The 228,507-nt window shown below is 63.6% G+C and carries 211 protein-coding genes, 1 other RNA gene and 1 pseudogene (1 of these 213 cut by a window edge); 105 read left to right on the forward strand and 108 right to left on the reverse strand.

Annotated features, from left to right (window positions below; translation table 11 throughout):
• The first annotated feature begins 39 nt into the window (after positions 1-39).
• The 5 genes from pstA (at position 40) to IFT98_RS15055 (ending at position 5,374) form a co-directional block, all read left to right on the forward strand.
• Entirely contained in the window at positions 40-1,656 is a 1,617-nt protein-coding gene (gene pstA / locus IFT98_RS15035) for a phosphate ABC transporter permease PstA (protein ID WP_192050409.1), read from the forward strand.
• A 63-nt stretch (positions 1,657-1,719) separates the two neighbouring features.
• Positions 1,720-2,553, forward strand: coding sequence for a phosphate ABC transporter ATP-binding protein PstB (pstB, locus tag IFT98_RS15040; RefSeq protein ID WP_122479985.1), 834 nt, complete (start codon positions 1,720-1,722; stop codon positions 2,551-2,553).
• A gap of 55 nt (positions 2,554-2,608) precedes the next feature.
• Positions 2,609-3,367 carry a phosphate signaling complex protein PhoU gene (gene phoU / locus IFT98_RS15045; protein WP_043192144.1) on the forward strand — a complete coding sequence of 253 codons (759 nt, stop codon included), beginning with the start codon at positions 2,609-2,611 and terminating at the stop codon, positions 3,365-3,367.
• A 140-nt stretch (positions 3,368-3,507) separates the two neighbouring features.
• A complete protein-coding gene (locus IFT98_RS15050) occupies positions 3,508-4,407 on the forward strand; it encodes a response regulator (RefSeq protein ID WP_192050204.1) in 900 nt (299 codons plus the stop codon).
• A gap of 70 nt (positions 4,408-4,477) precedes the next feature.
• The gene (locus tag IFT98_RS15055; protein WP_192050202.1) at positions 4,478-5,374 is read left to right on the forward strand and encodes a peptidoglycan DD-metalloendopeptidase family protein; all 897 of its coding nucleotides are present in this window, start codon (positions 4,478-4,480) and stop codon (positions 5,372-5,374) included.
• A 141-nt stretch (positions 5,375-5,515) separates the two neighbouring features.
• On the opposite strand, the gene IFT98_RS15060 is transcribed toward IFT98_RS15055, so the two are convergent.
• The 3 genes from IFT98_RS15060 to phoB form a co-directional block, all read right to left on the reverse strand.
• Entirely contained in the window at positions 5,516-6,856 is a 1,341-nt protein-coding gene (locus tag IFT98_RS15060; RefSeq protein WP_043192150.1) for a hemolysin family protein, read from the reverse strand.
• 211 nt (positions 6,857-7,067) lie between these two features.
• Complete coding sequence (gene phoR, locus IFT98_RS15065; protein WP_197976731.1) at positions 7,068-8,333, reverse strand: phosphate regulon sensor histidine kinase PhoR; 1,266 nt, start codon at positions 8,331-8,333, stop codon at positions 7,068-7,070.
• A gap of 71 nt (positions 8,334-8,404) precedes the next feature.
• Positions 8,405-9,094 carry a phosphate regulon transcriptional regulator PhoB gene (gene phoB, locus IFT98_RS15070; RefSeq protein ID WP_192050199.1) on the reverse strand — a complete coding sequence of 230 codons (690 nt, stop codon included), beginning with the start codon at positions 9,092-9,094 and terminating at the stop codon, positions 8,405-8,407.
• A 144-nt stretch (positions 9,095-9,238) separates the two neighbouring features.
• On the opposite strand from phoB, the gene IFT98_RS15075 reads away from it, so the two are divergent.
• Positions 9,239-9,634: a COG4315 family predicted lipoprotein gene (locus IFT98_RS15075; RefSeq protein WP_122479980.1), complete on the forward strand. Its 396-nt coding sequence runs from the start codon at positions 9,239-9,241 to the stop codon at positions 9,632-9,634.
• A 54-nt stretch (positions 9,635-9,688) separates the two neighbouring features.
• Here IFT98_RS15075 and ubiA read toward each other — a convergent pair whose 3' ends face one another.
• A complete protein-coding gene (gene ubiA, locus IFT98_RS15080) occupies positions 9,689-10,579 on the reverse strand; it encodes a 4-hydroxybenzoate octaprenyltransferase (RefSeq protein ID WP_192050197.1) in 891 nt (296 codons plus the stop codon).
• Positions 10,579-11,124: a chorismate--pyruvate lyase family protein gene (locus IFT98_RS15085; RefSeq protein ID WP_446730839.1), complete on the reverse strand. Its 546-nt coding sequence runs from the start codon at positions 11,122-11,124 to the stop codon at positions 10,579-10,581. Before IFT98_RS15085 ends, ubiA begins: the two co-directional genes overlap by 1 nt.
• A 180-nt stretch (positions 11,125-11,304) precedes the next feature.
• Between IFT98_RS15085 and IFT98_RS15090 the strand changes: the two genes are divergently transcribed.
• The 3 genes from IFT98_RS15090 (at position 11,305) to IFT98_RS15100 (ending at position 12,529) form a co-directional block, all read left to right on the forward strand.
• On the forward strand, positions 11,305-11,472 hold the full coding sequence (locus tag IFT98_RS15090; RefSeq protein WP_122479977.1) for a rubredoxin: 168 nt from the start codon (positions 11,305-11,307) through the stop codon (positions 11,470-11,472).
• Positions 11,473-11,690: 218 nt separating this feature from the next.
• Positions 11,691-11,972 carry an HU family DNA-binding protein gene (locus IFT98_RS15095; protein ID WP_122479976.1) on the forward strand — a complete coding sequence of 94 codons (282 nt, stop codon included), beginning with the start codon at positions 11,691-11,693 and terminating at the stop codon, positions 11,970-11,972.
• 185 nt (positions 11,973-12,157) lie between these two features.
• Entirely contained in the window at positions 12,158-12,529 is a 372-nt protein-coding gene (locus IFT98_RS15100; RefSeq protein ID WP_192050193.1) for a helicase, read from the forward strand.
• A 16-nt stretch (positions 12,530-12,545) separates the two neighbouring features.
• Here IFT98_RS15100 and IFT98_RS15105 read toward each other — a convergent pair whose 3' ends face one another.
• The 6 genes from IFT98_RS15105 to exbB all read right to left on the reverse strand — a co-directional run bounded on the left by IFT98_RS15105 (position 12,546) and on the right by exbB (position 19,252).
• Entirely contained in the window at positions 12,546-13,943 is a 1,398-nt protein-coding gene (locus IFT98_RS15105) for an aminoacyl-tRNA deacylase and HDOD domain-containing protein (protein ID WP_192050191.1), read from the reverse strand.
• Between the two features lie 88 nt (positions 13,944-14,031).
• Positions 14,032-16,107, reverse strand: coding sequence for an ATP-dependent DNA helicase RecG (gene recG / locus IFT98_RS15110; protein ID WP_192050190.1), 2,076 nt, complete (start codon positions 16,105-16,107; stop codon positions 14,032-14,034).
• A complete protein-coding gene (locus IFT98_RS15115; RefSeq protein ID WP_122716044.1) occupies positions 16,104-17,030 on the reverse strand; it encodes a hydrogen peroxide-inducible genes activator in 927 nt (308 codons plus the stop codon). Before IFT98_RS15115 ends, recG begins: the two co-directional genes overlap by 4 nt.
• A gap of 93 nt (positions 17,031-17,123) precedes the next feature.
• Positions 17,124-17,867: an energy transducer TonB gene (locus tag IFT98_RS15120; RefSeq protein WP_192050188.1), complete on the reverse strand. Its 744-nt coding sequence runs from the start codon at positions 17,865-17,867 to the stop codon at positions 17,124-17,126.
• Complete coding sequence (gene exbD, locus IFT98_RS15125) at positions 17,864-18,289, reverse strand: TonB system transport protein ExbD (protein WP_122479972.1); 426 nt, start codon at positions 18,287-18,289, stop codon at positions 17,864-17,866. Before exbD ends, IFT98_RS15120 begins: the two co-directional genes overlap by 4 nt.
• Before the next feature lie 3 nt (positions 18,290-18,292).
• Positions 18,293-19,252 (reverse strand): tonB-system energizer ExbB, encoded by a 960-nt coding sequence (exbB, locus tag IFT98_RS15130; protein WP_192050186.1) that lies wholly within the window; start codon positions 19,250-19,252, stop codon positions 18,293-18,295.
• Between the two features lie 194 nt (positions 19,253-19,446).
• On the opposite strand from exbB, the gene IFT98_RS15135 reads away from it, so the two are divergent.
• Positions 19,447-20,298 (forward strand): SDR family oxidoreductase, encoded by an 852-nt coding sequence (locus IFT98_RS15135; RefSeq protein ID WP_192050184.1) that lies wholly within the window; start codon positions 19,447-19,449, stop codon positions 20,296-20,298.
• Positions 20,299-20,316: 18 nt separating this feature from the next.
• Here the strand turns inward: IFT98_RS15135 and IFT98_RS15140 are convergent, their stop codons facing one another.
• The 6 genes from IFT98_RS15140 to IFT98_RS15165 all read right to left on the reverse strand — a co-directional run bounded on the left by IFT98_RS15140 (position 20,317) and on the right by IFT98_RS15165 (position 25,555).
• On the reverse strand, positions 20,317-21,051 hold the full coding sequence (locus tag IFT98_RS15140; RefSeq protein WP_192050182.1) for a hypothetical protein: 735 nt from the start codon (positions 21,049-21,051) through the stop codon (positions 20,317-20,319).
• 59 nt (positions 21,052-21,110) lie between these two features.
• Positions 21,111-21,491, reverse strand: a complete 381-nt coding sequence (locus IFT98_RS15145) for a RidA family protein (RefSeq protein WP_122716145.1) — start codon at positions 21,489-21,491, stop codon at positions 21,111-21,113.
• 31 nt (positions 21,492-21,522) lie between these two features.
• A complete protein-coding gene (gene spoT / locus IFT98_RS15150; RefSeq protein WP_122479968.1) occupies positions 21,523-23,634 on the reverse strand; it encodes a bifunctional GTP diphosphokinase/guanosine-3',5'-bis pyrophosphate 3'-pyrophosphohydrolase in 2,112 nt (703 codons plus the stop codon).
• 63 nt (positions 23,635-23,697) lie between these two features.
• Positions 23,698-23,961, reverse strand: coding sequence for a DNA-directed RNA polymerase subunit omega (gene rpoZ, locus IFT98_RS15155; protein ID WP_122796135.1), 264 nt, complete (start codon positions 23,959-23,961; stop codon positions 23,698-23,700).
• 97 nt (positions 23,962-24,058) lie between these two features.
• Positions 24,059-24,679, reverse strand: a complete 621-nt coding sequence (gene gmk, locus IFT98_RS15160) for a guanylate kinase (RefSeq protein ID WP_192050180.1) — start codon at positions 24,677-24,679, stop codon at positions 24,059-24,061.
• 12 nt (positions 24,680-24,691) lie between these two features.
• Positions 24,692-25,555: a YicC/YloC family endoribonuclease gene (locus IFT98_RS15165; protein WP_192063057.1), complete on the reverse strand. Its 864-nt coding sequence runs from the start codon at positions 25,553-25,555 to the stop codon at positions 24,692-24,694.
• A 248-nt stretch (positions 25,556-25,803) separates the two neighbouring features.
• Here IFT98_RS15165 and rph point away from each other — a divergent pair, with 248 nt between their 5' ends.
• On the forward strand, positions 25,804-26,526 hold the full coding sequence (gene rph / locus IFT98_RS15170; protein ID WP_122479965.1) for a ribonuclease PH: 723 nt from the start codon (positions 25,804-25,806) through the stop codon (positions 26,524-26,526).
• Between the two features lie 219 nt (positions 26,527-26,745).
• On the opposite strand, the gene IFT98_RS15175 is transcribed toward rph, so the two are convergent.
• Positions 26,746-27,525 (reverse strand): exodeoxyribonuclease III, encoded by a 780-nt coding sequence (locus IFT98_RS15175; RefSeq protein WP_043192186.1) that lies wholly within the window; start codon positions 27,523-27,525, stop codon positions 26,746-26,748.
• Between the two features lie 82 nt (positions 27,526-27,607).
• Here IFT98_RS15175 and pyrE point away from each other — a divergent pair, with 82 nt between their 5' ends.
• A complete protein-coding gene (gene pyrE / locus IFT98_RS15180) occupies positions 27,608-28,249 on the forward strand; it encodes an orotate phosphoribosyltransferase (RefSeq protein ID WP_122479964.1) in 642 nt (213 codons plus the stop codon).
• 58 nt (positions 28,250-28,307) lie between these two features.
• Complete coding sequence (locus IFT98_RS15185; protein WP_192050407.1) at positions 28,308-28,853, forward strand: DUF4124 domain-containing protein; 546 nt, start codon at positions 28,308-28,310, stop codon at positions 28,851-28,853.
• Positions 28,854-29,344: 491 nt separating this feature from the next.
• Here the strand turns inward: IFT98_RS15185 and argB are convergent, their stop codons facing one another.
• The 4 genes from argB to coaBC form a co-directional block, all read right to left on the reverse strand.
• Positions 29,345-30,250: an acetylglutamate kinase gene (gene argB / locus IFT98_RS15190; protein ID WP_043192190.1), complete on the reverse strand. Its 906-nt coding sequence runs from the start codon at positions 30,248-30,250 to the stop codon at positions 29,345-29,347.
• A 24-nt stretch (positions 30,251-30,274) separates the two neighbouring features.
• The gene (locus IFT98_RS21005; protein ID WP_244650999.1) at positions 30,275-31,699 is read right to left on the reverse strand and encodes a phosphomannomutase/phosphoglucomutase; all 1,425 of its coding nucleotides are present in this window, start codon (positions 31,697-31,699) and stop codon (positions 30,275-30,277) included.
• Positions 31,700-32,857: 1,158 nt separating this feature from the next.
• Positions 32,858-33,313, reverse strand: a complete 456-nt coding sequence (gene dut / locus IFT98_RS15200; RefSeq protein WP_192050174.1) for a dUTP diphosphatase — start codon at positions 33,311-33,313, stop codon at positions 32,858-32,860.
• Positions 33,314-33,321: 8 nt separating this feature from the next.
• Positions 33,322-34,530: a bifunctional phosphopantothenoylcysteine decarboxylase/phosphopantothenate--cysteine ligase CoaBC gene (gene coaBC, locus IFT98_RS15205; RefSeq protein WP_192050172.1), complete on the reverse strand. Its 1,209-nt coding sequence runs from the start codon at positions 34,528-34,530 to the stop codon at positions 33,322-33,324.
• A 134-nt stretch (positions 34,531-34,664) separates the two neighbouring features.
• Between coaBC and radC the strand changes: the two genes are divergently transcribed.
• Entirely contained in the window at positions 34,665-35,339 is a 675-nt protein-coding gene (radC, locus tag IFT98_RS15210; protein WP_192050170.1) for a RadC family protein, read from the forward strand.
• A gap of 16 nt (positions 35,340-35,355) precedes the next feature.
• Here the strand turns inward: radC and IFT98_RS15215 are convergent, their stop codons facing one another.
• Positions 35,356-36,945: an ABC transporter substrate-binding protein gene (locus IFT98_RS15215; protein ID WP_192050168.1), complete on the reverse strand. Its 1,590-nt coding sequence runs from the start codon at positions 36,943-36,945 to the stop codon at positions 35,356-35,358.
• Positions 36,946-37,317: 372 nt separating this feature from the next.
• Between IFT98_RS15215 and rpmB the strand changes: the two genes are divergently transcribed.
• Both rpmB and rpmG read left to right on the forward strand, forming a co-directional pair.
• Entirely contained in the window at positions 37,318-37,554 is a 237-nt protein-coding gene (gene rpmB, locus IFT98_RS15220; protein WP_122479958.1) for a 50S ribosomal protein L28, read from the forward strand.
• Positions 37,555-37,566: 12 nt separating this feature from the next.
• On the forward strand, positions 37,567-37,722 hold the full coding sequence (gene rpmG, locus IFT98_RS15225) for a 50S ribosomal protein L33 (protein ID WP_022960960.1): 156 nt from the start codon (positions 37,567-37,569) through the stop codon (positions 37,720-37,722).
• A 129-nt stretch (positions 37,723-37,851) separates the two neighbouring features.
• Here rpmG and IFT98_RS15230 read toward each other — a convergent pair whose 3' ends face one another.
• Positions 37,852-38,214 carry a cupin domain-containing protein gene (locus IFT98_RS15230; protein WP_122716035.1) on the reverse strand — a complete coding sequence of 121 codons (363 nt, stop codon included), beginning with the start codon at positions 38,212-38,214 and terminating at the stop codon, positions 37,852-37,854.
• Positions 38,215-38,376: 162 nt separating this feature from the next.
• Here IFT98_RS15230 and IFT98_RS15235 point away from each other — a divergent pair, with 162 nt between their 5' ends.
• A complete protein-coding gene (locus IFT98_RS15235) occupies positions 38,377-39,870 on the forward strand; it encodes an aldehyde dehydrogenase (RefSeq protein WP_192050166.1) in 1,494 nt (497 codons plus the stop codon).
• A 24-nt stretch (positions 39,871-39,894) separates the two neighbouring features.
• On the opposite strand, the gene IFT98_RS15240 is transcribed toward IFT98_RS15235, so the two are convergent.
• Positions 39,895-41,457, reverse strand: coding sequence for a phospholipase D family protein (locus tag IFT98_RS15240; protein ID WP_192050405.1), 1,563 nt, complete (start codon positions 41,455-41,457; stop codon positions 39,895-39,897).
• Between the two features lie 43 nt (positions 41,458-41,500).
• The gene (locus IFT98_RS15245) at positions 41,501-42,940 is read right to left on the reverse strand and encodes an aminotransferase-like domain-containing protein (protein ID WP_192050164.1); all 1,440 of its coding nucleotides are present in this window, start codon (positions 42,938-42,940) and stop codon (positions 41,501-41,503) included.
• Between the two features lie 165 nt (positions 42,941-43,105).
• On the opposite strand from IFT98_RS15245, the gene IFT98_RS15250 reads away from it, so the two are divergent.
• Positions 43,106-43,342 (forward strand): DUF1127 domain-containing protein, encoded by a 237-nt coding sequence (locus IFT98_RS15250; RefSeq protein ID WP_192050162.1) that lies wholly within the window; start codon positions 43,106-43,108, stop codon positions 43,340-43,342.
• Positions 43,343-43,378: 36 nt separating this feature from the next.
• Here IFT98_RS15250 and IFT98_RS15255 read toward each other — a convergent pair whose 3' ends face one another.
• Positions 43,379-44,671: an NAD(P)/FAD-dependent oxidoreductase gene (locus IFT98_RS15255; protein ID WP_192050160.1), complete on the reverse strand. Its 1,293-nt coding sequence runs from the start codon at positions 44,669-44,671 to the stop codon at positions 43,379-43,381.
• 110 nt (positions 44,672-44,781) lie between these two features.
• Here IFT98_RS15255 and IFT98_RS15260 point away from each other — a divergent pair, with 110 nt between their 5' ends.
• Positions 44,782-45,135, forward strand: a complete 354-nt coding sequence (locus tag IFT98_RS15260; RefSeq protein WP_192050158.1) for a YkgJ family cysteine cluster protein — start codon at positions 44,782-44,784, stop codon at positions 45,133-45,135.
• Positions 45,136-45,147: 12 nt separating this feature from the next.
• On the opposite strand, the gene IFT98_RS15265 is transcribed toward IFT98_RS15260, so the two are convergent.
• Entirely contained in the window at positions 45,148-45,636 is a 489-nt protein-coding gene (locus IFT98_RS15265; protein WP_043192202.1) for an Lrp/AsnC ligand binding domain-containing protein, read from the reverse strand.
• Between the two features lie 156 nt (positions 45,637-45,792).
• Here IFT98_RS15265 and dadA point away from each other — a divergent pair, with 156 nt between their 5' ends.
• From dadA to IFT98_RS15285, 4 genes are all read left to right on the forward strand, one after another.
• Positions 45,793-47,094, forward strand: a complete 1,302-nt coding sequence (gene dadA, locus IFT98_RS15270; protein WP_192050156.1) for a D-amino acid dehydrogenase — start codon at positions 45,793-45,795, stop codon at positions 47,092-47,094.
• Between the two features lie 74 nt (positions 47,095-47,168).
• Positions 47,169-48,236: an alanine racemase gene (alr, locus tag IFT98_RS15275; protein ID WP_192050154.1), complete on the forward strand. Its 1,068-nt coding sequence runs from the start codon at positions 47,169-47,171 to the stop codon at positions 48,234-48,236.
• Between the two features lie 138 nt (positions 48,237-48,374).
• On the forward strand, positions 48,375-48,923 hold the full coding sequence (locus tag IFT98_RS15280) for a cupin domain-containing protein (RefSeq protein WP_122479948.1): 549 nt from the start codon (positions 48,375-48,377) through the stop codon (positions 48,921-48,923).
• A gap of 10 nt (positions 48,924-48,933) precedes the next feature.
• Entirely contained in the window at positions 48,934-50,865 is a 1,932-nt protein-coding gene (locus tag IFT98_RS15285) for an acetyl-CoA hydrolase/transferase family protein (RefSeq protein WP_192050152.1), read from the forward strand.
• Between the two features lie 199 nt (positions 50,866-51,064).
• Here IFT98_RS15285 and IFT98_RS15290 read toward each other — a convergent pair whose 3' ends face one another.
• Positions 51,065-51,637, reverse strand: coding sequence for a xanthine phosphoribosyltransferase (locus IFT98_RS15290; RefSeq protein ID WP_122716026.1), 573 nt, complete (start codon positions 51,635-51,637; stop codon positions 51,065-51,067).
• A 58-nt stretch (positions 51,638-51,695) separates the two neighbouring features.
• Positions 51,696-53,705, reverse strand: a complete 2,010-nt coding sequence (gene rep, locus IFT98_RS15295; protein WP_192050150.1) for a DNA helicase Rep — start codon at positions 53,703-53,705, stop codon at positions 51,696-51,698.
• Positions 53,706-53,919: 214 nt separating this feature from the next.
• Between rep and IFT98_RS15300 the strand changes: the two genes are divergently transcribed.
• Positions 53,920-55,590 carry a putative bifunctional diguanylate cyclase/phosphodiesterase gene (locus tag IFT98_RS15300; RefSeq protein WP_192050148.1) on the forward strand — a complete coding sequence of 557 codons (1,671 nt, stop codon included), beginning with the start codon at positions 53,920-53,922 and terminating at the stop codon, positions 55,588-55,590.
• On the opposite strand, the gene IFT98_RS15305 is transcribed toward IFT98_RS15300, so the two are convergent.
• Entirely contained in the window at positions 55,571-56,950 is a 1,380-nt protein-coding gene (locus IFT98_RS15305; protein ID WP_192050146.1) for a NorM family multidrug efflux MATE transporter, read from the reverse strand. The genes IFT98_RS15300 and IFT98_RS15305 overlap by 20 nt on opposite strands.
• A 221-nt stretch (positions 56,951-57,171) precedes the next feature.
• On the opposite strand from IFT98_RS15305, the gene IFT98_RS15310 reads away from it, so the two are divergent.
• Positions 57,172-59,163 (forward strand): methyl-accepting chemotaxis protein, encoded by a 1,992-nt coding sequence (locus tag IFT98_RS15310; protein ID WP_192050144.1) that lies wholly within the window; start codon positions 57,172-57,174, stop codon positions 59,161-59,163.
• A gap of 9 nt (positions 59,164-59,172) precedes the next feature.
• Here IFT98_RS15310 and hglS read toward each other — a convergent pair whose 3' ends face one another.
• Together hglS and IFT98_RS15320 are read right to left on the reverse strand one after the other, a co-directional pair.
• Complete coding sequence (gene hglS, locus IFT98_RS15315) at positions 59,173-60,546, reverse strand: 2-oxoadipate dioxygenase/decarboxylase HglS (RefSeq protein WP_192050142.1); 1,374 nt, start codon at positions 60,544-60,546, stop codon at positions 59,173-59,175.
• A gap of 119 nt (positions 60,547-60,665) precedes the next feature.
• Entirely contained in the window at positions 60,666-61,553 is an 888-nt protein-coding gene (locus IFT98_RS15320; protein ID WP_192050141.1) for a LysR substrate-binding domain-containing protein, read from the reverse strand.
• A 131-nt stretch (positions 61,554-61,684) separates the two neighbouring features.
• Between IFT98_RS15320 and amaB the strand changes: the two genes are divergently transcribed.
• Both amaB and amaA read left to right on the forward strand, forming a co-directional pair.
• Positions 61,685-63,175, forward strand: a complete 1,491-nt coding sequence (gene amaB, locus IFT98_RS15325) for an L-piperidine-6-carboxylate dehydrogenase (protein ID WP_192050140.1) — start codon at positions 61,685-61,687, stop codon at positions 63,173-63,175.
• A 154-nt stretch (positions 63,176-63,329) separates the two neighbouring features.
• Positions 63,330-64,616, forward strand: coding sequence for an L-pipecolate oxidase (gene amaA / locus IFT98_RS15330; RefSeq protein ID WP_192050139.1), 1,287 nt, complete (start codon positions 63,330-63,332; stop codon positions 64,614-64,616).
• A gap of 778 nt (positions 64,617-65,394) precedes the next feature.
• On the opposite strand, the gene IFT98_RS15335 is transcribed toward amaA, so the two are convergent.
• The 3 genes from IFT98_RS15335 to IFT98_RS15345 all read right to left on the reverse strand — a co-directional run bounded on the left by IFT98_RS15335 (position 65,395) and on the right by IFT98_RS15345 (position 68,355).
• Positions 65,395-66,888: a YifB family Mg chelatase-like AAA ATPase gene (locus IFT98_RS15335; protein ID WP_192050138.1), complete on the reverse strand. Its 1,494-nt coding sequence runs from the start codon at positions 66,886-66,888 to the stop codon at positions 65,395-65,397.
• Positions 66,889-67,092: 204 nt separating this feature from the next.
• Positions 67,093-68,010 carry a LysR family transcriptional regulator gene (locus tag IFT98_RS15340; RefSeq protein ID WP_122716017.1) on the reverse strand — a complete coding sequence of 306 codons (918 nt, stop codon included), beginning with the start codon at positions 68,008-68,010 and terminating at the stop codon, positions 67,093-67,095.
• Between the two features lie 84 nt (positions 68,011-68,094).
• Complete coding sequence (locus IFT98_RS15345) at positions 68,095-68,355, reverse strand: accessory factor UbiK family protein (RefSeq protein ID WP_192050137.1); 261 nt, start codon at positions 68,353-68,355, stop codon at positions 68,095-68,097.
• 414 nt (positions 68,356-68,769) lie between these two features.
• Between IFT98_RS15345 and glnK the strand changes: the two genes are divergently transcribed.
• The 4 genes from glnK to sutA all read left to right on the forward strand — a co-directional run bounded on the left by glnK (position 68,770) and on the right by sutA (position 71,533).
• Positions 68,770-69,108 (forward strand): P-II family nitrogen regulator, encoded by a 339-nt coding sequence (glnK, locus tag IFT98_RS15350; protein WP_002555808.1) that lies wholly within the window; start codon positions 68,770-68,772, stop codon positions 69,106-69,108.
• Between the two features lie 40 nt (positions 69,109-69,148).
• Positions 69,149-70,483, forward strand: a complete 1,335-nt coding sequence (locus IFT98_RS15355; protein ID WP_192050136.1) for an ammonium transporter — start codon at positions 69,149-69,151, stop codon at positions 70,481-70,483.
• Between the two features lie 201 nt (positions 70,484-70,684).
• Positions 70,685-71,110: a secondary thiamine-phosphate synthase enzyme YjbQ gene (locus IFT98_RS15360; protein ID WP_192050134.1), complete on the forward strand. Its 426-nt coding sequence runs from the start codon at positions 70,685-70,687 to the stop codon at positions 71,108-71,110.
• 99 nt (positions 71,111-71,209) lie between these two features.
• Positions 71,210-71,533 carry a transcriptional regulator SutA gene (gene sutA / locus IFT98_RS15365; RefSeq protein ID WP_122716014.1) on the forward strand — a complete coding sequence of 108 codons (324 nt, stop codon included), beginning with the start codon at positions 71,210-71,212 and terminating at the stop codon, positions 71,531-71,533.
• A 140-nt stretch (positions 71,534-71,673) separates the two neighbouring features.
• On the opposite strand, the gene IFT98_RS15370 is transcribed toward sutA, so the two are convergent.
• Genes IFT98_RS15370 through lptM form a run of 6 tightly spaced genes read right to left on the reverse strand, consistent with a single transcriptional unit; the run spans position 71,674 to position 76,226 of the window.
• Positions 71,674-72,369, reverse strand: coding sequence for an HAD family hydrolase (locus tag IFT98_RS15370; protein WP_192050132.1), 696 nt, complete (start codon positions 72,367-72,369; stop codon positions 71,674-71,676).
• Complete coding sequence (gene xerC, locus IFT98_RS15375) at positions 72,366-73,262, reverse strand: tyrosine recombinase XerC (RefSeq protein WP_192050130.1); 897 nt, start codon at positions 73,260-73,262, stop codon at positions 72,366-72,368. The genes IFT98_RS15370 and xerC overlap by 4 nt, the downstream gene beginning before the upstream one ends.
• Before the next feature lies 1 nt (position 73,263).
• Positions 73,264-73,971: a DUF484 family protein gene (locus IFT98_RS15380; protein WP_192050128.1), complete on the reverse strand. Its 708-nt coding sequence runs from the start codon at positions 73,969-73,971 to the stop codon at positions 73,264-73,266.
• 13 nt (positions 73,972-73,984) lie between these two features.
• Positions 73,985-74,815, reverse strand: coding sequence for a diaminopimelate epimerase (dapF, locus tag IFT98_RS15385; protein ID WP_122716010.1), 831 nt, complete (start codon positions 74,813-74,815; stop codon positions 73,985-73,987).
• Positions 74,816-74,819: 4 nt separating this feature from the next.
• The gene (lysA, locus tag IFT98_RS15390) at positions 74,820-76,067 is read right to left on the reverse strand and encodes a diaminopimelate decarboxylase (RefSeq protein WP_192050126.1); all 1,248 of its coding nucleotides are present in this window, start codon (positions 76,065-76,067) and stop codon (positions 74,820-74,822) included.
• A gap of 9 nt (positions 76,068-76,076) precedes the next feature.
• On the reverse strand, positions 76,077-76,226 hold the full coding sequence (gene lptM / locus IFT98_RS15395) for an LPS translocon maturation chaperone LptM (protein WP_043192229.1): 150 nt from the start codon (positions 76,224-76,226) through the stop codon (positions 76,077-76,079).
• 184 nt (positions 76,227-76,410) lie between these two features.
• Here lptM and cyaY point away from each other — a divergent pair, with 184 nt between their 5' ends.
• Complete coding sequence (cyaY, locus tag IFT98_RS15400; protein WP_192050124.1) at positions 76,411-76,737, forward strand: iron donor protein CyaY; 327 nt, start codon at positions 76,411-76,413, stop codon at positions 76,735-76,737.
• Positions 76,738-76,739: 2 nt separating this feature from the next.
• Positions 76,740-76,976 (forward strand): DUF1289 domain-containing protein, encoded by a 237-nt coding sequence (locus IFT98_RS15405; protein WP_446730842.1) that lies wholly within the window; start codon positions 76,740-76,742, stop codon positions 76,974-76,976.
• A gap of 31 nt (positions 76,977-77,007) precedes the next feature.
• On the opposite strand, the gene IFT98_RS15410 is transcribed toward IFT98_RS15405, so the two are convergent.
• The 3 genes from IFT98_RS15410 to argH form a co-directional block, all read right to left on the reverse strand.
• Positions 77,008-77,256: a TIGR02647 family protein gene (locus IFT98_RS15410; RefSeq protein ID WP_122479924.1), complete on the reverse strand. Its 249-nt coding sequence runs from the start codon at positions 77,254-77,256 to the stop codon at positions 77,008-77,010.
• A gap of 126 nt (positions 77,257-77,382) precedes the next feature.
• The gene (locus IFT98_RS15415; RefSeq protein ID WP_192050120.1) at positions 77,383-77,661 is read right to left on the reverse strand and encodes a hypothetical protein; all 279 of its coding nucleotides are present in this window, start codon (positions 77,659-77,661) and stop codon (positions 77,383-77,385) included.
• 94 nt (positions 77,662-77,755) lie between these two features.
• Positions 77,756-79,150 (reverse strand): argininosuccinate lyase, encoded by a 1,395-nt coding sequence (gene argH, locus IFT98_RS15420; RefSeq protein ID WP_192050118.1) that lies wholly within the window; start codon positions 79,148-79,150, stop codon positions 77,756-77,758.
• A gap of 212 nt (positions 79,151-79,362) precedes the next feature.
• On the opposite strand from argH, the gene IFT98_RS15425 reads away from it, so the two are divergent.
• The 7 genes from IFT98_RS15425 to rsd all read left to right on the forward strand — a co-directional run bounded on the left by IFT98_RS15425 (position 79,363) and on the right by rsd (position 86,168).
• Positions 79,363-80,430 (forward strand): sensor histidine kinase, encoded by a 1,068-nt coding sequence (locus tag IFT98_RS15425; RefSeq protein ID WP_192050116.1) that lies wholly within the window; start codon positions 79,363-79,365, stop codon positions 80,428-80,430.
• Positions 80,427-81,173 (forward strand): LytR/AlgR family response regulator transcription factor, encoded by a 747-nt coding sequence (locus IFT98_RS15430; protein WP_122479920.1) that lies wholly within the window; start codon positions 80,427-80,429, stop codon positions 81,171-81,173. The genes IFT98_RS15425 and IFT98_RS15430 overlap by 4 nt, the downstream gene beginning before the upstream one ends.
• Before the next feature lie 90 nt (positions 81,174-81,263).
• Complete coding sequence (gene hemC / locus IFT98_RS15435) at positions 81,264-82,205, forward strand: hydroxymethylbilane synthase (RefSeq protein ID WP_192050115.1); 942 nt, start codon at positions 81,264-81,266, stop codon at positions 82,203-82,205.
• Positions 82,202-82,960 (forward strand): uroporphyrinogen-III synthase, encoded by a 759-nt coding sequence (locus tag IFT98_RS15440; protein ID WP_192050113.1) that lies wholly within the window; start codon positions 82,202-82,204, stop codon positions 82,958-82,960. The genes hemC and IFT98_RS15440 overlap by 4 nt, the downstream gene beginning before the upstream one ends.
• A 49-nt stretch (positions 82,961-83,009) precedes the next feature.
• Positions 83,010-84,146 carry a uroporphyrinogen-III C-methyltransferase gene (locus tag IFT98_RS15445; protein ID WP_342214172.1) on the forward strand — a complete coding sequence of 379 codons (1,137 nt, stop codon included), beginning with the start codon at positions 83,010-83,012 and terminating at the stop codon, positions 84,144-84,146.
• Entirely contained in the window at positions 84,143-85,399 is a 1,257-nt protein-coding gene (locus IFT98_RS15450; RefSeq protein ID WP_192050109.1) for a heme biosynthesis HemY N-terminal domain-containing protein, read from the forward strand. The genes IFT98_RS15445 and IFT98_RS15450 overlap by 4 nt, the downstream gene beginning before the upstream one ends.
• 295 nt (positions 85,400-85,694) lie before the next feature.
• Positions 85,695-86,168: a sigma D regulator gene (rsd, locus tag IFT98_RS15455; protein WP_122479915.1), complete on the forward strand. Its 474-nt coding sequence runs from the start codon at positions 85,695-85,697 to the stop codon at positions 86,166-86,168.
• Positions 86,169-86,186: 18 nt separating this feature from the next.
• Here rsd and IFT98_RS15460 read toward each other — a convergent pair whose 3' ends face one another.
• Positions 86,187-86,879 carry an FKBP-type peptidyl-prolyl cis-trans isomerase gene (locus tag IFT98_RS15460; protein WP_192050107.1) on the reverse strand — a complete coding sequence of 231 codons (693 nt, stop codon included), beginning with the start codon at positions 86,877-86,879 and terminating at the stop codon, positions 86,187-86,189.
• 149 nt (positions 86,880-87,028) lie between these two features.
• Between IFT98_RS15460 and IFT98_RS15465 the strand changes: the two genes are divergently transcribed.
• Complete coding sequence (locus tag IFT98_RS15465) at positions 87,029-87,823, forward strand: AlgP family protein (protein WP_192050105.1); 795 nt, start codon at positions 87,029-87,031, stop codon at positions 87,821-87,823.
• Here the strand turns inward: IFT98_RS15465 and IFT98_RS15470 are convergent.
• Positions 87,784-88,284, reverse strand: coding sequence for a TIGR02444 family protein (locus tag IFT98_RS15470; protein WP_192050103.1), 501 nt, complete (start codon positions 88,282-88,284; stop codon positions 87,784-87,786). The genes IFT98_RS15465 and IFT98_RS15470 overlap by 40 nt on opposite strands.
• Positions 88,285-88,334: 50 nt before the next feature.
• Between IFT98_RS15470 and IFT98_RS15475 the strand changes: the two genes are divergently transcribed.
• Entirely contained in the window at positions 88,335-90,245 is a 1,911-nt protein-coding gene (locus IFT98_RS15475; RefSeq protein ID WP_192050101.1) for an ATP-binding cassette domain-containing protein, read from the forward strand.
• 97 nt (positions 90,246-90,342) lie between these two features.
• Positions 90,343-90,975 (forward strand): LysE family transporter, encoded by a 633-nt coding sequence (locus IFT98_RS15480; RefSeq protein WP_192050099.1) that lies wholly within the window; start codon positions 90,343-90,345, stop codon positions 90,973-90,975.
• 9 nt (positions 90,976-90,984) lie between these two features.
• Here the strand turns inward: IFT98_RS15480 and elbB are convergent, their stop codons facing one another.
• Both elbB and IFT98_RS15490 read right to left on the reverse strand, forming a co-directional pair.
• Positions 90,985-91,644: an isoprenoid biosynthesis glyoxalase ElbB gene (gene elbB, locus IFT98_RS15485; protein ID WP_192050097.1), complete on the reverse strand. Its 660-nt coding sequence runs from the start codon at positions 91,642-91,644 to the stop codon at positions 90,985-90,987.
• 90 nt (positions 91,645-91,734) lie between these two features.
• Complete coding sequence (locus IFT98_RS15490; protein ID WP_122479910.1) at positions 91,735-92,349, reverse strand: DedA family protein; 615 nt, start codon at positions 92,347-92,349, stop codon at positions 91,735-91,737.
• A gap of 270 nt (positions 92,350-92,619) precedes the next feature.
• Here IFT98_RS15490 and ppk1 point away from each other — a divergent pair, with 270 nt between their 5' ends.
• Entirely contained in the window at positions 92,620-94,845 is a 2,226-nt protein-coding gene (gene ppk1 / locus IFT98_RS15495; RefSeq protein WP_192050095.1) for a polyphosphate kinase 1, read from the forward strand.
• Positions 94,846-94,976: 131 nt separating this feature from the next.
• On the opposite strand, the gene ppx is transcribed toward ppk1, so the two are convergent.
• The 5 genes from ppx to IFT98_RS15520 all read right to left on the reverse strand — a co-directional run bounded on the left by ppx (position 94,977) and on the right by IFT98_RS15520 (position 99,423).
• Positions 94,977-96,479: an exopolyphosphatase gene (gene ppx / locus IFT98_RS15500; RefSeq protein WP_122480128.1), complete on the reverse strand. Its 1,503-nt coding sequence runs from the start codon at positions 96,477-96,479 to the stop codon at positions 94,977-94,979.
• Positions 96,480-96,593: 114 nt separating this feature from the next.
• Positions 96,594-97,325 carry an amino acid ABC transporter ATP-binding protein gene (locus IFT98_RS15505; protein WP_122479908.1) on the reverse strand — a complete coding sequence of 244 codons (732 nt, stop codon included), beginning with the start codon at positions 97,323-97,325 and terminating at the stop codon, positions 96,594-96,596.
• Positions 97,312-97,962: an amino acid ABC transporter permease gene (locus IFT98_RS15510; protein ID WP_192050403.1), complete on the reverse strand. Its 651-nt coding sequence runs from the start codon at positions 97,960-97,962 to the stop codon at positions 97,312-97,314. The genes IFT98_RS15505 and IFT98_RS15510 overlap by 14 nt, the downstream gene beginning before the upstream one ends.
• Positions 97,959-98,624, reverse strand: a complete 666-nt coding sequence (locus IFT98_RS15515) for an amino acid ABC transporter permease (protein WP_056844749.1) — start codon at positions 98,622-98,624, stop codon at positions 97,959-97,961. Before IFT98_RS15515 ends, IFT98_RS15510 begins: the two co-directional genes overlap by 4 nt.
• A 16-nt stretch (positions 98,625-98,640) precedes the next feature.
• Positions 98,641-99,423, reverse strand: coding sequence for a transporter substrate-binding domain-containing protein (locus IFT98_RS15520; RefSeq protein WP_122479906.1), 783 nt, complete (start codon positions 99,421-99,423; stop codon positions 98,641-98,643).
• A gap of 318 nt (positions 99,424-99,741) precedes the next feature.
• On the opposite strand from IFT98_RS15520, the gene trxA reads away from it, so the two are divergent.
• From trxA to IFT98_RS15550, 6 genes and pseudogenes are all read left to right on the forward strand, one after another.
• Positions 99,742-100,071: a thioredoxin TrxA gene (gene trxA, locus IFT98_RS15525; protein WP_043192254.1), complete on the forward strand. Its 330-nt coding sequence runs from the start codon at positions 99,742-99,744 to the stop codon at positions 100,069-100,071.
• A 232-nt stretch (positions 100,072-100,303) separates the two neighbouring features.
• On the forward strand, positions 100,304-101,563 hold the full coding sequence (gene rho / locus IFT98_RS15530) for a transcription termination factor Rho (protein ID WP_043192255.1): 1,260 nt from the start codon (positions 100,304-100,306) through the stop codon (positions 101,561-101,563).
• A 99-nt stretch (positions 101,564-101,662) separates the two neighbouring features.
• Positions 101,663-103,422: pseudogene (locus IFT98_RS15535) on the forward strand (acyltransferase family protein).
• A 72-nt stretch (positions 103,423-103,494) separates the two neighbouring features.
• Positions 103,495-104,961, forward strand: a complete 1,467-nt coding sequence (gene ubiD, locus IFT98_RS15540) for a 4-hydroxy-3-polyprenylbenzoate decarboxylase (RefSeq protein WP_122479904.1) — start codon at positions 103,495-103,497, stop codon at positions 104,959-104,961.
• On the forward strand, positions 104,961-105,932 hold the full coding sequence (locus IFT98_RS15545; protein WP_192050093.1) for a CDP-6-deoxy-delta-3,4-glucoseen reductase: 972 nt from the start codon (positions 104,961-104,963) through the stop codon (positions 105,930-105,932). Before ubiD ends, IFT98_RS15545 begins: the two co-directional genes overlap by 1 nt.
• Positions 105,933-106,192: 260 nt before the next feature.
• Positions 106,193-106,867, forward strand: coding sequence for a gamma-glutamylcyclotransferase (locus IFT98_RS15550; RefSeq protein ID WP_192050092.1), 675 nt, complete (start codon positions 106,193-106,195; stop codon positions 106,865-106,867).
• 19 nt (positions 106,868-106,886) lie between these two features.
• On the opposite strand, the gene glpT is transcribed toward IFT98_RS15550, so the two are convergent.
• Entirely contained in the window at positions 106,887-108,233 is a 1,347-nt protein-coding gene (gene glpT / locus IFT98_RS15555; protein WP_122479901.1) for a glycerol-3-phosphate transporter, read from the reverse strand.
• A gap of 248 nt (positions 108,234-108,481) precedes the next feature.
• On the opposite strand from glpT, the gene IFT98_RS15560 reads away from it, so the two are divergent.
• Positions 108,482-108,898 (forward strand): flagellar basal body-associated protein FliL, encoded by a 417-nt coding sequence (locus IFT98_RS15560; RefSeq protein ID WP_192050090.1) that lies wholly within the window; start codon positions 108,482-108,484, stop codon positions 108,896-108,898.
• 62 nt (positions 108,899-108,960) lie between these two features.
• Here IFT98_RS15560 and IFT98_RS15565 read toward each other — a convergent pair whose 3' ends face one another.
• The 6 genes from IFT98_RS15565 to IFT98_RS15590 all read right to left on the reverse strand — a co-directional run bounded on the left by IFT98_RS15565 (position 108,961) and on the right by IFT98_RS15590 (position 111,290).
• Positions 108,961-109,416 (reverse strand): EVE domain-containing protein, encoded by a 456-nt coding sequence (locus IFT98_RS15565; protein WP_192050088.1) that lies wholly within the window; start codon positions 109,414-109,416, stop codon positions 108,961-108,963.
• Positions 109,417-109,503: 87 nt separating this feature from the next.
• Positions 109,504-109,803, reverse strand: coding sequence for a hypothetical protein (locus IFT98_RS15570; RefSeq protein WP_192050418.1), 300 nt, complete (start codon positions 109,801-109,803; stop codon positions 109,504-109,506).
• Positions 109,804-109,839: 36 nt separating this feature from the next.
• Positions 109,840-110,457 (reverse strand): 5-formyltetrahydrofolate cyclo-ligase, encoded by a 618-nt coding sequence (locus IFT98_RS15575; protein ID WP_192050086.1) that lies wholly within the window; start codon positions 110,455-110,457, stop codon positions 109,840-109,842.
• A gap of 101 nt (positions 110,458-110,558) precedes the next feature.
• Positions 110,559-110,736, reverse strand: a non-coding RNA gene (ssrS, locus tag IFT98_RS15580) — 6S RNA.
• Positions 110,737-110,766: 30 nt separating this feature from the next.
• A complete protein-coding gene (locus IFT98_RS15585) occupies positions 110,767-111,084 on the reverse strand; it encodes a cell division protein ZapA (RefSeq protein ID WP_122479895.1) in 318 nt (105 codons plus the stop codon).
• Positions 111,081-111,290: a TIGR02449 family protein gene (locus IFT98_RS15590; protein WP_122479894.1), complete on the reverse strand. Its 210-nt coding sequence runs from the start codon at positions 111,288-111,290 to the stop codon at positions 111,081-111,083. Before IFT98_RS15590 ends, IFT98_RS15585 begins: the two co-directional genes overlap by 4 nt.
• A gap of 163 nt (positions 111,291-111,453) precedes the next feature.
• On the opposite strand from IFT98_RS15590, the gene IFT98_RS15595 reads away from it, so the two are divergent.
• The 8 genes from IFT98_RS15595 (at position 111,454) to gcvH (ending at position 120,385) form a co-directional block, all read left to right on the forward strand.
• Positions 111,454-112,011 (forward strand): YecA/YgfB family protein, encoded by a 558-nt coding sequence (locus IFT98_RS15595; RefSeq protein WP_122715981.1) that lies wholly within the window; start codon positions 111,454-111,456, stop codon positions 112,009-112,011.
• Positions 112,012-112,030: 19 nt separating this feature from the next.
• Positions 112,031-113,362, forward strand: a complete 1,332-nt coding sequence (gene pepP / locus IFT98_RS15600) for a Xaa-Pro aminopeptidase (RefSeq protein ID WP_192050084.1) — start codon at positions 112,031-112,033, stop codon at positions 113,360-113,362.
• A complete protein-coding gene (gene ubiH / locus IFT98_RS15605) occupies positions 113,359-114,555 on the forward strand; it encodes a 2-octaprenyl-6-methoxyphenyl hydroxylase (RefSeq protein WP_192050082.1) in 1,197 nt (398 codons plus the stop codon). Before pepP ends, ubiH begins: the two co-directional genes overlap by 4 nt.
• Before the next feature lie 23 nt (positions 114,556-114,578).
• Positions 114,579-115,823: a 2-octaprenyl-3-methyl-6-methoxy-1,4-benzoquinol hydroxylase gene (locus tag IFT98_RS15610; RefSeq protein WP_192050401.1), complete on the forward strand. Its 1,245-nt coding sequence runs from the start codon at positions 114,579-114,581 to the stop codon at positions 115,821-115,823.
• Positions 115,824-115,914: 91 nt separating this feature from the next.
• Positions 115,915-116,916 (forward strand): extracellular solute-binding protein, encoded by a 1,002-nt coding sequence (locus IFT98_RS15615; protein WP_192050080.1) that lies wholly within the window; start codon positions 115,915-115,917, stop codon positions 116,914-116,916.
• A gap of 207 nt (positions 116,917-117,123) precedes the next feature.
• Positions 117,124-118,749 (forward strand): ABC transporter permease, encoded by a 1,626-nt coding sequence (locus IFT98_RS15620; RefSeq protein ID WP_192050078.1) that lies wholly within the window; start codon positions 117,124-117,126, stop codon positions 118,747-118,749.
• Positions 118,750-118,874: 125 nt separating this feature from the next.
• Positions 118,875-119,957, forward strand: a complete 1,083-nt coding sequence (gene gcvT / locus IFT98_RS15625) for a glycine cleavage system aminomethyltransferase GcvT (protein WP_122796187.1) — start codon at positions 118,875-118,877, stop codon at positions 119,955-119,957.
• Between the two features lie 44 nt (positions 119,958-120,001).
• Positions 120,002-120,385: a glycine cleavage system protein GcvH gene (gene gcvH / locus IFT98_RS15630; protein WP_122479886.1), complete on the forward strand. Its 384-nt coding sequence runs from the start codon at positions 120,002-120,004 to the stop codon at positions 120,383-120,385.
• 36 nt (positions 120,386-120,421) lie between these two features.
• On the opposite strand, the gene tauD is transcribed toward gcvH, so the two are convergent.
• From tauD to tauA, 4 genes are read right to left on the reverse strand one after another with little or no spacing between them, the layout of a single operon-like run.
• Positions 120,422-121,255, reverse strand: a complete 834-nt coding sequence (tauD, locus tag IFT98_RS15635) for a taurine dioxygenase (protein WP_192050076.1) — start codon at positions 121,253-121,255, stop codon at positions 120,422-120,424.
• Between the two features lie 39 nt (positions 121,256-121,294).
• The gene (tauC, locus tag IFT98_RS15640; protein WP_192050074.1) at positions 121,295-122,125 is read right to left on the reverse strand and encodes a taurine ABC transporter permease TauC; all 831 of its coding nucleotides are present in this window, start codon (positions 122,123-122,125) and stop codon (positions 121,295-121,297) included.
• Positions 122,122-122,928: a taurine ABC transporter ATP-binding subunit gene (gene tauB / locus IFT98_RS15645; RefSeq protein WP_192050072.1), complete on the reverse strand. Its 807-nt coding sequence runs from the start codon at positions 122,926-122,928 to the stop codon at positions 122,122-122,124. Before tauB ends, tauC begins: the two co-directional genes overlap by 4 nt.
• Before the next feature lie 28 nt (positions 122,929-122,956).
• Positions 122,957-123,937, reverse strand: coding sequence for a taurine ABC transporter substrate-binding protein (gene tauA, locus IFT98_RS15650; protein WP_192050070.1), 981 nt, complete (start codon positions 123,935-123,937; stop codon positions 122,957-122,959).
• 416 nt (positions 123,938-124,353) lie between these two features.
• On the opposite strand from tauA, the gene IFT98_RS15655 reads away from it, so the two are divergent.
• From IFT98_RS15655 to ssuB, 7 genes are all read left to right on the forward strand, one after another.
• Positions 124,354-125,694 carry an OprD family porin gene (locus IFT98_RS15655; protein ID WP_122715971.1) on the forward strand — a complete coding sequence of 447 codons (1,341 nt, stop codon included), beginning with the start codon at positions 124,354-124,356 and terminating at the stop codon, positions 125,692-125,694.
• Positions 125,695-125,847: 153 nt separating this feature from the next.
• Entirely contained in the window at positions 125,848-126,486 is a 639-nt protein-coding gene (locus tag IFT98_RS15660) for a peroxiredoxin (RefSeq protein WP_122796193.1), read from the forward strand.
• Positions 126,487-126,782: 296 nt separating this feature from the next.
• Positions 126,783-127,376, forward strand: a complete 594-nt coding sequence (gene ssuE / locus IFT98_RS15665; RefSeq protein WP_192050068.1) for an NADPH-dependent FMN reductase — start codon at positions 126,783-126,785, stop codon at positions 127,374-127,376.
• A gap of 105 nt (positions 127,377-127,481) precedes the next feature.
• Positions 127,482-128,447, forward strand: coding sequence for a sulfonate ABC transporter substrate-binding protein (locus tag IFT98_RS15670; RefSeq protein ID WP_192050066.1), 966 nt, complete (start codon positions 127,482-127,484; stop codon positions 128,445-128,447).
• 76 nt (positions 128,448-128,523) lie between these two features.
• The gene (gene ssuD / locus IFT98_RS15675) at positions 128,524-129,672 is read left to right on the forward strand and encodes an FMNH2-dependent alkanesulfonate monooxygenase (protein WP_122715967.1); all 1,149 of its coding nucleotides are present in this window, start codon (positions 128,524-128,526) and stop codon (positions 129,670-129,672) included.
• Positions 129,673-129,681: 9 nt separating this feature from the next.
• Positions 129,682-130,470 (forward strand): aliphatic sulfonate ABC transporter permease SsuC, encoded by a 789-nt coding sequence (gene ssuC / locus IFT98_RS15680; protein ID WP_122715966.1) that lies wholly within the window; start codon positions 129,682-129,684, stop codon positions 130,468-130,470.
• The gene (ssuB, locus tag IFT98_RS15685; RefSeq protein ID WP_122715965.1) at positions 130,467-131,279 is read left to right on the forward strand and encodes an aliphatic sulfonates ABC transporter ATP-binding protein; all 813 of its coding nucleotides are present in this window, start codon (positions 130,467-130,469) and stop codon (positions 131,277-131,279) included. Before ssuC ends, ssuB begins: the two co-directional genes overlap by 4 nt.
• A 529-nt stretch (positions 131,280-131,808) precedes the next feature.
• Here the strand turns inward: ssuB and IFT98_RS15690 are convergent.
• On the reverse strand, positions 131,809-133,185 hold the full coding sequence (locus IFT98_RS15690; RefSeq protein ID WP_122479874.1) for a glutamine synthetase family protein: 1,377 nt from the start codon (positions 133,183-133,185) through the stop codon (positions 131,809-131,811).
• Between the two features lie 555 nt (positions 133,186-133,740).
• On the opposite strand from IFT98_RS15690, the gene IFT98_RS15695 reads away from it, so the two are divergent.
• The 8 genes from IFT98_RS15695 to IFT98_RS15730 all read left to right on the forward strand — a co-directional run bounded on the left by IFT98_RS15695 (position 133,741) and on the right by IFT98_RS15730 (position 143,146).
• Positions 133,741-135,099, forward strand: coding sequence for a glutamine synthetase family protein (locus IFT98_RS15695; protein WP_122479873.1), 1,359 nt, complete (start codon positions 133,741-133,743; stop codon positions 135,097-135,099).
• 16 nt (positions 135,100-135,115) lie between these two features.
• A complete protein-coding gene (locus IFT98_RS15700) occupies positions 135,116-136,480 on the forward strand; it encodes an aspartate aminotransferase family protein (RefSeq protein ID WP_192050064.1) in 1,365 nt (454 codons plus the stop codon).
• A gap of 191 nt (positions 136,481-136,671) precedes the next feature.
• Complete coding sequence (locus IFT98_RS15705; RefSeq protein ID WP_122715963.1) at positions 136,672-137,769, forward strand: polyamine ABC transporter substrate-binding protein; 1,098 nt, start codon at positions 136,672-136,674, stop codon at positions 137,767-137,769.
• Between the two features lie 194 nt (positions 137,770-137,963).
• A complete protein-coding gene (locus tag IFT98_RS15710; protein ID WP_192050062.1) occupies positions 137,964-139,058 on the forward strand; it encodes a polyamine ABC transporter substrate-binding protein in 1,095 nt (364 codons plus the stop codon).
• Between the two features lie 56 nt (positions 139,059-139,114).
• A complete protein-coding gene (gene potA, locus IFT98_RS15715; RefSeq protein ID WP_192050060.1) occupies positions 139,115-140,257 on the forward strand; it encodes a polyamine ABC transporter ATP-binding protein in 1,143 nt (380 codons plus the stop codon).
• A 35-nt stretch (positions 140,258-140,292) separates the two neighbouring features.
• Positions 140,293-141,174 carry an ABC transporter permease subunit gene (locus tag IFT98_RS15720; protein WP_185794802.1) on the forward strand — a complete coding sequence of 294 codons (882 nt, stop codon included), beginning with the start codon at positions 140,293-140,295 and terminating at the stop codon, positions 141,172-141,174.
• Positions 141,171-142,055 carry an ABC transporter permease subunit gene (locus IFT98_RS15725; RefSeq protein ID WP_192050058.1) on the forward strand — a complete coding sequence of 295 codons (885 nt, stop codon included), beginning with the start codon at positions 141,171-141,173 and terminating at the stop codon, positions 142,053-142,055. Before IFT98_RS15720 ends, IFT98_RS15725 begins: the two co-directional genes overlap by 4 nt.
• A 167-nt stretch (positions 142,056-142,222) precedes the next feature.
• Complete coding sequence (locus IFT98_RS15730) at positions 142,223-143,146, forward strand: alpha/beta hydrolase (RefSeq protein WP_192050056.1); 924 nt, start codon at positions 142,223-142,225, stop codon at positions 143,144-143,146.
• Between the two features lie 160 nt (positions 143,147-143,306).
• Here IFT98_RS15730 and IFT98_RS15735 read toward each other — a convergent pair whose 3' ends face one another.
• A complete protein-coding gene (locus tag IFT98_RS15735; protein ID WP_192050054.1) occupies positions 143,307-144,059 on the reverse strand; it encodes a DUF2059 domain-containing protein in 753 nt (250 codons plus the stop codon).
• Between the two features lie 130 nt (positions 144,060-144,189).
• Here IFT98_RS15735 and IFT98_RS15740 point away from each other — a divergent pair, with 130 nt between their 5' ends.
• Complete coding sequence (locus tag IFT98_RS15740) at positions 144,190-144,825, forward strand: 2OG-Fe(II) oxygenase (RefSeq protein WP_192050052.1); 636 nt, start codon at positions 144,190-144,192, stop codon at positions 144,823-144,825.
• Between the two features lie 81 nt (positions 144,826-144,906).
• On the opposite strand, the gene serA is transcribed toward IFT98_RS15740, so the two are convergent.
• Positions 144,907-146,136, reverse strand: coding sequence for a phosphoglycerate dehydrogenase (gene serA, locus IFT98_RS15745; protein ID WP_192050050.1), 1,230 nt, complete (start codon positions 146,134-146,136; stop codon positions 144,907-144,909).
• Positions 146,137-146,350: 214 nt separating this feature from the next.
• On the opposite strand from serA, the gene IFT98_RS15750 reads away from it, so the two are divergent.
• The 4 genes from IFT98_RS15750 (at position 146,351) to IFT98_RS15765 (ending at position 150,498) form a co-directional block, all read left to right on the forward strand.
• Positions 146,351-147,745: an FAD-binding oxidoreductase gene (locus tag IFT98_RS15750; protein WP_122796202.1), complete on the forward strand. Its 1,395-nt coding sequence runs from the start codon at positions 146,351-146,353 to the stop codon at positions 147,743-147,745.
• Positions 147,746-147,773: 28 nt separating this feature from the next.
• On the forward strand, positions 147,774-148,439 hold the full coding sequence (locus IFT98_RS15755) for a fumarylacetoacetate hydrolase family protein (RefSeq protein ID WP_192050048.1): 666 nt from the start codon (positions 147,774-147,776) through the stop codon (positions 148,437-148,439).
• 110 nt (positions 148,440-148,549) lie between these two features.
• Positions 148,550-149,461 carry an SdiA-regulated domain-containing protein gene (locus IFT98_RS15760; protein ID WP_192050046.1) on the forward strand — a complete coding sequence of 304 codons (912 nt, stop codon included), beginning with the start codon at positions 148,550-148,552 and terminating at the stop codon, positions 149,459-149,461.
• Positions 149,462-149,589: 128 nt separating this feature from the next.
• Complete coding sequence (locus IFT98_RS15765) at positions 149,590-150,498, forward strand: SdiA-regulated domain-containing protein (protein WP_192050044.1); 909 nt, start codon at positions 149,590-149,592, stop codon at positions 150,496-150,498.
• A 6-nt stretch (positions 150,499-150,504) separates the two neighbouring features.
• Here IFT98_RS15765 and tcyN read toward each other — a convergent pair whose 3' ends face one another.
• From tcyN to tcyJ, 3 genes are read right to left on the reverse strand one after another with little or no spacing between them, the layout of a single operon-like run.
• Entirely contained in the window at positions 150,505-151,254 is a 750-nt protein-coding gene (gene tcyN, locus IFT98_RS15770; protein WP_192050042.1) for an L-cystine ABC transporter ATP-binding protein TcyN, read from the reverse strand.
• Positions 151,255-151,258: 4 nt separating this feature from the next.
• Positions 151,259-151,924, reverse strand: a complete 666-nt coding sequence (tcyL, locus tag IFT98_RS15775) for a cystine ABC transporter permease (RefSeq protein ID WP_192050399.1) — start codon at positions 151,922-151,924, stop codon at positions 151,259-151,261.
• Positions 151,924-152,715 (reverse strand): cystine ABC transporter substrate-binding protein, encoded by a 792-nt coding sequence (gene tcyJ, locus IFT98_RS15780; RefSeq protein WP_192050040.1) that lies wholly within the window; start codon positions 152,713-152,715, stop codon positions 151,924-151,926. The genes tcyL and tcyJ overlap by 1 nt, the downstream gene beginning before the upstream one ends.
• A 274-nt stretch (positions 152,716-152,989) precedes the next feature.
• Here tcyJ and epsC point away from each other — a divergent pair, with 274 nt between their 5' ends.
• Together epsC and betT are read left to right on the forward strand one after the other, a co-directional pair.
• The gene (gene epsC / locus IFT98_RS15785; RefSeq protein WP_192050038.1) at positions 152,990-153,928 is read left to right on the forward strand and encodes a serine O-acetyltransferase EpsC; all 939 of its coding nucleotides are present in this window, start codon (positions 152,990-152,992) and stop codon (positions 153,926-153,928) included.
• 235 nt (positions 153,929-154,163) lie between these two features.
• Positions 154,164-156,125, forward strand: a complete 1,962-nt coding sequence (betT, locus tag IFT98_RS15790; RefSeq protein WP_185794803.1) for a choline transporter BetT — start codon at positions 154,164-154,166, stop codon at positions 156,123-156,125.
• A gap of 103 nt (positions 156,126-156,228) precedes the next feature.
• On the opposite strand, the gene IFT98_RS15795 is transcribed toward betT, so the two are convergent.
• The 3 genes from IFT98_RS15795 to IFT98_RS15805 all read right to left on the reverse strand — a co-directional run bounded on the left by IFT98_RS15795 (position 156,229) and on the right by IFT98_RS15805 (position 158,887).
• Complete coding sequence (locus IFT98_RS15795) at positions 156,229-156,546, reverse strand: DUF2388 domain-containing protein (RefSeq protein WP_122479854.1); 318 nt, start codon at positions 156,544-156,546, stop codon at positions 156,229-156,231.
• A 122-nt stretch (positions 156,547-156,668) separates the two neighbouring features.
• The gene (locus IFT98_RS15800) at positions 156,669-158,459 is read right to left on the reverse strand and encodes a GspE/PulE family protein (protein ID WP_192050036.1); all 1,791 of its coding nucleotides are present in this window, start codon (positions 158,457-158,459) and stop codon (positions 156,669-156,671) included.
• Positions 158,460-158,560: 101 nt separating this feature from the next.
• Positions 158,561-158,887: a hypothetical protein gene (locus IFT98_RS15805; protein ID WP_122715945.1), complete on the reverse strand. Its 327-nt coding sequence runs from the start codon at positions 158,885-158,887 to the stop codon at positions 158,561-158,563.
• A 128-nt stretch (positions 158,888-159,015) separates the two neighbouring features.
• Between IFT98_RS15805 and IFT98_RS15810 the strand changes: the two genes are divergently transcribed.
• Positions 159,016-159,486 (forward strand): Lrp/AsnC family transcriptional regulator, encoded by a 471-nt coding sequence (locus IFT98_RS15810; RefSeq protein WP_192050034.1) that lies wholly within the window; start codon positions 159,016-159,018, stop codon positions 159,484-159,486.
• A gap of 87 nt (positions 159,487-159,573) precedes the next feature.
• On the opposite strand, the gene IFT98_RS15815 is transcribed toward IFT98_RS15810, so the two are convergent.
• On the reverse strand, positions 159,574-160,941 hold the full coding sequence (locus IFT98_RS15815; RefSeq protein ID WP_192050032.1) for a CYTH domain-containing protein: 1,368 nt from the start codon (positions 160,939-160,941) through the stop codon (positions 159,574-159,576).
• Between the two features lie 139 nt (positions 160,942-161,080).
• Here IFT98_RS15815 and argE point away from each other — a divergent pair, with 139 nt between their 5' ends.
• Positions 161,081-162,235, forward strand: a complete 1,155-nt coding sequence (argE, locus tag IFT98_RS15820; RefSeq protein WP_192050029.1) for an acetylornithine deacetylase — start codon at positions 161,081-161,083, stop codon at positions 162,233-162,235.
• A gap of 134 nt (positions 162,236-162,369) precedes the next feature.
• Positions 162,370-163,668, forward strand: a complete 1,299-nt coding sequence (gene argA, locus IFT98_RS15825) for an amino-acid N-acetyltransferase (RefSeq protein ID WP_122715941.1) — start codon at positions 162,370-162,372, stop codon at positions 163,666-163,668.
• Positions 163,669-164,116: 448 nt separating this feature from the next.
• Here the strand turns inward: argA and gshA are convergent, their stop codons facing one another.
• From gshA to IFT98_RS15840, 3 genes are all read right to left on the reverse strand, one after another.
• Positions 164,117-165,700: a glutamate--cysteine ligase gene (gene gshA / locus IFT98_RS15830; RefSeq protein ID WP_122796214.1), complete on the reverse strand. Its 1,584-nt coding sequence runs from the start codon at positions 165,698-165,700 to the stop codon at positions 164,117-164,119.
• Between the two features lie 177 nt (positions 165,701-165,877).
• Positions 165,878-166,261 (reverse strand): PaaI family thioesterase, encoded by a 384-nt coding sequence (locus IFT98_RS15835; protein ID WP_192050027.1) that lies wholly within the window; start codon positions 166,259-166,261, stop codon positions 165,878-165,880.
• Entirely contained in the window at positions 166,261-168,582 is a 2,322-nt protein-coding gene (locus IFT98_RS15840; RefSeq protein WP_192050025.1) for a Tex family protein, read from the reverse strand. The genes IFT98_RS15835 and IFT98_RS15840 overlap by 1 nt, the downstream gene beginning before the upstream one ends.
• A gap of 217 nt (positions 168,583-168,799) precedes the next feature.
• Here IFT98_RS15840 and ompR point away from each other — a divergent pair, with 217 nt between their 5' ends.
• The gene (gene ompR / locus IFT98_RS15845; RefSeq protein WP_122479845.1) at positions 168,800-169,540 is read left to right on the forward strand and encodes an osmolarity response regulator transcription factor OmpR; all 741 of its coding nucleotides are present in this window, start codon (positions 168,800-168,802) and stop codon (positions 169,538-169,540) included.
• Between the two features lie 114 nt (positions 169,541-169,654).
• Positions 169,655-170,968, forward strand: a complete 1,314-nt coding sequence (locus IFT98_RS15850; protein WP_122716139.1) for an ATP-binding protein — start codon at positions 169,655-169,657, stop codon at positions 170,966-170,968.
• A gap of 61 nt (positions 170,969-171,029) precedes the next feature.
• Here IFT98_RS15850 and rimK read toward each other — a convergent pair whose 3' ends face one another.
• Positions 171,030-171,935 carry a 30S ribosomal protein S6--L-glutamate ligase gene (gene rimK / locus IFT98_RS15855; RefSeq protein WP_122796216.1) on the reverse strand — a complete coding sequence of 302 codons (906 nt, stop codon included), beginning with the start codon at positions 171,933-171,935 and terminating at the stop codon, positions 171,030-171,032.
• On the reverse strand, positions 171,932-172,414 hold the full coding sequence (gene rimB / locus IFT98_RS15860) for a retropepsin-like aspartic endopeptidase RimB (protein WP_043192313.1): 483 nt from the start codon (positions 172,412-172,414) through the stop codon (positions 171,932-171,934). The genes rimK and rimB overlap by 4 nt, the downstream gene beginning before the upstream one ends.
• A gap of 187 nt (positions 172,415-172,601) precedes the next feature.
• Between rimB and IFT98_RS15865 the strand changes: the two genes are divergently transcribed.
• Positions 172,602-173,006, forward strand: coding sequence for an RNA-binding S4 domain-containing protein (locus IFT98_RS15865; protein ID WP_122479843.1), 405 nt, complete (start codon positions 172,602-172,604; stop codon positions 173,004-173,006).
• Positions 173,007-173,068: 62 nt separating this feature from the next.
• Here the strand turns inward: IFT98_RS15865 and IFT98_RS15870 are convergent, their stop codons facing one another.
• Positions 173,069-173,866, reverse strand: coding sequence for a phosphatase PAP2 family protein (locus IFT98_RS15870; RefSeq protein WP_192050023.1), 798 nt, complete (start codon positions 173,864-173,866; stop codon positions 173,069-173,071).
• 106 nt (positions 173,867-173,972) lie between these two features.
• Here IFT98_RS15870 and hslO point away from each other — a divergent pair, with 106 nt between their 5' ends.
• Positions 173,973-174,875 (forward strand): Hsp33 family molecular chaperone HslO, encoded by a 903-nt coding sequence (hslO, locus tag IFT98_RS15875; protein ID WP_192050020.1) that lies wholly within the window; start codon positions 173,973-173,975, stop codon positions 174,873-174,875.
• A 179-nt stretch (positions 174,876-175,054) separates the two neighbouring features.
• A complete protein-coding gene (locus IFT98_RS15880; protein ID WP_192050018.1) occupies positions 175,055-176,596 on the forward strand; it encodes a phosphoenolpyruvate carboxykinase in 1,542 nt (513 codons plus the stop codon).
• Positions 176,597-176,718: 122 nt separating this feature from the next.
• On the opposite strand, the gene IFT98_RS15885 is transcribed toward IFT98_RS15880, so the two are convergent.
• From IFT98_RS15885 to yrfG, 5 genes are all read right to left on the reverse strand, one after another.
• Positions 176,719-177,192 carry a glycine zipper 2TM domain-containing protein gene (locus IFT98_RS15885; protein WP_192050016.1) on the reverse strand — a complete coding sequence of 158 codons (474 nt, stop codon included), beginning with the start codon at positions 177,190-177,192 and terminating at the stop codon, positions 176,719-176,721.
• A 301-nt stretch (positions 177,193-177,493) separates the two neighbouring features.
• Positions 177,494-179,830 (reverse strand): FdhF/YdeP family oxidoreductase, encoded by a 2,337-nt coding sequence (locus IFT98_RS15890; protein WP_192050014.1) that lies wholly within the window; start codon positions 179,828-179,830, stop codon positions 177,494-177,496.
• Positions 179,827-180,678 carry a formate dehydrogenase accessory sulfurtransferase FdhD gene (fdhD, locus tag IFT98_RS15895; protein ID WP_192050012.1) on the reverse strand — a complete coding sequence of 284 codons (852 nt, stop codon included), beginning with the start codon at positions 180,676-180,678 and terminating at the stop codon, positions 179,827-179,829. Before fdhD ends, IFT98_RS15890 begins: the two co-directional genes overlap by 4 nt.
• 94 nt (positions 180,679-180,772) lie before the next feature.
• Positions 180,773-181,648 (reverse strand): LysR family transcriptional regulator, encoded by an 876-nt coding sequence (locus tag IFT98_RS15900; RefSeq protein ID WP_122715930.1) that lies wholly within the window; start codon positions 181,646-181,648, stop codon positions 180,773-180,775.
• A 72-nt stretch (positions 181,649-181,720) separates the two neighbouring features.
• Positions 181,721-182,383, reverse strand: coding sequence for a GMP/IMP nucleotidase (gene yrfG / locus IFT98_RS15905; protein WP_192050010.1), 663 nt, complete (start codon positions 182,381-182,383; stop codon positions 181,721-181,723).
• A 91-nt stretch (positions 182,384-182,474) separates the two neighbouring features.
• Here yrfG and nudE point away from each other — a divergent pair, with 91 nt between their 5' ends.
• Complete coding sequence (gene nudE / locus IFT98_RS15910; RefSeq protein ID WP_122796224.1) at positions 182,475-183,041, forward strand: ADP compounds hydrolase NudE; 567 nt, start codon at positions 182,475-182,477, stop codon at positions 183,039-183,041.
• Positions 183,038-183,877: a 3'(2'),5'-bisphosphate nucleotidase CysQ gene (gene cysQ / locus IFT98_RS15915; protein ID WP_192050008.1), complete on the forward strand. Its 840-nt coding sequence runs from the start codon at positions 183,038-183,040 to the stop codon at positions 183,875-183,877. The genes nudE and cysQ overlap by 4 nt, the downstream gene beginning before the upstream one ends.
• Before the next feature lie 23 nt (positions 183,878-183,900).
• On the opposite strand, the gene IFT98_RS15920 is transcribed toward cysQ, so the two are convergent.
• The 5 genes from IFT98_RS15920 to rfbB all read right to left on the reverse strand — a co-directional run bounded on the left by IFT98_RS15920 (position 183,901) and on the right by rfbB (position 189,683).
• Positions 183,901-185,283, reverse strand: coding sequence for a sigma-54-dependent transcriptional regulator (locus IFT98_RS15920; protein ID WP_122796226.1), 1,383 nt, complete (start codon positions 185,281-185,283; stop codon positions 183,901-183,903).
• The gene (locus IFT98_RS15925; protein WP_122796227.1) at positions 185,280-187,094 is read right to left on the reverse strand and encodes a sensor histidine kinase; all 1,815 of its coding nucleotides are present in this window, start codon (positions 187,092-187,094) and stop codon (positions 185,280-185,282) included. Before IFT98_RS15925 ends, IFT98_RS15920 begins: the two co-directional genes overlap by 4 nt.
• 92 nt (positions 187,095-187,186) lie before the next feature.
• Entirely contained in the window at positions 187,187-187,732 is a 546-nt protein-coding gene (gene rfbC / locus IFT98_RS15930) for a dTDP-4-dehydrorhamnose 3,5-epimerase (protein ID WP_122796228.1), read from the reverse strand.
• Positions 187,729-188,604, reverse strand: coding sequence for a glucose-1-phosphate thymidylyltransferase RfbA (gene rfbA / locus IFT98_RS15935; RefSeq protein WP_122479829.1), 876 nt, complete (start codon positions 188,602-188,604; stop codon positions 187,729-187,731). Before rfbA ends, rfbC begins: the two co-directional genes overlap by 4 nt.
• Positions 188,601-189,683: a dTDP-glucose 4,6-dehydratase gene (gene rfbB / locus IFT98_RS15940; RefSeq protein WP_192050006.1), complete on the reverse strand. Its 1,083-nt coding sequence runs from the start codon at positions 189,681-189,683 to the stop codon at positions 188,601-188,603. The genes rfbA and rfbB overlap by 4 nt, the downstream gene beginning before the upstream one ends.
• Before the next feature lie 267 nt (positions 189,684-189,950).
• On the opposite strand from rfbB, the gene IFT98_RS15945 reads away from it, so the two are divergent.
• From IFT98_RS15945 to IFT98_RS15955, 3 genes are all read left to right on the forward strand, one after another.
• On the forward strand, positions 189,951-192,863 hold the full coding sequence (locus IFT98_RS15945; protein WP_192050003.1) for an aminotransferase: 2,913 nt from the start codon (positions 189,951-189,953) through the stop codon (positions 192,861-192,863).
• A 100-nt stretch (positions 192,864-192,963) separates the two neighbouring features.
• Positions 192,964-194,070 carry an agmatine deiminase gene (aguA, locus tag IFT98_RS15950; RefSeq protein ID WP_192050001.1) on the forward strand — a complete coding sequence of 369 codons (1,107 nt, stop codon included), beginning with the start codon at positions 192,964-192,966 and terminating at the stop codon, positions 194,068-194,070.
• Between the two features lie 268 nt (positions 194,071-194,338).
• Positions 194,339-195,628, forward strand: a complete 1,290-nt coding sequence (locus IFT98_RS15955; protein ID WP_122479825.1) for an OprD family porin — start codon at positions 194,339-194,341, stop codon at positions 195,626-195,628.
• A 73-nt stretch (positions 195,629-195,701) separates the two neighbouring features.
• Here IFT98_RS15955 and IFT98_RS15960 read toward each other — a convergent pair whose 3' ends face one another.
• Together IFT98_RS15960 and IFT98_RS15965 are read right to left on the reverse strand one after the other, a co-directional pair.
• Positions 195,702-196,961 carry a cation:proton antiporter gene (locus IFT98_RS15960; RefSeq protein ID WP_192049999.1) on the reverse strand — a complete coding sequence of 420 codons (1,260 nt, stop codon included), beginning with the start codon at positions 196,959-196,961 and terminating at the stop codon, positions 195,702-195,704.
• Positions 196,962-197,063: 102 nt separating this feature from the next.
• Positions 197,064-198,233 carry an MFS transporter gene (locus tag IFT98_RS15965; RefSeq protein ID WP_192049997.1) on the reverse strand — a complete coding sequence of 390 codons (1,170 nt, stop codon included), beginning with the start codon at positions 198,231-198,233 and terminating at the stop codon, positions 197,064-197,066.
• A gap of 270 nt (positions 198,234-198,503) precedes the next feature.
• Here IFT98_RS15965 and IFT98_RS15970 point away from each other — a divergent pair, with 270 nt between their 5' ends.
• Positions 198,504-198,890 carry an MAPEG family protein gene (locus tag IFT98_RS15970; protein WP_192049995.1) on the forward strand — a complete coding sequence of 129 codons (387 nt, stop codon included), beginning with the start codon at positions 198,504-198,506 and terminating at the stop codon, positions 198,888-198,890.
• A gap of 55 nt (positions 198,891-198,945) precedes the next feature.
• On the opposite strand, the gene IFT98_RS15975 is transcribed toward IFT98_RS15970, so the two are convergent.
• The 3 genes from IFT98_RS15975 to IFT98_RS15985 all read right to left on the reverse strand — a co-directional run bounded on the left by IFT98_RS15975 (position 198,946) and on the right by IFT98_RS15985 (position 201,814).
• Positions 198,946-199,353: a DUF1090 domain-containing protein gene (locus IFT98_RS15975; RefSeq protein ID WP_192049993.1), complete on the reverse strand. Its 408-nt coding sequence runs from the start codon at positions 199,351-199,353 to the stop codon at positions 198,946-198,948.
• Positions 199,354-199,606: 253 nt separating this feature from the next.
• A complete protein-coding gene (gene metK / locus IFT98_RS15980; RefSeq protein WP_192049991.1) occupies positions 199,607-200,800 on the reverse strand; it encodes a methionine adenosyltransferase in 1,194 nt (397 codons plus the stop codon).
• Positions 200,801-200,812: 12 nt separating this feature from the next.
• Positions 200,813-201,814 (reverse strand): ArsR/SmtB family transcription factor, encoded by a 1,002-nt coding sequence (locus tag IFT98_RS15985; RefSeq protein WP_122796236.1) that lies wholly within the window; start codon positions 201,812-201,814, stop codon positions 200,813-200,815.
• 192 nt (positions 201,815-202,006) lie between these two features.
• Here IFT98_RS15985 and tkt point away from each other — a divergent pair, with 192 nt between their 5' ends.
• From tkt to IFT98_RS16035, 10 genes are all read left to right on the forward strand, one after another.
• Entirely contained in the window at positions 202,007-204,004 is a 1,998-nt protein-coding gene (gene tkt, locus IFT98_RS15990; protein ID WP_192049989.1) for a transketolase, read from the forward strand.
• A 247-nt stretch (positions 204,005-204,251) separates the two neighbouring features.
• A complete protein-coding gene (epd, locus tag IFT98_RS15995) occupies positions 204,252-205,307 on the forward strand; it encodes an erythrose-4-phosphate dehydrogenase (RefSeq protein ID WP_192049988.1) in 1,056 nt (351 codons plus the stop codon).
• A gap of 14 nt (positions 205,308-205,321) precedes the next feature.
• The gene (locus IFT98_RS16000) at positions 205,322-206,485 is read left to right on the forward strand and encodes a phosphoglycerate kinase (RefSeq protein ID WP_192049986.1); all 1,164 of its coding nucleotides are present in this window, start codon (positions 205,322-205,324) and stop codon (positions 206,483-206,485) included.
• A gap of 27 nt (positions 206,486-206,512) precedes the next feature.
• Complete coding sequence (locus IFT98_RS16005) at positions 206,513-206,734, forward strand: hypothetical protein (RefSeq protein ID WP_122796240.1); 222 nt, start codon at positions 206,513-206,515, stop codon at positions 206,732-206,734.
• A gap of 79 nt (positions 206,735-206,813) precedes the next feature.
• Complete coding sequence (locus IFT98_RS16010; protein WP_122796241.1) at positions 206,814-207,026, forward strand: hypothetical protein; 213 nt, start codon at positions 206,814-206,816, stop codon at positions 207,024-207,026.
• A 48-nt stretch (positions 207,027-207,074) separates the two neighbouring features.
• Positions 207,075-207,401, forward strand: coding sequence for an MliC family protein (locus tag IFT98_RS16015; RefSeq protein WP_122715912.1), 327 nt, complete (start codon positions 207,075-207,077; stop codon positions 207,399-207,401).
• 106 nt (positions 207,402-207,507) lie between these two features.
• Complete coding sequence (gene fba, locus IFT98_RS16020) at positions 207,508-208,572, forward strand: class II fructose-bisphosphate aldolase (protein ID WP_043192347.1); 1,065 nt, start codon at positions 207,508-207,510, stop codon at positions 208,570-208,572.
• 226 nt (positions 208,573-208,798) lie between these two features.
• A complete protein-coding gene (locus tag IFT98_RS16025; protein WP_192049984.1) occupies positions 208,799-210,928 on the forward strand; it encodes a putative bifunctional diguanylate cyclase/phosphodiesterase in 2,130 nt (709 codons plus the stop codon).
• A 56-nt stretch (positions 210,929-210,984) separates the two neighbouring features.
• A complete protein-coding gene (locus IFT98_RS16030) occupies positions 210,985-211,485 on the forward strand; it encodes a M48 metallopeptidase family protein (protein WP_185794749.1) in 501 nt (166 codons plus the stop codon).
• An 11-nt stretch (positions 211,486-211,496) separates the two neighbouring features.
• Positions 211,497-211,793 (forward strand): winged helix-turn-helix domain-containing protein, encoded by a 297-nt coding sequence (locus IFT98_RS16035; RefSeq protein WP_049861413.1) that lies wholly within the window; start codon positions 211,497-211,499, stop codon positions 211,791-211,793.
• Here the strand turns inward: IFT98_RS16035 and IFT98_RS16040 are convergent.
• The 12 genes from IFT98_RS16040 to choW all read right to left on the reverse strand — a co-directional run.
• Positions 211,784-212,251, reverse strand: coding sequence for a GNAT family N-acetyltransferase (locus IFT98_RS16040; RefSeq protein ID WP_122796245.1), 468 nt, complete (start codon positions 212,249-212,251; stop codon positions 211,784-211,786). The genes IFT98_RS16035 and IFT98_RS16040 overlap by 10 nt on opposite strands.
• A 31-nt stretch (positions 212,252-212,282) precedes the next feature.
• Entirely contained in the window at positions 212,283-214,475 is a 2,193-nt protein-coding gene (gene yccS / locus IFT98_RS16045; protein ID WP_192049982.1) for a YccS family putative transporter, read from the reverse strand.
• A gap of 198 nt (positions 214,476-214,673) precedes the next feature.
• The gene (locus IFT98_RS16050; RefSeq protein WP_192049980.1) at positions 214,674-215,852 is read right to left on the reverse strand and encodes an aminoacetone oxidase family FAD-binding enzyme; all 1,179 of its coding nucleotides are present in this window, start codon (positions 215,850-215,852) and stop codon (positions 214,674-214,676) included.
• Positions 215,853-215,964: 112 nt separating this feature from the next.
• Positions 215,965-217,302 (reverse strand): ATP-dependent RNA helicase DbpA, encoded by a 1,338-nt coding sequence (dbpA, locus tag IFT98_RS16055; RefSeq protein WP_240998843.1) that lies wholly within the window; start codon positions 217,300-217,302, stop codon positions 215,965-215,967.
• A 115-nt stretch (positions 217,303-217,417) separates the two neighbouring features.
• Positions 217,418-218,845: a multidrug transporter subunit MdtD gene (gene mdtD, locus IFT98_RS16060; protein ID WP_185794752.1), complete on the reverse strand. Its 1,428-nt coding sequence runs from the start codon at positions 218,843-218,845 to the stop codon at positions 217,418-217,420.
• Positions 218,846-219,295: 450 nt separating this feature from the next.
• Complete coding sequence (locus IFT98_RS16065; protein WP_192049978.1) at positions 219,296-220,624, reverse strand: TldD/PmbA family protein; 1,329 nt, start codon at positions 220,622-220,624, stop codon at positions 219,296-219,298.
• Positions 220,621-222,063, reverse strand: a complete 1,443-nt coding sequence (locus IFT98_RS16070) for a TldD/PmbA family protein (RefSeq protein WP_192049976.1) — start codon at positions 222,061-222,063, stop codon at positions 220,621-220,623. The genes IFT98_RS16065 and IFT98_RS16070 overlap by 4 nt, the downstream gene beginning before the upstream one ends.
• Positions 222,064-222,237: 174 nt before the next feature.
• Positions 222,238-223,944, reverse strand: a complete 1,707-nt coding sequence (gene betA / locus IFT98_RS16075; RefSeq protein WP_192049974.1) for a choline dehydrogenase — start codon at positions 223,942-223,944, stop codon at positions 222,238-222,240.
• A 91-nt stretch (positions 223,945-224,035) separates the two neighbouring features.
• The gene (gene betB / locus IFT98_RS16080; RefSeq protein ID WP_192049972.1) at positions 224,036-225,508 is read right to left on the reverse strand and encodes a betaine-aldehyde dehydrogenase; all 1,473 of its coding nucleotides are present in this window, start codon (positions 225,506-225,508) and stop codon (positions 224,036-224,038) included.
• A 48-nt stretch (positions 225,509-225,556) separates the two neighbouring features.
• A complete protein-coding gene (gene betI, locus IFT98_RS16085; protein WP_122479801.1) occupies positions 225,557-226,150 on the reverse strand; it encodes a transcriptional regulator BetI in 594 nt (197 codons plus the stop codon).
• Between the two features lie 345 nt (positions 226,151-226,495).
• Complete coding sequence (gene choV, locus IFT98_RS16090; protein ID WP_122715900.1) at positions 226,496-227,677, reverse strand: choline ABC transporter ATP-binding protein; 1,182 nt, start codon at positions 227,675-227,677, stop codon at positions 226,496-226,498.
• Positions 227,674-228,507: the 3' portion of a choline ABC transporter permease subunit gene (gene choW / locus IFT98_RS16095; protein ID WP_043192362.1), read on the reverse strand. 12 nt of this gene lie beyond the right edge of the window; the window shows 834 of its 846 coding nt (coding positions 13-846); the start codon falls outside the window, past its right edge; it ends in the stop codon at positions 227,674-227,676. The genes choV and choW overlap by 4 nt, the downstream gene beginning before the upstream one ends.

Raw genomic sequence — 228,507 nt, forward strand, 5'->3', positions numbered from 1 at the left:
CTGAAAGGCTGGTTCAAGAGCGGCTCGCCCGGTGTATGGATGAGCGGCGGGGCCGTGTCCATCGCGGTGATCATGACGCTGGGCCTGCTGGCAGTGATCGCCGTGCGTGGCCTGGCTCATTTCTGGCCGGCCGACCTGGTCCACGCCAGCTACAACGTGCCGGGGATGGCCAATCATCTGGTCATCGGCGAAATCGTGCAGAAGGAAGAAGTACCGCGTGAGCGTCTGAAAAGCGCCGGCCTGCCGGTGCCGGAGAGCGGCCCCGAATTCATGACGCGCGAACTGGTCAAGGTCGGCAACCGTGACATCAACGGCGCCGATTTCACATGGATCGTCGGCGACTGGTTGACCGAACAGAGCACTCCACCCGAACTCATGGCCTTGGAGCGGCGCGAGTGGGGCAACTTCTATGGCTACCTGGTCAATATCAAGGAACAAGGCAAGGTCGTCGCCGAGGGCGAAACAGCCTGGCCGGAACTGCAAAGTCGCATCACCCGGGTCAGCGACTTGGCAGACGCGCTGAGGCGGTTGGAGAAGTCCGATATCGGCAAGGTCAACGCCGGCCTGGAAAGGCTGCGACTGCAGACGCGTCGCCTGGAACTCGAAGGCCGGCTCACGCCCGTGGCGCAGGCCGACATGGACGCCGAGCGCGCCGAGCTCGATGCGAGTTACAAGGACATCGAAATTCGCCTGGGCGCGCTGCATGCCCAGGTCAATCGCGACAGCATCACGGTGCGTGACGCCAACGGCAAGGAAATCGAGGTTCGGCTGGGCCAGATCGTCCACGCCTATCAGCCCAACGCCATGAACACCCTGACCAAGTTGGGCTTCTATTTCAGCAAGATGTGGGAATTCCTCAGCGATGACCCGCGCGAAGCCAATACCGAAGGCGGGATTTTCCCGGCCATCTTCGGCACGGTGATGATGACCCTGATCATGGCCGTCATCGTCACGCCGTTCGGCGTACTGGCGGCGGTCTATCTGCGTGAGTACGCCAAGCAGAATACCTTCACCCGGCTGATCCGCATCGCGGTGAACAACCTGGCGGGTGTCCCGGCCATCGTCTATGGCGTGTTCGGCCTGGGGTTCTTCGTCTATGTGCTCGGTGGCTCGCTCGATCATCTGTTCTTTCCCGAGGCCCTGCCGGCGCCGACCTTCGGCACGCCGGGGCTGTTGTGGGCGTCGCTGACCCTGGCGCTGCTGGCGGTGCCGGTGGTGATCGTGGCCACCGAGGAGGGCCTGGCGCGGATTCCGCGGACCGTGCGCGAGGGCTCGCTCGCCCTCGGCGCGACCAAGGCGGAAACCCTGTGGAAGATCGTCCTGCCCATGGCCAGCCCGGCAATGATGACCGGCATGATCCTGGCCGTGGCCCGCGCCGCCGGCGAGGTGGCCCCGCTGATGCTGGTGGGCGTGGTCAAGCTGGCGCCGTCGCTGCCGGTGGACGGCAACTACCCGTACCTGCACCTGGACCAGAAGATCATGCACCTGGGCTTTCATATCTATGACGTCGGTTTCCAGAGCCCCAACGTGGAGGCCGCGCGACCGCTGGTGTATGCCACTGCATTGCTGCTGGTGCTGGTGATCGCTACGCTGAACCTGTCGGCGGTGTGGATCCGCAACCACTTGCGCGAGAAGTACAAGGCGCTGGACAGTTGAGTGCCCGTGCGAGCACCACCCGTTTGCAGCGCGAACCGAATCTGACAGCCTTTGGAGTCTGCCATGCAGCATGAAAACCCATCCCATGGCATCAACCTGTCGGCCCTGGGGCGCGACAAGCAGAGCCTGAACCTGGCGAAAGAGACCGTGGCCATCGAAGTGCCTGGCCTAAGCCTGTTCTACGGCGACAAGCAAGCGCTGTTCGACATCGGCATGAACATTCCCAAGCAGCGCGTGACCGCCTTCATCGGCCCGTCGGGCTGCGGCAAATCGACCCTGTTGCGCACCTTCAACCGCATGAACGACCTGGTCGATGGCTGCCGCGTACAGGGTGCCATCAACCTCTATGGCCACGACATCTATAGCAAGGGCGAGGACGTCGCCGAGCTGCGCCGCCGCGTCGGCATGGTGTTCCAGAAGCCCAACCCGTTCCCCAAGACCATCTACGAGAACGTGGTCTACGGCCTGCGCATCCAAGGCATCAACAAGAAGCGCATCCTCGATGAAGCGGTCGAGTGGGCGCTCAGGGGCGCAGCCTTGTGGGACGAGGTCAAGGACCGCCTGCACGAATCGGCTCTGGGCCTGTCCGGCGGCCAGCAGCAGCGTCTGGTGATCGCCCGCACCATCGCCGTCGAGCCCGAGGTACTGTTGCTCGACGAACCGTGCTCGGCCCTCGACCCGATTTCCACGCTCAAGGTCGAAGAGCTGATCTACGAGCTCAAGTCCAAATACACCATCGTCATCGTGACCCACAACATGCAGCAGGCCGCACGGGTGTCGGACTACACGGCGTTCATGTACATGGGCAAGCTGGTGGAGTTCGGCGATACCGACACGCTGTTCACCAATCCCGCCAAGAAGCAGACCGAAGACTACATTACCGGTCGCTACGGCTAGGGCTTCGCAGCGGTTGCTGGCATCATCCCGAGTGGACGCACCAAGGATTCGACCCATGATCAGTAAAGAAGGCCTCACCCATCACATCTCGCAGCAGTTCAACGCCGAACTCGAGGAGGTGCGCAGCCACCTGCTGGCCATGGGCGGGCTGGTCGAGAAGCAAGTCAACGACGCGGTCACCGCGCTGATCGAGGCCGACTCCGGCCTGGCCCAGCAGGTGCGCGAGGTCGACGAGCAGATCAACCAGATGGAGCGCAACATCGACGAGGAATGTCTGCGCATCCTTGCACGTCGCCAGCCAGCGGCCTCTGACCTGCGGCTGATCATCAGCATTTCCAAGTCGGTGATCGACCTTGAACGCATCGGCGACGAATCGACCAAGATCGCCCGCCGCGCCATCCAGCTGTGCGAGGAGGGCGAGTCGCCGCGTGGCTACGTCGAGGTGCGGCACATCGGCGACCAGGTACGCATCATGGTGCGCGATGCGCTCGACGCCTTCGCCCGCTTCGACGCCGACCTGGCCCTGTCGGTGGCGCAGTACGACAAGACCATCGACCGCGAGTACAAGACGGCGCTGCGCGAGCTGGTGACCTACATGATGGAGGACCCGCGCTCCATCTCCCGAGTGCTCAACGTGATCTGGGTGCTGCGCTCGCTGGAGCGCATCGGCGACCATGCGCGCAACATCTCCGAACTGGTGATTTACCTGGTGCGCGGCACCGATGTACGGCACATGGGCCTCAAGCGCATGAAGCAGGAAGTCGAAGGGACCCTCGACAGCGCTAATGTTCTGGACCAACCTGACGATAAGTAAGGTGGCCCTACACGAACGCCCGGCCTTTGCCGGGCGTTTTTCATTGTGGGTCGAAGCGAGGCAGCCGTGTGGCCAGCCACGCCAAGTGGCACGTGGCCCTTGGCGAGCGGTAATGCCTGCGCGGTTTTCAGGAGCGGTCGATGAGCAAGATCAGTGTGCTGGTAGTGGATGACGCGCCGTTCATCCGCGACCTGGTGAAGAAATGCCTGCGCAATGCCTTTCCCGGCATCGTCGTCGAAGATGCAGTCAACGGCCGCAAGGCGCAGTCCTTGATGATGCACAACAGCTACGACATGGTGCTGTGCGACTGGGAAATGCCGGAAATGTCGGGTCTTGAACTGCTGACCTGGACCCGCGAGCAGGAAAACAGCAAGACCTTGCCCTTCATCATGGTGACCAGCCGAGGCGACAAGGAAAACGTCGTGCAGGCGATCCAGGCTGGCGTTTCCGATTACATCGGCAAGCCGTTCACCAACGAACAGCTGATGACCAAGGTCAAGAAGGCCCTGGCCAAGGTCGGCAAGCTGCAGGCCCTGGCCGCCGGTGCGCCGACTCGCCAGCAGGCCGCTTCGGCCTTTGCCAACGACTCGCTCAGTGCGTTGACCTCGGGCCGTGCCGAGCCTGCACGGGCTGCAGCGCCAGCGTCTCGTGCTGCCAGCCCACTGTTGGCAGGTGCAGCGCCGCCGCGGGCTGCAGCGCCTATGGGTCGCGGGCAGGGCCAACTGCGCTTGCCCGGTGGCAGCCAGCAGTGCGTGATCAAGGCCCTGAGCCTCAAGGAAGCGTTGCTGGTGGTGCGCCGCGCAGCGGTGTTGCCCCAGGTGCTGGAGCTGGCGGTATTGGATCTGGAGCAGGGCGAGAATGCCGAGGTGGCTCGCCTCAACGGCTACCTGCACGCCGTTGCCGCATTCGAGCCCAAGCCCGACAGTGACTGGCTGCAGCTGACGTTCCGTTTTCTCGACCAGGATGCGCAGAAGCTCGACTACATTTCGCGCTTGATCGCCCGTGGATCGGTGCAGAAACATTTCGTGCCAGGCGCCTGACAGATGGCACATTGCCGCTGCGCCGATACCTGCTAATCTTGGCGCTCGTTCCCCTTCAGACATCGCCCCCATGGTCTATCGCCTCCTGCTGATCTGCGGCCTGCTCGCGGCCGCCCCCATGGCTCAGGCGGCGACCGTCTACAAGTTCACCAATGCCGACGGCGTCACCTCCTACACCGACCGACCCGTGCCTGGCGCGCGGGTGTTCGTGCTGCGCGAGCGCATCGTCGAGCGCATCGACCGGCAGGTCCGCCTCGAGGTGAAGAAAACCAAGGGCAGCGCCAATTTCATGGTGCGCAACGATCTGTATGCACCGGTCGAGGTCGAGCTCAAGCTGAGCAAGTTGCGCAATGTGCAAGGCCTGCCGCCCAGCAGCATCCGCCGCGTGGTGCCCGCGCGCAGCAGCGTCAGCCTGGTGGTGCTCACGGCCCAGCAGGCCGGCAAGCCATTGGGCTACGCGCAGACGCTGGTGTCCTCGATCGGTGACCCGCAGGGCGAGGCGCATGGTTATCGCTATCCGTTCCCGTGGCGCGGCGGACCGTTCCGCCTGACCCAGGGCCCCAACGGCAAATACAGCCATTTCGGCGCCAAGGGGCGCTATGCCATGGACATCGCCATGCCCGAAGGCACGCCGATCATCGCGGCGCGCGGCGGCACGGTGATCAAGGTGGAAAACGAGCAGGACAATCGCGGTGACAACCCGTCGGGCAACTTCGTGCGCATCCTCCACGAGGACGGCACCATGGGCGTCTATCTGCACCTGATGCGCGGTTCGGTCAGCGTCAGGGAGGGTCAGCAGGTCAGTGTCGGCGCGGCGCTGGCGCGTTCGGGCAACACCGGCAACAGCACCGGTCCGCACCTGCATTTCGTGGTGCAGCGCAACGTCGGCCTGGCGCTTGAATCGATCCCCTACCAGTTCGACCGGCCGCTGGGCGTGCTGCCCAACTTCGCCGTCGGCGGCCAGTAGAGTCGTCGCAGGAACCACCCCCTGTGTGAGCAGACCTTTGTGCTACTGACCCATGTGGGAGCGGGTTCTACCCGCGAAGAGGCCAGCAAGGTCACTGCACAGTGCCCGGCCTGCTCGCAGCTGGCACCGACCTGCCACACATCACTCGATCTTGAGCACCTTGGCCAGGATGATCTTGGGCCCCTTCATCTTCTTGATGATGATGCGCAGCCCTTCGACTTCCAGCAGCTCTTCTTCCTCGGGCACCCGCTTGAGTGTTTCGTAGATCAAGCCTGCCAGGGTTTCCGCCTCGATATGATCCAGGTCCACGCCCAACAGCCGCTCGACCTTGAACAGCGGCGTGTCGCCACGCACCAGCAGCTTGCCGGGCTGATAGGCGAGGATGCCGCGCTCGGCCTTGCGGTGTTCGTCCTGAATATCGCCGACCAGCACTTCCAGCACGTCTTCCATGGTCAGGTAACCGATGATCTTGCCGTCGGCTTCCTCCACCAGGGCGAAGTGCGCGCCGCCCTTGCGGAACTGCTCCAGCAGGCGCGACAGCGGCATGTGCCGCGAGACGCGCTCCAGAGGGCGGGTCAATTCGGCCAGGTTGAACGACTCCGGCAGATGGTCGAGTGCGGCCAGCTCCAGCAGCAGGTCCTTGATGTGCAACAGGCCGACGAATTCTTCGCGCTCGGTGTCGTACACCGGATAGCGGCTGAATTTATGCCGGCGAAACATCGCCAGGATTTCCTTGAGCGGCGCGTTGAATTCCAGGCTCACCAGGTCTTCGCGGGAGTTGGCCCAATCGACCACTTCCAGCTCGCCCATCTCCACTGCCGAGGCCAGCACACGCATGCCTTGGTCACTGGGGTCCTGGCCACGGCTCGAATGCAGGATCAGCTTGAGCTCGTCGCGGCTGTAGTGATGTTCGTGGTGCGGGCCGGGCTCGCCCTGGCCGGCGATGCGCAGAATGCCGTTGGCGCTGGCGTTGAGCAGGTAGATGGCCGGGTACATCGCCCAGTAGAACAGATACAGCGGCACGGCCGTCCACATCGACAGCAGTTCGGGTTTGCGGATTGCCCAGGACTTGGGCGCCAGCTCGCCGACCACGATGTGCAGGTACGAGATGACAAAGAAGGCGCTGAAGAACGACACGCCCTTGATCACTTCCGGCGATTGCACGCCAACTGCGCCCAGCAGGGGTTCGAGTATGTGCGCGAACGCCGGCTCACCGACCCAGCCCAGGCCCAGCGAGGCCAGGGTGATGCCCAACTGGCAGGCGGACAGGTAGGCGTCGAGCTGGCTGTGAACGGTACGCAGGATGCTGCCGCGCCATCCATGTTTCTTGGCGATGGCTTCCACGCGGGTCGAGCGCAGCTTGACCATGGCGAACTCGGCGGCAACGAAGAAGCCGTTGAGCAGTACCAGGAACAGAGCGAAAAGAATCATGCCGAAGTCGGCGAACAATGACGAAAGGGAGATGCCTGTGGAAGGGTCCATGGTGGCGTTTTACGGTGTCCGTGTGCTGGAAGGGAAGTGAGGCGATACCCGGGGCGGGTAATGTGTTTGGCAATGTAACGGCTGGGCAGGCACTTGCCTAGTGGGGTGCGCCGATAAGGCCGCTGGATGCCGCCTTCCCACAACGACACTGCAACCCCTGTGGGAGCGGTCCGTGGCCGCGAAAGGCACGCTGCGCTTCACGTGACTGCGGTTACCGAACCACCACCTGGACCGCCGAGAAGTGGCAGGTGAAGAGGCTGCCACGGCCCGGCACGCTGCTGATCTCCAGCGTGGCCCGATGGCGCAGCAGCACATGCTTGACGATGGCCAGCCCCAGCCCGGTGCCACCGGTGTTGGAAGCGCGGCTCGAATCCACTCGATAGAAGCGCTCGGTCAGGCGCGGCAGGTGCTTGGCGTCGATGCCGATTCCCGAGTCCTGGACCCGTAGATGGGCGCTCTGGGCATCGGCCCAGCAGCGCACACGGATGGTCCCCTGTTCCGGCGTGTATTTCACCGCGTTGAACACCAGGTTGGAGAACGCACTGCGCAACTCGGCCTCGCTGCCCTTGAGCAGCACATCGTTTTCGATGTCCAGGCTGATCGTCTGGTTACGTGGCCCGGACAAGGCCCGCGCGTCGCTGACGATGCTCTGCAACAGAGGCGTGACCGCCACCGGCAGGTTGTCCGAGGGGTAGTCGGTGGCTTCCAGCTTGGCCAGCAACAGCAGATCGTTGAGCAGGGTCTGCATGCGCACGCCTTGCTGTTCCATCTGCTGCAGGGCCCGGGTCCAGCGTGGATTGACGTTTTCGACGTTGTCCAGCAAGGTTTCCAGGTAGCCGGTGATGACCGTCAGCGGCGTGCGCAGCTCGTGAGACACATTGGCCACGAAATCCTTGCGCATCTGCTCCAGCTGATGAATGCGGGTCACGTCGCGCACCAGCATCAGGTGTTCGTTGTTGCCGTAGCGGGTGATCAGAAACTGCACACGCAGGCGGTCATTGACCGGCGAGGGGATTTCCAGAGGCTCGGCGTACTGCTCGTGCGCAAAGTATTCCTTGAAGCGTGGATGGCGTATCAGGTTGGTCACCGGTTGACCGCTGTCCTGCGGGGTCTTGAGCCCGAGCAACGTCTCGGCGGCGCGGTTCCACCATTCCAGGTTGCCGTCGGCGTCGAGCATGATCACCGCATCGCGCAGGGCTGCGGTGGACTCCTGCACGCGATCGATCACGGCCTGCAGCCGCCCCCGCGCGCGCTGATCGCGGCGCTGCATGTGATAGATGCTGTCGAATACCTCGCCCCACAGGCCATAACCGTCGGGCGGCGGCTGATCCGGCTGGTGCTCGCGCAGCCAGCGGTGCAGACGCAACAGTTGCTTGAGGGTCCAGGCCAGGTACACCGCCAGGCCTGCTGCCAGACACCAGCCGTAGTGGCCGGTGAGCATCCCGACCAACAGGCACCCCGCCACCAGCAGCAGCATGTGACGCACCAGGGTGGCATACCAGTCTTGTTTCACGTATAGCGCATCCTTTGCTGTGAAAGCCTGCCGGTTCAGCTCTTGGTGGAGAAGCGGTAACCGGTGCCGCGCACGGTTTGTACCAGATTTTCGTAGGCGTCACCCAGGGCTTTGCGCAGACGACGGATATGCACGTCCACGGTGCGCTCCTCGACATAGACGTTGCCACCCCAGACCTGGTCGAGCAGCTGCCCGCGGGTGTAGGCACGCTCCTGGTGGGTCATGAAGAACTGCAACAGGCGGTATTCGGTGGGGCCCATTTCGGCGGGCTTGCCGTCGATGGTGACGCGATGGCTGATCGGGTCGAGCAGCAGGCCGCCGACTTCGATCGGCGATTCGCCATCGCTGGGGCCGGCTCGGCGCAGCACGGCCTTGAGCCGGGCCACCAGTTCGCGCGGCGAGAACGGCTTGGTGATGTAGTCGTCGGCACCGACTTCCAGGCCCTGGATCTTGTTGTCTTCCTCACCCTTGGCGGTGAGCATGATGATCGGGATATCGCCGGTCAGCTCGTCGCGCTTGAGGCGCCGGGCCAATTCGATGCCCGAGGTGCCGGGCAGCATCCAGTCGAGCAGGATGAGATCGGGTTTGTGGTCGACGATGATCGCGTGGGCCTGCTGCGCGTTCTCCGCCTCCAGGCTGTCGTAGCCTGCCATTTCCAGGGCCACGGCGATCATTTCGCGGATCGGTGCCTCATCGTCGACGATGAGAATGCTCCTGCCAGCCATTGTGCGAACCTCTTGTCATTACCCTGTCATGCGCCGCATTAGATAACGCAATTATTGCAGTCGTGTGACAGGTGTTCGAGCGTATCAAATTAGTCAGACTGTACTAAGCTGTAAATCCCTGTTCATTGAAGACGAGAAGCACTCATGAAGACTCGCACGACTTCGGCCTGGACGGCCCTGTGTGGCGCCCTGGCGCTGACGCTGTCCGGCATGGCGATGGCCGCCGATCACCCGCGCCTGGAACCGGGCAAGGCGTTCGTCGATGGTCGCGGCATGACGCTCTACACCTACGCCGAGGACGAAGACGGCAAATCGACGTGCAACGCCGACTGCGCGAAGAACTGGCCGCCGCTGATGGCCGACAAGGGCGCCAGCGACGACGGCGACTGGACCGTGCTCAGCCGCGACGACGGCAGCTTGCAGTGGGCGTACATGGGCAGTCCGCTGTACACCTACAAGGGCGACAAGAAGCCCGGCGAAACCAGTGGCGATGGCAAGAAGGAAAATGCCTGGCAAGTGGCGCGCCCTGTAGAAGACTGACCGGCCTGGCTCGATACGCTGCGACTGCCAGGGACGGCAGCAACCCAAGGCCCCTCAACGCAACGCATAGTCGAGCACAATACCGACGAAGATCGCCAGGCCCACCCAGTGGTTGTGCAGAAACGCCCTGAAACAGGCCATCCGCTCGCGCTCGCGGCTGTGCCACCACTGCCAGCCGAAGCACACGGCGGCTACCGCCAGGCCTGCATGAAACCAGCCGCCGAGGCCGAACCGCGCGCCGGCCAGCAGCAGGCAGGCCAGCGCCAGCCCCTGGAGCATGACGATGATCAACCGATCGGCAGCACCGAACAGGATGGCGGTGGACTTCACCCCGATGCGCAGGTCGTCGTCGCGGTCGGTCATGGCGTAGTAGGTATCGTAGGCCACCGTCCACAGCAGGTTGGCGATCCACAGCAGCCAGGCGGCGGCTGGCAGCTCGCCGGTTTCGGCAGTGAACGCCATCAGCATGCCCCACGAGAACGCCATGCCCAGCACTACCTGTGGGTAGTAGGTGTAGCGCTTCATGAACGGGTAGCTCGCCGCCAATACCAGGCCACCGACCGACAGGCCGATGGTCTGCGCGTTGGTGCACAGCACCAGAATGAAACTGATGCTGACCAGTACGGCAAAGAACACCAGTGCTTCCTTGCTGCTGATCCTGCCGCTGACCAGTGGCCGCGCTTCGGTACGCTTGACGTGCCCGTCGACCTTGCGGTCGGCGAAATCGTTGATCACGCAGCCAGCCGCACGCATCAACACCACGCCGGCCACGAAAATCACCAGATTGGCCAGCGAAGGCCGTCCTTCGCCGGCGATCCACAGGGCCCACAGCGTCGGCCAGAGCAGCAGGTAGACGCCGATGGGCTTGTCCATGCGCGTGAGCTGAACGAAATCCCAGGCGCGCGGGTTCAGCCGGTTCAGCGACTTGAGCAGGCTCTGGTACATCAACGGCTCTCCATTTGGGTACGAACGGCTTGCCACAGCGGCGGCAGGAATACTTCGGCAACCAGTACCGCCAACGGGCCGCGGTCGAAACGCGAACGCCGCGCCCACAGGCCCTCGCCAGCCTGCTGCGCGGGCAGCCACCGGGCCGGGTAGCGGCAGGTCTGGATGGGGCCGCGGACGAACGCCGGGTCGCAGAACAACAGCTCGCCGAGCGAACGGTTGCCCAGCGCCTGCAGATCCAGGTCGCTGGCCTGCAGGCTGCTGCGCGCCGCCACGCTGCGGGCGAACACCCATGGCTGGCCGTGGCCGAGCAGGCAGACCTCGCGCACCCAACCCTGGCTGGCCGACGGCACACCCAGCATCAGGCACTCTTCATCGCGTAGCGGCTGCCAATCCTGCAGCAGCACGCTGACGCCGAAATGATCATCGCTGAGCTGGATCAAGCGGCGGGTCAGGGAGCCCGGGTCGAACAGCCAGTCGTGTACCAGCGGTTCGGCATCGGCCAGGCATTGCCAATCGGGGGAGGGGTATCCTGAATGGGGCACGGTAGTGAATCGGGTCGGCCGGAAAGACGCCGAGCTTATCATGTTTGCCGGCGCCGATTGGCCGCCCGCACCTGATGAAGCTTGCATCGCACGGCGTTGATCAGTACAAACCGCGAGAGCCGGGCGACAACGTCACACCATCGAGCGCCTGCCAGACCGCCTGAATACCAAGGGGAAATGATGAAGAAGTGGCAATGTATCGTCTGTGGCCTGATCTACAACGAAGCCGATGGCTGGCCCGAGGATGGGATCATTCCCGGAACCCGCTGGGAAGACGTGCCCGAAGACTGGCTGTGCCCTGATTGTGGCGTGGGCAAGATGGATTTCGAAATGATCGAGATCGGCTGATCGCCACCCACAGGCAGGCCCGGCGCGCGGATCGGCGCCGTTCTGTCGGAATAACCGGCATCTGGCCGCAACAAACCCGTGGCAGACACTGGCGCGCCCTCGTGCAGCGTGCCATTCTCACTCCGTCTGCCGCAGCGTAGAGCCTGCGGCGAGTTGGGCGTCGCCGTCCTCCAGGCAGCCGCCAATAAAAACAAAAACCGTCAATGAGAGGCTTCACCATGCGTAAACCAGAGCTCGTAGATGCCATTGCTGAAAAAGCGGACCTGACCAAGGAACAGGCCAACCGCGTCTTGAATGCCGTACTCGAAGAAATCACCGGTGCACTGCATCGCAAGGACAGTGTCACCCTGGTGGGCTTCGGCACCTTCATCCAGCGTCACCGCGGCGCCCGCACCGGCAAGAATCCGCAGACCGGCGAGCCGGTGAAGATCAAGGCCAGCAATACCGTCGCCTTCAAGCCTGGGAAATCTCTCAAGGACAGCGTGAACACCACCAAGTGAGGTGTCCGCTGCCGCGCCGCTGAGCGCAGCCCGCCATGGCACCCGGTTCGCCGGGTGCCTGCGACGTACGCGCCGCCACCACTGCCGGCATACCTGCCAAACATCGTGCCCAGCGGTAGCCGGACTGCCTTGAGCAAGGCATTGCCGGTACACTCGCCAGCACTTTACCGCGCCGAGACCTCGCCATGAAATTCCGCCTTCTGCTCTGGGCCATGGGCCTGATGATGGCCCGCGCCAGCCGCAACAACCCCGCATTCACTCAGCAACTCAAGGACAAGGACCTGGTGTTCCAGTTGCAGACACTGGACGGCAAGATCGCCCGGCACTTCACCGTGCGTGATCAACGCGTGACCAGCCGCAGCGGCAGCGTGGCGCAGCCGGCGTTCGCGATTGCCTTCAGGGATGCCGGATACGGCTACGACACCTTGCAAGCCAGCAATAAACAGCTGGCCTTCATGCAAGGCATCCAGGACAAGCACATTCAGATCAAGGGCAATCCGGCACTGGTCGTGTGGTTCCAGGGCGCGATGAAATACCTCAAGCCGAAAAAGCGCTGAGGCACCCGCGCACCGGTCAGTCGAACTGGTGGGCCAGCTCGCGCAACAGCGCTTCGGCTTCCAGCACCTTGCTCACGACATCTTCGGCCTTGTCTCGGCTCAGCTCCAGGCGTTCGAACAGGGCGTCCGGAATATGCTGCTCGCCGCTGCCGATGCCGCGGCTGCGCAGCAAGCGGATGGCCAGGCAGACCAGGTTGGCGTAGGCGGCGTGCTCACCGGTGTAGCCAGGGTCATGCTGAAAGCGCAGCGCCGTGCTCAGCTCTTCCGGCATTTCCCAATAGCGCATCAGCCAGGCGCCCATCTGCTCGCGGGTGACACCCAGCAGATGCTGCTCGACGAAGTCATGTTGCAGATGCGGATTGACTTCGAGGTGGCGACAGATCAGGGAAAAATGCGGCGGAAAGACGTGGGCAAGCAGCAGGTAGCCAAAGTTGTGCAGCAGGCCGGCCAGGTAGGTGAGGCCTGCTTCCGGGCGGCTGGCCCGCGGCATGGCGCGGGTCAGACCCTCGATCACCGCCGCGACGTAGATGGACTGGTGCCAGTAGGGTGTGGCGTGCTGAGGGTGATCCTTGGGCAGGCTCATGGTCTTGCCCAGGGCGAGGCCCAGCGCCAGGTTGATGACCAGGTCGAAACCCAGCACGCGGACGATGGCATCTTCCACCGAACGAATCTTGCCCGGTGACGCGTAGTAGGGCGAAGCGGCCCAGCTGACCACTTGCGCGGCCAGCGCCGGGTCGGTTTCGACCACGCCGGTGATGTCGTCGATGGTGGCGTTGGGGTCGACACGCAGCTTGATGATTTTCTGCGCAGTGGCCGCCAGCGGTGGAATCTCGATGGTCGACTCCAGGCGCTGCTGAATTCGCCGTGCGGTGAAATTCTGCACGGCGCGGTCGATTTCCTGGCTGTCGTCGTCGGGACGATCGAGGTTGGGGCGGACATTGGCCAGCGGTTCGCCAAAGACGCCCGAGCTGGCTTTGGTAAGCATCTTGCGGAAATCGTCGCCGCTGAGCTGCAGCCAGACACCCGGCTCCCCGGAACTGATCAGCAACGTGGGTTCGAGCATCAGGCGCTCATCGTACAGGCACGGCGAGCTGGTCAGGATCGGCAGGGCCGGAAGCACGGTCAGCTGGTGCTTGCCCAGCATCTTCATCAGGCGCTCTTCGGGCACCGCAGTGAGCTTGCGCCCAGTCAATTCGGCCAGGCGGCTGAGGTCCAGCAGCTTGCTCTGCGGAAACAGCACCATGAGCGCACCGATCGCATCGGCCAGCAGCACGGCCTGGATCGTGCGACTGGCATCGGCAGCGGTCACGTGCTTGGCGTCCACCTTGGTCCAGGCGATGCCGAAATCGTCGAGCATCTTCTGGATCACCGAGGGGGCGTGCTGAGTGACGGCTTCCAGCGCATATTCATTCATGGTCTGCATCCATTGTCCTACATTCGTCTCAGTATACTCAGCTTGCCTGGGAAACCGAGACCTCTATCGCGCAAGTTTCCGGCGCGCGTCAGACTTGACCGTATTGCTGTCCATGGCGCAGCCAGCGTTCGAGCAGTGGCGTGACATGCCCGGGCCAGCGTTCGATCAGCATTTGAGCGGCATCGCGCACGGCCGGCAGCAGGTCGGCGTCGCGCATCAGGTCGGCGACCTTGAACTGCAGCAGTCCGGTCTGCCGGGTGCCGAGCATCTCGCCAGGGCCCCGCAGCTGCAGGTCCTTTTCGGCGATCACGAAGCCGTCATTGGTCTCGCGCATGATGCCCAGCCGTTCCCGACCGATCTGCGACAGTGGGGGGTGGTAGAGCAGCACGCAGTGGCTGGCGGCACTGCCGCGACCGACTCGACCGCGCAACTGGTGAAGCTGGGCAAGCCCGAGGCGTTCCGGGTTCTCGATGATCATCAGGCTGGAGTTGGGTACATCGACCCCGACTTCGATCACCGTGGTAGCGATCAGCAGCTGCAGTTCGCCGGCCTTGAACAGCGCCATCACTGCGGCCTTCTCGACCGGCTTCATGCGCCCGTGGATCAGCCCGACGCGCAGCTCGCCGAGGGCCAGGGTCAGTTCTTCGAAGGTGCTCTGCGCGGCCTGGCAGGTCAGCTCTTCGGATTCCTCGATCAAGGTGCAGACCCAATAGGCCTGGCGGCCTTCGGCACAAGCGGCACGCACCCGCTCCACCACTTCGGGGCGACGGCTGTCGGCCACCAGCACGGTGTTGACCGGCGTGCGCCCGGGTGGCAGCTCGTCGAGTACGGAGGTGTCGAGGTCGGCGTAGGCGCTCATGGCCAAGGTCCGCGGGATGGGCGTGGCGGTCATGATCAACTGGTGCGGGCACAGGGTGCCGCCCACGCCTTTCTGCCGCAGCGCCAGACGTTGCTGCACGCCGAAACGATGCTGCTCATCGATGATCACCAGGGCCAGGCGGGCGAACTGCACCTCGGCTTGAAACAGCGCATGGGTACCCACCACCATGGGCGCGCCGCCGACGATACGTTCCAGTGCACTGACCCGCGCCTTGCCCTTGAGCTTGCCGGCCAGCCACGCGACTTCGATGCCCAGCGGTTCGAGCCAGCGCTGGAAGGTAATGAAATGCTGTTCGGCGAGAATCTCGGTCGGCGCCATCAGGGCAACCTGATAGCCCGCCTCCAGCGCCTGCAGCGCAGCCAGGGCGGCCACCACCGTCTTGCCGGCGCCGACGTCGCCCTGCACCAGGCGCAGCATCGGCTCCGGCTGACTCAGGTCGTAGGCGATTTCCGCACCGACCCGACGCTGCGCCCCGGTCGGTGCAAAACCCAGGTTGTGCAGGTAGCGCCCCGGCAAGTCTTTGGCCAGGGGCAGGACGGGTGCGCGCTGGGCGCGCAGGCTTTCGCGCAGGCGTTGCTGCGAAAGCTGGTGGGTCAGCAGCTCTTCGAAGGCCAGGCGGTGCTGAGCCCAGTGATGACCGACCGCAAGTTCCTCGAGATCGGCGTCCTGCGGTGGCCGATGCAGGTAGCGGATCGCTTCGTCCAGCGGCGCCAGTCGATGCTCGCGCGCCAGCTCCAGAGGTAACCAGTCGGGCAGGCTGCGCGGCCCCAGCAGGTCGAGGGCCTGCTGGGAGAGCTGGCGCAGACGCTGCTGGGTCAGGCCTTCGGTGGTCGGGTAGATCGGCGTCAGGTTCTGTTCGACCGGAATGTCTTCTTCACCGGTCAGGACGCGGTATTCGGGGTGGTAGATCTCCAGCCCCGAAGCGCCGGGCCGCGCTTCGCCGTAGCAACGCAGGTGCGTGCCGCGCTTGAGCGCCTCCTTTTGAGCATTGCTGAAGTGATAGAAGCGCAGGCTCAACGAGCCACTGCCGTCGCCCAGGCGCACCAGCAGGCTGCGCCGCTTGCCCATGGACACGTCGGCACCACTGACTACACCTTCGATGACCGCATCCTGGCCGGGATGCAGCGCGCCGATCGGCACCACGCGGGTACGGTCCTGATAGCGCAGGGGCAAGTGGAACAACACGTCCTGCAGGTTTTCAAGACCGACCTTGGCGAGTTTTTCCGCCATGGCATCGCCCACGCCCTTGAGCGCAGTGACCGCTACCTGAGCCAGCTCGGTCATGGCGTGTCGCGGCCCACCGGTTTGGCCACCGAACACAGGCGGATCGAGTCGGCGAGGATCTCGATCGCCTTGGGTCGCGGGAAGCTCGCGCGCCAGGCGATGGCCACGGTGCGGAACGGCGTCGGCGGGGTCAGTGGGCGGACTTCAATGATGCCGGGGGCGTAGTGATGGCTGTCGACTGCCGACAGCGGCAGGATCGAAACACCCAAACCCGACGCGACCATGTGCCGAATGGTTTCCAGCGAACTGGACTCGACGGTGGTGTGCTTGGCACCCTCCGAACCCTTGGTCAGGGTGGGGCAGGCTTCCAGCACCTGGTCACGGAAGCAGTGGCCTTCACCCAGCAGCAGCAGGCTCTTGTCGTTGAGCAGGCCCGAGTCGATGGTTTCCTTGCGCGTCCACGGGTGGTCGGCAGGCATCAGCACGTAGAACGGCTCGTCGTAGAGCGGCAGGGTCAGCACATCGGCTTCATTGAACGGCAGCGCGATGATCACGGCGTCCAGCTCACCATTGCGCAGCTTGTCGCGCAGGATGTGAGTGAAGTTTTCCTCGATGTACAGCGGCATCTGCGGCGCAACGCGGTGCAGCTGCGGAATCAGGTGCGGGAACAGATACGGGCCGACGGTGTAGATGGCGCCGACCTTGAGCGGGGCAGTCAGCTGGTTCTTGCCGGCCTGGGCCAGTTCGCGAATGCCCTGGGCCTGCTCTAGCACCTTCTGTGCCTGGGCGACGATGCCTTCACCCACCGGGGTCAGGCGCACGGCGCTCTTGCTGCGTTCGAAGATCAGCACGCCGAGCTCGTCCTCAAGCTTCTTGACGCCTACCGACAGGGTAGGCTGGCTGACGTGGCAGCGTTCGGCGGCGTGGCCGAAGTGCTGTTCCTGGGCCAGGGTAACGATGTAGCGCAATTCTGTGAGGGTCATAACGTGCGTCCATGAAGTTGCGAGCCCAGCATAGCGGCTGCAACCGATAGACGCACGTTATCAACCGTGCCGAACCGCATCAATATCCGCGATTCAGCGCTTGTCCAGCGAGTAGACGAAAGGTGCGACCACTTCCAGGCTGCCATTGACCAGAATTTCCGCCGGCGGCTTGGGCAAGGGTTGCGCCCGACGGATCATCTCCATGGTCGCGCGATCCAGTGCGGCACTGCCAGAACCGCCCGCCAGGGAATACGACAACACCTTGCCGTCGGCGTCCACCACGAAGCGCAAGCGGTTGACCCCGGTCATGCCGCGGCGACGCGCGTCTTCGGGGTACTTCTTGTACTTGGCCAGATGACGCAGCAGGTCGCTCTGCCAGCTGGGCAGTGCATTGCTGTTGGATGGCACACTTGGCGCGGGCGCTGCCGGCTTGGCCGGTTGCGGGGGAGCAGGGCGGCTGTCGACGGTCTGTTCGGCCGGCGGTTGCTCCTTGGGCGGTTCGGGTTTCTTCTCGACCTTGGGCGGCTGCGGTTTGGGCTTGGGCTTGGGCGGCGTCGGCTTGGGCACGGAGATGGTCGGCTTGGGCGCTTCGACCAGCTTCGGCAACGGGTCCTCGACCACCGGTTCAGGCGGCGGAGGGGGTGTGACGACCTGGGGTGGCGGCGGTGGCGCAGGCTCGGGCAGCGGCGCCATCTCCACCATCATGGCCTGCGGCGGCAGCTCGATAGGCTGCGGCGCGGGCCAGTTCAAGGCAATCACCACGGCAACTGCATGCACGCCGAGGACTACCGCCAGGCTGGCACCATAACGCGTCGTTTTCTGGCGCGTCGTGATCATTGCTTGGCTGCCGTCTCGAGTCCGACCAGGCCTACCTTCAGGTAGCCCGCGCCGCGCAGGGTGTTCATCACTTCCATCAGGTCGCCGTAATCCACGCCCTTGTCGGCCCGGAAGAAGATGGTCGTGTCCTTGTTGCCGTGGGTCTTGGCGTCGAGGATCTGGCCCAGTTGCGCACGCTCGATGCGGTCATCGCCCACGTACAGGTTCTGATCGGCCTTGACGCTCAAGAATACCGGCTTCTCGGGCCGCGGCGCCGGTTTGGCGGTGGACGCGGGCAGGTCGACCTTGATGTCCACGGTCGCCAGGGGGGCGGCGACCATGAAGATGATCAGCAGCACCAGCATGACGTCGATGAACGGCGTCACGTTGATTTCATGGTTCTCGGCGAGATCATCGCCGCCTTCGTTCAGGTGCAGGCCCATAGGTCAGCCCACCTTGACCATCTGCGGCTGAGCTGCGCGCTCGCCTGGCTGGTGGTCGAGGTCACGGCTGACCAGCAGCAGCACCTGCGCCGAAGCATCCGATACCTGCGCCTTGTAGCCGGCGATGGAGCGGGCGAAGACGTTGTAGATGACCACCGCGGGAATGGCCGCGACCAGGCCCAGGGCCGTGGCCAGCAGGGCTTCGGCGATGCCGGGTGCGACGACCGCCAGGTTGGTGGTCTGGGTCTTGGCGATGCCGATGAAGCTGTTCATGATGCCCCATACGGTGCCGAACAGGCCGACGAAGGGTGCGGTGGAACCGATGGTGGCCAGCACGCCGGTGCCCATGCTCATGTTGCGGCCGCAGGCAGCTACAAGGCGCTCGAGACGGAAGCTCACGCGCTCCTTGATGCCTTCACGCTCGCGGGCATTGGCCGACAGGTGCATTTCTTCGAGCGCGTCGTGTACCAGCAGGTTGGCCAGCGTGCCCTTGCGGGTGGCGGTTTCGCTTGCCTGCTTGAGGTTGGCAGCCTTCTTCAACGCGGCAATTTCACCCTTGAGGCGACGCTTGGCGCCCAACAGCTCGAAGCCCTTGGCGATCCAGATGGTCCAGGTGATGATCGAGGCGATGACCAGGCCGATCATCACGGCCTTCACCACGATGTCGGCGTTCTGGTACATGCCCCAGGGAGACAGGTCGTGGCCCATGCCCAGGGTGGTGTCTTCGACCAGCGCCTGCTCGGCCGGCGCCGGGGCCAGCTGCTCCGATCCCTGCGCAGGAGCTGCGGCAGGCACGGCATTGGCCGGTGCCGCGGTGCTGGCGGGCGCCGTGTTGGGTGCAGTGTTCGGAGCGGTGGCGTCGGCGAATGACAGCGGGGCGATGGCCAGGCCCAGCAGCAACGCTGCAATGGCGCGCCATGCGCGTGGCTGGTTTGGCGAAGCGGAAGGGTGTTTGCGAATCATGCTGGCCGGACCTGAGAAGAGAGAAAAGGGGTCAACGTTCTGCAAGGCCTCGCGAAAGACCGAGAACAGATTGGGGAAGTATTATTGCAAGTAATTCTTGTTAGCAAAAGTAATAATGTAACTTATTTAATTCCGCTGGCCGCAAAAGCCCCGGCGCGGGTAGGCTCGACGCCTGACTTTCAGGAGCCTTGCGCATGACCTCACCCACTGTATTGATTGCCGGCTGCGGCGATATCGGCAGTCGCGTTGCCCGCCGTCTGTTGGCGCTGGACTGGCGCGTGCACGGCCTGCGGCGGCAGGTCGAGCGGTTGCCCGCCGGCGTGCTCGGCGTCGCCGCCGACCTGCACCAGGCTCGATGCCCCGATGCCTGGCCACGGGAGCCCCTGGATTACCTGCTGTATTGCGTGGCCGCCACGCAGCATGACGAGGCGGGTTATCAGGCCGCCTATGTCGACGGTCTGCGTCACGTATTGGCCTGGTTGGCAGACAACCAGCAGACGCCCAGGCGAATCTTCTTCGTGTCCAGCAGCAGTGTGTACGGACAGACCGAGGGGGAATGGGTCGATGAAACCTCGCCGGCAGCGCCGAGCGGGTTTTCCGGGCAACTGATGTGCAAGGCCGAGCAACTGGCGCTGAATGCCCCGGCTCCCGCAACCATCGTGCGCTTGACCGGCATCTATGGTCCTGGCCGTGAGCGGTTGGCCGCTCAGGTACGTGAGGGGTATCAGGTCGCGTCGCAGCCGCCGCTGTACGGCAACCGCATTCACGCAGATGACGCCGCCGGCCTGCTGGCGTTTCTGCTGCAGGCGGACGCCCGGGATGAGGTGCTCAATGATTGCTATATAGGTGTCGACGATGCCCCGACGGCCCTGCACGAGGTCGTGGAATGGCTGCGCAGCTACCTTGGCGTCACCCATCGGTCGCAGACCCAGAGCATTCGCCGCACCGGTTCCAAGCGGTGCAGCAATGCGCGCGCCAAGGCGCTGGGCTGGCTGCCGCAGTACCCTACCTACCGTGAAGGGTACGCGGCCTTGCTGGAACGATAGTCGTGCATTCGCCTGGTGTTACTTGCTGAGCAACCAGCGCCGGGTGCCGGGCACCAGGTTGGGCATTTCGTCATCCTGGGCCTGGTTGAGCGCCTGCAGGATTTCCAGCTGATTGCCGTTGCGACGAAAAATGAACGCATTGCCACGCTGTTGCTGCTCCAGCCACATGCTGTCGAACTCGCCGCTCATGGCGGCGCAGTCGCCCGCCAGGCACAGGGCGTAGCGATCCAGGCCGGCCAGTCCATCGATGCGTCCGTCTGGAAGGAAATGCGCCACGCCGCCCTTGCCCGGGCCCTCGACCACTTTCCAGTCGCCACCCATGTAGGCGGTGTACAGCGCCTGCTCGAAGGTGCTGCCCGCTGGCGTGTCCGCACGCACGGGCGTCGCCGACTTGCTGAACGTCTGCACCGGAGCGTTATCGCTCGCTGCCTGCTGCAGGGTATCGCCGTCGACCTTCAGGGTGTCTTCGCCGTTACCGTAGAAGTCCACCTTGAGCTGGCCGTCGGCCTGAGGCAGCAGCTTGCCTTCGCCTTCTTCGAAGCCATTGCTGAACCGGGCCTGGCCGGCCACGGTGTCGATCGACCACTCCAAAGTCGGGCCGTTGGCCAGCAGCGCCTGGCGCAGGCTTGCGCCCTTGGCCGCGGCATCGATGGCTTTCTGATTGATCCAGACGCCGTTGGGGTCCACGTTTTCGTGGCTGGCGCAGCCGCCCAGGAACAGGGCGGCCAGAGATAGGGCGAGCGCGTGACGCATGAAGGAAGTCCTTGCTGGCGAATGGCGCTGCAGCCAGTGGCCGCAGCGCGCGAAGCGGCTTATTCGATGACCAGGATAGCGTCCATTTCAACCTGCGCGCCTTTGGGCAGGGCGGCAACGCCAATGGCGGCACGGGCCGGGTAGGGCTGCTGGAAATAGCGGCTCATCACTTCGTTGACCGTGGCGAAATGGCCCAGGTCGGTCAGGAAGATGTTGAGCTTGACGATGTCCTTGAACGAACCACCGGCCGCCTCGGCCACCGACTTGAGGTTCTCGAAGACCTGCACGGTCTGGGCTTCGAAACCTTCGACCAGCTCCATGGTGGTGGGATCCAGTGGGATCTGGCCGGACATGTAGACGGTATTGCCAGCCTTGATGGCTTGGGAATAGGGGCCGATGGCGGCCGGGGCCTTGTCGCTGGTGATTACGGTCTTGGTCATGAACAGCTCCTTGAAATGAAGGTTCTGCGCCTCAGGCACGCACGCGCGTGAGACGGGTGACGCCTGCCAGGGCGCGCAGTTTCTTGATCACGCGGGCCAGGTGCACCCGGTCGTGCACGCTGACCACCAGCTGGACCACGCTGATGCGGCCATCGCGTTCGTCCATGCTGATTTTCTCGATGTTGCCATCGGCCGCGTTGACGCTGCTGGCCAGCAGCGCGATCAGGCCGCGCTGGTGTTCGAGCTCCACGCGCAGTTCGACATTGAACTCGCCCGTGACGTCCTTGGCCCAGCCCAACTGGATGCACTTTTCCGGGTTGTGGCGAATTTCGCTGATGTTGCGGCAGTTTTCCAGGTGAACCACCATGCCCTTGCCCGCCGACAGGTGACCGACGATGGGATCGCCGGGAATCGGCGTGCAGCACTTGGCATAACTGAGCACCAGGCCCTCGGTGCCGCGAATGGCCAGCGGCCCTTCGGGGCTGGGCAGTTGCTCGCCGCCATCGGTCGCCAGCAGGCGTCGAGCCACCACATAGGCCATGCGGTTGCCCAGGCCGATGTCTTCGAGCAGGTCTTCGATGAGCTCCAGGCGGTACTCGGCCAGCATCGCCTGGATGCGCTCGGCGGGAATCGTGTCCAGCGCGCTGTCGAAACCATTGAGCACCTTGTTGAGCAGGCGCTCGCCCAGGTTCACCGACTCGGATCGACGCTGCAGCTTCAAGGCATGGCGAATGTGCGTGCGGGCCTTGCCGGTGACCACGAAGTTGAGCCAGGCCGGGTTGGGCCTGGCGCCGGGTGCGCTGACGATTTCCACCGTCGAGCCGCTCTGCAACGGCTCGGAGAGCGGGGCCAGACGTCGATTGATGCGGCAGGCGATGCAGCTGTTGCCCACGTCGGTGTGCACCGCATAGGCGAAGTCGACCGCCGTGGAGCCTTTGGGCAGCTCCATGATGCGACCCTTGGGCGTGAACACGTAGACCTCGTCCGGGAACAGGTCGATCTTCACGCTCTCGATGAATTCCAGCGAGTTGCCCGCGCGCTGCTGCATTTCCAGCACGCCCTTGACCCATTGACGGGCACGGGCATGGGTGCCCTTGGGCTGTTCGTCGTCACTGGACTTGTACAGCCAATGGGCCGCGATGCCGTTGTTGGCCATCTCTTCCATTTCACGGGTGCGGATCTGGATTTCGATGGGCACCCCGTGCATGCCGAACAAGGTGGTGTGCAGCGACTGGTAGCCGTTGGCCTTGGGGATCGCGATGTAGTCCTTGAAGCGACCCGGCAGCGGCTTGTACAGGTTGTGCACGGCGCCGAGCACGCGGTAGCAGGTGTCGACCTTGTCGACCACGATGCGGAAAGCGTACACGTCCATGATCTCGTTGAAGGCGCGGCGCTTGCCGCGCATCTTCTTGTAGATGCCATAGATGTGTTTCTGCCGCCCGCTGACATCGCCCTCGATGCCATCCACCGACAGGCAATGGGCCAGGGACTGCTCGATCTTGTTGACCAGTTCCTTGCGATTGCCCCGGGCGCGCTTGACGGCCTGGTAGATACGCGCCGAGCGCATCGGGTACATGGCCTTGAAGCCCAGGTCCTCGAATTCGACGCGCACGTTGTGCATGCCCAGGCGGTTGGCGATGGGCGCGTAGATCTCCAGGGTTTCCTTGGCGATGCGCCGGCGCTTTTCGCCGGACAGCACCTCGAGGGTGCGCATGTTGTGCAGGCGGTCGGCCAGCTTGACCAGGATCACACGGATATCCCGGGCCATGGCCATGGCCATCTTCTGGAAGTTTTCCGCCTGGGCCTCGGCCTTGGTCTCGAAGTTCATCTGGGTCAGCTTGCTGACCCCGTCGACCAGATCGGCCACGGTTTCGCCGAACTGGGCACTGAGTGCTTCCTTGGCGATACCGGTGTCTTCGATCACATCGTGCAGCATGGCCGCCATCAGGCTCTGATGGTCCATGTGCATGTCGGCGAGAATGCCTGCCACCGCCAGCGGATGCGTGACGTAGGCTTCACCACTGCGACGGCGTTGGCCGTCGTGGGCTTGTTCGGCGTAGAAGTACGCTCGGCGGACCAGGTTGACCTGTTCCTTGCCGAGGTAGGTCGACAGGCGATCGGCGAGGGCGTCTATGCTCGGCAAGGGAAAACCTCCTGCCGATGTGGGATAGAACCTCGCGCCGTACAGCGTCGACCGGGCATGGACTCAGACGGCCTCGTTGGCCTCGTCTTCGAACGCTGCGAACAGGGGCTCGTCTTCAACGATTTCAGCTTCGGCAATAACAGCATAGTTGATCAGGCCTTCAGCGATTTCACGCAGGGCTACCACGGTAGGCTTGTCATTTTCCCACGCCACTTTCGGCTCTTTGCCGCCGGTCGCCAGTTGGCGAGCGCGCTTGGTGGAGAGCATGACCAGCTCGAAACGGTTATCCACGTGTTCTAGGCAGTCTTCAACGGTTACGCGGGCCATGGTCTTCCTCGTAGCAAATGCGATTATGCGCGCAGCCCGGATGGGCGAGCGGACTAGACAGTTTAAAAAATCACCAGCGTTTAGGGAAGCTTTGTTTTCAGGCAAGCAGCTCGGCCAGCAAATTGCCGTGCCTTTGCTGCTGCGCCTGCTGCTGCAGGCGGTTGGCGCGAAACACTGCTTTCAGGTCTTCCAGGGCCGAGGCGAAGTCGTCGTTGATGATCAGGTAATCGTATTCCACATAGTGGCTCATCTCGCTGACCGCTTCGCGCATGCGCGTCTCGATGATCTCGTCGCTGTCGGTGCCGCGGTTGGTCAGGCGCTGGCGCAGCGCCAGCTGCGAGGGCGGCAGGATGAAGATCGAGCGCGCTGCGGGCATCAACCGACGCACTTGCTCGGCGCCTTGCCAGTCGATTTCCAGGATCAGGTCGTGGCCCTCGTCGAGCGTCTGCTGCAGGTGGCTCTGGGACGTGCCGTAGAGGTTGCCGAACACTTCGGCCTGCTCCAGGAAATCGCCATGGCCGATCATGTCGATGAAGGTTTCGCGGTCGACGAAGTGGTAGTTCACGCCACAGGCTTCGCCCGGCCGCATGGCGCGGGTGGTGTGCGAGACCGAGACGCGAATGGACGGCTGGGCGTCGATCAGGGCCTTGACCAGGCTGGTCTTGCCGGCGCCCGAAGGGGCCGAAACGATGTAAAGGGTGCCGGTGCTGTGGTTCATGACGGGGTGGCCTTACTCAATGTTCTGCACTTGTTCACGCATCTGCTCGATCAACACCTTGAGGTTGACGGCAGCCTGCGTACTGCGTGGGTCGAAGGCTTTGGAGCCCAGGGTGTTGGCTTCGCGGTTGAGTTCCTGCATGAGGAAATCCAGGCGCCGGGCGGCGGCGCCGCCGGCCTTGAGCACGCGCCGCACTTCGGTAACGTGGGTAGCGAGGCGGTCGAGCTCTTCGGCGACGTCGCTTTTCTGCGCCAGCAGGACCATTTCCTGCTCCAGGCGCTGTGGTTCGAGTTCGGCCTGGAGGTCGGCGCAGCGATCGAGGATCTTCTGCCGTTGCGCGCTGAGCATCTGTGGGACCAGGCTGCGCAAGGTGGCGACCTCGCTGCTCATGGCGTCGAGCCGGTCGTTGATCAGCCGGGCCAGTTCGGCGCCTTCGCGCACGCGGCCATTCTTGAGCTCGGCCAGCGCCTGCGCGAACAGTTCGTTGGCGGCCGTGCTCAGCGCCTGCGGATCGCTGGCATCGGCCACCAGCACGCCAGGCCAGGCCAGCACTTCCAGTGGGTTGAGCGGTGCAGGCTGCTTGATCAAGCTGGCGATGGTCTCGGCGGCGGCTATCAGCTGGGTGGCGCGTTCGCGATCGACCTGCAGGGGCTGGCCGCCGGTTTCCTCGGTGTAGCGCAGGGTGCATTCGACCTTGCCGCGCGAGAGGCCCTGGCGCAGCGCTTCGCGCACCGAACCCTCGAGGTCGCGCAGGGCCTCGGGCAGGCGCAGGTGCGGTTCCAGGTAGCGGTGATTGACCGAGCGCAGCTCCCAGCTCAGGGTGCCCTGGGCCGCGGCGCGTTCGCAGCGGGCGAAGGCGGTCATGCTGTGCACCATGGGGGAGAAACCTCGCAGGCGGTGGAGGATGAATCGAGGCGCAGGATTGTAGCGCAACCTGGCGCTGGCTCCCAATGCTGCCTTGTCCATCCCCGCATGGCATTGCACACACTGTTGCAGCGGGGCGGGCGCGAGCGCTCTGCCCGCGAAGAGGCCATCTACAATGTCCCGCTCCGACCCCGCGCGGGCAATTCGTGGTCGGACGCCCTATAATGCCCGTCAGATTTGAGTCCAGTACAGGTATCCCGATGAAACGTCCAAGTGGTCGCGCCGCCGATCAGCTCCGCTCGATCCGCATCACTCGCAACTACACCAAGCACGCCGAAGGGTCTGTGCTGGTAGAGTTCGGCGACACCAAGGTGATCTGCACCGTCAGCGTCGAAAACGGCGTTCCACGCTTCCTCAAGGGCCAGGGCCAAGGTTGGCTGACGGCCGAATACGGCATGCTGCCACGCGCCACCGGCGACCGTAACCAACGCGAGGCCAGCCGTGGCAAGCAAGGCGGTCGCACCCTGGAAATCCAGCGCCTGATCGGCCGCTCGCTGCGCGCAGCGCTGGACATGAGCAAGCTGGGCGACATCACCCTCTATGTCGATTGCGATGTGATCCAGGCTGATGGCGGTACCCGTACCGCGTCCATCACCGGTGCCATGGTGGCGTTGGTCGATGCCTTGAAAATGGTCAAGAAGCGCGGCGGCCTGAAAGGTGGCGATCCACTCAAGCAGATGATCGCTGCAGTATCGGTGGGCATGTATCAGGGCGAGCCGGTCCTGGACCTGGACTACCTGGAAGACTCCGCAGCCGAGACCGATCTCAATGTGGTGATGACCAGCACCGGTGGCTTCATCGAAGTGCAGGGCACCGCCGAAGGCGCGCCGTTCCAGCCCGCCGAGCTGAACGCCATGCTGGCGCTGGCTCAACACGGCATGGAAGAAATCTTCGCCCTGCAGAAAGTCGCCCTGGGCGAGTGAGGTAACCCCTGTAGCAGCGGGCTGCCACAGGGGATCTGCAAGGTCTGTGGGAGCGGTCATCGGCCGCGGACGGCGCGACGCGGTAGGATCGTCGTAACGCGGTGCTCTTTTCGCGGCCACGGACCGCTCCCACAGGGGATTTGCAGTGTTTGTAGGAGCGGCCACAGGCCGCAAACAAAAAAGCCGACCTTGAGGGGTCGGCTTTTTTGTGCCTGACGATCAGATCGTCAGGGTCCAGTCGTAGTCCACGATCAGTGGCGCATGCTGGGAAAAACGCGGCTGACGCGGCAGGCGCGCGCTGCGCACGAAACGGCGCAGGCCAGGTGTGAGCAGTTGGTAGTCGAAGCGCCAGCCCAGGTTGAGCATCTCGGCCTGTTCGTTGTCGGGCCACCAGCTGTACTGGTCGCCTTCGCGGCTGACTTCGCGCAATGCGTCGACGTAACCCATGTTGCCGACGATTTCGTCCATCCAGGCGCGCTCGGGTGCCAGGAAACCCGGCGACTGCTGACTGTCGCGCCAATTCTTGATGTCGAGTTTCTGTTGCGCTACATACAGCGAGCCACAGTAGATGTATTCGCGACGCTTGCGCCGTTGCTTGTCCAGATACTTGCCGAAGTCGTCCATGAGCTTGAACTTCTGATTCAAGTCTTCATCGCCGTTCATGCCCGAGGGCAACAGCAGGGTGGCAATACTGAGCTTGTCGAAATCTGCCTGCAGATAACGCCCGTAGCGGTCGGCTGTCTCGAAGCCCAGCCCACTGATGACCGCCTTGGGTTGCAACCGCGAGTACAGCGCCACGCCGCCTTGGGCGGGCACTTCGGCATCGCATGCATAAAGGAAGTAGCCGTCCAGTTGGAAGGCGGCGTCGTCCAGTTCAAAGGCGGAAGCACGGGTGTCCTGCAAGCAGATGACGTCGGCATTCTGGGCCTGCAGCCAACTGAGCAACCCGCGCTCGACTGCCGCCTGAATACCATTGACGTTCACACTGATGATCCGCATACATGGCCCCAAAAATCTTGTGCGTGTATGATACCCGAGCTCTACCTAATTAGCTAAATCCGTGGTATCCGAGACTTTTTCGATGCAGGCCTATCAGCGCGACTTCATTCGTTTTGCCATTGATCGAGGCGTTCTGCGTTTCGGCGAATTCACCCTGAAATCAGGGCGTACCAGTCCTTATTTCTTCAATGCCGGCCTGTTCAACACCGGCGCCGCATTGGCTGAACTGGCGCGCTATTATGCCGCAGCCATCGTCGACAGCGGCATCGCCTTCGACGTGTTGTTCGGCCCCGCTTACAAGGGTATTCCCCTGGCGGCCGCCACTTCCGTGCAACTGGCCGAACGGCACCAGCTGGACGTGCCCTGGTGCTTCAATCGCAAGGAAGCCAAGGCGCACGGCGAAGGTGGCAGCCTGGTCGGCTCGCCGTTGGCCGGCAACGTGCTGATCATCGACGACGTGATCACCGCCGGTACGGCCATCCGTGAAGTGATGCAGATCATCCAGCAGCAGGGTGCGACCGCCGCCGGGGTCATGATCGCCTTGAATCGCCAGGAGCGTGGCAACGGCGAGCTGTCTGCCATCCAGGAGGTGGAGCGTGACTTCGCCGTGCCGGTGGTCAGCATCGTTTCGCTGAACCAGGTGCTGGAATTTCTCGCCGACGATGCGCAGCTCAAGCAACATCTGCCGGCGGTCGAAGCCTACCGTGCGCAATACGGTATTTAATCACGTGCGTTTGCGGGCGCTGGCGATCGCAGCGCTTGGTCTGCTGCCGGCCACGCTCATGGCCGCCGAAGCGCCGGGCATGCTGCTCTATCGCTATGTCGACAGCCGCGGCGTGACGGTACTGGACCGCCAGGGTGTACCGCCGGAGTACGTGGGCAAGGGTTATCAGGTGCTCAACCAGACCGGTCGGGTGGTGCAGACGGTGCCACCTGCGCCCACGGCCGAGGAACTGCGTATCAAGCAGCAGGCCGACGTGCAGGCGCAGGCCGATGCGCAGCTGCTCGAGCGCTATCCATCGGTAGAAGAACTGGACAAGGCCTGTGCCCGTCGCCGGGCGGAAATCGATGCGCTGATTGCCGTGGCCACGGCAAACGTGCAGACCTTGCAGGGCCAGCAGGCGACATTGCAGGGGCAGGCCGCCACCCAGGAGCGCGCGGGCCAGGAGGTATCGACGTCGATGCTCGACCAGCTGCGTGATGTGCAGGCCCAAGTTACCGAGCTGCAAACCCGCATCGACAAGCTGCAGCAATCGCGCAGCGAAGCCGACGCCAACTTCGCGCAGCAGCGAGCGAAATTGGTCAAGCTTCTCGAAACTCCCCTGTAGCAGCGACGCAAGCCGTGTCGGGCCTCACCGCGTTCTGCCTGGTCCACCGCATTCACCGCCGACGCGGCTCGCGCCGCTGCTACAGGGGGTGCATTCACCGCCGACGCGGCTCGCGCCGCTGCTACAGGGGAGCATTTACCGCCGACGCGGCTTGCGCCGCTGCTACGGGGGTGTATTTACCGGCGACGCGGCTTGCGCCGCTGCTACAAGGGGAGCATTCACCGCTGACGCGGCTTGCGCCGCTGCTACGGGGGTGCATTTACCGGCGACGCGGCTTGCGCCGCTGCTACGGGGGTGCATTTACCGGCGACGCGGCTTGCGCTGCTGCTACGAGGGTGCATTTACCGGCGACGCGGCTTGCGCCGCTGCTACGGGGGTGCATTTACCGCCGACGCGGCTTGTGCTGCTGCTACAGGGGATCGGGAATTCTGTAGCAGCGGCGCGAGCCGCGTCGGCGATCGCTGCGGTGCGTCTGGCGCACCGCTGTCGGATCAACCGATTTTCTTGTTGCTGATCAGGGTGCCGACGCCGCTGTCGGTGAAGATTTCCAGCAACACGGCGTTGGGGACGCGGCCGTCGATGATGTGCGAGGTGGTCACGCCGCCCTGGACCGCTTCCAGTGCGCAGCGGATCTTTGGCAGCATGCCGCCATAGATGGTGCCGTCCGCGATCAGACCGGCGACCTGCTCGGTGGTCAGGCCGGTCAGCACGTTGCCTTCCTTGTCCATCAAACCGGCGATGTTGGTCAGCAGCATCAGCTTTTCGGCCTTGAGGGCCTCGGCCACCTTGCCCGCCACCAGATCGGCGTTGATGTTGTAGGACTCACCATCCGGGCCGACGCCGATGGGCGCGATCACCGGAATGAAATCGCCGTTGACCAGCATGTTCAGCAGATCGGTATTGACCCCGGTGACTTCCCCGACGTGGCCGATGTCGATGATTTCCGGCTTGGTCATTTCAGGCGTCTGGCGAGTCACCGTGAGCTTGCGCGCGCGGATCAGCTCGGCGTCCTTGCCGGTCAGGCCGATGGCGCTGCCGCCGTGACGGTTGATCAGGTTGACGATGTCCTTGTTGACCTGGCCACCCAGCACCATCTCCACCACGTCCATGGTCTGCGCATCTGTGACCCGCATGCCATCGACGAAATGGCTCTCGATGGACAGGCGCTTGAGCAGGTCGCCGATTTGCGGCCCGCCGCCATGCACCACCACCGGGTTGATGCCGACAGCCTTCATCAGCACGATGTCACGGGCGAAACCGGTCTTGAGCTCTTCGCTCTCCATCGCGTTGCCGCCGTACTTGATCACCAGGGTCTTGCCGACGAAGCGGCGGATATAGGGCAGCGCTTCGGACAATACCTTGGCGACGTTGGTGGCGGCATCACGTTCGAGGGTCATGCAGGGCTCCAGTGAAACAAGTGATCAGAACGGTAGGTGCAGGTCAGGTGCGACTTTCAACAGCTGGGTACGGAAGACGCCCTGGATTCGTTCGAGTTCCTCGGCGTCTTCGGCTTCGAAGCGCGTCACCAGCACCGGGGTGGTGTTGGAGGCACGGACCAGCCCCCAGCCTTTAGGGTAGTCCACGCGCACGCCATCAATGGTGGTGAGCTGCGCGTCGCCCCACTGGGCGCTTTGGTGCAAGGCGTCGATGATGCTGAATTTGCTGTCTTCGGTCACCGGAATATTCAGTTCGGGCGTGGACACATCGTCGGCGAATGCAGCGAAGACCTCTTCGGCGCTGAGGTTTTCCCGGCTGAGGATTTCCAGCAGTCGCGCGGCGCTGTAGATGCCGTCGTCGAAGCCGAACCAGCGTTCCTTGAAGAAGATGTGCCCGCTCATTTCCCCGGCGACCAGCGCGCCGGTGCGCTTCATCTCTTTCTTGATCAGGGAATGCCCTGTCTTCCACATCACCGGACGCCCGCCGTGCTCCTTGATCAGCGGGCCCAGACGACGCGTGCACTTGACGTCGTAGATCACGTCGGCACCGGGATTGCGCGACAGCACATCGCGCGCGAACAGCATCAACAGGCGATCGGGATGAATGATGCGACCGGTGTTGGTCACAACGCCCACACGGTCGGCGTCGCCATCGAAGGCCAGGCCCAGGTCGGCGCCGCTTTCGTCCACCTTGGCAATCAACGCCTGCAGATTGGCGGCTTTGCTCGGGTCGGGATGGTGATTGGGAAAATGCCCGTCGACCTCGCAGAACAATGGGATGACCTCGCAACCCAAGGCCTGGATCAGTTCCGGGGCCACCACCGCGCCTGCACCGTTGCCGCAATCGACCACCACTTTGAGTCGGCGGGTGAGCACGATGTCATCGCGTATCTGTGCGACATAGCGCGGCAGGATGTCCACCTGTTCGACACTGCCCTGGCCCTCGCTGAGGTCGTTGTGCAGCAGGCGCTGGTGCAATGCCAGGATCTGTTCGTTGGCCAGCGTGTCGCCGGCGATCACCACCTTGAAGCCATTGTAGTCGGGCGGGTTGTGGCTGCCGGTGAGCATCACCCCGGAACGTCCGGTCAGCACGTGGTTGGCATAGTACAGCGCCGGTGTCGGCACCAGGCCCACGTCGCTGACGTGGCAGCCGGCGTCGACCAGACCCTGGATCAGCGGCTGCACCAGTTCCGGCCCGGACAGGCGCCCGTCCCGGCCGGCATTGACGTTGGCCTCGCCCATGGCCAGGCTTTGCGCACCGACGGCGCGGCCGACCCAGTAGGCCGTGTCGGCATTCAGGGTACTGCCGACGATGCCGCGGATGTCATAGGCGCGAAAGATCCCGTGGGGCAGTGTCGGTGGCAGGGTGCTCGGATCGGCGACCGGGTCCGCCGCGTCGAGGTCGAGCATGTCGGTGTCCTGAAAGATCGGATTGGTCCAATTGTCCGCGGCAGGCGCCGGCGCGGCGGCAGTGCTGTCAGCGGGTTGCACGCTGGCTTCACGCAGCGACAGCCGCGCCAGGCCCTGTGCCAGGCCGTTGAGCGGCGCCAGGCTGAGGCCGAACGCCTTGACCGCCTTGCCGCCGGACAACTCGTCGAGCAACTGTTCGAGTTGCCGCGCATCGGCCTCGATGCGCGCATACAGCTGGCGCTGGGCAAGACGCACTGCCAGCGCCGCGCAGCCAATGGCAATTGCCGCAGCCAGCATCATCAGGCCCAGCGAACTCCAGGCGAAGGGCGGTTGGAACAACGGCCCCGGGCTGAATTCCAGGCGCCAGTGGGGATTCGACGTCGCGTACGGATAGCGTGTGGCAGACGTGTTGCTGCCTTGCTCGACCAGCAGCTGCGGAGGGCTGCCCAGAACGCTTTGCTGCAGGCGCAACTGGCCGAACTCGGCGTCGGGCAGTGCCAGCGCCTTGACCAGCGGCTGCATGTCGAACCCCAGCAGCAGCGTGCCCAGTACGGGTGACTGCGGGCTTTGCTGGACGGCCGCGACGGTGTAGATCCACCAGCGTCCGTTGACCTTGTAGGCTTCAGGCGGGGTGGCGACGCCGCGTTCGGCGCGGCTGAGCATGTCCAGTACGGCAAAGTTGATCGGGGCAGCGCCCTGCTGGTCGACCTTGGCCTGCCCCGGCAGGTTCAGGCGCACACCTTGCAGGCCGTCGATCAACGGCACGGCATTGGCAGCCTGGGCGATGCCCGCAGGGTCCTGGCTGACCAGTGCGGCCATGAGTGCAGGTGAATGAGCCAGGGCGGCGGCCTGGCCGGCCTGACGCGCGATCGCAGCGTCCAGGCCCGCAGTGAAAGGCGCGGCAGCACTCGCCTCGGCGTTCTGGAAGGCGCGGCCGGCCAGCGGTGCAACCACCAGAAACCAGATCAGCAGCAGGGCGGCGAGCACCCCGGCAATGGCGAGCAGCAACGCCTGGTTGCCAGCGTTGGGCCGTGCGTTCGAAGCCTGGCCGTGCTCGGCCGTCTTGGCATTGCGAGGAAATCCTTTCACCTGTCATCTCCGCATTGAACGCTGTGGAACGGCGTGGTTTTGCCACGGCCGCCTGATCTGCATGGCCGTTTACTGAGTGCCGGAGTGACCGAAACCGCCGGTCCCGCGCTGGCTTTCGTCGAAGCTGTCGACCAGCTCGAAATGGGCTTGCACCACCGGCACCAATACCAGTTGGGCGATACGCTCGCCCACGGTCAGGGTGAACTCGGTGTGGCCACGGTTCCAGCACGAAACCATCAGCTCGCCCTGGTAATCGGAGTCGATCAGACCGACCAGATTGCCCAGCACGATGCCGTGCTTGTGGCCCAGGCCCGAGCGCGGCAGGATCAGCGCCGCCAGGGCCGGATCGCCGATGTAGATCGACAGGCCGGTAGGAATCAGCAGGGTTTGCCCAGGTGCCAGCAGGGTGTCCTGCTGCAGCATGGCGCGCAGGTCCAGGCCGGCGGAGCCGGGCGTGGCGTAGTGGGGCAGCGGGAAGTCCCGGCCCAGGCGTGGGTCGAGGATCTTGGCTTGAAGGGCGTGCATGGTTGTCGTTAAACCTGATCGAGGCGCTTGGCGATGAAGGAAACCAGCTGGCGGGCGATCTTGCCCTTGCTGGTCTGGGCGAAAGCAGTGGTGTGCAACTGGCGGTCGATCACGCTGCAGGCGTTTTCTTCGCTGTTGAAACCAATGCTGGGGTTGGCGACGTCGTTGGCCACGATCAAGTCCAGGTTCTTGTCCTGGAGCTTGCGCGCGGCGTAGTCGAGCAGGTGTTCGGTTTCGGCAGCGAAGCCGACGCTGAAAGGGCGATCGGCGCGACCGGCGATGGTCGCCAGGATGTCCGGGTTGCGCACCATCTGCAGCAACAGGCCGTCACCGCTGGCCGGGTCTTTCTTGAGCTTCTGCGCGGCCACTACTTCGGGGCGATAGTCGGCCACGGCGGCGGATGCGATGAACACGTCGCAGGGCATGCCGGCTTCGCAGGCGGCGAGCATGTCGCGGGCGCTGACTACGTCGATGCGGGTCACGCGGTCGGGCGTGGGCAGGTGCACCGGGCCACAGATCAAAGTGACGCGGGCGCCGGCCTCGACGGCCGCTTCGGCCAGGGCAAAGCCCATCTTGCCGGAGCTGTGGTTGGTGATGTAGCGCACCGGATCGATGTTTTCCTGGGTCGGGCCGGCGGTGATCAGCACGTGCTTGCCGGTCAAGGCCAGGTGCTCGAAGCATTCGGCCGCGCACAGCGCAAGCTCGGTGGCTTCGAGCATGCGGCCCAGGCCGATGTCGCCGCAGGCCTGGCTGCCGGCGGCCGGGCCGAAGACTTTCAGGCCACGGCTGCGCAGCAGGTGCAGGTTGTCCTGAGTGGCCGGATCGCGCCACATGGCCTGGTTCATGGCGGGCGCGATGGCCACGGTGGCGTCGGTGGCCAGTACCAGCGTGGTCAACAGGTCGTTGGCCATGCCCTGCGCCAGGCGCGCCATCAGGTCGGCAGTGGCCGGGGCAATGAGCACCAGGTCGGCCCATTTGGCCAGTTCGATATGACCCATGGCGGCCTCGGCCGCCGGGTCGAGCAGGTCCATATGCACCGGGTGGCCGGAAAGCGCCTGCAACGTCAGCGGCGTGATGAACTCGCTGCCACCCTTGGTCATTACCACGCGCACTTCGGCGCCCTGCTCCAGAAGCCTACGTACCAGCTCGGCGCTCTTGTAGGCGGCAATGCCGCCGCCGACGCCCAGAATGATGCGTTTTCGATACAGCCGCTGCATAGGCCTGCCTTTATCATCTGGTAATAACACCACGGTGAAACCGCCTCCCGGGGCCGGGTCGCCGTGCAAAAAGTTGCGCTAAGATAGCACAGCGCTCGCTATGGAGCAGTGAGGCACATAGACAGGGAGTGGGGATGAGTATTCGCGATTGGCCCGAGGCCGAGCGGCCACGTGAGCGCCTGCTGGCGCATGGTCCGGGCAGTCTTTCCGATGGCGAGCTGCTGGCGATATTCCTGCGCACCGGCGTGGCCGGGCACAGCGCCGTGGACGTCGCGCGCAACCTGCTGATCCGCTTCGGCGGCCTGCGTGCCCTGCTCGAGGCCGACCAGAAAACCTTCAGCCAGCACTTCGGCATGGGGCCTGCCAAATACGCCCAGCTGCAGGCCTCCATCGAGATGAACCGCCGCTACATGGCCGAACGCCTGAACCGCGGACCGGCCATGGAAGATCCCGAGTCGGTGCGCCGCTACCTCAAGGCCAAGCTGCGCCATGAGCGCCAGGAAGTGTTCGGTTGCCTGTTCCTGGACACCAAGCACCAGCCGTTGGGTTTCGAGGTGCTGTTTCGCGGCACGATCGACAGCGCGGCGGTGTATCCGCGCGAAGTGGTCAAGCGAGCCATAGCCATGAACGCTGCGGCGCTGATCCTGACGCACAATCACCCTTCCGGAAACCCGACCCCGAGCCAGGCTGACCGCGCCCTGACTCTGCGCCTCAAGGAGTCACTGGCGTTGGTGGATGTCCGGGTGCTCGACCACATCATCATCGGCGAGGGAGAGCCGCTGTCGATGGTCGAGCATGGCTGGATGTAAGCAGCCTCGCCGCGTCCTATTTACCTACAGACACCTTGGAAAAGTCCTGCCGGCCGAACGGGCTGACGGCGTACCCCTCGACGCCCTTGCGGGCCAGCACGGCCGCCGTCGGGTGCGCCAGTGGCAGCCACAGCGCCTGCTGCTGGATCTGCGCCTGGGCCTGGTGATACAGCTTGCTGCGCTGGGCCTGGTCGGTGACGGCCTTGCCGTCACTGATCAGCTTGTCCAGGGTCTTGTCGCAATAGCGCGCGAAGTTTGTCCCGGACTGTACCGCCGCGCAGGAAAACTGCGGCGTCAGGAAGTTGTCCGGATCACCGTTGTCGCCAGCCCAGCCCATGAACAACAGGTCATGCTCACCGGCCTTGGCACGGCGGATCAGCTCGCCCCATTCGATCACGCGGATCTCGGCCTTGATGCCGACCTTGGCCAGGTCCGCCTGCAGCAGCTGCGCCCCCAGGCTGGGGTTGGGGTTGAGCAGGCTGCCCGATGGGCGGGTCCAGATGGTGGTGTTGAAGCCGTCCTTCAAGCCGGCCTTGGCCAGCAATTCGCGCGCCTTGGCGGTGTCCTGCTGGTAACCCGGCAGGTCCCGCGCATAGCTCCAGGTATTGGGCGGGTAGGGCCCAGTGGCCGCCTCGGCGGTGCCTTCGAACACGGCCTTGAGGTAGCTGTCCTTGTCGAACGCCAGGTTGATCGCCTGGCGCACTTCAGGCTTGTCCAGCGGCGGGTGCTGGCTGTTGATGGCCAGGAACGCGGTCATGAAGGCTTCGGTCTTGATCACCTGAAGGCTCTTGTCGTCGGCGGCTGCGGCGATGTCCAGAGGCTTGGGCGACAGGGTCAGTTGGCACTCGTTGCGCCGCAGCTTCTGCAGGCGCACGTTGGCGTCCGGCGTGATGGCAAAAAGCAGTGGGTCGACAGCAGGTTTGCCGGCGAAGTAATCCGGGTTGGCCTTGTAGCGCACCACGGCGTCCTTCTCGAAGCGCACGAAGATGAACGGACCGCTGCCGATCGGCTGGCTGTTGAGTTTTTCCGGAGTGCCGGCCTGCATCAGTTGCTCGGCGTATTGCGCCGAATAGATCGAGGCGAAACCCATGCTCAAGGTCGCCAGGAACGTCGCATCGGGATGATCCAGGGTGAACCGGACGGTCAGCGGATCAGGCGCCTCGATCTTCTTGATCAGACTCGGCAGCTGCATCGACTGGGCGTGCGGAAAGCCACTCTGCGCGACCTTGTGCCAGGGGTTGGCCGGGTCGAGCATGCGCTGGAAGCTGAACAGCACGTCCTGCGCATTCAGCTCGCGGTCGGGCTTGAAATACGAGGTGCCGTGGAACTTGACGCCGGGGTGCAGCTTGAACGTGTAGGTCAGGCCGTCGGCCGATACGGCCCAGCTGTCCGCCAGGCTGGGAACGACCTTGCCGGCTTTGGCATCGAACTCCACCAAGCGGTTCATCAGCACGTCGGCTGACGCGTTGGTGGTGGTCAGGGAATTGTACTGGACCACGTCGAAGCCTTCGGGGCTGGCCTCGGTACAGACTGTCAGCGGCGCGGCATGAACCAGCGCAGAGGCAAACAGGGGAGCAAGCAAGAACGGCAAAGTCGCAAGACGCATGGTGTGTTCCTTGGCGTGTCGAGGGCCCATCTGCCTATGCAGTCTGGAGAAAAGTCCTACCCTAGAGATGTCCGGCAGCGTTGACTATCCCTAAATCGTTTTTTTGCGCGACGAGTGGTCGTGCCGCAGCGCGCCCGCCACTGCTGCGCATGGGCCAGCAACTGTGTTGCGCGGCACATTGATTGTGCATCTGCAGTTGTTGCACCGAAGGCTTTCTGGTATAAAGCAGCGCTCTTTTCTAGGGCCCTGTTCCTCTGCCTTTACGGTGAGGTGGGTAAGACCCTGAAGAAACGCGGCGCCGTGCGCCAAATGACTGAAAGATAAGCGGCCAACCCATGCCGGGTTGGGCATGTGGTTTTAGAGGGCTGAGGCATGTCGAGAGTCTGTCAAGTTACCGGTAAGGGTCCGGTGACTGGGAATAACATTTCCCACGCAAACAACAAAACCCGTCGTCGTTTCCTGCCGAACCTGCAGCATCACCGCTTCTGGGTTGAAGAAGAGAAACGTTTTGTGCGTCTGCGCGTATCCGCCAAGGGCATGCGTATCATCGACAAGCGTGGCATCACTGTCGTGCTGGCCGAAATCCGTCGCGATGGCGGCAAGGTTTAAGGGAGCTTTATCATGCGTGAATTGATTCGTTTGATCTCGAGCGCCGGTACTGGTCACTTCTACACTACCGACAAGAACAAGCGTACTACCCCGGACAAGATCGAGATCAAGAAATTTGATCCGGTTGTTCGCAAGCACGTGATGTACAAGGAAGGCAAAATCAAGTAATTGATTTTGGCGACCAGAAAAAGGCCCGTATCGAAAGATGCGGGCCTTTTTTTTGGTGTGAATTCTGGCACCGCGGGGATGCTTTCGCGGGTAGAACCCGCTCCCACAGGGGGGGTGTGAAGAGCAGCCTCAACCCTTGGATTCGAACACCACGTAGATCTTGCGGCAGGCCTCCAGTACTTCCCAGGTGCCAGTGAAACCGGCGGGGATCACGAAGCGGTCGCCGGCGCGCAACGTCTTGCCGTTGCCCTGGCTGTCGCGCAACACGGAAACACCCTGCACGATTTCGCAGTATTCATGCTCGGTATAGTTGACCGTCCATTGCCCCACCTGGCCTTCCCATACCCCCGCGTTCATCTGCCCGCACGGGCTCTGGTAGTGGTTGAACAGTGTCTGTTCGGGGTCGCCGCCAAGGATCTTCTCGGGCGCAGGCCGGTAGCGTTCCGGGGTGACGCTGTGTTGAGCAAAATCGACGATGCTGGTGATGTTCATGCAGGAAACCCCTCGCTTGTTGGATAAAACGCACATCCGTGGGCCTGTGTGCGCCAGGTGTCAAATATATTGAAAAGCGTCACACCGGTGGTTTAGGGTGGTTCGATGTCACCTGCCCAGCCTTGCACGGCCGGGCTTTGCATTCAATCACAGGAGATCCGTATGACCACTCTGACTCGCGCTGACTGGGAACAACGTGCCCAGCAGCTGAAGATCGAAGGGCGCGCGTTCATCGACGGCGAATACACCGACGCCGTGTCGGGCCAGACCTTCGAATGCGTAAGCCCCGTCGATGGCCGGCTGTTGGCCCAGGTGGCCAGCTGCGACGCTGCCGATGCCCAGCGAGCGGTCGAGAATGCCCGCGCCACGTTCGACTCCGGCGTCTGGGCCAAGGCGGCACCGGCCAAGCGCAAGGCTACCCTGATTCGTTTCGCCAGCCTGCTGCGGGAAAATGCCGAAGAGCTCGCGCTTCTGGAAACATTGGACATGGGCAAGCCGATCAGCGATTCGCTGAACATCGACGTGCCCGGCTCGGCCAATGCCCTGGCCTGGAGCGGCGAAGCCATCGACAAGGTCTACGACGAAGTCGCCCCGACCCCGCACGATCAGCTCGGCCTGGTCACCCGCGAAGCCGTGGGCGTGGTCGCCGCCGTGGTGCCGTGGAACTTCCCGCTGATGATGGCCTGCTGGAAGCTGGGGCCGGCCCTGGCCACGGGCAACTCGGTGATTCTCAAGCCTTCGGAAAAATCTCCGCTGACGGCCATTCGTATCGCCCAGCTTGCGATCGAGGCGGGCATTCCCAAAGGTGTGCTCAACGTGCTCCCGGGCCACGGCCACACGGTGGGCAAGGCGCTGGCCCTGCATATGGACGTGGACACCGTCGTCTTTACCGGTTCCACCAAGATCGCCAAGCAATTGATGATCTACGCTGGCGAGTCGAACATGAAGCGCGTCTGGCTGGAAGCGGGTGGCAAGAGCCCCAACATCGTGTTCGCCGATGCGCCCGACCTGCAGGCCGCGGCCGATTCGGCGGCCAGTGCCATTGCCTTCAATCAGGGCGAAGTCTGCACGGCCGGTTCGCGCCTGTTGGTGGAGCGCTCGGTCAAGGAGCGCTTCCTGCCGATGGTGGTCGAGGCGCTCAAGGGGTGGAAACCCGGTAATCCGCTGGACCCGGCGACCAACGTCGGTGCGCTGGTGGATACCCAGCAGATGAACACCGTGCTGTCGTACATCGCGGCAGGTCAGGAGGGCGGCGCGACCTTGCTGGTGGGCGGCAAGCGCATCCTCGAGGAAACCGGCGGCACCTACGTCGAACCGACCATTTTCGATGGCGTGACCAATGCCATGAAGATCGCGCAGGAAGAGATTTTCGGGCCGGTATTGTCGGTGCTCACCTTCGACACCGCCGAGGAGGCCGTGCGCATCGCCAACGACAGCGCCTACGGCCTGGCCGCCGCAGTATGGACGGCGGACATCTCCAAGGCGCACCTGACGGCCAAGGCGTTGCGTGCCGGCAGCGTGTGGGTCAATCAGTACGATGGTGGCGACATGACCGCGCCGTTCGGTGGCTTCAAGCAGTCGGGCAACGGCCGTGACAAGTCGCTGCACGCGTTCGACAAATACACCGAACTGAAGGCCACCTGGATCAAGCTCTGATCCATCGACAGGGGGGCTGGGGAATCAAAGCATCTTCTCCAGCCCCACCGCCTCGCTGAACCATGCGTTCAGCCTCCGCCACCAGTCACCCGGTTCGCGGTAGAGGGTATGCATCTGCTGGTGGTCCTCGGTATCCCATACCACCTGGCCATTTTCCAGGCGCACCTGATAGCTGCGCGCAGGCGACATGCCCTCATGGGCCAGGTGGCGCATCTGCGCTGCCAGTTCCGGGCTGTCGACGAGCACCCCGACCTCGGTATTCCACAACACCGAACGCGGATCGAAATTGAACGAGCCGATGAAGGATTTGCGCGCATCGAAGATCATCGCCTTGCTGTGCAGGCTGGAATCGGAACTGCCGGTGAAACTCAGGGACACGTCGCCATCGTCGCCTGGCTGGCGACGCAGTTCGAACAGCTTCACGCCATGTTCGAGCAGCGCCTTGCGGTAGGGCACGTACCCGCCGTGCACTGCGGGCACATCGGTGGCTTCCAGTGAATTGGTCAGCAGGCTGACGTCGACCCCGGCGTCGGCGCGCCCGGTGAGGTAGTCGCGGCCAGCCCCGCCCGGTACGAAATAGGCAGAGATCAACATCAGTTCATGCTTGACCCGGGTCAGCTCCGGCGCGAGCTGGGTGGTCAGCAGCAGGTGCGGGTCAGGCTCGCCCCGGGCCAGCACCTTGGTCGGTGCATCCCACAGCGCCTGGCCCCAGGCCCAGATCAGTTGTTGCCGCCAGATGTCCATCTGTGGCGCGCTCTGGTAGGTCATCAGGCGTTCGTAGAGAACATGGTGCTGGCGTCTGGATTCGCGCAGCGACTGCTCCAGGCGCACGCGCGTGGACGCCAGGTGCCTGGCCGTGGGAACGGTGAACAGAAAGTTGGCGATCGGCTGGCTCAGCGCACTGTTCCAGTACTGATCGAAGCTGTAGCCCAGTTGCTGGGCCACCGGCCCAAAGCCGAGCAGGTCGATGTCGGTGAAATTCATGTCCGGCTCGGCGTCGAAGTATTCGTCGCCCAGGTTGCGCCCGCCGACGATGGCCACGCTGTTGTCGGCCAGCCACAGTTTGTTGTGCATGCGCCGGTGTTGCCGGGACAGTTGCAGAAGGCGGCCCACTGCACGCGTGGCGCCGGTGGATCGGCCCAGATGCGTCGGGTTGAACAGGCGGATCTGGATGTTGTGGTGCGCGGCCAGGGTGGCGATGGTCTTGTCCAGGCCATCGCTGGTGGTGTCGTCCAGCAGGATGCGCACGCGCACGCCGCGGTCCGCGGCCTTGAGCAGCTCGTCGACCAGCGCCCGGGTACTGAAACCGTCGTGGACGATGTAGTACTGCAGGTCGAGGCTGCCCTGGGCGTTGCGGATCAATTCGGCGCGTGCGCGAAACGCCTCATCGCTGCTCGACAACAAGCGGAACCCCGATTGTCCGTGGTGGGCCTGTACCTGAGCCTGCACCGACCTGCCGAAGGCCGATTGTTCGGCCGGTAACATCTCGCTGTAGTCCCGCGGCGCGTTCACGCTGGCGCAGCCTTGCAGGGCCAGGATCAAGGTCAACAGCAGCGGTAACAGCCTGGGGCAGGGCAAAGCGATCATCCTTGGCAGAGGGGGAGGCGTGCAGTTCGACCCTGGCAGGCCGTCAAAGGTCGGCATCGGGGTGCGGATTTTCCATCAGCAGTTGCCGTGCGCAGCTGCCCACCGCGCGCACCGCGGCCTCTATCTGCGGCGTGGGCTTGCTGGCGAAGTTCATGCGCAGGCAGTTACGGTACTTGCCCGACGCCGAGAAAATGCTGCCCACGGCGATCTGCACGCCCTGGTCGAGCAGCAGGCGGTTGAGCTTGAGGGTATCGAAGCCGTCGGGCAATTCGACCCACAGCATGAACCCGCCTTGCGGGCGGCTGCAGCGGGTGCCGGCGGGAAAGTAACGAGTGACCCAGTCGATCATCAGGTCGCGGCTGCGCTGGTACTGGGTGCGCATGCGCCGCAGATGCGGTTCGTAATGGCCACCCTTGATGAACTCGGCAATGGCCAGCTGCGGTTGTGTCGCTGTCGACCCGGTGCCGATGTACTTCATGTGCAGCACCCGTTCCAGGTAGCGGCCCGGGGCGACGAAACCGATCCGCAGGCCGGGCGCTAGGGTCTTGGAGAACGAACTGCACAGCAGCACCCGGCCGTCTTCGTCGAACGACTTGATCGTGCGCGGACGTGGGTAGCTGAAGGCCAGGTCGCCATACACATCGTCCTCGATGATCGCCACGTCGAAGCGCTGGGCAAGGGTCAGTAGCGCGCGCTTGCGGGCTTCGGGCATGACGTAGCCCAGCGGGTTGTTGCAGTTGGGCGTCAGCTGTATGGCCTTGATCGGCCACTGCTCCAATGCCAGCTCAAGTGCCTGCAGGCTGATACCGGTCAGCGGGTCGGTGGGGATTTCCAAGGCCTTCATGCCCAGGCCCTTGAGCGTCTGCATGGCACCGAAGAAGCTCGGCGAGTCCACGGCGACGATATCGCCGGGTTCGCAGATGGCACGCACGCTGGCCGACAGCGCCTCGTGGCAGCCGGTGGTGACCACCAGTTCACCGATGCCCAACTGGCAGCCGGCATCCACCAGCAACCGGGCGATCTGCTCGCGCAGGGCCTGAGTGCCATACAGCGAATCGTAGTACAGGCCCGGCATGGCCTGGTGTCGACTCAGACGGGCCAGCTCGCGCAGCAGGGGCCGTAGGGTCGGGCTGCTGACATCGGGCATGCCACGGCCCAGTTGCACCACGTCATCACGCGGCGCGGCGCGCATCAGTTCGACCACCTGGTCCCACTGCGAGATTTCCACCGGACGCTGCATGGGCCGGCCTACCGCTGGCAGCGCCGGCAGCTCACGGGCGGTGGGCACGAAATAGCCGGATTTGGGCCGCGGTGCCGCCAAGCCATGGTCTTCGAGCTGGCGATAGGCTTGCTGAACGGTGCTCAGGCTGACGCCGTGCTCGATGCTCAGGGCGCGCACCGAGGGCAGCCGATCACCAGGGCGGTAGAGGCCTTGTTCGATGCGCTGACTGAGCAGCTGGGCGAGGTTCATGTACAGAGTCATAGCGTCGCTCGAGCGGATAACCATACAGATACGCTTAAAATACAGCATTCAGACCGGTGGGTCAGCTGTCTGTATGGAAAACATAAGCGCTTTTTGAATCTGTATGAGGTGCTCTCGGCTGCGGCACCATGGCCTTGCTGTCCAAACACTTCAAGGAGAACGGCCATGAACGGCTTGACCGATGTACGTCTGCTGCTGCGCACCGAAGAATTGCTGGAAGAGCCAAGGCTGCGCCTCTGCGCCCAGCGCGCACCGGCAGACCTGGGGCGTTGGGCGCTGATGCTGCATCACCTGCGCACGCGGCCAGCCTTGCTGGAACTGGACAAGGACCAGTTGCGCGATATCGGCCTGGATGCGCAGCAGGCGCGTAGCGAAGGCTTGAAGCCGTTCTGGCGCCTGTAGTCGTGCGAGTTCCTGGCGGCTGCAGCGTTCGCAGCGCTAGCCCAGTTCCTTGAACCGGTGCCAGAGCATGCCCAGCGCCAGCAGCGGCGAGCGCAGGTGACGACCGCCGGGAAAGGTCATGTGCGGCACCTTGGCGAACAGATCGAAGCCACGGCTGGCCTGGCCGCTGATGGCCTCGCCCAGCAGCTTGCCGGCCAGGTGGGTAACGTTCAGGCCGTGCCCGGAATAGGCCTGGGCGTAGAACACGTTGGGCTGATCCTTGAGCCGGCCGATCTGCGGCAGACGGTTGGCACCGATGCCGATCATGCCGCCCCACTGATAGTCGATGCGCACATCCGCCAGTTGCGGGAACACCTCGAGCATCTTCGGCCGCATGTACTGGGCGATATCCTTCGGGTCACGCCCCGAATAGTGACAGGCACCGCCGAACAGCAAGCGCCGATCGGCAGACAATCGGTAGTAGTCGACCGTCACTCGCTGGTCGCACACCGCCGTGTTGCGCGGCAGCAACTGCCGCGCCTGCTCGGCATCCAGCGGCTCGGTGGCAATGATATAGCTGCCTGCAGGCAGCACCTTGCCGCTCAGCTGTGGGTTGAGATCGTTCAGGTAGGCATTGCAGCCCAGCACCAGGTAGCGGGCGCGTACCTGGCCTTGAGCGCTGTGCACGCGCACCTGCGGGCCATACTCGATGCGTGTCACCCGCGAGTGCTCGAAAAGCTGCACACCCAGCTGCCGCGCCACCTCGGCTTCGCCCAAGGCCAGGTTCAGCGGATGCAGGTGGCCGGAGCCCATGTCGACCAGGCCGCCGTGGTAGCGATCCGAACCGACCACGCTGCGCATGTCCTGCGCTTCGACGATCTGCAACTCGTGGGCGTAGCCGAGGCTGCGCAACGCTTCGGCTTCTTCCATGAAGCCCTGCAACTGGGCTGGTTTGTTGGCCAGGTCACAGTAACCCCAGGTCATGTCGCACTCGATACGATGCTGGTCGATGCGCCGGCGCACGATTTCCACCGCTTCCAGCCCCATCAGGGTCAGGTCGCGCACCCCGTCGTCGCCGATGACCTTGCGGAACTGCTCCAGGCCGTGGCCGACACCACGAATCAATTGCCCGCCGTTGCGCCCACTGGCGCCCCAGCCGACCTGGTGAGCTTCGAGCAGCGCGACGCTGAGCCCGCGCTGAGCCAGCTCGATCGCGGTGTTGAGCCCGGAGAAACCGCCGCCCACCACGCAGACGTCGACGCTGACCTCACCCAGCAGGGGCGGGTATACCGGCTGCCGGTGCAGGCTGGCGGCGTAGTACGAGGCGGCGTGCTCGGCGTGAGCATTCATGGGTAGGGTCCTGATGGCAGTGTGTGGAAAATCTGAAGCAGCATAAGCCGGGGTTTCCCATGGCGGCAACCGCGCGGCACAATGGCGCCTTGCCCACCAGGTGATCCGTCATGAGTTGCAACAGCCACAAGCTCCGCTTTCTTCGCGAGCAGATTCCCTCGTTCGAATGCGTGCCGGGTTGCCATGACTGCTGCGGTCCGGTGACCACATCGTCCGGGGAAATGGCCCGGCTGCCGCGCAAGACGGCCGCCGAGCAGGAAGCCGCGATGGCCCGCCTCGACTGTGTGCATCTGGGGCCGCAGGGATGCACGGTGTACGAGGAGCGCCCGCTGATCTGCCGGCTGTTCGGCACCACGCCGACATTGCCGTGCCCCAATGGGCGGCGTCCGACAGAGCTGATCGATCCGGCCGTGGAGCATCAGGTGCATAAACTGATCGCCAGTACGCGTCAGGTACTGGTCTGAAGCGTCTGTGGATCAGTCCGGCACCGGCAGGTTCAGGCTCTCCTTCACTTCTTCCATGACGATGTAGCTCTTGGATTCGCGCACGTGGGGCAGTTTCAGCAGGATATCGCCCAGCAGCTTGCGGTAGGACGCCATCTCCGAGATCCGTGCCTTGACCAGGTAGTCGAAGTCCCCCGACACCAGATGGCATTCCAGCACATGGGGCAGCTTGAGCACGGCGCGGCGAAACTCTTCGAAGGTGTCGCCCGACTTGTAGTCCAGGCTGATCTCGACGAACACCAGCAGGCTGCCGCGCAGATGCTGCGGATTGAGCCGGGCGTAATAGCCCATGATGATGCCTTCGCGCTCCAGGCGGCGGACTCGTTCGGTGCAGGGGGTGGTCGACAGACCGACCTTCTCGCCCAGTTCGGTGAACGACATGCGCCCGTCGGCCTGCAGGATGCGCAGGATGTTGCGGTCGATCTTGTCGAGTTCGCGTTTGCTCTGGTGCTGGGTACGCACAGGCGATGCCCCTCCGTTAAAGCGCTGATGGCCGAGAATTGTCGCCAAATATAGCCTTGCATACAGTGAAAAGCACTGGCTGGACCTTTTTATACTGCCCACATCTTCGGACCTAACATCTTACGTCAGCGGATTTCCGCGATGAGGGCGACACACATGCGCGTTCTGGTACTCGGTAGTGGTGTGATCGGCACCGTCAGTGCCTATTATCTGGCTCGGCAGGGCATGGATGTGACCGTGGTCGATCGCCAGCCGGCCGTCGCCATGGAAACCAGCTTCGCCAATGCCGGGCAGGTATCGCCGGGCTATGCCTCGCCCTGGGCGGCGCCGGGTGTGCCGCTCAAGGCGATCAAATGGCTGCTGGAACGCCATTCACCGCTGGCCATCAAGCTGACCGGCGATGTCGACCAGTATTTGTGGATGGCGCAGATGCTGCGCAATTGCACCGCCAGCCGCTATGCAGTGAACAAGGAGCGCATGGTGCGCCTGTCCGAGTACAGCCGCGACTGCCTCGACGAGCTGCGCGCGGAAACCGGCATCGCCTACGAAGGCCGGACCCTGGGCACCACTCAGCTGTTCCGTACCCAGGCGCAACTGGACAACGCGGCCAAGGACATCGCCGTGCTGGAACAGTCCGGCGTGCCCTACGAATTGCTCGACCGCGAGGGCATTGCGCGCGTCGAGCCGGCGCTGGCATCAGTGACCGGCATTCTGGCTGGCGCCCTGCGCCTGCCCAACGACCAGACTGGCGATTGCCAAATGTTCACCACCCGCCTGGCGCAGATGGCCAAGGATCTGGGTGTGCAGTTCCGCTTCGGCCAGGCCATCGAGCGCCTGGATTTCGCCGGCGACCGCATCAACGGTGTCTGGATCGACGGCAAGCTGGAAACCGCCGACCGCTACGTGCTGGCGCTGGGCAGCTATTCGCCGCAATTGCTCAAGCCACTGGGCATCAAGGCACCGGTCTACCCGCTCAAGGGCTACTCGCTGACCGTGCCGATCACCAACCCGGCGATGGCGCCGACCTCGACCATTCTCGACGAGAGCTACAAGGTCGCGATCACCCGTTTCGACAACCGTATCCGCGTGGGCGGGATGGCCGAAATCGCCGGCTTCGACCTGAGCCTGAACCCGCGTCGCCGCGAGACCCTGGAAATGATCGTCAATGACCTGTATCCGGGGGGCGGCGATCTGGCCCAGGCCGGTTTCTGGACCGGGCTGCGGCCAACCACCCCCGACGGTACGCCGATCGTCGGTGCCACACCGTTCAAGAACCTGTTTCTCAACACCGGTCACGGCACCCTGGGCTGGACCATGGCGTGCGGCTCGGGGCGCTTGCTTGCCGACCTGATCGCGCGTAAAACGCCGCAGATCAGCGCTGCCGGTCTCGACATATCGCGCTACGGACAGCTGCACGACACCGTTCGCCGAGGCCAGTCAGTGCCGGCACACTCGTAAATTTCACCCATGCTCCTCGCCCGGTTCGATACGAAACCGGGCGACTTCGTCAACCTTTGCACAAGAAGCCCGCCATGCGTCCAGCTCGCGCCTTGATCGACCTTTCGGCCCTGCGCCACAACTATCGCCTGGCGCGTGAAATGAGCGGGGCCAAGGCGCTGGCAGTGGTCAAGGCGGACGCCTACGGTCACGGTGCAGTGCGCTGCGCGCAAGCGCTGGAGGGCGAAGCGGACGGATTCGCCGTGGCCTGCATCGAGGAAGCCCTGCAGCTGCGCGCGGCCGGTATCGAGGCGCCGGTGTTGCTGCTCGAAGGGTTTTTCGAAGCCAGCGAACTGCCCCTCATCACCGAGCATGGGCTGTGGTGCGTGGTGCACTCGCTGTGGCAGCTCGAAGCCATCGAGCAGGCGCGTTTGAGCCAGCCGTTGCAGGTCTGGCTCAAGCTCGACTCGGGCATGCACCGCGTGGGCCTGCACCCCAAGGATTACCAGAGCGCCTATCAGCGGTTGCTGGCCAGCGGCAAGGTGGCCAAGATCGTGCTGATGAGCCATTTCGCCCGCGCCGATGAACTGGACAGCCCCAGCAGTACCGAGCAACTGGCGGTGTTCGACACGGCGCGCCAAGGCCTGTCCGCCGAAATCAGCCTGCGTAACTCTCCGGCTGTGCTTGGCTGGCCGCAGATCCCCAGCGACTGGGTGCGTCCGGGCATCATGCTCTACGGTGCCACACCGTTCGAAACCGCCACGCCTGCCAGCGCCGCTCTGCAGCCGGTGATGACCCTGCAATCCAAGGTCATCAGTGTTCGTGAGCTGCCTGCCGGGGAGGCCGTGGGCTACGGTGCGCGCTTCGTCACCCAGCGGCCGAGCCGAATCGGCGTGGTGGCCATGGGTTATGCCGATGGCTACCCGCGCCTGGCACCCAACGGTACGCCGGTGCTGGTCGACGGCGTATGCACCGGGCTGGCAGGGCGGGTGTCGATGGACATGCTCAATGTCGACCTGACCGATGTGCCCCATGCCGGCGTCGGCAGCACGGTCGAACTGTGGGGCAAGCAGGTGCTGGCCAGCGACGTGGCCCACGCTGCCGGGACCATCGCCTACCAGATCTTCTGCAACCTGCGCCGGGTGCCTCTGCAGTACCTCTAAGGCAACCTCTGGCGCCACGGCCAGGGCGCGTTGCGCCCATGTGCCGCAGCGGCGCCTGCCAATGTGTTGTAAATCCCGAACGCTGTTGCCATGATACCGGCCATCATGAACTGCACAGCATTCCAGGAGGCTTACGCATTGGACGTCGGCGAACGACTGCAAGCCATTCGCAAACTCAAGGGTTTGTCCCAGCGTGAACTCGCCAAACGGGCGGGCGTCACCAACAGCACCATTTCCATGATCGAGAAGAACAGCGTGAGTCCCTCGATCAGCTCGCTGCGCAAGGTGCTGGGCGGGATTCCGATGTCCATGGTCGAGTTCTTTTCCGAAGAGCTGCAGGCCGAGCGGCCGACCCAGGTGGTCTACAAGGCCAGCGAGCTGATCGATATCTCCGACGGCGCGGTTACCATGAAGCTGGTGGGCAAGGCCCATCCGAGCCGGGCCATCGCCTTCCTCAGCGAGGTCTATCCGCCGGGTGCCGACACGGGCATGGAAATGCTCATGCATGAGGGCGAGGAGACCGGCATTTTGGTGGAAGGGCGCCTGGAACTGGTGGTTGGCCAGGACACCTACGTGCTGGAAGAGGGCGACAGCTACTACTTCGAAAGCAGCAAGCCGCATCGCTTCCGCAATCCGTTCGATACGCCTGCCCGTTTGATCAGTGCCGCCACACCGGCGAATTTCTAAGGAGCCAGCCATGGTCCACCGATGTTCAATCGAGGCGGCCGTGGACCAGGTCCTGGAGCGACTCCCCCGCCATATTCACATGGGCATGCCGTTGGGCCTGGGCAAACCCAACCGCTTCGTCAACGCGCTGTATGCCCGGATCAAGAACCTTCCCCAGCGACGCCTGACGATCTACACCGCACTGGTGCTGGGCCGGCCACCCTTGGGCGACGGCTTGCAGAAGCGCTTGCTCGAACCCTTCGTGGAGCGCGTTTTCGGTGATTATCCCGAGTTCGAGTTTCTCGCCGACCTGCGCCGTGACGAGCTGCCCGCAAACGTCAGCGTGCAGCAATTCTTCATGCAACCGGGCAGTTTGTTGAGCAGCACGACGGCGCAGCAAAGCTACATCAGCAGCAACTACAGCCATGCCGCTCGCGACATCAATGCCAAGGGGCTGAATCTGGTAGCGCAACTGGTCAGCCAGCACCCCGAGCAGGCTGGTCGCCTGAGCCTGAGCTGCAATCCGGACATCACCCTGGACCTGCTGCCGATGATCGAAAAGCGTCGCGCTGCCGGCGAGACCATCCTGGTGCTGGGCCAGGTCCACGAGGCACTGCCGTTCATGCCGGGCAGTGCCGAAATCGACAGCGAGGCCTTCGACCTGCTGGTCGATACCGCGGAGCGCTCGACGCTGTTCTCGACGCCGAACATGCCGGTCGGCCTGCAGGATCATTTCATCGGTCTGCACGCCAGCACGCTGGTGCGCGACGGCGGCACCCTGCAGATCGGCATCGGTGCAATGGGCGATGCGCTGAGCGCCGCCTTGCTCGCGCGTCAGGGGGACAACGGCGGCTACCGGGCGCTGCTCGCTGAACTCGATCTGTCGCCCTGGCAGGCGTTGATCCAGGCCGAAGGTGGAGTGGAGCCTTTTGCTACCGGCCTGTACGGCTGCAGCGAGATGTTCGTCAACGGCCTGCTGGCCCTGGCCGAAGCAGGCGTGATACGCCGCAAGGTGTATCCCGACGTAGCCCGCCAGGCGGCGGCCAACGCCGGCGTGCTGCACGCCGACGAGGACCGGGACGGGGTGGTGGTGCACGGCGGTTTCTTCCTCGGGCCGAACAGTTTCTACGAGCGCCTGCGCGAGCTGCCCCCGGCCAGCCTTGCACAGTTCGACATGACCGCGATCAGCTACATCAACGAGTTGTACGGCGACGAGCAGCTCAAGCGCCTGCAGCGGCGCGACGCGCGCTTCATCAACACCGTGTTCACGGCCACGGTCATGGGCGCGGCGGTGTCGGACCAGCTCGAAGACGGTCGGGTCATCAGTGGGGTCGGCGGGCAATACAATTTCGTCGTTCAGGGGCATGCCCTGGAAGGCGCACGTTCGGTGCTGATCCTGCGCAGCTGGCGCGAGTCGGCAGGCGTGATCAGTTCCAACGTGCTGTGGGACTACGGCCATTGCACGATTCCACGGCACCTGCGCGACATGGTCGTGACCGAGTACGGCATTGCCGACTTGCGTGGGCGTACCGACGCCGAGGTGATCGAGGCGATGATCAACATCAGCGATTCGCGCTTTCAGGCCAGCCTGATCGACGAAGCCCAGCGTGCCGGCAAGTTGAGCAGGGATTTCGTGCTCGATCCGCGCTTCGCGAACAACACCAGCGAGCGTCTGCAGGCGATTCGCAAGCGGCATGCTCCGCTGTTTCCGGAGTATCCGCTGGGGTGTGACTTTACCGAAGAGGAAAAGGACCTGCTGCGGGCGCTGAATTGGCTCAAGAGCAAGTTCAAGCTCAGCGAAATGCTCGAACTGGGCAAGGCGGCGCTCGAAGCACCCCAGGCCAACCGCTACCCCCTGCACCTGCAGCGCATGGCGCTGGACCAGCCGCAGGGCTTGCGCGAAGAGCTTTACCAGCGCCTGGTACTGGCCGCCCTGCAGGAGACCGAAACCCCGGCGTTCTAGGCGCTACACCGCGTGGCTCCCTTCGCGGCCGATGACCGCTCCTACGCAGGCCAATGATGCTCGCCATAGCGGTCATGGGTCGCTCCTACGCAAGCCGATGATGCCAGCCATAGCGGTCATGGGTCGCTCCTACGCAGGCCGATGATGCTCGCCGTAGGAGCGGTCATCGGCCGCGAAGGGCTGGATGCGGTGTATCAGGTCACTCCAGGAAGGTCACGACGCCGTTGGCCAGCGACTGCACGCGCGCCAGGGACTCGACGCGATAGCCCTGTGCATCGAGTTCGGCACGGCCGCCCTGAAAGGATTTTTCGATGACGATACCCAGCCCGGCCAGCTTGGCGCCGGCCTGGTTGATGATCGAAATCAACGCCTGCGACGCCTTGCCGTTGGCCAGGAAATCGTCGATCACCAGCACGGTATCGCTGCTGTTCAAATGACGCGGCGAAATGGCCACGGTGCTTTCGGTCTGTTTGGTGAACGAATACACCGAAGCCACCAGCAGGTTTTCCGTCAACGTCAGTGACTGATGCTTGCGCGCGAAGATCACCGGCACGCCCAGGCGCAGCCCGGCCATCACCGCCGGCGCGATACCCGAGGCCTCGATGGTGACGATCTTGGTAATCCCGGCATCGGCGAAGCGGCGGGCGAATTCGTCGCCGATCTGCTGCATCAAGAGCGGATCGATCTGGTGATTGAGAAAGGCATCGACCTTCAATACCTGATCGGAAAGCACGATGCCTTCTTCGCGAATCTTTTTGTGCAGAGCTTCCACGGTGGTTCCTCGATGTACCAATGTGCGCAGGCCGGCTGTGGCCCGGGCAGGGTTGAATTCAGCGTTTGAGCATGGCGCGGATATCGGCCAATGCTGTATTGCCGCGCACGGCTTTGACTTCCGTGGGCGTATCGTCGTTGCCTTCCCAGGCCAGATCGTCGGGCGGCAGCTCGTCGAGGAAGCGGCTGGGTGCGCAATCGATGATCTCACCGTACTGCTTGCGCTTGGCGGCAAAGGTGAACGCCAGGGTCTGCCGCGCGCGGGTAATGCCCACGTAGGCCAGACGGCGTTCTTCCTCGATGGTGTCGGCCTCGATACTGGAGCGGTGCGGCAGGATTTCCTCTTCCATGCCCATGATGAACACGTAGGGAAACTCCAGCCCCTTGGACGCATGCAGGGTCATCATCTGTACGCCCTCGGCGCCGTCCTCTTCTTCCTGCTGACGTTCGAGCATGTCGCGCAGCACCAGCTTGCCGATCGCTTCCTCGACCGTCATGGCGCCGTCTTCGTCCTTCTCCAGGGTGTTCTTCAAGGCCTCGACCAGAAACCACACGTTGCTCATGCGGTAGTCGGCGGCCTTCTCGCTGGAGCTGTTGGTGCGCAGCCACTGCTCGTAGTCGATGTCCATGATCATGCTGCGCAGCGTGCCGATCGGGTCTTCGCCGGCGCACTGCTCGCGGACCTTGTCCATGTAGCGTTTGAAGCGGCCCAGGCGATCGGTGAAGCGTGCATCCAGATATTCGCCCAGGCCGATCTCGTCGGTGGCCGCGTACATCGAGATCTTGCGCTCGGTGGCATAGTTGCCGAGCTTTTCCAGGGTCGTCGAACCGATTTCCCGGCGGGGCACGTTGATCACCCGGAGGAAGGCGTTGTCGTCGTCCGGGTTCACGATGAGGCGGAAGTAGGCCATCAGGTCCTTCACTTCCTGGCGCCCGAAGAAGCTGTTGCCGCCGCTCAGCCGATAGGGAATCTGGTGGTGCTGCAACTTCAGCTCGATGAGCTTGGCCTGGTAGTTGCCCCGGTAGAGGATGGCGAAATCGCTGTAGGGCCGGTCGGTGCGCAGGTGCAGGCTGAGAATCTCGACGGCCACCCGCTCGGCCTCGGCATCTTCGTTGCGGCAGCGGATCACGCGGATTTCATCGCCGTGACCCATTTCGCTCCACAACTGCTTCTCGAACGCGTGGGGGTTGTTCGAAATGAGCACGTTGGCACAGCGCAGGATGCGGCTGGTGGAGCGATAGTTCTGCTCCAGCATGACCACCTTGAGCGACGGGTAGTCGTCCTTGAGCAGCATCAGGTTTTCCGGGCGCGCGCCACGCCAGGCGTAGATCGACTGATCGTCGTCGCCCACCACGGTGAACTGGTTGCGCGTACCGATCAGCAGCTTCACCAGCAGGTACTGGCTGGCATTGGTGTCCTGGTATTCGTCCACCAGCAGGTAGCGGACCTTGTTCTGCCATTTTTCGAGAACGTCGGGGTGGTCCTGAAACAGCTTGACCGGCAGCAGGATGAGGTCGTCGAAGTCCACTGCGTTGAACGCGCGCAGCGTACGCTGGTAGTGGCTGTAGACGATGGCCGCGGTCTGCTCCTTGGGGTTGCGCGCCTGCTCCAGCGCCTGGGGCGGCAGGACCAGGTCGTTCTTCCAGGCGCCGATCATGTTCTTGATCTCGTCGACACCGTCCTCGCCCGAGTACTCCTTCTGCATGATGTCGGTCATCAGCGCTTTCACGTCGGCTTCGTCGAAGATCGAGAAGCCTGGCTTGAAGCCCAGCCGCGCGTGTTCCTTGCGGATGACATTGAGGCCCAGGTTGTGAAAGGTCGACACGGTCAGGCCGCGGCCCTCGCCGCCGCGCAGCAGGCTGCCGACGCGCTCTTTCATCTCGCGCGCCGCCTTGTTGGTGAAGGTCATGGCGACGATGTACTGGGCACGAATGCCGCAGTTCTGGATCAGATGGGCGATCTTGCGGGTGATCACGCTGGTCTTGCCGGAGCCTGCACCGGCGAGCACCAAAAGAGGGCCGCCGACGTAGTTCACGGCTTCTTGCTGCCGGGGGTTGAGTCGGGACATGACGGGAGTCACTGACGAAATGGCCGCGCATTTTAGCACCGCTGGTTCAACTGTGCCGCGACCGCAGATCCATTAAAATTTGCCGGTTCGCATACTTTGCAGCAGGATGTGGTTACACGTTGACACGTACTGTGGATTGGGTCTGCCCCGAGCTGCTGGCGAGGCCGTTTTTAAGCGCTATCGAATGACTGTGAAACTGTCCCAAGGAGCTCGTTTGTCTACGCCTGTCGAACCCGCGCGGCTGTTGCTGCTGGCCCAGGATCGCACCTGGGCCACGTCGCTGCGCGATTGCCTGGCGACCCTTGGCAATGTGGCCACATTGATCGAGGCGTCCGCCTGGGATCCTGTGGCCTCTCACTTCGACAACCAGCCCGGCACCTTGCTGTTGACCACCACCGCCCTGCTGCCGGCGCCGGGCCGTTGCGCGCTGCCGATCGTGCTGTTGCTGACCCAGGAGCCGGACGAACCGCCGCCGGGTGTCAGCGATTGGCTGGTGGCGGGCGAACTCACCAGCGATACGCTGCGCCGCTGCCTGCGCCATGTGCGCGAGCGCGGTGTGCTGCAGGACACCCTGCAGCGCCTGGCCGAGCAGGATCCGCTGACCGGCATCGCCAACCGCCCCGGTTTCCAGACGCTGCTGGCCGCACGCCTGGCCGAGCAGGAGGGCCGTGGCGTAGCCCTGGGCCACCTGGACATGGACAACTTCCGCCATGCCAACGATGCGCTTGGGCACCAGGCCGGCGACCGGCTGATCCTGCAGGTGGTGGCGCGCCTGAAGAAGCAGCTCGAGGCGGGCGATCAGGTCGCCCGCCTGGGCAGCGACGAGTTCGCCCTGTTGCTCGACACCCGGCGTGACCCGTCACGGGCCGAGCGCCTGGCCGCCAACATCATCGAGGCCATGGCCGAGCCGTATTACGTGGACGGCGAGAGCCTGCTGATCGGCTGCAGCCTGGGCATCGCGCATGCCCGCGCCGGTGCGGGCGCCGATCCGCTGATGTGGCATGCGCACATCGCCATGCAGCAGGCCAAGAGCACCCAGGGCTGCAGCTATCATCTGTTCAACGAACGCATCAACCGTCATGCGCGCAGCCTGGCGGACCTGGAAAGCGAGCTGCGCCGCGCCCTGCGGCGTGACGAGCTGGAGCTTCACTACCAGCCGCGACTGGACCTGAGCGGCAATACCATCGTCGGTCTCGAGGCCCTGGTGCGCTGGCGCCACCGCGAGCGTGGCGTGCTTGCCCCCGGCGAATTCGTGCCCCTGGCCGAGCAGAGCGGGCTGATCGTACCGATGGGTTACTGGGTGATCGCCCGCGCTTTGCGCGACATGCAGACCCTGCGCGAAGGTGGCTTCGAACCATTGCACATGGCAATCAACCTGTCGTTCCGGCAGTTCCAGGACAGCCAGCTGCTCAGCACCCTGGGGCGCTTGATCGCCGAGCGCGGCATCGACGCCGGCTGGCTGGAATTCGAACTCACCGAAACCGCCGTGATGCGTCGCAACGACCTGGTGAAGCGGACCATGGACGCCCTCGGCTGCCTGGGCGTGCGTTTCTCCCTCGACGATTTCGGCACGGGCTTCTCCTCGTTCGTCCACCTGAGCAGCCTGCCGATCGCTTTGCTCAAGATCGACAAGAGCTTCGTCAGTGGCATGGAACAGCGTCCGGAAAACAGCAAGTTGGTCCACGCCATGATCAACCTGGCGCACAACCTCGACCTCAAGGTCGTCGCCGAGGGTGTCGAAACTCCCGAGCAGCTGGCGTTGCTGCGTGATTTCGGCTGCGATCAGGTGCAGGGCTACCTGATCAGCCGGCCCCTGCCATTGGAGCAGCTGCAGGCATTCCTGCGATTCGGCCAGGCCCAGGCCATCAGGTCGCCAGCGCCGTAGGCCCGGCCAGGCGGCGCAGTCGGCGCATGCGCCACTCGAACGCCCAGGTCAAGGTACAGGCCGAGCACAGCAGGCCCAGCGCCAACCCCCACCAGACGCCCACCGCACCGAGCTGGAAGTGGAACGCCAGGCTCCAGGCCGCTGGCGCACCGATGGCCCAGTAGCAGAAAAGCCCTACCAGAAACGTGGTCTTGGCGTCCTTGAGGCCGCGAATGGCGCCCATGGCAATGGTCTGGATGCCGTCGAACATCTCGAACCAGGCCGCCACCGCCAACAGGCTGATCGCCAGCTCGATGACACCGTGGAAGGTCGGATCGGCCCGGTCCAGAAAGACGCCGACCAGAGGGCCCGGCGCGAGCCAGAACAGCAGGGCGAAGCCGAGCATCACCACTGCACCGAAACCGATGCCGACCCGCCCGGCCAGGCGCGCAGCCAGCAAGTGCCCGGCGCCGTAGTGCTGGCCGATGCGCATGGTCACCGCGTAGGACATCCCGGCAGGCACCATGAAGGCCACCGAGATGATCTGCAGGGCAATCTGATGCGCCGCCAGGGGCGTGCTGCCCATGGTGCCGATGCACAGCGCGGCGAAGGCGAACAGGCCGACTTCCACGGCGTAGGTGCCACCGATCGGCAGCCCCAAGCGCCACAACTCGCGCAGGGCCGACAGGTTCGGTCGGGCCAGGCCCTTGAGCAGCGGGTAGGGCGTGTAGGCACGGTGATAGCGGATGTACAGCGCCAGCGCGATTGCCATCAGGTTGCTGACGATTGCGGTGACCATGCCTATGCCCACCAGGCCCAGTTTGGGCAAGCCGAACAGGCCCTCGATGAACGCATGATTGAGCAGATAGTTGGCCACGGTGGCAATGATGCTGATGACCATCACCGGCGTGGCCCGCCCCAGCGCGGCAGTGAAGCCGCGCAGCGCCATGAAGCTCAGGAAGCCTGGCAGCGCGAAGGGCAACAGCAAGAGGAACTGGGTGGCGAAAGCGACGTTGGCCGGAGTCTGCCCGAGCATGGCCAGGACCGGCCCCAGGTTCCACAACAGTACCGCCGCCACCGCCGCCATTCCCCATGCCAGCCACAACCCGGCCTGGGTCAGGCGCGCCACGCCTTGCTGGTCGTTGGCACCCTTGCGGATCGACACCAGGGTGCCGACGGCAGCGATCACGCCAATGCAGAAAATCGAGACGAAGGAGTAGCTGGCCGCCCCCAGGCCGCCGCCGGCCAGTGCCTCGGGGCTCAGGCGGGCCATCATCAGGGTGTCGGTCAGGACCATCAGCATGTGTGCCAGCTGCGAGGCGATCAGCGGCCCCGCCAGCCGAAGCAGGGCCTGAAGTTCGATACGTACGGTGGGCTGCATGATGAATCCGGCTCGGTCGGCTCAGGAGTGGGACGCTGGATTCTCGACCTTGTGGCAGCGCAACGCAAATTGATGTGTAGCGTTCATGCCACAGCAGGGCGCTCAAGTATTCGTTCGAATCGCCGATGTAGCAGTACCAATAAGATCAAGGATGACAGGTGCTCGACGGCTCTGGACATCCCTGACACTGCTGCCAAGCACACGATTTCCAGGAGTTTCCAATGTCTCAACCTCGCGCTCGTATCGCCACGCAACTGGGCATCGCCCTGGCTGTGATCCTGGCGGTCGTCATCACCGGCAGTACCGCGTTCGCCCTGCGTTCGCTGGACATCGCCAACCTGGCCATCCGCGAACAGCACATGGCCAGCGAGGCGCGGCTGCTGGCCGACCAGCTCAGCACCTTCCACAGCACCCTGCGCGACAGCACCCAGCGTCTGAGCGGGCTGTTCGAGAAGCGCTTCGCCGGCGGCCTCAGCGTGGACGCCAGCAACCCGGTCACCGTGGCCAACCAGCAGACACCGAGCCTGCGCCTGGGCAGCCAGACCTTGAACAACGACTTCAAGGAAGTCGATGATTTCAAGCAGCTGACAGCGGGTGTCGCTACAGTGTTCGTGCGCAGCGGCGCCGAATTCGTGCGCATCAGTACTTCCCTGACCAAGCAGGATGGCAGCCGCGCGATCGGTACCGCGCTCGACCATGCCCATCCCGCCTACCAGCGTCTGCTCGACGGCCAGAATTACATCGGCCGTGCGGTGCTGTTCGAACGTTCCTACATGACCCAGTACACACCGGTGCGCGACGGCTCGGGCCAAGTGATCGCCGTATTGTTCGTCGGCTTCGACTACACCGACGCGCAGAACACCCAGTTCGCCAACCTGCAGCGCTTCCGTATTGGCCAGACCGGCTCGCTGGCCTTGCTCGACGAGCAGAATCGCTGGCTGGTAGCTCCAGCCAACGTCAATGACCCAGACGCCGCCGCCAAGGCATTGGCCGACCTGGCCCTGCTGGATGGCAAGGGCCGGCTGTGGAACGACGGTAAGCAGGACATCTTCTCCGAAGCGGTGACATTCCCGGGCGGGCCCTGGAGCGTCGTGGCGAGCATGCCCAAGGCGGAAATCAATGCCGTGACCTGGAGCGTCGGTACGCAACTGGCGATCGGCAGCCTGCTGGCGATGCTGATCGCCGTGGGCGCGGCTATCTGGCTGCTGCGCAGCAAGCTGCGGCCTTTGGGTGAACTGGTGCGCCAGGCCGAAGCCCTGGGCGCGGGTGACCTCGATGCACGCCTGAAGGTGTCCAGCCACGACGAGATAGGCCAGCTGGCCAGCAGCTTCAACCACATGGGCGAAGCCCTGTCGAACATGGTCGTGCACATCCGCAATGCCGCCCATGAAGTCAGCGGCCGCGCGCAAACGTTGTCGAGTCTGTCGGCAGGGGCCTACGAAGGCATGGAGCACCAGTCCGGGGAGATTTCCAGCATGGCCGGCGCGGTCGAGGAATTCAGTGCGACGTCCCTGGATATCGCCGACAACATGGGCCACACCCAGCGCATGGCCCAGGACAACGCCCAGCAGACCCGCATCGGTCGAACCTCCATGGATGAGGCGTCCAATTCTCTCGAGCAGATCGCCGGCGCGCTGAACAGCACCGCCGGAGTCATCAATACGCTGGGCCAGCGCTCGCAGGAAATCGGCGGCATCGTCGGCGTGATCACCTCGATTGCCGAGCAGACCAACCTGCTGGCCCTCAACGCCGCCATCGAAGCGGCCCGTGCCGGCGAGCAGGGCCGGGGCTTTGCCGTGGTCGCCGACGAAGTGCGCAGCCTGGCCTCGCGCACCCGTCAGGCCACCGATGAAATCTCCGGCATGATCAGCAGCATCCAGAAGGAAACCGCCAACGCCATCAGCACCATGGACCAAGGCAACGTGTTGATGCGCGAAGGCCTGACGCGCAACGCCAAGGTTGCCCAGGCGTTGGCGCAGATCGACGAGCAGAGCCGTTCGGCCGGGCATCAGTTCGATGCCATCAGCACCGCCACCCAGGAGCAGAGCAGCACGGCCACCATGCTCAGCAGCAACCTGCAGAGCATTGCCATGACCAACGGCGAGCAGCGCGAGGTGGTGTCCAATCTGGCCCAGACCGCCCGCGAGCTCGAAGGCCTGGCCGCAGAGCTGCGCCAGGAAGTGAACCGCTTCCGTGTGGGTAGCGCGCGCTAGCGGCGCAGGTCAGTTCAGCGCGGCAAGGCCCAGTGCGCGGGCGCAGTCGTCCAGCGAGCGCTGCTGGGTCTGGGCGTACAGCGCGAGCTCGTCGAGCACCGTCCGGCCCAGGGCCTGATGAAACACCTCCTGGCTCGACCCCAAACCATAGTCGGCCTGGGCATCGTCGCCCAGGTTGGACTGGAAGATGCCTGCGGCGCTGACCGGCAGGAAATCTTCGTAGACCAAGGGCTCGCAGCGAATCGCGCCATTGTCCAGTAGACCCTGCAGGGTCGTCTGGCCCGCACTGGGCTGGCCGCTGGGAAAATAGCGAAAGAACGCCAGGTCCTGCTCGCGCATCTGCGCCAGATCATCCGGAAACTCACTGAATTGCTCGCCCAGCAGACGCATGTACTCAGTGGCGTTGGTCTCGCTGGGAAACCCGGCAAGCGCGCTGCGCGAGGCGTTCAGCAAGCGATCGTACAGCGCGCGCCCCTTGGGCGTCAGCGCCGCGCCGCGTTGCTCGATCTCGCCGAAGCGCGCAGTGTGGCTGCCTTCGGCGACAGCGGTTCGATCGGTGAAGGCGACCTTTTCCTGCAGTGCCTTGAAGCTGGTCTGCCGCAACAGGATGGCATGGCGACGCGGCGGTGGCCCTTCGATGACGGCCTTGGGTGTGATCCCGCGCATCGGCATCAGTGCCTGCACCTTGTCGATGTCCAGCGTGCGCGGGGTCAGGTGATTGATGTGTGGACCCTTGAACGCCACCACATCGGCGATCAGTCGATGGGCGTCGTGCAGGCGTTGATACTGGTCCGCCGTCACCGTGGCATCGTGGTGCCAGCGGAAGGTTTCCAGGGCCTGCTCGACGAACGCATCGGCGTCGGCCTGGTCGAGGCCGCCGTCGCGCTCGAATCGCTCGATCAGGGCCAGGCACGGCGAGGTGAATATCTGCCGCTGCGCCAGCAGGTGCGCGGCCTGTTCGCGCAATGCGGCATCTTCGATCAATTCCAGGCGCAGCAGAGAGGTGAACACGCGAAACGGGCTCACTTGCAAAGACTGTTCGTGCACCGCGCGAAACGCTGTGGAGTGCACCGGCACGCCAGCCGAGGTCAGGTCGTAGTAACCCACCGGTTGCATGCCCATCACCGCGAACAGCCGAGCGATGGTCGCCAGCTCTGCGGCGGTGCCGACCCGAATGGCGCCATGGCGCTCGGCATCCAGGCGCTCGATCTCGCCGGTGCGCGCCAGGGACGCGGCCAGATCCGGCTGTTGTTCCAGACCCTGGCGATTGACCTCGCCGACCAGGCTCATCAAGTCGCCATACAACGGCACTTCGTTCTTGTACATCTCGGACATGGCGCGGGAAAACGCGGCACGGGTCTGGTCGGGGCTGACGAAAGGCATGGCTGACTCCTGCGCAAAGGGCTGCAGTATGAAAGCGGGGAATGACCTGCGCGATCAAGCGAAAAAAAGTGCGGGGGTCATTCCTGCAGGTCGGCTTCGCTGTCGTTCATGCTGCGCTGCTAATGGGCGATCTGCCCCAGAATCCAGTCGACCAGCGCGCGCACCTTCGGCACTTCCGCGGCATGTTCGGCAAAGGCGACGAAATGCGCGCCCTGGCTGCTCATGGTGTGTGGCCAAGGCATGACCAGATCGCCGTTGGCCAGGTGGTTCTCTGCCAGGTAGCGCGGCACCAGGGCCACGCCGCAACCGGACAAGGCAGCGCTTAGGCACATGTAGAAGGTATCGAAGCGCGGACCGTGGTAGCTGTTCTGGGCGCTCAGGCCCTGTTCCAGAAACCACTCGTGCCAGGCCTCGGGGCGCGACGTGCATTGCATCAATACCAGCTCGGCCAACTGTTCGGCGTGGGTCAGCGGCTGGTCGAGCAGGTCGGGCGCACACACCGGCACCACCTGATCGTCGAACAGCTCGATACAGGTCGCTCCTGGCCAGGTGCCCTGGCCGAAGAAAAACCCTACGTCGGCCTTGGCCTGCAGCAAGGCGAAGGGCTCGAGTTCGTTGCGAATGTCCAGATGGATATTGGGGTGCGCCTTGCCGAAACCCTTGAGCTTGGGGATCAGCCAGCCCACGCCGAAGCTGGGCTGGGTGGCGACGGTGAGCACTTCGGTTTCGTCGCCGTAGGACAGGATGTAGCGGCTGGAAATGTCCACCTGGGTGAGGATCTTGTTCACCTCGGCCAGGTACAGCGAGCCGGCCGGTGTCAGTTGCAGGCGCCGACGAATGCGCAGGAACAGGTGGTGACGCAGCATGTCTTCGAGCTGCGCGACCTGCTTGCTGACCGCGCTCTGGGTCAGGTGCAGTTCTTCCGCCGCGCGGGTGAAGCTCAGGTGGCGGGCGGCTGCTTCAAAGCACTGCAAGGCCGTCATCGAAGGAACAAGGCGTTTTGACATGGAGGCATCGGCGCAAGGTCATGAGGTGAGGGAATGATATATGGAATATTGCTCCGTTGTGGTGGTCTGGCCTGCGGATTAATACTGATCTCAATTCGTTCTTATCGTTAAAGCCTTGTGAGGAGAAAACAATGGTCGATGGCCTGCTCGAAAGCCTTGGTGTTGCGGCGAGTGCATTCAAGGATGGCAACCATCCTGTTCACACCCCAATCGACGGCAGCCAGATCGCCTCGGTGAGCCTGGAATCCAAGGCGCAGGTCGTGGCCAAGATCGAGCTGGGGCATAGCGCCTTCCTGGCCTGGCGTACCGTGCCGGCACCCCGTCGTGGCGAGCTGGTCCGCCTGTTCGGCGAAGTCCTGCGCGCGCACAAGGCCCAGCTCGGCGAGCTGGTCTCGGTCGAAGCCGGCAAGATCACCCAGGAAGGTCTGGGTGAAGTGCAGGAAATGATCGACATCTGCGATTTCGCCGTCGGCCTGTCGCGCCAGCTGTACGGCTTGACCATCGCTTCCGAGCGCCCAGGCCATCACATGCGTGAAACCTGGCAGCCGCTGGGCGTGGTCGGTGTGATCAGCGCCTTCAACTTTCCGGTGGCAGTGTGGGCATGGAACACCGCCCTGGCCCTGGTCGCCGGCGATTCGGTGATCTGGAAACCATCGGAAAAGACCCCGTTGACCGCGCTGGCCTGCCAGGCACTGTTCGACAAGGCCCTGCAGCAGTTCGGCGATGCGCCAGAAGGCCTGGCGCAATTGATCATCGGTGACCGCGAAGCGGGCGAGGCGTTGGTCGATGACCCGCGCGTCGCCCTGGTCAGCGCTACCGGCAGCACCCGCATGGGGCGCGAAGTCGGTCCGCGGGTCGCTGCGCGCTTTGGCCGCACCATCCTCGAACTGGGCGGCAACAACGCCATGATCCTGGCCCCCAGCGCCGACCTCGACCTGGCCGTGCGCGGCATTCTCTTCAGTGCCGTGGGCACCGCTGGCCAGCGCTGCACCACCTTGCGCCGGGTGATCGTGCACAGCTCGATCAAGGACGAAGTGGTAGCTCGCGTCAAAGCCGCCTACGCCAAAGTGCGCATCGGCGATCCACGCAAGGACAACCTGGTCGGCCCGCTGATCGACAAGCAATCGTTCGAAGCCATGCAAGGCGCCCTGGCCAAGGCTCGCGACGAAGGCGGTGAAGTGTTCGGTGGCGAGCGGCAGTTGGCCGATCAGTACCCGAATGCCTATTACGTCGCGCCCGCCATCGTCGAAATGCCTGGTCAGTCGGATGTCGTGCGCCACGAAACCTTCGCGCCGATCCTGTATGTATTGAGCTACGAGGACTTCGACGAGGCTTTGCGCCTGAACAACGAAGTACCCCAAGGCCTGTCCTCGTGCATCTTCACCACCGACCTGCGTGAAGCCGAGCGCTTCCAGAGCGCAGCGGGCAGCGACTGCGGCATCGCCAACGTCAACATCGGCACCAGCGGCGCGGAAATCGGCGGTGCCTTCGGCGGCGAGAAGGAAACCGGTGGCGGACGCGAATCCGGCTCCGATGCCTGGAAAGCCTACATGCGCCGCCAGACCAACACCGTCAACTACTCGCGCGAACTGCCGCTGGCCCAAGGCATCGTGTTTGATTGATGGTTGAGTGATGTGGTGGCGGGGCTGGCGCTATCGCGGGTGGAACCCGCTCCCACAGGGATCTTTGCTGCAATGGATATCCCTGTGGGAGCGGGCTCTGCCCGCGATGACGGCGTCGCGGTCCGAACCCGATTTCCCTGGCTTGGAATGAGTCATGAGCGAACTACGGCAACAATGTCTTTGGGAACACATCACCGCCAGGCCCCCTCACACGGCGGCTCTGGCCAGTGCGGTAAAGGCGGATGTCTGCGTGATCGGCGGCGGCATCACCGGGTTGTGCGCGGCCATCGAGTTGCTGGAGCAGGGCAAGCGTGTGGTGCTGCTCGATGCCAGTGAGATCGGTACCGGTGGTTCGGGCCGCAACGTCGGGCTGGTCAACGCCGGCACCTGGATTCCACCCGACGAAGTCGAGCAGACCCTGGGCAGTGCGGTGGGCGGTCGCCTCAACAGCGTGCTCGGCGGCGCGCCGGCTGAAGTCTTCGCGCTGATCAAGCGCTATGGCATCGACTGCCAGGCGCACAACGACGGCACCCTGCACATGGCCCACAACGCCAATGGCGTGGCCGACCTGAAATCGCGCTGCGAGCAATGGCAGCGGCGGGGCGCCGACGTCGAACTGCTCACCGGGGGGCAATGCGTCGACTACTGCGGCACTGAAAAGATCGAAGCGGCCTTGCTCGACCGGCGCGCCGGTACCATCAACCCCATGGCCTATACCCGTGGCCTCGGCGCGGCCGTCGAGCGCCTGGGCGGGCAGGTGTTCCAGCACTCGCCGGTGTTGGGCCTGGAACAGCAGGGTGGTGGCTGGCTGGTCAAGACCGCCAAGGGCGAAGTCAACGCCGACAAGGTACTGATCTCTACCGGTGCCTACACCGAAGGGGATTGGTGCAACCTGCGCGGTCAGTTCTTCCGTGGCTACTACTACCAGGTGGCCTCCAAACCTCTGCACTCGGCTGCGGCAGACGCTGTGCTCAAACACGGACAGGGTTCCTGGGACACCCGCCTGGTACTGAGCAGCATTCGCCGTGACGACGATGGCCGTTTGTTGCTCGGCAGCATGGGCCGGGTGGACAACAAGCCGGCCTGGTTCATCCGCCGCTGGGCCGACCGCATCCAGACCCATTACTTTCCCCAGTTGGGCAAGGTCGAATGGGAGATGCACTGGACCGGCTGCATCGACTTCACCCCCGACCACCTCATGCGCCTGTTCGAACCCGCCCCGGGGCTGGTCTCGGTCACCGGCTACAATGGCCGCGGCAATACCACCGGCACCGTCGTGGGCAAGGCCTTGGCGCAGTTTCTGCTGCATGGCCAGGCCGACAAGCTGCCCCTGCCGTTCTGCACGGACAAACCGGTGTCGGCTCCAAGCCTGCGCACCGGCGTCTATGAAACCGGCTTCTCGCTCTACCACGCCGGCCAAGTCCTGCGCGTGGTTTTGTAGCCTCAACCCCTGTGGCAGCGGCGCAAGCCGCGTTGGCCCCGATCGCGTCCCGACAGATACACCGCACCCACCGCCGACGCGGCTCGCGCCGCTGCTACAGGGGTATCGCAATCCCCCGCCGGCGTGGTGAGCCACGGCCACCGCATTCACGACCGACGCGGTGATGCACGAACACGGCATTCACGACCGACGCGGTGATGCACGAACACGGCATTCACGACCGACGCGGTGATGCACGGCCACCGCATTCACGACCGACGCGGTGATGCACGACCACCGCATTCACGACCGACGCGGTGATGCACGGCCACCGCATTCACGACCGACGCGGTGATGCACGAACACGGCATTCACGGCCGACGTGGCGATGCACGGCCACCGCATTCACGACCCACACGGTGATGCACGGCCACCGCATTCACGACCGACGCGGTGATGCACGACCACCGCATCCACGACAGGCGCGGTGATGCACGAACACCGCATCCATGGCCGACACGGTGATGCACGACCACCGCATCCATGGCCGACACGGTGATGCACGACCACCGCATCCACGGCCGACGTGGCGATGCACGGCCACCGCATTCACGACCCACACGGTGATGCACGGCCACCGCATTCACGACCGGCGCGGTGATGCATGGCCACCGCATTCACGACCGACGCGGTGATGTATGAATACCCAATCCCCTGTAGCAGCGGCGCAAGCCGCGTCGGCGGTATCCCCGATTGGCCTGCTGAAACGCAATGACGCTTGTCGCTTCTGCTTCATCGCTCACTGTGCCGACGGCCGATACTGCAACGCCTCCGCCACATGCGCCCGCTCGATGTCTTTCGTCTGCTCCAGATCCGCCAAGGTGCGGGCCACCTTCAACAGCCGGTGCGCCGCTCGCAGCGACAGCGTCAGCCGTTCACAGGCGGTTTCCAGCCAGCGCTCATCTTCGACCGACAACCTGCAATGCTCGCGCAACCCCGGCAGATCGAGAAACGCATTGGCACAACCCTGACGTCGATTCTGCAATTCACGCGCCTCGGCCACCTTGCTGGCAGCACTGGCCGTATTCTCACCCGCCTGTGGCACATGGCTCAGCGCCGTCGCCTCGCGCGCCACTGTCAGATGCAGATCGATCCGGTCGAGCAACGGCCCGGACAGCTTGTTGCGGTACCGCTGGATCTGGTCGCTGCCGCATTGGCATTTGCCACTGGGGTCACCGAGATATCCGCAGGGGCACGGGTTCATCGCCGCCACCAACTGAAACCGCGCCGGAAAACGGATCTTGTCCCGCGCCCGCGCAATCACGATTTCGCCGCTTTCCAAGGGTTCGCGCAAGACCTCCAGTACCTTCCTGTCGAACTCCGGCAGTTCATCGAGAAACAGCACGCCATGGTGCGCCAGGGTGATTTCCCCGGGCTGTGGCCGACTGCCACCGCCCACCAGCGCAGCGCCCGAGGCCGAATGATGGGGATGCCGAAAGGGCCGCTGCGGCCAGTTCTTCAGCGGCACATGGCTGGCCACCGACTGGATGGCCGCCACCTCCAGCGCTTCGCGCTCGTCCAGCGGCGGCAACAGGCCGGGCAGTCGACTGGCGAGCAAGGTCTTGCCGGTGCCCGGTGGGCCGCTGAACAACAGGTTGTGCGCGCCAGCGGCAGCCACCAGCAGTGCACGCTTGGCCGCGACCTGGCCCTGCACTTCGCTCAGGTCCGGATAGGGCTTGCTCAACAGCAGCAGGCCATTGGCATTGAAAGGACTGATCGGGTTGCGCCCATTGAAGTGACTGACCAGCTGCATCAGATTATCCGCGGCAATCACCGTCAGGTTCGAGGCCAGCGCTGCCTCTTCGGCGTTATCCCTGGGCACGATCAACGTTCGCCCTGCATCGCGAGCGGCGAGGGCAGCGGGCAAGACACCCTGCACCGGCCGCACGGCCCCTGACAGCGCCAGCTCGCCCAGGCATTCCACGTTATCCAGGGTAATGGCCGGGATCTGCCCGCTGCCCGCCAGGATGCCCAGCGCAATGGCCAGGTCGAACCGCCCGCCGTCCTTCGGCAGATCCGCCGGCGCCAGATTCAAGGTGATCCGCCGTGCCGGAAACTCCAGCCCCGAATTGAGAATCGCGCTGCGCACGCGGTCCTTGCTTTCCTTGACCGAGGCCTCCGGCAGCCCCACCAGCGTCAGCGCCGGCAGCCCATTGGCCAGATGCGCCTCGACCGTGACCGCAGGCGCACCCACACCCACCTGGGCTCGGCTGTGAACGATAGCGAGAGACATGCGTGCTCCATGCGTTGAAAGAGGAACCGCTTCCTGCGGTGGTGGTGCGAGGGTAGTGGATGGGGAAGGGGACGCCAGTGCGGAAATGATTCACGGTGCTACGGACGGAAGCAGCCGGCGGGTCATGGTTTCCAGAGATTGCTTTTCAGCGACGAACCCGCCACCAAGGCGAGTTTGTGAGATGGGTGACACTTTGTTGCGACCCTACACCACCCCACCCCGATCCCCCATGAACGCTTCCAACCGTGACCGCAACCAGCGCTCCGCCGGATCCGTATCGGTAATGCTCAACCACACCATCGACAAATCCAGCGTTGGCGCATCGAACGGCAGTGGTTCGTCGAACAAGTTGCCGTGGGCGGCCATCGCGGTGGCGGCGTAGTCGGGCAGGCCGGCGAGCATGTCGGTGCCGGCGAGCAGGGCGGGAAGCGAGCTGAATTGGGGCACCGACAGCACCACTTGGCGGGTGCGGCCAATTTCCTGCAGCCACTCGTCCGCAATGCCGCTGGTATGCGCAGTCGGCGACACCAGTACGTGGGGGCGGGCGCAGTATTCGTCCAGGGTCAGCGGGGTGGCCGACTTGTCGGCGCGCAGCACGCGAGGACGCATGCGGCGCAGCAGTTTACGCTTGGCGTTGGCCGGCAGGCCGCGGGTCTGGCTGATACCCACGGTGATGTCGCCGGAAGCGAGCAGGTCGGGAATGCGCCAGTAATCCACGTGCTGCACCACGATCACCACTTTCGGCGCCTCGGTGCGCAAGGCGCGCAGCACCTGCGGCAGCAGGCCGAATTCGACGTCGTCGGACAGGCCGATGCGGAAAGTCATGGTGCTCACGGCCGGTTCGAAGTCGTGGGTCAGGCTCAGCGCTACCGACATTGCATCGAGCGCCGGGGACAGGTGCCGGATGATTTCCTCGGCGCGCGCGGTGGGCTCCATGCGATGGCCGATGCGAATGAACAAGGGGTCGTTGAACAAGGCGCGCAGCCTGTTCAGGGCTGAACTGACCGTGGGCTGACCGAGGAACAGCTTTTCCGCGACGCGGGTGACGTTGCGTTCGAGCATGAGGGCTTCGAACACCACCATCAGGTTGATATCAGCCTTGCGCAGCTCGTTGCGGTTCATCGAAGCACATCCCTGCTGTTCAATGGCAATGCCGAGCGTGGCGTAAATCAGTGCAGCCGATCGGCAATCAAGCTGCGGTCCAGGTTACTGGGCCTTGGGTGCTGCCTTGGCTTCCATCTCGGCGACTTTGGCCTCCAGGCTCTCCAAACGCGCACGGGTACGCGCCAACACAACCATCTGGCTGTCGAATTCCTCACGGCTGACCAGATCGAGCTTGCTGAAGCCCGACTGCAGCAACGCCTTGAACTGACCTTCGAGCTCTGCGCGCGGCTGCGCGGTGTCACCGCTGAACAGGCGCGAGGCATGGTCGCTCAGGGTGTCGAGGAACGCTTTGGGCGGGAGCATGGGAAATTTCCTGAGGCAAAGTGATGCGCAGTGTATCACGCAGCCATGCCCTGAAAAGCCGAGCCGCCGCGCACGGTTTTCGCGCACAGGTGTGCCCAGCGCTGCACCCTTGTTGTGCGCTTGCCCACGCTGCCTGCTCAAACCACTGCACAAAAGCCGCGCAGGGTGGCCAAATCTCGCGGTTTGCACGACATGGCAAGCTTTCTGCTTAGAGCCAAGTGACCCATGCACTGATGGACTCGTTGTGACGAGAACAGTGCGCAGCTTCGCGGGAAGTGTTTCGTCAGCAGTCGCTTATCGGGTGTCGGTCCGGGCTGCGGGGGTCGACGACGCGTTACAAAGCCAGGCACTGCGCTTAGACTTGATCCGGGTTTGTTTTCCTGGGGCAAGTCCACCAATTCGGGAGAGAGTTTCATGAAGCTAGTCACTGCCATCATCAAGCCATTCAAGCTGGACGACGTGCGCGAGTCGTTGTCGGAAATCGGCGTGCAAGGCATCACCGTTACCGAAGTCAAGGGTTTCGGTCGGCAGAAAGGCCATACCGAGCTGTATCGCGGCGCGGAGTACGTGGTCGACTTCCTGCCCAAGGTCAAGATCGACGTCGCCATCGATGACAAGGATCTGGATCGCGTCATCGAAGCCATCACCAAGGCCGCCAACACCGGCAAGATCGGCGACGGCAAGATTTTCGTGGTCAATCTGGAACAGGCGATTCGCATTCGTACCGGCGAAACCGATACCGACGCAATCTAAAAAAAAGCCGACACAACCCAACGCCCCAGGAGTAAACAATATGACTCTGCGTCAATTCGCAGGGCTAGGAGCCCTGTTGTCCCTTGCAATGCCCGGCCTTGCCCTGGCGGACGAGGCGGCAGCCCCCGTTCTCAACTCCGGCGACACCGCCTGGATGTTGACCGCGACCGCACTCGTGCTGTTCATGACCATTCCTGGCCTGGCGTTGTTCTACGGCGGCATGGTGCGCTCCAAGAACGTGCTCTCGGTGATGATGCAGTGTTTCGCCATTACTGGCCTGATCAGCATCCTGTGGATGGTCTACGGCTATAGCCTGGCCTTCGACACCACTGGCATGGAGCAGGGCGTCGTCAACTTCAATTCGTTCGTCGGCGGGCTGTCCAAGGCTTTCCTCAGCGGCGTGACACCAAGCAGCATCACTGGCCCGGCGGCACTGTTCCCTGAAGCAGTGTTCATCACCTTCCAGATGACCTTCGCCATCATCACGCCGGCGCTGATCGTCGGTGCTTTCGCCGAGCGCATGAAGTTCTCCGCGATGCTGATCTTCATGGCCATCTGGTTCACCCTGGTCTATGCACCCATCGCGCACATGGTCTGGTCCGGCAACGGCGGCCTGATGTGGGACTGGGGCGTGCTGGACTTCGCCGGCGGCACCGTGGTGCACATCAACGCCGGTGTTGCCGGTCTGGTAGCGTGCATCGTGCTGGGCAAGCGCAAGGGCTACCCAACCACCCCGATGGCACCGCACAACCTGGGCTACACCCTGATCGGCGCGGCCATGCTGTGGATCGGCTGGTTCGGCTTCAACGCCGGTTCCGCTGCGGCGGCCAACGGCACCGCTGGCATGGCAATGCTGGTCACCCAGATTGCCACCGCTGCTGCGGCGTTGGGCTGGATGTTCGCCGAGTGGCTGACCCACGGTAAGCCCAGCGCACTGGGTATTGCTTCGGGCGTGGTTGCTGGCCTGGTGGCCATCACCCCGGCGGCCGGTACTGTCGGTCCGATGGGCGCACTGGCAATCGGCCTGGTGGCCGGTGTCATCTGCTTCCTCTGCGCCACTACGCTCAAGCGCAAGATGGGCTACGACGACTCACTGGACGCCTTTGGCGTACACGGCGTCGGCGGCATCGTCGGCGCGATTCTGACCGGCGTGTTCGCAGCGCCCGCCCTGGGTGGTTTCGGCACCGTCGAAGACATCGGCGCGCAGGTCTGGATCCAGCTCAAGGGCGTCGGCTTCACCGTGGTCTATACCGGTATCGTGACCTACGTCATCCTCAAGGTACTGGATGCGGTGATGGGTCTGCGAGTCAACGAGGAAGAAGAGGCCGTTGGCCTTGACCTCGCGCAACACAACGAGCGCGGCTACAACTTGTAACCGTTCGGAAAAAAATGCCCGGCTTGCCGGGCATTTTTTTGCCTGCGATTTGTCATCTGCTTCAGGTCCTGCGGGTTTGCCGCCGGGACCGCCTGTTACCGTGGCGATCGCGCGCGGTGGCTCAGTGCAAAACAGTCGCGAACAGGCTCTTTGCTTTTTCCCAGAGCGCGCTAGAATGCGCCCCGAACGGACGAGAACGGTATGTGGCAGCAGACCCTCATCACCTTGCGAGCCAAGCCCCGCGGGTTTCACCTGGTGACTGACGAGTTGCTCGCACAACTGCCGCGCCTGCGCGAATGCCGCACGGGCCTGCTGCACTTGTGGTTGCAACACACCTCGGCGTCGTTGACCGTCAACGAAAACGCCGATCCGGCCGTTCGCAGGGACTTCGAGCGTTTCTTCAACCGCCTCGTGCCACAAGGCGCAGACGGCTTCGAACACAACGACGAAGGGCCCGACGACCTGCCAGCGCACTTCAAGGCCAGCCTGCTGGGCTGCCAGGTGACCGTTCCGGTGACCTCGGGAAGGCTGGCGACAGGTACCTGGCAAGGTATTTATTTGGGCGAGCATCGCGATCATGGCGGCGCGCGTCGGGTCCTTGCCACGCTGTATGGCGAGGACGCTTGACCGCTGGTTACCAGTGGATATGAATTTTTTCCGGCAACCGTCGACATAAGGTAAAGCTGGGCTATAAATAATCTGCTTTCGCAAGTCATGAGGTAGAACATGAGCGACGATGATCTGGAAAACGACGACCTCGAAGTAGGCGAAGAAGACGAGGCCGAGGAAACCCTCGAGGCGGCTGCCGAAGACGTTGCGGAGGACGACGGTAGCGACGCACCTGCGCCCGCTGCCAAGGGCAAGGCCAAGGCGGCGGTGTCGGTGGATGAACTGCCGAGTATCGAAGCCAAGAACAAAGAGCGCGATGCGCTGGCTCGGGCGATGGAAGAGTTCCTGTCGCGTGGCGGCAAGGTGCAGGAAGTCGAGCCCAATGTGGTGGCCGATCCACCCAAGAAGCCGGACAACAAGTACGGTAGCCGCCCTATCTGACGGCTCGCCGTGCTCGCAGCAACATCGAAAAAGCCCGCGGTCGCTGCGGGCTTTTTTGTGGGCGCGGGGTAGGCAGTGATGGCGCGGGTCGGGGCTACGCCCGGCAAGAGCATGAGGGTGCTGCAACAGAGGTGCGGTGACTAGCCCAGCTGGTGCAGCAACGCAGGCAGTTCGGCCAGGCTGGCGACCTCGGCGTCGGGTCTGCCATCGGCGGCCCATGGCTTGCCCTGCGGGTTGTACCAGATGGCCTTCATGCCCGCCTTCTGCGCACCGGCGATGTCATCGCCCGGGTGATCACCGATGTGTACCGATTCGTGTGCGCCCGCAGCGCCCAGGCGCATGGCTTCCAGAAAGGGTCGCGAATCCGGTTTGCCCACACCCAGGTCTTCGGCACACAGCGCGAACGTGAAGAAATCGGCGATGCCCAGCCGACGCACGTCAGCGTTGCCGTTGGTAACCACGCCCAAGGTATAACGCTTGCAAAGGATCTCCAGGGCTGGCTGGGCCTCGGGAAAGATGTCCACTTGATGCCGAGCGTGCAGGAATACTTCGAAGGCCTTGTCGGCCAGCGAGGCCGCTTCATCCTCGGCATAGCCAGCTTCCTGCATGGCGTGCAGCAGCACACGACGGCGCAGCGCGCTGATGCGATGCTTGAGCGAAGGGTCGGCGTCGACCAGGCGCTGGCGGATCTGGAACAGGTGCTCCACCGGCACCGGGCCCAGTTTCGGCGCCTGGTCGGCCAGCCAGTCGCGCAGGATGGCTTCGGCGCTGACAATGACCGGGGCGGTGTCCCACAGGGTGTCGTCGAGGTCGAAGGTGATCAGCTTGATGCTCATGAGTCGCCGCCTTTGCGTTTGGCCCGTGGGTGGGCACTGTCGTAGACACTGGCCAGGTGCTGGAAGTCCAGGTGGGTATAGATCTGCGTGGTGGCGATGTCGGCGTGGCCAAGCATCTCCTGCACGGCGCGCAGGTCGTGGGACGACTCGAGCAGGTGGCTGGCAAACGAATGACGCAGCATGTGCGGATGCAGGTTCTGCCCCAGCTCGCGCTCGCCTGCGGCCTTGACTCGTACCTGGATGGCGCGCGGCCCGAGCCTGCGGCCCTGCTGGCTGACGAACACGGCATCGTCGATGGGGTTGCTCATCGAGCGCAGGGCCAGCCACTGCTCCAGCGCTGCGCGGGCCTTGCGCCCCACGGGCAGCACGCGGGTCTTGCTGCCTTTGCCATGCACCTGCACCAGGCCGTCGGCAAGGTCGAGTTGCCCGAGGTCGAGGCTGGTCAGTTCTGAAAGGCGCAGGCCTGAGGAATAGAACAGCTCGAGAATGGCCTGGTCGCGATGGGCCAGGAAGTCGTCCTCCACCGCACCCTCGAGCAGCTGCAGGGCGCGATCGGTGTCCAGCGTTTTGGGCAGGCGACGTTCGCCCTTGGGCGGCGCCAGGCCATTGGCCGGGTCGTGGCTGCAGAGGCCTTCGCGATTGAGGTAGCGATACAGGCCACGGACTGCCGAAAGCAGGCGCGCCAGGCTGCGCGACGACTGCCCCTGCTGATGCTGGCGAGCGATCAGGCGTCGCAGCAGCTGGATGTCCAGTGCCTGCCAGGTCGCCAGGCCTTCCTTCTCGCAGAACTCGACGACCTTGATCAGGTCGCGCCGGTAGGCATCCAGGGTATGCACCGACACCTGGCGCTCACTGCGCAGGTGCGTGCAGTAGGCATCCAGTTGTTCGCGCACCTCAACGTACCGAGCGCAGGGCGCCGGTGTAGCGTGGCAATACCCGGCTGAGCACCTCGCCGATATGGCTGAGGAACAGCGTGCCCACCGAACTCTTGTAGTGCGCAGGGTCGCGGCTGCCGATGGCCAGTACGCCGTGCAGGCCTTGATGCATCAATGGCACCAGCGCAGTCGAGCCAACCTGCGAGGCCTGGTCGCTGCCGAACAGAAACGCCAGCTCGTGTTCGCGCAGGGCACCACTGAGCGACTTGCCTTCGGACAGCAGGCCACCGATGGCCTGCTGGGCCTCACCACTGGTCACGCTGCGGCCTACCGGGGCGGGAATGTCGTTGAACAGGATGAGGCTGACGAAGGGCACCTGGAAGTCTTCGCGCAGGCTGTCTTCGACGCTGATCACCAGCTCGTCCAGGGACGTCGCATCGAGCATGGCCAGAATCAGGCGGCGGGTCTTCTCGAACAGGCGGTCATTGTCGCGCGCAACCTCCATCAGGTGCGAAAGGCGCTGGCGCATCTCGCCATTGCGATCACGCAGCAGGGTCATCTGCCGCTCGACCAGCGACACCGTGTCGCCGCGTTGGTGAGGCAGGCGCAGTTGCGTGAGCAGTTCTTCATGCTGCTCGAAGAACGCCGGGTTGGCGGCGAGAAACTCGGCCACGGCCGAAGCCTCCAGGAGCTCCGCAGGCGCGGGTACTTGAGGCTGATCGGTCATTGGCTGTACTCGCTCATAAACGCACTTGTCCTTCGAAGACCCGCGTTGCGGGACCGGTCATGATCACCGAATGGCCTGGCCCGGCCCATTCGATGGACAGGCGGCCGCCCGGCAGATCGAGCAGCAGCGGCGAGTCCATCCAGCCCTGGCTTATGGCCGCGACCGCAGCGGCGCAGGCGCCGGTGCCACAAGCCTGGGTTTCACCAGCGCCACGCTCCCAGACGCGCAACTGCGCGCGGGTGCGGTCCACCACATGCAGGAAGCCCACGTTCACCCGCGCCGGAAAGCGCGGATGGTGTTCGATCTTCGGCCCCAGCGCGTGCACCGGTGCATTGTTGATGTCGTCGACACGCAGCACTGCATGGGGGTTGCCCATGGACAGGGCGGCGATCTCGACGCTCTGGCCATCGACGCTCAGCGCGTAGCTGCGCGCCTGGGCGTCGGCCTGGAACGGGATCTCGGCCGGCACCAGGCGCGGCGGGCCCATGTCGACACTGATCTGGCCATCGCTGCGCACGTCCAGGGTGATGATGCCGCCCTTGGTTTCCACGCGAATGGTTTTCTTGGCCGTCAGGCGCTTGTCCAGCACGAAGCGGGCGAAGCAGCGCGCGCCGTTGCCGCACTGCTCGACTTCAGACCCGTCGGCATTGAAAATGCGATAGCGGAAGTCGACGTCAGGATTGCTCGGCGCCTCGACCAGCAGCAGTTGATCGAAGCCGATACCGGTGTGGCGATCGCCCCATTGCTTGGCATGCTTGGGCAGGATATGGGCATGTTGGCTGACCAGGTCCAGCACCATGAAGTCGTTGCCCAGGCCATGCATCTTGGTAAAACGCAGTAGCATGGGATTACTCCGGCAACAGGCTTTCGCCGGCGAAAAGCTCGGCCACGGTCTCGCGGCGGCGTACTTCGAATGCCTGGTCACCATCGACCAGTACTTCGGCACAGCGGCCGCGCGTGTTGTAGTTCGAGCTCATGACGAAGCCGTAGGCGCCGGCCGAATGCACGGCCAGCAAGTCGCCTTCGGCCAGCACCAGTTCACGCTCCTTGGCGAGGAAATCACCGGTTTCGCAGATCGGCCCGACGATGTCGTAGGCACGCGCCTGACCTTCGCGCGGCGTGACCGGGCTGACATTCATCCATGCCTGGTACAGGGCCGGGCGAATCAGGTCGTTCATCGCCGCATCGACGATGGCGAAATCCTTGTGCTCGGTATGCTTGAGGTATTCCACCTGAGTCAGCAAGACCCCGGCATTGGCCACGATGAAACGCCCTGGTTCGAACACCAGGGTCAGCTCGCGACCGTCCAGGCGCTCGCGCACGGCCTGGATGTAATCGGCGGCCAGCGGCGGCTGCTCGTCGCTGTAGCGCACGCCCAGGCCACCGCCCAGGTCGATGTGGCGCAGGTAGATGCCGCAGTCGCCCAGGCGATCGACCAGGTCGAGCAAGCGATCCAGGGCATCGAGGAACGGTGCCAGGGTGGTCAACTGCGAGCCGATGTGGCAATCCACGCCGATCACGTCGAGGTTGGGCAACTGCGCGGCACGCACATAGACGTCTTCGGCAGCAGCGATGTCGATGCCGAACTTGTTCTCTTTCAAGCCCGTGGAAATGTACGGGTGGGTGCCCGCGTCGACGTCCGGGTTGACCCGTAGCGACACCGGTGCCCGCACGCCGAGTTCGGCGGCGACTTCCTGCAGGCGTTCCAGCTCGTCGGTGGATTCGACGTTGAAGCAGTGCACGCCGACTTCGAGGGCGCGGCGCATGTCGGCGCGGGTCTTGCCGACGCCGGAAAACACCACGCGTTCGGCGCGCCCGCCCGCGGCCAGTACGCGCTCCAGTTCGCCGCCCGAGACGATGTCGAAACCGGCGCCCAAACGCGCCAGGACATTGAGCACGGCCAGGTTGGAGTTGGCCTTCACGGCAAAGCAGACCAGCGACGGGGTGCCCTGCAAGGCATCCGCGTAGGCGTTGTACTGCGCCTCGATGTGGGCGCGCGAGTAGACGTACGTCGGCGTGCCGAAGCGCTGGGCCACGGCCGACAGGGCTACGCCTTCGGCAAACAGTTCACCGTCGCGGCGTTGAAAAGCGTCCATGGTGTTCCCTTAGTAGTGCTTGTGCGGTTGCGACGACTTGGCTTGGTCCTCGGGAGATTTGCTGTCATCGGGCAGGTACAGCGGGCCCTTTTGACCACAGGCGGACACCAGGCAGGCAACGGCGACGAGCGCGGCCAGGGAAGAGATCAGGCGCTTCATGGCGAAATCCTTTGTATAAGCAGTAATTGCGCCCGAGTATACCCAGCGCCCGGCATGGTGGCTATGCAGGTGGGCCGCCAGCGTTGCCACCGATCCAGACGGGTGCATTATGCTTTGCATAAACCGCTGGCTGCTCGTATCTTGCCGCCCCTAGCGCGAACAGACACTTTCCGAGGTTCCTGCAATGAGTTTGACCGAAGCCCGTTTCCACGACCTGGTCGATGCCACCCAAAAGGCGGTGGAGGATTTGCTCGAAGACCATGCCGAGGACATCGACATTTCCGCCGGCATGATGACCATCAAGTTCGACAACGGCAGCCAGCTGATCATCAGCCGCCAGGAGCCGCTGCGCCAGCTGTGGCTGGCCGCGCGCTCCGGTGGCTATCACTTCGACTACGACGAAGAGTTGGGCAAGTGGAGCTGCGAGAAATCCGAGGAGCTGCTGGGCGAGGTACTGGCCCGGGCGACCGAGGAACAGGCCGGCGTCGAGCTGGACTTCGAAGAGATCTGATGATGGTGAACCCGCCTGCACGCGCGCCCAAGCCTCTCTACAGCAACGTCAGTCCGTCGGTAAAGTCACCTTGCGTGAGCCTGTGCCGGCTGGACGAAGAGCGCGTTTGCCAGGGGTGTTTTCGCCATGTCGAAGATATCCGCGCCTGGCGCTCGGCCGATGACGATACGCGGCGCCAGATCATCGCTACGGCCGAGCTGCGTCGGTTGCAGGCGCTGTCGGCGCCTGCGGACGACTGACAAGACCTGCTTTCACCAAGCCCATCGATACTCAGGCAGGCTCGGCCACCGTCAGGATGGTGAGCAATGACTGCGCGTGCCCGGCGGCCTCGTGGCCCAGGCTGGTCAGGTAGCCGCCATCGGGCTTGGTGATCAATTCCTTTTCATGCAGGCGAGTGGCGGCGGCAATGGCCGCAGGTGATGCAGTGTGGTGGATTTTCAGACCTTCCATGGTGTTGCCGAGGTTGAACAGGGCAAGGATTTCCAGCTCGGCAACCAGTTCCGGGGTGTAGGACGACATAGGCGCTCCCGACTTTTCTTATGGAATGAACGACAGCGCCGAGTGGCGCTGAACGCTGTACCCCGACACTGTGGCAGCGGGGTTTTTCCAGTGTAGTCAGCTGCGGGCGAACGCGCCTGCGCGGTGTCAGACTTTTTCCGGTGGCAGCTCGGGCAGAGCGCGCAGGGCGGCTTCGTACCAGGCGGTGTCGAAAGCGCGATCCTGTTCCAGAATGGCATCGATCTCGATCGCCAGTACATGAGCCATCATGTTGAGGATGTCCTCGCGCTCGTAGCCCACCAGCGTCAGCTTGTTGAACGTGGCCTTGGCTGCGGGCGGGTTGTCGCTTTCGATCTGATTCTCGATGGCCTGGGTGAGGGTGGCTTCGGCAAATGCTTCGTCTTCGTCTGGCAGGTTGTCGCTCATGGGATGTTCTCGATCAAGGTCAATGTCGGGTGCTGTGGGGAGTCCTTCGCGGGCAGAGGGCTCTGCCCGCGAAGAGGCCGGACCTGCCAGGCGCCTAGCGAGCCGCCAGCAAATCGCGGCCGCGAGCGACTGCTGCACGTACCTGAGCCGGTGCCGTGCCGCCGATGTGGTCGCGGGCATTGACCGAGCCTTCCAGGGTCAACACTTCGAACACGTCCGCTTCGATCTGGTCGCTGAATCGGCGCAGCTCTTCCAGGCTCATTTCCGCCAGGTCCTTGCCGGTGTCAACGCCATGCTTGACCGCATGCCCGACGATCTCGTGGCAATCGCGGAACGGCAGGCCACGGCGCACCAGGTAATCGGCCAGATCGGTAGCGGTGGAGAAACCGCGCAACGCGGCTTCGCGCATGATGGCGTGCTTGGGCTTGATGGCCGGGATCATGTCGGCAAAGGCCCGCAGTGAGTCGCGCAGCGTGTCGGCGGCGTCGAACAGCGGTTCCTTGTCTTCCTGGTTGTCCTTGTTGTAGGCCAGCGGCTGGCCCTTCATCAGGGTCAGCAGGCCCATCAGTGCACCGAACACCCGGCCGCTCTTGCCGCGCACCAGCTCTGGTACGTCGGGGTTCTTCTTCTGCGGCATGATCGAGCTGCCGGTACAGAAGCGGTCGGGCAGGTCGATGAACTGGAATTGCGCGCTGGTCCACAGCACCAGCTCCTCGGAGAAGCGCGACAGGTGCATCATCGCGATGCTGGCCGCAGCGCAGAATTCGATGGCGAAGTCGCGGTCCGAAACGCCATCCAGCGAGTTGCCGCCGACGGCTTCGAAACCCAGCAGCCGGCAGGTCAGCTCGCGGTCGATGGGGTAGGTGGTGCCGGCCAGCGCGGCGCTGCCCAGCGGCATGCGGTTGGTGCGCTTGCGGCAATCGACCAGGCGTTCATGGTCGCGGCTGAGCATTTCGAACCACGCCAGCAGGTGATGCCCGAAGGTTACCGGCTGCGCGGTCTGCAGGTGGGTGAAGCCCGGCATGATGGTGTCGGCCTCGCGCTCGGCCTGCTCCAGCAAGCCCTGCTGCAGGCGGGTGATTTCGCTGAGGATGAGGTCGATCTCGTCACGCAGCCACAGGCGAATGTCGGTGGCCACCTGGTCGTTGCGGCTGCGCCCGGTGTGCAGCTTCTTGCCGGTGACACCGATGCGATCGGTCAGGCGCGCTTCGATGTTCATGTGCACGTCTTCCAGATCCGTGCGCCAGTCGAACTGGCCCGCCTGGATTTCCTGCTCGATGGTGCGCAGGCCGTCGATGATGGTGTCGCGCTCCGCATCGGTCAGCACACCGACCTTGGCCAGCATGGTGGCGTGGGCGATCGAGCCCATGATGTCATGGCGGTACAGGCGCTGGTCGAAGTCGACCGACGCGGTGAAGCGGGCGACGAAGGCGTCGACGGGTTCACTGAAGCGGCCGCCCCAGGACTGGTTGGTCTTGTCAGTGCTCATGAATTGGCTCGTGCAAGGCGTGAACGGGAAATTGCCGCAATAATAACAAATGCGGCCCGGGTCTGTTGGCGGCATAGTGCAGGTGTCAATTGTCTGCTTTGATCCCTTCGTGGCCGCTGACCGCTCCTGCACACGATCTGCACGGATTCCTGTGGGAGCGGTCAGCGGCCGCGAACAGGCTTGATACCTTCGCCAGAGCCAGGAACCACCCCATGTTCAGCAAGCCGTCGAACACTTCCGAACCGGATTTCTTCCTGCCCGAGCTTTGCCTGCCCCAGGCATTGTTGATGCTGATCGTGCTGGCGCAGCTGTTGGTGTTCGTACTGGTGCTGGCCGAACCCATGAACCCAGGCTTCAACTGGGTGCGCCTTGCCCTCACTTCGCTGTTCGTGCAATGGATCGTGCTGCTCTCGGCTGCCTTGCTCTGCGCCCTGCGACCCTGGCTGGCGCGCCTGCGCCCAGGTATGGCGGGTGGTTTGTGCTGCGCCCTGGTGGTGGGCCTGACCCTGGCGGGCACGGCGGTGATCGACTACTTCCAGCTGGGCGGGCTCGATACGCCCACTGTGGAGGTCAACCGATACCTGCGCCACGCCCTGATCGGGCTGATCATGTCGGCCCTGCTGCTGCGCTACTTCTACCTGCAAAGCCAGTGGCGGCGCCAGCAACAGGCCGAATTGCAGTCGCGTATCCAGGCCTTGCAGGCGCGCATTCGCCCGCACTTCCTGTTCAACAGCTTGAACAGCATCGCCAGCCTGGTGGTCAGCGATCCGGTCAAGGCCGAGCAGGCGGTGCTCAATCTGTCCGACCTGTTTCGTGCCAGTCTGGCCCAGCCCAACAGCCTGGTGATGTGGCGTGATGAGGTGGAGTTGGCCAAACGTTATTTATCGATTGAGCAATATCGTCTCGGCGAGCGTCTACAGTTGCACTGGAGGATCGAAACAATCCCGGATGATCTGCCGATCCCCCAACTTACTTTGCAACCATTGTTGGAGAATGCGCTGGTACATGGCATCGCCCCATTGATTTCGGGCGGGGTGGTCAGCGTGGAGGCCGACTACAAAGGGGGAGAGTTCATATTGACCATCAGCAATCCCTACCAAGAGGCCGCCACGGCGCAGGCGTCGGGCGGAACCCAGCAGGCGCTGGCAAACATTGGCGCTCGACTTGCGGCACTTTTCGGTCCGCGCGCAAGTCTTAGCGTGAATCGCCGTGACGGTCGTCACTTCACTTGTCTACGTTATCCATGTGCGAGACTCACGCAGGAATCCAGCGCTCTATGAATGTCCTGATCGTTGATGACGAACCCCTTGCCCGCGAACGTTTGAGCCGACTGGTTGGCGAGCTCGAGGGCTACCATGTGCTCGAACCCGGCGCCAGCAATGGCGAAGAAGCCTTGAGCATGATCGAGGCACAGAAGCCGGACGTAGTCCTGCTCGACATTCGCATGCCTGGCCTGGATGGCCTGCAAGTCGCCGCCAGGCTGTGCGAGCGTGACACGCCGCCAGCAGTGGTGTTTTGCACCGCTCATGACGAGTTTGCCCTGGATGCCTTCCAGGTCAGTGCCGTGGGTTATCTGGTCAAGCCGGTGCGCTCCGAGCATCTGCTCGAAGCGTTGAAGAAAGCGGAAAAACCCAACCGAGTGCAACTGGCCGCCTTGACACGTCCGGCGGCCGAAGCCGGGACCGGTCCGCGCAGCCATATCAGCGCGCGAACCCGCAAAGGCATCGAGTTGATCCCGCTCGATCAGGTGATCTATTTCATTGCCGACCACAAGTACGTGACCTTGCGCCATGAGGGTGGAGAGGTCTTGCTCGATGAACCGCTCAAGGCGTTGGAAGACGAGTTCGGCGATCGCTTCGTGCGTATCCATCGCAACGCCCTGGTGGCCCGCGAGCGCATCGAGCGCTTGCAGCGCACGCCCCTGGGTCACTTTCAGCTCTATCTGAAGGGGCTCAACGGCGACGCGCTGATCGTCAGCCGACGCCATGTGGCCGGCGTGCGCAAGATGATGCAGCACCTCTAGCCTTCATCAGGCCTGCCCAGCCCGCCGGGTTGGGCGCGGCCTGCCGCACAGCTGGTATCATCGTCCGCTAATCTTCATACGGATCGATTCATGCCCATTCGCGAAATCCGCATCGCCACCCGTAAAAGCGCGCTCGCTCTGTGGCAGGCCGAATACGTCAAGGCCCGCCTGGAGCAGGCGCATGCCGATCTGCAGGTCACCCTGGTGCCGATGGTCAGTCGTGGCGACAAGCTGCTCGACTCACCCTTGTCGAAGATCGGCGGCAAGGGGTTGTTCGTCAAGGAACTGGAAAACGCCCTGCTCGAAAACACGGCGGACATCGCCGTGCACTCGATGAAAGACGTGCCGATGGACTTCCCCGAAGGGCTGGGGCTGTATTGCATCTGCGAGCGCGAAGACCCTCGCGACGCTTTCGTTTCCAACGCCTGGGACAGCCTGGAGGCACTGCCGCCCGGCAGCATCGTCGGCACTTCCAGCCTGCGCCGCCAGACCCAGCTGCTGGCGCGTCGCCCCGACCTGCAGATCCGCTTCCTGCGCGGCAACGTCAACACCCGCCTGGCCAAGCTCGATGCCGGTGAATACGATGCGATCATTCTGGCCGCTGCCGGCCTGATCCGCTTGGGCTTCGAAGAGCGCATCACTACCAGCATCAGCGTCGAGGACAGCCTGCCCGCCGGCGGCCAAGGCGCGGTTGGCATCGAGTGCAGGACCGGCGACAGCGAAATCCATGCCTTGCTCGGGCCGTTGCACCATCGCGACACCGAGTTCCGCGTCGCCGCCGAGCGCGCCCTGAACAAACACCTCAACGGTGGCTGCCAGGTGCCCATCGCCTGTTACGCCGTGCTCGAAGGGGAGCAGATCTGGCTGCGCGGCCTGGTGGGCGACCCGGCTGGTCAGCGCCTGCTACATGCTCAGGCACGCGCGCCGCTGGCCGATGCGCAACAGTTGGGCGTACAGGTGGCTGAAGCCTTGCTGGAGCAGGGCGCCGACGACATCTTGCGTGCGGTGTACGGCGAGGCGGGTCATCCTTGAACCCGTGGCGAGTGCTGCTGACGCGACCTTGGGATGAGTGTGCGCTGCAAACCCAGACGCTGCTGGAACAGGGTGTGTTCGCGGCGAGCCTGCCGTTGCTGGCGATCGAGCCGTTGCCGGTCACCGAGAGCCAGCGACAGGTCTTGGCTCATCTGCATCGATACGATGCCGTGATCGTCGTCAGCAAACCCGCCGCGCGCCTGATGCTCGACCGTGCGCCCACCCACCTCGGCACGACGGCGTGGTTCAGCGTGGGCGCCGGCACGGCAGCCGTTCTTGAGCAGCGCGGGCTGCACGTGACGTATCCTGAAACAGGAGACGATAGCGAAGCCTTGCTGAATCTGGCCCAATTGCGCGCCGCGTTGGCCAGCCCCGATCCGCGAGTGCTGATCATCCGTGGCGAAGGCGGACGCGAGGCTCTGGCCGAGCACTTGCGTGAGCAGGGCGCGACGGTGGAGTATCTGCAACTGTATCGACGCAGTGTCCCGGCCTACCCGCCGGGTGCGCTGGCGTCACGTATCGCATCGGAACGCTTGAACGCCTTGGTGGTCAGCAGTGGGCAGGGTTTTCAACACTTGCACCAATTGGCAGGCGAGCAGTGGTCGGTGATCCGTGCCCTGCCGTTGTTCGTGCCCAGCCCGCGGGTAGCTGCGCTGGCGCGTGAAGCCGGTGCCGTGAATGTTGTGGATTGCCGGGGTGCCAGTACCTCGGCGTTGCTGGCGGCGCTGCACACGCAGGCCGCACCCAGATCGTAAGGCGCGACCGCCAGCAAGGCGAGCGCGCCCCTATGCAAAGGATGGACACGTGAGCGAAACAGCCTTGCCCAAAGACGAACCGCAGAGCGTCCCCAAGACGCCTTTCGAACAGCCAGCCGCCGTGCCCCCACAGCGCTCGGCCAATGGCAACGGCTTGGCGATCATCGCGCTGCTGCTTGCCGCCGCTGGCCTGGCCGCTGCAGGCTGGGGCGTGTGGCAGGTGCGCACGCTGACTGCCGGCCATCAGCAGCAATCGCGGGTGATCGAAGGGCTGGCCACGCAGACGCTGACGCTGGAACACAACGAAAGGCAACTCAGTGCCGATCTGGCGCAGTTGCCCGACGCCAACGAACTCGAAGACCGCCATCGCCTGCTTGCCCAAGTGCAGGGCGATCAGCAGCGCCTGAGCCAGCGTCTGGAAACCGTGCTGGGCGCCAGCCGCAAGGACTGGCGACTGGCCGAAGCGGAGCATCTGCTGCGTCTGGCCAGCCTGCGCCTTTCTGCCCTGCAGGACGTCACCAGCGCCAAGGCACTGGTACAGGGCGCCGACGAGATCCTGCGCGAGCAGGACGACCCGCAGGCCTTCGCCGCACGCGAACAACTGACCCGCAGCCTGGCGTCGCTGCAAGGCACTACCCAGCCCGATCGCACCGGGTTGTTCCTGCAACTGAGTGCCTTGCGCGAGCAGGCCACGCAGTTGACGGCGCTGGCGCCCGAGTTCCAGGCAGCCGCGGAAGCTGCGCAAGGCAACTCGCCAGAAGGCGAGACCCGCTGGCGCCAGTGGTGGAACAAGATTTCCGGTTTCTTCCGGGTCGACTTCAGCCCCGATAACAGCATCCGGCCGCTCCTGGCCGGGCAGAGCCTGAGCCAGGTCCGTCTGGCCTTGAGCCTGGCGCTGGAGCAGGCCCAGTGGGCCGCGCTCAATGGTCAGGGCAAGGTCTATACACAAGCGCTGGACGATGCCCGCAGTATTCTCGTAGCAGGCTTCAATCGCGAGAATGGCCCTACCCAGGCCATGATCGAACAGTTGACCGCACTCAAGAATCAGCCGGTTTCGGTTACCACACCTGATCTGGATGCCAGCCTCAACGCCATCCAGGCCTACCTGCAGCATCGCCATACACCGGTCGAAGGCCTGCAGAAGTCGAACGAAGCAGCGCCAGCCGCTGTGGAGAGCCAACCATGAAACGGTTCTACGTGATCCTGTTTCTGGTGATTGCCGCCATGGTCGGCCTCGGCCTGGCCGTGGCCAAACACCCCGGCTATGTATTGATCGACTACCCCCATGTGATGCGCTACGAGTCGGGCCTGTGGACCACGCTGCTGGCCTTGCTGGTTCTGGTCTTGCTGGCGTTCGTCGTCTACCTGCTGATCAGCGTCGTGGTGAGCTCCGGCCGCGTGGTCAATCCGTGGTCGGGGCGCAATCGCAATCGCCGCGTGCAGACGTCCATCGAGAAGGGCCAGCTGGACCTCGCCGAGGGGCGCTGGGCCAGTGCCCAGAAGCACCTCCAGCACGCGGCCGAACATGAACGCCAGCCACTGCTGTATTACCTCGGCGCAGCACGCGCGGCCAATGAACAGGGCCGCTACGAAGACAGCGATAATCTGCTCGAACGGGCGCTGGCGCGTCAGCCACAAGCGGAATTGGCGATCGCCTTGAACCATGCTCAATTGCAGAGCGATCGCGGCGACAGCGACGGTTCGCTGCAGACCCTGCAGGCCATGCACGAACGTCATCCGCGCAACGTGCAGGTGCTGCGTCAGCTGCAGCGTGTGCACCAGCAGCGTGGAGACTGGCCAGCGGTGGTCAAACTGCTGCCACAACTGCGCAAGGACAAGGCCCTGCCGGCGGCCGAACTCGCCGAGCTCGAGCGGCGTGCCTGGGGCGAGAACCTGAGTGTGGCCGCGCACGCGCCCGTTCAGGAGAAGGGGCAGGGTGAGGCAGGACCGGCTGCGCTGGAGCGCGCCTGGCAGGCACTCAACTCGGCACAGCGCCAGGAGCCTGCATTGGTGCTTGCCTATGCCGAGCAACTGCGTCGGATCGGCGCGCAAGCTCAGGCTGAGGAAGTGCTACGAACTGCGCAGAAACGTCAGTACGACACGCACCTGGCTCGCCTTTACGGCCTGGTGATTGGCAATGACCCTGCGCGCCAACTGCAGACTGCCGAAGGCTGGCTCAAGCAGCATGCTGACGACGCCGGGTTGTTGTTGACCCTGGGTCGTCTGTGCCTGCAGAACCGCTTGTGGGGCAAGGCCCGCGACTATCTGGAAAGCAGCCTGCGCCTGCAGCGCAGCCCCGAAACCTGCGCGGAACTCGCACGCCTGCTCGCACAGCTGGGCGATACCGAACGCAGCAATCAGTTGTTTCAAGAAGGCCTCGGGCTGCTCGACGAACGTTTGCTGTCTGCACCTCTGCCCACTTCGGTGCGCACGCTCTGAGCTCCTTTGGCGTGTAGAACCTGACTGCTCTGCCGCTCTGCCGCTCTGCTCTCGTACCGACGCCGGGAGCGGAGGCAAGCGCCAGCGAAACCGGCGCTTGGCGCAACATCCCCCGCGATTAAACGCTTGTATGAACTTTATCCGATGCGTACCTTGATGCCATAGGCGCACGGGCATAATCTCCCCCTGCATGTACATCGACATTCGCCGTCACAGACCGCGAATCGGTCCGAGCCCTGCTTCCTGTCGTACAGGAGCGCGAAGCCGGGCATGACCCACAAGGGAAGCACTCATCATGTTGGAAAGTTGCCAGAATGCCCAGGAACGTTGGGGCGGAGTTCACCTGCTGATCGATCGCTGGCTGCAGGAGCGCAATGAGCTGATCAAGGCGTTCGATGCATTGGGCGACACGCCCCAGGCCCTGGTCGAAGATCGCAAGAGGCTGCAGGATTTCTGCGGCTTGCTGGTCGACTACACATCGGCCGGCCATTTCGAAATCTACGAACAGTTGACCGACGAAGCCAAGGCGTTCAATGACAAGCGTGGCCTGGAACTGGCCGACACGATCTGGCCACGCATTGACGAAATCACCCAGAAAGCGCTCGACTTCAACGATTACTGCGACAAGGGCGACTGTTCCGATGCCGCCGTCATTCTGGACAAGCTCAAGGAGCTGGGCCGGTTGTTGCACGAGCGCTTCGAGCTCGAAGACTGCCTGATCGAGGTCTTGCACAACGCCCACAAGGAAGAGTCCGTCGCCCAGGCGTGACCGTCGCTCGACGCGGCCCTAAGGGGCCGTGGCCAGCAGATGAATGTCGAACGTCAGCGGTGTATTGGGTGGAATCAAGGCACCGGCGCCGTCTGTTCCATAGGCGTGGGCCGATGCGATCACCACATGCCACTTCGCGCCGACCGGCATCTGCGGCAACACCGCACGCCAGCCTTCGATGACGCTGTCCAGGCGAAACCACTGCGGTTGTTTGCTTTGGTCGAACACGCTGCCGTCGGGCAGCTTTCCCACGTATTGAACCTGCACACGTCCATCGGCTGTGGCAGGGGCTCCTGCGCCAGGTTCCAGCACGGTTACCAGAATCCCGTCGGCTATCTCCCGCACCCCGGCCTTGGCGCGTTCGCCGGCCATGAAGCGGCGCTCGGCGGCCAGCGCCTGTTCCGTATCGGCTGATTCGTCAGGCTTGTCCGCCTTGTCCGCCTGTGCCTGGTACTGAGCCAGCAATTGGCCGATGCGCTCATCGCTCAACGCCAGCGGCTCTTGTCGATAGGCCTGCTGCAAGCCCTTGAGCAGGGCGTCGAGCTGAAGGCCGGGGGCGTCCTGGCGCAGGCGTTCCCCCAGGCTGGCGCCCACACTGTAGGCCAGGTCGCGGGCACCGTCCGGCGCAGCTTGCGCCGCCTGGGCGTGTGCGTGCGGCAGGGCCAGGGATAACGGCACCAGGGACAACGACAACAGCAGGCGAGGCAACATCACATTCTCCAGGACAAGACACGGCGAGCATGGACCGATTATGCCACCGACCAGGAAACCGGGCCTTGCGGGACGCAATCAACATGTTCTGGCGGCTCTACAGCCACAGGTCTAGTATGAGCCTCTACCCATCGGCCAGGAGGTAACCCATGTCGGCTAACAAGAAGCCCGTAAACACCCCGTTGCATTTGCTTCAACAGCTTTCCGGCAGTTTGCTCGAGCACCTCGAAAGTGCATGTTCCCAGGCCTTGGCCGATGCTGAAAAACTGCTCGCCAAGCTCGAGAAGCAGCGCGGCAAGGCTCAGGAAAAACTGCACAAGTCGCGCACCAAGGTGCAGGACGCCGCCGCCGCCGGCAAGAAAAAGAAGCAAGCCAAGGCGCACGACTCGGTGAGCGAACTCGAACAACTGCTCGACGAGCTCAAGGACCGCCAGGCCGAAACCCGCGCCTACATCGTCGAGCTCAAGCGCGACGCCCAGGAAAGCCTGAAGCTGGCCGCCGGTGTCGGGCGCGTTCAGGAAGCGGCGAGCAAGGCAATCGAAACCCGTTCGACCAAGCCCAAGGCAACCCCTGTGGCCGCAGCCAAGTCAGCCAGCCCGGCAGCCAAGCCTGCCGCTCGCACGCCTGCCAAGAGCACCCCAGCCGGGTCGACTGCACGTGCTGCCGCAAAGCCTGCAACCAGCAAAACCACCCGTGTAGCTGCCGCAGCCACTGCAAGCAAGCCCGCGGTTTCCCGCAGCACTACGCGCAAGGCTCTCGCGGCCCCGGGCGCAGCGGTCAAGCCGCAAGCCAAGGCACCCGCCAAGCTGGCCGCGCGGCCCGCCAGAAAGCCCGCAGCCGCCAAGTCGCTTGCCGCAGCCGTGCATTCGAGTGCGACCGAGTCCGGTGCTCCCGCCACTGGCGCTCAGGACGACAAAGGCGGCGCATCCTCGAGCGAAGCCTGAGTCTCCCTGGCTGCCACGCCCAGCACTTGTAACGCCGCGCTCGAGCGCGCGGCCGTTGCCGGTAGCAAGGTGGGCAGCCAGGTCATGCCGGAATGTTCCTTGGCGAGGGGCCAGGGTGCGGCCTCATCGCGCAGGCGCTGCAGCAACTGGCGTTCGGCGTTCAGTTCCAGCGCTTTGACCGATTCGCGCAGGTGCATCAGCTCAGGGTCTTGCACGGCCTGGGCTCGCCATTGCTGGCGCAATTCGCGCAAGGGCCGTACGACGTCCTCGTGCCAAGGCGTGGCGATCGCCTCCAGCAGCGTCGCCCGTTCGCACGTGCAAGCCACGCCTCTGGCATCCAGCCAGGCACCGCACAGCAGCAGGCATACGTTGGCGCCATTCGCCTGCAACTCCAGGCACGCGGCCTCCACGCCGGGTCGGGCATACAGGTCCAGGGCAAACTCCCACAACTCATCATGCATCGTGCTACTCGCGCCAGTGGGCAAGGAAGCTGGTAGACTTCGCCGCCATTATGATCCGACTTCAGAACCTCACTTTACAGCGTGGCCCGCAGCGTCTGCTAGAAGACGCCGAGCTGACCCTGCACGCCGGTCAGAAAGCCGGCCTCATCGGTGCCAACGGTGCCGGTAAATCCAGCCTGTTCGCCTTGCTGCGCGGCGAGCTTGCGCCCGACTCCGGCAATTGCTACCTGCCCGCCGATTGGCGTATCGCCCACATGCGCCAGGAAGTCGATACCCTCGAACGCATTGCGGTCGACTACGTACTCGATGGCGATGTGCGTCTGCGCGAAGTGCAGCAGGCACTGGCGGACGCCGAGGCCACGCAGGATGGCGCGGCCCAGGCACGTCTGCATGCCGAGCTCGACAGCGCCGATGGCTATACTGCGGACGCACGTGCACGCAAGCTGCTGGCCGGGCTGGGTTTCAGCAACGAGCAGATGGACCGTCAGGTCGGTGATTTTTCCGGTGGCTGGCGGATGCGCCTGAGCCTGGCTCAGGCCTTGATGTGCCCGTCCGACCTGCTGCTGCTCGACGAACCGACCAACCACCTGGATCTCGACGCCATCCTGTGGCTCGAGGACTGGCTCAAGGGCTATCCCGGCACCCTGCTGTTGATCTCCCACGACCGCGACTTCCTCGACGAAGTCGTCGACCATGTGGCACACGTCGAACAGCAGAAGCTGACCTTGTACCGTGGTGGCTACAGCGCTTTCGAACGTGCCCGCGCCGAACGCCTGGCACAGCAGCAGCAAGCGTACGAGAAGCAGCAAGTGCAGCGTGCGCACATGGAGAAGTACATTGCGCGCTTCAAGGCCCAGGCCACCAAGGCGCGTCAGGCGCAGAGCCGGATCAAGGCCCTGGAGCGCATGGAAGAGCTGTCGGCAGCACACGTCGATTCGCCCTTCGACTTCGTGTTCCGCGAATCGGTGAAGATTTCCAGCCCCTTGCTCGACCTGTCCGAAGGTCGGCTGGGCTACGGCGAAACGGCCGTGCTGGAGAAGGTCAAGCTGCAACTGGCGCCCGGTGCGCGCATTGGCCTGTTGGGCCCCAATGGCGCGGGCAAGTCGACCCTGATCAAGAACCTCGCCGGCGAGCTCACGCCCATCGGCGGGCGCCTGGTACGTGGCGAGAACCTGGTGGTGGGCTATTTCGCCCAGCACCAGCTGGATTCCCTGGACAGCAAGGCCAGCCCGTTGCTGCATTTGCAACGGCTGGCGCCGGGCGAGCGTGAGCAGGTGCTGCGCGACTTCCTCGGTGGTTTCGATTTCCGCGGCGCGCGCATCGATGAACCGGTGCTGAATTTCTCCGGGGGCGAAAAGGCCCGCCTGGCGCTGGCGTTGATTGCCTGGGAACGGCCCAACCTGTTGCTGCTCGACGAACCGACCAACCACCTCGACCTGGAGATGCGCCTGGCCCTGACCATGGCCCTGCAGGAGTTCAGTGGCGCGGTGCTGGTGGTGTCCCACGACCGGCATCTGCTCAAGAGCACCACCGACGATTTCCTGTTGGTTGCCGATGGCAAGGTCGAGCCGTTCGATGGCGATCTGGACGACTACGCGCGCTGGCTGGTGGATTATCGCCAGCGCCATGCGCCAGTCAGCAATACCCCGGTCAACCTCGACAAGACCGATAAGAAAGCCCAACGGCAGGCCGCCGCCTCACTGCGTCAGCAACTGGCACCGCACAAGCGCCAGGCCGACAAGCTGGAACGCGACCTTGGCGAGGTTCACGAGAAGCTGGCGAAGATCGAAGCCGCCTTGTCCGACAGTGCGCTCTACGAGGCCGCGCGCAAGGATGAACTGCGCGACCAGCTTGCCCAACAGGCCAAGCTCAAAGTGCGCGAGGGTGAGCTGGAAGAGCAGTGGATGGAAGCGCTGGAACTGCTCGAAGACATGCAGGCGCAACTCGAGGCATTGGCCTGATACTGGGGCTTGATGCCGAGCTGCCTGCACGGGCCCATAGCCAAATTCGCTGCGCCGTTTTACCTTAGGCTGTCCCTATTCGAGCGTCGAGGTCCGTATGCTGCTGGAAACCTGGTTGGCCTTTTTGGTGGCGTGCTGGATCATCAGTCTTTCGCCGGGGGCCGGAGCTATCGCGTCCATGTCCAGTGGCTTGCAGCACGGTTTCCTGCGCGGCTACTGGAATGCGATCGGCCTGCAGTTGGGCCTGCTTCTGCAAATTGCGATCATTGCGGCTGGCGTCGGGGCCGTGCTCGCGGCGTCGGCCACGGCGTTCCAGGCGATCAAGTGGTTTGGCGTGCTCTATCTGCTCTATCTTGCGTTCAAGCAATGGCGTGCATTGCCTGCCGACATCGGTGAGGAAGCGGGGCAAAAGCCGGCTGGCAAGGCATCGAGCCTGGTGCTGCGTGGTTTTCTGGTGAACGTCGGCAACCCCAAGGCGCTGGTATTCATGCTGGCGGTATTGCCGCAATTCATCAATCCGCACGCGCCACTGCTGGTTCAATACCTGACCATTGCAGCGACCATGGTGACTGTGGACCTGATCGTCATGGCCGGCTATACCGGGCTGGCGGCGAAGGTGCTGCGGCTTCTGCGCACGCCGCGCCAGCAGCAGCGCATGAACCGCACGTTCGCCGGCTTGTTCGTGGCGGCGGCGACCCTGCTTGCTACGCTGCGGCGGGTGCCTGCCTGAGATCGGCGGTCAGGCCTGGGTGAGTTCGATCACCCGGTCCACCAGCTTGTTGATGCCGGCGGCGGCTTCGCTGATGGTCTTGGCGCTCATGTAGGCGGGGGTGCTGACCAGCTTGCGGGCGGTGTCCTCGACGATCTCGGTCACTTCGCATTCCTGGTGAGTGCCACCCATCTTCTCGATGGCCTGCGCGGTTTCGGCATCGGTGCCGATGGTGCAGGTCACGCCGGGACCGTAGATTTTTGCCGCCAGCGCCGGTGAGATGCAGATCAGACCAACCGGCTTGCGCGCTTCGGCGAAGGCCTCGGCCAGTGCCTGCACTTGCAGGTTGACCGAGCAGGCAGCGCCGTCGCTGGCGAAGGAGGACAGATTCTTTGCCGCGCCGAATCCGCCTGGAACGATCAAGGCATCGAAGTCGTCGGCGTTGGCCAGGGCGATGTCCTTGACCTCGCCACGGGCGATCCGCGCCGATTCCACCAGCACGTTGCGCGACTCGGGCATTTCCTCGCCGTTCAAGTGGTTGATCACATGCTTCTGGGCAACGTCGGGCGCGAAGCACTGCACTTCGCAGCCGCGCTGGTCCAGGCGCAGCAAGGTGATCACGCATTCCTGGATTTCGCTGCCGTCATAGACGCCACAGCCAGAAAGGATCACCGCGATTTTCTTGGTCATGTCGAACTCCGATTGTGGCCACTGCTTCATTGGCATGTGTTCAGTAGCATGGATCCCGCTCGGCGAAGGGTGTTCAGTTCGAGCAGGCGATCAAGGCTGCTCGTCACCGGGCGCAGGGGTTGCCGCGGGGGCTTCCAGGCGCGCCTGGCGGGCGATGCGTGCGGCCTTGATGCGGCGCCGTACCCACAGCAGGACGCCGATCAGCACCAGCGCGCCGAGGACCCACAGCTCGTATTTCTTGACGTTGCCCAGCATGTGTTCGAGGAACGAGCCGAAATGGTAGGCCGCCAGGCCCAGTGCCGTGGCCCAGACTGCGGCGCCGATGCCGTTGAGCAGCAGGTAACGCCGTGGTGGATAGCCGGACAAGCCGATTGCCACTGGCATGACAGTGCGCAGGCCATAGACGAAACGAAAACTCAGCACCCAGATGTCCGGATGCCGGCGGATGTGCTCCAACGCACGGTCGCCCAACAGCTGCCAACGAGGTTTGCGCGCCAGTAGCTTGCGTCCATGCTTGCGGCCCATGAAATACCATAGCTGGTCGCCTGCGTAGCTGCCGAAAAAGGCCACCACCACAACCATGTTGATATCCATGTAGCCACGGAACGCCAGAAACCCGGCCAGGACCAGAATGGTCTCGCCTTCGAAGAACGTGCCAAGGAACAGGGCGAAATAGCCAAAATCGTTCAGGAATTGTTGGAGCATTTTATCGATGCTGGCGAAGTGAATGCGCAGCCTAACCCGTCATGGACATACATGAAAGTGTCCAAATGTGTCTTGTCGTGAACAATGCTTGTCAACCTGAGAACGCAGACACCTTGTGGATGCGGCCGGTCATGTCATGCAACCGTCATAATCCATGCTTATAACTGTCGCGCCCCCCTTCCAAGCGTGCAGGCGTCAATGGCATCCTGACGCATTACGCGATCCGTGCCGCTCAATTGCAAAGGGCAGTTACGCCCTCGGGAACGCCAGATGAACAACGAAGCCCAGACTCAAGTCGCTCTCACCCAAGATCAGCCGGTGGTCGAAACCCCGGTAGAAGCGCCGTTGGTCATAGAAGCCATCGTCGAACCCGCGCACCCGAGCGAGGCCCTCGCGCCGGCGCCGCACATCGTCGTGCCGGGGCTGGACGACAGCAGCCTGTACATTCATCGCGAGCTGTCGCAACTGCAGTTCAATATCCGCGTGCTGGAGCAGGCGCTGGATGAATCCTATCCGCTGCTCGAGCGGCTCAAGTTCCTGCTGATCTTTTCCAGCAACCTCGACGAGTTCTTCGAGATCCGTGTCGCAGGGCTGAAGAAGCAGATCACCTTTGCCCGCGAACAGGCTGGCGCCGACGGTCTGCAGCCGCATCAGGCACTGGCGCGGATCAGCGAGCTGGTGCATGGCCATGTCGATCGCCAGTACGCCATCCTCAACGACATCCTGTTGCCGGAGCTGGAGAAACACCAGGTTCGCTTCATTCGTCGTCGGCATTGGACAACCAAGCTCAAGACCTGGGTGCGTCGTTATTTCCGCGACGAAATCGCGCCGATCATCACGCCGATCGGCCTGGACCCTACGCACCCGTTCCCGCTGCTGGTGAACAAGAGCCTGAACTTCATCGTCGAGCTCGAGGGCGTCGATGCCTTCGGTCGCGATTCGGGCCTGGCGATCATCCCGGCGCCGCGGTTGCTGCCACGGGTCATCAAGGTGCCCGAGGACGTAGGCGGACCGGGCGACAATTTCGTGTTCCTGTCCTCGATGATCCATGCCCATGCCGATGACCTGTTCCAGGGCATGAAGGTGAAGGGCTGCTATCAATTTCGCCTGACCCGCAACGCCGACCTGTCGGTCGACACCGAGGACGTCGAAGACCTGGCGCGTGCGCTGCGCGGCGAGCTGTTCTCGCGTCGCTACGGCGATGCGGTACGCCTGGAAGTGGCCGACACCTGTCCCAAGCTTCTGTCCGACTATCTGCTCAAGCAGTTCAACCTGTCGGACACCGAGCTGTATCAGGTCAACGGCCCGGTCAACCTGACGCGTCTGTTCAGCATCACCGGTCTGGACAGCCATCCCGAGCTGCAGTACCTGCCGTTCACGCCGCAGATTCCGAAGCTGTTGCAGAACAGCGAGAACATTTTCAGCGTGGTCAGCAAGCAGGACATCCTGCTGCTGCACCCCTTCGAATCGTTCACGCCCGTGGTCGATCTGTTGCGCCAGGCGGCCAAGGACCCTCATGTGCTGGCCGTGCGGCAGACGCTGTACCGCAGCGGTGCCAATTCCGAGATCGTCGATGCGTTGGTGGATGCCGCCCGCAATGGCAAGGAAGTCACCGTCGTCATCGAGCTGCGCGCGCGCTTCGACGAGGAATCCAACCTGCAACTGGCCAGCCGTCTGCAAGCCGCGGGCGCGGTGGTGATCTACGGCGTGGTGGGGTTCAAGACCCACGCCAAGATGATGCTCATTCTGCGCCGCGAGGCGGGCGAGATCGTGCGCTATGCACACTTGGGCACCGGTAACTACCACGCCGGCAATGCCAAGCTGTACACCGACTACAGCCTGCTGACCTCGGACGATGCACTGTGCGAAGACGTCGGCAAGTTGTTCAGCCAGTTGATCGGCATGGGCAAGACACTGCGCATGAAAAAGCTGTTGCATGCACCCTTCACGTTGAAGAAGGGCATGCTCGACATGATCGCTCGGGAGACGCAGTACGCCATCGACGGCAAGCCTGCGCACATCATTGCCAAGTTCAACTCGCTGACCGATCCGAAGGTCATTCGCGCGCTGTACAAGGCCAGCCAATCAGGGGTGCGCATCGATCTGGTGGTGCGCGGCATGTGCTGCCTGCGTCCGGGCATCCCCGGGGTATCGCACAATATCCATGTGCGCTCGATCATCGGGCGGTTCCTGGAGCACACGCGGGTGTTCTACTTCCTCAACGGAGGCGAGGAGCAGATGTTCCTGTCCAGTGCCGACTGGATGGAGCGCAACCTCGACAAGCGCGTCGAAACCTGTTTCCCGGTGGAAGGCAAGAAGCTGATCGTGCGGGTCAAGAAGGAGCTGGAAAGCTACCTGACCGACAACACCCATTCCTGGATCCTGCAGGCCGACGGACGCTACGTACGCAATACGCCGACCGGCAACCAGAACGCCCGCAGTGCGCAGGACATGCTGCTCGAGCGGCTGAGCAACCCGATCCTGCCGGTGCGCTAGCAGCCAGCAAGATCGGCGGTGCGGCTTTCGCGGCCACTGGCCGCTCCTACGGGAATCGCGTTTCACTGTAGGAGCGGTCATCGGCCGCGAAACAGACGCTGCGGTCTATCAGGCAGATGGCGGTGCGATCTTCAGCGTACGGTGAGGGTAAAGCCTACGCGGGTCAGCCATTCGGCTTCCTGGGCGAAGTCGGCCTGGGTCAGCTGGTTGTTCTCCAGCCAGCCATCGGGGAACACCACATCCAGGCTCTTGGCCTTGGCATGCAGGGACACCGCCGGCATCTCCTGGGTACCACGAATGTGGTGGAACAGGATGGCGAAGCGCAACAGCACGCACAGACGGATCAACTGCACACCGTCATCGCCGAACTCGGCGAACTTGTCCTTGGGAATGTTGCGGCGGTGGCCGCGCACCAGCAGCGCCAGCATCTGCTGGTCTTCGCGCGAGAACCCGGCCAGGTCGGAGTGTTCGATCAGGTAGGCGCCATGCTTGTGGTAATGGTAATGGGCAATGTCCAGGCCTATCTCGTGAACCTTCGCCGCCCAGCCCAGCAGCTCGCGCCAGACCCCGTCTTCCAGCTCCCAGTCCGCCGCCACCTGGTCGAAGGCATGCAGCGCCTTGCGCTCGACGCGCTCGGCCTGCTCGACATCGACGTGATAGCGGGTCATCAACGAACCCAGGGTCCGTTCGCGCACGTCCTCGTGGTGATGACGGCCCAGCAGGTCGTACAGCACGCCTTCGCGCAGGGCGCCATCGCAATGGTCCATGCGCTGCAGGGCGAGGGCATCGAAGATCGCTTCGAGAATCGCCAGCCCTGCGGGAAAGATGGTCCGGCGGTCCGGCTTGATGCCGTCGAAATCGATCTTGTCGACATCGCCCAGCTTGAACAGCTTGCGCTTGAGCCAGGCCAGCCCTTCGGCATTGACCTCGCCGCTGCCCTGGCCACCGGCCTTGAGGGCCAGGCCGATGGCGCGGATGGTGCCGGAGGAGCCGATGGCCTCGTCCCAGCTGAGCCTGTGCAGGGCATTCTCGATGCTCATGATTTCCAGGCGCGCCGCCGTATACGCCTGGGCATAGCGCGCCGGGGTGATCTTGCCATCGCGGAAGTAGCGCTGGGTGTAGCTCACGCAGCCCATCTGCAGGCTCTCGCGCAGCAGGGGTTCGAAACGCTGACCGATGATGAACTCGGTGCTGCCGCCGCCGATGTCGGCGACCAGGCGCTTGCCCGGCGTGTCGGCCAGGGTGTGGGAGACGCCCAGATAGATGAGACGAGCTTCTTCGCGACCAGAGATGACTTCCACCGGATGGCCGAGGATCTGCTCGGCGCGGACGATGAATTCATTGCGGTTGCGCGCCTCGCGCAGGGCGTTGGTCCCCACGATGCGCACCGCGCCCAGGGGCAGGCCGTTGATCAGTTGGGCGAAGCGCTTGAGGCAGTCCAGGCCGCGCTGCATCGATTCTTCGCTGAGCTTGCGCTCTTCGTCGATGCCGGCGGCCAGCTGGACCTTTTCACCCAGGCGCTCGAGGATGCGGATTTCATTGACGTGGGCCTTGGCCACCACCATATGAAAGCTGTTCGAGCCCAGGTCGATGGCGGCGATCAGGGACAGGTTCTTGGCTTTGGTCTGCGGCATGGTCAAAGGATCTCGGTCGTTAACCCCCGCATCGTGCCACGATCAGGCGACGGCGCCAACGCGCCATCCTGATCTTTGCCCCAAGGTCCGAGCTCTCGCGAGCGCGAATTGCATTCACGCCGGCTGCATGCCGATGAACTGCGCCAGCTCGGGGGTGCGCGGATTGACGAACAATTCCTTGGGATCGCCCACCTCGTGCACCTTGCCATGGTGCATGAACACCAGCTTGTCGCCGACCTCGCGGGCGAAGCGCATTTCGTGGGTGACCATGATCAGGGTCATGCCGTCTTCGGCCAGCTTGCGCACCACGCTGAGCACTTCGTTGACCAGCTCCGGGTCCAGCGCCGAGGTGATCTCGTCGCACAGCAGCACCTTGGGCGACATGGCCAGCGCGCGGGCGATCGCCACGCGCTGTTGCTGGCCGCCGGACAGGCGTTCGGGGAACGCATCGAACTTCTCGCCCAGGCCGACCCGTTCGAGCATCTCGCGGGCCAGCTCGCGGGCACGAGCCTTGGGCACTTTCTGCACCACCTGAGGGGCCAGCATCACGTTTTCGCCCACGCTCAGGTGCGGGAACAGGTTGAACTGCTGGAACACCATGCCGACCTTCTGGCGCAGGCTGCGCAAGTCGGCGCGCGCCGCATCCAGGTATTCACCGTCGACTTCGATGACGCCGTCGTTGATCGATTCCAGGCCGTTCAGTGTGCGCAGCAAGGTGCTCTTGCCCGAACCGCTGCGACCGATGATCGCGACCACCTGACCTTCGTCCACACTCAGGTCGATGCCCTTGAGCACATGATGATCGCCGTAGTACTTGTGCAGGGCGGAAATCCTAAGCAGCGGCATGCAGCCTCCTTTCCAGATAGCGGGCACTGAGCGACAGCGGGTAGCACAGGGCGAAGTAGCCCAAGGCGACAAAGCCGTAGACCATGAAGGGTTCGAAGGTGGCGTTGGCCAACATGCTGCCGGTCTTGGTCAGCTCGGTGAAGCCGATGATCGAGGTCACCGCGGTGCCCTTGACCACTTGCACCGAGAAGCCCACGGTCGGCGCCACGGCAATGCGCAAGGCCTGGGGCAGGATCACGTGGCGCAGTTGCTCGTTGCGGGTGAGCGCCAGGCTGGCGGAGGCTTCCCACTGGCCGTTGCCGATGGACTCCACGCAGCCGCGCCAGATCTCGGCCAGATAGGCGCTGGTGAACAGCGTCAGGGCCAGGGCGGCGGCCACCCAGGGCGAGATGTCCACGCCCATCAACGCCACGCCGAAGAACACCAGAAACAGCTGCATCAGCAACGGCGTACCCTGGAACACTTCGATATAGCAGCGTGCCAGCGTGCGCAGCGGATGCGCGGGCGAGATGCGCAGGGTCATCACCAGCAAGCCGATCAAGCCACCGCCAATGAACGCCACCAGGCTCAAGGCCAGCGTCCATTGCAGGCCGATGAGCAGGTTGCGCACGATGTCCCACAGGGTGAAATCCATCAGCTGTTCCTCATGATGAAACGCCGACCCAGCCAGTTCAGCAGCATGCGGATCAGGATCGACATGACCAGGTACACCAGCGTGGTCAGCAGATACGTCTCGAAGGCGCGGAAATTGCGCGACTGGATGAAGTTGGCGTAGAAGCTCAGCTCCTGCGTGGCGATCTGCGAGCAGACCGCCGAACCCAGCATGACGATGATGATCTGGCTGCTCAGCGCCGGCCAGACCTTGGCCAGGGCCGGCTGGAGGACCACGTAGCGAAACGCTTCGAAGCGGCTCATGGCCAGGGCCGCAGAGGCTTCGAGCTGCCCCTTTGGCACGGCCTGGATGCCGGCGCGAATGATCTCGGTGGAATACGCCCCCAGGTTGACCACCATGGCCAGCACCGCGGCCTGCCACTCGCTGATCTGCACGCCCAGGCTGGGCAGGCCGAAGAAGATGAAGAACAGCTGGACCAGAAAGGGCGTGTTGCGGATGAGCTCCACGTAGACCCCGAAGAGGCCGGCGAACGGCTTGATCTGCCAGGCCCGCACGGCACCGCCGACGATGCCCACGGCCACCCCGAGCAGCGCGCCGATGGCAGTCAGCTCAAGGGTGAACAGCGCCCCCTTGAGCAGCAGGTCGGCCTGTGCGAGCACCGGGGCGAAAGCGAACTGATAGGCCATTGCGTGCGCTCGACAATCAGAGATCGGCGGGCAGCGGCTGCTTCAGCCAGGTCTGCGCATTCTTTTCCAGGCTGCCGTCGCTCTTGCCCGCAGCGATGATCTGATTGACCTTGGCCAGCAGCTCGGGCTGTTGCTTGTTGATGCCCACGTACACCGGCGAGTCCTTGAGCTTGATCTTCAGGGCTGGAATGCGTTTAGGGTTCTTTTCCGAGATGGCCACCATCACCACGTTGCCGCTGGCGATCAGGTCGGTCTGGCCGGCAAGGTAGGCGGCGATGGTCGAATTGTTGTCTTCGAAGCGCTTGATGGTGAGGCCTTCGGGCGCGACCTTGCTCAGCTCGATGTCTTCGATGGCGCCGCGGGTCACGCTGATGGTCTTGCCCTTGAGGTCGTCCAGAGTGGCGATCGGTGCTTCCGGCGGGCCGAACACGGCCAGGTAGAACGGCGCGTAGGCGCTGGAGAAATCGATGACCTGTTCACGCTCGGCATTCTTGCCCAGGCTGGAAATTACCAGGTCGACCTTGCCGGTGGTGAGGTAGGGAATGCGGTTGGTGGAGTTCACCGGGGTGAGCTGCAGCTTCACCTTGAGTTGATCGGCGATCAGCTTGGCCGTGTCGATGTCCAGTCCGCGCGGTTGCATGTCGGGGCCGACCGAGCCGAACGGCGGGAAATCCTGCGGCACGGCGACGCGCAAGGTGCCGCGCTCGGTGATGTCGCTCAAGCCATCGGCGTGGGCTGCCTGGCCCAGCATGAAACTGGCGACCAGGGCGGTGAACAGCAGGCTGCAGCGCGAAATCATGGCGATACTCCGATTGCGATCGAGTCGAGGTTGCCAGGGAGGTAGCACAGCGCGTGCCAGAATGGGGCAGGGGGCGTGTGCCGCCGCGTGGGATCGGGGTTCGGGCTGCAACGAGTGCGCTGTGCCGGACTGGTCGCGCACCGTTGCGGAGCGCACTGGCCCGGACCTGCGATCATTTCTGGTGCATCGAGCGGGGTTCCATTGCCTGTATCACCGATGTTCATAGTGATGATCAATGATCATCGGCTTCCTGTAGCAGCGCTGTGCCGCTATGATGGGCCACGTTTTTCTTTCCGAATATGACCACGGAGACACTCCATGAGCAGCGACCTTATCAAGCACGTCAGCGACGCCAGCTTCGAAGCAGATGTACTCAAGGCTGACGGTGCTGTACTCGTCGACTACTGGGCCGAATGGTGTGGCCCGTGCAAGATGATCGCCCCGGTGCTCGACGAAATCGCCGAGACCTACAAGGGCAAGCTGACCGTCGCCAAGCTCAACATCGACGAGAATCAGGAAACCCCGGCCAAGCACGGCGTACGCGGCATCCCTACGCTGATGCTGTTCAAGAACGGCAACGTCGAGGCGACCAAGGTCGGCGCGCTGTCCAAGTCTCAGTTGGCAGCCTTCCTGGACGCCAATATCTGATACCTGAAAGGCCCCGCATTCGTCGGGGCTTTTTTCTGGGCGCGATACTGGACGCCTACAAATCGAGGTGTTACATTCGGCCTCGCATTGGTTTCTCCTCTGCCCCCTGCAAGCCGTCGCCGACGCACTCCTACTCGAATCAGTACGCGATCCTGTCGCCTTCTCTGCGGCGCGGCCTCATTAAGCCCAAAGCTTAATTTCTCCCCTCCATACATGATTACGTCATTCCCTTATGAACCTGACTGAACTCAAGCAAAAGCCGATCACCGATCTGCTCGAAATGGCCGAACAGATGGGCATAGAAAATATGGCCCGTTCGCGCAAGCAGGATGTGATTTTCTCCCTGTTGAAGAAGCACGCCAAAAGCGGTGAGGAAATCTCCGGTGATGGCGTGCTGGAGATTCTCCAGGACGGCTTCGGCTTCCTGCGTTCGGCTGACGCCTCGTACCTGGCCGGCCCAGACGACATCTACGTCTCGCCCAGCCAGATCCGCCGCTTCAACCTGCGTACCGGCGACACCATCGTCGGCAAGATCCGCCCGCCCAAGGAAGGCGAGCGTTATTTCGCCCTGTTGAAAGTCGATACCATCAACTTCGACCGTCCGGAAAACGCGAAAAACAAGATTCTCTTCGAAAACCTCACGCCGCTGTTCCCTACGGTGCGTATGAAGATGGAAGCCGGCAACGGTTCCACCGAAGACCTCACCGGTCGTGTCATCGACCTGTGCGCACCGATCGGCAAGGGCCAGCGTGGCCTGATCGTCGCTCCGCCGAAAGCGGGCAAGACCATCATGCTGCAGAACATCGCGTCGAACATCACGCGCAACAACCCTGAATGCCACCTGATCGTCCTGCTGATCGACGAACGTCCGGAAGAAGTCACCGAGATGCAGCGCACCGTGCGCGGCGAAGTGGTCGCTTCGACCTTCGACGAGCCGCCAACCCGCCACGTGCAAGTGGCCGAGATGGTGATCGAGAAGGCCAAGCGCCTGGTCGAGCACAAGAAGGATGTGGTCATCCTGCTCGACTCCATCACTCGCCTGGCGCGTGCCTACAACACCGTGATTCCGAGCTCCGGCAAGGTCCTGACCGGTGGTGTCGACGCCCATGCTCTGGAGAAGCCCAAGCGTTTCTTCGGTGCCGCGCGTAACATCGAGGAAGGCGGTTCGCTGACCATCATCGCCACCGCGCTGGTCGAAACCGGTTCGAAGATGGATGAAGTGATCTACGAAGAGTTCAAGGGTACCGGCAACATGGAGCTGCCCCTGGACCGCAAGATCGCCGAGAAGCGTGTCTTTCCGGCCATCAACATCAACCGTTCCGGTACCCGTCGCGAAGAGCTGCTGACCGCCGACGACGAACTGCAGCGCATGTGGATCCTGCGCAAGCTGCTGCACCCGATGGACGAAGTGGCGGCCATCGAGTTCCTGATCGACAAGCTCAAGCAGACCAAGACCAACGACGAGTTCTTCCTGTCGATGAAACGCAAGTAAGCCCACCAGCTGCTTGATCCGAATGGCGCCCTTGCGGCGCCATTCGCATTTTCAACGCACCATAGCCATGCCAGACCCGTTCGGCCGACAAGGATTGTTATGACTCACCCAGCCTATCGACGTGACATCGACGGCTTGCGCGCCGTGGCGGTCATTGCCGTGGTGTTGTTCCACTTTGGTATTCCGGGTTTTGCCGGCGGGTTCGTCGGCGTTGACGTGTTCTTCGTGATCTCGGGTTATCTGATCACCTCGATCATCCACCGCGAGCGTGCCTCGGGCCACTTCAGTTTCGTGGAGTTCTGGGTGCGCCGTGCGCGGCGGATCCTTCCCGCCCTGGTGGTGATGATGGTGGCCTGTCTGATCGTTGGCTGGTTCCTGCTGGTGCCGCGTGACTATGAGGAGCTGGGGCGCTCGGCGCGCTACCAGGCCATGTTCATGTCCAACGTGCTGTTCGCCCGCCAGGACGGCTATTTCGATACCGATTCGGAGCTCAAGCCACTGCTGCACACCTGGTCGCTGGCGGTGGAAGAGCAGTTCTACATTCTCTTGCCGCTGCTGCTGGTCGTGCTCGGCCGGTATGTGAAGGCGTGGCGCAGAGGTTTGCTCGGCATTGCCCTGGCATCGTTTGCGGTGAGCGTCTGGCAGGTTCAGCAAGCCCCGGCGCAAGCATTCTTTCATCTGGTCCGGCGCCGGCCAGCCGACCTGGCTGTCACGGCTGCTGGGCACGCGGCCGATGGTGGCGGTGGGCTTGATTTCCTATTCCTGGTACCTGTGGCATTGGCCGGTGCATGTATTCGCCGACTATGCCGCCGTGGACGGTATCGCTGCGCACGAAAACCTTGCGCTGATCCTGGGCAGCCTGCTGCTCGGCTACCTGTCCTGGCGCTGGGTCGAAACGCCCCTGCGCGGTCGGCGCTGGCTGGCCCAGCCGCGTCAGGCGCTGTCGGCCGCATTGCTGGCCATGGTGGTGGTGGGCCTGGCGGGGGCAATCCCTGCGCTGGAGCGATGGCGTACCGTCGCGGCTGTCGGCGAAGGCATTGGCCTACGCCGAGGCCGGCGAATGGCATGCCGGGCAGCGTGACTGCATGTTCGAGAAAACCACTGCGCCCGAACGCCTCATCTGTCACCTCGGACGCCAAAGCAAGGACGTGCTGCCACCTTTGATCTGGGGCGACAGCCATGCAGCCGCCCTGATGCCGGCACTGCGCGTACACAGCGAGCGCACCGGGCAGGCGCTCGATCTGGCCAGTTCGGCCGGCTGCGTGCCGGTCGCGGGCCTGGAGCGCAACGACCTGTGCCGGCAGTTCAATGCACAGGTCCGCAGCGTGATCGCGCAGGCGCCAAAGCGCGACGTGGTGCTGGTCGCGCGCTGGACGTTGTACCTGTATGGCGACGAGCATGGCGACATGACCTATCGCTTGCCCGGTGCCGATGCGCCGGTGCAGCTGGCCGAGGCGCTCAAGCGCGAAGTCCGGGCCTTGCGCCAGGCGGGCAGCCGGGTCTGGCTGCTCGATGAAGTCCCTTTGCAGAACGCCAACGCACCTTACCGGCTGAGCCGCCTGGCCATGCTCCAGCGACCGACCGAGGGCATCGGGCGCCCGCTGCCCGAGCACCGACAGCGCCAGGCATTCATGCATGCGTTGTTCGCCGAGCTGGTTGCCAGTGATCCCCAGGTGCGCATCCTCGATACGACCCAGCTGTTCTGCGCCGATGGCATGACCTGCGTGGCCGAGTCGGCAGGGCGCTCGCTGTACATGGACGACAACCACCTGGGCGACGACGCGGCAGGGTTCGTGGCGCCGTTGTTCGCCCCGCTGCTGGCGCCGGTAAAGGCATCGCAGCCCGGCAATTCCCATTAAAGCCCAGCCGGCGGCTGCCAGCGGCCGCCAGAGCAGGTAGGATGTACGCTTATTTTCTAACTGGCATGGTCGATGAAATTCAAGGATCTTCGGGATTTCGTGCAGCAGCTTGAGCAGCGCGGAGAGTTGAAACGCATTCAGGTGCCCATCTCGCCGGTGCTCGAAATGACCGAGGTGTGCGACCGCACCCTGCGTGCCAAGGGTCCGGCGCTGCTCTTCGAAAAGCCTACCGGCTTCGATATCCCGGTGCTCGGCAACCTGTTCGGCACGCCGGAGCGGGTCGCCATGGGGATGGGCGCCGAATCGGTGAGTGAGCTGCGCGAGATCGGCAAGCTGCTGGCGTTCCTCAAGGAGCCCGAGCCGCCCAAGGGTCTGCGCGATGCCTGGTCGAAACTGCCGATCTTCAAGAAGATCATCGCCATGGCCCCCAAGGTGGTCAAGGACGCGCCCTGCCAGGAAATCGTCCTGGAAGGCGATGACGTCGACCTTGGCATGCTGCCTGTGCAGCACTGCTGGCCGGGCGACGTGGCACCCCTGATCACCTGGGGCCTGACCGTCACCAAGGGGCCGAACAAGGAACGCCAGAACCTGGGTATCTACCGCCAGCAGGTGATCGGCCGCAACAAGGTGATCATGCGCTGGCTGAGCCATCGCGGTGGCGCCCTGGATTACCGCGAGTGGTGCGACAAGCACCCTGGCCAGCCGTTTCCCGTGGCCGTGGCCCTGGGTGCCGACCCTGCGACCATTCTGGGCGCGGTGACGCCGGTACCCGACAGCCTCTCCGAGTACGCGTTCGCCGGGCTGCTGCGCGGCAATCGCACCGAGCTGGTGAAATGCCGCGGCAACGACCTGCAGGTGCCAGCCACTGCCGAGATCATCCTGGAAGGGGTGATTCATCCGGGCGAGATGGCCGACGAAGGGCCGTATGGCGACCACACCGGCTACTACAACGAAGTCGACAAGTTTCCAGTGTTCACGGTGCAGCGCATCACTCACCGGATCAAGCCGATCTACCACAGCACCTACACCGGCCGGCCACCCGATGAGCCGGCGATCCTGGGCGTGGCGCTGAACGAAGTGTTCGTGCCCATCCTGCAGAAGCAGTTTCCGGAAATCACCGACTTCTACCTGCCGCCCGAAGGCTGCTCGTACCGCATGGCGGTGGTGACCATGAAGAAGCAGTACCCGGGGCATGCCAAGCGGGTGATGCTCGGGGTCTGGTCGTTCCTGCGCCAGTTCATGTACACCAAGTTCGTCATCGTCACCGACGACGACATCAATGCCCGTGACTGGAACGACGTGATCTGGGCCATCACCACGCGCATGGACCCCAAGCGCGATACCGTGCTGATCGACAACACGCCGATCGACTACCTGGATTTCGCCTCGCCGGTGTCCGGCCTGGGTTCCAAGATGGGCCTGGATGCCACGCACAAGTGGCCAGGCGAAACTACGCGCGAATGGGGTCGGGTCATCGTCAAGGACGAAGCCGTGACCCGCCGCATCGATGAACTCTGGAATCAGTTGGGAATAGATTGATGCGTGTGACCTTGCAACCTTCGGGCGTGGTGCTTGAAACCCTGCCCGCCGAGCGGATTCTGGCGGCCGCGCAGCGCCTGGGCTATGACTGCCCGCAGAGCTGCCGCAATGGCAACTGCCATGTGTGCAGCGCGGTGCTGGTGGAAGGCAGTGTTCGCGAGGAAGGCGCGGTGATCGACCGCGGCGAGTTTCATACCTGCATCGCCGAGCCGCTGGAAGACTGCGTGATCCTCTGGGACGGTGTACTGGCCAAGGGCGAGCTGCCGGTGCGCAGCCTGGCCTGCCAACTGATCGACTGTGTCGATATCGGCGGCGATGTCTGGCGCGTGCGCCTGCGTGCGCCGGCCGGCAAGCCGCCGCGCTACCATGCCGGGCAATACCTGATGATCGAGCGCGAAAATGGCGAAAAGTCGGCCTTCTCGCTGGCCTCGGCGCCCCACAGCGGGCGTGACCTGGAGCTGCATGTGCTGGTCCGCGAGGCCAGTGCGCAGAGTTTGATCGAGCAGTTGCAGCGCAACGGCATGGCCCGTGTACACATGCCCTACGGCGATACCCACCTGGCCGAGTTGCCGGATGGGCCACTGGTGCTGATTGCTGCAGGTACCGGCATGGCGCAGATGAACAGCCTGATCGAGCATTGCCGTCGCGAGGGGTTCAAGCATCCGGTGCATCTGTACTGGGGTGTACGTCGTCCCGAGGATTTCTACGCGCTGGAACATTGGGAGCAATGGAAGCAGTTGCCCAACCTGTTCCTGAACAAGGTGGTGAGCGATCTGTGTGGCTGGGAAGGACGCTGCGGCATGCTGCATGAAGCGGTCTGCGAGGACATAGCCGACCTGACCGCCGTGCATGTCTATGGCAGCGGTTCACCGGCGATGATCTACGCCACGCTCGATGCCCTGGTGAATGCCGGGATGGATGCGCACCAGATGCGTGCGGACGTCTTCGCCTACGCGCCGCGGCCAGCCTGATTTCCACCGGCCCTGCGTCATTTCGTTGCCTGCTGCTGCTGTCGTGATGCCTGCGTCGAATCTGACGCAGTGGCATTGCGGTAAAATCGTGCACGCCGATTTGTCCCCGAGCCTGTTTGGTGCTTATAACTTATTTATTTGAAGTTGATTATAAGCGCTTGTATTTATTGATCTATCTGCCATACGGTAGGAACGCGGGAGTTGCAATGCGTTAGAGTTAGGCTTCATTGCCATCTTACGGGGATAACAGGCGACTGCTTATGTCGGTACTCGAAACTGCGCACTTGAATGTGGTCTATCCGCCGTCGCTCGATCTCGGGCCGCAATTGACCCACGAGCAACTTCTTCACTCATTGGACACGACGATGCGGCGCCATCGTGGCGGGCCGGTCTGGCTGTTCGCCTACGGCTCGCTCATCTGGCGGCCCGAGTGCAGCGCCGCGGAGCGTCGCCGGGCGCGTGTGCATGGCTATCACCGGGGGCTGTACCTGTGGTCCCACGAACACCGTGGTACACCCGAGCGACCCGGCCTGGTGTTCGGTCTGGACCGAGGCGGCTCATGCGCCGGGTTCGCCTATCGCTTGCCTCAGGAAGATCTCGAACACTCGCTGCTGGCGCTGTGGAAGCGCGAGATGCCCTATCCCTCGTACCGCCCGCATTGGCTCAACTGCCGTCTCGAAGACGGCACCAAGGTGCAGGCGTTGGGTTTCGTATTAGAGCGGCATTTGCCCAGTTATGCAGGCAACCTGCCGGACAACCTGCTGACGCAGATTCTCGACAGTGCCAGTGGGCGATTTGGCAGCACCCGCGATTACGTCGAGCAAACCATCAGTGCCCTGCGCAATCACGAAATGCCGGACAAGAACCTGGAAGCCAGGCTCAAGCGTTGCCATCAGGGCAGCTGCACTCAAGCCTCGCAGCAATTCCTGCCCTGACGGCGCTTCACGCCTTGCGTCAGGCGTTACGCTGGGTGCTGGCCACTTGTTTGTGCCAGAGCGTGGGGATCAGGAAGACGATCGCCAACAGGCAGGCGCCGATCAGCAGGACGAAACCACCGTCCCAGCCGAAGTGGTCCACGGTGTAACCCATCGCCGCGCTGGCGGCGACCGAGCCGCCCAGGTAGCCGAACAGGCCAGTGAAGCCAGCGGCAGTACCGGCCGCTTTCTTCGGTGCCAGCTCCAGCGCCTGCAGGCCGATCAGCATGACCGGGCCGTAGATCAGGAAGCCGATCGAGACCAGCGCGATCATGTCCACGGTCGGGTTGCCGGGCGGGTTGAGCCAGTACACCAGAGTCGCCACGGTCACCAGCGCCATGAACACCACGCCGGTCAGCCCGCGGTTGCCGCGGAAGATCTTGTCCGACATCCAGCCACACAGCAACGTGCCGGGAATACCGGCCCACTCATAGAAGAAATAGGCCCATGAGGTGGTGTCGACGGTGAAGTGCTTGGCTTCCTTGAGATAGGTCGGCGCCCAGTCCAGTACGCCATAGCGCAGCAGATAGACGAATACGTTGGCCAAGGCGATGTACCAGAGCATCTTGTTGCGCAGCACGTACTTGACGAAGATTTCCTTGGCGCTGAATTCTTCCTCGTGGCTGGAATCGTAGCCTTCCGGGTAATCGTTCTTGTATTGCTCGATGGGCGGCAGGCCGACCGATTGCGGTGTGTCGCGCATGGTCGCAAAGGCGAACAGGGCCACCAGCAGGGCAACTGCGGCCGGTACGTAGAACGCTGCGTGCCAGTCGTTGAACAAGCCCATGCCGAGCAGGAACAGCGGGCCAATCAAGCCACCGCCGACGTTGTGCGCCACGTTCCACACCGACACCACGCCGCCGCGTTCCTTCTGCGACCACCAGTGCACCATGGTCCGGCCGCTCGGCGGCCAGCCCATGCCTTGGGCCCAGCCATTGATGAACAGCAGTATGAACATCATGGTGACGCTTGAAGTTGCCCAGGGTGCAAAGCCGAAGACGAACATCACGCCGGCGGAAACCAGCAACCCGAACGGCAGGAAGTAGCGCGGATTGGAACGGTCGGACACGATCCCCATGAGGAATTTGGACAGGCCGTAGGAGATGGCAATGGCCGACATTGCCAAGCCCAGTTGGCCCCGGGTGTAGCCCTGCTCTTCGATCAGGTAGGGCATGGCCAGCGAGAAGTTCTTGCGCAGCAGGTAGTAACCGGCGTAACCGATGAATATCCCGGCGAAGATCTGCCAGCGAAGGCGACGGTAGGTGCTGTCTATCTTTTCATCGGGCAGGGCTGCCCGATGCGGGGCGGGGCGGAAGAAGGCGAACATTCACAAGCTCCATTTATTGTTATTTGCTGCGGTTTCGAATGTTACAGTTTCGTTACCGAAAATAAAACGGATTACCGCCCAGCGGAGTTAGCGCAAATGTTGCAATGCGAACTTAAGCGGTTCAGTTCTGTTCGCCAATCCGCTTGACCCTTTCGCATAATCGTTTCAGCCCAGTGGATTCGAACGAGCTATTGAATCGCCCGTGCTGGCCGATACAGTCAGCACACGATCTTGCGGAGACATATGTGATGAAAGCCTGGGTATGCATAGGGCTGGCGTTGGCCCTGCCGACCGCCGTCATGGCCAACGAGGCAGCCAAAGAGGGCGAGAACGCAGCGCCCAAGGTTGCTTATATCGGCATGACCCCACCGTTCGTGGGCAACTACGCCTTGGACGGCGGCCCCAAGCTGCACGTGTACAAGGCGGACATCGCCTTGAAGGTCACCGGCGCCGAAGCGGAAGCGGCCGTGAAGCGCCAGGACCCGTTGCTGCGCAATCAGCTGGTAGCACTGTTTGCACAGCAGACCTCCGAATCGATGGGCAACGTCGAAGCCAAGGAAAAACTGCGCCAGGAAGCCCTCAAGCAATTGCAGCAGGTGATGAACGACGAAGAGGGCAAACCCATCGTCGAAGACCTGCTGTTCAATAACCTGATCGTGCAGTGAGGTGGCGGATGTTCAATCGGCAATGAAGTGAGCCTGACCTTCAAGCCCACGGGCATCCACTTTCATGCACAACACAACTGCAGCACTACTGCCCACTGTTCGGCAGTGACCGGCATCACCGAAAGCCGGCTGCCTTTTTGTACCAGCGCAAGTTCGGCCAGCCCGCTCTGCTGCTTCAACAAGGCCAGCCCGAGCACGGGGTCGAAGGTTTCGACGTGGACTACATCCACCGAAGTCCAGGGGTTCTTCTCGGTGCTGGCCTTGGGATCGAAGTAATGACTGTCCGGATCCAGGGCAGTGGGGTCGGGATAGTCGCTCGCGACGATGCGGCCAATGCCGGCAATGCCTGGCTCGGGGCAGCTGGAATGATAGAAGAAGAACTGATCGCCAACGGCCATGCTGCGCATGAAGTTGCGTGCCTGATAGTTGCGTACGCCGTCCCAGCGGGTCTGGCCAAGCGTGGCAAGGCCTTGGATGGACAATTCGTCAGGCTCGGATTTCATCAGCCAATAGGCCATGGCAAGTGTTCCTCAATAATGTGAAATGGCCAGCTTTTGTTGGATTCAAGCGCACCCGACAATTGGTCGTGAACAACGTTTGCTTGTCTACCAAGCTTGCCCCAGAATGCGCGCAAATTTAAGCCCGATGCTGTTGCTCGGCACGCCAGAATACCGTTCTGTCGATTCTTTAATTGCCTGTAGGGGGGCAACGTCGATGCGCCGTAAGCCGGACTTGTTGTGGACATTGGTGATTTTGTTGGGCTTGGGTATCGTCACCACTGGATACGCGCAGAGTCTGTGGGCGAGCAAGGCGGATACCGGTGCAGAGCTGACCGTGGTGCAGACTTCGATGGTGCAAAGTTCGATGGTTAGTCCGCGGTAACGGTAGCGCCCGTTCGCGGCCACTGACCGCTCCTACAGGTTAGCGGCACGGCGCAAGGCTCACGTCAGATACCAACCCTTGTCCGTCACCGTTCCCTGCAACGGTATATCCCAACTGGCCTGCGCCAGGCGCTCCACCTTCTGACACTCATGGGCCAGCCCCAGCAGCACCGGGGCTTGCCAGGCCGTGCGGCGATTGCGGTAGGCCAGGCTGCGGTCGTAGAAGCCGCCGCCCATGCCCAAGCGTCCACCTTCGTCGTCGAACCCCACCAGTGGCAGCAAGATCAGGTCCAGTGCCCAGATAGTGCGTTGCCGCGCGCGGTCGATGCGCGGTTCTGGAATCCCGAAGCGGTTGGGTCGAAGCTTTTCGCCTCGGCGTACCTGCTGAAACACCATCTTGGTGCGCGGCCAATCGCTGAGCACCGGCAGGTAGCTGCGCTTGCCGCGCCGCTGAGCTTCGCGCAACAGGGGCCGCGGATCTATCTCGCCGTCGTTGGGCAGGTACAGGGCAATATGCCGGGCACGGCGAAACAGCGGATGCTGGGCCAGTTGGCGGTAGAGATCGCGAGCGGCCAGACGTTGCTGTGCAGGGGTGAGGGCGCGACGTGCGGCCCGTAGCTGGCGGCGCAGTGATTGACGAGGCTGCGATTGACGAGGCTGCGGCGCGGGTACGGTCATGGGCGCGGTCGATCCTGATCACGGGCGCCGTTGGACAGTGTTGCCCGGCGACGAATGAAAAAGCCCACGCCAAGTACTGCGGGCATGGGCTGGAAATTCAGGTACTCCCCGACGAACCGCTGTCGGTGTAGCCCTTGAACCCGAAAGTTCAAGGTGGAGATCACAGGAGGTTTTAAGGCTTTCCGTCGAGCGGACATGCACACCAACCCCACGTGCAACCCCCGTGGTTGTGCGTATCGGCTCAGGGACATGACCGACTGGCAAGCACTCCAGGGAGTGATGCCAGTATACAGAAAAGCTTTGCGGATTTCAGCCCTTGGGCGTTTCCGGATCGGTGGCAAGCACCAGGTCCACGCGTTCGAGCAGGTCGCGAACCTGTTCGCGAGTGGTGCCGTTGACCGACAGCTCCGGTGTGTCCTGGCGGTGCAGCAGATCGTGAGTGATGTTCAGCGCGGCCATGACGGCAATGCGGTCTGCACCGATCACTTTGCCGCTGCTGCGGATCTCGCGCATCTTGCCGTCCAGGTAGCGCGCGGCGTTGACCAGATTGCTGCGCTCCTGCGGCGGGCAGATGATCGAGTATTCCTTGTCCAGGATCTGAACGGTGACGCTATTGCTTGAACTCATGAGTCTTGCTCCAGGGCCTTGAGGCGCGAAATCATGGACTCGACCTTACGCCGGGCGATTTCATTCTTTTCGATGAGATTTGCGCGTTCCTCGCGCCAGGTTTTTTCCTGCGCTAATAGGAGTCCGTTTTGTCGTTTTAGTTGCTCGACTCGTCCGATCAGTGATTCGAGTCGGCTCATCAGCGCTTGCAGGTCGTTGTGTTCCATGGAGTCCCGGTGGGTACGGTGGGGAAATGTTGCCCGCCGATGAACTGGCGGGCCCGGTGAAGATGAACACGTAGTTGGCCGCGTCGATAGTCTGGCGCGGTTGCCGGTGCTAGGATACAAGGCCTTCATTCTAGTCATTGCGCCGTCTGGCGCCTAGTTGCCCATGCCTATTCAGAATTCTCCCTATCACGCCTTCGCCGCCCTGCTCACCAGCAGCGGCCATACCGTCTCGCCCGCCGAACTGCACGGGCTGTTGCTGGGTCGCAGTTGCGCCGGTGCCGGCTTCGAGATCGAGCCATGGCTGGTGGATGCCGCCGATCTGCTGGGTACACCGGCGGCAGACAACGTTCGCCAGGCGCTCATCGGCCTGCAGGAAATGGTCAAGGGCGAACTCACCAGCGACGACATGACCGTGGTGCTGCTGGTCCCCAGCGACGAGTCGCCGTTGCCCGAGCGCGCTGCCGCACTGGGCGAGTGGTGCCAGGGTTTCCTCGCCGGTTTCGGCCTGACCGCGCGCGACACGGCGCTGAGCACCGAAGCCATGGAAGTGCTGCAGGACCTGGCCGCCATCGCCCAGGTGCAGGATGCGCTGGAAGAGTCCGAGGACGGCGAAACCGACTACATGGAAGTCATGGAATACCTGCGGGTTGCACCGCTGCTGCTCTACACCGAATCGGCCAAGCAACCGACCGCAGCCAGCGCCAAGCCGTCGCTGCATTGACCGGAGCCCGTTTCTGCCCATGAGCCACATCCCGAAATCGGAATTTGCCCGCCGCCGCAAGGCGCTGATGGCGCAGATGGTGCCCAACAGCATCGCCATTCTGCCTGCCGCCGCCGTGGCCATCCGCAATCGCGACGTGGAGCACGTCTACCGCCAGGACAGCGACTTCCAGTACCTGAGCGGCTTTGCCGAACCCGAAGCAGTAATCGCCCTGATTCCGGGGCGCGAGCATGGCGAGTACGTGCTGTTCTGCCGTGAGCGCAATCCCGAGCGCGAACTGTGGGACGGCCTGCGGGCCGGGCAGGAGGGCGCGGTCCGCGAGTTTGGCGCCGACGATGCCTTCCCCATCAGCGATATCGACGACATCCTGCCCGGTCTGATCGAGGGGCGCGACCGCGTCTACTCGTCGATCGGCAGCCACCCCGAGTTCGACCGGCACCTGATGGAGTGGATCAACAGCATCCGTTCCAAGGCGCGCCTGGGGGCTCAGCCTCCCAATGAGTTCGAGGCGCTCGACCACCTGCTGCACGACATGCGCCTGTACAAGTCGGCCGCCGAGGTGAAGGTCATGCGCCGCGCCGCCGATATCTCTGCGCGTGCCCATGTGCGCGCCATGCAGGCCTGCCGCGCCGGGCTGCACGAGTACAGCCTGGAGGCCGAGCTGGACTACGAGTTCCGCAAGGGCGGGGCGAAGATGCCGGCCTATGGCTCGATCGTCGCGGCCGGTCGCAATGCCTGCATCCTGCATTACCAGCACAACGATGCACTGCTGCGCGACGGCGACCTGGTGCTGATCGACGCCGGCTGCGAAATCGACTGCTATGCCAGCGACATCACCCGGACCTTCCCGGTGAGCGGCCGCTTTTCACCCGAGCAGAAAGCCATCTATGAGCTGGTGCTCGAGGCGCAGCAGGCGGCCTTCGCCGCCATCGGCCCCGACAAGCACTGGAACCAGGCCCATGAAGCCACGGTCCAGGTCATTACCCGGGGGCTGGTGCGGCTGGGGCTGCTCAAGGGCGAGGTCGACGAGCTGATCGCCCGCGACGCGCACCGCGCGTTCTACATGCACCGCGCCGGCCACTGGCTGGGACTGGATGTGCACGATGTCGGCGAGTACAAGGTCGGCGGCGAGTGGCGGGTGCTCGAACCCGGCATGACCTTGACCGTCGAACCTGGCATCTACATAGCGCCCGACAACCTCAGCGTTGCGAAGAAGTGGCGCGGCATTGGCGTACGAATCGAGGACGATGTAGTGGTGACCAAGAAAGGCTGCGAGATTCTCACCGGGGCGGTGCCCAAGTCGGTCGCCGAGATCGAGGCGCTGATGGCCGCCGCACGGGCTGGCGCATGAGCCGCTTCAACCTGGCCATCATCGGCGGCGGGCTGGTCGGCGCGAGCCTGGCCCTGGCATTGCAGGCCGGGGCCAGGGCGCGCGGCTGGAAGATCGTGCTGATCGAGCGTTTCGCGCCGGGCGATGCCTACCAGCCCAGCTATGATGCGCGCTCCTCGGCGCTGTCCTTCGGCACCCGACAGATCTACGAACGCCTGGGCTTGTGGCCGGCGATCAGCCAGCGCGCCGAAGCGATTCGCCAGATCCATGTGTCCGACCGCGGTCGCTTCGGTACCGCACGTCTCCACGCCGAGGACGAGGGCGTGCCGGCCTTGGGCTATGTGGTCGAGAACGCCTGGTTGGGGCAATGCCTGTGGCAGGCACTGGACCAAGAGGTTGTGAGCTGGCGGTGCCCAGCGGAAGTGACTCGAATGCAGGCGCTGGCTGATGGCCATGAATTGACCCTGGACGACGGCACCCAGCTGCAGTGTGACCTCGCCGTGCTGGCCGACGGCGGTCGCTCCGAGTTGCGCGAGCAGCTGGGCATCGCCGTGCAACAGACGCGCTACGATCAGGACGCCCTGATTGCCAATGTCACGCTTGGCAATGCGCACCAGGGCCAGGCGTTCGAGCGCTTTACCGATGACGGGCCGATGGCCCTGTTGCCGTTGCCCGACAACCGTTGCGCACTCATCTGGACCCGTACGCCCGCCGACATTCGACGCTTGCAGGGCTTGCCCGACCAGGCCTTTCTGCAAGAGCTGCAGGCGGTGTTCGGCTATCGCCTGGGCACCCTGCAGCGCGTCGGCGCCCGGCACGTCTACCCGCTGTCGCTGGTGCAGGCCGAAGAGCAGGTGCGTTCCAATCTGGTCGTGCTGGGCAACGCGGCCCATGCCTTGCACCCCATCGCCGGGCAGGGTTTCAACCTGTCGATGCGCGATGTGCAGGCGTTGGCCGAGGCGCTGCTCGCCAGCACCGGTCATTTGGGGCAGCTATCGCTGCTGCGTGGCTATGCGCAACGCCAGCGCCTGGACCAGCGGCTGACCGTGGGCTTTTCGGACCAGTTGACGCGGCTGTTCGCAACGCCCGATCCCTGGCTTGCAGTGGGCCGTAACCTGGGGCTGCTGGGGCTCGATCTGCTGCCGCCGGCCAAACGCTGGTTCGCACGCCAGGCCATGGGCCTGGGCACTCGGTCGGACATCAAAGGGCAATGAATACAGTGACCCATACGAACGAACTGCGCGCCGACCTGGTCATCGTCGGCGCGGGCATGGTCGGCAGCGCGCTGGCACTCGCCCTGCGCGACAGCGGCCTGGACATCCTGCTGATCGACGGCGGGCCGTTGACCGGCAAGCCTTTCGATGCCCTGGCGCCGTTCGAGGCGAGGGTCAGTGCACTGTCCGTGGCCAGCCAGCGCATTCTTCAACGCCTCGGTGCCTGGGACGGTATCCAGGCGCGGCGTGCCAACCCCTACGGCCACATGTGCGTATGGGACGGCAGCGGTACCGGGCAGATCAATTTCTCCGCGGCCAGTGTGCACGCCGACACCCTGGGGCACATCGTCGAGAATCGCGTGGTTCAAGATGCCCTGCTCGAGCAGTTGCAGGACAGCGGGATCCGTTTGCTGGCCAATGCCCGGCTGGAGCAGCTGCGCTATTCGGGCGATGACCGGCTGTTGACCCTGGCTGGTGGGCAGACCGTGCGTACCCCGCTGGTGATCGCCGCGGACGGTGCGCATTCGGCGGTCCGTGGCCTGGCGGGTTGCGAGACGCGCGAGTGGGATTACCTGCACCACGCCATCGTGACCAGCGTGCAGTGCAGCGAGGGGCATCGCGATACGGCCTGGCAACGTTTCACCGATGACGGCCCGCTGGCGTTCCTGCCTCTGCAGCGCGGAGATGGCAAGCATTGGTGCTCGATCGTCTGGTCGGCTACGCCGGAGCAGGCCGAGCGTTTGATGGCACTGGATGACGCAGCGTTCTGCAAAGCCTTGGGGCAGGCCTTCGAGGGCCGCCTGGGCGAGGTGATCGCCGCCGATGCCCGCTTGTGCGTGCCGCTGCGCCAGCGGCATGCCAAGCGCTACGTGGAGACCGGCCTGGCGCTGATCGGCGATGCCGCGCACACCATCCATCCGTTGGCCGGGCAGGGGGTCAACCTGGGCCTGCTCGATGCCGCCGTGCTGGCCGAAGAGCTGATGCATGCCCGGCAGCGCGGCGAACGGCTGGCCGGCCTGCCGGTCCTGACCCGCTACGAGCGGCGGCGCATGCCGCACAACCTGGCCTTGATGGGAGCCATGGAAGGCTTCGAGCGTCTGTTTCAGGCCGACCAGCTGCCGCTGCGCTGGCTGCGCAACACGGGCTTGAAATGGATGGAGCAACTGCCGGATGCAAAGGCGTTGTTCGTCCGCCAGGCGCTGGGCCTCACGAGGGATCTGCCGGCCCTGGCGCGCCCCCGGGCACAGGATGTCGTAGGAGGCCGGTAACATTTGGTAACGTCTGGGCCCCGAGTTCGGTTGAGAAGCTAAATGTGATTCACTACCATTTCGCCCTCACTCGAATGGCAAGGGTTCCCTCATGATGGCGCGCAAACGTCTTCTCGCTGCACTGGCGCTCTGTCTGTTGGGTGGCAACGCCCACGCTGCCGATGAAGTGGTCGTCTATTCTTCGCGCATCGACGAGCTGATCAAGCCGGTGTTCGACGCCTACACCGCGAAAACCGGGGTCAAGGTCAAGTTCATCACCGACAAGGAAGCGCCGTTGATGCAGCGCATCAAGGCCGAAGGGCAGAACGCCACGGCCGACCTGCTGCTTACCGTCGACGCCGGCAACCTGTGGCAGGCCGAGCAGATGGGCATCCTGCAACCCATCACGTCAGCCGTCATTGACGGCAACATTCCCGCGCAATACCGTGCCGCGTCCCATCAATGGACCGGCCTGAGCCTGCGCGCGCGGACCATCGCCTACGCCAGCGAACGGGTCAAGCCGCAGGAGCTGAGCACCTACGAGGCCCTGGCCGACAAGCAATGGGAAGGGCGGTTGTGCCTGCGTACGGCGAAGAAGGTCTACAACCAGTCGCTGACCGCCACGCTGATCGAGACCCATGGCGCAGAGAAGACCGAGCAGATTCTCAAGGGCTGGGTGAACAACCTGTCCACCGACGTGTTCTCCGATGACATTGCGGTGCTGCAGGCCATCGATGCCGGGCAGTGCGACGTGGGTATCGTCAACAGCTACTACTACGGGCGTCTGCACAAGCAGCAACCGGATCTGGGGGTGAAGCTTTTCTGGCCGAACCAGGGCGATCGCGGCGTTCATGTGAACCTGTCGGGCATTGGCCTGAACAAGTATGCACCGCATCCGCAGGCGGCCATTGCGCTGGTCGAGTGGATGACCGGGCCGCAGGCGCAGGCGATCTTTGCCGGGGTGAACCAGGAATTTCCGGCCAACCCGGCGGTGCCGCCGTCTGCGGAGGTCGCCAGTTGGGGAGAATTCAAGGCCGACACCCTGCCCGTGGAAGTGGCCGGCAAGCGTCAGGCCGAGGCGATCCGGTTGATGGATCGGGCGGGCTGGAACTGAGCTGATATCGGTGGTGCAGCCTTCGCGGGCAGAGACCCGCTCCCACAGCGGAAGCGACAAGGCACCAATAGCACCTGTTCTTCTGTGGGAGCGGGTCTCTGCCCGCGAAAAGCGCGCCACCGTACAGGCTGACACTGCACAGTACGCTCTGCACAGGAGTGGATGGTGTCGAGAAAGCCCGCAACCTGAAAACCACGAGTGAACCCATTGTCTTCTTCCGTCCAACGCCGTTGGTACCCGCTGGTCCTGGCCGTGGTCGGGCTGGTGCTGCTGCCGCTGAGCGTGCTTGTGCTTTCCTGGCAAAGCATCGACATGCAGATATGGTCCCACCTGTGGGATACGCAGATGCCGCGCCTGCTGGGCAATACGCTTACCCTGGTGCTTGGCGTAGGTACGGGCGTGACGGTGCTTGGCGTCAGCCTCGCCTGGCTTACCAGCCTGTGTGAATTTCCCGGCCGACGCTGGCTCGACTGGGCCTTGATGCTGCCGTTCGCCATCCCGGCCTACGTACTGGCGTTCGTCTTCGTCGGCCTGCTGGATTTTGCCGGGCCGGTGCAGAGCCTGCTGCGCGAGTGGTTTGGCAGTGGCCTGCGCCTGCCACGGGTGCGCTCCACGGGAGGGGTCATCATCGTTCTGGTGCTGGTGTTCTACCCCTACGTATATTTGCTGGCGCGGACCGCGTTCCTGGCCCAGGGCAAAGGATTGATGGAAGCGGCGCGCATGCTCGGCCAATCACCGTGGCAAGCCTTCTGGCGGGTGGCACTGCCGGTAGCGCGGCCGGCCATTGGAGCCGGCGTAGCGCTGGCATTGATGGAAACCCTGGCGGATTTCGGCGCCGTGGCGGTGTTCAATTTCGACACCTTCACTACGGCCATCTACAAGACCTGGTACGGCTTCTTCAGCCTCTCCAGCGCGGCGCAGCTTGCCAGCCTGCTGTTGCTGGCGGTGATGCTGGTGCTGTACGGCGAGCGGCGTGCGCGCGGTCAGGATCATGCGGCCAGCGAACGCCCGCGTGGGCAGGCGCTGTATCGGCTGCGCGGGCTCAAGGCATGGGTGGCCAGCGGCTGGTGTGCGCTGGTGTTCGCCTGCGCCTTCGTCGTGCCCATGCTGCAGTTGGTCGTGTGGTGCTGGCAGCGCGGGCGCTTCGACCTCGACGAACGTTACCGTGAGCTGATCGTGCATACCCTGTACCTGGGCGCCATGGCCGCGCTGATCACGGTCACGGTGGCCCTGCTGCTGGCATTTGCGCGGCGCCAGGCGCCTACGCGAGGCATTCGTGCGGGTGTGGCGGTGGCGAACCTGGGCTATGCCTTGCCGGGGTCGGTGCTGGCGGTGTCGCTGATGCTGGCTTTCAGTTTTCTCGACCGCGAGCTGGTCGTGCCGTTGTCCGGCTGGCTGGGCGGGGCCGGGCGGCCTTTGCTGCTGGGCAGTGTGGCGGCGCTGCTGGTGGCCTATCTGGTACGGTTCATTGCGGTGGCCTATGGGCCGCTGGAAAGCAGCCTGGCGCGGATCCGCCCTTCGCTGCCCGAAGCCTCGCGCAGCCTTGGGGTAGGCGGTCCGCGGCTGTTCTTCAAGGTCTACCTGCCCCTGCTGCTGCCCGGCACGCTCAGCGCGGCGCTGCTGGTGTTCGTCGATACGCTCAAGGAGATGCCGGCGACCTTGCTGATGCGTCCGTTCGGCTGGGACACGCTGGCGGTGCGGGTGTTCGAAATGACCAGTGAAGGCGAATGGGCGCGGGCGTCGCTGCCGGCCCTGACGCTGGTGCTGGTCGGCCTGCTGCCGGTCATCGGGTTGATTCGACGTTCGGCGCGCCAGGTCGGTCGAAACCACTGACCGAATGCGCGAGCCTGTCGCTGCAGATATCACCGCCGCGACCTTGTCGCTACAATGCGCCGCATCCGGCGCAGGCACCAAGGACAATTCGCCTGCGCTTTCGCCACGCCCGGAAGGAGAAACCCATGGGACAGCGTACGCCTCTGTATGACTTGCATCTTGCCCTAGGCGCAAAGCTGGTCGATTTTGGCGGTTGGGACATGCCCCTGCATTACGGCTCGCAGGTCGAAGAGCATCATCAGGTACGTCGCGATTGCGGCGTCTTCGACGTGTCGCATGTGACCGTGATCGATGTCCAAGGGCCGGACGCCCGGGCGTTCCTGCAATACCTGCTGGCCAATGACGTGGCCACCCTGACCGGCGCAGGTCAGGCCTTGTACAGCGCCATGCTCAACGCCGAGGGCGGGGTCGTGGACGATCTGATCGCCTACTGCACCGAGGAGGGCTATCGCTTGGTGGTCAATGCGGCGACCCGTGACAAGGACCTGGCCTGGCTCAGCGCCCAGGCAGGCACGTTCGATGTGCAATGGCGCGAGCGCCCCGAGCTGGCGTTGCTGGCCGTGCAGGGGCCGCAGGCACGGCGCAAGGTCGCCGACCTGCTGGGCAGCCAACGCCGCGAGCTGCTTCTGCAGCTGAACCCTTTCGAAGGCCGTCACCATCGCGACTGGTTCATTGCCCGCACCGGCTATACCGGCGAGGACGGTATCGAGATCGTCTTGCCCGCAGCGCAGGCGGTCGATTTCTTCAACGAGTTGATCGGTGCGGGCATTTCGCCCATCGGCCTGGGCGCGCGCGATACGCTGCGTCTGGAAGCCGGGATGAATCTGTATGGCCAGGACATGGACGAGGCACATTCGCCGCTGGTGTCCAACATGGCCGGCAGTGTGGCGTGGCAACCAACCGCGCGCGCTTTCATCGGGCGCGAGGCGCTGGAGCGTGAACAGGCCGCCGGACCGGCGCTGAAACTGGTCGGTCTGGTGCTCGAAGAACGCGGGGTGCTGCGCGCGCATCAGGTGGTCCGCATCGCTGGAGTTGGCGAAGGAGAGATCACCAGTGGTAGTTTCTCCCCTACGCTGAGCAAGTCGATTGCATTGGCGCGTGTACCGATGGCGACTGCGGACCGTGCGGAAGTCGAGATACGTGGCAAATGGTACCCGGTACGGGTGGTCAAGCCGACCTTCGTCCGGCATGGTAGAACCCTGATCTGAATCGTATGGCGGGCTGGCCGCTGACCCTTGTTGAGGACAATGTTATGAGCGATATCCCTGCTGAACTCCGTTTTGCCGAAAGCCACGAGTGGGCACGCCTGGAAGCTGATGGCACGGTGACCGTGGGCATCAGCGATCACGCCCAGGAAGCCTTGGGTGACGTGGTGTTCATCGAGCTGCCGGAAGTCGGCAAGGTCTTCGCCGCCGGCGATCAGGCGGGTGTGGTCGAATCGGTCAAGGCCGCTTCGGACATCTACTCCCCAGTGGGGGGCGAGGTGATCGCGATCAACGAAGCGTTGGCCGATGGCCCGGAAAGCGTCAACGGCGAACCCTATGGCGCCTGGTTCTTCAAGCTCAAGCCAAGCGCTGCCAGTGAGCTGGACACGCTGCTCGACGCTGCCGGCTACAAGGCCGCCATCGGCGAATGATGGCCAGCGGAGGCGGCCATCGCCGCCCCCGCGCGTTCAGAACGGTCGATCCCCCACTATCGTCGCGCGATGCATCACACGGCGCTGCGGCCGGTAGTCGTCGATCGCGTAATGCTGGGTCACGCGGTTGTCCCAGAAGGCCACATCCCCCTGGCGCCATCGCCAACGCACGCAGAACTCCGGACGAGTGCCGTGGGCGAACAGCAGGTCGAGCAGCGCCCGACTTTCAGCTGACGAAAGCTCGTTGATGTGGGTGGTGAAACCATCGCTGACGAACAACGCCTTGCGCCCGCTGACCGGATGGGTCCGCACCACCGGGTGTGACAGCGGAGGATGTTGCCGGCGGGTCTGCTCCCAGCGCGCCAGTGCCTGGGCATCGTTGCCGAAGCGCTCCAGCGGAAATGACTTGGCAAAATCGTGCGTGGCGGTCAAACCGTCGAGCAGGGTCTGCAACGGCCTGGACAGCGCCTCGAATGCCGCGATTGCGCTGGCCCAGCAAGTGTCCCCGCCAAACGGCGGTACCTGCTGGGCAGTCAGTATGGCGCCCATCGCAGGCTCTGCCAGAAAGGTCACGTCGGTGTGCCAGATGGCGTTGTCGCGTACGTCGGTCACGGCGGTGTCGAGCACCAGCACGTCGGGTTGCCCCGGCACACTGGGATAGATCGGGTGAACGTGCAGGTCACCGAACTGCTGCGCCAGCCGTGCCTGCTGAAAAGGGCTCAGCGGCTGGTCGCGCCAGAACAGCACCTGATGGGCCAGCAGCGCGGCGTCGATCTCGCGCTGCTGGGCCGGGGTCAGTTCCCGACTGAGGTCGACGCCTTCGATGACCGCACCGATAGTCGGGCTCAAGGGGGTGATGTGCAGAGTCATGTTGGTCAGCTCTGTTGGCGAAGTGGGTGGTTCAGTGGTTCAGTGGCTCTGGCCGTGCCAGGGCACCAGGCGCCGCTGCAGGGCACGCAGGCCCATTTCCAGAGCGAAGGCGATCAGCGCGATCACCAGGATGCCCAGCACCACCACATCGGTGACCAGGAATTGCGCGGCCGACTGCACCATGAAGCCCAGGCCACTGGTGGCGGCGATCAACTCGGCGGCGACCAGGGTCGACCAGCCGACGCCCAGGCCGATGCGGATGCCGGTGAGGATGTCCGGCAGCGCACTGGGTATTATCACGTGGCGGATCAGCTGCGCCCGGGTGGCGCCCAGCGATTGCGCGGCACGCAAACGGGCGGGATCGACGTTGCGCACCCCGGTGGCCGTGGCGATGGCAATCGGGGCGAAGATGGCCAGGTAGATCAGCAACACCTTGGAGGTTTCACCGATGCCGCACCAGATCACGATGAGCGGCAGGTAGGCCAGCGGCGGAATGGGCCGGTAGAACTCGATCAGCGGATCGAGAATGCCTTGCGCTATGCGGTTGTGGCCGATGGCGATGCCCACCGGAATGGCGAACAGCACGGCGAAGGCCAGGGCCAGGCCGATGCGTTTCAGGCTGGCACCCAGGTGCTGCCACAGGGTGGCGTCCATATAACCCTGGGTTGCCAGCAGCCAGGCTTTGTCCAGCACCGCGCCGGGCGAGGGCAGGAACAGGGGCTCTATCAGCTCGGTGGCGGTCACCGCCCACCACAGTGCCAGCACGCCTGCCAAGGTCAGCGTGCTGATGGCGCGCGTACTCAGGCGCCAGGGCCGACGCGCGGCAGGTGCGCGGGTGCTGTCGAGGGCTTGGGTCGGGTAGAGGCTCATGCCGGCTCCTTGCGCGCAATGGCGCCCTGGGTGACAACACGTTGTGCGAAAACCTGGGCGAGGACGTGCTCGCGGGTCTCGATGAATCGGCGGTCGGACTTGATCGCCCGGGCGCTCTCGCCAGCGGCATAGCGCTGGCCGAAGTCCAGGCTCAGGCGCTCCTCGACGTGGCCGGGGTTGGGCGCCAGCAGAATCAGGTCGGTGGCCAGAAACACCGCTTCTTCGATGTCGTGGGTAATCAGGAACACCGGCTTGGCGGTACGTTGCCAGACCTGCAACAGCAGTTCCTGCATCTGCTCCCGGGTGAACGCATCCAGCGCGCCGAACGGCTCGTCCATCAACAGCACCTGCGGGTCGGCCGCCAGCGCTCGAGCCAGGCCCACGCGTTGACGCTGGCCACCGGAGAGTTGCCATACCTGCCGCTCGGCGAACCCTGCCAGATCTACCAGGGCGAGCATTTCACGCGCTCGCGCTTCACGCTGTGCGCGGCCAATGCCCGCCAGTTGCAGGCCGAAGGCGACATTGGCCAATACGTCCTGCCAGGGCAGCAGGGCGTCATCCTGAAAGACCACACCACGGTCGGCCCCCGGGCCTTTCACCGCGACGCCGTCCAGCGTGAGGCGGCCACTGCTGGGCGGCACGAAACCGGCAATCAGGTTGAGCAGCGAAGTCTTGCCGCTGCCCGATGGGCCCAGCGCGACGCACAGCTGCTGCGGCCCCAGGCTCAGCGAGATGTCCTGGAGCACCGGCTGCGCGGCGCCCGGGTAGTGGGCGCCGATACGGTCGAGAATCAATTGGGCCACGGTCGAACTCCGGTTGGCGTACGCAGGGTCACTGAACGAACCGGGCGCTGACGTAAGGCGTGTAGTCAGGCAGCAGCGCTTCCAGTTTGCCTTGCTCCTTGAGGAACTCGGCCGTCTTGGCCACCGCCTGCACGGTGCCGCCACCCAGCAGCGCGGCGGAGGCCTGGGCCTGGGCATCGGGGTAGGTGGAGCCGGCGAGCAGGTCGGGGACGTCGGTGGCGTTGGCCCCCGTCAATTTGGCGATCTTGCGTACCGGCTCCGAATCGGCGGTCCACTGCGCCTGGTTCTTCGCGTAGTCGGCGAACGAATCCAGCGTGACCTTGGCGAACCGGGCGATCACCTCGGGGTGCTTCTCGGCGTAATCCTTGCGCGCAACCCAGACCTCGAAAGTCGGTGCGCCCCACTGGCCGACCTGTGCGGCATCGGTGAGGGTCTTGCCGCTCTTGCGGATCTCGCCCAGGGCCGGCGACCAGACGAAGGCGCCGTCGATGTCGCCACGTTTCCACGCAGCGGCAATTTCGGCCGGCTGCAGGTTGACCACCTTGACCTTGCCTTCCAGACCCCAATGCTTCAACGCGCCGAGCAGGCTGTAGTGGGAAGTGGACACGAACGGTGTGGCAATGGTCTTGCCGACCAACTGCTGCGGGTTGTCGATGCCGCTGCCGTTGCGCACCACCAGGGCTTCGGCGGAATTGATCTGCGCCGAAACGATGAAAGCGACGATGGGCAACTTGCGTGAGGTGGCGGCAGCCAGCGGACTCGACCCCAGGTTGCCGATCTGTACATCGCCCGAGGCGATCGCCGTGACCACTTCCGGGCCACTGTTGAAGCGCCGCCAGTCGATCTTCTCGCCAATGGCCTTTTCATAGGTGCCGTCGGCCTGAGCGACCTTGCTGGGGTCGATACCGGTCTGGTAGCCGACGGTCAGCGTGGCGGCCTGGATGCCCATGGCCAAGCTGGCCAGGGCCAGGGTGCTGACCAGTTTTCGTGCGAAATGCTGCTTGGCCATGGTGGCTGCCTTTTGCGAGGGTCGGGTGGCTTTGGCTCTTCGAAACCGGGCTGTTGAGGCACGAAACGTCAGGTGTCGGAAGGGCGAATGAGGGCGAATCTAAACGATATAAGAAACGGCTTTGAAATACCGTTTGGGAATTAGCTTATGTTTTGCAACTGGATTGAACTTTTTTGTTTGGAAGGTAAGGGTTGTTATGCGTTTAAATTCTAAAAAAACTTGAAACAATTCTTTTTGGTTTTGTGAAAATTTCGTTAACCTCGGCACCCAGAGTTTGGCTTAGACCAAGGTCTCGAATCGGCTTGTAAACATTGACTAACCGGTCACGCTTTGGCGCTAATCGCGCATCGGCGGACAAGGGGCGCCAGACCCCCGACCAAAGACACCACAAAAATTAGAAACCAGAGGAGCATCACATGTACAAGCAGTCGCTCGCCGCAGCCATCGCGCTCGCCAGCATCTCCACCAGTGTCTACGCCGCCGATCCGGCACCCTCGGGTTTCCTTGAAGCCAGCAAAGCAACGCTGAGCTCGCGGACCATGTATTTCCGCAACGATACCCGTGAAGGCACGGCGAACGACCAGGAAGAATCGGCTCAAGGCTTCCTCTTCAACTTCATCTCTGGCTACACCCCCGGCACCGTCGGCTTCGGTCTGGACGTGCAGGGCATGACCGGCATCCACCTGGACGGCGGCCGTGGTCACCACCCGAACAACAACAGCTTCTTCCCAAGCGACACCGACGGTTCGGCCGAGAAGTCGTGGTCGCGTGTAGGCGCCAACGGCAAGGTCAAGTTCGCCAAGACCGAACTCAAGGTGGGTAGCGCGCTGCAGCCCAACCTGCCGATTCTGGTGTCCAACGATGGTCGCTTGCTGCCTGCCGTTTACCAGGGCGGTATCCTGACCTCCAAGGACCTGGACAACTTCACCTTCACCGTTGGCCGACTGAACAAGTCTGCGGGCCGTGCAACCAGCAACTACTCGGGCCTGGGCCTGAACGGCGGTACGCAGGACTCGAACAACTTCCAGTTCGCCGGTGTCGACTGGAAAGCCACCAAGGACCTGACTCTGCAGGTCTACCACGCGCAGCTGGAAGACTATTACAAGCAGACCTTCCTCGGCGCCGTGCACGTACTGCCACTGGGTGAAGACCAGTCGTTCAAGACCGACCTGCGCTACTTCGACAGCAGCTCCGACGGCAAGAACGGCGACGTGGGCTACCGCTTCAACAACAACAGCGGCTACGCCAAGAACCCAGGCGAAGTCGACAACAAGACCTGGAGTGCCATCTTCACCTACAGCATCGCCGGCCACGCATTCCTTGCCGGTTACCAGCAAGTGGGCGATGACGGCGGCATGCCGTTCATCAACAACGGCAGCGTTGTCGATGGCAACAACCGCAACGAAGGCAACGGCGGTTCCAGCGTCTATCTGTTCACCGACAGCATGGTCAACTCGTTCACCCGCGCTGGCGAAAACACCACGTTCGCCCAGTACTCCTATGACTTCAGCCGCATTGGCGTTCCTGGCCTGAAAGCCTCGGTTGCCTACCTGCATGGCGACGACATCCGCGCGGCCGGTACCGGCGACTCGAACAACTCCGAGTGGGAACGCGACATGCGCGTCGACTATGTGATCCAGAGCGGTCTGCTGAAGAACTTCGGCGCCACCCTGCGTAACGGTACCTACCGCAGCGACGTCGGCACCAACACCGATCAGACCCGTCTGATCTTCAACTACACGTACGCTTTCAAGTAATACGTGCCGTTGGAAAAAGCCCGCCTTGTGCGGGCTTTTTGCTTTTCTGCGCTGGCGTTATTCCCGATTCGCCTAGCCCCAGCACGATCCATTCTTTTTGTTTCCTGGCCGCTCAGTGCACAGTCATGCGCACAACAGCCCAGGAGCAACACCATGACCATTCGACTCGGCGACATCGCCCCCGATTTCCAGCAGGACTCGAGCCAGGGCACCATCAGCTTCCATCAGTGGCTGGGCGACCAATGGGGGGTGCTGTTCTCGCACCCGGCCGACTTCACGCCGGTGTGCACCACCGAGCTGGGTTTTACCGCCAAGCTCGCCGATGAATTCGCCAGGCGCAACGTCAAGGCCATCGCCCTTTCGGTGGACCCGGTGGAATCCCATCAGCGCTGGATCGGTGACATCGACGAGACCCAGGGCACCACAGTGAATTTTCCGATCCTGGCCGATGCCGACCGCAAGGTGTCCCAGCTCTACGATCTGATTCACCCGAATGCCAGTGACACCCTTACGGTGCGTTCGCTGTTCGTCATCGACCCGAACAAGAAGGTGCGCCTGACCATCACGTACCCGGCCAGTACCGGGCGCAATTTCCACGAGATCCTGCGGGTGATCGATTCGCTGCAGTTGACCGACAGCCACAAGGTTGCGACCCCGGCCAACTGGCAGGATGGCGATGATGTGGTGATCGTGCCTTCGCTCAAGGACGAAGAGGAAATCAAACAGCGTTTCCCCAAGGGCTACACGGCCGTGAAGCCGTACCTGCGCCTGACCCCGCAGCCCAACCGCTGATCTGAACCTGATGTAGTTCGCCCTCGTGTAGAAACGGCGCAAGCCGCGTCCGGGACGTCGCGGTGTATCAAATGCGCCGCTTGGCCCGCTGACGCGGCTTGCGCCGCTGCTACAGGGATCGAGTGGAGGCGGGGGCGGTTTGCGCAATGAGGGCAGAAGATTACAGGTATATGTTTTTATCGAATAACCAAATGAATAAATATGATTTAAAGATATAAATCCCGCCTGCTACTGTTCCTTCCATTCCGGCGACTTCTCCAGAAGCGCTCCGATTTCGCTATTCAAGGATTTACCCCATGCTGGTCGTATCCCTGGGCGGCAGCCCCAGCCTGCGCTCGCGCTCTGGTGTACTGCTGGAACGCAGCAAGCAGTGGCTGCAACGGCAAGGCGTCGAAGTGGTGACGTTTCAGGTACGGGACTTCCCGGCCGAAGACCTGCTGCATGCCCGCTTCGACAGCCCGCACGTACTGCATTTCAACGAACTGGTCGGCAAGGCCGATGGCCTGGTGGTTGCCACACCCGTGTACAAGGCCTCGTTCTCCGGCGCGCTGAAGACGCTACTGGACCTGCTCCCCGAGCGGGCCCTGAGCAACAAGGTCGTGCTGCCCATTGCCACCGGTGGCAGCATCGCCCACATGCTGGCAGTGGACTACGCGCTCAAACCGGTGCTGGCCTCGCTCAAGGCTCAGGAAATGCTCCAGGGCATCTTCGCCGATGACAGCCAGATCGCCTATGGCGAAGGCAGTCATGCAGCCCAGTTGGCGCCGGCGCTCGAGCAGCGCCTGGAAAATGCGCTGCAGGAGTTTCATGCCTTCCTGCTGCGCAAACCGCAGACCCATGACCCGGCCTTGCTCACGCAAAGCCTGCGCAGTGCCCGCTGGAGCATCTGATTTCACCGCCGCTCGCGGCCGCGACACTTTTCGCTGTACCCACCTTACTGGCCCGCCAACGGGCAAGCAGGTGCAACCCAATTCCCCCTGCAGAAGGAGAGTGCCATGCGCACCCCGTTCTTGCGTCGTGGTGTGGTCGCACTGTTTGCTGCGGCTGTGTCGTTCGGCGCCATCACCCAGGCCCAGGCTGAAACCCTGCGCATCGGTTACCAGAAATACGGCACGCTGGTGCTGCTCAAGGCCAAGGGCACCCTGGAGAAACGCCTGGCGGCCCAGGGCGTCGACGTCAAATGGACCGAGTTTCCCGGCGGCCCGCAGTTGCTCGAAGGGCTCAACGTCGGTTCGATCGATTTCGGCGTGACCGGTGAAACCCCGCCGGTGTTCGCCCAGGCCGCGGGGGCCGATCTGCTGTACGTGGCCTACGAGCCGCCGGCCCCGACCAGCGAAGCCATCCTGGTACCCAAGGACTCGACGATCCGCTCGGTCGCGGAACTCCAGGGCAAGAAGGTCGCGCTGAACAAGGGTTCCAACGTGCACTACCTGCTGGTGCGGGCGCTCGAAGAAGCGGGGCTCAAGTATTCCGATATCCAGACCGTCTACCTGCCGCCGTCCGATGCACGCGCCGCCTTCGAGCGCGGCAGCGTCGATGCGTGGGTGATCTGGGATCCGTACCAGGCCGCTGCCGAAAAGCAGCTGCAGGCGCGCACCCTGCGTGACGGCCAAGGCATCGTCGACAACCTGCAGTTCTACCTGGCCACCAAACCCTATGCCGAGCAGCACCCCGAGGTGATCACCGCGTTGGTCGAGGAGGTGCGCGCCGTGGGCGAGTGGTCCAAGGCGCACCCCGAAGAAGTGACCGCCCAGGTCGCACCGTTACTGGGCCTGCCGGCAGACATCACCCTGACCTCGGTGAAACGCCAGGGTTACGGCGCGCAATTTCTCGACCCGCAGACCGTTGCCGCGCAGCAGAAGATCGCTGGCAGCTTTCACCAGCTCAAGCTGATTCCCAAGCCACTGCGCATCCAGGATGTGATCTGGACACCGCCGGCCAACGTTGCCAAGGCACCGTGAACCGCCGCGCCCCCGCTACTGCACAACTGCACCGGTGCCCAGGCATCGGTTCCGAGCCACGTCAGGAGACAACTCCATGAGCCTCAATATTTTCTGGTTTCTTCCCACCCACGGCGACGGCCATTACCTGGGCACTTCCGAAGGTGCGCGGGCGGTCGACCACGGTTACCTGCAACAGATCGCGCAAGCGGCAGATCGTCTGGGCTACGGCGGCGTACTGATCCCTACCGGGCGCTCCTGCGAAGACTCCTGGCTGGTGGCAGCCTCGTTGATTCCGGTCACCCAGCGCCTGAAGTTTCTGGTTGCCCTGCGCCCGGGCATCATTTCGCCCACCGTGGCGGCCCGTCAGGCAGCCACCCTGGACCGCTTGTCCAACGGCCGCGCGCTGTTCAACCTGGTCACTGGCGGCGACCCTGACGAGTTGTCGGGCGACGGGCTGTTCCTCACCCACGAGGAGCGCTACGAGGCATCGGTGGAATTCACCCGTATCTGGCGCCGCGTGCTGGAAGGCGAGACGGTCGACTACGATGGCAAGCACCTCACGGTCAAAGGCGCCAAGCTACTCTATCCGCCGGTGCAGCAGCCGCGTCCGCCGCTGTACTTCGGCGGGTCTTCCGATGCGGCTCAGGACCTTGCCGCCGAACAGGTGGAGATGTACCTGACCTGGGGCGAGCCACCGGCAGCGGTGGCCGAGAAGATCGCCCAGGTGCGGGAGAAGGCGGCCAAGCTCGGCCGCACCGTGCGCTTCGGGATTCGCCTTCATGTGATCGTGCGGGAAACCAACGAAGAAGCCTGGCAGGCGGCCGAGCGGCTGATCGCCCATGTCGACGACGATACCATTGCCCGCGCCCAGGCTTCGCTGGCGCGTTTTGATTCGGTGGGTCAGCAGCGCATGGCCGCGTTGCACGGCGGCAGCAAGGACAAGCTGGAGGTGAGCCCCAACCTGTGGGCCGGCGTTGGCCTGGTCCGCGGTGGCGCCGGTACCGCGCTGGTCGGTGATGGCCCGACCGTGGCCGAGCGGGTCAAGGAATACGCTGCGCTGGGCATCGATACCTTTATCTTCTCCGGTTATCCGCATCTGGAAGAGTCGTACCGCGTGGCCGAGTTGCTGTTCCCGCACCTGGACGTGCAGCGCCCCGAGGCGCCGACCGGCGCCAATTACGTCAGCCCGTTCGGTGAGATGGTGGCCAACGATATTTTGCCCAAGGCCGCCGCCCAGCGCTGAGAACCTGTCATGAGTACAACGAGCAAAATCATCCACCGGTTGGCGCCCTGGGCGCTGCCGGTGGGCCTGCTGTTGATCTGGCAGCTGGCGGTCAGCGTCGGCTGGCTGTCGACGCGGATCCTGCCAGCGCCCAGCGCGGTGTTCGCGGCAGGCGTTGCGCTGTTCAAGTCCGGGGAGATCTGGACGCACCTGGCCATCAGCGGCTGGCGGGCGGGCATCGGCTTCGCCATCGGTGGCGGCATCGGTCTGGTACTGGGGCTGATCAGCGGTCTGTCGCGCTGGGGCGAGCGCTTGCTCGACACCTCGGTGCAGATGATCCGCAACGTCCCGCACCTGGCGCTGATTCCGCTGGTGATCCTGTGGTTCGGTATCGATGAGTCGGCGAAGATCTTTCTGGTCGCTCTGGGGACATTGTTCCCGATCTACCTGAACACCTACCACGGCATCAAGAACGCCGACCCCGCGTTGGTGGAAATGGCACGCAGCTATGGCCTGTCCGGATTTCGTTTGTTCTGGCAGGTGATCCTGCCTGGGGCATTGCCTTCCATTCTGGTCGGCGTGCGTTTCGCCCTCGGCCTGATGTGGCTGACACTGATCGTCGCGGAAACCATTTCCGCCAGCTCCGGCATCGGCTACCTAGCCATGAACGCGCGCGAATTCCTGCAGACCGACGTGGTGGTCCTGGCCATCGTGTTGTATGCGATTCTCGGCAAGCTGGCCGACTTGGCGGCGCGTGGGCTGGAACGGGTGTGGTTGCGCTGGCACCCGGCCTATCAAACCAAGGGAGGTGCAGCATGACCGTCTTCAAGGAACAGCCACAGAACCTGCGGCGCGGCATTCCCCTGGCGGTTCGCCAGCTGCGCAAGACCTTTGGCGAGCGCGAGGTACTGCGCGAGATCGACCTGAACATTCCGGCCGGGCAGTTCGTGGCCATCGTCGGCCGCAGCGGGTGCGGCAAGAGCACCTTGCTGCGCCTGCTGGCAGCACTCGACCAGCCCACCAGCGGACAACTGCTGGCAGGTTCCGGTCCGCTCGCCGATGCGCGCAACGATACCCGGCTGATGTTCCAGGAAGCCCGCCTGCTGCCGTGGAAACGGGTCATCGACAACGTGGGCCTGGGGCTGTCCGGCAACTGGCGCGAACAGGCCTTGCAGGCGCTCGAAGCGGTGGGCCTGGCCGAGCGCGCCGACGAGTGGCCGGCGGGCTTGTCCGGTGGGCAGAAACAGCGCGTGGCGCTGGCGCGGGCCCTGATCCACAAGCCGCGGCTGTTGCTGCTGGATGAACCGTTGGGGGCGCTGGATGCGCTCACGCGCATCGAGATGCAGCAGTTGATCGAGAGCCTGTGGCGCAAGCACGGTTTCACCGTGTTGCTGGTAACCCACGATGTGGCCGAGGCGGTGGCGATTGCCGACCGGGTGATTCTGATCGAAGAGGGGCGTATCGGTCTGGATCTGGCCGTCGAGTTGCCGCGGCCACGGGCTCGCGGTTCGCATCGCCTGGCGGCGCTGGAAACCGAAGTGCTCAATCGAGTATTGGCGCTGCCGGGCAATCCACCGGAGCCCGAGCCGCCATCACCGTTGCCGACCCAACTGCGCTGGGCACGCTGATCCGGACGCGGTACGTCAGGCAATCCGCACGTACCGCCGACGCGGCTCGCGCCGCTGCTACAGGGATTGTGCCAGCCGCGTCATCCCGGACCGCACCGCATTCAAGATGCGACACATCCCCCCTGTAGCAGCGGCGCAAGCCGCGTCCGGGTGCGGCGCGGTGCACCTGCCGCACCGCAGCCCGGAAGATACACCGCATCCAGATGACACGATGAAACCCTGTAGCAGCGGCGCGAGCCGCGTCCGGGTGCAACGCGGTGCACCTGCACCACCGCAGCCCAGAAGATACACCGCATTCAGATGACACGATGAAACCCTGTAGCAGCGGCGCAAGCCGCGTCCGGTCGCGACGCGGTGCACCTGCACCACCGCAGCCCAGAAGATACACCGCATCCGGATGACACAATGAAACCTTGTAGCAGCGGCGCGAGCCGCGTCCGGGAACGACGCGGTATACCTGCCGCACCGCAGGCCAGAAGACGCGTTCATGAACGCTGTGGTATGGCTGGCATACCACAGGGTCCGGCCCTTATACGGTGTGCAGGTACCAGTTGTATTCGAGGTCCGAAATGGAGTGCTCGAATTCTTCCAGCTCGCTTTCCTTGCAGGCCACGAAGATATCGATGTACTTGGGATCGATGTACTTCGCCAGCACCTCGCTGTCGTCCAGCAGGCGCAGTGCATCGCGCAGGTTGGTCGGCAGGCTCTGCTCGTTCTGCTCGTAGGAGTTGCCGGTCACCGGCTCGTTGGGCTCGACCTGATTGGTCAGGCCGTGATGCACGCCGGCCAATACCGCCGCCATCAGCAGGTAAGGGTTGGCATCGGCACCGGCAACGCGGTGTTCCAGGCGCACGGCATCCGGTGTTCCGGTAGGCACGCGCAAGGCGACGGTACGGTTGTCCAGGCCCCAGCATGGCGAGTTGGGCACGTAGAACTGAGCACCGAAGCGGCGGTACGAATTGACGTTCGGGCACAGGAACGCCATCGACGCGGGCAGGGTCTCGAGCACACCGCCGATCGCGTGACGCAATGCGGCGTTCTGCTCGGGATCCTCACTGGTGAAGATGTTCTTGCCGTCCTTGTCCAGGATCGAGATGTGCACGTGCAGACCGTTGCCCGCCTGGCCCGGATAGGGCTTGGCCATGAACGTGGTGTCCATCTCGTGGTCGTAGGCGATGTTCTTGATCAGGCGCTTGAGCAGCACTGCATAGTCGCAGGCCTTCATGGCATCAGGGACGTGGTGCAGGTTGACCTCGAACTGCGCCGGCGCACTTTCCTTGACGATGGCGTCGGCCGGGATGCCCTGTTCCTTCGCCCCTTCGAGGATGTCCTGCAGGCAGTCCACGTACTCGTCCAGGTCGTCGATCAGATACACCTGGGTCGAATGCGGCCGCTTGCCGGAGATCGGCGAGCGCGGCGGTTGCGGTCGACCGTTCACGTTTTCCTGGTCGATCAGGTAGAACTCCAGCTCGAAGGCGGCGCAGATGGTCAGGCCCATGGCGTCGAACTTCTCGACGACCTGGCGCAGCACTTCACGCGGGTCGGCGAAGAACGGTTCGCCTTCGAGTTCGTGCATGGTCATCAGCAACTGCGCGGTAGGGCGCTTCTGCCAAGGCTCGTTGCACAGGGTGTCGGGGATGGGGTAGCAGATACGATCGGCATCGCCGATGTCCAGGCCAAGGCCAGTGCTTTCCACGGTGGAACCGTTGATGTCCAGGGCAAACAGCGAGGCGGGAAGGTTGATGCCTTTCTCGTAAACCTTGTGGAGGCTGGTGCGCTCGATGCGCTTGCCACGCACCACACCATTCATATCTGCAATCAGAAGGTCGACGTACAGAACCTCAGGATGTTCCTTAAGGAATGCGTTCGCTTCGTTAAGCTGAACGGCACGCGGGGGTACCGACATGATGCAACACCTTTGTTGTTAAAAATATCAATCATTGGGTCGAGCAGGTTTCAGTCAATCCGAAAGCCAACACTAAGTCAAGCGAGCCGGGTTTTGCCCTGAAAGAGCGCTGTTGAGCCTCTTTTGCTGCATATCGGGGCGCCTGCGACCGGCAATTACAGTGCCTTGCAACTGCCTGAAAAGTGCCTGCCGAAGTTTGCTGCGTGATAGTTGTGGAAAAAAATGAACAAGGCTAAGCTCGTTTTCAACCCGCCATTTCAATAATACCGAGGGTGAGTCATGGCACGCCTGCCATTATCTGATGGAGATCGCTGCAGCCACGTGTTGCCGGCGGCCAGAATAATTGACAGCCCACGGCGTTGCGTCTCTGTTTTTTTGCCCCTCCTGTACTGCCCGAGGCCCGAAACCGCTACCCTGAGCTTCACGTTCCGGCCGGGTATCGAGAGGCCGGGTGGGCAGTGTGCAGCCCTCGCTTGACCGCTTTCCCAACGACGCCCACGCGTCAACACGTGCCCGGCTCGCCGCGAGCCAGGTCAATGGCCTCCTGAGGTATTTATGAGTCCCAACCTCGACCAGCTCACCGATTGGTTGAAAGATCACAAGATCACCGAAGTCGAATGCCTGATCGCCGACCTCACCGGGATCACCCGCGGCAAGATTTCCCCGACCAACAAGTTCATCGCCGAAAAAGGCATGCGCTTGCCGGAAAGTGTTTTATTGCAAACCGTGACCGGCGACTATGTAGAAGACGACATCTACTACGAGTTGCTCGACCCCGCCGACATCGACATGATCTGCCGCCCCGACGAGAACGCGGTGTTTCTCGTTCCCTGGGCCATAGAGCCCACGGCGCAGGTCATCCACGACACGTACGACAAGCAGGGCAACCCCATCGAGCTGTCGCCGCGCAACGTGCTCAAGAAGGTCTTGAAGCTTTATGCGGACCGGGGCTGGCAGCCGATCGTGGCGCCGGAGATGGAGTTCTACCTGACCAAGCGCTGCGAAGACCCGGACTTCCCGCTGCAGCCGCCAATCGGCCGCTCGGGACGCCCGGAAACCGGTCGGCAATCGTTTTCCATCGAGGCGGCGAACGAGTTCGACCCGTTGTTCGAAGACGTCTACGACTGGTGCGAGGCGCAGAACCTTGACCTCGACACCCTGATCCACGAAGACGGCACGGCGCAGATGGAAATCAACTTCCGTCACGGCAATGCCCTGCACCTGGCCGACCAGATCCTGGTGTTCAAGCGCACCATGCGCGAAGCCGCGCTCAAGCACAACGTGGCCGCCACGTTCATGGCCAAGCCCATGACCGGCGAGCCGGGCAGTGCCATGCACCTGCACCAGAGCATCGTCGATTCGGCCACCGGCAAGAACATCTTTGCCAACGAAGACGGCTCTATGAGCCAGCTGTTCCTGCACCACGTCGGCGGCTTGCAGAAATTCATTCCCGAACTGCTGCCGCTGTTCGCACCCAACGTCAATTCGTTCCGTCGTTTCCTGCCCGACACTTCGGCGCCGGTCAACGTCGAGTGGGGCGAAGAAAACCGCACCGTGGGCCTGCGCGTGCCCGACGCCACGCCGCAGAACCGGCGGGTCGAGAACCGCTTGCCGGGCGCCGATGCCAACCCGTACCTGGCCATCGCCGCCAGCCTGTTGTGCGGCTACATCGGCATGGTCGAAGGCCTGAACCCGAGTGCGCCGGTGCAGGGCCGCGGCTACGAGCGGCGCAACCTGCGGCTGCCGTTGACCATCGAGGATGCGCTGGAGCGCATGGAAAACTGCAAGACGGTGGAGAAGTACCTGGGCAAGAAATTCGTCGTTGGCTATGTTGCGGTCAAGCGCGCCGAACACGAAAACTTCAAGCGCGTGATCAGCTCATGGGAACGCGAGTTCCTGCTGTTCGCGGTGTGAGAAAAAGGAGCGACAGATGAGCAACAACAACCCCCAGACCCAGCATTGGCAAGACTTGAGCAGCGCCCACCACCTGGCGCCGTTCAGCGACTACACGCAGCTGGCGCAGAAGGGTCCGCGGATCATCACCAAAGCCGACGGTGTTTACCTGTGGGACAGCGAAGGGCACAAGATCCTCGACGGCATGGCCGGCCTGTGGTGCGTGGCGATCGGCTACGGTCGCGAGGAACTGGTGCAGGCCGCCAGCAAGCAGATGCGCGAGCTGCCGTACTACAACCTGTTTTTCCAGACCGCCCACCCGCCCGCACTCGAGCTGGCCAAGGCCATCGCCGACCTGGCGCCCGAGGGCATGAACCATGTGTTCTTCACCGGCTCCGGTTCCGAGGGCAACGACACCGTGCTGCGCCTGGTGCGCCATTACTGGGCGCTCAAGGGCAAGCCCGAGAAGAAGGTGATCATCAGCCGCATCAATGGCTACCACGGCTCCACAGTCGCCGGCGCCAGCCTGGGCGGCATGTCGGGCATGCACGAGCAGGGCGATCTGCCGATCCCGGGCATCGTGCACATTGCCCAGCCGTACTGGTTCGGCGAGGGTGGTGACATGACCCCGGACGAGTTCGGCATCTGGGCCGCCGAGCAGTTGGAAAAGAAGATTCTGGAGGTAGGCGAAGACAACGTCGCGGCGTTCATCGCCGAGCCGATCCAGGGCGCCGGCGGCGTGATCATTCCACCCGAGACTTACTGGCCGAAGGTCAAGCAAGTGCTGGCGCGCTACGACATCCTGTTCGTGGCCGATGAAGTGATCTGCGGCTTCGGCCGTACCGGCCACTGGTTCGGCAGCGACTACTATGATCTGGCGCCCGACCTGATGACCATCGCCAAGGGCCTCACCAGCGGCTACATCCCCATGGGCGGCGTGATCGTGCGCGACGAGGTGGTGCAGGTGATCAACCAGGGTGGCGACTTCAACCACGGCTTCACCTATTCCGGGCATCCGGTGGCGGCGGCGGTGGCACTGGAAAACCTGCGCATCCTGCGCGACGAGCACATCGTCGACACGGTCCGGAGCGATGCGGCACCGTATTTGCAAAAGCGTCTGCGCGAACTGCAGGACCATCCGCTGGTGGGTGAGGTCCGTGGCCTGGGCATGCTCGGCGCGATCGAGCTGGTCAAGGACAAGGCCACCCGCAGCCGTCACGAAGGGCGTGGCGCCGGTATGATCTGTCGGCAATTCTGCTTCGACAACGGGCTGATCATGCGGGCCGTCGGTGACACCATGATCATTGCACCGCCGCTGGTCATCAGCCACGCCGAGATCGACGAGCTGGTGAGCAAGGCACGGCTTTGCCTGGACCTGACACTCGAAGCACTCGGGGGCTAGATGCTAGGCTTTACGGGCCGACTCATGGGCCCTGTGGGAGCGGTCATCGGCCGCGAAAGCCGCGACGCGGTTCAAACGGATACCGCAGTGATTTCGTCGCGGCCGATGACCGCTCCCACGAACCCGCAAGAAGCGGCGCTCGACCCATATTGGCATCAGGTTAAGACCAAGAACATTTAGGAGCACAACGCATGAAGATATTTGGCAAGACCCTCCTCGCCGTGGCCCTGATGGGGGCGATGGCCGGTGCTGCGCAGGCGGACGACAAGGTTCTGCACGTGTACAACTGGTCGGACTACATCGCGCCTGACACGATCAAGCAATTCGAGGCGGAGTCGGGGATCAAGGTCGTCTACGACGTATTCGACAGCAACGAAACCCTGGAAGCCAAACTGCTGGCCGGCAAGTCCGGCTACGATATCGTCGTGCCTTCCAACAACTTCCTGGCCAAGCAGATCAAGGCCGGCGTGTACCAGGAACTGGACCGCTCCAAACTGCCGAACTGGAACAACCTCAACGAATCGCTGCTCAAGGCGGTCTCGGTGAGCGACCCGGACAATAAGCATGCCTTCCCGTACATGTGGGGCTCGATCGGCATCGGCTTCAACGCCGACAAGGTCAAGGCTGCGCTGGGCGCCGACGCACCGACCAACAGCTGGGACCTGCTGTTCAAGCCGGAAAACGCGGCCAAGCTGAAGTCGTGCGGTATCAGCTTCCTCGACTCGCCAACCGAAATGCTGCCGATCGCGCTGCATTACCTGGGCTACCCTACCGATTCCCAGGACAAGAAGCAGCTGGCCGAGGCCGAAGCGCTGTTCCTGAAAGTGCGTCCATCGATCGGTTACTTCCATTCCTCCAAGTACATTTCCGACCTGGCCAACGGCAACATCTGCGTGGCCGTGGGTTATTCGGGTGACATCTACCAGGCCAAGTCGCGCGCCGAAGAGGCCGGTGGCAAGGTCAAGGTCAGCTACAACATTCCCAAGGAAGGCGCTGGCAGCTTCTTCGACATGGTCGCCATTCCCAAGGATGCCGAGAACGTCGAGGGTGCGTACAAGTTCATGACCTTCCTGATGAAACCGGAAGTCATGGCCGAGATCACCAACAGCGTGCAGTTCCCCAACGGTAACCAGGCTGCAACAGCATTGGTGGATAAAGCCATCAGCGGCGATCCGGGCATCTACCCACCGGCCGATGTGCAGGCCAAGCTGTATGCCATTGCCGACCTGCCGGCGGCGACGCAGCGCATCATGACGCGCAGCTGGACCAAGATTAAGTCGGGCAAGTAAGCCAGGCGGTGGACCGCGGTGCGTCCTTCGCGGCCACTGACCGCTCCCACAAATAGCCCGTGGGAGCGGTCAGTGGCCGCGAACGGCGCACCGCGAGCTCGGGCCAGGTGAATCAGCAATTGCGGCGCGCGCGCATGGGCTGTAAGTTGCGCGCCGGTTTGTCTTATAGAACAAACGCTTGAGAGGACCTCCACTTGTCACACTCTTTGTTTCGCAAGGCCATGCTGATCGGTGCGGGTCTGACCCTGGCGCTCAATGCTCATGCAGCAGGCACCGTGCACATCTACAACTGGTCCGACTACATCGGCGAAAGCACCCTGGCGGATTTCGAAGCCGCCACCGGGATCAAGCCGATCTACGACGTCTTCGACTCCAATGAAACCCTGGAAGGCAAGTTGCTGGCCGGCCATACCGGCTACGACGTGGTGGTGCCGTCAAACCACTTTCTGGGCAAACAGATCAAGGCCGGGGCGTTCCAGAAACTGGACAAGACCCAGCTGACCAATTATTCCAACCTCGATCCGGTGCTGCTCAAGCGCCTGGAAAAGAACGATCCGGGTAACCAGTACGCCGTGCCCTATCTGTGGGGCACCAACGGCATCGGTTACAACGTGGAAAAGATCAAGGCCGTACTGGGCGTCGACAAGATCGACTCCTGGGCCATGGTGTTCGAGCCCGAAAACATCAAGAAACTGTCCAAGTGCGGCGTCGCCTTCCTCGACTCGCCCGACGAGATGTTCCCGGCCGTGCTCAACTACATGGGCCTGGACCCCAACACCACCGACGAGAAGCTCTACAAGCAGGCCGAGGCCAAGCTGCTCAAGGTCCGTCCGTACGTGACCTACTTCCATTCCTCCAAGTACATCAGCGACCTGGCCAATGGCAACATCTGTGTGGCCGTGGGTTATTCCGGCGACATATTCCAGGCCAAGGCACGCGCCGAGGAAGCCGGCAAGGGCATCAAGCTGGCCTACTCGATTCCCAAGGAAGGCGGCAACCTGTGGTTCGACATGCTGGCCATCCCCGCCGATGCGCCGGATGCCAAGCAGGGCCTGGCATTCATCGACTACCTGTTGAAACCTGAAGTGATTGCCAAGGTCAGCGACTATGTCGGCTATGCCAACCCCAATCTCAAGTCCGGCGACTTCATGGATCAGGACGTACGCAACGACGAGGCGGTCTATCCGCCGCAGGCCATCCAGGACAAGCTCTACGTCAACGTCGAGCTGCCGCCCAAGGTGCAGCGTTTGATGACCCGCAGCTGGACCAAGGTCAAGTCGGGCAAATAAATACTCGGGGCGGCCCGATCCAGAGCCGCCCCCACTCAAGTTTGGGAGTTTCGTGAATGGCTGTTGCCTCCAGCGCCTACAAAAAAGCCCTCGAAGGCAGCCAGCAACCGAAAAAGGTGCTGGTCCGGATCGAAAAGGTAACGAAGAAATTCGACGAAACGGTGGCCGTGGACGACGTGTCGCTGGAAATCAACCAGGGTGAGATCTTCGCCTTGCTGGGCGGGTCCGGTTCCGGCAAATCCACCCTGCTGCGCATGCTGGCCGGCTTCGAACGGCCGACCGAGGGGCGCATCTTTCTCGACGGCGTGGACATCACCGATATGCCGCCCTACGAGCGGCCGATCAACATGATGTTCCAGTCCTACGCGTTGTTTCCGCACATGACCGTGGCGCAGAACATCGCCTTCGGCCTCAAGCAGGACAAGCTGCCTGCTGCCGAGATCGACGCGCGGGTGGCGGAAATGCTCAAGCTGGTGCAGATGACCCAGTACGGCAAGCGCAAGCCGCACCAGTTGTCCGGTGGCCAGCGTCAGCGCGTCGCGCTCGCACGCTCGTTGGCGAAAAAGCCCAAGCTGTTGCTGCTCGACGAGCCGATGGGCGCGCTGGACAAGAAGCTGCGCTCGCAGATGCAACTGGAACTGGTGGAGATCATCGAGCGGGTCGGCGTGACCTGCGTGATGGTGACCCACGACCAGGAAGAGGCCATGACCATGGCCCAGCGCATCGCCATCATGCACCTGGGCTGGATCGCGCAGATCGGCAGCCCGATCGACATCTACGAAACCCCCACCAGCCGCCTGGTGTGCGAGTTCATCGGCAACGTCAACCTGTTCGAAGGCCAGGTGGTCGAGGACATGGAAGGCTACGCACTGATCAACAGCCCGGAGCTGGAGCGCAGCATCTACGTCGGCCATGGCGTGAGTACCGCCGCCGAAGACAAGAACGTGACCTACGCCATTCGCCCGGAAAAGATGCTGGTGACCACCCAGCAGCCGGACAGCGAACACAACTGGTCGCGCGGCAAGGTCCATGACATTGCCTACCTGGGCGGCCATTCGGTGTTCCACGTGCAGTTGCCGTGCGGCAAGCTGGTGCAGTCGTTCGTGGCCAACGCCGAGCGCCGTGGTGCCCGACCGACGTGGGACGACGAAGTGTTCGTCTGGTGGGAAGACGACAGCGGCGTGGTACTGCGCTCATGAAGCTGCGCAAGATCAAACGCAAGCTCAAGAGGATCATCCCCAACGGTCGCCAGATGGTCATCGGCGTACCGTTCCTGTGGCTGTTCCTGTTCTTCATGCTGCCGTTCTTCATCGTGCTCAAGATCAGCTTTGCCGAAGCCGACGTGGCGATTCCGCCGTACACCGAAATCTGGAGCTACGCCGAACAGAAGTTCGAGTTGATCCTCAATTTCGCCAACTACGCGCTGCTCACCGAAGACGATCTGTACATCTCGGCCTACCTGGGCTCGTTGAAGATGGCCTTCTTCAGCACCCTGATCTGCCTGCTGCTCGGCTATCCCATGGCCTATGCCATCAGCAAGGCACGCAAGGACCTGCAGACCGTGCTCCTGCTGCTGATCATGATGCCGACCTGGACGGCGATCCTGATCCGCGTGTATGCCTGGATGGGCATTTTGAGCAACAACGGTCTGCTCAATGCCTTCCTGATGTGGCTGGGGCTGATCGACCAACCGCTGCAGATTCTCAACACCAACCTGGCGGTGTACATCGGCGTGGTCTATGCGTACCTGCCGTTCATGATCCTGCCGCTGTTCGCCAATCTGGTGAAGCATGACAACAGCTTGCTGGAAGCCGCCTCCGACCTGGGCTCGAGCACCTTCAACAGTTTCTGGAAGATCACCGTGCCGCTGTCGAAGAACGGCATCATCGCCGGCTGCATGCTGGTGTTCATTCCAGTGGTCGGCGAGTTCGTGATTCCCGAGCTGCTGGGTGGCCCGGAAACCCTGATGATCGGCCGCGTGTTGTGGCAGGAATTCTTCAACAACCGTGACTGGCCCGTTGCCTCGGCATTGGCCGTGCTGATGCTGGCGATTCTGATCGTGCCGATCGTGCTGTTCAACCGCAGCCAGGCCAAAGAACTGGAGGGCAAGGCATGAAGCGTTTCGGGTTCTCCAAACTGATCCTGGTGCTGGGGCTGGTGTTCATCTATGCGCCGATGCTGATCCTGGTGATCTACTCCTTCAATGCTTCGCGGCTGGTGACGGTGTGGGGCGGCTGGTCGGTGCAGTGGTACGTCGGCTTGCTGGACAACTCGCAGCTGATGGGCGCGGTTATGCGCTCGCTGGAAATCGCCTGCTACACGGCAGTGACGGCCGTAGCTCTGGGGACCATGGCGGCGTTCGTGCTGACGCGCATCAGTCGCTTCAAGGGGCGCACCATGTTCGGCGGCCTGGTGACAGCGCCACTGGTGATGCCCGAGGTGATCACCGGCCTGTCGCTGCTGCTGCTGTTCGTGGCCATGGCCCAGGTGATCGGCTGGCCGCAGGAGCGTGGCATCGCCACGATCTGGATCGCCCACACCACTTTCTGCGCCTCGTACGTGGCGGTGGTGGTGTCATCGCGATTGCGCGAGTTGGACCTGTCGATCGAAGAAGCCGCCATGGACTTAGGCGCGCGGCCCTGGAAGGTGTTCTTCCTGATCACCATTCCGATGATCGCGCCATCGCTGGCGGCCGGTGGGATGATGTCCTTCGCGCTGTCGCTGGATGATCTGGTGCTGGCCAGCTTCGTCTCCGGGCCGGGTTCCACGACCCTGCCGATGGAAGTGTTTTCGGCGGTGCGCCTGGGCGTGAAGCCAGAGATCAACGCGGTGGCTAGCCTGATTCTGCTGGCTGTTTCGTTGGTGACGTTTCTGGTGTGGTATTTCGGCCGTCGGGCCGAAGAGCGTCGTCGCAAGGCGATCCAACAAGCCATCGAGGAAAGCGCCGCAAACTCCTGGCAACAGCCCAAGACTCAGCGGCCGGCAGTGTCGGTTTGATGAGGATAGGGCGCTGGATCTACAGCGCCCTTGCGGGCCTCTTCGCGGGCAGAGACCCGCTCCCACAGTAAATCTGCGCTGTATCTGAGGGAGCGGCGGGCGGCGAGCCCTCTGCCCGCGAAGAGGCCGGCCTTATCAGCACTCGTATTGCCTTGGAATAATCATCCATGCCCCCTGCATTCCATCCCGACACCCTGCGTAATTCCCTGCCACCCTTGAGCACCCGACAGCCGCTGTCCAATGAGGCTCAGGCCTACCAGCGCTTCTATCAGCTAGACCTGCCGGTACAAAGCTGGCTGGGTCGTTTCAAGGCAGCAGGCTTCGACCTCGTCGCTCAGGTGTGGATACCGCAACGGCCTGTCGCCACGCTCTTCGTGATGCACGGTTTCTACGATCATATGGGGTTGTACCGGCATGCCGTGCAGTGGGCCTTGTCGCGTGGTTTCGCGGTCATTTCCTGCGACCTGCCGGGCCATGGCCTGTCCAGCGGCGAGCGAGCCAGCATTCACAGCTTTGCCGATTACCAGGCCACGCTCGATGGCCTGTTCGCTGAGGCACGCACCCTGCAGTTACCGCAGCCCTGGCACCTGCTGGGGCAGAGCACCGGTGGCGCGATCATCGTCGACCATCTGCTGCACCACGGGGCACAGTCTGCGGCCCAGGGCCAGGTGCTGCTGATGGCGCCGCTGGTACGACCCAGCGCATGGGGGTTGTCCAAACTCAGCTACCGCGTGCTCAAGCCGTTCGTCAACGGCATTGCCAGGCGTTTCAGCGCCAATACCAACGACCCGGATTTCATGCCCTTCCTGCAGGCGGACCCGCTGCAGCCCTTGCGTCTGCCGACAGCGTGGGTGGGGGCGTTGGTGCAGTGGGTACAGCACATCGAGGCCGCGCCGCCCAGCCCGCGCTCGGTGGTGGTCGTGCAGGGGGAGGATGACGATACCGTGGATTGGCGGCACAACCTCAAGGTGCTGCGCGCAAAGTTCGCCGAAGTACGGGTATTGCAGGTGGCGGGGGCCCGGCATCATCTGGTCAATGAGCTGCCAGCGATTCGGGCGAAGTGTTTCGGGTTTTTCGAGCAGAATCTGTAACCGAGTCGTCTGCTTCGCGGCCGCTGACCGCTCCCACAGGGGAGGGCTGTTGCTGCGGGTGGGGCAGATGGGTTGCGGTGCTCTTTTCGCAGCCACTGACCGCTCCTGCGGAATTGTGCAGGCCGCTGTGGGAGCGGTCAGCGGCCGCGAACGGCGTCCCTCAGTTTCCCGCCTTGCCCGGTGTCTGTCCAACCGCCAGGCCAGCGCGTACGGCTTGCAGAGCCGCCTGATAATAAGCCTGGCCAGCGGCAGACTCGGCGAAGCCGACGAACTCCTCCAGTTCCGGATCGGACAACTCGCGGTACACGTACAGCAGCGTATTGTTCAGGTCGATGGCGATCTGCTGCTGCAGCCGCTCCCGCTGACCATCGAGCAGCCCCGCGGCCTGGCCGCCCCCCAACAGACCTGGAATCATCGAGCTGAGGCTGTCGGCGGCCACCCCGGCGATCGCCAGGCTCACCTCCGCGCCAGCCTGGCGCGCCGGCAGTGCCTGCGCCAGATGGCCGATCAACAACGCACGGGTGGATTCGACCTGCAGTTTCGGCAGGCCCTGGGCGTTCTTCGCCAGCTGATCACTGCGGGTGGCCAGCAGCTCGGCGGTGACGATCTTGCGGCCCAAGGCAGATTCGAAGAAGGCGAGGGCAGGTTTGGGATCGGCCAACCCCTGGCGCAGCCGCGCTTCGGCGCGCTGGTCCATGGCCTGCGCTGCGAAGCGTTGGTCGCTGTTGCTCACCAGCGCCTGGAAAACTGCCGGAGGCAAGCTGCTCTGGTAGCGCTGCTGGGCCGCCTTGAGGGCGTCGCTGAAATGCGCCCTTTGTTCAGGCCAGCCAGCGGCCTTGTACAGCAGGTCGTGGTCGTCGGCCCAGGCGGGCGTCGTACTGAACATCATCAAGAACACAAGGACGCGGCGCATAGGGACTCCTGTCGGCAAGGGGGCATTGTCCGTGGCATTGCCTGGCTTTGTCGAGAAGTGCCATGCACGCTGCGTCTCTGTGCATCGACGCCGTGCAAGCCCCTGTCGGTTTTGCAGGCGTATGGATACTATGCCGAGCATGCAAATACCTTCTGATCACCCGCTGTTGCTGCGCATCGTCGACGACCTGGCCGAACACGGCTGGTCGCAGCAGGAACTCTTCGTGCCCAAGGCTTTGACCCTGGCGCTGGCGGCCGAGTGCCGTACCCGCCATGCCCAAGGCGAACTGGCGCCGGCGGCTGTCGGGCGTGGTCCATCCCAGGAGATCCGCGAAGGCATTCGCGGTGACCGTATCCAGTGGATCGAACCGGGCGAAGCCGTGCCGTGCGACGCCTACATGCAGATCATGGACAGCCTGCGCGAGGCGCTCAATCGAGGTCTGTTTCTGGGCCTGGAGGACTTCGAGTGCCACTTTGCCCTGTACCCGCCGGGGAGCGTGTACCTGCGTCACCTGGACCGCTTTCGCGACGATGACCGGCGCATGGTGTCGGCAGTGCTGTACCTGAACGATGCCGACTGGAGCGAAGAGGACGGGGGTCAGCTGCGCATGTACCTGCAAGGCGACACGGCGTACGACGTGCAGCCGATCGGTGGCACGCTGGTGGTGTTTCTGTCCGGAGAGGTGCCGCACGAAGTGATGCCGGCGCAGCGCAATCGGCTGTCGCTGACCGGCTGGTTCCGCCGTCGGGGCAACGAGCCGTTCTGATACACCGCGTCGCCTGGTTCGCGGCTAGCAGCCGCGAACCAGGCGACGAGGTGTGCCAGGCACACCGCAATCCGGCCGCTATCAGAACAATACGCGGCAGCGAATGGTGCCGGTGACCTGTTGCAGTTTTTCCTGCGCCAGATCCGAATATTCGGCGTCGACGTCGATCACCACATAGCCCACCTTTTCGTTGGTCTGCAGGAACTGGCCGGAGATGTTGATGGCGTTCTCGGCAAAGACCTTGTTGATCTCCATCATCACGCCCGGCACGTTCTCGTGGATGTGCAGCAGACGGTGCTTGCCAGGGTGCGCCGGCAAAGCCACTTCCGGGAAGTTGACCGACGACACCGACGTACCGTTGTCGCTGTACTTGACCAGCTTCTCGGCCACTTCCAGGCCGATGTTGGCCTGCGCCTCGGCAGTGGAGCCACCGATGTGCGGGGTCAGGATGACGTTGTCCAGACCACGCAGCGGGCTTTCGAAGATGTCGTCGTTGGAGCGTGGCTCGACCGGGAACACGTCGATGGCGGCGCCGATCAGGTGCTTGTCCTTGATCGCCTCAGCCAGTGCGTCGAGCTCGACCACGGTGCCGCGCGCGGCGTTGATGAGGATACCGCCCTTCTTGATGGCGCGGATTTCCTTCTCGCCGATCATCCACTGGGTGGCAGCGGTTTCAGGCACGTGCAGGGTGACGATGTCGCTCATGCCCAGCAGGTCGGTCAGGCTGGCAACCTGAGTGGCGTTGCCCAGTGGCAGCTTGGTCACGGTGTCGTAGAAATACACCTGCATGCCCAGGCCTTCGGCCAGGACCGAGAGCTGGGTGCCGATCGAGCCATAGCCGACGATGCCCAGTTTCTTGCCACGGATCTCGAAGGAGTTAGCCGCGCTCTTGATCCAGCCGCCACGGTGGCAGGAAGCATTCTTCTCGGGGATGCCGCGCAACAGCAGAATGGCTTCGGCCAGCACCAGTTCGGCCACCGAGCGGGTGTTGGAATACGGGGCGTTGAACACCGCGATACCGCGTTCGCGTGCAGCGGCCAGGTCGACCTGGTTGGTGCCGATGCAGAAGCAGCCCACAGCGACCAGTTTCTTCGCGCAGTCGAACAGCTCTTCGGTCAGCTGGGTGCGCGAGCGAATGCCGATGAAGTGGGCGTCGGCGATCTTTTCCTTGAGCTCGGCTTCAGGCAGCGACTTGGTGTGGTACTCGATGCTGGTGTAGCCGGCAGCCTTGAGGACGTCCACAGCGGATTGGTGGACGCCTTCGAGAAGAAGGAACTTGATCTTGCTCTTGTCGAGGGAAGTCTTGCTCATCTGCGTAAACCTGTGTCCCGAAAAAAATGGCAGGAAGTGAAGCGGCGCGCACCGGGCCAGGGCTCGATTGGCGGGGTGCGTATGCTAGCATAGCCTCCCTGTCGTACGCCCATCCTGGGTCATGAGCCGTTCTCAGGGTGACTATGAATGGTTCGAGGTTCAACGGGCCGCGAATCGCTCGATTCGTGAATCCTTCACTTGCAGAGTCGCGTCCATGAACAGCCATGCCCTGATCGATGAACTCAAGACCCTGCTCGAGCCTGGCAAGGTCCTCACCGATGCCGCCTCCCTCGACACCTACGGCCGGGACTGGACCAAACAGTACGCACCGGCCCCCAGCGCCATCGCCTTTCCCAAGACCACCGAGCAGGTTCAGGCCATCGTACGCTGGGCCAATGAGCGCAAGGTGGCGCTGGTCCCTTCGGGTGGGCGCACCGGGCTGTCCGCTGCGGCGGTCGCGGCCAACGGCGAGGTGGTGGTGTCGTTCGACTACATGAACAAGGTGCTCGAGTTCAACGCGACCGACCGCACCGTGGTATGCCAGCCAGGCGTCATCACCAAGCAACTGCAGAATCTGGCCGAGGAAAACGGCCTGTACTACCCGGTGGATTTCGCTTCTTCGGGTTCCAGCCAGATCGGCGGCAACATCGGCACCAATGCTGGTGGCATCAAGGTCATCCGCTACGGCATGACGCGCAACTGGGTGGCGGGCCTCAAAGTGGTCACCGGCCAGGGCGATGTACTGGAGCTCAACAAGGACCTGGTCAAGAACGCCACCGGCTACGACCTGCGTCAGTTGTTCATCGGCGCCGAAGGCACCCTGGGTTTCATCGTCGAGGCCACCATGCGCCTGGACCGTGCGCCGAAGAACCTCACCGCGATGGTGCTCGGCACCGCCGACTTCGATGCGATCATGCCGGTGCTGCATGCGTTCCAGGGCAAGCTCGACCTCACGGCGTTCGAGTTCTTCTCCGACAAGGCGCTGGCCAAGGTGCTGGGTCGCGGCGACGTGCCGGCGCCGTTCGAAACGGCCTGCCCGTTCTATGCCCTGCTGGAATTCGAAGCCACCACCGACGACATCGCCGACACCGCGCTGGCCACCTTCGAACACTGCGTGGAGCAGGGCTGGGTACTCGATGGGGTGATGAGCCAGAGCGAACAGCAGCTGCGCAACCTGTGGAAGCTGCGCGAGTACATCTCCGAAACCATCTCCCATTGGGTGCCGTACAAGAACGACATCTCGGTGACCATTTCCAAGGTGCCGGCATTCCTGCGCGAGATCGACGCGATCGTCAGCGAACGCTACCCGGCATTCGACGTGCTCTGGTACGGCCACATCGGCGACGGCAACCTGCACCTGAACATCCTCAAGCCCGAGCACATGGACAAGGATGCATTCTTCGCCGAGTGTGCGCTGGTCAATACCGAAGTCTTCGAAACCGTGCGCAGGTACAACGGCTCCATCTCTGCCGAACATGGGGTGGGCATGGTCAAGCGCGATTACCTGCAGTACAGCCGCTCGCCGGTCGAAATCCAGTACATGAAAGCCATGAAGGCCGTGTTCGACCCCAATGGGGTCATGAACCCGGGCAAGATCTTTTCCATTTGATACGTTCATCTGAGCAGAGGTTCGAGCAATGAGCTACCAGCACCAGTACATCGACGGTACCCGTATCCACTTCCCGCTGGGCAAGGTGGTGTGCATCGGCCGCAACTACGCCGAGCATGCCAAGGAGCTGGACAACCCGATTCCGACCGAGCCGCTGTTGTTCATCAAGCCGAGCAGCTGCGTGGTGCCGTTGCAGGAAACCTTCACCATTCCGACTGATCGCGGTGCGGTGCACTATGAGGCCGAAATTGCAGTGCTGCTGGGCAAATCCCTGAGCACCCGGCCCAGTGCCGAAGAGGTCATCGATGCCATCTCCGGCTTCGCCCCGGCGCTGGACCTGACCCTGCGCGACGTCCAGGCGCGCCTGCGCGAGAAAGGCCTGCCGTGGGAAATCGCCAAGTCGTTCGACGGCGCGGCGGTGATCGCACCGTTCGTGTCGGCCGACAGCTTCTCCGACCTCACCGACATCCCGATACGTCTGACCATCGATGGCGACGTGCGCCAGGACGGCAACAGCAACCTGATGCTCAACCCCATTGTGCCGATGATCCAGTACATGGCCGGGTGTTTTTCGCTGCAGGCTGGCGATGTCATCCTCACCGGCACGCCGGCCGGGGTAGGCCCGCTCGAAATCGGCGCCGAAATCGTGCTGGAACTGCCAGGTGTCTGCAGCTTCACCAGCCGCGTCCAGTAGTCGCCCCGCGCCTCACCTTTTTTTTACATTCGATCTGGATAATGCCCCCACCCAAGTGGGCGCATTGTTCGGATGTGCCCGTATGAATCCGTCTCCAGCAAGGGTACTTCATGGTCCGCGCCGCGCTGCATTCATCCCGCCCCCTGCACAAACGTTGGTACCTGTGGACCTTGCTGGTGCTGCTGATCGGCTACATCGTCGCGGTGATCTTGCACTGGGACGATCGCGCCGAGCTGTGGGTGCAGGAGTGGACGCACAACAGCACCGAGCGCAAGGCCAGCGTCTGGTTGCCCGACTATGCAGCAGTGATCGACGCCAAGGCCCTGCCGGGGATGGAAGGCGACGAAGCCTCGGACATCACCTATCACCCCGGCACCCGGACCTTGTTCGCGGTCATGGGCAAGAATCCCTATCTGGTCGAGCTGAGCCTGCAGGGCGACGTGTTGCGCAAGATGCCGCTGACCGGCTGGAGCAATCCGGAGGCCGTCACCACACTGGCCGACGGGCGCCTGGCGATCATCGACGAGCGCCAGCATCAACTGACCGTGGTCAAGGTCGACGCCGACACCCGCGAGCTGAACATCGCCGACTTCACGCCGTTCGACCTCGGCCCTTCGGCGGACCAGAACAAGGCCTTCGAAGCCCTCGCCTGGGATCCGCGCAACCAGCGCCTGCTGCTCGGTGAAGAAAGACCACCGGCGCTGTTCTCGCTGAAGCTGGGCAGCGATGGCCTGCCCAGCGGCGAGAAGCAACGCCTCGATGCGCCCGACCTGGACATGCGCAACCTCTCGGCGCTGGCAGTGGATCCGCGCACCGGTCACCGCCTGCTGCTCTCGGCCGACTCTCACCTGCTCATGGAATACGATGAAACCGGCAAGCAGTGGAGCTTCATGACCCTGCTGGGCGGCATGAACGGCCTCAAGGACACCATTCCCCGTGCCGAAGGGGTGACCATGGATGACGAGGGCACGATCTACCTGGTCAGCGAGCCGAATCTGTTCTACGTATTGCGCAAGCGCTGAACCGCTGGGCAGCGTCATTTGGCGCTGCAATTTCTTGGACATTTCCTACAAGTCAATCCGTATAAACTTAAGCTTGGCTTCATCATTTAATGGTTTGATGCGCACACTTCATTTCAGAGCCCGACGCGATGCGTTTCTTCGTTCGACCGATTCACCTGCTGCTGATCGCGGCGTTGCTCGCACTGGTCTGCGCTTTCGCCGCACTGCATCACTTTCGCTGGATCGAGCGGGCCAGTTTCAACGTCGAGCGCTGGCTCGGCGGACCGCTGCCAGGCGCGATCGACCTGGACAGCTATCAGGTGGATATCGAGGCGCAGGTGGTCGAAGGCCTGGACGACGATATTTCGGCACTGACCTTCGATCCATCGCGCAAGACCCTGTTCACCGTTACCAACCAGCGTTCCGAACTGATCGAGCTGTCGCTGCAGGGCATCATCCTGCGACGTATCGCGCTGGTCGGGTTCGGTGACCCGGAGGCGGTCGAGTACATCAGCCCCGGCGTCTACGTGATCACCGACGAGCGCCAGCAGCGTCTGATCAAGGTCAACGTCACCGACGACACGCAGATCATTGACGCCCAGCAGGCCGAGCAGTTGAGCCTCAACTTCGGTGGCCGCAGCAACAAGGGTTTCGAGGGGTTGGCCTACGACTCGACCGGCAAGCGCCTGTTCGTGGCGCGTGAGCGCGATCCCATGCTGATCTACGAGGTGCAGGGCTTTCCGCGCGGGGTCAGCGACAAACCGCTGGACGTGCAGGTCACCCAGGACCGTCGACGCGATGCCGGACTGTTCGTGCGTGATCTTTCCAGCCTGCAGTACGACGAGCGCAGCGGCCATCTGCTGGCACTCTCGGACGAATCACTGCTGGTACTGGAATTGGACGTGCAAGGCCGCCCCCTGAGCACCATGTCGCTGCGCAAGGGCCGCCAGGGCTTGAGCAAGAGCGTGCCGCAGCCCGAAGGCATTGCCATGGACGACGATGGCAACCTGTACATGGTCAGCGAACCCAACCTGTTCTACGTGTTCCGCAAGCACTGAGCGGCGCTAGCCCTCGGGGTGCAGGAACTTGTCGAGAAACTGCCGGGTCCGTGCTTGCTGCGGGTTGGCGAACAACTCGCGGGCCGGTCCCTGTTCCACGATCACCCCCTGGTCGAAGAACACCACGCGATTGGCCACGTCACGGGCGAACTGCATTTCGTGGGTGACGATGACCATGGTGCGTTTTTCCTGCGCCAGCCCCCGGATGGTCGCGAGCACTTCGCCCACCAGCTCCGGGTCCAGCGCCGAGGTCGGCTCGTCGAAGAGGATGACCTGCGGCTGCATGGCCAGCGCACGAGCAATCGCCACGCGCTGCTGCTGACCGCCCGAGAGCCGCCTGGGGTAGGCCTCTTCCTTGCCGGCCAGGCCCACCTTGGCCAACAGCTTGCGACCCAGTTCGGTCGCTTCGGCCATGGCCATCTTCTTCACCACCAGCGGCCCTTCGATGACGTTCGCCAACGCCGTGCGGTGGGGAAACAGGTTGAAGTTCTGGAAAACGAAGCCCACCTGCTGGCGTAATTCGCGAATCAGGCCTTGTTGCTGCGCTGCGCGGGCGCCGTCGATTTCGATGTCGCCCACGCGGATCTGCCCACTGGTAGGTGTTTCCAGCAGGTTCAGGCAGCGCAGAAAGGTCGTCTTGCCCGAGCCGCTGGGGCCGATGATGGCCACCACTTCACCGGCGCCGATCTCCAGGTCGATGCCCTTGAGCACGCTGTGGCCATTGAACTGCTTGGTCAGGCCCTTTACCACGATCATTGCTTCATGCCTCTTGGTCGTGGCGGTTGACCCGCCGTTCCAGATGATTCTGCAGGTGCGCCAGAACGCTTGCCAACAGCCAATAGATCAATGCGGCCGCCAGGTACATGGTGAAGATCTCGAACGTGCGCGCGGTGATCAACTGCGCCTGGCGGAACAGCTCCGGTACCTGAATGGTCGCTGCCAGTGCCGTGTCCTTGACCAGCGAAATGAAACTGTTGCCCAGTGGCGGCAGGGCGGTGCGCATGGCCTGCGGCAGGATGGCCCGGCGCAGGATCTGCGCGCGGGTCATGCCGATGCTGGCAGCTGCCTCCCACTGACCGCGCTCGATGGACGCGATCGCCGCCCGCAGGATTTCACAGGCATAGGCGGCCATGTTCAGCGAAAAACCGATGAGGGCAGCCGGCAACGGGTCCAGTTCGATACCGATCTGCGGCAGGCCGTAGTAGATGACGAACAGCTGGACCAGCAACGGCGTGCCGCGGAAGAACGACACGTAGACCCTGGCCGGCCAACTCAGCAGGCGGCTTCGGGACAACCGCATCAACGCCAGGCCAAACCCCAGCAGCAGGCCGAAGAACATGCCGCCCAGGCTGAGGAAGACCGTGTAGTAGGCACCCTTGAGCAGAAAGGGTACCGAATCGAGCATCAGCTGCAGGCTGCTCTCGATCATTGCGTGACGTCAGCGCTGAACCATTGCTTGGACAGCTTGGCCAGGGTGCCATCGGCGCGCAGCTTGTCGAGGGCGTCGTCGAGCGCCTTGAGCAGTTCAGGCTCTCCCTTGCGCACGGCGATCCCGGCTTCCTGGCGCGAGAACGCGTCGCCGGCCAGGGCGAGGGTTTCGTTGGTCTTGTTGATCAGGTCGAATGCGGCCAGGCGGTCCACCAGAATCGCATCGATGCGGCCGACGCGCAGGTCCTGGTACTTGGTGGGGTCATCGTCATAGGTCTTCACGATGGCGCTCGGCACTTCCTCCTTGAGCCACTGCTCGTAGTTGGTCCCCAGGCCCATGCCGACTTTCTTGCCGGACAGGTCCGACGGCTGCTTGATGCTGTCGGCATTCTTCTTCACGACCACGGCCTGGATACCGGACACGGTGTAGGGCTTGGAGAAGTCATACTTCTTCTTGCGCTCCTCGGAGATGGTCACCTGGTTGACCACGATGTCGAGGCGCTTGGACTCCAGCGCTGCCAGGATACCGGCCCATGGGGTCGCTTGCAGCTTGACCTTGACGCCCAGCTCCTTGGCCAAGGCTTCGGAGAGTTGCACTTCGAAGCCGGTCAGCTTGCCGTTCGCATCGACGAAGCTGAACGGCGGGTAGGTACCCTCCAGGCCGATATTGATGACGCCAGCGTCCTTGATTTTCTGCAACTGTTCACCAGCCACTGCCTGGCCAAGCAGCGAGCTGCCCAGAACCAGGCCGGCGATCAGCAGGTGTTTGCGCAACGCGGGGAAATTCATGGCGAATCCTTGAGATGAGGGAGGGTTTCGCAGCGCTGGCGGCCACCTGTACGGTTACCGGCCGTCGACGCGAAGGCGCAATTGGAAAACAGGACTATAGGCACCGCCACGCTGGCCCACAAGCCCCCTCGGTGCCCACGGAACGTATGACCGCGGCTTATGTTCAGATGCTCCACGACATGTCCAAAGCGTTCTTTTTGCCGCCTGGATTTTTCCCGTATGGTGGGCGCCAATCGGCGGCCATCGCTGTTTCCACACAAGGCAGGGTATAACCGTGAACGACATCCCTCAGGCACGCAAAGGCCACTGGCAGTTGCAGTCCATCGTCGGCCAGTTGCATGAGGCGCGCTCCGATTGGCGCCGGCAGAACGGACGCAGTTGCGGCATGCAGGGCGGCCGCGAGCTGCCGTCGCGCGAGGCCATGGCCAAGGTGCTCGAGCAGTTGTGCGGCGCGTTGTTCCCGATGCGCCTGGGCCCGGTGGACCTGCGCGAGGAAAGCGAAGACTTCTATGTGGGCCATACCCTGGACGCCGCGCTCAACGAACTCTTGACCCAGGCTCGCCTGGAACTGCGCTACGCCGCGCGCAATGGCGACTGCGACTTGCCTGCCGTCGACGCCAGGGCCCTGGAACTGATCCAAAATTTCGCTGCGGCGCTGCCGGGCCTGCGGCGCTTGCTCGACACCGACGTGCTGGCCGCCTACCACGGCGATCCGGCGGCACGCAGTGTCGATGAGGTATTGCTGTGCTATCCCGGCGTGCTCGCGGTGATCCATCATCGCCTGGCCCACCACCTTTATCTCGCCGGACTGCCGTTGCTGGCGCGCATCAGCTCGGAACTGGCGCATTCGGCGACCGGCATCGACATCCACCCCGGCGCGCGGATCGGCCCAAGCTTCTTCATCGACCATGGCACGGGCGTAGTGATCGGCGAAACTGCCGTCATCGGCGAGCGGGTGCGTATCTACCAGCAGGTCACCCTGGGTGCCAAGCGTTTTCCGGCGGACGAGTCCGGGCAACTGCAGAAAGGGCATCCGCGCCACCCGATCGTCGAGGACGATGTGGTCATCTACGCTGGCGCGACCATCCTGGGTCGCATCACCATCGGCCAGGGCTCGACCATTGGCGGCAACGTCTGGCTCACGCGCAGCGTGCCGGCAGGCAGCAACCTCACCCAAGCCAACCTGGTGCACGACGACGGCAGTCAGAAATAGGGCCGCGCAGGACGCCGCGAACGGCCTGCCAGGCAGGACCGTTCGGCCCATCAATTGGCCATCTACCCATCAGTCGTGTTTTAATTGAACGCTCGTTCAATAAAACCATGGATCGCGATTCGCGTTCAACAGGAGGCCATCCCTTGCTGAAAACGCCCAGTTTCTTCCATTTACGAACGTGTGGAGTGCACCGCGCATGAGTGCATCTTCATCAGCGCCAAGCGGCAACGTGCGCATGAACCCTCCGGTGTTCTATTTCGCCGCCAGTTTCATCCTGATTTTCGGCATCGTCGTCATTTCCTTTCCGCAGGCAGCTGGTCAGTGGCTGATGGCAGCGCAAAGCTGGGCCGCCAACACGGTGGGCTGGTACTACATGCTGGCCATGACCCTGTACCTGGTATTCGTCGTGGTCACGGCACTGTCGGGCTACGGCAAGATCAAGCTGGGGGCCGATCACGACGAGCCCGAGTTCAGCTATTTGTCCTGGGCCGGCATGTTGTTCGCCGCCGGCATCAGCATCACGCTGTTCTTCTTCTGCGTCTCCGAGCCGCTGACCCATATGCTGCAACCCCCGCAGGGTGAGGCGGGCACTCAGGAAGCCGCGCGCCAGGCCATGCAGTTGCTGTTCCTGCACTGGGGCCTGCACGGTTGGGGCGTGTTCGCCTTCGTCGGCATGGCCCTGGCCTATTTCGCCTATCGCCACAACCTGCCGCTGGCGCTGCGTTCGGCGCTCTACCCGCTGATCGGCAAACGCATCAACGGGCCGATCGGCTACGCGGTGGACGGCTTCGGCATCATCGCCACCATCTTCGGCCTGGGTGCCGACATGGGGTTCGGCGTGCTGCACCTCAATTCCGGCCTGGACTACCTGTTCGGTGTCGCCCACACCCAATGGGTGCAGGTGATCCTGATCACCCTGATGATGGGTGCAGCCATTCTGGTGGCGGTCTCCGGTGTCGACAAGGGCGTGCGGGTGATGTCCGACATCAACATGCTGCTGGCCTGTGCGCTGTTGCTCTTCGTGCTGTTCGCCGGGCCGACCCAGCACTTGCTCAGCACCCTGGTGCAGAACGTCGGCGATTATCTGGGTGCACTGCCCAGCAAGAGCTTCGACGTCTACGCCTACGACAAACCCAGCGACTGGCTGGGTAACTGGACGGTGTTCTACTGGGCCTGGTGGATTGCCTGGTCGCCTTTCGTGGGGCTGTTCATTGCGCGCATCTCGCGCGGACGCACCATTCGCGAGTTCGTCTTCGGCGTGTTGCTGATCCCACTGGGCTTCACCCTGGCCTGGATGTCGATCTTCGGCAACAGCGCCATCGACCAGGTGATCAACCATGGCATGGCCGCGATCGGCCAGTCGGCCATCGATGACCCGTCGATGACCCTCTACCTGCTGCTCGAAACCTACCCATGGGCGAGGACGGTGATCGCCGTTACGGTGTTCATCAGTTTCGTGTTCTTCGTCACCTCGGCCGACTCGGGCACCGTCGTGCTCTCCACCCTGTCGGCACGTGGCGGCAACCCCGACGAAGATGGACCGAAATGGCTGCGGGTGTTCTGGGGCGCAATGACCGCGCTGGTCACCAGTGGCCTGCTGTTCGCCGGCAGCATCGACTCGCTGAAATCGGCGGTGGTGCTGACCTCGCTGCCGTTCTCGATCATTCTGCTGGCCATGATGTGGGGGCTGCACAAGGCGTTCCACATGGAAAGCCAGCGCAAGATTGCCCAGCTCTATTCGCTGGCGCCGGTTGCCAGCTCGCGGCCAGGGCGAGGCGGCTGGCGCCAGCGGTTGAGCCAGGCCGTGAGCTTCCCTTCGCGTGACGAGGTGTACCGGTTCATGGACACCCACGTACGGCCGGCCGTGGCCGAAGTCACCGCATCGTTCGCCGAGAAGGGCCTGGATGCCGTTGCGCAAGAGGACACCCCTCACGACAACGTGATCTTCGAGATCGGTCATGGTGAAGAACGCCCGTTCATCTATCAGGTGCAGATGCGCGGTTACTTCACGCCATCCTTCGCCCGTGGCGGCATGGGCAACCAGGAACTGAAGAACCGACGCTACTACCGCGCCGAGGTGCATCTGGCCGAAGGCAGCCAGGACTACGACCTGGTCGGCTACAGCAAGGAGCAGATCATCAACGACATCCTCGACCAGTACGAACGGCACATGCAGTTCCTGCACCTGGTGCGCTGACAGCGGCAGGGGGCCCACGGCCCCTCGCCCGCACCTGTGCAAAAAACCTGCACACAAAAAAACCCTCGCACCTGGGTGCGAGGGTTTTTTCATGGCTGCGCTATCAGTTGTCGGCGACGGCGTTCCTGGCCAGGATGGCGTTGGCCAGATCCATGTCGGAAGCCTGCAGGCCAGGATTCTCGGCGCGCACCTTGTGGATCGCGGCTTCCAGGTACGGGCCACGGATACCGCCTTCGCTGGCGACGAAGCTGCCGGCATCGTCCTGGGCGGCAATGATCAGCTTGTGATCCTTGAAGGTCAGGTAGGAGGAGCCGGTCGTGGCGCCGGAAGAGAGCACGTTGCGCCAGAAGGGGTCGGCCATTGCCGAGCTTACGGGCAGGGACAGCAACGCGAGGGTAGCAACGGCGGTTTTGAGGCGCATGATCGAGACTCCACAGTGTGATCCGGTACGAATGTAATCCGGGGCAGTTGTCGTTCGCACGTTGGATACGGCCAACCACGTCCAAGTTCCCCAAGGCCAACGGCTTGGCTATCGCCGTGGCGTTACATCGACTCGCTGCGCGGGGTGACGCGCAGCACCTCCTCGAGCGTGGTCAGGCCGGCGGCGATCTGCCGTGCGCCGCTCAGGCGCAGACTGCGCATGCCTTCCCTGCACGCCTGGCGCCGGAGCGCGACAAGGTCGGTGTCGGCGTCGATGCAGGCCTTGACGCCATCGCTCAACAGCAGCACTTCATAGACCCCGGCACGCCCGCAGTAACCGGTGTCGCGACAGCGCGAACAGCCGACGGCCCGCCGCGCACCCTCGGGCACGGCCATGCGCCAGGGCTCGATAAGCGCCTGCCAGCTCTTCTGATCGATGCGTGTCGGCGCCTTGCAGTCTTCGCACAGCGTGCGTACCAGGCGCTGCGCCATGACGCCCAGCACCGTGGCTTTGATCAGGTAGTGTGCGACACCCAGTTCGAGCAGGCGAGTGATCGCGCCCACGGCATCGTTGGTGTGCAGGGTCGACACCACCAGGTGGCCGGTCAGGGCCGCCTGGATCGCCATCTCGGCCGTCTCCAGGTCGCGGATCTCGCCGATCATGATGATGTCCGGGTCCTGCCGCATCAGTGCGCGCAGGCCACTGGCAAAGTCCAGGTCGATGTTGTGCTGCACCTGCAGCTGGTTGAAGGCCGGTTCGACCATCTCGATCGGATCTTCGATGGTGCACAGGTTGATCTGCGGGGTCGCCAGCTGCTTGAGGGTGGTGTAGAGCGTGGTGGTCTTGCCCGACCCCGTGGGTCCGGTGACCAGCACGATGCCGTGCGCCTGGGAAGTCATCTGCTGCCAGCGCCGCAGGTCTTCGGCCACCAGGCCCAGCTGGGCAAAATCCTTGAGCAACACCTGAGGGTCGAAGATGCGCATCACCAGCTTTTCGCCGAAGGCCGTGGGCAGGGTGGACAGGCGCAGCTCGATTTCCTGGCCCTGCGGCAGGCGGGTCTTGATCCGGCCATCCTGAGGCTTGCGCTTCTCGGCGACGTTCATGCGGCCCAGGCTTTTCAGGCGGCTGACGATGGCCAGGGTGACCTGCTCGGGGAAACGGTACACGCCATGCAGCAAGCCGTCGATGCGAAAGCGCAGCGCACCGAAGTCGCGCCGCGGCTCGATATGAATGTCACTGGCGCGCTGCTCGAACGCGTATTGAAACAGCCAGTCGACGATATTGATCACATGCTGGTCGCTGGCGACAGGTACCGTGGCCATGTCGCCCAACTGCAGCAGTTGTTCCAGATTTCCAGCGGTGCCGGGCTGGCCCTGGACCCTGGCGCCGCTGACCGAGCGCGCCAGTTGAAAGAATTGTTCGGTAAAACGCTGGATGTCCACGGGGTTGGCGACCACGCGCTTGATCGAGCGTTTGAGTGCGTGGGCCAGGTCGGCTTCCCACTGATACTGCCAGGGCTGCGCGCTGGCGATGGTGACGCTGTGTTCGTCCACGGCCACGGCGAGAATGTTGTGGCGTATTGCAAAGGCCTGGGGCATCAGGGCGACCACGGTGGCAACGTCGATGCACAGCGGGTCGATGCGCAGGTAGGGTTGCCCGGCGTGGTCCGCCAGCCACCGGCTCAGGGCGTCGAGCGTCAGCAGTTGCCCCGGTTGGCGCGGGTCGGGCAAGTGGCAGTCGGCGAGCCGTTGCAGGGGGTGGGCCGGGCGTGCGCACCCCTGTTTGAAATCGTCGCGCAGTGTCCTGGCAGTGTTCGGTTCGAGGAGGCCTTCGGCGAGCAGGTCGTCGATCAGGTCATCGAGGCTGAGGCCGCCTTCGTGGCGATGTCGGCGGGGGGTGGCGACGAGCGTCATGCGGGAGCCTCCTTGGCGGTGCGCGGTCTGTCGTGCTACTCAGCCTAGCGCCCGTGCCGGAAGTCGCCGTCATGGCAACCGTTGCCGCATTTGTCGACCGCTCAGGCGTACGCCTGTGCCTGGGCCGGGTGCTGGGCATCGACCAGTTGCACATCGAACACGCTGATCAGGTTGCGCATCTTTTCCGCGATCACCTGTGCGCGGTGCCAGGTCAACTCGCCTACCTGCACCTGGATCTGCAAGCTGTCCGCTACCTGGGATGCAGCGAGCTGCCGGGGGATCAGGTACTGCATGGCAAACAGATTGAGCACCCGGCACAGCACGTCGGCCTCGATCTCGGCACTCAGGCTGAACTGCACGGTCGTGGTCAGGTTGCCTGCGGCCCAGACATCGGGGCGTGGCGAGGTCAGCAGTTCAAAGGCGGACATTGGGTGATCTCCGTGGTCGATGGGAGAAAGTTTCCCACGCCGACGCGGGTATTTCTTGCCTGACTTCGCGCGGTATTGAGCTATCTTGAATTGTGCAATTCCAGAAGCACTAGATCAGGGGCATTTCTATGCAAAATTCTTTGGATGCCTATGACCGGCGCATCCTGGCGTTGCTGCAAGACGACGCCACGCTTTCCAGCGCGCAGATCGCCGAGCAGGTGGGCTTGTCGCAGTCGCCCTGCTGGCGACGCATCCAGCGGCTCAAGGAAGAGGGGGTGATCAGGGCACAGGTGACGCTGCTGGACCGCAAGAAGATCGGCTTGAACACGCAGATATTCGCCGAGGTGAAACTCAACGCCCACGGCCGCTCGAACTTCACCGAGTTCACCGAAGCGATACGCGGCTTTCCAGAGGTGCTGGAGTGCTATGTGCTGATGGGCAACGTCGATTTCCTGCTGCGCATCGTCACGCCGGACATCGAGGCCTACGAGCGTTTCTTCTTCGAGAAACTGTCGATGGTGCCGGGCATTCAAGAGGTGAATTCGACGGTGGCGCTGTCCGAAATCAAGTCGACCACCAGTTTGCCGGTTAATCGATGAGTCGCGCTGTCAGCCGCTCCTACAGGTTCACAGCACCCTGTAGGAGCGGCTGGCAGCCGCGAAGAGATCGGAAAAACACCACAAGGCTTACTTGCGCAGCAGCAGTTTCCAGGCGCGATTCTGGCTCACGGCAATGGCTTGCTGCATCCGCGCGTCCAGCACTTCGTCGCTGATATCGAGGCTGGCCAATGCATGCAGCTTGTTCAGCTCGCCGAACAGGCGGTCCACTTCCGGCACGTCCAGCACACTGCGGGCCAGATGCAGCCAGCTCTGGATACGCTCGATGCGTGGCAACTGCTCGGCCAGGTCCTCGGGTTGCTGCTGGTAGCGCGACAGTTGCAGCGCCGTGCCTTCTTCGGCCAGCAGGTGGCCCAGCCAGCTTTGCAGCTGGGCGGCGCCCTGGCGGTTGCCACGGTTGTTGCGCTCGACCGTCCACAGGCGGCCCAGCAGCCAGCGCGAGGTGTTCAGCGAGAACTGGCCCCAGCGCACGTCCAGCAGTTCTTCGGCGAACTGCTCGGGCGCGGCCTTGCGCACGTCTTCGTCGTCCTGCCCGGCCTGCACCAGCGGGCGCCAGTCTTCGAGCAGCGCATCGAGAGAGGTGCGCAGCTCGTTGCTGCTGGTGCGCGGAGCGGCCTGGCCCAGACTGCCAACCAACCCGCGCAACTCGACGAGTTGTTGCACCCAGTCCTGCAGCAGACGCCAGTGGCCATTGAAACGGTACTGCTCGGCCAGGCGCTGGCTGTTCGCCAACAGGTGCCAGGCCAGAGCGGTGAAGGCGTCGTCGAGCGTGGTTTCGGCGTTCAGCTCCGGTGCCGGCAGGCTCAGGGCGTAGCTGTCCGGATCGCTGAGACGATAGCCGCGCTCGGCCTTGCTGATGTCACAGGGCATCAGCGCCAGTTTCTCGGCCAGTTCGGCGGCCAGCTCGAGCAATGCCGATGGCTCACCTTCACGCAGCTCCAGCTCCAGCTCGCAGATCTCTTCGGACTGCTTGCCGACAATGACCTTGCCCAGGTCCAGAGCCGCTTCGATCACCACCCGGGCCTTGCCGCGGCCCCAGGCGATTTCTGCCCGCTCGCGCACGAAATCGGTGGTGAACACCGGTTTGATGGTCTTCTTGTCCAGCTCGGCCAGTTGCTCGGGCCAGCATTCGCCGTCGAGTTTCTTCAGGTCGAGCTTGGCCTTGGGCAGGGTCCAGTCGTACTCGTTGCGCTGCGACAGCCCGGCTACGCTGCTGCCGCGGGTCTTGAGGGTCTGGATGACTTCTTCGCCGTCGCGACGCAGGCGCAGGGCAACCTTGGCCGCCGCCAGTTCGCGCGCAGGCGTGTCGAAGTACTGGTTGAACAGCTCTCGGCGCTCCCAGCCACTTTTGTTGCGCTTCTTCAGCAGAGGGTGCTCACGCAAGGCAGCGAGCGTTTCGCGGCTGACGCGCAGTTTGATTTCGGTTTCTTTGTGCATGAGGGGGCAATCCAAGCGCTGGCGGACAACAACGCGCTGATGACTAGATAAGGCCGTGCAGTGTACAGCAGTCGCGCCACGGCGGTTTATTCTTGGCGCCCGATGGCTCTATGATGGGGCTCGCCCCGGGAGGTTCGCCATGCCATTGCCGTCCATGCAGGAACAGTTCGCCGCCCTCATCGCGGCGCCTTCGGTGAGTTGCACCCAGCCCAGCCTGGACCAGTCGAACGGCCCGGTGATCGATCTGCTGGCCAACTGGCTGACCGAGCTGGGCTTCGCCTGCGAGATCCAGCAGGTCGAGCCCGGCAAGTTCAACCTGATCGCCACGTTCGGTAGTGGCCCCGGCGGCTTGGTGCTGGCCGGGCACAGCGACACGGTGCCCTACGACGAGGCGCTGTGGAGCACCGATCCGCTCAAGCTCACCGAGGTCGACGGACGCTGGGTCGGACTGGGCAGTTGCGACATGAAGGGCTTTTTCGCGCTGGCGATCGAGGCAGTGCGCGGCCTGATCGACCAGCCGTTCAAGCAGCCGCTGATCATCCTCGCCACCTGTGACGAGGAAAGCTCGATGTCCGGCGCCAAGGCGCTGGCCGCGGCCGGTCGCCCGCTGGGCCGTGCTGCGGTCATCGGCGAGCCAACTGGGCTCAGGCCGATACGCCTGCACAAGGGGGTGATGATGGAGCGCATCGACATCCTCGGTCGCAGTGGCCATTCCTCGGACCCAAGCCTGGGCCACAGCGCCCTGGAAGCGATGCACGGGGCGATCGGCGAGTTGCTGAGCCTGCGTCGGCAGTGGCAGCGCGAGTACAACAACGCGCAGTTCAGTGTGCCCCAGCCGACCTTGAACCTGGGTTGTATCCACGGCGGCGACAACCCCAACCGCATCTGCGGGCAATGCTCGCTGGAGTTCGACCTGCGGCCGTTGCCGGGCATGGACCCGCAGGTCCTGCGTGCCGCGATTCTTAGCAAGCTGGCACCGTTGGCCGAGCTGCACCAGGTGAAGATCGACTATGCCCCGTTGTTCGCCGAGGTACCCCCCTTCGAGCAGCGTGCCGACGCCGAGCTGGTCCGGGTCGCCGAACGCCTCACCGGGCACACCGCAGCTGCCGTGGGCTTCGGCACCGAGGCGCCCTACCTGCAGAGCATGGGGTGCGAAACCCTGGTGCTGGGTCCGGGCAATATTGCCTGCGCACACCAGCCCGGCGAATACCTTGAAATGTCACGTTTGCAGCCTACCGTGCGTCTATTGCGTGAACTGATCGGACATTACTGCCTCGAATCGGTGATCACCTGAATCTGACCTCCACCCAGGTCGCCATCCATGCAAGGAGTGCACGCGTGTTGCCAAGCCTGTCACGACGATAACCCTCATACCGCTGTGCGCCGAGTGATGCTTTTCGTCCCACTTTTCTACAGGCTTTTGCTGTCATGCCCGACTACGTGAATTGGCTTCGCCACGCTTCCCCCTACATCAATGCCCACCGTGACTGCACCTTCGTGGTGATGCTTCCCGGCGAAGGCGTTGCCCACCCCAACTTCGGCAATATCGTCCACGACCTGGTGCTGCTGCACAGCATGGGCGTGCGTCTGGTGCTGGTCCACGGGTCGCGCCCGCAGATCGAGAGCCGCCTGGCCGCGCGCGGCCTGAGTCCGCATTACCACCGCAACCTGAGGGTCACCGACGCGGCCACGCTCGAATGCGTGATCGATGCGGTAGGTCAACTGCGGATCGCCATCGAGGCGCGCCTGTCCATGGACATGGCGTCCTCGCCGATGCAGGGCTCGCGGTTGCGCGTGGCGGGCGGCAACCTGGTCACGGCGCGGCCGATCGGCGTGGTCGAGGGCGTCGATTACCACCATACCGGCGAAGTGCGGCGGGTCGATCGCAAAGGCATCAACCGCCTGCTCGACGAACGCTCGATCGTGCTGCTGTCGCCCCTGGGTTATTCGCCCACGGGCGAGATCTTCAACATTGCCTGCGAAGACGTGGCCACGCGAGCGGCCATCGATCTGGAAGCCGACAAGTTGCTGCTGTTCGGCGCCGAGCCGGGCTTGCTCGACGAAACCGGTCATCTGGTGCGCGAACTGCGTCCGCAGCAGGTACCGGCGCACTTGTTGCGTCTGGGCAATGATTATCAGGGCGAGTTGCTCGATGCCGCCGCCCAGGCGTGCAAGGGTGGCGTCAGCCGCGCGCATATCGTCAGCTATGCCGAAGATGGTGCACTGCTGACCGAGCTGTTCACTCGCAACGGCGGCGGAACACTGGTGGCGCAAGAGCAGTTCGAACAGGTGCGCGAAGCCAATATCGAAGACGTTGGTGGGTTGCTGGACTTGATCAGCCCGCTGGAAGAGCAGGGCATTCTGGTGCGCCGCTCACGGGAAGTGTTGGAGCGTGAGATCACCCAGTTCAGCGTGGTCGAGCGTGAAGGCATGATCATCGCCTGTGCAGCGTTGTACCCGATCGCCGATTCGCAGACCGGCGAGCTGGCGTGCCTGGCGGTAAATCCGGAATACCGTCACGGCGGCCGTGGCGACGAGTTGCTCGAGCGCATCGAGGAACGGGCGCGCGCGCTCGGGCTCAACACCTTGTTCGTGCTGACCACCCGCACGGCGCACTGGTTTCGCGAGCGTGGCTTCGTGCCCAGCGGTGTCGAACGCCTGCCTTCGGCGCGCGCCTCGCTGTACAACTACCAGCGCAATTCGAAAATCTTCGAAAAAGCGCTGTAGCGGGGCATCCGCTGGATCGGCGGCGCCCCTTTCGCGGCCGATGACCGCTCCCACAGGGCATCGCGTACACCTGTGGGAGCGGTCCGTGGCCGCGAAGGGCGCGCTGCGGTTTGTCTGATGTTACGCGGCGCCCTTTTCGCGGCCGATGACCGCTCCTACGGGGCCTCGTGGACACCTGTAGGAGCGGTCCGTGGCCGCGAAGGGCGCGCTGCGGTTTGTCTGATGTTACGCGGCGCCCTTTTCGCGGCCGATGACCGCTCCCACAGGGCATGGCGCGCACCTGTAGGAGCGGTCCGTGGCCGCGAAGGGCGCGCTGCGGTCTGTCTGATGCTACGCGGCGCCCTTTTCGCGGCCGATGACCGCTCCCACAGGGCATCGCGCGCACCTGTAGGAGCGGTCCGTGGCCGCGAAGCAGGCGACGCGGTCTGTCAGGGGATCAACCGCTTGGTCAGTTGCTGATGGCCAGGATGCTTGCCTGATAGGAACCGACGAACAGGTCGAAATCGCCGACTTCCTCGGCCTCCAGCGTCGCCTGGGCTACCAGCGAGTCGCGGGCTTGCTGTTCGAAGCGCGCCTGGTCCTGGGCGCTCAGCGGTTGCTCGCGGAAGTAGTTGGCGTGAGCCTGGCTCTGGCTGAAGGAAAACTCGGCAAAGCTCTGCTTCTGCTCGGCCATCTTCGCCAGTACCTGCGCCGACGGCGTCAGCGAAGCATCGCCAACCTTGGCGCGCTGCGCCGTCATCGCCTGCACATGCTCATCGGTACCGGTGCTGCGATCGAGCAGTGCGGCGACGGCATCGATACGCTCCAGCAGATCATTGGCCCAGTCCTTGAGCTCCACCGCTTCCCCATTGCGCTGCAACTGCAGGCCAGGGCGACGGCCCTCCTTGACCACGCTGAGGAAATTGTCGGTACACGCCGAGCACTCGGCGCTGTCGATCTGCGGGCTGCTTTCCAGCGCGCAGAACAGCAGGAACGCATCGAGAAAACGCGACTCGGGCAAGTCAACGCCGGTAGGCAGGAACGGGTTGATGTCCAGGCAGCGCACTTCGATGTACTGCACGCCGCGCGCCATCAAGGCCTGGATCGGCCGCTCGCCGCTGTACGTCACGCGTTTGGGACGAATGTTGGAGTAGTACTCGTTTTCGATCTGCAGGATGTTGGTGTTCAACTGCACCCATTCGCCATCCTTGTGCGTACCGACCTGAACGTAAGGCGGGTAGGGCGTGGCAACCGCCTTGCGCAGGCTGTCGGTGTAGCTGGCCAGATCGTTGTAGCACGGCGTGAGGCCCGCCTGGGCATTGCTCTGGTAACCCAGGTCGCTCATGCGCAGGCTGGTAGCGTAAGGCAGGTACAGGGTCTGCGCATCCAGTTGCTCGAGCTGATGGGCACGCCCGCGCAGAAAGCCTGCATCCAGCGCCGGCGAGGCGCCGAACAGGTACATCAGCAACCAGCTGTAGCGACGGAAATTGCGGATCAGTGCGATATAGGCAGCCGACTGATAATCGCGATCGGTGCCGACATAACCCTCGGCCTGCTTGAGCACCGGCCACAGCTGCTCGGGCAGCGAGAAATTGTAGTGGATGCCGGCGATGCACTGCATGGTGCGGCCATAGCGCAGGGACAGTCCCTGGCGATAGACGTACTTGAGGCGCCCGATGTTCGAGGTGCCATAGTAGGCCAGCGGGATGTCTTCCTCGGCTGGCAGCGGGCAGGGCATGGACGGGCTCCACAGGTACTCGCTGCCCAGCTTGCTGTACACGAAACGGTGGATCTGCTCAAGGCTGTGCAGGGTCTGTGCGGGATCCTGGAGCGCGGGCGTGATGAATTCCAGCAGCGATTCGGAGTAGTCCGTGGTGACCTGTTCGTTGGTCAGCGCCGCGCCCAACGCCTCGGGGTGCGGTGTCTGTGCCAGGCGACCCTCGTGGTTGACGCGCAGGCACTCACGCTCGATGCCATGCAGGCACTGCGCGAGCAGGGAAAGGGTGGCAGGCTCGCCGAGCAAAGTCAGGCGGCGGTTGAGAAATTCGCTCAAGTTGGATTCCTTCACGCGTCAGTCGCCCCGATATGGGGGTGGAGCGGACGGTCTGCAAGGGTGAAGACAAAAAGGAACCGGCGTTGTCGCCTGGTTTCGATCGGGCAGGGTACAGGCCGTACTGCGCTCGACACGGCCTGCGCCATGCCGAAATTACCGCATAACGGCCCTCTCGGGCTAGAGAACCACGAAGGTACCTTGTGCTTTTGCCATCAGTTTTTCGCCCTGGAGCACTTCGGCCTCGACCACCATCGTGCGCCGACCGGCGTGCAACACCTGGGCCTTGCAGATCACCTCACCTTCTGACACCGCGCGAAGGTAATTGATCTTGCATTCGAGCGTGACACTTTGATTATCGAAACCGTGTGCGGTGGAGCACGCCAGGCCCATGGCGATGTCGACCAGGCTGAAGATGGCGCCACCGTGCATCACCTGCCCACGATTGCGCAGGTGTGCGGCCATCGGCAGCGCCACCTCGGCCACGCCGGCGTCCAGGCGCCGCACCTCGCAGCCGAGGTTGCGAAAGTAGGCGCTCTGGGTCAACTCGTCGTCGACCTGCATCAGCGTTTCTTCAGCTGCTTGGCATTGGCGAACAACGACGCCATGGCACCACTGGCCGGGGCGGCGGCGGGCTCCTTGGCGCGTGCCGGAGCGGCCTGCTGGCGGCCGGCGGCACCGGGCCGGCTGCCGCGCGCGCCGTCGATCTTCTCGCCCGGTGTATCGCCCATGCGCATCGACAGCCCTACGCGTTTGCGCGGAATGTCCACTTCCATCACCTTGACCTTGACCACGTCGCCAGCCTTCACCGCTTCACGCGGGTCCTTGATGAATTTTTCCGACAGTGCCGAAATGTGCACCAGGCCGTCCTGGTGGACGCCGATATCGACGAACGCGCCGAAGTTGGTCACGTTGGTGACCACGCCTTCGAGCACCATGCCCAGTTGCAGGTCCTTGAGGTCTTCGACACCGTCCTGGAATTCGGCGGTCTTGAATCCGGGGCGAGGATCGCGGCCGGGCTTGTCCAATTCCTGCAGGATGTCGGTGACGGTGGGCAGGCCAAAGGTTTCGTCGGTGAATTTTTTCGGATCGAGGCGCTTGAGGAAGCCGCTGTCACCGATCAGCGAGCGAATGTCGCGATCGGTGCCCGCGGCAATGCGCTGCACCAGCAGGTATGCCTCTGGGTGCACGGCCGAGGCGTCCAGCGGATTGTCGCCGTTCATCACACGCAGGAAGCCGGCTGCCTGTTCGAAGGTTTTTTCGCCCAGGCGCGAGACTTTCTTCAGCGCCGCACGGGTTCTGAAAGCACCATGCTCGTCGCGGTGGGCGACGATGTTCTGCGCCAGTGTGGCGTTGAGCCCGGAGATGCGCGCCAGCAGCGCCACGGAAGCGGTGTTGACGTCCACGCCCACGGCGTTCACGCAGTCCTCGACCACGGCATCCAGGCCCCGCGCCAGCTTGAGCTGCGAGACATCGTGCTGGTACTGGCCCACGCCGATGGATTTCGGATCGATCTTGACCAGTTCGGCCAGCGGATCCTGCAGGCGGCGGGCGATGGAGACCGCACCGCGGATAGACACGTCCAGATCGGGAAACTCGCGAGCAGCCAGCTCCGAGGCCGAATACACCGACGCACCGGCTTCGGACACCATGACCTTGGTCATTTTCAGACCTGGGTATTTCTTGATCAGCTCGGCCGCCAGTTTGTCGGTCTCGCGACTGGCAGTGCCATTGCCGATGGCAATCAGGTCAACGGCATGCTTGGCGCACAGCGCGGCGAGCGTGGCGAGGGTCTGGGCCCACTTGTTGTGCGGCACGTGCGGATACACCGTGGCGTGATCGAGCAGCTTGCCGGTGGCGTCCACCACCGCCACCTTGCAACCGGTGCGCAGGCCCGGGTCCAGGCCCAGGGTGGCGCGTGGGCCGGCCGGGGCGGCCAGCAGCAGGTCATGCAGGTTGTGTGCGAAGACGTTGATGGCCTCGCTTTCGGCGTTCTCGCGCAGCTCGCTCAGCAGGTCGGTTTCCAGGTGCGTGTAGAGCTTGACCTTCCAGGTCCAGCGCACCACTTCGCCGAGCCACTTGTCGGCGGCCCGCTGCTGGTTTTTCACGCCGAAACGCTCGGCGATCATCATCTCGCACGGGTGCAGGGTACCCGGCAGTTCCTCGCCGACCTTCAGCGAAGAACCGAGGATGCCCTCGTTGCGTCCGCGGAAGATCGCCAGGGCGCGGTGCGAAGGCATGCTCTTGAGCGGTTCGTCATGCTCGAAATAGTCGCGGAACTTGGCGCCTTGCTCTTCCTTGCCGGCCAGTACCCGGGCGCTGAGCACGGCTTCCTGCTTGAGGAAACCGCGCAGCTTGGCCAGCAGCGTGGCGTCTTCGGCGAAACGTTCCATCAGGATGTACTTGGCGCCTTCCAGCGCGGCCTTGGTATCGAGGACGCCTTTGTCGCTGTCGACGAACCGTGCTGCCTCCGCTTCCGGGGTCAGCGCAGGGTCGCCGAACAGGCGGTCGGCCAGCTCGCCGAGGCCGGCTTCCAGGGCGATCTGGCCCTTGGTGCGGCGCTTCTGCTTGTACGGCAGGTAAAGGTCTTCCAGGCGGGTCTTGGTGTCGGCCTGGTTGATCTCGCGGGCCAGCTCGGGGGTCAGCTTGCCCTGCTCCTCGATGCTGGCGAGGATGCTTGCCCGGCGCTCGTCGAGTTCGCGCAGATAGCGCAGGCGCTCTTCGAGGTGACGCAGCTGGGTGTCGTCCAGGCTGCCGGTCACTTCCTTGCGGTAACGAGCGATGAAAGGCACGGTCGAACCTTCATCCAGCAGTGCGACGGCCGCTTCGACCTGTTGAGGGCGGACGCCGAGTTCCTCGGCAATGCGGCTGTTTATGCTGATCATGATAACCACCTGAAAAATGTTGGGTACAAGGTGCAATCCCCGCCGAGCCCGGCTGACGAGCCGTGCAGTATACCCAGCGACATCGTTGCGGCGCGAACCCGACGCTCGGGCGATCGAGGATTGTGACTGGCGGGCCAGGAAAAATCTGCTAACAATGCACACGGCACGAGCGTTGGCAGCTACGCCATAATGCGCGCCGAGATCAGAGGAGCAACCCATGAGCAGTACCGCACAAGCAGCCGAAGGTGAAAAGATCCTCATCGTTGACGACGATCCGGGGCTGAGCAGCCTGCTGGAGCGATTCTTCACCAGCAAAGGCTACCGTGCGCGCGCCGTGCCCAATGTCGAGCAAATGGATCGCCTGCTGGCTCGCGAAGTGTTCCATCTGGTTGTCCTGGACTTGATGCTGCCCGGTGAAGACGGCCTGTCTGCCTGCCGCCGCCTGCGTGCCAGCAACAATCAGGTTCCGATCATCATGTTGACCGCCAAGGGTGACGAACTCAGCCGGATCAAGGGTCTGGAGCTGGGTGCGGACGACTACCTGGCCAAGCCCTTCAATCCGGATGAACTGATGGCGCGCGTGAAGGCCGTGCTGCGTCGCCAGTCGGCGCCGGTTCCAGGTGCTCCGGGCAGCGAGGACGAGTCGGTCTCCTTCGGCGACTACGAGCTGTCCCTGGCCACCCGCGAGCTCAAGCGCGGCGACGAAGTGCACATGCTGACCACCGGCGAATTTGCCGTGCTCAAGGCGCTGGTGATGAACGCGCGCCAGCCATTGACCCGCGACAAACTGATGAACCTGGCCCGCGGACGTGAATGGGATGCCCTGGAGCGCTCCATCGACGTACAGATCTCGCGGCTGCGCCGCATGATCGAGCCCGACCCCTCCAAGCCTCGCTACATTCAAACGGTCTGGGGTGTGGGCTACGTGTTCGTACCCGATGGCAACGCTGCCCGGTAGACTGCCGGGGTTTTTGTAGGAGCGATATCCTGAATCACTCGTTGATTCGGGATGTTCGTCATCCACAATGTCTGCGAGCCTGCTCGCTCCTGCAACGTATGTGATCGCCGCGCAATGAAAACCCCTGTCTGGTTCCCCCAAAGCTTCTTCGCCCGAACCCTCTGGCTGGTGCTGGTCGTCGTCCTGTTTTCGAAGGCCCTGACCCTGGTCTACCTGTTGATGAACGAAGACGTGCTGGTCGACCGCCAGTACAGTCACGGCGTGGCTTTGACACTGCGCGCCTACTGGGCAGCGGACGAGAACAACCGTGACCAGATCGCCGATGCGGCAGGTCTGATCCGGGTCGTCGGCGGGGGTGTGCCGGAAGGCGAGCAGCACTGGCCGTACAGTGAAATCTACCAGCGCCAGATGCAGGCCGAACTGGGCGAAGACACTGAAGTGCGCTTGCGTGTCCATGCCCCGCCTGCGTTGTGGGTGCGTGCGCCGAGCCTGGGCGCGGGCTGGTTGAAAGTACCCCTGTACCCCCACCCGTTGCGCGGGCAGAAGATCTGGAGCGTGCTGGGCTGGTTCCTGGCGATCGGCCTGCTGTCGACCGCTTCGGCCTGGATCTTCGTGCGTCAGCTCAATCAGCCGCTCAAGCGCCTGGTGTTTGCCGCCCGGCAACTGGGGCAGGGGCGCAGCGTGCGCCTGCCGGTGAGCGACACGCCCAGCGAAATGACCGAGGTGTACCGTGCGTTCAACCAGATGGCCGAGGACGTCGAACAGGCCGGCCGCGAGCGCGAGTTGATGCTTGCCGGGGTATCCCACGACCTGCGCACGCCATTGACACGCTTGCGTCTGTCACTGGAACTGATGACCTCGGACAACGAGTTCACCCCCGACATGGTCCGCGACATCGAGGACATGGACGCGATCCTCGATCAATTCCTGGCTTTCATTCGCGACGGCCGTGATGAAAGCGTCGAGGTCGTCGATCTGGGCAGCCTGGTGCAGGAGGTGGTCGCGCCCTACAACCAGGCGGAAGAACAGGTGCTGCTTCGCCTGGAACCGATCCCGCCGTTCCCGCTGCGCCGGGTGTCGATGAAGCGTCTGCTGAACAACCTGATCGGCAACGCCCTCTACCATGCCGGCAGCGGTGTGGAAGTGGCCGTCCATGTTTCGGGCGACGACAACGCGCCCTATGTGGTGCTCAGTGTGGTGGACCGGGGGGCGGGTATCGATCCGGGCGAACTGGCCGGCATCTTCGACCCGTTCATTCGTGGAGACCGCGCGCGCAGTGGCAAGGGCACCGGCTTGGGCCTGGCGATCGTCAAGCGCATCGCTGCCATGCATGGCGGCAACGTGGAGCTGCGCAATCGTTCGACGGGTGGGCTGGAGGCGCGCGTGAGGCTGCCGCTGGGCCTGATGCTGCCCAGGGATGCCGTGTAGGGCTGCCGCCGCGAGGGGATGCCGTTCGCCGACGCTGGCCGAACGGCAGAGGTTGCGGTTCCTAGCCCTTGCCCTTGGTGCGGGTCATGTTCGGGCCGCTGTTCTTTTCGATGTGTTCGATGATCATTCCGGCCACGTTTTTGCCGGTGGTCACCTCGATGCCTTCCAGGCCGGGTGATGAATTCACCTCCATCACCAGCGGGCCGTGGTTGGAACGCAGGATATCCACGCCGGCAACACTGAGCCCCATCACCTTGGCGGCGCGGATCGCGGTCATGCGCTCTTCGGGGGTGATCTTGATCAGGCTGGCACAGCCACCGCGGTGCAGGTTGGAGCGAAACTCGCCGGGCCTGGCCTGGCGTTTCATCGCAGCGATGACTTTGTCACCCACCACGAAGCAGCGAATGTCGGCACCGCCAGCCTCCTTGATGTACTCCTGAACCATGATGTTCTGCTTGAGGCCCATGAACGCTTCGATCACCGATTCGGCCGCGTTGGTGGTTTCACACAGGACCACGCCGATGCCCTGGGTGCCTTCGAGCACCTTGATCACCAGGGGGGCGCCGTTGACCATGCTGATCAGGTCGGGAATGTCGTCCGGCGAGTGGGCGAAGCCGGTGACGGGTAGGCCGATGCCGCGCCGCGACAGCAGCTGCAGCGAGCGTAGCTTGTCCCGCGAGCGCGCGATGGCCACCGATTCGTTCAGCGGAAAGACGTCCATCATTTCGAACTGGCGCAGCACCGCACAGCCATAGAACGTCACCGACGCGCCGATGCGCGGAATGACCGCATCGAAGCCCTGCAGCGGCTTGCCCCGGTAGTGGATCTGCGGTTTGTGACTGGCGATGTTCATATACGCGCGCAGCGTGTCGATCACCACCATTTCATGGCCACGGGCAGTACCGGCTTCGACCAGACGACGAGTGGAATACAGACGCGGATTGCGCGACAGCACAGCGATCTTCATGCAACACCTGTGGCAGAGGTAGTAGAGGCCGGGAACACCGGCTTGTCTTGAACGTAGGTGACGCCCGGGTTCACGACCAGTTGGCCGTGGACCAGCGCCTTGGACCCAAGCAGCAGGCGGTAACGCATGGATTTGCGGCAGGCCAGGGTGAATTCGACCGTCCAGACCCGGTCGCCCAGGGCCAGGGTGGTCTTGATCACGTAGCGCGTCTGCGCATGGCCATTGGAGCTCTTGATGGTTTTCATGGCCACCAGCGGCGCTTCGCAACGCCGGTGGCGCAGCTGCACCACGGTGCCCAGATGAGCGGTGAAGCGCACCCATTTTTCGCCGGCACGGGTGAACGGCTCGATGTCCGTGGCGTGCAGGCTGGAGGTGCTGGCGCCGGTATCGATCTTGGCGCGCAGGCCGGCGACACCCAGATCGGGCAGCGCCACCCACTCGCGCAGACCGATAACGGTCAGATGGTCAAATGTCTTCAAATCGGCAAACCGCAAGAGGTAGGGATGGACCCGTATACACAAGCTTCAGACCGGCGCGACCTGGATCAATTCAACCCAGCCCGACGCCGCTTGGCAAGCATGCGTGCACTGTAATCGCAAAGACCGCCGCTTGCATCCGACAGGCACGGTAGTACAGTTTGATGACGGCATTTCGCGAGGTGAGCCTGTGGCACAGAAGCACAAGCAGGAAGAAGAGGAAAAGGTCCGTCTGGACAAATGGTTGTGGGCTGCGCGTTTCTACAAGACGCGTGCCCTGGCCAAGGAAGCGATCGAGAGCGGCAAGGTGCATTACCGTGGCGAGCGCTGCAAGCCGGGCAAGGAGCCGCACGTGGGCGATGAGTTGCAGATACGCACCGGTTTCGATGAGCGCAGCGTGATCATCGAGGCGCTGTCAATCGTGCGCCGTGGGGCGCCGGAAGCGCAGACGCTCTACCGCGAGACCGAGCAGAGCCAGGCCCGGCGCGAGGCAGCGGCGGCCATGCGCAAGGCCGGAGCCCTGGGTGTTACCACCGATGGCAAGCCTTCGAAGAAGCAGCGCCGGCAGTTGTTCAGTTTTCGCTCAGTGGATTGATGCAGCGCAGTGCCGGCTTCTTCGCGGGCTCTGCCTGCGAAGAAGCCGGCACGAACGACACATCAGCCCGCGACGATACTCATCCGGCCCAGCACCGGCAGCTTCGCCAGCAGCCTGAACAGTGGCTCGGTGATACGTACCAGCCACTGTGAAGTGTGGGCCGCGAAGGGTGTGTAATAACCCCATCCCAGCGCCCAGACGGCCATCAACACGCCGCCGATGTAGTCGTCCTGCCCCCAGTGGGCGCCAGCCACCAGACGCGGCAGCATGAACAGCACGGCCAGGGCCCAGATGCACAGCCACTGCCCAAGCCTGCGGGTACAAGCGCTCATGAACAGCGCCCAGATCAGCAGGACCGAGGCGTGGTCGCCCGGAAAGCTCTGGCTGGAGCGGTCCTTGAGCTCCCAGTGACGTTCCAGGTTCGGGTACCAGTCGCTGAGCAATACCGGGTCGGCCAATACCATGCTCGGGCTGTCATGGTCCCAGCCCATTGCGTGTATCCACTTGGAAAACAGCGCGCGCACCACCACTAAGAGCAACAGCACGGCCATGAAGCCGAAAAAGGCCTGGCGAACCTGGTGGGTCTTGAACAGCCAGTTGCCGCGAATCAGCAGCGCCAGCATGATCACCCCGACCACGATATCGAAGGGGCGCAGGCTGCCCAGGGTCCAGGCATAACGCCAGGCCGCATTGCTGGCCAAGGGCGCGTTGAGCAGGCGAAACAGCCATTCGTCGAATGCTGTACACAAATGATGGCCAATAGGCCATAACCAGAAGCACAACAGCACGATCGGGATTGTATTGCACAGCAGCAAGCCGCTAACGTTCCACCTGGCTTGGAACAGCGGGGCTTTGTTCATAAGATACCTCTACATCTACAGGGCAGTGAGCGGTCAAGCGAACGCTCTGAAGCGGGCTTTATAAAAGCCGCTACACATTTTGTCACCATTCTCAGATACTGGAATTATGCACGATCTTCCTGAAGCCGATTTCACCCAACGCTTTATTTTCGATGACGCCGATGTACGCGGTGAGGCGGTAGCATTGGAACGCAGCTATGCCGAGGTCCTGGCCAAGCACGACTATCCGTTGCCGGTGCAGTTGCTGCTGGGCGAGTTCATGGCTGCCGCAGCCTTGCTGGTAGGTACGCTCAAGTTCGACGGTTTGCTGATCCTGCAGGCCCGTTCCGAAGGGCCCGTGCCACTGTTGATGATCGAATGCTCCAGCGAACGCGAGATTCGCGGTCTGGCGCGTTTCCACGCCGAGCAGATCAGCGAAACCGACGGCTTGCCTGAGCTGATGCCTGCCGGAACCCTGGCGATGACCATCGACCCTACCGAAGGTCAGCGCTATCAAGGCATCGTGGAGTTGGAAGGTGCCGATCTGTCGGCAAGCTTCTCGAATTATTTCGCTCTCTCCGAACAGCTCGGCACGCGCTTCTGGCTCAAGGCCGACGGCACCCGTGCCCGTGGCTTGCTGCTGCAGCAATTGCCTGCCGCCGTGATCAAGGACGAGGACGAGCGCGCCGAGAGCTGGAAAGCCGCCATCACCCTGGCGGACACCCTCAAGGCCGAAGAACTGTTGGGCCTGGACAACGAAACCGTGCTGTACCGCCTGTATCACGAGCAGGCACTGCGGCTTTTCGATACCCAGCCGATACGGTTTCGCTGCAGCTGTTCCAGGGAGCGTTCGGCACGAGCGCTCGTCAGCCTGGGGCACGACGATGCACGCGAGTTGCTCAAGGAACATGGCGGTACGGTGGAAATCGACTGCCAGTTCTGCAACCAGCGTTACTTGTTTGACGCCACCGACGTCGATCAACTCTTCAGTGGTGCTGGTGTCGACGCTCCGTCAGATACCCGTCACTGAAGCGATTTAGTCTCGCTAAATGAAGAAAAACACGCCGGAATAACGCCGTTACCGACCGGAGGACGCTATTCTTTTCGAGCGTTTCTGGCATAATCCGGCCCACTTTTTAGCTGTAGTGGTTGTTGTAAACTTACTACAAAATGTTTGGAACACTCGGCCCAGAGCCGACGGGGAACCTCATGACGCAAGCCAAGAACGCCGTGTACGCCGATCTGACTGTAGACGATCTGGTTAAAGAAGCCCTGAACCGTGGTGAAGGCGAGCTTGCCGATACCGGTGCTCTGGTAGTGCGTACCGGTCATCGCACCGGTCGTTCGCCAGTGGATCGCTTCATCGTCGAAGAGCCCACCACGCAGGACGCCATTGCCTGGGGCCCGATCAACCGCAAATTCCCGGCCGACAAGTTCGATGCCTTGTGGGATCGTGTCGAAGCCTACCTGGGCGAGCGCGAGCGGTTCGTTTCCCATGTCCATGTAGGGTCCGATCCGGCGCACTACCTGCCGGTCAAGATGACTACCCAGACCGCCTGGCACAACCTGTTCGGACGTTGCCTGTTCATCAACCCCGAGCAGTACAACGACGGCGGCAAGGACGAATGGCAGGTGCTCAACGCGCCCGAGTTCGAGTGCGTTCCAGAGCGCGACGGCACCAATTCCGACGGTACCGTGATCATCAATTTCGCAGCCCGCAAGGTGCTGATCGCAGGCATGCGCTATGCCGGTGAAATGAAGAAGGCAATGTTCTCGGTGCAGAACTTCCTGCTGCCGGCTGCCGACGTGCTGCCGATGCACTGTGCCGCGAACATGGGCGAAGACGGCGACGTCACCCTGTTCTTCGGTCTGTCGGGCACCGGCAAGACCACGCTTTCGGCCGACGAAAGCCGTTACCTGATCGGTGACGACGAGCACGGCTGGGGCGTGGGCGTGGTGTTCAACATCGAAGGCGGTTGCTACGCCAAGTGCATCGACCTGTCCGAGAAGAACGAGCCGGTCATCTGGAAAGCCATCCAGCATGGTGCCGTACTGGAAAACGTCGTGCTCGATGCCGACAAGAAGGCCGACTACGCCGACGACAGCCTGACCCAGAACAGCCGTGCCGCGTACCCGCGCGAGCTGATCGAAAAGCGCGCGCCGAAGAACCTGGGTGGCGAGCCCAACGCGGTGATCTTCCTGACCTGCGACCTCACCGGCGTACTGCCGCCAGTGTCCATTCTCAGCGAAGAGCAGGCTGCCTATCACTTCCTGTCGGGCTACACCGCGTTGGTAGGCTCGACCGAAATGGGCTCGGGCAGCGGCATCAAGTCGACCTTCTCGACGTGCTTCGGCGCACCGTTCTTCCCGCGTCCGGCGGGCGAATACGCCGAGCTGCTGATCAAGCGTATCCGCGGCTTCGGTTCCAAGGTCTATCTGGTCAATACTGGCTGGACCGGTGGTGGCTACGGCGTCGGCAAGCGCTTCAACATCCCCACCACCCGTGGCGTGATTGCAGCGATCCAGAGCGGCGCCCTGATCGGCACCGAGACCGAGCACCTGGACATCGTCAACCTGGACGTACCGAAGACTGTCCCTGGCGTCGATACCAACCTGCTCAACCCGCGCAACACCTGGGCTGATCCAGCCGCCTACGACGAAGCCGCCAAAGGCCTGGCTTCGCTGTTCATCGAGAACTTCAAGAAGTTCGACGTGAGCGATTCGATCAAGGCTGCCGGTCCGCAGTTGTAAGCGTCAGCTGAAATAAAAAACCGCCCCTTGTGGGCGGTTTTTTTATGGCTCTGGAAAAAGCGGTGGGTCGAAGACTTGTGGCTGGAAGCCTTGCAGGCCGCCGCGCTTCCAGAGAGCTCGGCTCAGCGATCGCGCCAGTGCTTGTTGTGGCCGACATGGCGGCCACGGTCGCGGTGTTTCCATTTGCCGCGGTTGTCGTGGCCGCGGTAATGGCGACCGTCACGATCGTCGCGGTCGGTCGAAGTGCCCATGTAGTTGCCCAGCGCGCCACCTGCGCCGCCGCCGGTCGCAGCGCCGACCAGGCCGCCGGTGCTGCCGCCCACGTTGCGACCCACGACGTTGCCGCCTGCAGCGCCCAGCGCGCCACCGATGGCAGCCTGGCCGCGGCTGCGTTTGTCGGCACCGACCGCACTGCCGGCTGCACCGCCCAGGCCTGCGCCAATGGTCGAGCCGGTGCTGCCGCCCAGTTGTTGGCCGACCACCGCGCCCAGTACCCCACCCAATGCGCCCCCTACACCGGCTTCGGTGTTGCTGCCAGCAGAGGCAGCGCCTGTCACCAGGCCTAGGGTCAACAAAAGTATCGAGGGAAATTTCATCGATCAGATCTCAGAGGGATGACGGCGCGACTTTGCAATGCGATCGGTCAGCCGACAAGCACGATGTGATGGAAAGCACGATGGGTACGCAGTTCGGAGATTCGGAAGTTTCATGGGGAAACTTTGAGCGGGGAAGGTGGTCGCACGTACTTCCGGAGTGGCGTCTTTTTTGTTGAAATCTAGATCAAGATCAAAAGCGACGCGGCTTGCGCCGCTGCTACAAGGCGTGCGATTCACCCTGTAGCAGCGGCGCAAGCCGCGTTGGCGGCCCACACGCCGCGACAAGGGGCTGCGCTCGACATCAGGCGATGCGGGCGCTCGGAGCAGGCTGCTCCAGGCGGATGGCAACGAACTTCGAGGTAGGCGTGCTGCTGCCTTCGCCCACGCTTTCCAGTGGCACCAGCGGGTTCACCTCAGGGTAGTACGCCGCAGCCTGGCCGGCCGGAATGTCGAACGCCAGCAGTGTGAAGCCCTTTACGCGCCGTTCGCGGCCGTCTTCCCAGATCGACACCAGATCGGCTTTCTGCCCCGGACGGAAGCCCAGGCGAATGATGTCGGCCTCATTGGCAAACAGCACGTCACGCTGGCCACGCACGCCGCGATAGCGGTCGTCCAGGCCGTAGATGGTGGTGTTGTACTGGTCGTGGGAGCGCATCGACTGCATGATCAGGTCCGGCACTTGCCCGGTCGCACGTACGCGTTCATCGATCAGGTCCAGCGGCAGGCGGTTGGGCTTGAAGTTGGCGCGTCCGCTGGGGGTGTTCCAGCGGCGTGCACCGGCGCTGTTGCCCAGGTAGAAACCGCCCGGATGCTTGAGCCGTTGGTTGAAGTCCTTGAAGCCGGGCAGGGTGTCGGCGATCAGATCGCGAATGCGATCGTAATCGCCAATCAGCCAGTTCCAGTCCACCGGCTGCGCACCCAGCGTGGCGGCGGCGATGCCGGCAACGATGGCCGGCTCCGAGCGCATGTGCTTCGACAGCGGCTGCAGTTGGCCATTGGAGGCGTGCACCATGCTGAACGAATCTTCCACAGTGACCGCTTGTGGGCCTTCGCTCTGGTGGTCGATGTCGGTACGGCCCAGGCAGGGCAGAATCAATGCCTGCTTGCCATGCATCAGGTGGCTGCGGTTGAGCTTGGTGCTGATCTGCACCGTCAGCTCGCAGTTGCGCAGCGCCTGCGCCGTGCGCGGGCTGTCCGGCGTGGCCTGGGCGAAGTTGCCGCCCAGGGCGATGAAGACCTTGGCCCTGCCTTCGGCCATCGCATGGATGGCTTCCACCACGTTATGGCCATTGGTGCGCGGCACATCGAAGCCGAAGCGTTTTTCCAGGGCGTCGAGCAGGAACGCCGGTGGGCGCTCGTTGATGCCCATGGTGCGGTCGCCCTGCACGTTGCTATGACCCCGTACCGGACACAGGCCGGCACCGGGACGACCGATGTTGCCGCGCAACAGCATCAGGTTGGAGATTTCCTGAATGGTCGGTACCGAGTGGCGATGCTGGGTGATGCCCATGGCCCAGCACATGATGACGTTCTTGCCCTTGAGGTACATGCGCGCGGCAAGTTCGATGTCCTCCAGCGGCAGGCCGGACTGCTCGACGATGTGCGCCCATGGCGTGTCATCGATAGCGGCCAGGTATTCCAGCACAGTGGCGGTGTGCTCGTTGAGGAAGTCGTGGTCGAACACCGACGGCGCGTTGTTGGCCTGGGCCTCGCGCTCCCATTGCAGCAGGAACTTGGCCATGCCGCGCATCATCGCCATGTCGCCGCCCAGTGCCGGACGGAAGTAGGCGGTGTTGGTCGGACGGTCACCGTTGGTAAGCATCTCGAGCGGATGCTGGGGGTGCTGGAAGCGCTCCAGGCCCCGCTCCTTGAGCGGGTTGATGCAGACCACCTGGGCGCCGCGCTGGACCGCTTCGCGCAAAGGTTCGAGCATGCGCGGATGGTTGGTGCCGGGGTTCTGCCCCCAGACGAAGATAGCGTCGGCGTGCTCGAAGTCGTCGAACGTCACCGTGCCCTTGCCCACCCCGATGCTCTGCGACAATGCAACGCCGCTGGCTTCGTGGCACATGTTCGAGCAATCGGGGAAGTTGTTGGTGCCGAACGCGCGCACGAACAATTGGTAAAGGTAGGCGGCTTCGTTGCTGGCCCGTCCCGAGGTGTAGAACTCGGCCTGGTCCGGGCTTTCGAGGTTGAGCAAATGCTTGGCGACCAGCGCGTACGCATCGTCCCAGGCAATCGGCACGTAGCGGTCGCTGGCAGGGTCGTAGACCATCGGCTCGGTGAGACGGCCCTGGTACTCGAGCCAGTAGTCACTCTGCTCGAGCAGGGAAGTGACGCTGTGCTTGGCGAAGAAGGCCGGGTCGACACGCCGCTTGGTCGCCTCCCAGTTCACCGCCTTGGCGCCGTTTTCGCAGAATTTCACCATGCCGCTTTCCGGCGAATCGCCCCACGCGCAGCCCGGGCAGTCGAAGCCGCCGTTCTGGTTGGTCTTGAGCATGGTGCGGATGTTCTTCAGCGCATTGTCGCTGCTCAGCCAGAACTGCGTCACGCTGATCAGTGCGCCCCAGCCACCCGCAGCACCCTTGTAGGGCTTGTAGCGAGGAACAGGGGTCTTGTCGGCTTGATTGTGAATGCTCACGCTTGATTCTCCAACGCAGGGCTATAGACCCGCGGCGCGCTGTGCTGCGGCAGGTGAATGAGGTTCAGGTTATGCCGGCGTGCCCATTGCAGGGCCAGGCCGGTAGGCGACGACAGGCTGACCAGGGTCTGGATGCCGGCGCGCAATACTTTCTGGATGAGTTCGAGGCTGCAACGGCTGGTGACGATGGCCAGGCCACCGGTGCTGTCGATGTTCTGCCGCACCAGGGCGCCGATCACCTTGTCCAGCGCGTTGTGCCGGCCGATGTCTTCACGGCCCAGTAGCAGGGTGCCGTGGGCGTCCATGAACAGCGCCGCATGCACCGCGCCGCTGCGTTGCCCCAGCGGCTGGAAAGCACCGATGCGCTGGCGCAGGCCTTCGAGCCACTGCACCGGTGGCAGGTCGGCACCGGCCAGCACGGCCAGTTCAGGCAGTGCCTGCTCCACGGCTTCGACGCCGCACAGCCCGCAGCCGCTGCTGCCGGCCAGTTGCCGACGCTGGGTCTTGAGGTTCCAGAAGGCGCGGTTGGCGATCTGTACCTCGGCGTGACGCGCCGACCCGTTGCCGCTGAGCCTGATGTCGTAGATTTCATCGGCGCCGGCCACGATGCCGCTGCCGATGCTGAAGCCGGTGACGAAGTCTTCGAGATCGGTGGGCGTGACCAGCATTACCGCCTGGCTGATGCCGTTGTAGGCGATCGCCAGCGCCACTTCTTCGGCCAGCGGCGTACTGCCGGGCTCGTCCAGGCTCAAGCTGCAATAACTGTAGGTCTGGCTGGCGATGGGGCTGGCGAGGGGTGCAACCGGGGAAGAAACGGGCACCGCGCTGGCCGGGTGCTTGGCGTTCATGGGAATGGACCGGCAATGAATTCAGTCTTTAGCCTAGGCCCAGGATGAGCCAGCGTCTAATTGCTATTGCCGATGCGACGATAGACCGCATTGATCATGGCGCGTCATACAGCTTGAAGCACGCTTCGGCCAGTGCCGAACGCGGCGCCGCGCGGCGCATGATCAGCCCCAGCGGCGCCAACGTGTGGGCGTCGGCGATGGGTTGCAGGCGCAAGTGCTCGGTCAGCCCTTCCAGCCCGCCGGCCAGGGGCATGATGGCGCAGCACAGGCCACCGTGAACGGCCTGGATCAACTGGTGGACGGCGTCGGTTTGCAAGAGCGGTTGCGGGGCAAGCCCGCGCGAATGAAAGTTGTGGTCGATGGACTGGCGAAAGTGCATGCCGGTGGTGAGCATGCCCAGCGGCAATTCGGTGAGTGCTTCCCAGCTCAGGGCCTGCTCGCCGAAATCATAGTGGCGTTGATCGAACAGCAGGCCCATGCGCGTTTCGCCCAGTGCCCGCGATTCGAAGCGCTCCTGGTCCAGCCGCTCCAGAAACGAGACACCCAGGTCGATGCGATTGCTCGCCAGTTGCTCGAGGATCTGCTCGGAACTCAGCGAGCTGAGCTCGAAGCGCAGGTTGGGATGCTCGCCGTGCAGGGTGTGCAGCAGTGGCACCGGGTCGAAGCTGGACAGCGGCACTACGCCCAGGCGCAGGGTGCCTACCAGATGCCCGCGACAGGCCGCGGCTTCCGCCTGCAGGCCGTCGTAGGCGGCCAGCACGGTACGCGCCCACGCCAGCACGCGCTCGCCGGGTGCGGTGAACCCTTCGAAGCGCTGGCCGCGCTTCACCAGGGGCAACTCGAGCTCTTCTTCAAGGTTGCGCAGGCGCATCGACAGGGTCGGCTGGGTGATATGGCAACGCGCTGCGGCCTGGCCGAAATGGCGGGTTTCATCCAACGCGATAAGGAATTTGAGTTGCTTGATGTCCATGCTCGCTCCTGGGTAGGCGATGCGCAGTATAGCGGCACGCGCGGGCGGTGGGTCCGTGGGCAGCAGGGTGGATCACAGGCCTGCGATGAGCTCGCGGTAATCACCCACCGCCTCGAATTCTTCGGTGTCCTTGGCGCCCTTGCGGCTGTCCGGCTCGCACACCGCCAGCAGATGCTTGACCCCGTAGGCCTGGGCGCTGCGCAGCACCGGCAAAGTGTCGTCGATGAACAGGCTGCGCGCCGGGTCGAAGCCGATGTCGGCCTGCAGGGCGTCCCAGAATTGCGCGTTTTCCTTGGGGTAGCCGTAGTCGTGGGAACTGATCAGCCGTTCGAAATAGGGCGCCAGCTCGATGCGCTCCAGCTTCAGCGACAGCGAGTCGCGGTGGGCGTTGGTGATCATGATCACCCGCTTGCCAGCGCGCTTGATCGCTGCCAGAAATGTATCGGCATCGGCGCGCAGGGCGATCAGGTCGGCCGTCTCCAGTTTCAGCTCGCGCACCGGGATGTTCAGCTCGCGGGTCCAGAAATCCAGGCAGTACCAGTTCAGCTTGCCGGCGTTGTTGGCGAACAGCGGTTGCAGCTCCAGCTGTGCCATGGCCAGGCTCACCCCGTGCAGTTGGGCATAGCGTTGCGGCAGATGTTCGAGCCAGAAATGGTTGTCGTAATGCAGGTCGAGCAAGGTGCCGTCCATGTCCAGCAGGACAGTGTCGATGGTGCTCCAGGCGAGGCGTGGCATAGCGAAGATTCTCGGGCAGTGGTGGATCAAGGGTGGCCTGCCGCAGGCCAAGCCACGGTATAGTAACCCGTTCACGTCCAGGAGCTGCCCGATGCGCCAGAAACCCGAAGTCCTTGCCCGCGAAATCGTCGCCAGTAGTCGCCTGTTCCGTGTCGAAGAAGTGCAGCTGCGCTTCTCCAATGGTGTCGAGCGTACCTACGAGCGTCTGGTGGGGCGTGGCAATGGCTATGGCGCGGTGATGATCGTGGCGATGGCCGATGCCGAGCATGCGCTGCTGATCGAGGAGTATTGCGGGGGCACCGACGCCTATGAGCTGTCGCTGCCCAAGGGTTTGATCGAGCCGGGCGAGGACGTGCTGGCCGCAGCCGATCGCGAGCTCAAGGAAGAGGCCGGATTCGGCGCCCGCCAACTCGAACACCTGACCGAGCTGTCGTTGTCGCCTGGCTACATGAGCCAGAAAATCCAGGTGGTTCTGGCCCAAGGTCTGTACGAGGAGCAGCTCGAGGGCGACGAGCCGGAGCCGATGCGGGTCGAGCGGGTGAACCTGCGCGAGCTGGCCAGTTTGGCCCAGCATCCGCAGTTCTCCGAAGGCCGCGCACTGGCCGCCCTGTACCTGGCGCGCGACCTGCTGATCCAGCGTGGAGTGTTCAGCCTGTGAGCGATCTCGAACGTCTGTTGCCCGAAGTGGTAGCGCTGGCCCATCGGGCTGGCGCGGCGATCCTGCCGTTCTGGCGGGCCGATGTGCAGGTCATGGCCAAGGCCGACGAGTCGCCGGTCACTGCGGCCGACCTTGCCGCGCATCATGTCATCGTCGATGGATTGATGGCGTTGGCACCGGATATCCCGATCCTGTCCGAAGAGGATGCGGACATCGCGCTGGACGTGCGCGAGCAATGGACCCGCTGGTGGCTGGTCGATCCACTGGACGGCACCAAGGAATTCATCAATGGCAGCGAGGAATTCACCGTCAACATTGCCTTGATCGAGCGTGGTCAGGTGCTGTTCGGCGTGGTCACCGTGCCAACCACGGGCAGTGCCTACTATGGCGGTGCGGGGCTCGGTGCCTGGCACGCCGTGGGCGAGCAGCCGGCGCAACCGATCAGCGTGCGCCGAACGCCTGCACCAGGCAGCGCGTTCAGGGTGGTCGCCAGTCGCCGCCATTCCAGCCCCGGGCAGGAGCACTTGCTCGCCGGGTTGGGCGCCGTTGCAGGCCCCCTGGACTTGGTCAGTGTCGGCAGTTCGCTGAAGTTCTGCCTGTTGGCCGAAGGCGCCGCCGATTGCTATCCGCGGCTGGCGCCGACTTCACAATGGGACACGGCTGCCGCCCAAGGTGTGCTCGAAGGTGCTGGCGGCGAAGTGCTGCAGATCGACGGGCAGCCGTTCGTCTATCCTGCCCGCCAGTCGTTGCTCAACCCGTCGTTCCTGGCGCTGCCCAGGGATGTGCCATGGCGCCAGTCGCTGGTGGCGCTGGCGCAGGCCGGGAGTCAGCGCTAGACGGTCGCTGCAGAACCTGGGACTCACTCAGGTTCGTCGCCCCCGCCAAAGCTCAGACCATGCTTGCGCAGCTTGTCGTGCAAGGTCTTGCGTGGAATGCCCAGGGCTTCGGCCAGGCTGCGCACCGAGGTGTGCGACCGGCTCATCTCGGCCGCGATCAAGGCGCGTTCGAAATGCTCGACCTGTTCGCTGAGCCCGCCGGCGACCGTTCGCGCCATGTCCACCGGGCCCGGCTCGCTGTTGTCCAGTGCCAGCTCGAGCCCCAGGGCGAAGCGTTCGGCGGCGTTCTGCAGCTCGCGCACATTGCCTGGCCAGCTGTGCCGCAACAACAATGCACGCTGGGCGGCAGACAGTTCGTTGGCCAGTACCCCGTGGCGCTCGGCGGCGGCGTCGGCGTAGTACTGGAACAACGCCAGCACGTCTTCGCCGCGCTCGCGCAACGGTGGAATGCGCAGCGAGGCGACATTGAGGCGGTAATACAGGTCGGCGCGGAAGCGTCCCTGGTCGGCGGCCTGGCGCAGGTCTTCCTTGGTGGCGGCAATCACCCGGATGTCCAGGCGGATCTGCTGGTTGCCACCCAGGCGTTCGACGACGCGCTCCTGCAGCAGACGCAGCAGCTTGACCTGTACGTCCAGGCTCATGCTTTCGATTTCGTCGAGAAACAAGGTGCCGCCGTTGGCGAACTCGAACTTGCCGATACGGCGTTTCTGCGCACCGGTGAAGGCGCCGGGTTCATGGCCGAACAACTCGCTTTCCACCACTGATTCGGCGAGGGCGCCGGCGTTGATCGCCACGAAGGGACCGCTGCGGCGGCTGGACAGGTCGTGCAGGGCGCGCGCCACCACTTCCTTGCCGGCGCCGGTTTCGCCCAGAATCAGCACGTCGGCCTTGGTTCCGGCCAGGGCGCCGATCTGCTCGCGCAAACGCGCCATGGGTGCCGACTGTCCCACCAGGCGTGTGCTCAGCTGCTGGCGATCGCTGAGGGCCATGCGCAGGCTGCGGTTGTCCAGCACCAGTCGGCGCACGGCCAGGCCGCGACGCACGCTGTCGAGCAGTGCATCGCTGGCGAAGGGTTTTTCGAGGAAATCGTAGGCACCGGCGCGCATGGCCTGCACGGCCAGCGGCACGTCGCCATGCCCGGTGATGAGCAGAACCGGCAGTTCGGTGTCGCGGGCGTGCAGTTGTTCGAGCAATTGCAGGCCATCGATGCCCGGCATGCGGATGTCGCTGACCACCACACCCGGCCAGTCACGCTCGATGCGCGCGGACAGGCCCTGGGCATCGGCCAGGGCCAGCACTTTCAGCCCGGCCAGGTCCAGGGTCTGGCTCAGGGCCTGGCGCAGATGGGGATCGTCGTCGATCAGCACGACCTGGATCTTGCTGTCGATGGCGCTGTCGCTGGTCATGCCGATGGGTCCTCGGGAGCTTGCAGGCTGACGCCGGGCTCTCCGGCGCGCAAACGCAGGATCAGCAGGGCACCGCCTTGGGGATGGTTGGACAGCAGCAGTTCGCCGCCCAGCGCGCGCATCAGCGTATCGCAGATCGCCAGGCCCAGGCCAAGTCCCTGCGTGCGCGTCTTGGTGGTGAAGAAGGGTTCACGGGCGCGGGCCATGGCTTCGCTGGTGAAGCCTGGGCCGTTGTCGCGGATGCGCAGTTCGACGCCGTCGGCCGTTTGTTCGGCGCTCAGCCACAGGCAGCGTGGGTTGGCCTTTTCGGTCAGGGCATCGAGGGCATTGGCCAGCAGGTTGCCCAGCACCTGGCGCAGTCGGGTTTCGCCAGCCTGCACCCAGAGCGGTGCATCGGGCAGGTCGCGGATAAGCTCGACGGCCATGGCCCGGCGGCGTTTGGCGAGCAGCGCCAGGGCATCGTCGAGGGCCGGCTGCAAAGCGACACTTTCCAAGGCGTGACGGTCGCGCCGGGCAAAGGCGCGCAGGTGGGCGATGATCGAGGCCATGCGCCCGGTCAGTTCGCTGATCAGCTTGAGGTTGCCTCGCGCATCCTCGATGCGCTCGTGGTTGAGCAGCACTTCGGTGTTCTCGGCGTAGCTGCGAATGGCCGCCAGGGGCTGGTTGAGCTCGTGGCTGATGCTGGCCGACATGGTACCCAGCGCCGACAGCTTGCCAGCCTGCACCAGTTCGTCCTGGGCACGCACCAGTTCCTGCTGGGCCTGTTCGCGTTCGAGCACTTCCTGGCGCAGCTTGCTGTTGAGCCCTTCGAGCGCGCTGGTGCGTTCCACCACCCGGGTTTCCAGTTCGTGCCGGGTACGCCCTTCGAACTCGATGCGCTCGAGGTAGTGGCGGCGGCGCTGCATCATCAGGCCAAGCAGCAGCATCAAGGCCAGGAGCAAGGCTCCGCCGACGGCGACGACGGTGCGCACCGGCCGATCGAGCAAGGTCTTGGGGGCGAGGATGCTGACGTTCCAGCCGGTTTCGGCGATGGTGCGCGTTTGCGTGAGCCAGGCGTCGGGGTCCAGGTTCAGTGGCTGTGGGTCGCGGGTAGGGTAGGGCAGGATCGAGACGATGGCCTGGCGCTCGCTGTCGCTGAGCGGACGGGTGGCACGGAAGCGCCATTCAGGGCGCGAGGTCAGGATGACCACGCCGTTGTGGTCGGTGAGCAGCAGCTGTTCAGGCGTCTTGCCCCACAGGGTTTCGGTGTGGTCGAGGTCGACCTTCACCACCAGAACGCCAATGACCTTGTCCTGGTCATGCACGGCGGCGGCAAAGAAGTAGCCGCGCTTGGCCGAGGTGGTGCCGAGCCCGAAGAAGCGCCCCAGGCGCCCGGCCACGGCATCGCTGTAATAGGGGCGGAAAGCGAAGTTGCGGCCGACGAAGCTGTCGCGCTGTTCCCAGTTGGAGGCGGCCAGGGTATTGCCGTCGGCGTCCAGCAGGTACATGACTTCGGCGCCGGTCTGTTCGCGGATGTCCTTGAGCAGGTGGTTGGCGTCGAGGATCGCCTGGGCGTCGCGGGGAGCGGCCAGCAAGGCGCGCAGCGCCGGCAGGTCACCGAGGATCTGCGGCAGGGTTTCGTAGCGGTGCAGGGTACCCAGCAGGTTGGCGACGTAGAGGTCCAGCGTCTGCCGGTTCTGGCTGACCAGCTCGCTTTTGTAATAGCGCTCGGCCAGATGCTCCAGTGGCCACAGCAGTGGCGCCAGGCACAGGGCCAGGATTGCCAGGCTGCGCCAGCGGGGTCTGCGAGTGATGGAAGGTCTGGAGGTCATAAGACAACACGCCGGGATTGACCGGCGTATTATGCGCCACGTAAACGCCGCGAAGCACTGTCGACATGCATCGCGACGTTACCGCAGGCCGATCACGGGAACACGTCGGCCTCTTCCAGGCGCTTGCCGGCCAGGTCCTTGGCCGACAGCGACGGCGCTGTGTCCAGTTGCCAGTCGATCGCCAACTGCTCGTCATCCCAGGCAATGCTGCGCTCGGACGACGGGTCGTAGTAGTCGGTGGTCTTGTAGAGGAACTCGGCGTACTCGCTCTGCACCACGAAACCGTGGGCGAAGCCCGGCGGAATCCACAACTGGCGGCTGTTCTGCGCGGACAGCTCGACGGCCACCCACTTGCCGAAGTTGGGCGAGCTGCGGCGGATGTCCACCGCCACGTCGAGCACTTGCCCGGTGACCACGCGAACCAGCTTGCCCTGGGCATGCTGCACTTGATAGTGCAGCCCGCGCAGCACGCCGCGAGCGGAGCGCGAATGGTTGTCCTGGACGAACGGCAGCGTCACGCCGGTGGCCTCCTGGAAGGCCTTGGCGTTGAAGCTTTCGTAGAAGAAGCCGCGTTCGTCACCGAAAACCTTCGGCTCGATGATCAACACATCGGGCAGGTCGGTAGCGATCACTTTCATCGGGTTTCTCCGGCCAGCGAGTACAGGTACTGACCATAGCCGGTCTTGCCGAAGTACTTGGCACGTACCAGCAGCTGTTCGCGGTCGATCCAGTGGTTCTGGTAGGCGATCTCTTCCAGGCAAGCCACTTTCAGGCCCTGACGGTGTTCGATGGTCTGCACGTATTGCGAGGCATCGAGCAGGCTGTCGTGGGTACCGGTGTCGAGCCAGGCAAAGCCGCGGCCGAAGCGTTCCACGCGCAGGTCGCCGCGTTCCAGGTAGGCATTGTTGACGTCGGTGATTTCCAGCTCGCCACGGGGCGATGGCTGGACATCCTTGGCGATGCGCACCACGTCGTTGTCGTAGAAGTACAGGCCGGTGACCGCATAGCTGGACTTGGGCTCGGTCGGCTTCTCTTCGATGGACAGTGCACGCCCGTCCTGGTCGAACTCGACCACGCCGAAACGCTCCGGATCCTTGACCCAGTAGCCGAACACGGTGGCGCCGGTCGGGTGCGCCGAAGCACGCTTGAGCTGGTCGCTGAAGTGCTGGCCGTGGAAGATGTTGTCGCCCAGGATCAGGCACACCGGGTCTTCGCCGATGAATTCCTCACCGATCAGGAACGCCTGCGCCAGGCCGTCCGGCGCTGGCTGTTCGGCGAACTGGATGTTGATCCCGAACTGGCTGCCGTCGCCCAGCAACTGGCGGTATTGCGGCAGGTCCTGGGGGGTGGAGATCAGCAGGATCTCGCGGATGCCGGCCAGCATCAGTACCGAGATCGGGTAGTAGATCATCGGCTTGTCGTAGATGGGCAGCAGCTGCTTGGAAACACCCAGGGTAATGGGGTGCAGGCGGGTGCCGGAGCCCCCCGCCAGAACGATACCTTTCATCATGCGATCAAATCCTTAGGTTCGGTGAAGCCCAGGCGTTCACCTTGATAACTGCCGTCCTGCACGCGACGGCACCATTGAAGATTGTCCAGATACCACTGCACGGTCTTGCGCAGGCCGGTCTGGAAGGTTTCCTGCGGCACCCAGCCCAGTTCGCGCTCGATCTTGCTGGCGTCGATGGCGTAGCGCACATCGTGGCCCGGGCGGTCCTTGACGAAGGTGATCAGGTCGGCATAGTGCGCCACGCCGTCCGGACGCTGTGGCGCCAGTTCGTCGAGCAGGCCGCAGATACTGCGCACCACGTCGATGTTCTTCTGTTCGTTGTGGCCGCCGATGTTGTAGGTCTCGCCGACCACGCCTTCGGTGACGACCTTGAACAGGGCGCGGGCATGGTCTTCGACGTACAGCCAGTCACGCACTTGCATGCCGTTGCCATACACCGGCAGTGGCTTGCCGGCCAAGGCGTTGAGAATCACCAGCGGAATGAGTTTTTCCGGGAAGTGATACGGGCCGTAGTTGTTCGAGCAGTTGGTGATCAGCACCGGCAGGCCGTAGGTGCGCTGCCAGGCGCGTACCAGGTGGTCGGAGGCCGCCTTGCTGGCCGAGTACGGCGAGCTTGGCGCGTACGGCGTGGTTTCGGTGAACAGGTCGTCCACGCCATGCAGGTCGCCGTAAACCTCGTCGGTGGAAATATGGTGGAAGCGAAAGGCTTCGCGTTCGGCCGCCGGCAGGTGCTGCCAGTAGCCACGGGTGGCTTCGAGCAAGGCGTAGGTACCGACCACGTTGGTCTGGATGAACTCGCCCGGCCCGTCGATGGAGCGGTCGACGTGGGATTCGGCCGCCAGGTGCATGATCGCGTGGGGCTGGAAGCGCGCGAGCACGGCGCTGACCGCGGCCTGGTCGGCGATGTCGGCCTGGACGAATTCGTAACGGCTGTCGCTGGCGATTTCAGCCAGTGATTCGAGGTTGCCGGCGTAGGTCAGCTTGTCGAGGTTGAGTACTTCGTGCTCGGTGTTGGTGATCAGGTGACGCACCAGTGCCGAGCCAATGAAACCGGCGCCGCCGGTGATGAGAATGCGCATGTCGAAAGCCTTCTTCCTGAGCTGACAATGATTCGTTGCAGCCTAGCTTGTGTGGATGGGCGCGGCGGTGCAAGCCCGGTTTGTCAAACGAATGTGCAACGGTGTTCCGCGCCAGGCCTGTTCATGGACAACACAGGCCTGGCGCGACGTGGTTCAACGGCAGCCTGGCTGCGCGATCGTGTCGCGAGCGGTAGCGTTGCCAACGGTGGAAATCCTGCGCGGCGAACCGCTACAGTACTTGCAAATCAGCCCATCGAGGTTTCATTCATGCCGCTCGACACGCTCGTGCATCGCGCCAGTCGTCCCAACCCCGTGGTGAGTATCGAACAGGCGCAGGCATTGTTGTTCGAGCATTACGGCCTGCAAGGTCAGCTGCACAGCCTGGGCAGCCAGCAAGACCTCAACTTTCGCGTGGAAAGCGCCCAGCATCGCTGGGTGCTGAAGTTCTGTCACGACGACGCGGCCCCTCAGGCGCTCGCGGCCCAGCATGAGGCGATGCGGCATCTGGCTGGCCACGGCCTTGCAGTACCACAGGCACTGGCTGCCCTCGACGGTCGCGACACCCTTGCCGTGCATCTGGGCCAGCAGCGCCTGCAGATGCGCGTGTTGAGCTATCTGGACGGTCAGCCGCTGACTCGCCTCAAGCATCTGGGGCCGGTTGCCATCGCGCGCATTGGTCAGTTGTGCGGCGAGGTAGACCGCGCCTTGCTCGACTTTCAACACCCTGGCCTTGCGCGCACGCTGCAATGGGACCCGCGACATGCGCATAAGTTGCTTGATCATCTGTTGCCGGCGCTTGGCGATCCAGGACAACGCGGGCGGGTGGTCGAAATGGCGTTCCAGGCGCAGCGTCGACTGGGTGCGGTCAGTGCCGATCTGCCGCTGCAGGCGGTGCATCTGGACATCACCGATGACAACAGTGTCTGGCAGCGTGATGCCGACCTGCGCTGGCAGCTTGCGGGCCTGATCGACTTCGGTGATCTGGTGCACACCTGGCGGGTGGCGGACCTGGCGGCGACCTGCGCTGCGTTGCTGCATCATGGCCATGGCGATCCGTTCGCGATATTGCCGGCAGTGGCAGCCTATCATCGGGTCAATCCGCTCGAGCAAGCGGAGCTGCGTGCGTTATGGCCATTGGTGGTGCTGCGGGCAGCGGTGCTGGTGTCGAGCAGCGCCCGGCAGCTGAGCGTGGCGCCGGACAACGACTATATCCGGGCCAATGTCGAGCATGAGTGGGAAATCTTCGACATAGCTACCGCAGAACCATTCGAATTGATGGAAGCGGCAATTTTCAGCAGTGTGGGGCAGAGCATACCCGAATCAGCCGGAGATGGCATATTGCCTTTGTTTGCCGGCGTGACGCATTCGACAGTTTGTCGAGTGGACTTGAGCGTACTAGGCGAGCATTTCGCGGACGGCAATTGGGAGCAAGCGAATATCGACGAACGGCTGCTGAGCGATGCCGCAGCGGGCAGCGGCTGGGCCTGTACGGGGTATGGTGAGTATCGCCTTTCGCGTACCCGCATCGATACCTGCGCGGCCTCGGCGACCTGCGCGCTGCACGTGCAGGTTCAGGCGCCGCCGGGCACCGATCTGCAGGCGCCCTGGGCTGGCACGCTGAAGCGGTTGGCCGATGCCAGCGTGGTGCTCCAAGGTGCTTCCTTGAGCCTGCACCTGTGGGGGCTTGACTGCCCAAGCCCTGCAGGGGCCGTGCTGGCTGCGGGCGCATCGTTGGGAAAAGTCGACGGTGCGCTGCTGGTGCAGTTGTGCCGCAGCGCGGATGTGAGCCCGCCACTGTTCTGCACGCCGGCGCGGGCGGCGGCCTGGCAGTCCCTGTGCCCGTCGCCGGCAAGGGTGCTCGGCATGGATTGCGACGCGCCGCTACCGCCCGACGCAGGTCTGCTGCTGCAGCGGCGCGACGCCAGTTTCGCTCGCTCGCAGAAGCATTATTACCAGGCGCCGCCGCAGATCGAGCGCGGCTGGCGCAACCATCTGATCGACATGCACGGCCAGTCGTACCTGGACATGCTCAACAACGTCGCGGTGCTTGGCCATGGACACCCGCGCATGGCCCAGGTGGCGGCGCGGCAATGGTCACTGCTCAATACCAACTCACGCTTTCACTATGCAGCGATCGCCGAGTTTTCCGAGCGCCTGCTGGCACTCGCGCCGCCAGGTTTCGATCGCGTGTTCTTGGTCAACAGCGGCACCGAGGCCAACGATCTGGCGATCCGCCTGGCCTGGGCAGCCAGCGGCGGGCGCGACATGCTCAGCATGCTCGAGGCCTACCATGGCTGGTCGGTTGCCACCGATGCCATTTCCACCTCCATCGCCGACAACCCGCAGGCGTTGAGCACGCGACCGGACTGGGTCCATCCGGTCATGGCGGCCAACAGCTACCGTGGCACTTTCCGTGGTCCCGACTGCACCGCCGGCTACGTGCGCAGTGTCGACGACACCTTGCATCAACTGGATGAGCAGGGCCGCCGGCTGGCCGGTTTCATCTGCGAGCCGGTGTACGGCAACGCCGGCGGCATTGCCTTGCCCGAGGGCTATCTGCAGCAGGTCTACGACCGCGTTCGCGCGCGTGGCGGGCTGTGCATCGCCGACGAAGTGCAGGTCGGCTACGGGCGTCTGGGCGAGTACTTCTGGGGGTTCGAACAGCAAGGCGTGGTGCCGGACATCATCACCATGGCCAAGGGCATGGGCAATGGTCACCCGCTGGGCGCGGTGATTACCCGTCGCGAAATTGCCGAGGCGCTGGAGGCCGAGGGGTATTTCTTCTCATCGTCCGGTGGCAGCCCGGTCAGTTGCCGCATCGGCCTGGCAGTGCTCGATGTGATGGCCGAAGAGCGGCTGTGGGAGAACGCGAAGGTGGTCGGCGGGTACTTCAAGGCACGCTTGCAAGCGTTGCTCGACCAGCATCCGCTGGTGGGCGCCGTGCACGGGTCCGGCTTCTATCTGGGCCTGGAACTGGTGCGCGATCGCCACAGCCTGGCGCCGGCGACGCAGGAGACGGCGCTGCTGTGCGAGCGGTTGCGGGAACTGGGCATCTTCATGCAGCCCACCGGTGACCACCTGAACATCCTCAAGATCAAGCCGCCGATGGTGACCACCCGGCAGAGCGTGGATTTCTTCGTCGACTGCGTGGCGCAGGTGCTGGATGAACTGGCCTGTTGAAATCCCCTTGGCGAGCCCTGCGCCGGGCGTGTTTCACGATCCGCTCGACAACCTGTAGAGTGCGCCCATACCTTTTCATGGACCACCGGAGCCCTGACCCATGACCACGCTCGACAGTACCCCTCGCGCCGACGGTTTCCACATGCCGGCCGAATGGGCGCCCCATACCCAGACCTGGATGCTGTGGCCCGAGCGCCCGGACAACTGGCGCCTGGGCGGCAAGCCGGTGCAGGCGGCGCATGTCGCCCTGGCCAAGGCCATCGCGCGTTTCGAGCCGGTCACTGTCGGGGTGTCTGCCGGGCAGTACGACAACGCGCGCGCGCGCCTGGACGTGCCGAACATTCGCGTGGTCGAAATGAGCAGCGACGATGCCTGGATGCGTGATACCGGGCCGACCTTCGTGATCGATCAGAACGGCCAGGTACGCGGTGTGGACTGGGCGTTCAATGCGTGGGGTGGCTTCGACGGTGGCCTCTATGCGCCCTGGAACCGCGACGAGCAGGTGGCGAGCAAGGTGCTGGGCATGGAGCGCTGCCAGGGTTACCACACGCAAGGTTTCGTGCTTGAAGGCGGCTCCATCCACGTGGACGGCGAAGGCACGCTCATCACCACCGAAGAATGCCTGCTCAACCGCAATCGCAACCCGCACCTGGACCGCGAGCAGATCGAACGGATCCTCGCCGATCATCTGGCAGTGGACAAGATCATCTGGCTGCCCGACGGCCTGTTCAACGACGAGACCGACGGGCACGTCGACAACTTCTGCTGCTACGTGCGTCCCGGTGAGGTGCTGCTGGCCTGGACCGACGACGCCAGTGACCCGAACTATGCCCGTTGCCAGGCTGCCTTGCAGGTGCTGGAAAGCAGCGTCGATGCCAAGGGCCGGGCGCTGGTGGTGCACAAGATGCCGATTCCCGGGCCCCTGTATGCCACCCAGCAGGAGTGCGATGGCGTCGATCTGGTCGCAGGCAGCCAGGAGCGTCACCCGTCCGTGCGTCTGGCCGGTTCCTACGTGAACTTCCTGATCGTCAACGGCGGCATCATCGCGCCCAGCTTCGACGATCCACTCGACAGCCAGGCGCAGGCCTTGTTGCAGCAGCTGTTTCCGGAGCACGAAGTGGTGATGGTGCCGGGCCGTGAATTGCTGCTCGGTGGCGGCAACATCCATTGCCTGACCCAGCAGCAGCCGGCACCCATACGCGGCTGAGGTAGGCTGACCAGCCTTTGAAGCCCGACTTGATGTCGGGCTTTTTGATGGGCGTTATTCCACGAAGCGACCTGCTTATAGCGACAAAGTTTCACGAAATTTTGACTTTCGCATCCACCCATCGCTAGGATCCGACCCCGCGCACTGGCCCGCTAGACCCTGCCCCGACCTCCGAATGCCTGTTGCAGAGCCCTGCGCTGGCGATGCGGACGGCGGCAAACGAGCGGGTGGCCGTGTTGCGTCCTCACTGGTGATTAGGGAAAACAAGATGTTGAACAAGAAACTGGCTGTCCTCGCGCTGGGCGTGATGGCGGCGACCCAGGCCATGGCCAGCGAGCAGGCCGATGGCAAGGGCTTCGTCGAAGACAGCCACCTCGACGTACTGCTGCGCAATGCCTATATCAGTCGTGACTACAAGCATGGCGGGCAGGACAAGGCCGAGTGGGGCCAGGGCGTGATCGCCAAGTTCAATTCCGGTTTCACTCAGGGTACGGTCGGCGTTGGCGTCGACGCCTTCGGCCTGTACGCCCTGCGCCTGGACGGCGGCACCGGTCGCGCCGGTGCCGGCGGTATCGACTTCTTCAAGCGTGGCGGTACTTCCGACGATCCGAGCAGTGCGCCCCACGATCTGGCCCGCGCCGGCGCAGCGGTGAAAGTGCGCATCTCCAATACGGTGATCAAGTACGGCGATCAGATGCCGGCGCTGCCGGTGCTCAACTTCGACGATTCGCGCCTGTTGCCGGAAAGCTTCACCGGCACCCTGATCACCTCCAAGGAAATCGATGGCCTGGTGCTCAACGCCGGCCGCTTCACCCAGGAAGCGCGCAAGAGCGCCGAAGCCCGCGACAGCGGTGGCCTGAAGAAGATCGACGTGTACGGAGGCAGCTATCAGTTCAGCGACAGCCTGACCGGTGCCTTGTATGCCTCGGATGTCGAAGACCGGCTGAAGAAGCAGTACGTCAACCTCAACTACGTGCTGGCCCTGCCGAGCGAACAGTCGCTGACGTTTGATTTCAACGGCTACCGCTCGCACCTGGACAAGGACTACGCCAGCACGCTGGGCACCGGCCAGGACAACAAGATCTGGAGCCTGGCCGCGACCTGGGCCTTCGGTCCGCACTCGCTGACCCTGGCACACCAGCGCAGCACGGGCGATACCGGCTACAACTACGGTTTCTATCAGAACGCCGGTGGCGTGGGCGACGGTGGCTCGACCATTTTCCTGGCCAACTCGTACTGGTCGGACTTCAACGCCGAGGACGAAGTCTCCTGGCAACTGGGCTACGGCATCGACTTCCGCACGTTCGGCGTGCCCGGCCTGACCTACAAGGTGGCCTACGTGCGTGGCGACAACATCCGCACTCCGACGGGCGATGGCCAGGAACGCGAGATCTTCAACCAGGTCCAGTACGTGGTGCAGAACGGCCCGGCCAAGGACCTGACCCTGCGTCTGCGCGGCTCGTGGTTGCGCACCTCGGACAACGTCCGTGCTTCGGGCTACAACGATGACGGCAACGAAGTGCGCGCCTTCGTCGAGTACCCGATCAACATCTTCTGAGGGTGACCGAGTCGTGATGTTGTAAATGAAAAACCCCGCGAGAGCGGGGTTTTTCATGTGCGAACACCGCCGATCAATGCTCGCGTACGGCCTGCGTATCTGGCTCGCGGGTCACGGCCTTGACCAGTTTGCCGATGCTCAGGCCCTGCAGCAGGATCGAGGACAGCACGACGATGTAGGTGATGCTCAGCAGCAGGTCGCGCTCCGGGCCGATCGGCAGGGCCAGGGCCAGGGCGACCGAGACGCCGCCGCGCAGGCCACCCCAGGTGAGCACGCGAATGGTGCCGCGCGGGACGCTGCGAAAGCGCCGCAGCAGCAGAATCGCCGGGGCCACCGTGAGCAACCGCGAGAGCAGGATCGCCACAGCCAGCAGGGACGCGGCGAGCAGGTGCAGCCAGGAGAACGGCAGCAGCAACAGCTCAAGGCCGATCAAGGCGAATAGCAGGGCGTTGAGGATGTCGTCGAGCAACTCCCAGAAGCCGTCCATATAGCGCCGGGTCATGTCGTTCATTGCCAGGTTGCGCCCCAGGTTGCCGATGATCAGCCCGGCCACCACCATCGCGATGGGCGCCGACACATGCAGCTCGTAGGCCATGGCCGAGCCGCCGATCACCAGTGCCAGGGTCAGCATGACCTCGACCTGGTACTGCTCGATGCTCTTGATCATGCGGTAGACGATGTAGCCGATCAGGCCGCCGAACAGCGCGCCCCCTACGGCTTCATGCAGGAACAGCATGGCCGTTGCGCCCGCCGTCGGTGTTTCGCCCAGTTGAGCGATACCCAGCAGCACGGTGAACACCACCACCGCCGTGCCATCGTTGAACAGCGACTCGCCGACAATGGTGGTTTTCAACGGCTTGGAGGCGTTGGCCGTGCGCAGCACGCCCAGCACCGCGATCGGGTCGGTGGGTGAAATCAGGGCGCCGAACAGCAGGCAGTACAGGAAGCTGACGTGCCAGCCGAACAGGCCAAAGATCCAGAAGGCCAGGGCGCCGATGACGAAGGTGGCGATCAGCACGCCGAAAGTGGCCAGCAGCCCGATCGGCCAGCGGTAGTTGCGCAGGTCGGCGAGGTTCACGTGCAGGGCGCCGGCGAACAGCAGGAAGGACAGCATCCAGTTCATCAGCAGATCGCCGAAGTCGATCTGGTTCATCAGTGCTTCGACTCGCTCCTCCAGGCCCGGGTAGCCGATGAAGCTCAAGCCCTGCAGGATCAGCGAGAACAGCAGGGCTGTCACCATCACGCCGATGGTAGGCGGCAGGCCAATGAAGCGGAAATTCACATAGGTCAGCAATGTGCTGAGGCAGATGAATGTGGCAACTAGCTCGAGCATCCGGGCTCCTTGGGTCAAAGGGTGAAGATTTCTCGATAGATCAGGTCTATCAAACGCTGCAGTGTTGTTGGATGTTGCCATGCGCCCGAACGGCACACTCATTCATCCAGCGGCGTTGACTGCCGCTGTCGGCCGGCGCTGCCACTGGATGAACACCACGGCGAGCACCAGCGTACCGATGCCGGTAATGGCGCCGGTCCATGGCAAATCCACCAGGGGTGCACCGCTGGCGACAACCAGGCCGCCGACCCAGGCGCCGGCGGCGTTGCCCAGGTTGAAGGCGCTCTGGTTGAGGGTCGAGCCCAGATTCGGCGCCTCGTGTGCCTGGTCGATGATCAGCAATTGCAGGATCGGGCACAGCGCGAAGGCGAACACGCCCCATGCCAGCAATGTCAGCGCCGCCGGGATCAGCGAGCGGCTGGTTTGGGTGAACAGGGCCAGGATCAACACCACCGCAATGGCCATGCCCACCAGCGAGGGCAGCAGGCACGAGTCAGCCAGACGGCCACCGAGCATGCTGCCGATGGTCAGGCCGACGCCGAACAGCAGCAGCATCACGGTGATGCCGTGGGCGCTGACGCCGGTAACGTCCTGCAGGATCGGTGCAATGTAGGTGAACACACTGAACAGGCTGCAGGAGGCCATCGCGCTCATGGCCAGCGGCAGCAACACGTTGGGCTTGCGCAGCACGCGGAACTCGCGGGCCAGGTTGCCGCGTTCCATGGGAATGGCCTTGGGCAGCCAGACGACCTGCGCCAGCAGGGCAATGATGCCGATCACCGAGACGGCCCAGAACGTGGAGCGCCAGCCTGCGAACTGGCCCAACGCCGTGCCCAGCGGCACCCCCAGCACGTTGGCCAGGGTCAACCCGGTGAACATCAGGGCGATGGCCTGCGCTCGCTTGTTCGGCGCCACCAGGCCTGCGGCCACTACCGAGCCGATCCCGAAGAAGGCACCGTGACACAGGGCCGTGATGATTCGAGCACCCATCAGCGTGGCGTAATTGGGCGCCAGCGCGCAGAGTACGTTGCCGAGGATGAACATCAGGGTCATGCCCAGCAAGGTAGCCTTGCGCGGCAGGTTGGCGGTGAGTACCGCCAGCACCGGCGCGCCGAAGACCACGCCCAGGGCATAGCCGGTGATCAGCAAGCCTGCATCCGGGATGCTCACGGACAGGTCCTGCGCAACATCGGTGAGCAGGCCCATGATGACGAATTCGGTGGTGCCGATGCCGAATGCGGCGACGGCCAATGCAAACAATGCAAGTGGCATGCGAATGTTCTCGAGTAGGAGGGTGAGTTGCCCGACAAAGGCATGCGCCAGCCTCCGCATGAACTGCAGAGAACACGATTTATTGGAATAGGAGCGCAAAAGGATGCAGCGATACAGCGGCGCGTATTATAGGGAGTGCCGCAAAGGCGGCCAAATTGATAATTGCAATGGAACTCTGCGCCGGCGAACCTTTCACGGCGCCTGTCCTCCTACTCTATGCGGGCCGTGCATGGGCACATCGCTGTTGACTACTTGGAAAAGGAACTCTGTATGACCGTCGCCTTCTGGTGTGTCTTGATCGCTTTGGTATTGCCCTACGCATGCGCCTATATCGCCAAGTTCACGGGCGGCAACTTCGGCCTGCGCCACAACCATGATCCGCGAGCCTACCTCGACGCCTTGGAAGGCTTGCCCAAGCGGGCCCACGCCGCGCAGTTGAACAGTTTCGAGATTCTTCCCGGCTTCATCGCTGCCGTGGTCATTTCCGATATCGTCGGCAATGCGCAACAAGTGACCCTGGATGTACTGGCAGTGGTGTTCGTCACTTCACGTCTGCTGTACATCATCTGCTATCTGGCCGATTGGGCTGCGTTGCGCTCGTTGGTGTGGTTCACCGGATTCGCGATCATCGTCAGTTACTTCTTCGTCTCGGTGTAGCGGCACTTTGCGTGCAGGCGGCGGATCATCGAGATGACTCGCCGCGCAATGCTCGTTACTTGTCCAGCTCATCCATCGCTTCCTGCAGTTCCTTGCGCGACTCCGCGAGTTTGTCCTTGCGCTTGTTGATCTTCTCCGAATCGCCTTTCTTCATGGCTTTGTCCAGGTCGCTTTGACGTTTGCTGACTTCGCGCTTGGCATCCAGCACTTTGCCTTCACGTTCCTTGCGCAGCGAATTGTCGGTGCAGTTGGTCTGGATCTCGCGCAGTGCGGTGTTCAGGCCATCGACCTGATTCTGGTTGCCGTTGGCCTTGGCAACGGCGATCTGGGCCTGCACGTTCTGCTGCTTGGCGGCGCAACCGGTGGCCACTGCCGCCACGGCGGGGGCAGGAGCAGCAGCCATTGCCGGGGCGGCCAGCATACCGGTGACCAGCAATGCACACAGGGAAGAAAGCTTGTTCATGGTGACTCCGTGAATATGATTCTAAATAGTTGACGATGAATTGAAGTAACTGTCTGTAGGACGCGTCCTATTCGTGGCACCGCGTATCGAGATGCTGCAGTGGCCCACGACATGATCCCTCCATTGAAGGACCTTTTGCCGGCCAGGTCAAAGCTGTCTCGTCTCAGGCAGGCCAGCGCTGTTGGCGACGACACGAAAAAAAAGCCCCGGCCAGTCACCCGGCCGGGGCTTTTCGTGTGCTGCTGCCAGGCGCTTACCTGAGGCCGGCGGCGTCGCGCAGCGCGGCGGCACGGTCAGTGCGCTCCCAGGTGAACGCAGTGAAGGTGTCGTCGCCAACGGTCATTTCTACCGGCGCCCGGCCGAAGTGGCCGTAGGCAGCGGTGGCCTGGTACATCGGGTGCAGCAGGTCGAGCATGGTGGTGATGGCATACGGGCGCAGGTCGAAGTGCGCACGCACCAGCTTGACGATCTGCTCGTCGCTGATCTTGCCGGTGCCGAAGGTGTTGATCGAGATCGATGTGGGCTGGGCCACGCCGATGGCGTAGGACACCTGGATCTCGCAGCGCTCGGCCAGGCCGGCGGCGACGATGTTCTTGGCCACGTAGCGACCGGCGTAGGCCGCAGAGCGGTCGACCTTGGACGGGTCCTTGCCGGAGAACGCACCGCCGCCGTGGCGGGCCATGCCGCCGTAGCTGTCGACGATGATCTTGCGTCCGGTCAGGCCGCAGTCACCCACCGGGCCACCGATGATGAAGTTGCCGGTCGGGTTGATGTGGAACTGGGTGTCCTTGTGCAGCAGTTCGGCCGGCAGCACGTGCTTGACGATCAGTTCCATCACGCCTTCGCGCAGGTCACTGTAGGACACGTCCGGGTTGTGCTGGGTCGACAGCACCACCGCGTCGATACCCACGACTTTGCCGCCTTCGTACTGGCAGGTTACCTGCGACTTGGCATCGGGACGCAGCCACGGCAGCAGACCGGACTTGCGCGCTTCGGCCTGGCGCTCGACCAGGCGATGCGAAAAGCAGATCGGCGCCGGCATCAGCACGTCGGTTTCGTTGCTGGCATAGCCGAACATCAGGCCCTGGTCGCCCGCGCCCTGATCTTCCGGCCTGCTGCGGTCCACACCCTGAGCGATGTCCACCGACTGCTTGCCGATGATGTTCATGACCGCACAGGTGGCGCCGTCGAAGCCAACATCGGAGCTGTTGTAGCCGATGTCGACGATGACCTTGCGCACGATGTCTTCCAGGTCGACCCAGGCCGACGTGCTGACTTCGCCGGCGATGATCGCCACGCCGGTCTTGACCAGGGTTTCGCAGGCCACGCGGGCGAACTTGTCCTGGGTGATGATGGCGTCCAGCACCGCGTCGGAAATCTGGTCGGCGATCTTGTCCGGGTGTCCTTCAGAGACGGACTCGGAGGTAAAAAGGGAGTATTCGCTCATCTCGACGGTTTCCTAAATTGACCGATGGTGAGTGTCGCCAGCCGGCCGCGAGAAATGTCGGACCTGAATCTGGAAACCATTACGTAAGCCCACGTAGAGGCTCTCTCCGGGTACAAGCCCCGCAGCGGTGGCCCAACGGGCCAGATCTTCCTGTTCGAAACCCAACCAGAGATCACCGCAGGCCTCCTTGGCCCAACTCTGGTTGTGGCTGCACAATTCTGTGACCAAAAGACTGCCACCCGGTTGCACGCGCTGGGCCAGATGGCCGAGCGCCTGCTGCGGGTCGCTGAAGTGGTGCAGGACCATGTTCAGCACCACGCAGTCGGCGCGCAGGCTGGTGGGTGCCAAGGCATCGGCCAGCTCCAGGCGCACGTTGCCCAACTGCTCGCGCGCGCAGACCTGGCGGGCCAGTTCAAGCATGGCCGGGCTGTTGTCCTGCGCCGTGACCTGGGCAAAGCGTCGCGCCAGTTCGGGCAAGAAGCCGCCATCGCCAGGGCCCACTTCCAGGGCGCTGGCCTGGCTGGCGAAGCTGAGTTTGTCGAGCAGGGCCAGCAGGCTTTCGCGGTACTGCGGCAAGCCGGCGATGAGGTCCTGCTGGGCGCGGAATTTTTCTTCCGTGCGCGAGAAGAAATCTTCGCTGGCCGCCGCGCGCTGGCGCTGCACCACGGCCATGCGCACCTGGGCCTCGGCCGGCAGGCTCAAGGCGTCGACTTCTTCGAGCAAGGCGCTGTGCAGGCGTCCGCCCAGCGCGCGGCCGTTGGGCAGGGCGCGGCGGTAGAAAATCGCGTTGCCCTCGCGGCGGGTAGCCACCAGGTCAGCCTGGGCCAGCACCTTGAGGTGATGGCTCATGCCCGACTGACCTACCGCAAAGATCTGCGCCAGTTCCAGCACGCCGAACGAATCGCTGGCCAGCGCGCGCAGCACGTTGAGGCGCAGTGGGTCGCCGCCGGCCTTGCACAGGGCCGCCAGATCGTCACTTGCCTGATGGTCGAAAGCAGGGGCGCGCAGGTTCATAGGTTCGGCAGTCTAGTGAGCGACGAGCAGCCTCGCAACACCAATATCAAAAAGTTTTGATATTGGTTCGGGCCTGGTGCGGCCTTGGATTTGCCAGCGGGGGCAAATGTCCGATTGCCCAACCCCCTGCCGGTGGGGGAAAATGCCGTTCTTTGTTGTATCCCTGCCTACACAGACCCCAGGAGATAAGCGATGCCCAGCCGTCGTGAGCGCGCCAATGCCATTCGTGCACTGAGCATGGATGCCGTGCAAAAAGCCAACAGCGGCCACCCGGGTGCCCCCATGGGCATGGCGGATATCGCCGAAGTGCTGTGGCGTGACTTCCTCAAGCACAACCCGGCCAACCCGGCGTTCGCCAACCGCGACCGTTTCGTCATGTCCAACGGCCACGGCTCGATGCTGGTCTATTCGCTGTTGCACCTCACCGGCTATGACCTGGGCATCGAGGACCTGAAGAACTTCCGCCAGCTGCACAGCCGCACCCCGGGCCACCCCGAGTACGGCTACACCCCAGGCGTGGAAACCACCACCGGCCCACTGGGCCAGGGTCTGGCCAACGCCGTCGGTTTCGCCATTGCAGAAAAAGTGTTGGCGGCGCAGTTCAACCGCGACAGCCACAAGATCGTCGATCACAACACCTATGTGTTCCTCGGCGACGGCTGCATGATGGAAGGCATCTCCCACGAAGTGAGCGCGCTGGCCGGCACCCTGGGCCTGGGCAAGCTGATCGCTTTCTACGATGACAACGGCATCTCCATCGATGGCGAAGTCGAGGGCTGGTTCACCGACGACACGCCGAAACGCTTCGAAGCCTACGGCTGGCAGGTGATTCGCAACGTCGACGGCCACGATGCGGACGAAATCAAGACCGCCATCGAGACCGCGCGCAAGAGCGAGCAGCCCACCCTGATCTGCTGCAAGACCACCATCGGCTTTGGCTCGCCGAACAAGCAGGGCAAGGAAGACTGCCACGGCGCGCCACTGGGTGCCGAAGAAATCGCTTTGACCCGCGCCGCGCTGAAGTGGAACCACGGCCCGTTCGAAATTCCTGCCGACATCTACAAGGAGTGGGACGCCAAGGAAGCTGGCGTTGCCGTGGAAGCCGAGTGGAACCAGCGCTTCGCCGCCTATTCCGCCGCCCACCCCGAACTGGCCAATGAATTCGTGCGGCGCATGAGCGGTGAGCTGCCAGCCGATTTCTCCGAAAAGGCCAGCGCCTACATCGCCGAAGTGGCCGCCAAGGGCGAGACCATCGCCAGCCGCAAGGCCAGCCAGAACGCGTTGAACGCCTTTGGCCCATTGCTGCCGGAAATTCTCGGTGGCTCGGCCGACCTGGCAGGCTCCAACCTGACCCTGTGGAAAGGCTGCAAGGGTGTCGAAGCAGATGACGCCGCCGGCAACTACATCTATTATGGCGTACGCGAATTCGGCATGAGCGCGATCATGAACGGCATCGCCCTGCATGGCGGCTTCGTGCCGTACGGCGCGACCTTCCTGATCTTCATGGAATACGCCCGCAACGCGGTACGCATGTCGGCGCTGATGAAGAAGCGCGTGATCTACGTATTTACCCACGACTCCATCGGTCTGGGCGAAGATGGCCCGACCCACCAGCCGATCGAACAGCTGGCGAGCCTGCGCTGCACCCCGAACCTCGACACCTGGCGTCCTGCCGATGCGGTCGAGTCGGCGGTAGCATGGAAATTCGCCCTGGAGCGCAACGACGGTCCATCGGCGCTGATCTTCTCGCGTCAGAACCTAGATCACCAGACCCGCGACCAGGCCCAGTTGGCCGACATCACCCGTGGCGGTTATGTGCTCAAGGATTGTACCGGCGAGCCTGACCTGATCCTGATTGCCACCGGTTCGGAAGTTGGCCTGGCCGTCAAAGCCTTCGACAAGCTGACCGAGCAGGGCCGCAACGTGCGTGTCGTGTCGATGCCCTGCACCAGCGTGTTCGACGCGCAGGACGCGGGTTACAAGCAGTCGGTGTTGCCGCTGCAGGTCAGCGCGCGCATCGCCATCGAGGCGGCGCATGCCGACTACTGGTACAAGTACGTGGGCCTGGAAGGCCGCGTGATCGGCATGACCAGCTTTGGCGAGTCGGCACCGGCGCCGGCCTTGTTCGAAGAGTTCGGCTTCACCCTGGAGAACATCCTGGCCACCGCCGAAGAGCTGCTGGAAGACTGATCCTCACACTCGTAGGAGCGGTCATCGGCCGCGAAGGGCGCGCTGCGGTGTGTCAGGTATACCGCGGTGCGGCTTTCGCGGCCACGGACCGCTCCTACGGGGATTGCGGACATCCTGTGGGAGCGGTCATCGGCCGCGAAGGGCGCGCTGCGGTGTGTCAGGTGTACCGCGGCGAGGCTTTCGCGGCCACGGACCGTTCCCATGGGTGGTCCTCGGATGCTCATAACAATTCCAGGCGTACTTGCTCATGTCTTCTTCACGCCCCTACAGAGTCGCTCTCAACGGTTACGGCCGCATTGGTCGCTGCGTGCTGCGTGCATTGTGCGAGCGCGGTACGCGGGCCGACTTCGAGGTGGTGGCGATCAACGACCTGGCCGACATGGCCAGCATCGAATACCTCACGCGCTTCGACTCGACCCACGGCCGCTTTCCCGGTGAAGTCACGGTGGATGCCGACCACCTGTTGATCAACGGTCAACGCATACGCGTCACCCGCAGTGCCACGCCCGAAGCGATCGACTGGGCCGCGCTCGACATCGACCTGGTGCTCGAATGCTCCGGCGCCTACAACACCCGCGGCGACGGTCAGCGCTTCCTGGCCGCCGGCGCACCGGCCGTGCTGTTTTCCCAGCCCATGGCCAGCGAAGCCGACGTCGATGCCACCATCGTGTTCGGTATCAATCAGGATTGCCTTACCGGACGCGAACGACTGGTTTCCAACGCGTCCTGCACCACCAATTGCGGCGTGCCGCTGTTGCGCCTGCTGGATCAGGCCATCGGCCTGGAATACGTGTCCATCACCACCATTCACTCGGCCATGAACGACCAGCCGGTGATCGACGCCTATCACCACGAAGACCTGCGCCGTACGCGCTCGGCCTTCCAGTCGGTCATTCCGGTTTCCACCGGCCTGGCCCGTGGCATCGAACGGCTGTTGCCGGAACTTGCCGGTCGAATCCAGGCCAAAGCTGTGCGCGTGCCGACCGTCAATGTGTCATGCCTGGACATTACCCTGCAGATGGCGCGCGACACCTGTGCGGTGGAGGTCAATCGGATCCTTCATGACGCGGCGCGCAGTGGCCCGTTGCAGGGCCTGCTGGCCTACACTGAGTTGCCGCACGCCAGTTGTGATTTCAACCACGATCCTCATTCGGCCATCGTCGATGCCAGCCAGACCCGCGTTTCCGGCCCGCGCCTGGTGAACCTGCTGGCCTGGTTCGACAACGAATGGGGTTTTGCCAATCGAATGCTCGACGTCGCGGGGCACTACCTGCGCGTCATGAACAATTCCAAACGAGCTTGAAAGGACTGAACGCAATGACCGTGTTGAAGATGACCGACCTCGACCTGCAAGGTAAGCGCGTATTGATTCGCGAAGACCTCAACGTACCCGTCAAGGATGGCAAGGTAACCAGCGACGCGCGCATTCTCGCCTCGTTGCCCACCATCAAGCTGGCCTTGGAGAAGGGCGCGGCGGTAATGGTCTGCTCGCACCTGGGCCGGCCCACCGAAGGCGAATTCTCTGCCGAGAACAGCCTCAAGCCAGTGGCCGAGTACCTGAGCAAGGCCTTGGGCCGCGACGTGCCGCTGGTGGCTGACTACCTGGACGGCGTCCAGGTCAATGCCGGTGACGTGGTGCTGTTCGAGAACGTGCGCTTCAACAAGGGCGAGAAAAAGAACGCCGACGAGCTGGCCCAACGCTACGCGGCGCTGTGCGACGTGTTCGTGATGGACGCGTTCGGCACGGCGCACCGCGCCGAAGGCTCGACCCACGGCGTGGCCAAGTTCGCCAAGGTCGCCGCTGCCGGCCCTCTGCTGTCTGCGGAGCTTGAAGCGCTGGGCAAGGCACTGGGCGCCCCCGCCAAGCCGATGGCCGCCATCGTTGCCGGTTCCAAGGTTTCGACCAAGCTGGACGTGCTCAATAGCCTGAGCGGCATCTGCGATCAGTTGATCGTGGGCGGTGGCATTGCCAACACCTTCCTGGCCGCTGCCGGGCACAAGGTTGGCAAATCGCTGTACGAGCCAGACTTGCTGGACACCGCCCGCGCCATCGCCGCCAAGGTCAGCGTGCCGCTGCCGGTCGACGTGGTGGTGGCCAAGGAGTTCGCCGAAAGCGCCGAAGCCACGGTCAAGCTGATTGCCGATGTGGCCGATGACGACATGATCCTCGACATCGGTCCACTGACCGCCGAGCACTTCGCCGAGTTGCTCAAGTCGTCCAAGACCATCCTCTGGAACGGCCCGGTCGGTGTGTTCGAGTTCGATCAGTTCAGCAACGGCACCCAAGTGCTGGCCAAGGCGATTGCGCAGAGCCCGGCCTTTTCCATCGCCGGTGGCGGCGATACCCTGGCGGCCATCGACAAGTACGGCGTCGCTGGCGACATCTCCTACATCTCGACCGGTGGCGGTGCGTTTCTCGAGTTCGTCGAGGGCAAGGTGCTGCCGGCCGTTGAAATGCTGGAACAGCGGGCCAAGGCCTGACGCCCTGTGAGTCTGGAGGAGAAACGGATGCTCAAGGCACCTGCCCTGGCGTTGCTGATCGGCCTGCTGGCCGGTTGTTCCGGTGCGCCGGCAACCTCGGTCGACGACGGCCCGACGGCTACCCCTGGCGGCTGTTCACAGTCGCAGTGGCAGGCCGAAAGCATTCCGGTGGTCGGCAAGCGCATGGGGCCTGAGGCACTGGAACGCTACGAGCCGGAACAGCAGGCGCAGGCACCGGGTTGTCCGTGAGGGCAACCAATGGTGCTCGCCAAGGGTCTTCTGTGGTGAGTCTCACGATTATCACTGCTTCGCGCATAAGGAGTTCACCATGAAGATCGGTTCCGCGACATTCGGTTTGGCCACCCTGCTGGCAGCGGTGCTGTCCAGCGGCTGCATGAGTTCAGGCGCAGGCAGCGCCTGTGAGGTGTTCAGCCCGGTGTCGGTGGTGACGCCCACGACTCAGGATGATCAGCGCGTGCAGACCAACTCCACCGGTGCGCCGGCCGGTTCGCAGAACACGGCGCAGGATTGCGGGTCGTAAGCCAAGGCTTGATGACGGCAGCACTGCCCCGCGCTCAGAGGTATATGAATGAAAGGCGGTATGGCAATAATGGCAATGGCGCTGCTCTCGGGCTGCGCCTATCTGGACAAACCGATGCCGGTGTCGCCCGACTGGACACGCTGGCAGTGCGACAGCCAGGTCGAGGTGCAATGGCGTTACAGTGCCGCCGACAAGAGCGCGATGCAAGTGCGCCTGGCCGGCAGCGACAAGCAATACGCCTTGACGCCCCAGGCGGGTGCCGAGGGCGAGCTGTTCAGCGATGGTGTGCTGGCGTTCCACAAGAAAGGTGACGAAGGCCTGGTGTACTGGGTCGCCACCGACGATTTGATTGGCCGGGGCTGCAAGGCTCCGTGACGGCTGGGCCCACTGCGCCAGACCGATGATAGGCATTACTTCAAGAGCGGCCGCCGATGGGCGAGCTGCAACGATCAACGACCCTGAACCGGGAGACACAACGACAATGGCACTTATCAGCATGCGTCAGATGCTGGATCACGCCGCCGAATTCGGCTACGGCGTACCAGCTTTCAACGTCAACAACCTCGAGCAAATGCGCGCCATCATGGAAGCGGCCGACAAGACCGACTCCCCGGTCATCGTCCAGGCTTCGGCCGGCGCCCGCAAATACGCCGGTGCCCCGTTCCTGCGTCACTTGATCCTGGCGGCGATCGAAGAGTTTCCGCACATCCCGGTGTGCATGCACCAGGACCACGGCACCAGCCCCGACATCTGCCAGCGTTCGATCCAGCTGGGCTTCAGCTCGGTGATGATGGACGGCTCGCTGGGCGTCGACGGCAAGACCCCGACCGACTACGACTACAACGTGCGCGTGACTTCGCAGACCGTTTCCTTTGCCCACGCCTGCGGTGTGTCGGTAGAGGGCGAGCTGGGCTGCCTGGGTTCGCTGGAAACCGGTCAGGCCGGTGAGGAAGACGGCGTAGGCGCCGAAGGTATCCTGGATCACAGCCAGATGCTCACCGACCCGGAAGAGGCGGCCGATTTCGTTGCCAAGACCCAGGTCGATGCCCTGGCCATCGCCATCGGCACCAGCCACGGCGCCTACAAGTTCACCAAGCCGCCTACCGGCGACATCCTGGCGATCGACCGCATCAAGGCGATCCATGCGCGCATTCCCAACACTCACCTGGTGATGCACGGCTCTTCTTCGGTACCGCAGGAGTGGCTGGCGATCATCAACGAGTACGGCGGCGCCATCAAGGAAACCTACGGCGTGCCGGTCGAGGAAATCGTCGAAGGTATCAAGTACGGCGTGCGCAAGGTCAACATCGACACTGACCTGCGCCTGGCCTCCACCGGGGCGATCCGCCGTTTCATGGCGCAGAACCCGGCCGAGTTCGACCCGCGCAAGTATTTCGCCGAAACCGTGAAAGCCATGCGTGACGTCTGCATCGCGCGCTACGAAGCGTTCGGCACTGCCGGCAACGCCTCGAAGATCAAGCCGATCTCCCTGGAAGGCATGTTCCAGCGCTACGCCAGCGGCGAGTTGAACGCCAAGGTCAACTAAGCCTCACCGCTGTCGAAAAACCCGCCTGTTGGCGGGTTTTTTCGTTCTGGCGCGGTGTTCGGGACATGGCACTGCCTTTCGAGCAGGGCGCGCCGTCCATCGGCGAGTGCTCGTTCGTGACGCAAACCATGGGAAATTGTCCTACAGCTTTGCGTCGAGCCCGTCTAAAGTAACGCAAGAAGTTTCCGGGCGAATCCGGATTCAGGATGTCTGAACGAGTATTAGCATGGAATGCGCCCCTGATCCGTCCATTGACGGTGGTTCTACGTTGTTGGTGGTCGACGATTACCCGGAAAACCTGCTGAGCATGAGAGCGTTGCTCGAGCGCCAGGACTGGCAGGTGGTGACCGCAGCTTCCGGGGTCGAAGCGTTGGGCAAACTGCTCGAACATGAGGTCGATCTGGTTCTGCTCGACGTGCAGATGCCTGGCATGGACGGTTTCGAAGTGGCTCGGCTGATGCGTGGCAGCCAGCGTACGCGCCTGACCCCGATCATCTTCCTGACTGCCAACGAGCAGTCGCAGGCCTCCGTGCTCAAGGGCTACGCCACAGGGGCGGTGGACTATCTGTTCAAACCGTTCGACCCGCAGATCCTGCGGCCCAAGGTCCAGGCGCTGCTCGAACAGCAGCGCAACCGGCGTGACCTGCAGCGTTTGAGCCGTGATCTGGAAGCTGCGCGGGCCTTCAATGCCTCGGTGCTGGAAAACGCCGGTGAAGGCATTCTGGTGGTCAACGAGCATGGTCTGATCACCTTTGCCAACCCGGCCATCTCGCGCCTGCTGGGCGCCAGTGTCGAGCAACTGCAGCGCGGCGTGCTGGCGGATTACCTGCACAAGCCGCAGATTCCCGAATGGTCCGAGTCCGACTTCTACCGCGCCTACAGCACGCGCAGTACCTACCGCGTACACGATGCACTGCTGCGCACGGCCAACGGCCAACAGTTGCCGGTGGCTCTGTCGTGCGCGCCGTTGCCCGGCGAGCAGCGCGCAATGGTGGTGACCATCCTCGACATGTCGGTGGTGCGCAGCCTGCACCAGCAGCTGGAATACCAGGCCGTGACCGACCCCCTCACCGGGCTGCTCAACCGCCGCGGTTTCTATCAGGCCGTGGAGAGCGCGCTGGTGCGCAACGAGCGTGCGGAAAAGGCCCAGGCGCTGCTGTATCTGGATCTGGACGGCTTCAAGCGCATCAACGACAGCCATGGGCACGATGCCGGAGACCGGGCCTTGCGCTGGGTGGCCGAACAGCTCAAAGCGGTGCTGCGCCCCTTCGACGTGGTGGCGCGCATGGGTGGCGACGAATTCACTGCGCTGCTGGACAACCTCGACTACCCCGAGCAGGCCGCCAAGGTGGCCGAAAAGCTCATGGAGCGCATCGCCATGGAGCAGACCGTGGACGGCGTGGACATCAGCCTGGGCGTCAGCATCGGCATTGCCACCTACCCCGAGTGTGGCGCCAACCTGGACAGCCTGCTGCGCGCTGCCGATATCGCCATGTATGCCGCCAAGCAGGCCGGTCGCCAGCAATACCGCTATTACGATCAGGACTTGAACGGTCGCGCGCGCTCGCGTCTGCTGCTCGAAACCAGCGTTGGCGAAGCCATCGAGAACCGTGATTTCAGTTTGGTCTACCAGCCGCAGGTGTCCCTGCTCGACGGTCGTCTGCGCGGTTTCGAGGCGCTGTTGCGCTGGTGCCATCCCAGTGTCGGCGACGTGCAGCCGGGGCTGTTCATTCCCTTGCTCGAACAGGCACGATTGATCAGTCGCCTGTCGAGCTGGATCTACACTGAAGGCGCCGCCCAGCGCCGCGCCTGGTCCAGCCGTTTTCCTGCCGAGCTGGTGCTGAGCATCAGCCTGAGCAATGCCCAGTTCGCCATGCCCAACCTGGTGGCCGAACTGCAACGCGCGATTGCCTTGCATGGATTGCGCCCGCATCAGCTCGAAGTGGAGGTGGTGGAGTGCTCGCTGATGCACAACCTGCCCCAGGCCACCGCGCAGTTGCAGCAGTTGCGCAACTTGGGGGTGCGCATCGCTCTGGATGATTTTGGTACCGGCCCGTGCTCGCTGAAATTGCTGCGCGATCTGCCCATCGACACCCTCAAGCTGGACCGTCACCTGATCGCTCGATTGCCCGACTCCAAGCCCGATGGTGTGTTCGCGCGCAGCGTGATCCAAGCCTGCAACGCGTTCGACATCACAGTGATCGCCGAGGGGGTGGAAACCGCCGAGCAATGCCAGTGGCTGCGCGCCGCCGGTTGCGAGTGGATCCAGGGCTTCGTGATTGCCCGGCCATTGACGGCGCAGGCCGCCAGCGACTTCCCGCTGGTCAGCGCCGGCGTGCAGCCGGCAGCGGTGTGACGCCAGCGCCGCGCAGGCGTTACACTGGACACCTTTCTCAAGTCGAAACTGGCACCATGACCGCGCTGAAGTACCTGCAAGCCTACCCACCCGCACTGCAGGAGCAGGTCCGGCAACTGATCGCGCGCGGACAGCTGGCGGACTACCTGAGCCAGCGCTATCCGGATCGCCACGCCGTGCAGAGCGACAAGGCGCTGTACAACTATGCCATGGCCCTGAAGCAGGAGTACCTGCGCAATGCGCCGGCCATCGACAAGGTGCTGTTCGACAACCGCCTGGACCTGACGCATCGCGCACTGGGCCTGCACACCGCGGTTTCGCGGGTTCAGGGCGGCAAGCTCAAGGCCAAGAAAGAGATCCGCATCGCTTCGCTGTTCAAGGACGCGGCGCCGCAGTTTCTGCAGATGATCGTGGTGCATGAGCTGGCGCATTTCCGCGAGAGCGACCACAACAAGGCGTTCTACCAGCTGTGCGAACACATGCTGCCCGGTTATCAGCAGTTGGAATTCGACCTGCGCGTCTACCTGACCTACCGTGATCTGCCCCCGCCGCCGTGAAGGACATTCCCATGCAAGTCAGCAAGACCCGCAGCAGTTTCTATCGCCGGCTCTACGTGGCTTGGCTGATCGACAGTGGCCAGGCGGCCACTGTGCCGGCCCTCATCGAGGCCACCGGGATGCCCCGGCGCACGGCCCAGGACACCATTGCGGCGCTGGCCGACCTGGACATCGCCTGCGAGTTCGAGCAGCAGGATGGCGAGCGCAACCACATCGGTCGCTACGTGATCAGGCAGTGGGGCGCGATCGACCGTGAATGGATCGGTCAGAACCTGGGGCAGATCCGTCAGGTACTCGGTTACCCCTGAGCCTCGACACGCCGGTACATCGCGATGTGCGCAATGTTGTCTTCCAGGTATTCCTGGCCGTGGGCAATGAAGCCGTAGCGGCCGTAATAGCCTTGCAGGTGAGCCTGGGCCGACAGCTTTATCGGCACCTGCGGCCAGCGTCGCGCGGCGTGCTCCAGAGCGTTGGCCAGCAGCGCGTGGCCCAGGCCGGTACCGCGGGCAGATGGGGCGGTGATCACCCGGCCGATCACCACGTCACCGTCCTGGGTGGAAGGGTCTAGCAGGCGCAGGTAGGCCACCAGGCGGCCCTCGTCCCAAGCCAGCAGGTGACAGGTGTCGGCGTGCAGGTCCTGCCCATCGACATCCTGATAGGGGCATTGCTGCTCGACCACGAAGACTTCGCTGCGCAGGCGCAGGATTTCGTACAGCTGGTGCACATCCAGCTCGCTGTGGTGCATGCACATCCATTCGATGGCCATGGTTACCTCGTTCAAGGTTTCGGTTGCGCCGCTAGCTGGCGGCAGCTGCGGTCGGGCCTTTGATCAAGTGCGCGGCAAGGGTGCGCAGTGGCCCCAGCTGCCGACAGATCAGCGCCAGCTGGGTCTGCATCAGACGCTGGCCTTCGTCGACCTCTTCGGGCATCTGTTCCAGTTCGTCGGCCAGCGCTTCCTCGCTGTCGCTCTGCACCTGCACCGGCACACGCGTGGCCAGGCCCGTGGCGATTTCGTCGATGCTGCGCGCCAGGCTTTCGCCGGCCCCGCCGATCAATTGTTCGCGCGCCTCGGCCGGCAACTCGGTGCCGCGGTGCGCACCCAGCCCGGACAGGTAGCTGAGCAGGGTGTGCGACAGCACCAGGAAGCGGAAACCCACGTCGGCTTCCTTGCGGAAGTGGCCGGGCTCCATGAGCATGTTGGCCAGGGTGGTGGAGAGCGCAGCGTCGGCATTGTGGGCGTTGCGCCGTGCCAGGCGATAAGCGAGGTCGTCGCTCTTGCCGTTGGCGTATTGCTGCATGATCTGGCGCAGGTAGATGCTGTTGCAGGTCAGCGTGTTGGCCAGCACCTTGTTCAGCTTGCGGCCTTGCCAGTCGGGCAGGAACAGGAACACCGCCAGGCCGGCGATCAGGCTGCCGAGCAGGGTGTCGAACAGCCGTGGCAGGAACAGCCCGTAGCCGTCGCCCGTCTGGTTGAAGCAGAACAGCACCATCAGGGTGATGGCGGCGGTTGCCAGGGTGTAGCGCGTGGTGCGGTTGACGAAGAACACCAGGCCGGCGCCGATGGCGAACAGCGACTGCACGATGGGGCTGGGGAACAGGTCGAACAGCGCCCAGCCCACGGTCAGGCCGATGGCGGTGCCGATGATCCGCTGGCCCAGCTTGCGGCGAGTGGCGCCGTAGCTGGGCTGGCACACGAACAAGGTCGTCAGCATGATCCAGTAGCCCTGACTGGGGTGGATCAGGTGCACCATGGCGTAGCAGATCACCAGTGCCAGGGGCAGGCGCAGGGCATGGCGAAACAGCAGCGAAGTGGGCGTGAGGTTTTGCCGAATGCGGCCCCAGAAGTCTTTCAGGGTGTGCGGCGAGCGGTCCAGCAGGCTGCTGTCGCGGGCATCGGCCAGGCGGTCGGGATTGCCGGCGTCGCTGAGCAGACGGTCGAGGGTGCCGAGGTTGGCCGCCAGAGCACGCAGCGACCGCAACAGGCCGCGCCAGGCCGGGTTGCTCTGGATCCGCAGGTGTTCGAGCGAAGCGTGCAGGTCGCTCAAGGCCTCGGCGAAGCTGTCGTCGTAGATGAACGGCTGGCGCAACTGGATCGACTCGCCCAGCCGCTGGCAGGCCACGCCCTGCTGGCGCAGCAGGCGCTGACAGCGAAACAGTACATCACTGTGGAAGAAGGCGTCGGCCAATGCGTTGTAGGGGTAGTGCGAGGAACTGGCGCGCTCGTGGATGTCCTGGGCCAGGAAGTACAGCTTCAGGTAGCGGCTGACCTTGGAGCCGGGACGGCCATTGCCGACCCTGTGCAGGATGATTTCCTTGGCCGCGTTGAGCGCGGCCACGACCCGACCGTTCTGTTTGGCGAGCTCCAGGCGGCGGGCTTCCACGTCCAGTTGGCGGATCGGTTCGAACAGGCTCGACTTGAGCTTGAGGTACTGCCCCAGCTCGCTGAACAGCCGCGCCAGGGCCTGTTGCACCGGTTGGTTGGAAAACAGTACCTGCCACAGCACCGACAGCAGGCCATACCAGGCCGCCCCGGCCACCAGCAGCACTGGCTCGCGCCACAGGTTGCTGACTTCGCCGCCGCGCTGGTCGACGCCGATCATGGTGTAGACCGAGAGGATCAGGGTGGCGTAGGCAATCGCACCGTAACGCTCGCCGAGCGCGCCGAGCATGGTCAGGGCGAAGCTGGCAAGAGCCAGGGCGGTGACGAAGACGTAGGGGTAGGGGAACAGCAGTTCCACGGCGAAGGCGGCGACGGTGAAGCACGACAGGGTGGCTGCCAGGGCACGGATGCGGCCTTGCCAGTTGTCGTCGGTTTCGGCCAGGGCGCAGGCGATGATGCCCAGGAACAGTGGCACCAGCAGGCGCATCTCGTTTTGATACCAGCACAGCGCCATGCTGCCGGACAGCGCGATGAACACCCGCACGCTGTAGCTGAACTTGTCCAGCGCCCACAAGCGGCGCATCGATTGGCGGAACGACCTGGATGCCATGAAAAAGGAGTCGACCTGTAGGCAAGGGAGCTGATGAACGGCGTCAATCTACCATTGTCGGCGCACGCCCGATACTGCGCGGCGGCCCCTGACGCGGCTCGCGCCGCTGCTACAGGCGCGTAGGTGGATCGAGGGGGTGTGGGGCCTCTGTAGCAGCGGCGCGAGCCGCGTCCGGCCGCGCTGCAGATCCCCGGCGTGCTACACGTACTGAGCGGCCGCGTATCCGGAGGCCCACGCCCACTGGAAATTGAACCCTCCCAGATGCCCGCTGACATCGAGCACTTCGCCGATGAAATACAAGCCTGGGCTTTTCAACGACTCCATCGTCTTGGACGACACCTCGCGGGTATCGACGCCGCCCAGCGTCACCTCGGCGGTGCGATAGCCTTCGGTGCCGGCCGGCACCAGCTGCCAGGCGCCCAGTGTATTTGCAACCGTTTGCAGTTCGGCCGGGGTGTACTGCTTGATCGGCTTGGACACGAACCAGTGCTCGGCCAGCAGGTTGGCCATTTTCTTGGTGAAGACTTCACCCAACAGGGTCTTGAGCTCCGAATTGGGCCGCTCGGCCTGCTGTTGCTGCAGCCACGCCAACGCATCGTGATCGGGCAGCAGATTGATCTCGACGGTGTCGCCGGGCTGCCAGAACGAGGAAATCTGCAGGATCGCCGGCCCGCTCAGGCCTCGATGGGTAAACAGCAGGTTCTCGCGAAACGCTTGTTCGTTGCAGCTGGCCACACAATCCACCGAGGTGCCGGACAACTCGGTGCAGATGTCCTTGAGCTGATCGGTGATGGTGAACGGCACCAGGCCTGCGCGCGTGGGCAGCACACTGTGACCGAACTGGCGGGCGATCTGGTAGCCGAAGCCGGTGGCGCCCAGGGTCGGAATCGACAGCCCACCAGTGGCCACCACCAACGACTGGCACGCCAGCAGGCCCAGTGAAGTCTGCAAACGATAGCCGTCGGCGGTTTTCTCGATGGACTGCACCGAGGTGTCCATGCGCAACTCGACGCCAGCGCTTTCGCACTCGGCCAGCAGCAGGCCGAGAATGTCGCTGGACTTGTTGTCGCAGAACAGCTGGCCGAGTTTCTTCTCGTGGTAGGGCACGTCGTGCTTGGCCACCAGGGCGATGAAATCCCACTGGGTATAGCGCGCCAGGGCCGACTTGCAGAAGTGCGGGTTCTGCGAGAGGAAGTTGGCCGGTTCGGTGTACATGTTGGTGAAGTTGCAGCGACCGCCGCCGGACATGAGGATCTTCTTGCCCGGCTTGTTGGCGTGGTCGATCAGCAGCACCTCGCGGCCTCGCTGTGCAGCGCTCAGGGCGCACATGAGGCCGGCGGCACCGGCGCCGATGATGATGACAGGGGTAGAGCGCACTGCGTGGTCCTCTTGCATCGTGGGGTGTCAGTACCGGCCTCTTCGCGGCCACTGGCCGCTCCTACGGGGGAACACGGTGTTCCTGCAGACCGCGAAGAGGCCTGGCCTGCGGTCAGAGAATCCGTACGCGCAGCGAACGGCCCTTGATCTTGCCGCTGTTCAGACGCTGCAGCGCCTGCTTGGCGATTCCGCGCTCCACGGCCACGAACGCCTGGAAATCGAAAATGGCGATCTTGCCGACCTGGGTGCCGGGAATGCCCGCATCGCCAGTCAGCGCGCCGAGGATGTCGCCCGGTCGTACCTTGTCCTTGCGCCCGGCGCCGATGCACAGGGTGCTCATCGGCGGCAGCAGCGGCTCGCCACCCTTGGAGGTCAGGCTGTCGAGTTCGGCCCAGGCCAGCGGCGACTTCTGCAGTTGCTCGATGGCCTGGGCGCGGTGCGCCTCGGCGGGGGCGACGAAGCTGATCGCCAGGCCTTTCTCGCCGGCGCGACCGGTACGGCCCACGCGGTGGATGTGGATTTCCGAGTCACGCGCCAGCTCGACGTTGATCACCATGTCCAGGGCATCGATGTCCAGGCCACGGGCGGCCACGTCGGTGGCCACCAGCACCGACGTACTGCGGTTGGCGAACATCGCCAGAACCTGGTCGCGGTCGCGTTGCTCCAGGTCGCCATGCAGCGCCACGGCGCTGATGCCCTTGCTGGTCAGATGGTCGACCACTTCCTGGCACTGCTGCTTGGTGTAGCAGAACGCCACGCACGACTGTGGGCGGAAGTGGCCCAGGGCGCGCACCACGGCGGCCATGCGGTCATCCGGCGAGATTTCGTAGAAACGCTGCTCGATCTGGCTGTCGGCATGCAGCGCCTCAGCCTTGACCTGCTGGGGGTCGCGCATGAACTTGGACGACAGCTGCTTGATGCCGACCGGGTAGGTGGCCGAGAACAGCAAGGTCTGCCGGCGTTCCGGGGTCTGCTCGATGATGTCGGCGATAGAGTCGTAGAAGCCCATGTCGAGCATGCGGTCGGCTTCGTCGAGCACCAGCGTGTTGAGGCCGTCGAGCACCAGCGAACCCTTGCGCAGGTGTTGCTGGATGCGTCCCGGCGTGCCGACGATGATGTGCGCGCCGTGTTCCAGCGAGGCGATCTGCGGGCCGAACGACACGCCGCCGCACAGGGTCAGCACCTTGATGTTGTCTTCGGCGCGGGCCAGGCGGCGGATTTCCTTGGCCACCTGGTCGGCCAGCTCGCGCGTGGGGCACATGATCAATGCCTGACAGCCGAAATAGCGCGGGTTGATCGGGTTCAGCAGGCCGATGCCGAACGCGGCCGTCTTGCCGCTGCCGGTCTTGGCCTGGGCGATCAGGTCCATGCCCTTGAGAATCACCGGCAGGCTCTGCGCCTGGATCGGCGTCATCTGGGCATACCCGAGGGATTCCAGGTTGGCCAGCATGGCGGCGGACAGGGGCAGCGTGTTGAAAGCAGTGGCAATGGTGGTCACGGGACGGGCCTGCAAAACAAAATGTCGCGCAGTGTATCAGCCCCGTGACCTTTCGCCCTAAGCCTGCTTAGTGCTCCACCGGAGGTTCCTGACGAGGTGCGCGCCGTCCATCGCTGTCGGACAGCTGCACGAAGATCCCGGCGGCCAGCATCGCCATCAGGCCAATGGTCAGGAACGTGGCCTGGAAGGCGCCCAGCACCGTGTCCACACCCTCGTTGCCCAAGGACGCGGTGAACCCGCCGAGCAAGGCACCGGCGCAGGCCACGCCCAGCCCGAGGGAGAGCTGCGCTACCACCGAAAGCAGGCCGTTGCCACTGCTGGCGCTTTCATCGTCCAGATCGATCAGGGTCACGGTGTTCATCGCCGCGAACTGCAGCGAATTGACCGCGCCGAGCAAGCCCAGTTGGGTCAACAGCAACCAGTAGGGGGTGGTTTCCGAGACCAGGCCGAGGCTGGCCAGCAACACGCCCAGCAGCAAGGTGTTGCCGGTGAGCACGATGCGATAGCCGAAGCGTTCGATGATCGGCCGGGAAAACGACTTGGAAACCATGGCGGCTGCCGCCAGTGGAATCATGCTCATGCCGGCTTCCGAAGGCGAATGCCCCAGGGCCACTTGCAGCAGCAACGGCACCATGAACGGCAGAGCGCCGCTGCCCAGGCGGGCGAACAGATTGCCGAGAATGCCGATGGCAAAGGTGCGCGTGCGAAACAGGTTCGGCGAGAACAGCGGGTTGTCGATCTGCCCCGCCCGCAGCCAGTAGGCGGCCAGGCAGGCCATGCCGACGAACAGCAGCAGCATCACCCGCAGGTGCGGCAAGTGCAGCTCGCCCAGGCCCTCCATGGCGATGGTGATGAGTACCATCGCCGCTCCGAACAGCACGAAGCCGATGCCATCGAAGCGCGTGCGTTCGGCGCCGCGCAGGTCGGGCACGAAGTGCCATACCGCCCAGCAGCCCAGTGCGCCCACCGGCAGGTTGATGAGGAAGATCCAGTGCCAGCTCAGCCATTCGACCATCCAGCCACCCAGGGTCGGCCCGAGCAGGGGGCCGAGCAAGGCGGGCACGGTGATGAAGCTGAGGATGCGCACCAGTTCCGAGCGCGGGTAGGCGCGCAGCACCACCAGCCGACCCACCGGGAGCATCAGGGCACCGCCCAGGCCCTGAATCACCCGAGCCGCGACCAGCATCGCCAGGCTCTGGGAAAGTGCACACAGCAGCGAGCCGATGCTGAACAGCATGATGGCGCTGAAGAACACCTTGCGCGTCCCGAAGCGGTCGGAAATCCAGCCTGACGCAGGGATGAGCAGGGCGACCGTCAGCATGTAGGCGATGATCACCGACTGCATGCGCAACGGGTTTTCCGCCAGGTCGCTGGCCATGGCCGGCAGCGCGGTGTTGAGGATGGTGCCGTCCAGGGCCTGCATGAAGAAGGCAATGGCAATGACCCAGGGCAGCCAGCGAGCGGTAGCAGGATCCAGTGTTGGGCGCGTGGACATGGGGCCTCTTGTTGTTTGAGGTGGATGACGAATGTTCATGGCAAACCCTGTAGGAGCGGTTACCGCGGTGTGCCTGACGCTCTGCGGTGCGCCTTTCGCGGCCACGGACCGCTCCCACAGTGACCGCAGCGCCGCGACCTGTCGTAGGAGCGGTCATCGGCCGCGAAGGGTGCGCCGCGGTGTGTCAGGCCGACGGCGATGCCTTTTTCGCGGCCACGGACCGCTCCCACAGTGACCGCAGCGCCGCGACCTGTCGTAGGAGCGGTCATCGGCCGCGAAGGGGTCGCCGCGGTGTTTCAGGCCGATGGCGGTGCCTTTTTCGCGGCCACGGACCGCTCCTACAGTGACCGCAGCGCCGCGATCTATTGTAGGAGCGGTCATCGGCCGCGAAGGGTGCGCCGCGGTGTGTCAGGCCGATGGCGGTGCCCTTTTCGCGGCCACGGACCGCTCCTACAGGGTCAACAGCAACCGCTTGACCAGCGCGCCCGGTAGCAGGCTGGAGCTGGTCTGGCGCTCACCGTAGGTGCTGGTCGACAGAATCAGCTCGCGCTCCAGTGTCAACGCTTCCAGCTGGTCCCCCAGAACACTGTAGACGCTGTCGTCGAAACGCATGGTCTGGACCGGTGCAACGATCTGACCATCCTCCACCCAGAAAGTGGCGAATCGAGTCAGTCCGGTCATGCGCGCAGCCGGCATGTCCGAGTAGTTCAGGTACCACAGGTTACTGATGTACAGCCCGGTGCCGAGGCGCTGCAGTACGTCGGTCAACGGCAGGTCGCCCGCTGCCATCTGCAGTGCACCGGGCATTTCCGCGCTGTCTGCACCGTTGCCTTGCAGGCCGTATTCGGCCGCGCTGCGCGAGTCCACCAGGCGCTCCACGGCCAGCCCGTGGCTGACCAGCGAGAGGTCGTTGCGCGGATAGCCTTCCTGGGAAAACGCCGGGGTCAACGAGCCGCTGATGCGCTCCTCGAAACTTACCTGCGCACTCAAGCGCGCCTCGCCGGCGTACAGCCGTTGCAGGGGGCTGTTCTTGCTGGCGATGGCTTGTGCGGAGAAACCGCCCCAGCCCAGCATGCCGATGATTTCATCCAGTGCAGCCGGTGCCAGGTAGGCGCGATACGCCCCCGGTGGTAGCACTTTGAGGGGGCGGCTCAGGTGGTCCAGTTGCTCGCGGGCGTTAGCCAGGCGGTCCGCGAAGGCCTGCGCCTGCCACTGCTGGCCGGCATAGTTCGCCTTGACTGCCTCGCCGTTGGCATGGAACAGGCTGAAATCGAAATTGAAACTGTTGGCCTGATGCCAGCCGGTGGCGCCGTTGCTGTTGGCGAAACCGCGGCAGATCGTTCCCGCGGCATAGATGCCGACCAGATCCAGGCCATTGGCGGCCGCGCCGATCTGTTCGACCACCTGACCCGCATCGGGCAAGGGCACGTCGTCGACATGATGGGTCTGCCACTGCGAGGTATTGAGTTGCAGGTACGGATCCGGTTGCAGCAGCGGCAGCGTCTGGCTCAACTGGTGCACCGCCTGGGTCAGACGCTGCCGGTCCACCTCCAGGTCCTCGGCCAAGGTCAGTTGCAGCTCGGCCTGACGGCCGTCTTCGATCAGCTTCAGCGACACGCTGGCCTGGGCCACTTGCCCCGCCTGGCGTACCCGGGCGTGGTTGAAGCGGATGAAATCCGAGGCCTCGGCGTTATAGCTCAGGGTGAAGCGCTGGGTCGCGGCCACAGTCTGGCGCAGCCACTGCACCAGTGCCTGGAAATGCTCGGCGTGATGGCTCATGCGTCACCTCCGAAAACGTCGATCTGGCTGAACACGCAACTGGGCGAAGCGTGCCCCACACGGATGACCTGGTTGGGCTCGCCCTTGCCGCAGTTGGGCGTGCCCAGCACCTGCAGGGTGCTGGCGTCGCCCACGGCGCTCAGTTTTTTCCAGAAGCTGGCGGAAATGCCGCGATAGTTGGGGTTCTTGACCACGCCCTTGAGTTCGCCGTTCTCGATCAACCGGCCCCATTCGCAGCCGAACTGGAATTTGTTGCGCGCATCGTCGATCGACCAGGAACGGTTGGTGGACATCAGGATGCCGTGCTCGATGCCGGCGATCAGTTGCGCCTGGCTGTGCTCGCCCGGTTCGATGTTGAGGTTGGCCATGCGGTCGATCGGCGCCCGGTTCCAGCTGCTGGCGCGGCTGTTGGCCACGCCGTCCATGCCGCTGCGGTATTGCGACAGCGCGCCGCCCAGCGGCCGGACCAGTACGCCATCGCGAATCAGCCATTGCTTGCTGGCCGCCGTGCCATCGTCGTCATGGGCATAACTGGCCAGCTCGTGGGGAATGTCCGGGTCGAAGGTCACATTGAGCAGCGACGAGCCATACTGCAAGTGGCCGAAGTCCTCGACCTTGACGAAGCTGGTGCCTGCGTAGTTGCGCTCGTCGCCCAGGATGCGGTCAAGCTCCAGCGGGTGGCCGATGGATTCGTGGATCTGCAGCATCATCTGATCGGGCGTCAGCAGCAGGTCGCGCGGGCCCTGTGGGGCGTTGGGCGCCAGCAGCAACTGCAAGGCCTGGTCGGCGACCTGGCGAGCGGCGCCGACGATGCCGCAGCGCTCGATGACGTCGACACCGCCTTGCTGGCCGAAGTTATCGCGGCCCAGGCTGCGCGTCTGGCTGTCGCTGCCATCGAAGGCAGTGACGCTCAAGCCGGGAAAGACGAAGCGCTGCGCCTGACGAATCTGCGCGCCGGCACTGTTCAGGTAGATCTGTTCGACATCGGTGACGCCCAGGCCGGCATACCAGCTGACCAGGCGAGAGTCGTCGGGCACGCTGGCCGACTCTTCATTGAGCAATTGGTAGCACTGGGCCAGAGTCGGAAAGGCTGCCTGCACGTCGGGGGAGAGGTAGTCGCTACGCGCACTGCTGACCGGTTGTTGCTGCAGGTCGAGCAGGGCATGGGCGGCGATCGCGCCTGCTTGCTGTTCGGCACGCGCCAGGGCCTGCTGCAACCCTTGCAGTGAAAGGTCGCCGGTGGCGGCATAGGCTTCCACGCCATTCACTCGAACGGTGATCATCGCCCCTTCGTCGAGGCTCAGGCTCGGCGGTTCGGCAATGTTCTTGCGCACGGCGAGGTGCTGGCTGGATTGGCGCACGTGGCGCAGGGAGAAGAATTCGGCGCGGGTGCGCAGGGCGGCGAAACGTTGTTGCAGGGTGGCGGTGAAATCGAACATGGACGGGCCTCTGGAGGGCGTCGGTGCTTGGCCTTTTCACGGCCGCAGACCGCTCCTACAGGGGATTACAGTGTCCTGTAGGAACGGCATGCGGCCGCGAAAAGGCCCGCAGACCGACCCGGAATCTGGCAGGCCCACAGCTTAGGCCTGCCACCGGCACGGAGCAAATCTGGATCAGCCGTGGGTGGTCGCACTCACTTCGCGCATCGGCTTGCCGCGTACCGGCGCATCGCCGGCAACGTAGTAGGCCGCGGTCGAGCGCGCTTCGGGCTTGCGGCCACGAATGCGGTCGGCGATCTTCTCGGCGATCATGATGGTCGGCGCGTTCAGGTTGCCGGTGGTGATGATCGGCATGATCGAGGCGTCGACCACACGCAGGCCTTGCAGACCATGCACGCGACCCTGACCATCGACCACGGCCATGTCGTCGGTGCCCATCTTGCACGAGCACGACGGGTGATAGGCCGTTTCGGCATGCTCGCGGATGAACTGGTCCAGCTGCGCGTCCGTCTGCACCTCGATGCCTGGGCTGATTTCACGCCCGCGGTACTGGTCCAGCGCCGGCTGCTGCATGATTTCGCGGGTCAGGCGGATGCCGTCGCGGAACTCCTGCCAGTCCTGCTCGCTGGCCATGTAGTTGAACAGGATGCTCGGGTAGTCGCGCGGGTTCTTCGACTTGACGTTGACCCGGCCGCGACTCGGAGAGCGCATCGAGCCCACGTGAGCCTGGAAGCCGTGTTCCTGAACGCCCTTGGTGCCGTTGTAATTGATCGCCACCGGCAGGAAGTGGTACTGGATGTTCGGCCATTCGAACTCAGGGCGCGAGCGAATGAAACCGCCGGCCTCGAACTGGTTGCTGGCGCCGATGCCGGTGCCCAGGAACATCCATTCGGCACCGATCTGCGGCTGGTTCCACCACTTCAGCGACGGGTACAGCGAGACCGGCTGGGTGCAGCTGTATTGCAGGTACATTTCCAGGTGGTCCTGCAGGTTCTGACCGACACCTGGCAAGTCATGCACGACGTCGATGCCCAGGGGCTGGAGCACCTCGGCCGGACCGACGCCGGAGCGCTGCAGAATCTGTGGTGAGGCGATGGCGCCGCCGCACAGCAGGACTTCCTTGCGAGCGCGCGCCTGGATGCGCTCGTCGCTGTCACCGACCAGGTAGCTGACGCCGACCGCGCGCTTGCCGTCGAAGACGATCCTGTCGGTCAGTGCGTGGGTGACGATGGTCAAGGTGTCGCGTTGCTTGGCCTGGTCCAGGTAGCCGCGCGCGGTGCTGGCGCGTCGGCCTTTGGGCGTCACGGTGCGGTCCATGGGACCGAAGCCTTCCTGCTGGTAGCCGTTGAGGTCGTCGGTGCGCGGAAAGCCTGCCTGCACGCCGGCTTCGACCATGGCGGCGAACAACGGGTTGTTGCCGGCCTTGGGCGTGGTGACGCTGACCGGGCCTTCGCCGCCATGGTAGTCGTTGGCGCCGATGTCACGGGTTTCGGCCTTGCGGAAATACGGCAGGCAGTCCAGGTAGCTCCAGTCTTCCAGGCCCGGCAGCTTGGCCCAGCCGTCGTAGTCCATGGCGTTGCCGCGGATGTAGCACATGCCATTGATCAGCGAAGAGCCGCCCAGGCCCTTGCCGCGGCCACATTCCATGCGACGGTTGTCCATGTGCGGCTCGGGCTCGGTCTCGTAGGCCCAGTTGTAACGGCGGCCCTGCAGCGGAAAGGCGAGGGCGGCAGGCATCTGGGTACGGAAGTCCAGGCGGTAGTCCGGCCCGCCGGCTTCGAGCAGCAGGACCGTCACGCCCGGATCTTCGGTCAGGCGCGTGGCCAAGGTGTTACCGGCCGAGCCGGCACCGATGATGATGTAGTCGAATTCCTGGGACATGAAGGTTCCCTCTTTGAAAAAAATGGGTCGGTGGGGCTGATGACCCTGTAGGAGCGATCATCGGCCGCGAACGGCGCGCTGCGGTCCCGGGTCAGAACACCGAAACGTAATCGCCCAGTTCTACCTGTACCGATTTGATCCGGGTGTACTGCGCCAGTGAGCTGATGCCGTTTTCGCGTCCCACACCGGATTGCTTGTAGCCACCTACCGGCATCTTCGCGTCGGACTCGCCCCAGGCGTTGATCCAGCAAATGCCTGCTTCGAGCTGATGGATCACACGGTGCGCACGGTTCAGATCGCGGGTGACCACACCGGCAGCCAGGCCCATCTCGGTGGCGTTGGCGCGGCGGATCACTTCCTCTTCGCTGTCGTAGCCGAGGATGCTCATCACCGGGCCGAAGATTTCTTCACGCACGATGGTCATCTCGTCGCTGCAGTCGGTGAACACGGTCGGGGCGACGAACGCACCCTGGCCCAGTTCACCTTCGCTCAGCCGCTCGCCGCCGCACAGCAGGCGCGCGCCTTCGGCCTTGCCCTTGGCGATGTGGCCCAGCACGTTTTCCATGTGGGCAAAGCTCACCAGCGGGCCGAAATTGGTGTTCTCGTCCTCGGGGTTGCCGATGCGGATGCGCTGCACGCGTTCCAGGATCTTCGCTTCCAGCTGGGCCTTCAGCGCGTTGGGCACGAACACTCGGGTGCCGTTGGTGCACACCTGGCCGGAGCTGTAGAAGTTGGCCATCATGGCGATGTCGGCGGCCTTGTCGAGGTCGGCATCGTCGAAGATGATCAGCGGCGACTTGCCGCCCAGTTCCATGGTCACTTCCTTGAGCGAAGAACTCGAGGCGCTGGCCATGACCTTCTTGCCGGTGCTGACGCCGCCGGTGAACGAGATCTTCTCGATCCGCGGATGCTCGGTGAGCCACGCACCGACTTCGCTGCCGCTGCCGGTGAGCACGTTGAACACGCCATCGGGCAGACCGGCTTCGGTGTAGATCTCGGCCAGCTTGAGCGTGGTCAGCGAGGTGACTTCGCTGGGCTTGAAGATCATCGCGTTACCGGCGGCGAGCGCCGGTGCGGACTTCCACAAGGCGATCTGGATCGGGTAGTTCCAAGCGCCGATGCCGGCGGTCACACCCAGGGGCTCGCGGCGGGTGTAGACGAAGGAGGTGTCGCGCAGCGGGATCTGTTCGCCTTCGATGGCGGGCACCAGGCCGGCGTAGTATTCCAGCACGTCGGCACCGGTCACGATGTCGACGTAGCGGGTTTCCGAATAGGACTTGCCGGTGTCCAGGGTTTCCAGCAGGGCCAGTTCGTCGTTGCGTTCGCGCAGCAGGTCGACGGCTTTGCGCAGCACTCGCGAGCGCTCCATGGCGGTCATCGCGGCCCAGACTTTCTGACCTTTTTCGGCGCTGGCGACGGCCTTCTCGACGTCCTGGGCAGTGGCGCGCTGAACCTGCGCCAGCACTTCACCGGTGGCCGGGTTGACGGCATCGAAGGTGCCGCTGCCGCTGGCGTCCACGTAGCCGCCATCGATGTAGAGTTTTTGCGTTGGGAAACGGGCCATAAGATCCTCGCGGTGCAGTTAAGGTGGCAGCAGGCGAGGCGCGAAGCTTCAGCGCTGCTGTTTTGCCAGTTGCATGTCCATGTATTCGCAGGCGATGCGGTGAGCCTGGGCGGTGTCGAAGGCATCGCCCGACAGCGCGCCGCGCAGCCACAGACCGTCGATCAGGGCGGCCAGGCCGCGTGCGGCATTGCGTGCCTGTTCCACCGGCAATTCACGGCGAAACTGGCAGCACAGGTTGGAATACAGGCGGTGATCGTTGATCCGCTGCAACCTGTGCAGAGACGGCTGATGCATGCTGGTGGCCCAGAAGGCCAGCCAGGTCTTCATGGCCGGAGCGTTGACCTGGCTGGCGTCGAAGTTGCCTTCGATGATCACCTGCAGGTGCGCCCTGGCACTGTCGTCGTTCAAGGCCTGTCGCCGCGTGGCGACGTTGTCGATCAGAACGTTCATCAAGTGGCGCATGGTCGCTGCGATCAGGCCGTTCTTGTCCTGAAAGTAGTGGCTGATGATGCCGTTCGACACACCCGCCAGGCGGGCGATCAAAGCGATGCTGGCGTCACTCATGCCGACCTGATCGACGGCCTGTAGCGTGGCTTCGATCAACTGTTGGCGGCGGATGGGTTGCATACCGACCTTGGGCATTGGGCAAATCTCCTTGGGCCTGCAGTACGGGCAGTGAGTGACAGCCGACTGAAGCCAGTCTAGTTTATTTTTATTGAACGATCAATCAATAAAAAAGAGCAGGTGAATGTGCGCGTGGTTTTAGAGGATTGGGAAGGGGAAGGCAATGGGCTTCGAGAGGGGGGTGTCAGGCGGACCGCGTTGCGGCTTTCGCGGCCGCTGACCGCTCCTACAGGGAATCGCACAGTCGTGTAGGAGCGGTCCGTGGCCGCGAAAAGGGTGGCGCGGTGGATCAGGGGTAATGCGGCAAGGCCTTCGCGGCCGCTGACCGCTCCCACGGGATGGATATGGGAGCGGTGGTGAGGCTCAGCCCAGATTCTTGCCCAGCAGGGCATGGTACAGCTCGGTGTCCCCGAGAATGCCTACCACCTGCTTGTCGCTGTCCTGCAGCACCAGCTTGTGCCCGGTCTGGTAGCGGATCTGCAGGGCGTCGCGCATGCCGATGTCGGCATGCACCAGTGTCGGCCTGCGGCCCAGGCCTTCCATGGCTTGCCCCGGGGCCCAGCCTTGCAGGTCGAGCACGGCGTCGCCCTGACGTGCGCTGGTCAGCGAGTTGCCGGCGCCCAGGTTCAGCCATGAATCCACGCCTGGGTCCAGGCACACCGAACCATTGACGCGCGTGCACTTGTCCAGCGTGCGCATCAGGCTGCGCCCGCACAGCACATTGAGTGGATTGGTGTGAGCCACGAAGGTCCGCACGTAGTCGTCGGCCGGGTTGAGCACGATGTCCTCGGGCACGCTGTACTGAATGATCCGCCCGTCTTTCATGATGGCGATACGGCTGCCCAGTTTGAGCGCCTCGTCCAGGTCATGGCTGACGAACACGATGGTCTTGTTCAATTTGCGTTGCAGCTCCAGCAGCTCGTCCTGCAGGCCTTGGCGGATCAACGGATCGAGCGCCGAAAAGGGCTCGTCCATCAGCAGGATGTCGGCATCCATGGCCAGCGCCCGAGCCAGGCCCACACGCTGCTGCATGCCACCGGACAGCTCATCGGGTTTCTTGTTGCGCCACTGGGTCAGCCCCACCAGCTCCAGCTTCTCGTCGACCAGCTTGCGCCGTTCCTTTTCCGGACGGCCCTGCATCTCCAGGCCAAAGCTGATGTTCTCGCGCACCGTCAGCCAGGGCATCAGGGCGAACTTCTGGAACACCATGGCGATGCGCTGGGTGCGCATCATCTTCAGTTCCGCAGGTGTGCAGGCGGCGATGTCGATCTGGCGATCTTCATGCTCGACGAACAGCTTGCCGCGGCTCACGGTGTTCAACCCGTTGATGCAGCGCAGCAGGCTCGACTTGCCTGAACCGGACAGCCCCATCAACACGCAGATCTCGCCCTTGTTGACGTCCAGGCTGGCTTTTTCCACGCCCACGATCTGCCCGGTCTTCTTCAGGATCTCGTTGCGGGTCAGGCCCTGGTCGAGCAGCTTCAATGCTTCGCGTGGATCCTTGGCGAAGATCACATCGACGTTGTCGAATCGAATAATGCTCATGCATCACCCCCTATCTTCACGTCAGGTTGTTTGCAGATTCGGTCCAGCATGATCGCCAGCAACACGATGGCCAGGCCGGCTTCGAAGCCCAGGGCGATGTCGGCAGTGTTCAGCGCGTTGACCACCGGCTTGCCCAGGCCATCGGCGCCCACCAGGGCGGCGATCACCACCATCGACAGCGACAGCATGATGCACTGGGTGATACCGGCAGCGATGCTCGGCATGGCATGCGGCAGTTCGATGCGCGACAGCAGTTGGCGTCGCGAGCAGCCGAAGGCCTTGCCGGCGTCCATCAGTTCCTGCGGCACGTCGCGGATGCCCAGGTAGGTGAGGCGAATCGGCGCGGCGATGGCGAACACCACCGTGGAAATCAGGCCCGGCACGACGCCCAGCCCGAACAGGGTAAGCGTGGGAATCAGGTAGACGAAGGTCGGTACCGTCTGCATCAGGTCGAGGACCGGGCGCATCATGGTGTAGAACATGGGTTTGTGCGCGGCCACGATGCCCAGCGGCACGCCGATGATCACGCAGACCAGGGTGGCGAACAGCACCTGCGCCAGGGTCTCCATGGTTTCCTGCCAGTAGCCCAGGTTGAGGATCAGCAGGAACGACAGCGCCACGAACAGCGTGAGCCCCCATTTGCGCTGGATGAAATGCGCCAGCGCGGCGATCAGTGCAGTCAGTACGTAGGGGTTGAACCAAGTGAGGCCGGCGGTGAAACCATGAATGATCGCTTCGAGCGTGGATGCGATGGCATCGAACGTCGAGGCCCCGTGTTGAGTGAGCCAGTCGACGAACGCCGCGATGTACTCGCCCAGGGGGATCTTGTG

It is taken from the genome of Pseudomonas sp. CFBP 8770, assembly GCF_014841705.1.
Lineage (GTDB): Bacteria > Pseudomonadota > Gammaproteobacteria > Pseudomonadales > Pseudomonadaceae > Aquipseudomonas.

Coding starts and splice junctions, on each gene's coding strand:
- pstA (WP_192050409.1), top strand. CDS start 40: ATGAGCGGCGGGGCCGTGTCCATCGCGGTGATCATGACGCTGGGCCTG.
- pstB (WP_122479985.1), top strand. CDS start 1,720: ATGCAGCATGAAAACCCATCCCATGGCATCAACCTGTCGGCCCTGGGG.
- phoU (WP_043192144.1), top strand. CDS start 2,609: ATGATCAGTAAAGAAGGCCTCACCCATCACATCTCGCAGCAGTTCAAC.
- IFT98_RS15050 (WP_192050204.1), top strand. CDS start 3,508: ATGAGCAAGATCAGTGTGCTGGTAGTGGATGACGCGCCGTTCATCCGC.
- IFT98_RS15055 (WP_192050202.1), top strand. CDS start 4,478: ATGGTCTATCGCCTCCTGCTGATCTGCGGCCTGCTCGCGGCCGCCCCC.
- IFT98_RS15060 (WP_043192150.1), bottom strand. CDS start 6,856: ATGGACCCTTCCACAGGCATCTCCCTTTCGTCATTGTTCGCCGACTTC.
- phoR (WP_197976731.1), bottom strand. CDS start 8,333: ATGCTGCTGCTGGTGGCGGGGTGCCTGTTGGTCGGGATGCTCACCGGC.
- phoB (WP_192050199.1), bottom strand. CDS start 9,094: ATGGCTGGCAGGAGCATTCTCATCGTCGACGATGAGGCACCGATCCGC.
- IFT98_RS15075 (WP_122479980.1), top strand. CDS start 9,239: ATGAAGACTCGCACGACTTCGGCCTGGACGGCCCTGTGTGGCGCCCTG.
- ubiA (WP_192050197.1), bottom strand. CDS start 10,579: ATGTACCAGAGCCTGCTCAAGTCGCTGAACCGGCTGAACCCGCGCGCC.
- IFT98_RS15090 (WP_122479977.1), top strand. CDS start 11,305: ATGAAGAAGTGGCAATGTATCGTCTGTGGCCTGATCTACAACGAAGCC.
- IFT98_RS15095 (WP_122479976.1), top strand. CDS start 11,691: ATGCGTAAACCAGAGCTCGTAGATGCCATTGCTGAAAAAGCGGACCTG.
- IFT98_RS15100 (WP_192050193.1), top strand. CDS start 12,158: ATGAAATTCCGCCTTCTGCTCTGGGCCATGGGCCTGATGATGGCCCGC.
- IFT98_RS15105 (WP_192050191.1), bottom strand. CDS start 13,943: ATGAATGAATATGCGCTGGAAGCCGTCACTCAGCACGCCCCCTCGGTG.
- recG (WP_192050190.1), bottom strand. CDS start 16,107: ATGACCGAGCTGGCTCAGGTAGCGGTCACTGCGCTCAAGGGCGTGGGC.
- IFT98_RS15115 (WP_122716044.1), bottom strand. CDS start 17,030: ATGACCCTCACAGAATTGCGCTACATCGTTACCCTGGCCCAGGAACAG.
- IFT98_RS15120 (WP_192050188.1), bottom strand. CDS start 17,867: ATGATCACGACGCGCCAGAAAACGACGCGTTATGGTGCCAGCCTGGCG.
- exbD (WP_122479972.1), bottom strand. CDS start 18,289: ATGGGCCTGCACCTGAACGAAGGCGGCGATGATCTCGCCGAGAACCAT.
- exbB (WP_192050186.1), bottom strand. CDS start 19,252: ATGATTCGCAAACACCCTTCCGCTTCGCCAAACCAGCCACGCGCATGG.
- IFT98_RS15135 (WP_192050184.1), top strand. CDS start 19,447: ATGACCTCACCCACTGTATTGATTGCCGGCTGCGGCGATATCGGCAGT.
- IFT98_RS15140 (WP_192050182.1), bottom strand. CDS start 21,051: ATGCGTCACGCGCTCGCCCTATCTCTGGCCGCCCTGTTCCTGGGCGGC.
- IFT98_RS15145 (WP_122716145.1), bottom strand. CDS start 21,491: ATGACCAAGACCGTAATCACCAGCGACAAGGCCCCGGCCGCCATCGGC.
- rpoZ (WP_122796135.1), bottom strand. CDS start 23,961: ATGGCCCGCGTAACCGTTGAAGACTGCCTAGAACACGTGGATAACCGT.
- gmk (WP_192050180.1), bottom strand. CDS start 24,679: ATGAACCACAGCACCGGCACCCTTTACATCGTTTCGGCCCCTTCGGGC.
- IFT98_RS15165 (WP_192063057.1), bottom strand. CDS start 25,555: ATGGTGCACAGCATGACCGCCTTCGCCCGCTGCGAACGCGCCGCGGCC.
- rph (WP_122479965.1), top strand. CDS start 25,804: ATGAAACGTCCAAGTGGTCGCGCCGCCGATCAGCTCCGCTCGATCCGC.
- IFT98_RS15175 (WP_043192186.1), bottom strand. CDS start 27,525: ATGCGGATCATCAGTGTGAACGTCAATGGTATTCAGGCGGCAGTCGAG.
- pyrE (WP_122479964.1), top strand. CDS start 27,608: ATGCAGGCCTATCAGCGCGACTTCATTCGTTTTGCCATTGATCGAGGC.
- IFT98_RS15185 (WP_192050407.1), top strand. CDS start 28,308: ATGGCCGCCGAAGCGCCGGGCATGCTGCTCTATCGCTATGTCGACAGC.
- argB (WP_043192190.1), bottom strand. CDS start 30,250: ATGACCCTCGAACGTGATGCCGCCACCAACGTCGCCAAGGTATTGTCC.
- IFT98_RS21005 (WP_244650999.1), bottom strand. CDS start 31,699: ATGCTCGACCTCGACGCGGCGGACCCGGTCGCCGATCCGAGCACCCTG.
- dut (WP_192050174.1), bottom strand. CDS start 33,313: ATGCACGCCCTTCAAGCCAAGATCCTCGACCCACGCCTGGGCCGGGAC.
- coaBC (WP_192050172.1), bottom strand. CDS start 34,530: ATGCAGCGGCTGTATCGAAAACGCATCATTCTGGGCGTCGGCGGCGGC.
- radC (WP_192050170.1), top strand. CDS start 34,665: ATGAGTATTCGCGATTGGCCCGAGGCCGAGCGGCCACGTGAGCGCCTG.
- IFT98_RS15215 (WP_192050168.1), bottom strand. CDS start 36,945: ATGCGTCTTGCGACTTTGCCGTTCTTGCTTGCTCCCCTGTTTGCCTCT.
- rpmB (WP_122479958.1), top strand. CDS start 37,318: ATGTCGAGAGTCTGTCAAGTTACCGGTAAGGGTCCGGTGACTGGGAAT.
- rpmG (WP_022960960.1), top strand. CDS start 37,567: ATGCGTGAATTGATTCGTTTGATCTCGAGCGCCGGTACTGGTCACTTC.
- IFT98_RS15230 (WP_122716035.1), bottom strand. CDS start 38,214: ATGAACATCACCAGCATCGTCGATTTTGCTCAACACAGCGTCACCCCG.
- IFT98_RS15235 (WP_192050166.1), top strand. CDS start 38,377: ATGACCACTCTGACTCGCGCTGACTGGGAACAACGTGCCCAGCAGCTG.
- IFT98_RS15240 (WP_192050405.1), bottom strand. CDS start 41,457: ATGATCGCTTTGCCCTGCCCCAGGCTGTTACCGCTGCTGTTGACCTTG.
- IFT98_RS15245 (WP_192050164.1), bottom strand. CDS start 42,940: ATGACTCTGTACATGAACCTCGCCCAGCTGCTCAGTCAGCGCATCGAA.
- IFT98_RS15250 (WP_192050162.1), top strand. CDS start 43,106: ATGAACGGCTTGACCGATGTACGTCTGCTGCTGCGCACCGAAGAATTG.
- IFT98_RS15255 (WP_192050160.1), bottom strand. CDS start 44,671: ATGAATGCTCACGCCGAGCACGCCGCCTCGTACTACGCCGCCAGCCTG.
- IFT98_RS15260 (WP_192050158.1), top strand. CDS start 44,782: ATGAGTTGCAACAGCCACAAGCTCCGCTTTCTTCGCGAGCAGATTCCC.
- dadA (WP_192050156.1), top strand. CDS start 45,793: ATGCGCGTTCTGGTACTCGGTAGTGGTGTGATCGGCACCGTCAGTGCC.
- alr (WP_192050154.1), top strand. CDS start 47,169: ATGCGTCCAGCTCGCGCCTTGATCGACCTTTCGGCCCTGCGCCACAAC.
- IFT98_RS15285 (WP_192050152.1), top strand. CDS start 48,934: ATGGTCCACCGATGTTCAATCGAGGCGGCCGTGGACCAGGTCCTGGAG.
- rep (WP_192050150.1), bottom strand. CDS start 53,705: ATGTCCCGACTCAACCCCCGGCAGCAAGAAGCCGTGAACTACGTCGGC.
- IFT98_RS15305 (WP_192050146.1), bottom strand. CDS start 56,950: ATGCAGCCCACCGTACGTATCGAACTTCAGGCCCTGCTTCGGCTGGCG.
- IFT98_RS15310 (WP_192050144.1), top strand. CDS start 57,172: ATGTCTCAACCTCGCGCTCGTATCGCCACGCAACTGGGCATCGCCCTG.
- hglS (WP_192050142.1), bottom strand. CDS start 60,546: ATGCCTTTCGTCAGCCCCGACCAGACCCGTGCCGCGTTTTCCCGCGCC.
- IFT98_RS15320 (WP_192050141.1), bottom strand. CDS start 61,553: ATGTCAAAACGCCTTGTTCCTTCGATGACGGCCTTGCAGTGCTTTGAA.
- amaB (WP_192050140.1), top strand. CDS start 61,685: ATGGTCGATGGCCTGCTCGAAAGCCTTGGTGTTGCGGCGAGTGCATTC.
- amaA (WP_192050139.1), top strand. CDS start 63,330: ATGAGCGAACTACGGCAACAATGTCTTTGGGAACACATCACCGCCAGG.
- IFT98_RS15335 (WP_192050138.1), bottom strand. CDS start 66,888: ATGTCTCTCGCTATCGTTCACAGCCGAGCCCAGGTGGGTGTGGGTGCG.
- IFT98_RS15340 (WP_122716017.1), bottom strand. CDS start 68,010: ATGAACCGCAACGAGCTGCGCAAGGCTGATATCAACCTGATGGTGGTG.
- IFT98_RS15345 (WP_192050137.1), bottom strand. CDS start 68,355: ATGCTCCCGCCCAAAGCGTTCCTCGACACCCTGAGCGACCATGCCTCG.
- glnK (WP_002555808.1), top strand. CDS start 68,770: ATGAAGCTAGTCACTGCCATCATCAAGCCATTCAAGCTGGACGACGTG.
- IFT98_RS15355 (WP_192050136.1), top strand. CDS start 69,149: ATGACTCTGCGTCAATTCGCAGGGCTAGGAGCCCTGTTGTCCCTTGCA.
- IFT98_RS15360 (WP_192050134.1), top strand. CDS start 70,685: ATGTGGCAGCAGACCCTCATCACCTTGCGAGCCAAGCCCCGCGGGTTT.
- sutA (WP_122716014.1), top strand. CDS start 71,210: ATGAGCGACGATGATCTGGAAAACGACGACCTCGAAGTAGGCGAAGAA.
- IFT98_RS15370 (WP_192050132.1), bottom strand. CDS start 72,369: ATGAGCATCAAGCTGATCACCTTCGACCTCGACGACACCCTGTGGGAC.
- IFT98_RS15380 (WP_192050128.1), bottom strand. CDS start 73,971: ATGACCGATCAGCCTCAAGTACCCGCGCCTGCGGAGCTCCTGGAGGCT.
- dapF (WP_122716010.1), bottom strand. CDS start 74,815: ATGCTACTGCGTTTTACCAAGATGCATGGCCTGGGCAACGACTTCATG.
- lysA (WP_192050126.1), bottom strand. CDS start 76,067: ATGGACGCTTTTCAACGCCGCGACGGTGAACTGTTTGCCGAAGGCGTA.
- lptM (WP_043192229.1), bottom strand. CDS start 76,226: ATGAAGCGCCTGATCTCTTCCCTGGCCGCGCTCGTCGCCGTTGCCTGC.
- cyaY (WP_192050124.1), top strand. CDS start 76,411: ATGAGTTTGACCGAAGCCCGTTTCCACGACCTGGTCGATGCCACCCAA.
- IFT98_RS15405 (WP_446730842.1), top strand. CDS start 76,740: ATGGTGAACCCGCCTGCACGCGCGCCCAAGCCTCTCTACAGCAACGTC.
- IFT98_RS15410 (WP_122479924.1), bottom strand. CDS start 77,256: ATGTCGTCCTACACCCCGGAACTGGTTGCCGAGCTGGAAATCCTTGCC.
- IFT98_RS15415 (WP_192050120.1), bottom strand. CDS start 77,661: ATGAGCGACAACCTGCCAGACGAAGACGAAGCATTTGCCGAAGCCACC.
- argH (WP_192050118.1), bottom strand. CDS start 79,150: ATGAGCACTGACAAGACCAACCAGTCCTGGGGCGGCCGCTTCAGTGAA.
- IFT98_RS15425 (WP_192050116.1), top strand. CDS start 79,363: ATGTTCAGCAAGCCGTCGAACACTTCCGAACCGGATTTCTTCCTGCCC.
- IFT98_RS15430 (WP_122479920.1), top strand. CDS start 80,427: ATGAATGTCCTGATCGTTGATGACGAACCCCTTGCCCGCGAACGTTTG.
- hemC (WP_192050115.1), top strand. CDS start 81,264: ATGCCCATTCGCGAAATCCGCATCGCCACCCGTAAAAGCGCGCTCGCT.
- IFT98_RS15450 (WP_192050109.1), top strand. CDS start 84,143: ATGAAACGGTTCTACGTGATCCTGTTTCTGGTGATTGCCGCCATGGTC.
- rsd (WP_122479915.1), top strand. CDS start 85,695: ATGTTGGAAAGTTGCCAGAATGCCCAGGAACGTTGGGGCGGAGTTCAC.
- IFT98_RS15460 (WP_192050107.1), bottom strand. CDS start 86,879: ATGTTGCCTCGCCTGCTGTTGTCGTTGTCCCTGGTGCCGTTATCCCTG.
- IFT98_RS15465 (WP_192050105.1), top strand. CDS start 87,029: ATGTCGGCTAACAAGAAGCCCGTAAACACCCCGTTGCATTTGCTTCAA.
- IFT98_RS15470 (WP_192050103.1), bottom strand. CDS start 88,284: ATGCATGATGAGTTGTGGGAGTTTGCCCTGGACCTGTATGCCCGACCC.
- IFT98_RS15475 (WP_192050101.1), top strand. CDS start 88,335: ATGATCCGACTTCAGAACCTCACTTTACAGCGTGGCCCGCAGCGTCTG.
- IFT98_RS15480 (WP_192050099.1), top strand. CDS start 90,343: ATGCTGCTGGAAACCTGGTTGGCCTTTTTGGTGGCGTGCTGGATCATC.
- elbB (WP_192050097.1), bottom strand. CDS start 91,644: ATGACCAAGAAAATCGCGGTGATCCTTTCTGGCTGTGGCGTCTATGAC.
- IFT98_RS15490 (WP_122479910.1), bottom strand. CDS start 92,349: ATGCTCCAACAATTCCTGAACGATTTTGGCTATTTCGCCCTGTTCCTT.
- ppk1 (WP_192050095.1), top strand. CDS start 92,620: ATGAACAACGAAGCCCAGACTCAAGTCGCTCTCACCCAAGATCAGCCG.
- ppx (WP_122480128.1), bottom strand. CDS start 96,479: ATGCCGCAGACCAAAGCCAAGAACCTGTCCCTGATCGCCGCCATCGAC.
- IFT98_RS15505 (WP_122479908.1), bottom strand. CDS start 97,325: ATGCCGCTGCTTAGGATTTCCGCCCTGCACAAGTACTACGGCGATCAT.
- IFT98_RS15515 (WP_056844749.1), bottom strand. CDS start 98,624: ATGGCCTATCAGTTCGCTTTCGCCCCGGTGCTCGCACAGGCCGACCTG.
- IFT98_RS15520 (WP_122479906.1), bottom strand. CDS start 99,423: ATGATTTCGCGCTGCAGCCTGCTGTTCACCGCCCTGGTCGCCAGTTTC.
- trxA (WP_043192254.1), top strand. CDS start 99,742: ATGAGCAGCGACCTTATCAAGCACGTCAGCGACGCCAGCTTCGAAGCA.
- rho (WP_043192255.1), top strand. CDS start 100,304: ATGAACCTGACTGAACTCAAGCAAAAGCCGATCACCGATCTGCTCGAA.
- ubiD (WP_122479904.1), top strand. CDS start 103,495: ATGAAATTCAAGGATCTTCGGGATTTCGTGCAGCAGCTTGAGCAGCGC.
- IFT98_RS15545 (WP_192050093.1), top strand. CDS start 104,961: ATGCGTGTGACCTTGCAACCTTCGGGCGTGGTGCTTGAAACCCTGCCC.
- IFT98_RS15550 (WP_192050092.1), top strand. CDS start 106,193: ATGTCGGTACTCGAAACTGCGCACTTGAATGTGGTCTATCCGCCGTCG.
- glpT (WP_122479901.1), bottom strand. CDS start 108,233: ATGTTCGCCTTCTTCCGCCCCGCCCCGCATCGGGCAGCCCTGCCCGAT.
- IFT98_RS15560 (WP_192050090.1), top strand. CDS start 108,482: ATGAAAGCCTGGGTATGCATAGGGCTGGCGTTGGCCCTGCCGACCGCC.
- IFT98_RS15565 (WP_192050088.1), bottom strand. CDS start 109,416: ATGGCCTATTGGCTGATGAAATCCGAGCCTGACGAATTGTCCATCCAA.
- IFT98_RS15575 (WP_192050086.1), bottom strand. CDS start 110,457: ATGACCGTACCCGCGCCGCAGCCTCGTCAATCGCAGCCTCGTCAATCA.
- IFT98_RS15585 (WP_122479895.1), bottom strand. CDS start 111,084: ATGAGTTCAAGCAATAGCGTCACCGTTCAGATCCTGGACAAGGAATAC.
- IFT98_RS15590 (WP_122479894.1), bottom strand. CDS start 111,290: ATGGAACACAACGACCTGCAAGCGCTGATGAGCCGACTCGAATCACTG.
- IFT98_RS15595 (WP_122715981.1), top strand. CDS start 111,454: ATGCCTATTCAGAATTCTCCCTATCACGCCTTCGCCGCCCTGCTCACC.
- pepP (WP_192050084.1), top strand. CDS start 112,031: ATGAGCCACATCCCGAAATCGGAATTTGCCCGCCGCCGCAAGGCGCTG.
- ubiH (WP_192050082.1), top strand. CDS start 113,359: ATGAGCCGCTTCAACCTGGCCATCATCGGCGGCGGGCTGGTCGGCGCG.
- IFT98_RS15615 (WP_192050080.1), top strand. CDS start 115,915: ATGATGGCGCGCAAACGTCTTCTCGCTGCACTGGCGCTCTGTCTGTTG.
- gcvT (WP_122796187.1), top strand. CDS start 118,875: ATGGGACAGCGTACGCCTCTGTATGACTTGCATCTTGCCCTAGGCGCA.
- gcvH (WP_122479886.1), top strand. CDS start 120,002: ATGAGCGATATCCCTGCTGAACTCCGTTTTGCCGAAAGCCACGAGTGG.
- tauD (WP_192050076.1), bottom strand. CDS start 121,255: ATGACTCTGCACATCACCCCCTTGAGCCCGACTATCGGTGCGGTCATC.
- tauC (WP_192050074.1), bottom strand. CDS start 122,125: ATGAGCCTCTACCCGACCCAAGCCCTCGACAGCACCCGCGCACCTGCC.
- tauA (WP_192050070.1), bottom strand. CDS start 123,937: ATGGCCAAGCAGCATTTCGCACGAAAACTGGTCAGCACCCTGGCCCTG.
- IFT98_RS15655 (WP_122715971.1), top strand. CDS start 124,354: ATGTACAAGCAGTCGCTCGCCGCAGCCATCGCGCTCGCCAGCATCTCC.
- IFT98_RS15660 (WP_122796193.1), top strand. CDS start 125,848: ATGACCATTCGACTCGGCGACATCGCCCCCGATTTCCAGCAGGACTCG.
- ssuE (WP_192050068.1), top strand. CDS start 126,783: ATGCTGGTCGTATCCCTGGGCGGCAGCCCCAGCCTGCGCTCGCGCTCT.
- IFT98_RS15670 (WP_192050066.1), top strand. CDS start 127,482: ATGCGCACCCCGTTCTTGCGTCGTGGTGTGGTCGCACTGTTTGCTGCG.
- ssuD (WP_122715967.1), top strand. CDS start 128,524: ATGAGCCTCAATATTTTCTGGTTTCTTCCCACCCACGGCGACGGCCAT.
- ssuC (WP_122715966.1), top strand. CDS start 129,682: ATGAGTACAACGAGCAAAATCATCCACCGGTTGGCGCCCTGGGCGCTG.
- ssuB (WP_122715965.1), top strand. CDS start 130,467: ATGACCGTCTTCAAGGAACAGCCACAGAACCTGCGGCGCGGCATTCCC.
- IFT98_RS15690 (WP_122479874.1), bottom strand. CDS start 133,185: ATGTCGGTACCCCCGCGTGCCGTTCAGCTTAACGAAGCGAACGCATTC.
- IFT98_RS15695 (WP_122479873.1), top strand. CDS start 133,741: ATGAGTCCCAACCTCGACCAGCTCACCGATTGGTTGAAAGATCACAAG.
- IFT98_RS15700 (WP_192050064.1), top strand. CDS start 135,116: ATGAGCAACAACAACCCCCAGACCCAGCATTGGCAAGACTTGAGCAGC.
- IFT98_RS15705 (WP_122715963.1), top strand. CDS start 136,672: ATGAAGATATTTGGCAAGACCCTCCTCGCCGTGGCCCTGATGGGGGCG.
- potA (WP_192050060.1), top strand. CDS start 139,115: ATGGCTGTTGCCTCCAGCGCCTACAAAAAAGCCCTCGAAGGCAGCCAG.
- IFT98_RS15725 (WP_192050058.1), top strand. CDS start 141,171: ATGAAGCGTTTCGGGTTCTCCAAACTGATCCTGGTGCTGGGGCTGGTG.
- IFT98_RS15730 (WP_192050056.1), top strand. CDS start 142,223: ATGCCCCCTGCATTCCATCCCGACACCCTGCGTAATTCCCTGCCACCC.
- IFT98_RS15735 (WP_192050054.1), bottom strand. CDS start 144,059: ATGCGCCGCGTCCTTGTGTTCTTGATGATGTTCAGTACGACGCCCGCC.
- IFT98_RS15740 (WP_192050052.1), top strand. CDS start 144,190: ATGCCGAGCATGCAAATACCTTCTGATCACCCGCTGTTGCTGCGCATC.
- serA (WP_192050050.1), bottom strand. CDS start 146,136: ATGAGCAAGACTTCCCTCGACAAGAGCAAGATCAAGTTCCTTCTTCTC.
- IFT98_RS15750 (WP_122796202.1), top strand. CDS start 146,351: ATGAACAGCCATGCCCTGATCGATGAACTCAAGACCCTGCTCGAGCCT.
- IFT98_RS15755 (WP_192050048.1), top strand. CDS start 147,774: ATGAGCTACCAGCACCAGTACATCGACGGTACCCGTATCCACTTCCCG.
- IFT98_RS15760 (WP_192050046.1), top strand. CDS start 148,550: ATGGTCCGCGCCGCGCTGCATTCATCCCGCCCCCTGCACAAACGTTGG.
- IFT98_RS15765 (WP_192050044.1), top strand. CDS start 149,590: ATGCGTTTCTTCGTTCGACCGATTCACCTGCTGCTGATCGCGGCGTTG.
- tcyN (WP_192050042.1), bottom strand. CDS start 151,254: ATGATCGTGGTAAAGGGCCTGACCAAGCAGTTCAATGGCCACAGCGTG.
- tcyJ (WP_192050040.1), bottom strand. CDS start 152,715: ATGAATTTCCCCGCGTTGCGCAAACACCTGCTGATCGCCGGCCTGGTT.
- betT (WP_185794803.1), top strand. CDS start 154,164: ATGAACCCTCCGGTGTTCTATTTCGCCGCCAGTTTCATCCTGATTTTC.
- IFT98_RS15795 (WP_122479854.1), bottom strand. CDS start 156,546: ATGCGCCTCAAAACCGCCGTTGCTACCCTCGCGTTGCTGTCCCTGCCC.
- IFT98_RS15800 (WP_192050036.1), bottom strand. CDS start 158,459: ATGACGCTCGTCGCCACCCCCCGCCGACATCGCCACGAAGGCGGCCTC.
- IFT98_RS15805 (WP_122715945.1), bottom strand. CDS start 158,887: ATGTCCGCCTTTGAACTGCTGACCTCGCCACGCCCCGATGTCTGGGCC.
- IFT98_RS15810 (WP_192050034.1), top strand. CDS start 159,016: ATGCAAAATTCTTTGGATGCCTATGACCGGCGCATCCTGGCGTTGCTG.
- IFT98_RS15815 (WP_192050032.1), bottom strand. CDS start 160,941: ATGCACAAAGAAACCGAAATCAAACTGCGCGTCAGCCGCGAAACGCTC.
- argE (WP_192050029.1), top strand. CDS start 161,081: ATGCCATTGCCGTCCATGCAGGAACAGTTCGCCGCCCTCATCGCGGCG.
- argA (WP_122715941.1), top strand. CDS start 162,370: ATGCCCGACTACGTGAATTGGCTTCGCCACGCTTCCCCCTACATCAAT.
- IFT98_RS15835 (WP_192050027.1), bottom strand. CDS start 166,261: ATGCAGGTCGACGACGAGTTGACCCAGAGCGCCTACTTTCGCAACCTC.
- IFT98_RS15840 (WP_192050025.1), bottom strand. CDS start 168,582: ATGATCAGCATAAACAGCCGCATTGCCGAGGAACTCGGCGTCCGCCCT.
- ompR (WP_122479845.1), top strand. CDS start 168,800: ATGAGCAGTACCGCACAAGCAGCCGAAGGTGAAAAGATCCTCATCGTT.
- IFT98_RS15850 (WP_122716139.1), top strand. CDS start 169,655: ATGAAAACCCCTGTCTGGTTCCCCCAAAGCTTCTTCGCCCGAACCCTC.
- rimK (WP_122796216.1), bottom strand. CDS start 171,935: ATGAAGATCGCTGTGCTGTCGCGCAATCCGCGTCTGTATTCCACTCGT.
- IFT98_RS15870 (WP_192050023.1), bottom strand. CDS start 173,866: ATGAACAAAGCCCCGCTGTTCCAAGCCAGGTGGAACGTTAGCGGCTTG.
- hslO (WP_192050020.1), top strand. CDS start 173,973: ATGCACGATCTTCCTGAAGCCGATTTCACCCAACGCTTTATTTTCGAT.
- IFT98_RS15880 (WP_192050018.1), top strand. CDS start 175,055: ATGACGCAAGCCAAGAACGCCGTGTACGCCGATCTGACTGTAGACGAT.
- IFT98_RS15885 (WP_192050016.1), bottom strand. CDS start 177,192: ATGAAATTTCCCTCGATACTTTTGTTGACCCTAGGCCTGGTGACAGGC.
- fdhD (WP_192050012.1), bottom strand. CDS start 180,678: ATGAACGCCAAGCACCCGGCCAGCGCGGTGCCCGTTTCTTCCCCGGTT.
- IFT98_RS15900 (WP_122715930.1), bottom strand. CDS start 181,648: ATGGACATCAAGCAACTCAAATTCCTTATCGCGTTGGATGAAACCCGC.
- yrfG (WP_192050010.1), bottom strand. CDS start 182,383: ATGCCACGCCTCGCCTGGAGCACCATCGACACTGTCCTGCTGGACATG.
- nudE (WP_122796224.1), top strand. CDS start 182,475: ATGCGCCAGAAACCCGAAGTCCTTGCCCGCGAAATCGTCGCCAGTAGT.
- IFT98_RS15920 (WP_122796226.1), bottom strand. CDS start 185,283: ATGACCAGCGACAGCGCCATCGACAGCAAGATCCAGGTCGTGCTGATC.
- IFT98_RS15925 (WP_122796227.1), bottom strand. CDS start 187,094: ATGACCTCCAGACCTTCCATCACTCGCAGACCCCGCTGGCGCAGCCTG.
- rfbC (WP_122796228.1), bottom strand. CDS start 187,732: ATGAAAGTGATCGCTACCGACCTGCCCGATGTGTTGATCATCGAGCCG.
- rfbA (WP_122479829.1), bottom strand. CDS start 188,604: ATGATGAAAGGTATCGTTCTGGCGGGGGGCTCCGGCACCCGCCTGCAC.
- rfbB (WP_192050006.1), bottom strand. CDS start 189,683: ATGCGCATTCTCATCACCGGCGGCGCCGGTTTCATTGGCTCGGCACTG.
- IFT98_RS15945 (WP_192050003.1), top strand. CDS start 189,951: ATGCCGCTCGACACGCTCGTGCATCGCGCCAGTCGTCCCAACCCCGTG.
- aguA (WP_192050001.1), top strand. CDS start 192,964: ATGACCACGCTCGACAGTACCCCTCGCGCCGACGGTTTCCACATGCCG.
- IFT98_RS15955 (WP_122479825.1), top strand. CDS start 194,339: ATGTTGAACAAGAAACTGGCTGTCCTCGCGCTGGGCGTGATGGCGGCG.
- IFT98_RS15960 (WP_192049999.1), bottom strand. CDS start 196,961: ATGCTCGAGCTAGTTGCCACATTCATCTGCCTCAGCACATTGCTGACC.
- IFT98_RS15965 (WP_192049997.1), bottom strand. CDS start 198,233: ATGCCACTTGCATTGTTTGCATTGGCCGTCGCCGCATTCGGCATCGGC.
- IFT98_RS15970 (WP_192049995.1), top strand. CDS start 198,504: ATGACCGTCGCCTTCTGGTGTGTCTTGATCGCTTTGGTATTGCCCTAC.
- IFT98_RS15975 (WP_192049993.1), bottom strand. CDS start 199,353: ATGAACAAGCTTTCTTCCCTGTGTGCATTGCTGGTCACCGGTATGCTG.
- metK (WP_192049991.1), bottom strand. CDS start 200,800: ATGAGCGAATACTCCCTTTTTACCTCCGAGTCCGTCTCTGAAGGACAC.
- IFT98_RS15985 (WP_122796236.1), bottom strand. CDS start 201,814: ATGAACCTGCGCGCCCCTGCTTTCGACCATCAGGCAAGTGACGATCTG.
- tkt (WP_192049989.1), top strand. CDS start 202,007: ATGCCCAGCCGTCGTGAGCGCGCCAATGCCATTCGTGCACTGAGCATG.
- epd (WP_192049988.1), top strand. CDS start 204,252: ATGTCTTCTTCACGCCCCTACAGAGTCGCTCTCAACGGTTACGGCCGC.
- IFT98_RS16000 (WP_192049986.1), top strand. CDS start 205,322: ATGACCGTGTTGAAGATGACCGACCTCGACCTGCAAGGTAAGCGCGTA.
- IFT98_RS16005 (WP_122796240.1), top strand. CDS start 206,513: ATGCTCAAGGCACCTGCCCTGGCGTTGCTGATCGGCCTGCTGGCCGGT.
- IFT98_RS16010 (WP_122796241.1), top strand. CDS start 206,814: ATGAAGATCGGTTCCGCGACATTCGGTTTGGCCACCCTGCTGGCAGCG.
- IFT98_RS16015 (WP_122715912.1), top strand. CDS start 207,075: ATGAAAGGCGGTATGGCAATAATGGCAATGGCGCTGCTCTCGGGCTGC.
- fba (WP_043192347.1), top strand. CDS start 207,508: ATGGCACTTATCAGCATGCGTCAGATGCTGGATCACGCCGCCGAATTC.
- IFT98_RS16025 (WP_192049984.1), top strand. CDS start 208,799: ATGGAATGCGCCCCTGATCCGTCCATTGACGGTGGTTCTACGTTGTTG.
- IFT98_RS16030 (WP_185794749.1), top strand. CDS start 210,985: ATGACCGCGCTGAAGTACCTGCAAGCCTACCCACCCGCACTGCAGGAG.
- IFT98_RS16035 (WP_049861413.1), top strand. CDS start 211,497: ATGCAAGTCAGCAAGACCCGCAGCAGTTTCTATCGCCGGCTCTACGTG.
- IFT98_RS16040 (WP_122796245.1), bottom strand. CDS start 212,251: ATGGCCATCGAATGGATGTGCATGCACCACAGCGAGCTGGATGTGCAC.
- yccS (WP_192049982.1), bottom strand. CDS start 214,475: ATGGCATCCAGGTCGTTCCGCCAATCGATGCGCCGCTTGTGGGCGCTG.
- dbpA (WP_240998843.1), bottom strand. CDS start 217,302: ATGCTGGCCAACCTGGAATCCCTCGGGTATGCCCAGATGACGCCGATC.
- mdtD (WP_185794752.1), bottom strand. CDS start 218,845: ATGTCCACGCGCCCAACACTGGATCCTGCTACCGCTCGCTGGCTGCCC.
- IFT98_RS16065 (WP_192049978.1), bottom strand. CDS start 220,624: ATGAGCCATCACGCCGAGCATTTCCAGGCACTGGTGCAGTGGCTGCGC.
- IFT98_RS16070 (WP_192049976.1), bottom strand. CDS start 222,063: ATGTTCGATTTCACCGCCACCCTGCAACAACGTTTCGCCGCCCTGCGC.
- betA (WP_192049974.1), bottom strand. CDS start 223,944: ATGTCCCAGGAATTCGACTACATCATCATCGGTGCCGGCTCGGCCGGT.
- betB (WP_192049972.1), bottom strand. CDS start 225,508: ATGGCCCGTTTCCCAACGCAAAAACTCTACATCGATGGCGGCTACGTG.
- betI (WP_122479801.1), bottom strand. CDS start 226,150: ATGCCCAAGGTCGGTATGCAACCCATCCGCCGCCAACAGTTGATCGAA.
- choV (WP_122715900.1), bottom strand. CDS start 227,677: ATGAGCATTATTCGATTCGACAACGTCGATGTGATCTTCGCCAAGGAT.